We start from the raw sequence: 210,000 nt of genomic DNA on the forward strand, positions 1-210,000 counted from the left end.
CGCAGGGCCAGCATTGCGAAGCAATGCGTACGGCCCGTGAGCGAGAACTAAATATCTTTCTAGTTATCGTAATAAGGTATCTAACCTTGAATACATAGGGGTTAGAAGCGAACCTGGGGAACTGAAACATCTAAGTACCCAGAGGAAAGGACATCAAACGAGACTCCGCTAGTAGTGGCGAGCGAACGCGGACCAGGCCAGTGGCTTAATTGAGTAAAGTGGAACAATCTGGAAAGGTTGGCTAGAGTGGGTGATAGCCCCGTACACGTAATGCGAGATTAAGTCCTTGAGTAGGGCGGGACACGTGAAATCCTGTCTGAACATGGGTAGACCACTATCCAAGCCTAAGTACTCGTGCATGACCGATAGCGAACCAGTACCGTGAGGGAAAGGTGAAAAGCACCCCGACGAGGGGAGTGAAATAGTACCTGAAACCGAATGCCTACAAACAGTTGGAGCCCAAGATTTGTTCTGGGTGACAGCGTACCTTTTGTATAATGGGTCAGCGACTTAGTGTAACGAGCAAGCTTAAGCCGGTAGGTGTAGGCGTAGCGAAAGCGAGTCTGAACAGGGCGTTCAGTTCGTTGCATTAGACCCGAAACCAAGTGATCTAGCCATGAGCAGGTTGAAGGTACGGTAACACGTACTGGAGGACCGAACCCATATCTGTTGCAATAGATCGGGATGACTTGTGGCTAGGGGTGAAAGGCCAATCAAACTTGGAGATAGCTGGTTCTCCGCGAAATCTATTTAGGTAGAGCGTCCAGCGAATACCCCCGGGGGTAGAGCACTGAATGGGCTATGGGGACTCACCGTCTTACTGATCCTAATCAAACTCCGAATACCGGGGAGTACTACTGGGCAGACACACGGCGGGTGCTAACGTCCGTCGTGAAGAGGGCAACAACCCTGACCACCATCTAAGGTCCCTAAGTTATGGCTAAGTGGGAAAGGATGTGAGGATCCCAAAACAACCAGGATGTTGGCTTAGAAGCAGCCATCATTTAAAGAAAGCGTAACAGCTCACTGGTCTAAATAAGGGTCTTTGCGCCGAAAATGTACCGGGGCTAAAGCCATACACCGAAGCTGTGGATGCACGTATGTGCGTGGTAGCGGAGCGTTCCGTAAGCCTGTGAAGGGACAGTCGTGAGACATCCTGGAGGTATCGGAAGTGAGAATGCTGACATGAGTAACGATAAAGGGAGTGAGAGACTCCCTCGCCGAAAGTCCAAGGGTTCCTGCTTAAAGTTAATCTGAGCAGGGTTAGCCGGCCCCTAAGGCGAGGCCGAAAGGCGTAGTCGATGGGAACCACGTTAATATTCGTGGGCCTGCAGGTAGTGACGGATTGCGTGTGTTGTGAGGTCTTATTGGATTGATCTTGCAGCGAAGCGGTTCCAGGAAATAGCTCCTGCATATAGACCGTACCCTAAACCGACACTGGTGGACTGGTAGAGAATACCAAGGCGCTTGAGAGAACTGCGTTGAAGGAACTCGGCAAAATGCACGCGTAACTTCGGAAGAAGCGTGACCCTTCTTTAGGCAACTATTGGAGGGTGGCACAGACCAGGGGGTAGCGACTGTTTACCAAAAACACAGGGCTCTGCGAAGTCGCAAGACGACGTATAGGGTCTGACGCCTGCCCGGTGCTGGAAGGTTAAGAGGAGATGTGCAAGCATTGAATTGAAGCCCCAGTAAACGGCGGCCGTAACTATAACGGTCCTAAGGTAGCGAAATTCCTTGTCGGGTAAGTTCCGACCTGCACGAATGGCGTAACGACTTCCCCGCTGTCTCCAACGCAGACTCAGTGAAATTGAATTCCCCGTGAAGATGCGGGGTTCCTGCGGTTAGACGGAAAGACCCCGTGCACCTTTACTATAGCTTTACACTGGCATTCGTGTCGGCATGTGTAGGATAGGTGGTAGACTTTGAAGCCGTGGCGCCAGCCATGGTGGAGTCATCCTTGAAATACCACCCTTACCTATATGGATGTCTAACTGCGGCCCGTTATCCGGGTCCAGGACCGTGTATGGTGGGTAGTTTGACTGGGGCGGTCGCCTCCTAAAGAGTAACGGAGGCGCGCGATGGTAGGCTCAGAACGGTCGGAAATCGTTCGTCGAGTGCAATGGCATAAGCCTGCCTGACTGCAAGACTGACAAGTCGAGCAGAGACGAAAGTCGGTCATAGTGATCCGGTGGTCCCGCGTGGAAGGGCCATCGCTCAACGGATAAAAGGTACGCCGGGGATAACAGGCTGATGACCCCCAAGAGTCCATATCGACGGGGTTGTTTGGCACCTCGATGTCGACTCATCGCATCCTGGGGCTGGAGCAGGTCCCAAGGGTATGGCTGTTCGCCATTTAAAGCGGTACGTGAGTTGGGTTCAGAACGTCGTGAGACAGTTCGGTCCCTATCTGCCGTGGGTGTAGGAATATTGATAGGATCTGTCCCTAGTACGAGAGGACCGGGATGGACGTATCTCTGGTGGACCTGTTGTCGTGCCAACGGCATAGCAGGGTAGCTATATACGGACGGGATAACCGCTGAAGGCATCTAAGCGGGAAACCCACCTAAAAACGAGTATTCCCTATCAGAGCCGTGGAAGACTACCACGTTGATAGGCCGGGTGTGGAAGTGCGGCAACGCATGTAGCTTACCGGTACTAATAGCTCGATCGACTTGATCACTCCCATTTACAATATCCATCGAACGAAGTTCGATGTCTCTTTTGTCCTTGCGAAGTAAACTTCGAAGATGACAATAAGCATACGACTGTATGCCGCCGAATGTTCGGCGCGCCCGCGCAGCCATTCACAAAGTGAATGTGGCGTGAGCGAAAATAACAGCACGAAAGACAACAGCTTCTCATATTTGTGTTCTTCGCCGACCTGGTGGTTATGGCGGAGCGGCTGCACCCGATCCCATTCCGAACTCGGCCGTGAAACGCTCCAGCGCCAATGGTACTTTGTCTTAAGACACGGGAGAGTAGGTCGCTGCCAGGTCTGCTAAGCACACAAATCAATCCATCTTCTCATAATTACAAAACAGTCACAAAACGCGTAGTTCGCCAAAAATAACAAACCGGTTCATAATAAAAACCATGGCGCGGGGTGGAGCAGCCCGGTAGCTCGTCAGGCTCATAACCTGAAGGCCGCAGGTTCAAATCCTGCCCCCGCAACCAATTCCCCAGAACATAAAACAGATATTATCCCAGCCGCGAAGACTTCATCTTCAATGGCGATCGTAGCGCGTCGTCCTGCCCAACATAATCTGAAGGGTAAGGAGGATAAGTAAGCGAGTGAGTATCGATTACCCGACCAACGGGGCAATGCCTGACCCCGCAACCAACGATTCAGACAATCCCCTGTACGCCCTGTGCAGGGGTTTTTGTTTAGATATCTATCCGTCATCACTCGTTTGGGCCTTATGATGAACGTCGATCATACTGCCGAGCCGAAGACCTTGCTCCGCGAAAACGCATCATGCCGCGTCCGCCAAACAAAAAGGCTCTTAATGAAAAACGCCGGGTCTAAACACTAAAAACCCGGCGACAAGACGCCGCCGGGCTTTGTGCTTCTAAGCGATGAATTGCTCTGCTTGCACATACTGGATGCAAGCGGTGGAGCTTAGCTTCAGGTATTTTCTGGAACATGCGGAGGGTTCGGGGTCAGGGCGTTGGACGAAGGCGCTGCTTCTGCTGTCTGCGCCGTGGCCACAGCCGTGCCCTTCTGCTCAAACTTATCAACATGCATCGACTGGTTTTTGCGCCATCCGCCATGAAGATAGAGCGCGCTTGCCATAAGAAGGGTGGAAAGCATGGCGACGGGGAAACTCAGCCAAAGCGCATCCGCGCCAAGCCAATCGCGCATGCCCACGGCAACACCGAGCCGAACCGGATACATCGAAACAAACAGGATGATAAGCGGCCAGATAACCTGCCCATTCGCCCGTACGCTCCCAAACAGAACCATAGAAACGCCAAAGGCGATAAAGCCCCATGTTGCGATCTTGCCGATGTGCTGACCGATCGGAATGGCCGGGCTGTCAGAGCCCAAAAAAATCTGCATCGCCTGTTTGTCCGCAATGAGCAGCACCACAACCAGAATACCTGTCATAAGGATAGCGTAGAAGACACCAATGCGGGTGATACTGTTGACCCGATCCCATTTGCCTGCACCGATATTCTGCGCAGCCATTGCACTGACCGCTGCGCCTAGCGCCATGGCCGGCATCTGAACATAGGTCCATAATTGTTGTGTCGCGCCAAAGGCTGCAGTCGTATTGACTCCTTCCTGATTGACCAGCCGCATCATTGTCAGCATGGCACTCGAGACCACGATCATCTGAATGCCCATTGGAAGTCCTTTGCTGAAAATCAGCCTCAAGACCTTGAGATCCGGTACGAGAAGCCAAAGCTCCTGTCCTTTGAGACGTAATGGCAAATCCTTGCGATAGACATAGATGAGCATTGAGGCGAGGCTGATATAATTTGCTACGGCTGTGGCGAGTGCCGAGCCTGATATGCCCAGCGCGGGAATTGGGCCTATCCCAAGAATGAGCACTGGGTTAAGCGCAATATCGAGGATGACGGCAAGTCCCATGAATATGAGCGGAGTCATGGAATCGCCACTGCCGCGCAGAGCCATCATCAGAATTGTCTGCATGAGAATGGCAGGCATTGCGACGAAAGTGACTTGCAGGAAAGCGCGAGCCAGCGGTTCAATTGTATCGGGAGTACCGAGCAGGCCCAGGACATAGGGTGCGAGGAACCAGCCGACCACAGCCACGATAATGCTGACAGGAATAAAGGCCCCGAGCGTCGTACCTGTGATGGCGCGCGCTGTTTCGATATCCCGGCGCCCGAAGGACTGTCCGATCAGAATGGTCGAGGCCATGCCGAAGCCGAAGACAAATGCGGTCAGGAGAAACATCACCAGATTGCCGTTAGTTGTCGCCGCGAGAGCGTCTGTTCCCAGCAACTGGCCGATCCAGATTGTATCGATGGAGCCATTCGCCGATTGCAGGATTGACGAGCCGAGTGTTGGCAGGGCGAAAAGCAATAAGGCCTGATTGATGGGCGCAGTTGTAAGATCAATATTCTTTTTCATTCGGCCTCAATCTTGCGCACAACACTATTTCGCTGCAAAGCATACTGCATTTGAGCGCTTTTCCCAGCCTCACTTTTCAATTGAGCGTCGAACAGATTCACTCCGATCGGTACTCTTCTTTTCACCATAGGGCATTATTTTGTTGCACTGTGCCTGATCACTATTGCCATGGCGTTAAAAGCTGTTTAGATCGGTATGTTATGTTATTACATATCGAAACTTGCGATTAAAGAAGCACTTCGCATCACAGACGAGGAATTTTAAGATGCTTAAAACGCTTGCAAAACTGGCAGTCATTGGCATTTTTTCGGCTGCATTGCCAAGCAGTCAAGCGATTGCGCACGAAACATCAAAGACGGGCGATAAGTCGGCGCATGCACATAGCCACTCCCATAGTCACGACAATGACATTGCGCAGGGCTATTTCAAGAACAGTCAAATCAGGGATCGTTCTCTTTCTGATTGGGAAGGCGATTGGCAGTCCGTCTATCCATATCTGAAGGACGGCACACTTGAACCGGTGTTCGCTCACAAAGCAAAGCATGGTGATAAGACTGCCCAGCAGTACCATGACTATTACAACACTGGTTATAAGACGGATACGAACCGCATTGTCATTGATGGCGACAAGATTACTTTCCACGATAAGGAAAATCAGGCGTCCGGTATTTATGCAAGCGATGGTTATGAGATACTGAACTACGATAAAGGTAAACGGGGTGTGCGCTACGTATTTAAAAAAACGTCAGGAGATAGCTCTGCACCGCTTTATATTCAGTTCAGTGATCACAGTATAGCGCCTGAAAAAGCTTCGCATTACCATCTCTATTGGGGAAATGAACGCGCTGCTTTGCTGCAAGAGCTTGTGAATTGGCCGACCTATTATCCGTCATCGTTGTCGGGCAAGGAAATCGTTGAGGAAATGATTGCGCATTAAGTTTTGAGAGTATTCAGGTTTTTACAAACCTTTAGATTGCCACGATCTTCGCTTTTACAAAAACATCGTAACGGGTGCTTTTGCCAAGGATCTGATGGGAGGGTTTTCGCAGCCCTGCCATCGGTTCAGCACGTAATGGCCATTTGAGTACGACACGATTTTGTGCATGCTCTAATGCCACCTGCATCAGCTTCTCAGAATCTGCATCGGTGCCGACAATCTCGCGGATTTGACGCATCTCCTTTTTGACCAGCGCTGTATTGCCTCGCGGTGGATGCATGGGATCCACCAGAACGACTTTTGGTTTGAGGTCGGGAATGAGTAGGCTGGAATCGCCGTGTAACAGCGTCATGCGCGCTACGGTTTCCGCATATTGACCGCCTTCAGCTGCAGCGCGTGCCAGCCCTTCAGCGAGCAGATCATGCATTTTCTCTGATCGCTCTATCAGCGTTACCTTCGCCCCCAGTGAAGCGAGCAGAAAAGCGTCGCGGCCAAGGCCTGCTGTTGCGTCCACAATGTCTGGCGTAATGCCACCTGTGAGACCGGCTGCTTTTGCCAGAGCCTGTCCGCGTCCCTCACCAGAACGAAAGCGATGCCCGACGGCACCGCCGACAAAATCAACGATCAGTTCCGATGTGTCTATTTTCTGCGACATAGATAATTCCGAAACATAGCCATTGTTAGAATGGGCAAGGGGCTGTGAATTTCACATGACGACCATCCGGGTGACGGAAAGCGACTTCTTCTGCGTGAAGAAGCAAGCGGTCTGCCGAGGCAAGTGCATCCCCTTCGGCATAAAACGCATCGCCGAGAATAACATGTCCCAGCGCTTTCATATGAACGCGCAATTGATGCGTACGACCGGTCAGCGGAAACAATTGCATCCGTGTGCTGTTTTGATGACGTTGCAGCACTTGCCAGCGTGTCTGGGCGGGCTTGCCATTATCGGGATCCACCCGATGACGCGGTTTACTATCAGGATCAATCGCCAGTGGAAGATCGATCAGTCCCTCGTCGTGTTCCACCTGCCCCCAAACCTCTGCAATGTAGCGCTTCTCTGTCGTGCGCGCTTCAAACTGCGCAGCAATAGAGGCGTGGGCTTTACGATTGAGTGACATGAGCACGAGACCGGACGTGTCCTTGTCCAGACGATTGATCATCAATGCTTCTGGAAACTGTTTTTGGACGCGTGTGGCCAGGCTGTCAGAAAGCGCGGGATGACGTCCGGGGACGGATAACAGCCCGCTTGGCTTATCCAGAACCAGAATAGCCGTATCACGATGGATGATCGAAACATACGGCTCCAGCGGCGGGTTATAAACGGGAGAAACATCTGACAGCTCATTCATAAGGCCATCTAGCACAGTTTAGCTCTCTTCGAGAAGTCTCGAGACCTTTAAACCCTGCTGAGAATGAAGCGGCTCCTCAACTTTCATCGTGCCAATGGACGAGACTACTTAGGGCATTCAAAACCACTCTGAACGCAAAGAATCTGGAGGCGCTTGGCTTTGAGCGATTGGTTGAATTTACTCATTGAGATCAGCGTGGGCAATGCGCACCACAAACGTCGTCTTCGGATGGAAGAAGATCAAGTCTTTTAAATCTGATCTCGAAAGCCAGCTTAAGACGATCGTGGAGAGAAGCGCGCCGCTTGATCCGAATTAAGGTTTTGAGGTTATATGGCGGTTTCTCCCGCTTGCAGATTCAGTATTTGAGCTCTGTGACGATTGTAATGGTAATATTATCAATGTCTAAATCATGATGCAGATAGATAGCAAATCACGCAAGAATCTCATCTGACAGGTTGGTGGAGAAAATCTTTAGCGTGGTGCAATACAATGTTTATGGGCAGTATGATCCTCTGATTATTTCCATTGCTCCGGTATCAGGAGAGCCGGGACTTCAAAAGTTGCAAAATGCCATTCAACGCTCGATTTCTGATAATTGGGATCAAAACTATTCGTACGGCAAGTTAGGGTCAGGACCTATTGATTTTAGCTGAGGGGCGTGATTCAGGCTTTGCGAGAAGGAACCTGGCTGATGAGTAATTTGTTTTGGCTGACGGAAGCGCAAATGGCTCGTTTTCAGCCCTATTTCCCCAAGAGCCATGGCCGTCAGCGGTTGATGATCGACGCGTTCTGAGTAGCATCATCTTCGTAAACCGCAATGGCCTCAGATGGCGCGATGCACCGAAGGAATACGGTCCCTCCAAGACGCTTTATAACCGCTGGAAACGCTTGGGTGACGAGGGCATCTTTCCCATCAAGGATTGGCGGCGCGTTGCTACGCGTTACGACCAGTGCCCGATGGCCTTCTTCTCCGCTATTGCTCTCGCAGCAATCGTCATCTTCTGGCTTTGATCAACGAGTCCTGAACCTAGTTCACGCGTCCACTTCTCGGCTTCGTTCTCACTGTCGAACGATTTGCAGCGTGGCTTCATTCCACGTCTGCGAACCTGTGCCTGCCATCGGCCCCTGAGTTTCCAGCGCATGAATACTGGGATCCTGAAGCGCATTGCCTTGCGGCTGCTGATAAGGGGAGAGATCGTCAAAGAGTGAAATGGTAATAAGTTCGGCGCCGTATTCATGGCTGAATGGGTCAAGTTGGGCGCGTCTTTCTTTTTGGCTTCGCAGATCAATAATGCGACTTACCCCCAATCTCCTTTAGCGCGGAAATTCTGGACTTATCGACGTGTCCCATGTTTCCCGGCCGAAAAGTCTTTCGTCAGGCCAGATTGCCAAGCGTTGTGCGGCATCCGCCCAAGTCATGCAAATTGAAGTTATAGGAAACTTTAGCGTCGCGATCATTTATTGTCATGACCCCTTAGTCGGAATGGGGAGAAGCAACCAGATAGAGGGAGCTGATTGGCGTCGCAGCAGTCTTTTCGTGTTTAAAAAGCTGTAATTTTTCATTCCGCGGCTTAAGTTGACTTTCAGCGACTCACCTACCCGAGGTTATACCTATGCCGAGCACCATAGAAGCCGCGATAGATTGCGAAAAACAACTGCGCTTGGCAATGATTTCGGAAGATGTCGATGCCCTTGATGATCTCATTTGTGATGATTTGATTTTTACCGGACCCATCGGCAATGTTATGACAAAGCAAGACGACTTGGCGGCGCACCGCAGTCGAGTGCTATGCATTCACAGCCTTGACCTTTTTGAGACTCGTTTTCAGCCTGTTGAGAATATGGTTATTGCAACCGCAAAGGCAAATCTCACAGGCTTATTTGACGGAATGCCGATTTCTGGAGTGTTTGCCTATACAAGGCTATGGCGATCAGTGGAGAATGGATGGCGCGTTCAAGCTGGACATTGCTCACAGATAGGCGATATTTAAAGGCTCGTTTGTCCTGTGCGCCCGGAAGGTATTCTATCAGTCTGCCCGAAGAGTTGCTGATTGTTTGGTAGCGAGTTTAAAACCCGTCTGATCGATCCGTAAACGTGGCCCTTTATTGGAAAATATCCGCGAGCCGCTTAATTAACACCTCGCAAGATGTGAGGTAATTCGAGCATATTGTTGGTATTTACCAATAAAATGGCGGAGAGGGTGGGATTCGAACCCACGGTGGAGTTACCCCCACGCCGCATTTCGAGTGCGGTACTTTCGACCACTCAGCCACCTCTCCGCATTGTGCACCAAGGGTAAAGCAGTCTATAAAACCGCGCCGTTGATAAGCATCTAAAGCGAATGCTAAGTGTGTAGCGGCTCAATAACGAGCCAAATGCAATTAGACAAGACCTAATTTGCATTCTGTTGTGAAAATTCTTGACTTTTCTTTAGCTTCCAACCTATAAGCACCAGACTTCAGGCGTGGAGTAATCCGCGCCTATTGTTTTGATTACGAATTTCGGGTTTCCAGAGTTGTAATCAAGGGCATAAAGCCCGCTCACCAACCGACTGATAAAAAGACGGCCCATCACTTCGGCGCAAATGTCGTGGAAATGAGAGCCGGACCGAACAACCGAAAGGACAACAAATGTTCGCAGTCATTAAGACCGGTGGCAAGCAGTACCGCGTTGCCGCAAATGACCTGATCAAGATTGAAAAAGTTGCTGGCGAAGCTGGCGACATCGTAGAATTCGCAGAAGTTCTGCTGGTTGGCACGACGATCGGTGCTCCGACCGTAGCTGGCGCTCTCGTAACGGCTGAAGTCGTTGAGCAGGGCCGTGCACGCAAGGTTATCGCATTCAAGAAGCGTCGCCGTCAGAATTCGAAGCGCACCCGCGGTCATCGTCAGGAACAGACGACGATCCGTATCTCGGAGATCCTCACCGACGGCGCAAAGCCATCGAAGAAGGCCGCTGAGAAGAAGGCTCCTAAGGCAGACGCAGCTGAAGGCGAAGCCGCAAAGCCAAAGAAGGCAGCGCCTAAGAAGGCTGCAGCCAAGGCCGAGTCGGCTGAGTAAGTAGAAGAGATTAAAGGAGAAATCCAATGGCACACAAAAAAGCTGGTGGTTCGTCGCGTAACGGTCGCGATTCAGAGTCGAAGCGCCTGGGCGTGAAGAAGTTCGGCGGCGAAGCTGTCGTTTCTGGCAACATCATCGTGCGCCAACGCGGCACGAAGTGGCATCCGGGCGCCAATGTTGGCCTCGGTAAAGACCACACTATTTTTGCTACCACCAACGGTTCCGTTGCTTTCCGCACGAAAGCCAACGGTCGCACCTACGTATCGGTAAACCCGATCGCGGAAGCAGCAGAGTAAGCCGGGCACTCATAAATACCGGCGTCCCATTGGACCCGGTATATATGGCGACCAGCCTAAAGATCGAAGGGAAGATGGGACAACCATCTTCCCTTTTTGCATCTGGAGGACAGGCAAATGGTCGTCGAAGTTTTAGAAGAAGAATATTACGAGAGCTGTAGCGAGCGGGAGGCCAGTTATGCTGATCTCTCGCCTGGATTAGCAGATCAGTTAGATTGTCCCGTCCTTGTCACGGACCGGCTGGTGCTCCGCCCGCCGCACACCGAAGACGTGGATGCAATTTCCTATCTTGCCAATAACGCCCGCGTCTCCGCTATGCTCGCCCGTATGCCTCATCCATACACCCGCGAAAATGCAGTCGATTTTGTCGAGCGCGTCCGAAAAGGCGAGATGGGCAATTGCATCTATGCGATTACCCAAGCTGAAACTGGCATCTTCATGGGTTGTTGTGGCATCCATCCGCACAGCCATGGCGAAGGTCTGGAGATCGGCTATTGGCTGGGCGAGCCCTATTGGGGGCATGGCTTTGCCACGGAGGCGGCCCATGCATTGATCGACCTGGCTTTCCGGGCCACCGCAATCGAGCGTCTGCATGTTTCGTGCCACGCCAGCAACAGCGGTTCGCGCCGCGTGATTCATAAGTGCGGCTTCCAGTTTAGTAGCATGGGCATGGCGGATTCTCTTTCAGCCGGGAATGTCCCTGTCGAGCGTTATGTCCTCGACCGGCGGACCTGGATCGGCCTGAGAAGCTGGCAGTCATAATCAAAAAAAGGTCCTGCGTGCAAATCGCAGGACTGATAATCATTGGGGAATATAATGGACGATATTTACGCTGTTGCTCGGGAAAGGGTTGTTGTTCGCGCAGTGGATAAGGGAGACCTGCACCGGTTCCGCGCAATACGCCTGTCTGCATTGCAGCTTGCGCCGCAAACTTTCGGATCGACTTTTGAAGAAGAAAATGCCTATTCCGACAGCGTGTTTGCGCGTCGTCTGGAGCAGGTGAACGGCAATGTCATTTTCGGTGCCTTTGATGGTGAAAACCTGATGGGTATCGCTGGCTTTTTCCGCCATGAACGCAGGTCCGAGCGCCATCGTGGCACGCTGGTCAGTGTCTATGTTACACCGGAAGCGCGTGGCTTGCGACTTGGCAGGGCGCTTGTTGGGCAGATTATCGAACACGCGGCTGAGCACGTCGTGATACTGGATGCGAAAGTCGTGGCGACCAATGAGCCTGCGAAGCGCATCTATTATGAGCTTGGTTTCAAATCCTATGGTGTTGAACGCAAGTCGCTTTATGTGCAGGGTCAGTATCTGGATCAGGAACTGCTCTATATTGATTTCAGTGATCCTGAGTGGAAACTGAATTTAGGCTGAAAACCTTATGTTTCTGCTGTTTGCAGGACACGGGTTTTGCTGTAATTGCAAATCGGATTGCGCGCGATTGTGCGCGATCCCCAAGTTAAGACGCGCCAATCAAGTTCTTATGCGTCGCAAGAGGTAAGGTTCAATGAAATTTCTCGATCAGGCCAAGATTTATATCCGCTCCGGCAATGGCGGGGCGGGGGCCGTGTCGTTCCGCCGTGAGAAGTTTCTTGAATTCGGTGGCCCTGATGGCGGCGATGGCGGGCGCGGTGGCGATGTCTGGGTGGAAGCCGTCAATGGCCTCAATACGCTGATTGATTATCGCTATCAGCAACACTTCCGGGCCAAGACCGGTATGCATGGCATGGGCCGCAACATGACTGGCGGCAAGGGCGATGATGTCATTCTCAAAGTGCCGGTTGGTACGCAAATTTTTGAAGAAGATGATGAAACGCTGATCTGTGACATCACCGAAATTGGCCAGCGTTACCGTCTGGCCAAGGGTGGTAATGGCGGCTTTGGCAATCTGCATTTCACGACCTCGACCAATCGCGCGCCGCGTCGCGCCAATCCTGGTCAGGACGGCATTGAGCGTACACTTTGGCTGCGGCTCAAGCTGATTGCTGACGCTGGTCTGGTCGGCCTGCCGAATGCGGGTAAATCGACCTTTTTGGCAAGTGTGACGGCTGCAAAGCCCAAGATTGCCGATTATCCTTTTACGACGCTGCACCCCAACCTCGGTGTGGCACGCGTCGATGCGCGTGAATTCGTCATTGCCGATATTCCGGGCCTGATTGAGGGCGCCAGTGAAGGGATTGGTCTTGGCGATCGTTTCCTGGGTCATGTCGAGCGTACCCGCGTGCTTCTGCATCTGGTGTCGGCACAGGAAGAAGATGTTGCAAAGGCTTACACCGTCATTCGCGGTGAACTGGAGGCCTATGAACATGGCCTTGCGGACAAGACGGAAATCGTGGCGCTGTCGCAGATTGATACGCTTGATCCGGATGCACGCGAGGAAAAGGTGAAGGCGCTGAAGAAGGCTTGCGGGCGTGAGCCGCTGTTGCTTTCAGCTGTCAGCCATGAGGGTCTTAACGATGCGCTACGCCAGCTGGCGGCTGTTATTGATCATAGCCGTGCGCTTGAAGCTGGTACGGCTGAAGAAGAATAAGCATAGGGTTTTATTTGGTCGCGCATCTTGTCTGAAAACCGCTTCACACTTTTCGGGATGCGCTTGAGAATGCGGCGCAGGAAATGAAGATATGCTCAAACATCTTAAAGACTATCGCCGCATTGTTATCAAAATAGGTTCTGCCCTTCTGGTGGATCGCTCAACCGGACTCAAGCAAAACTGGCTTGAGAGCCTGGGTCAGGACATTGCGGCGCTTCATCATGCGGGCGTCGAAGTTCTGGTTGTTTCATCCGGTGCCATTGCGCTTGGACGTACTGTTCTTGGTTTGCCGAAAAAATCGCTGAAACTGGAAGAAAGTCAGGCGGCGGCAGCCGCCGGGCAAATTGCGCTCGCAAAAGCCTATGCCGATGTGCTTGGTGGCCATGGCATCAAGTCGGGTCAGATTCTCGTGACACTTTCGGATACGGAAGAGCGTCGCCGTTATCTCAATGCGCGCGCAACGATTGAAACGCTTCTGAAGCTCGGCGCCGTGCCGATCATTAATGAGAATGATACGGTTGCGACAACGGAAATCCGTTATGGCGATAATGATCGTCTGGCAGCCCGTGTTGCCACCATGATGGGGGCTGATCTTCTGATTCTGCTTTCGGATATTGATGGTCTTTACACGGCACCGCCGCATAAAGACCCGAATGCACAGTTTTTGCCGCTCGTTACAACAATCACACCTCAAATTGAGGCGATGGCGGGTGCCGCGGCATCAGAGCTTTCGCGCGGTGGCATGAAGACCAAGCTTGACGCGGGCAAGATAGCCAATGCGGCAGGCACTGCGATGATTATCACCTCCGGCACACGTATGGGGCCGCTTTCGGCTATTGATCGGGGGGAACGCGCGACATTGTTTGAACCAGCGCGTGCGCCGGTTAATGCGTGGAAGACCTGGATTTCCGGTAATCTCGAACCCGCTGGTCGTTTGAGTGTCGATGCCGGTGCAGCCAAGGCGCTGAAATCCGGCAAGTCGCTTTTGCCTGCGGGCGTGAAAGAGATTGTTGGTCAGTTTGAACGTGGCGATACGGTTGCAGTTCTCAACGAGGACGGCCGTGAAATCGCGCGCGGTCTGATTGCTTATGATGCGGAAGATGCGCGCAAAATTGCCGGGCACAAAAGCGATGAGATCGGTGCCATTCTTGGTTATGATGCGCGGGCTGCAATGATCCATCGCAATGATCTGGTAGTACGGGGTGTGACTACTGCCGAGACGGAACAAGCGTAAGGGGAAGAGGATGTTGAACAAAGTGGACGCCGGAACTGACATCGCAGCCATCATGGCAGAAGTTGGTCGTAAAGCCAGACAGGCAGCGGCTCCGCTTTCCATTGCTTCGCCTCAACAGAAAAACAAAGCCCTGCTTGATGCCGCAGATAATATTCTTGCAAGCAAAGATGCCATTCTGAGAGCCAACAAGCTCGATCTTGCCAATGCTGCAGAAAGCGGGATGGCCGCTTCGTTTGTTGATCGGCTGACACTCGATGACAGTCGTATTCAGGCGATTGCCGATGGTATTCGCGCTATTGCTGAATTGAATGACCCAGTCGGTGAAGTGATTGCCGAATGGGATCGTCCGAATGGTCTCCATATCGAGCGCGTTCGTACACCATTGGGCGTCATCGGTGTGATCTATGAAAGCCGTCCCAATGTGACCGCAGATGCTGGCGCGCTATGTCTTAAAGCTGGCAATGCGGTTATCCTGCGTGGCGGTTCAGATTCCGCGCATTCATCGGCTGCTATTCACAAGGCACTGGTCGCGGGACTGGAGGCAGCGCAATTGCCTGCAGACGCTATTCAGATTGTGCCAGTTACAGACCGTGCGGCAGTTGGCGAAATGCTCAAAGGTCTTAACGGGACGATTGACGTGATCGTGCCACGCGGCGGCAAAAGCCTCGTTGCGCGGGTGCAGTCAGAAGCCCGCGTGCCGGTTTTCGCGCATCTCGAAGGCATCTGTCATCTCTATATCGACAAGTCGGCAGATCTCGATATGGCGCGTGCGATTGCTGTGAACGCCAAAATGCGCCGCACCGGCATTTGTGGTGCAACCGAAACCTTGCTTGTGGATCGCGGAGTGGCTCAAACGCATCTGGTGCCGGTTCTTGAAGATCTCGCCGCCAAGGGTTGCGAAATTCGCGGCAGCGATGAAGTCATAGCGCTGTATGCGAGCGCTAAGCCTGCCACGGAAGAAGACTGGTCGACCGAATATCTTGACGCGATCATTTCGGTGGCGCTCGTTGATGGCGTCTCGGGCGCGATTGAGCATATCAACCGTTACTCCTCCCACCACACAGAAGCTGTTGTGGCTGAGGATGCGGATGTCGTTGCGCGCTTTTTCAACGAGATCGACTCGGCCATTCTGCTGCATAATGCATCGACGCAGTTTGCAGATGGTGGCGAGTTCGGCATGGGGGCGGAAATTGGAATTGCCACCGGCAAGATGCATGCGCGTGGTCCGGTTGGTGTCGAACAACTGACCTCTTTCAAATATCGTGTTCGTGGAAACGGACAGGTTAGAGGCTGATGCGGTTCGGCTTCGGGCTTTCCGCATTAAAGGCGAGTTATCCGAACGTCGATTCGCACTATTTGCGTATGCCTCATGTCGAAAAGGGCATGACGGTCGGCCTGTTTGGTGGCTCGTTCAACCCACCGCATGGTGGTCATGCGCTGGTCGCTGAAATCGCCATTCGGCGGCTGAAGCTTGACCAGCTCTGGTGGATGGTGACGCCTGGCAATCCGCTGAAGGATAGACGCGAACTTGCGCCGCTTGCTGAACGTCTGGGACTCAGTGAGCATGTCGCAAGTGACCCCCGCATCAAGGTGACGGCGCTGGAAGCCGCGTTTAACGTGCGTTACACAGCAGACACTCTGGCGTTGATCCGCAAGGCCAATCCCGGTGTGCATTTCGTCTGGGTTATGGGCGCGGACAATCTGGCTTCCTTCCATCGCTGGCAGCGCTGGCGGGAGATTGCGCAGAATTTCCCGATTGCAGTCATCGACAGGCCGGGTTCGACTTTGGCTTATTTGTCCTCACGGATGGCGCAAACATTTTCCGATAGTCGGCTAGATGAACATTACGCGCCGATCCTTGCACGGCGTAGACCTCCGGCCTGGACCTTCATTCACGGACCGCGATCCTCGCTTTCGTCGACGGCGCTCCGTAAACAGAAATTGAAAAAGTGAATGAGCTTAACAAGCCAAAACTCTTGAAAGAATACAGGGACTCTGCCTATCTTAGGTTTGTACGGTGCTTATGAATGCCGTATTGCGTTGTTCTTGTCGGAAAGGAACTACACTGAGAACAGCAATTGAGAAGAAGGCTCAACACGCGCCTTCATCGGTCGGGATGAACGAAACAGCTTTCGTGTCCCAGACCTTCGACGCGGCTTTGGCCAGTCTCGAAAACTCCAAAGCAGAATCCATTATCCCCATAGACATCCGTGGAAGATCTTCGATCGGCGATTATATGATCGTCGCATCTGGTCGTTCGCATCGTCATGTGACGGCTGTCGCTGATCATCTTTTGCAGGCCCTTCGTGAAATGGGCTGCAAGGATATGCGGGTCGAAGGACTCGAGGGCGGTGATTGGGTTCTCATCGATACAGGCGATATCGTCATCCATATTTTCCGTCCGGAAATTCGTGATTTCTACAATCTGGAAAAAATCTGGATCAACGACGATTTCGAAGATCAGCGCGCATCGGGTACGGTGCACTGATTTGAGCGCATCCCGAAAAGTGTGAAACGGTTTTCGGATAGAGATGCGTGTTAAAAGAAAGAGTTAGAGCGCCGATTTGATCGAAATGCGCTCTAGGTCGTTATGAGGACGCGATGCGTGTGAGTGTTATGGCCGTGGGCCGGATGAAAGCCGGCCCCGAGCGGGAGTTGGTTGAGCGTTATTTCGACCGTTTTTCCAAGGCGGGGCCGCCGCTTGGGCTTGAATTCGCCGGTGTGAGCGAAATCCCCGAAAGTCGCGGACAGACGGTTGAACTGCGCAAGGCCGAAGAAGCACAGCGCATCAATGAAGCACTCGATAATGGTGCTGCCCTTATCCTGCTCGACGAGCGCGGCAAGGCGATCGGCTCGGAAGCATTTGCCGAACGCATCGGTCGTATGCGTGATGATGGCAAGCGCCATCTGATTGTCGCCATTGGTGGCCCGGATGGGCACGATCCTGCTTTGCGTTCGCGCGCCGATCTGGTTCTCGCTTTGGGGGAGCTGACATGGCCGCATCAGATTGCCCGTATATTGATTGCTGAGCAATTATATCGGGCTGCAACAATTCTTGCAGGACATCCCTATCATCGTTCCTAATTATTTCATGCTCTTCTAATAGTTGATGTGCGGGTCAGGTTTTGTAACTGCCTTGTGAATCATTTGAAGAATTGCATGTCGCTTTCATCGACGAATAAAACGCTTCCGCAGATCGCATTTGTGACCGATCGTGGTTTTCTCAAGCCAACGCTGGTGGCGATGTGGGGCGTTCTGCGCCACTTGTCTCTCCCGGGTATTATCCATTTCTGGGGCGATGGATTAAGCGGTGAGGATTGGGAAGCGGTGCATCGGGTCGCTTCCAAAAACCCCGCAGTCACGCTGAATTGCCTTGCTCTTACCCAGGATGATTTAGACGGGGCAAAAGGGCCAACGGCCTATATCTCTGCCGCATCAATGGGGCGTCTGCATATTCCGACCAGAATTTCAGGTCGCGTTCTGTACATTGATGGCGATACACAGGTCGTAGGCGATGTTGCCCCACTTTTCGCGCTTAATCTCAATGGTTGCCCGATTGGTGCGGTGCGCGATTGCGTTGTGGCGAAATGGTCTGCACGCAGCCTCAAGGTGCGCGAAAAATGTATGCCCCGTGTCCGTGAGCTACAGGGGGTGATGCAGCAAAGCGATATATCGCGCTACTTTAACTCCGGTGTTCTTCTGCTTGAAACCGATGTTATCCGCGCGGAGCCTGAACTGCACCGGGCCATGCATGATCTGGTTCGTGCTTCTGCCTGCCCGCTGGGCGATCAGGACCATCTCAACAATGTTTTTCGGGATCGCGTGCATCTGCTCAACCCGGCTTATAATTCGTCGTGGCGGCAGGCTGAGCGGCAGCGGCGCCACATCGCCCGGCTTGGGGGCGACGTTGAAGAAAGCAAATCCGTGCCAGACATCATCGTGCACTTCCATGGTCCAGAAAAGCCATGGAAGCACCCACGCCGCGACCTCTGGAAACACCGCGCGCGGGCAGTCTGGCGCTATCGGCGTGAATTGCACGAATATGTGCAGAGCTATCCTGATTTGGCGCCGTGACAGCATATTCAATTCTCTGAAATGACCAAAGAGAAAATGGCCGCAGCGTAATTTCACAGATTGCCTATGGCTAACAATTCCTTAATGCTCTGCGGCTAGTTTTGGCCTTGTTTCTTTCTGATATAGCGCGCCATGAGTCCTTTTCGCCTTTCAAAAAAGCCTTTGCTGCCTGCCTTGGTGCGGGTCGGCTTTGTTGCGGCTGCGCTTATGTCAGGCGCAATGCCGGCTTTTGCGCAAGAAGGAATCCAGCAGCAGCGTGACAAGGCAGCAAGTGAATATGAGCAGCTCAGCACCCAACTCTCGGTATCAAGCGACAAGCTGAAGCAGCTCGAAGACGAGGTAGCCAATCTAAAGAAAGATCAGGCAACGATTACGGCAGCGCTTATTCAGTCTGCAAAGACGGACAAGAAGCTGCAGCAGGACATTTCTGATAGTGCCGACAAGCTCGTTTCCTTGCGCGAACAGGAAGATGGAATTCGTACCTCCTTGCGTGCACGGCGCAGCGTTCTGGCAGAGGTGTTGGCTGCGTTGCAGCGCATGGGCCTGAACCCGCCGCCAGCTATTCTTGTGCGCCCGGACGATGCATTGGCATCGGTGCGCAGTGCGGTGTTGCTTGGTGCGGTGGTGCCGGAAATGCGTGGGCAGGTTGAAGAACTGACCGGCGATCTGAAAGATATGCAGCGTGTGACCTCTTCTATCGAGCAGGAGCAGGAAAAACTCAAGGCAACACGCACGGCACAGGCCGAAGAACAAAAGCGTCAATCACTTCTTCTTGAAGAAAAGAAGAAATTGCAGGTTCAATCCGAGCAGGAAATCGTGGCAGAGCGTAAGCGTTCGGAAGAACTCGCCGACCGGGCCGGAAGCCTTAAAGAACTGATTGATGGACTCGATAAGCAGATGGCGGGTATCCGCGATGCTGCTGAAGCTGCACGTACAGCGGAAACAGAGCGTTTGGCAAAGGCGCAAGAAAAGGCCGGAGAATCAACGCCTGAAGAGAACCGTCTTCACGCGCAGATCGATTTTGCGTCGTTGCAGGGACGGTTGATCCTGCCTGCCGCTGGAAAAATGATTCGCCATTTTGCACAAAAGGATGGCGTTGGTGGCAACATGATGGGGCAGGTTTTAGAAACCTTGCCTGCTGCCACGATTACGTCACCTTCTGACGGTGTGGTACTATATGCAGGAACATTCCGATCTTATGGCCAGCTCTTGATCCTCGATGCTGGCGGTGGATATCATATCGTGATGGCTGGAATGGGTCGAATCGATGTGGCTCAGGGGCAGTTCGTGCTGGCGGGTGAACCTGTTGGTGCAATGGGTGAAAAACTTCTCGCAAGTGTGGCACCGATAGAGGTGGGCAATGGTGCGCCATTGCTCTACATTGAGTTTCGAAAAGATGGAAAACCCGTTGATCCGGCCCCTTGGTGGACCGAACGGCTTTCTGGAAGGACACAAAATGATACGTAAACTGTCGCTGCTGTTCGCCGGAGCGCTGTTAGGGGCGTCAGCCATGGTGATGGTTCAGGGCGCACCCGCTTCTACGGCTTTCGCCGCAGCGGGGAAAGACAGCGACGTCTATAAGGACCTGGCTCTCTTCGGAGATATTTTCGAGCGTGTGCGTCAGCAATATGTGACGCCGCCCGATGATAAAAAGCTGACCGAAAGCGCTATAAACGGCATGTTGACGTCGCTTGATCCGCACTCGTCTTACCTCAACCCGGAAGCGGCGCAGGATATGCGGGTGCAGACCAAGGGTGAATTTGGCGGCCTTGGCATCGAAGTGACCATGGACAATGATCTGGTGAAAGTCATCGCGCCAATCGACGATACGCCAGCCTCTAAAGCTGGGGTTCTCGCAGGCGATTTGATCAGCAAGATCGATGGTCAGGAAGTTCGTGGTCTCAGCCTCAGTGATGCTGTTGAGAAGATGCGTGGTGAAGTTGGTTCGCCGATTGAGTTGACACTCATTCGCGAAGGCGCTGAAAAGCCGATTACGCTCAAGATCGACCGTGCAGTCATCAAGGTGAAGGCTGTTCGTTCGCGTGTCGAAAATGATGTTGGCTATCTGCGTGTTATTTCCTTTACCGAACAGACATCCGATGATCTCAAGAAGGCGATCAAAGATATTCAGGAAAAGCTTCCGGGCGACAAGCTCAAGGGCTATATTCTTGATCTTCGCCTCAACCCGGGTGGTCTGCTCGATCAGGCTGTCGCTGTTTCTGATACCTTCCTCGACAAGGGAGAAATCGTTTCGACCCGTGGTCGTGATCCGCAGGATGTGACGCGCTTCGATGCGCGCAAGGGTGATCTGGCTGATGGCAAGCCGGTGATCGTTCTCATCAATGGTGGTTCGGCCAGTGCTTCGGAAATCGTAGCTGGTGCGCTGCAGGATCATCGCCGCGCAACCGTTCTTGGCACGCAGTCCTTCGGCAAGGGCTCTGTTCAGACGATTATCCCGCTTGGCGAAAATGGCTCACTGCGTCTGACGACGGCACTCTATTACACGCCCTCGGGGAAGTCGATCCAGGGCAAAGGTATTACGCCAGACATCAAGGTTGAACAGCCGCTGCCAGCTGAAATGCTCGGTCAGGATGTTGTTCGTGGAGAATCGGAGCTGAAGGGACACATCAAAGGCAATCAGGAAGATGATCAGGGATCAGGTTCCGCAGCTTATGTGCCACTTGAGGCCAAGGATGATGTGCAGCTCAATGAAGCACTCAAGCTTCTTCGTGGCGAAGTTGCGAATGCTGCCTTCCCGCCGGATGTCAAAAAAGGCGTTCTGAATTAATTGCCTTTGAAGGCGAATGAAACAACAAACGCGGGAGTTCAAACTTCCGCGTTTTCTTTTGTCGCAGTTCAATAATATTGAAACTGTATGTTCCGCCGCATATCAATTGCTGCGCAAATAGCCATTTCACGGAGATATCATGTCGAAACACAAAGGCCCTGTTGATCCGGAAAGCTTGCCTTATCGCCCTTGCGTGGGGTTGATGGTTCTCAACAAGGCCGGTCTGGTCTGGGCGGGGCGCCGCATTGTTATCCCCGGTGATGAAATGGATGGTGCAACGCAGCTCTGGCAGATGCCGCAGGGTGGTATCGACAAGGGTGAGGATCCGGCAGTTGCATCGCTGCGTGAGCTTTACGAGGAAACCGGCATGACGTCGGTGTCGCTGCTTGAAGAAGCGCCGAACTGGATCAATTATGATCTGCCGGCACATCTCGTCGGGCAGGCCCTCAAGGGTAAATATCGCGGGCAGACCCAGAAATGGTTCGCCTATCGCTTTGAAGGTGATGAGAGCGAGATTGCAATCAATCCGCCGCCCGGTGGTCATACAGCGGAGTTTGAGGAATGGGCGTGGAAGCCAATGCAGGAGCTACCTGAATTGATCGTGCCGTTCAAGCGCAAGGTTTACGAAGAGGTCGTGAGCGCTTTCCGCCATCTCGCTCCCTAGTTTACAAGCCTCTTGCCTGTCGGGCCGACTCATAGTCAACTCGTCCGAGATATGTCGCGGACGTGTGCTGAGAGGGAGAATTGCTTATGGACGGTATGAGTCTTATTGTCTTTCTGTTTGTGGGGCTGATTGCAGGCTGGCTGGCAGGCAAAGTGGTGCAGGGCGGTGGTTTCGGCATCATCGGCAATATTATTGTCGGCGTGATCGGTGCCTTCTTTGCCGGTTGGTTACTGCCTCGTCTCGGCTTCTCGGTTGGCGGTGGCGTGGTTGCCTCAATCGTCAATGCCTTTATCGGCGCCGCTATCCTTTTGATAATCCTGCGGATCGTCAAACGCGTCTGATGATTTTGGATTATTTCGGCCGGATTGCGCGATCCACCAATCATAATAATGGCCCGGTTTTAAGGACCGGCCAGCATCTTTCAAAGCTTGAGAAGAATGACACCGAATTCGAAGCTATCGCTTGGCTTGGTTCTGACGGCATCCGCTGGTTTCGTTGATGCAATTGCCTTCCTGCAACTGGGCGGTTTCTTTGCATCTTTCATGAGTGGCAACACCACGCAACTTGGGACTGCGATTGCCGGGCAGCCGGGCGTGCAGGGCGAGGTTCTGATCTGGTTTCCCGCTATCTTGATTGTCCTGTTTTTCGTGGGCGCTTTCTTTGGAACACTTGTCGTTCGTGCTTACGGTCGTGCGGGTAGTCTTTATGTGATGGCCAGTGTGGTGGCGATTTTGTTGTTGGTTGGCGTCCTGCGGCGCGAAGGCGCAATGTTTATCCAGCCGGTCCTGCTGCTTGCCGCCGCAATGGGTGCGCAAAACGCGGCCGTACAACCGATTGGCGCTGCGCGTCTGGGTGTAACTTACGTAACCGGCACGCTCTTTAATGCCGCTGCCGATCTTGCCTGTTCTCTGCGCGGTGAAACACCAAAGTGGCGGTGGTTGCAGCATGTCGCAGTTTGGCTGGCCTTGATGCTTGGCGCTGTGGGCGGTGGCCTCGGCCATTATTTTATTGGTCTTGATGCCTTGTTCGTACCAGCCGCTATGATTGTCGGGGCCATGGTTGTTTATATGAAGGTTAGCTAAACAGCGATTTTTCACTTTCAACCAGCTGCGAAATCAACGCTGAGACGGCTGTCACGCGGCGGAGTGTGCGTGCGGATTCATGGTAGGTCAGCCAATAGGCGCGGCGAATGGTGCGATCGGGAAAAAGCGGGACGAGGTCGGGGTCAGCGCGTGCGATGAACGCATGGAGAATACCGATACCAGCACCGGCCCGCACCGCCTCCACCTGACCCAGTGCACTCGACACTTCAAAATCCGGTTTCCAGTCGCGGCTGATCTCTGCGGCATAGGCAAGCGATGGATTGACCACGAGGTCTTCAACATAGCCGATCAGCCTGTGGCCGCTCAGTTCTTCGATCGATTGTGGTGCGCCATGTTCCTCAAGGTAACTGCGATGCGCATAAAGACCGAGCGTATAATCTACCAGCCTGCGGGCGATCAGCCTCCCTTGCTCGGGACGTTCCACAGTAATGGCAATATCCGCTTCGCGCCGTGACAGCGAAAACGAGCGCGGCACAGGCACCAGCTGAATGGTGAGATCAGGATATTGTTGCGTGAGACGTGCAAGCCGGGGGGTGAGAAAATTCACACCGAAGCCATCGGGTGCGCCGATACGCACTGTGCCGGATACGGCAACATCGGCATTGCCCACCTGCGCACGGGCCGAAAGCATTTCCGCTTCCATACGTTCTGCTGCTAGAAGAAACTCTTCGCCGGCCTGCGTCAATGTCGAACCATTGGTGCGTCGCGTCAGAAGCGTTGTCGAGAGCGCTGTTTCAAGGGCAGTGAGACGGCGTGCAACCGTGGTGTGGTTGATGCCTAATCTTTTGGCCGCGCCCAGAATTTGTCCCGAGCGCGCAACAGCCAGAAATATCCGAATATCATCCCAGTTCATGGCAATTCTCTCCGCGTGATCTTGTACTATAAAAAATGCACAACGGATACGCTTTTCAGCGCCTTGCAATAACGAATTTGCAGAGTCAGGATGGGCTACAAGAAGACGGCTTTTGACGCCGCCTTAAGGAACAACATAAGGGAGGCGTTTTGATGCGCACAGTAGGTCATTTCATCGGCGGCAAGCATGTAGCTGGCAAAAGCGGTCGTACGGCTGATATTTATCAGCCGCTTGACGGCACGGTGCAAGGCACTGTGGCGCTGGCCACAAAAGATGAGGTCCGTGCCGCGGTTGAAAATGCAAAGGCGGCTCAGCCAGCATGGGCTGCAACCAATCCGCAGCGCCGCGTTCGCATTCTGCGCAAATTCCTTGAACTGGTTGAGGCTGAATATGACAGCCTTGCAGAACTGCTGGCGCGTGAGCACGGAAAGACGATCGCTGACGCCAAGGGCGACATTCAGCGCGGTCTGGAAGTGGTGGAAGTCTGCCTTGGTTCCGCTCATATGTTGAAGGGCGAATTCACCGACAATGCAGGCACCGGCATCGACACCTATTCGATGCGCCAGCCACTCGGCGTTGTTGCCGGTATTACGCCGTTCAACTTTCCTGCCATGATTCCGCTCTGGAAAGCTGGCCCGGCAATTGCCTGCGGCAATGCCTTCGTGCTGAAGCCATCCGAACGCGATCCGGGCGTACCGATGCGTCTTGCCGAACTGTTCATGGAAGCAGGCCTTCCGGCTGGCATTTTCAACGTTGTCAACGGCGACAAGGATGCGGTTGATGCGCTGCTCGACGATAAGGATGTACAGGCAATCGGCTTTGTCGGCTCGACACCAATTGCCCAATATATCTACGGTCGTGGCTGCTCGAACGGCAAGCGCGTCCAGTGTTTCGGTGGTGCCAAGAACCACATGCTGATTATGCCGGATGCGGATATGGATCAGACCGTGGATGCGCTGATCGGTGCCGGTTACGGTTCGGCTGGCGAACGCTGCATGGCGATCTCTGTTGCGGTTCCGGTCGGTGAAGAAACAGCAAACCGACTGATGGAAAAGCTGATCCCCCGCGTTGAAGCACTCAAGATCGGCCCATCGACTGACAATTCCGCTGATTATGGTCCGGTTGTCACCAAGGCCGCACTTGAGCGCATTCGCGGCTATGTTGATCTTGGCGTTGAGGAAGGCGCAAAGCTTGTGGTCGATGGTCGTGGCTTCAAGATGCAGGGTTATGAAAACGGCTTCTATATGGGCGGCTGCCTGTTTGATCACGTGACACCGGACATGCGCATCTATAAGGAAGAAATTTTTGGTCCGGTTCTTTCCGTCGTTCGCGCCAAGAACTACGAAGAAGCTCTCGCTCTTCCGAATGAGCATGAATATGGCAATGGCGTTGCTATCTTCACCCGTGACGGCGATGCAGCCCGCGATTTTGCCAGCCGTGTTCAGGTTGGCATGGTCGGTATCAATGTGCCGATTCCGGTTCCGATTGCTTACTACACCTTTGGCGGCTGGAAGGCTTCGGGCTTCGGCGATCTCAACCAGCACGGCCCGGATGCTTTCCGCTTCTACACCAAGACCAAGACAGTCACCTCGCGCTGGCCGTCTGGTGTTAAAGATGGAGCAGAATTCGTTATCCCGACGATGAAATAATCATCGATAATTTTTGAGGGAACCCCGCCCATGTGGTGGGGTTTTTCTTTTGTGAAAGGTTTTGATCACAAAAGGTCTACTTTCCTTGAAGATGCGCTAGTTTAATGAATGACCGAGTCGTGATTATCAGGAGCATTCTTCATGAGCGGAAAAACCAACCAACGTATCGTTCTTGCATCGCGTCCCGATGGACGACCCACGGCAGAGAATTTTCGGCTCGATGAGGCCGCGATTCCGGAGCCGGGCGAGGGCGAAGTTCTCCTGAAAATCCGCTATCTCTCGCTTGATCCTTACATGCGCGGACGAATGAGTGCTGCCAAATCCTATGCGGCACCCGTAGATATCGGTGCTGTCATGGAAGGCGGAACAGTCGGTGAAGTGGTGGAAAGTAAAAGCGCGGGCTTTCTTCCCGGCGATTTTGTTCTCTCGCATTCCGGCTGGCAGAGTTATGCGGTTGCCGATGCTTCCACGTTGCGCAAGCTCGATCCCGAACAGGTGCCTGTCACAACGGCGCTTGGTGTCATGGGGATGCCCGGCTTCACTGCCTATTCGGGTTTGCTTACGATCGGTCAGCCAAAAGAAGGTGAAACAGTTGTGGTCGCTGCCGCGACTGGTCCTGTGGGGTCGACTGTCGGGCAGATTGCCAAGCTTAAAGGTGCGCGTGCAGTCGGTATTGCGGGTGGGGCAGACAAGTGCAAAGCGCTGATCGACGAGTTTGGGTTTGACGTTGCCCTTGACCATCGCTCAGATAATTTCGCGCAGGAGTTAGCTTTGGCCTGCCCAAAGGGCATTGATGTTTACTTCGAGAATGTTGGTGGCAAGGTGTTTGACGCCGTTATGCCGCTGCTCAACCAGTTTGCGCGAGTGCCGGTCTGTGGGCTGATCGCGCAGTATAATCAGAGTGGTGTTTTTGACGGGCCGGATCGGTTGCCGCTGCTTATGCGCGATATTCTGACCAAAAGCCTGACTATTCGCGGATTCATTCAGCGTGATTTTGCCGATCAGCGCCCGGCCTTTTATCATGAAATGGCAAAATGGATTGCTGACGGCCATGTGCGTTATCGCGAGGATATCGTTGACGGGCTTGAGAATGCTCCCAAGGCATTCATTTCCATGCTGGAAGGTGGCAATTTCGGTAAGCTCATCGTGAAACTGGGCTGATCAGAGAATATTCTACTTGCAGAACTGCAATCCGGGCGTGATGCTATGTCCTGTCCCGGTTCGGGTCTCCGGGAAACGAGTCTTTTCTTGAGGGAAGGCAGATCATGGGTGAACGCCATCAGGCGGGAACAGGCGAGGGCGGCAGTCCGGGGCGCGAGCGTCAGGACGAAGCTCAGCGCATTCTTGAGCGGCTGGAGCGGGAGCAGACCGGCCCCGAGGGCATCGTGCGTCGTGGTCTTTCCCGCACCGCAAGCCATCTTGCTGCCAATGATGCACCGGAGAACGATCTGATCGAGCTCTGGGCTACCCGCATCGGACGTGGACTTGGACTCATCATCACGCTGGCGATTATCGTCTGGCTCATTTCTTATCTCATGCAAAGCCAGGTTTAACATGACGCTTTCTGCGCCTTCGGACGCGACAACCGTTATTGTCATCTCGAGCCATGTCGTGCGTGGCTCTGTCGGAAACCGCGCCGCTGTTTTCGCTCTGGAAACACTCGGATTTCCTGTGTGGGCCGTGCCGACGGTGATATTGCCGTGGCATCCCGGCCATGGTCGTGCCGGGCGTATCGTACCGCCGGCTCAGGAATTTGCGACACTGATGCAGGATCTTGAGCGCGCGCCATGGCTCGGTGAAGTGGGCGCAATTCTCACCGGCTATCTTGGCCATCCCGAACAGGCGGCAGCTGTGGCGGGGCTGGTTAAAAAGGTGAAAGAGCGCAATCCCAATGCGCTTTACCTCTGCGATCCGGTGATTGGCGATCAGAAAGGTCTTTACGTGCCGGAAGCAACAGCCATCGGGATTCGCGATCACCTGATGCCGCTTGCAGATATTGCAACGCCCAATCGCTTTGAGTTGTCTTGGCTGACGGGGGTTGAGCTTGAGGATAACAAGGCCTTGATGGAAGCAGCCCTTGATACAGGGCCTGCAACCATGCTGGTGACGTCTGCATTTCCATTGATGACGGGTAGTATCGGCAATATTCTGCTCACACCAACCCTTGCGCTGATGGCCGAACATCGCTGTGTCGATGGGCCTACCAATGGCTTGGGCGACCTGACATCGGCCGTGTTTCTCGCGCGCAGGCTTGCTGGTTTTTCAGAAGAAAAGACGCTGCAAAGCACAACGGCGGCAGTGTTCGAAATCATGGCCCGTTCCGCAAAACGCGGTGCTGATGAGCTGATGCTTGAAGCGGATGCTTCAAGTCTCGCAACGCCAATGGCTATGGTGCAGACAAGACGGCTGGTTCACCCAACCAAGGGATTGCGCGCATAACAGGTCAACTGGGCGGCAAGGGGTCGCAAGTTGTCGTCTCACGTTTTTGATTGCTCTGCGTTTTCGATAGGGATAATGGAAATCTATGGCTGATATTCCAGATACACTCCTCGCCGGTTACCAAACCTTTATGAGCGAGCACTTCGCTTCTGAAACGGCACGTTATAAGGAACTCGCTGAAAAAGGTCAGGCACCACAAACACTGGTGATTGCCTGCTGCGATTCCCGCGCCGCTCCGGAAACAATTTTCAATACTGCACCGGGCGAAATCTTCGTCCTGCGCAATGTCGCCAATCTCATACCGCCTTATGAGCCTGATGGCGAATTCCATGCAGCTTCTGCTGCACTTGAATTTGCCGTGCAGAGCCTCAAGGTGAAGAACATCGTTGTCATGGGTCATGGACGATGCGGTGGTATCAAGGCAGCGCTTGATACGCAATTTGCACCGCTTTCGCCGGGAGACTTTATCGGCAAGTGGATGAGTCTGATCGCACCTGCCGCAGAGACGGTCAATAATAACGATCTGATGACACCAACGGAGCGTCAGACGGCGCTTGAGCGTATTTCGATACGCTATTCACTCAACAATCTGCGCACGTTCCCATGCGTCGATATTCTTGAGAAGAAGGGCAAGCTCACCCTTTACGGTGCATGGTTTGATATTTCGACCGGCGAGCTTTGGGTGATGGATCAACAGACCGGAGACTTTAAAAGACCTGAAGTTTCCGTCGAAAATGCACCGGAAACAGCAGCATAAGACGAAAAAAGCCCCGATTTTCGGGGCTTTTCTCTGTTTAGATCATTGCGAAACAGTGAACTGTTAAGCCATACCAATGATTATTGATCGATTGCCTTGCCCATTTCAGCAATGGCACGCTGGTAGACCTGAGCAGCATTCCAGCCTTGAATTGCACTATAGTTTGGTTCGCCGGGCTGATAACCTGCACCGCGCTTCCAGCCATGGCCAACGAGGAAGTTGGCGGTCGAATAAAGGGCGTCAGCTTTCGAGCGGGCCATGTCGATGTGACCGCTGCCATCGCCATCCACACCGTATTTCAGGACGTTGACCGGCAGGAACTGGGTCTGACCGATTTCACCGTGCATTGCACCGACCGCATTCGGATCGAGGTCCTGATTGTCGATCAGCTTAAGTGCTGCGTAAAGCTGCTGGGTGAAATAGTCGCTGCGACGGCAATCATATGCCAGTGTTGCAACAGCGGAAAGTGTGTGCTGTTTGCCGAGATAGGCGCCGAAGCCGGTTTCCATGCCCCAGATCGCGATCAATGGGCCAGCAGGAACACCATAACGCTTTTCGATGCCTGCGAAAAGAGCAGCATTCTGCTTCTTGATCGACTTGCCGCGCTGGATGATCGTATTTGCACCGCGCTTCTGCATGAACTGATCAAATGAAAGCTTGAAGCTTTTCTGATTGCGGTCGGCATTGATGGTTGCCTGCGCGTATTTCGTTTTGGCAAGGGCATCAAGCCCACGTTTGCCAATGCCGCGTGACTGCGCTTCCTTCATCGTCTGCTGAAGCCAGGCATTGTAGCCGGCACCATTGTTGCCGCACTGGGCTGCTTCAACGATGCTGGTTCCAGCCATCATACCCACTGCAAGAACTGCTGCTGCCGTCCAAACCCGGCCTTTGGCAAACAATGCCATTCTTTTCTCCTTCGGAGTTGATTCTACCTCGGCGCGAATTTGCCATTCTTTACACCGAATGTCATGCTGCAATGCGACGTAAGGCCTGCACGGCGGCGGTGCGCTTATAGTCTTTTTTTCACGGATTCTTCAAGTTCTGGTAAATGGGGGCGATATTTGGTGGTTTAAGAGGCAAATTACCGGTTACAAAGCGCAGTTTCCCGCCTTTTGCTTGACATTGCGGCCTCAGGCCCCTAAAGCCACACCCAATCTATCCGCGATCTTCAGAACGCGAGCCGCCGACCGGGACCCATTTGGTATAAAGAGATCCCGGAGGTCCACATCCGACAGCGCGATGCGCCCTCGGGTGCTGTATCGCTTTGGTTGCTTCTTGAACTGGTCTGGTCAAAGAACGATGTATCCCTGACGAAGCCTTACGCCTCCTCTCGGATTAAAAGGAAACTCGATGTTTGAATCACTTCAGGAGCGTCTTGGCTCCATTCTGAACGGCCTTACCGGACGCGGCGCTCTTTCTGAAAGCGACGTGACGGCTGCGCTGCGCGAAGTGCGTCGTGCGCTGATCGAAGCCGACGTTTCGCTGGAAGTGGTTCGCTCGTTTACCGACCGCGTTCGAGAGAAGGCAGTCGGCGCAGAAATTCTCAAAAGCATCAAGCCCGGCCAGATGGTCGTTAAGATCGTCCATGACGAGCTTATCGAAATGCTTGGCACCGAAGGCGTTTCGATTGACCTGAACGCACCGGCACCTGTCGTCATTATGATGGTGGGTCTGCAGGGCTCGGGTAAGACGACGACAACCGGCAAGATCGCCAAGCGTCTGACTGAGCGTCAACGCAAAAAGGTGCTGATGGCGTCGCTCGATACGCGTCGTCCAGCAGCACAGGAACAGCTTCGTCAGCTTGGCATTCAAACCTCTGTCGATACATTGCCAATCATCGCTGGCCAGTCGCCGGTTGAAATCGCCAAGCGCGCCGTGCAGGCTGCAAAGCTCGGTGGTCATGATGTGGTTATCCTCGATACCGCTGGTCGCACGCATATTGATGAGCCGCTGATGGTGGAAATGGCGGATATCCGCAAGGCCGCCAATCCGCATGAAATTCTGCTTGTGGCAGACAGCCTCACCGGTCAGGACGCCGTTAATCTCGCGCGCAACTTCGATGAGCGCGTCGGCATTACCGGTATCGTTCTCACCCGTATGGATGGCGATGGCCGTGGCGGTGCAGCTCTTTCGATGCGCGCCATCACCGGCAAGCCGATCAAGCTGATCGCCACCGGCGAAAAAATGGATGCGCTTGAGGAGTTCTATCCCAAGCGTATTGCCGACCGTATTCTTGGCATGGGCGACATTGTTTCGCTCGTCGAGAAGGCTGCTGAAAACATCGACGCGGAAAAAGCCGCAGCGATGGCCAAGAAGATGCAGTCAGGCAAGTTCGATCTCAATGATCTTGCTGACCAGCTGGGCCAGATGAAAAAGCTCGGTGGTATGGGCAGCATCATGGGCATGATGCCCGGCATGGGCGGAATGAAAGACAAGGCTGCAGCAGCCGGTCTTGACGACAAGGTATTTGATCGTCAGCTCGCCATTATAGGCTCGATGACAAAGGCTGAGCGCGCCAATCCCGATCTTCTCAAGCACAGCCGCAAGCAGCGGATTGCCAAGGGTTCCGGTACCAGTGCTGCAGACATCAACAAGCTTCTCAAGATGCACCGCCAGATGGCCGACATGATGAAAGTCATGGGTAAAGGCAAGGGCGGAATGATGAAGCAGATGATGGGCGGCCTTGCCAACAAGATGGGCCTTGGTGGTCTAGGTGGGGGAATGGGCGGTATGCCTGATCTGTCCAAGATGGATCCCAAGCAGCTTGAAGCGCTTGCCAAGCAGGCAGAAGCAGCTGGTCTTACCAAGGGTGGCGGTCTGCCGGGGCTGCCGGGTGGTGGGTTGCCTGGTTTAGGCGGACCTAAGCTTCCGGGCCTTGGTGGTCTGCCGGGTCTACCGAAGAAGAAGTGAGCAAGATGGCTGACGAACAGAACACTGTACCTGCTGAACTTCTCGCACTGCGTGCATCCATCGATAATATCGATGCGGCACTCATCCACATGCTTGCGGAACGTTTTCGCTGCACCAAGGCTGTGGGTGTCCTGAAAGCTGAGCGCGGCCTTGCCGCTGCTGACCCGGCGCGTGAGAAGCGTCAGGTCGAGCGTCTTCGTGGTCTCGCAGTTGATGCCCATCTCGACCCAGATTTTGCCGAAAAATTCCTGAACTTCATCGTGAAGGAAGTCATTCGGCACCATGAGCATGCCGCTGCCAACCACAGCGGAAACTGAATACCGTAAAACGGTTTAACCTATCGCCCATCAAGGGCAGAGTAATTGACTAAAGGAAAGAAAAAATGGCTCTTAAGATTCGTCTCGCCCGCGCTGGCTCCAAGAAGCGTCCTTACTACCACGTTGTTGTTGCTGACGCTCGCAGCCCACGCGACGGCCGTTTCATCGAAACCGTTGGTGCATGGAACCCAATGCTTGCTAAAGACGCTGAACGCGTAAAGCTTGACGCTGACCGCATCCAGCATTGGATTGCACAGGGCGCACAGCCAACCGATCGCGTCCTTCGTTTCCTCGACCAGGCCGGTCTTGCAAAGCGTGAAGCACGCAGCAACCTGACCAAGGGTCTCCCAGGCAAAAAGGCTCAGGAGCGTCTCGCTCTTGCCAAGCAGGCTGAAGAAGAAGCTGCTGCTAAGGCCGCTGAAGCTGCAGCCGCCGCTGCTGCTCCTGCTGAAGAAGCTGCAAGTGAATAATTTCTCGCACATTGCGAATGGAAACACGGCGGAGCGATCCGCCGTTTTTTTTCGGAAGATCGAGCGGTCTTTTACGTTTTATTTCAAATCCATTTCCCAGGTCTGCCCGATCAGATCAACGCCGAATGAATGGTGCGGCGCTTCATCGACAAGCTGGAATCCGGCTCGCTCATAGAGGCGTCGGGCTGTTGTGAGCACGCTGTTTGTCCATAATGTAAGTTTTTCGTCACCGACTGCGCGGGCGCGTTCAATACAAGCATTTACCAGCTTCGCACCGATACCTGTTCCGCGTGCTTCCTGCTCAACATAGAGCAAACGCAGCTTGCCAAGTTTGGGCCGGTCTGCGCGCACCAGAAATACCGAGCCAACGATGCGACCATCGATTTCAGCGACCCAGGCTCCATCATGTGTCGGGTCAAAGGATTCAATGTAGTCGGCGAGAATGCGCGCGACGAGTGCTTCATATTCGTGATTCCAACCGTATTCTTTGGTGTAAAGCACGGATTGCCGGTGGATGATCCAGCCGATGTCGCCAGCCTGCAAGTCGCGTAAAGTGGCTTCCGGGCGGTGATCCTCGTCGAATATGCGCATGATGGTGCCTGCGGCAGCCACCAGATTGCTGCGTTGTTCTGGACGCAGTTCTTCGAGAAGCCCGCCGACAGCCTTGCAGGTGTTGCTTTCAAGTGCGGAATAGGCCTTTCGTCCAGCTTCAGTCAGTTCAATCGGACGGCTACGGCCACCATCAGGGTGTGGCGAAGTTTCCAGCAAGCCACGCTCGGCAAATCGCCTCAGTGTTCTGCTAAGCTGACCACGGTCAAGTCCGAGAACACGCATGACGTCTGCAGCAGTTGGCATGGCCCGATGGGCAATCTCGTAGAGAATGCGCGCTTCGGTGAGCGTGAACGGGCTCTTGTCGAGATGAGCGTTGAGCAAGCCCAAGCGGCGTGTATAGACACGGTTGAATGCGCGCAGCTTGCTGATATCGTCCTGATTTTCGTTGAGTGTCATACCCGCATCCGCCTTTGCAAAGCTATCTCTTATGTTGACTCTATCAATATCCAGTATGTTGATAGAGTCAACACTGTTGAAGGGCGTCAGTCTGTTTTGTTCACGACGATGGTTGAGGGGGTAGTTTCACGCGCATCCAACTGCCTTTGGTAAACGGGCTGGACGATGCGCAAAATTCGTCTATCTTATTGATTTGACGGCTCGCATTTTCGTAAACACGCATATGTGGGTAACCATGATTGTTTCTGGCGCTGCGAAGGCGCCTTTTTCAGGAGAACACTATGTCGGCTGTGACCGCTATCCGTTCTTTCCCAGTCCCAGCATCGGTTCGCCGTATTCTCATTGCTCTGGGTCTTGTGATGCTTGTGCCGCTGCTTTCAGCTTGCGGTTTCAATACAATTCCCACCAATGAGGAAAAAGCCAAGGCTGCGTGGAGCGAAGTGCAGAACCAGTATCAACGCCGTGCCGATCTCGTTCCCAACTTGGTTGAGACAGTGAAGGGCTATGCTGCCCACGAAAAGGAAACGCTGCAGGCTGTCATCGACGCGCGTGCCAAGGCCACGCAGGTACAGATCACGCCGGAGACGCTCAACAATCCAGAGCTTTTCAAACAGTTTCAGGACAATCAGGCAAACCTCACCAGTGCGTTATCGCGCCTGATGGTTGTTGTGGAGCGTTATCCCGATCTCAAAGCAAACCAGAACTTCCTCGCGCTGCAGTCGCAGCTTGAAGGTACGGAAAACCGTATTGCCGTGGCACGTCGCGATTATATCGAAGCGGTCCGCGTCTATAATACGACGATCCGCACCATGCCGACGATGATCTGGACATGGATCTGGTATCGTGATGCCGCGCCTATGCAGACATTCACCGCAGATGCTGCAAGCCAGTCGGCGCCTCAGGTCAACTTCAACAACTGATCGGGCATTCCGTGGTAGCTTTGCTTCCCTTTCGTGAGGCGGTTGTTCGTGGCCTGAATGGGCCACGGCTGCTTGCTGCTTTTCTGCTTTTCCTGTTTGCGAACTTCATCGCCTTTGGCGCGAATGCGCAGGATGCAGCAAAGCCGGCACAGGTGCTGACAGGACGCGTTGTTGATGCGGCGGGGATCATTGATCCGGCTGAACGACAGCAACTCATCCAGAAGCTCGCGGATTTTGAAGCAAAATCATCCGATCAGGTGGTCGTTGTGACTGTTCCAAGCCTCAATGGCGAGGACATTGAAAGCTACTCCAATCGTTTGTTCCGCGCCTGGGCATTGGGCCAGAAGCAGGAAAACAACGGCATTCTGCTGGTTGTGGCACCAAATGATCGCAAGGTGCGTATCGAGGTCGGTTACGGGCTTGAAGGCACGATGACGGATGCGCTTTCGAGCGTCATCATCAATGGCACGATCATTCCGGAATTCCGCACGGGCAATTATTCAAACGGTATCGTGCAGGGCGTCGATGGCATTCTGTCCGTGCTGTCCGGCGATGCTGCCGAACTGGAAGCGCGTGCCAAGCGGAATGTTCAGACGAGCTCCGGTTCCGATGACATTGATTGGGTTTTCGTCGTTTTCATTACTTTCTGGGCCCTGATCTTCTTCGGCGGCTTCGGCATGGCAATCTTGACGCCGATTTTTGGCCAAAAGATCGGTCCGGGAAAATATCGCTGGCTTGGCATGGTGATGGATTTTAATTCCCGTGGCGGGTCCGGGGGCGGAGGTGGCTTTTCCGGCGGTGGTGGCGGATGGTCATCGGGCAGCAGAGGTGGCGGCGGGTTTTCCGGCGGCGGTGGTTCGTCGGGTGGTGGCGGCGCTTCGGGTAGTTGGTAAGGGAGAGTTCTGTGCGAAGCAAAAACCTTATCAACGATCAGGATCACAAGCGTATTGCCGAGGCGATACGTGCTGCTGAAACCAATACGAGCGGTGAAATCTACGCGGTTCTGGCACGCACCAGCGATGACTATTTTTTCGCGGCGGGCTTTGTTGCGACCTGCGGCATCCTGATTGCTTCGGTGATCGCGGCGTTTCTTGCGCATTGGTACTGGTTTGATATTCGCCTGCCGATGTTTGGTCTGGCCGTGCTGGCCTCTTTTATCACAGCGATGCTGGTGCTGCGGTTTTTGCCGTCAATCCGTCTTCTGCTGGTGCCACGCCGTATTCGTTACAAGCGCGCACATCTCAACGCGCTGCAGCAGTTTCTGGCGCGCAATGTCCATATCACCGAACACCGCACCGGAATTCTGCTGTTTGTTTCCATGGCCGAACATTATGCGGAAGTCATTGCCGATGCAGGCATTGATGTGCGGGTCGAGCAGGAGGAATGGAACGGCATTGTCGCCACGCTGACGCATCATGCTTCGCGTGCGGAAGTAGCCGAAGGTTTCGTGCTGGCGATCGGTCAGGCGGGTGCATTGCTGGAACGTCATTTCCCAGCGGGCGAGCACGATATCAATGAACTGGATGACCATCTGATCGAACTTTGATCGGTCGAATTACGCTGAGGATTCGCCGCTCATTTGTGGCGAAATTTAGCTTTTATGACGCTTACGTAACGCTTTGATGATCCTTAAAGTAAAGCCGAGCGGCATATTTCGAAATTTCCCGAAGGATTTTAGAAGTTTTGTTCCAAATTAAATGGATTAGATGCAAGTTTTCTGACTTTCACAGAAATATTTGGTTGTTTTCAACGATTTGTCATCGAAACGAGTGGCTAATCTGCTAGTTTGGCGCGCATTGCCATCATGACAGGAGTATCCGACGTGACTGCAAAGCAGGATCGGTCGAGCAAAGTTAAAGGTTCCAAGGCAAGCAAGGAGGAGAAGAAGGGAGGACAGTCGAAGGCGCTTATTGCCTTTTCGCAGCTTCTCTTCGAATGGGCACCGCCCGAAGATCTTGCGGCTTACGATGCTGCAGCGCTCGATAAATCTGCCCAGTACGGCTATGAAGCGCTGGAATCTTATCGCAAGGGCAAGAGCATCATCAGCGTCGATAACAGCATCGAACGCCATGGTCGTCCCGTCAGCGTCATTACCATTGTCAACGACAACATGCCGTTCCTGCTCGACTCGATCATGGGTGAGCTGAATGATCATGTCAGCCAGATTTTCATGGTTGTTCACCCGGTTCTCGATATCGAGCGGCAAAAGGACGGCCTTACAATTCTGGGCGAAGCTTCGCAGCTCGCACCTGCCAAGGGCGTTGAGCGCGTCAGCCTTGTGCAGATCCATCTGCCAGCCCTAGACAAGCAGGCTAAGGCCGATCTGACCACAGCCATCAAGCGCGTGCTCGGACAGGTTCGCGCGGCTGTCAGCGACTGGAAGCCGATGCTCAAGCGTCTTGATGACGCTATCGCCGATTATAAGCGCGTTCAGGAACTCACCCTTGATCCAGCCATGCCGGAGGCAATCGCCTTCCTCGAATGGCTGCGTGATGATCGCTTCATTTTCCTTGGAATGCGCGAGTTGACCTTCAAGGGCAAAGGCGAAAAGCGTGAACTGGTTCCGGTCAAGGAAACGCTTGGTATTCTCAATGACAGCGAAGTCCGTGTTCTGCGCAAGGACGATGATGATACGGTAACGCCGCGCGAGGTTACAGAATTCCTCGATAGCAACGAACCGCTCATCGTCACAAAAGCCAATTCGCTTTCACTGGTGCATCGCCGGTCTTATCTTGACTATATCGGCGTGAAGATTTTCGGGCCGAATGGCGACGCGATTGGTGAGTTGCGTCTCGTTGGTCTGTTCACATCCGTTGCTTATATCAGCTCGGTTGCCGGTATCCCGTTCATCCGTTCCAAAGCAGACACGGTTATCAAGCATCTTGGCTTCAACCGCGAAGACCATTCTGGCAAGGCACTCATCAATGTTTTGGAAGAATATCCGCGCGATGAGCTTTTCCAGATCGATACGGACAGCCTGACGGCCAATGCCGAACTGATTCTGGCTCTGGGCGAGCGCCCCCGCGTTCGTGCCATTCCTCGTCTTGACCGCTTTGGTCGTTTTGCCACCGTTCTGGTCTATATCCCGCGTGACCGCTACGACTCTGTCGTGCGGGAGAAGATTGGTCGTTATCTCGTCGAGATTTACGGCGGCGACAGCTTCGAATTCCATCCGGTCTTCCTGCAGAATGGTCTGACGCGCGTTCAGTTCGTCATCCGGCGTCATGAACGCTCCACGCCGCATGTGGATCGCGATGCGCTGGAAGAAGAAGTGCGTTCGATCGTTCGTACTTGGGAAGACGCCGTGCGTGAAAGCTCGGACAGTGCGGATGCAAAGACCATAGCTCTCGCTTCGAGCTTCCCGCAGTCCTATCGTGAAATCTTCACCGCACCGGAAGCGCTGGTCGATGCAGAGCGCATTGCTGGCCTGAGTGCAGAAGCCCCGCTTTTCGTGGACTTCTATCGCTATCGTACCGATGGCCCAGACGCGGTTTCACTCAAGCTCTATCATCATGGCGCACCGGTTGTGCTGTCGCAGCGCGTGCCGCTTCTTGAAAATATGGGCTTCCGCGTCGTCAGCGAGCAGACTATCGACTTGCCGCATGCGGGCAAGGATGGCTCTGCTGTTTACGTGCATGATATGCAGCTCGTGAATGCCTATGGTGCACCGGTTGATCTGTCCGACGATGGCGAGATGCTCGAAGATGTGTTCCGCACTGTCTGGGACGCTCTCGCTGATAATGACGGTTATAACGCCTTGGTGCAGACCGCACGTCTGAGCGCACGTCAGATCATGATCCTGCGTTCTTATGGCCGCTATCTGCAGCAGGCAGGCATCGCCTATTCGCAAGGTTTCATTGCCGCAGCACTCAACCGTTATCCGGAAATTGCCAGCGATCTCTATTCGCTGTTTGATCTGCGCTTCAACCCATCGGCCAAGCGTCGCGACGCCGCTGAAAAGAAGCTGGTTGACGGAATTGAGACTGCTCTTCTCGGTGTGCCGAGCGCGGATGATGACCAGATTCTGCGTCGTTTCCGCAACCTAATCGAAGCAACGTTGCGCACCAATGCCTATCAGCCGGATGCTGAAGGCAAGCCACGCGTGACATTCGCGTTCAAACTCAATCCGCGGCTTGTCGAAGGTCTGCCTGATCCGCGTCCATATCGTGAAATCTTTGTCTATGGCCCGGAAGTGGAAGGCGTACATTTGCGCTTCGGCGCTGTTGCGCGTGGTGGTCTGCGCTGGTCGGACCGTGCACAGGATTACCGCACAGAAGTGCTGGGCCTTGTGAAGGCACAGCAGGTCAAGAATGCTGTGATCGTGCCGGTTGGCGCCAAGGGCGGCTTCTATCCGAAGCGCCTGCCGGTTGGTGGCGATCGCAATGCCGTGTTTGAAGCCGGTCGTGATGCCTATAAGGTCTTCATCTCCACGCTTCTGTCGGTCACTGATAATATTCATGACAATGATGTTGTGCCACCTGCGGACGTGGTTCGTCACGACAATGATGATCCATACTTCGTTGTTGCTGCCGACAAGGGGACTGCAACCTTCTCCGATACGGCAAATGCGATCAGCCAGGCACATGACTTCTGGCTCGATGATGCTTTCGCATCGGGTGGCTCCGCCGGTTACGACCACAAGGGCATGGGCATCACCGCGCGTGGGGCATGGGAAGCCGTGAAGCGGCATTTCCGTGAGTTCGACAAGGATATCCAGACCGAGCCGTTTACGGTTGCCGGTGTTGGCGATATGTCGGGAGATGTGTTCGGTAACGGTATGCTGTTGTCTGAACAGATCAGGCTGGTTGCAGCCTTTGATCATCGTGACATCTTCATCGATCCGAACCCGGTTCCGGCTGACGGCTTTGCAGAACGCAAGCGTCTGTTCGAACTGCCGCGCTCAAGCTGGCAGGATTATGATCGTTCGAAGATCTCGTCAGGCGGTGGGGTTTATAGCCGCAGTCAGAAGACGATTACGCTGTCAGCTGAAGCTGCAAAGGCCATCGGCCTTGGCAAAACCACAGCTTCGCCGCAGGAAATCATGACGGCCATCCTGAAGGCGGAAGTTGATCTTCTGTGGTTCGGTGGTATCGGCACCTATATTCGAGCTGGTGCTGAAACGGACGTGCAGGTCGGTGATCGCGCCAATGATGCAATCCGTATCACGGGTTCGGAAGTTCGGGCGAAGGTGATCGGCGAGGGAGCAAATCTCGGTGTCACGCAACGCGGACGCATCGAATATGCATTGACCCGTGGCCGCAACAATACCGATGCCATCGACAACTCGGCAGGCGTCAACTGCTCCGACGTTGAGGTTAATATCAAGATTGCACTGGCCGCTGCCATGCGTTCGGGCAAGCTCAAGCGTCCGGCACGCGACAAGCTGCTGGTGAGCATGACCGATGATGTATCGGAATTGGTGCTGCGCAATAACTATCTCCAGCCGCTCGCACTTTCATTGAGCGAACGTCAGGGCCTCACGGAGCTGCCTTATCAGGCTCGTTTCATGGACGAGCTTGAAGCGCGCAAGCTGCTGGATCGCAAAGTCGAATATCTGCCATCGGATGCGGAGCTTAATGATCGCCAGAAATCAGGACAGCCGCTGACGCGTCCGGAACTTGCGGTTTTGCTCGCTTATGCCAAGCTGTCACTGTCGGACGATCTGGTGGCAAGCAGGCTCCCAGACGAGCCTTACTTTAAGCAACTACTGTTTGGTTATTTCCCGAAGCGTATGGTGAAAACCTATGCCGAGGAAATTTCCAATCACCGTTTGAAGCGCGAAATCATCGCTACTTTGCTGGCTAATGATATTATCAATCGTGGTGGTATCACTTTCATCAGCCGTCTGGCCGATACGACCGGCAAGTCGCCTGCCGACATCGTCCGCGCTTATGTGGCAGTGCGTGATGGCTTTGAGATCAATGCGATCTATGATGCTATCGATGCGCTCGATAACAAAGTGTCAGGTGATGTGCAGAACCAGTTCTATCATCTGGTTGGCGAGATGCTGCTTACGACGACGGCCTGGGTTCTGCGCAACGACACCACGCGTGCAAACCTGACAGAACTGGTGAACACGATCACCACGGCGCGTTCGGCTCTTGAGCCACGCTTCGATAGCCTGATGCCGGACTACTTGATTGATGCGGTGCAGGCCGACAAGGCAGCCTTCGTTCAGAAGGGTGCACCGGAGAAGCTTGCTCAGCGTCTGGCCAATCTGCAGCTTGCAGGTATCATGCCGGATATCGCGTTGATCGCTCATCTGGCTTCTGCCGATCTGGTTGCAACAGCAAAGGCGTATTTCGGCGTATCGGAAGCCTTCCGCATTGGCCGTATCGAAGAAGCCGCGCGCACAATTCCAGTCACCGATTATTATGACGGTCTGGCACTGTCGCGTGCGAGCGATACGATCACGCAGGCAGCGCGTGGCATCACGATTGCAGCACTGAAAAAGCACGGCAAGGACAAGGATCCGGCGGCGGCATGGTTTGCGGAAGATGCAGCACGCATCGACCAGATCAGAAACCGTATGGTTGCTCTGACCGAAGGCGGCGATCTCACCGTGTCGCGTCTGGCTGTTGCCGCCGGTCTGATGTCGGACCTGACCCAGTAAGCTGCGCCACACAAATAGAATTGAAATGGGCGGCTTCGGTCGCCCTTTTTGCTTTGTTGTGGTGTGTCTGTTAGCAGTGTACCTTCTCAACGCTTCGCGGGGAGGGCGCAACAGAAGACGGATCATGCGATGGTAGCGAACGGCTATTCTTCACGCCGCGGCGTATGGGGCTGGATATTCTTCGACTGGGCGGCACAGCCGTTTTTTACGGTCGTAACCACTTTTATTTTTGGACCCTATTTCATTTCGCGCATGGCTGCGAGTCCTGAAGCGGGGCAGATTGCATGGGGCTATGGTTTTGCAGCTGCAGGGCTGGCGGTGGCAATCCTTTCGCCGATCTTGGGAGCTATTTCTGATAGAACAGGTGCACGCAAACCGTGGATCGCCTTTTTTGCCGTTATCAAGATTGTTTGCCTGTCATTGCTGTGGTTTGCAGTGCCGGGCGCAAATATCTACTGGGTCTTGTCGGCTTTCGCGCTGGCCATGGTGGCAGCTGAGTTTTCCATCGTCTTTAACGATTCGATGATGCCACGACTGGTGCCGCATAATGATATAGGGCGTGTGTCAAATATCGCGTGGGGGCTGGGCTATATGGGCGGCATGACGGTGTTGATTTTCATCGTACTATGTCTTGCTGCATCGCCCGAGACCGGAAAGACGATTATCGGTATTGACCCGCTGTTCGGGCTTGATCCCGTGAAAGGTGAAGATGGACGTATTGCAGGGCCGATCTCAGCCTTGTGGTATCTCATATTTATTCTGCCGATGTTTTTCTTCACGCCCGATGTTGCAAAGGGAGAACCCTTGAGCCGCGCTCTCCGGTCTGGCCTATCGGAACTGAAGTCTACGCTGAGAGAGGTGCGTAAGCGCCCGGGGATTGTGCGTTTTCTGATTGCCCGCATGATCTATCAAGATGGTGTGAACGCATTATTGGCACTTGGTGCTGGCTATGCGGCAGTGCTGTTTGGCTGGTCGATTACCGAAATCGGTCTTTTCGGAATGATCCTGAATGTCATGGCAATTTTTAGCTGTCTTCTGGCCAGCAAGCTTGATGTGCGGTTTGGTTCGAAGGTTATCGTGCTCGGATCAATTGTTTTATTGCTGGTCGCTTCCCTTGGAATTGTTTCGACGGATCATCAATCGACGCTGTTCGGCTTCATGAGGTTTGCGCCGACAGATGCTAAAGGATTGTTCGCGACACCCGCTGAACATGCCTATCTGGTTTACGGACTGATGATCGGTGCCGCATTCGGCCCGGTTCAGGCTTCCTCAAGGTCGTGGTTTGCACGCAGCATCAAACCGGAAGAATCCGGCCGCTATTTTGGCATTTATGCGCTGGCGGGACGGGCCACCAGCTTTATCGGTCCGTTTCTTGTAGCAACGGTTACAGCGATTACTGGATCCGCTGCATTCGGCATGTCGGTGCTTGTCATATTGTTTGCAGCCGGCCTTTTGTTGGCAAAGGCAACACCCTATCCGGCTGAACGGATATAAATGACTGGCGCAGGAATAAGCGACGCCAGTCATTTTCCTAAATCATGCCAGCCGCTTTGGCGCAGGTCATGGCAAGAAAACCACCGATGATCGGTGCTGCCACGGGCACCCAGGCATAGGACCAGTCCGAGCTGCCTTTGCCCGGAATAGGCAGCAATGCGTGGGCGATGCGTGGTCCGAGATCGCGTGCCGGATTGATCGCATAGCCGGTAGGGCCGCCGAGCGAAACACCAAGCGCCCAGACAAGCAAACCCACCATCAGTGGTCCAAGAGCGCCCGTTGCCCCGACAGCCTTTGCGCCAATTGCAATGACCACAAAGACCAGAACAAATGTGCCGATTATTTCCGTCAGGCAATTGGCCGGTATGTTGCGGATGGCAGGTCCGGTGCAGAAGACGCCGAGCTTAAGCCCTTTGTCTTCCGTTGGTTTCCAGTGGGGCAGATAGGCGAGATAGACAAGCACCGCACCTGCGAAAGCACCAAGCATCTGCGCTACGATATAGGGTACCACTTCGGCTGGTGGAAAAGTACCGGCTGCATAGAAAGCAAGCGTCACTGCAGGGTTGAGGTGGCCCGCACTGCCGGCAGCGACGGCAACCATCACGCCGCAGAGAACAGCAAAGCCCCAGCCCGCGGTAATGACGATCCAGCCGGAATTCTGGCCTTTGGATTTTGCAAGAAGCACGTTTGCAACCACACCATCGCCCAACAGGATGAGCATCATCGTGCCGAGAAATTCACCGATAAAGCCATTGTTCATCATCTACTCCGAGAGAATAATTCAGGTGCTAAAAAGCCGCCCGGTGAGCGGATGTGTTCACCGGCTGTCGATAATCACTGATCGTTTTCAAGTTTGGTCTGTTACGAGAACCTTAGTTTTAATCGACCCAGTTGAGGGACCGCTGCACGGCCTTCTCCCACGCGTTGAACAGGCTGGTCCGTTCCTTTACAGTCATCTTTGGATGCCAGCGCTGGCCGACCTGCCAGTTCTCAATGATGTCGTTTGTCGACTTCCAATAGCCCACGGCAAGCCCAGCCGCATAAGCTGCACCAAGCGCTGTGGTTTCGATGATCTTCGGGCGCACGACCGGAACATTCAGAATATCTGACTGGAACTGCATAAGCAGTTCATTGATGGTCATGCCGCCATCCGCACGCAATTCGGTGATCTTCACGCCTGAATCCTTGACCATGGCTTCCAGCACTTCGCGTACCTGATAGGCGCTTGCTTCAAGGGCGGCACGGGCGATGTGACCTTTATTGGCAAAGCGCGTCAGACCAGCAATGACGCCGCGTGCCGAATCCTCCCAATGCGGCGCATAGAGGCCGGAGAAGGCAGGAACGAAATAGACATCGCCATTGTCTTCGACCGTGCGCGCCAGCGTTTCAATGTCGCCACTGGTTTTGATAATGCCAAGATTATCGCGCAGCCATTGCACCAGTGCGCCGGTGATCGCGATGGAGCCTTCCAGCGCATAGACAGGTTTTTTGTCGCCAAGCTGATAGGCAACGGTTGTCAGCAGCCCATAGGTGGATGGGACCAGCTTCTCGCCAGTATTCATCAGCATGAAGCAACCGGTGCCGTAGGTGTTTTTGGCTTCACCCGGCTCAAGGCAGGCCTGACCGAAAAGAGCTGCCTGCTGATCGCCCAGAATACCTGCAAGCTTGACACTACCAAGCGCAGGCAGGGTGATTTCGCCATAGACTTCACTGGAAGGACGGATTTCTGGCAGGCAAGCCGCAGGAATATCGAAAAGCTGCAGGATTTCCTCATCCCATTTGAGCGTAGCCAAATCCATCAGCTGGGTACGCGACGCATTGGTTACATCGGTGATGTGAATGCCGCCTTTTGTGCCGCCGGTGAGGTTCCAGACAAGCCAGCTATCAATGGTGCCGAACAACGCATCGCCCGCTTCTGCCTTTTCACGCGCACCTGGAACCTTATCGAGTATCCAGCGCAATTTAAGGCCTGAGAAATAAGTCGAGATTGGCAGTCCGGTCTTGTCGCGCAGACGATCTGCGCCGCCATCTTTGACAAAATGATCAACCAGCTCGTCCGTGCGCGTATCCATCCAGACAATCGCGTTGTAAAGCGGTACGCCGGTTTTCCTGTCCCACAAAAGCGTCGTTTCGCGCTGATTGGTGATGCCGACCGATACAATATCGGAAGCCTTGAGCTTCGCCTTCTTCAGTGCTTCGGTGATAACATGCTGCGTGTTGCGCCAGATTTCATTGGCATTGTGCTCGACCCAGCCAGCTTTGGGATAGATCTGCTCGTGTTCGCGCTGATCGATGGCGACAATATCGCCGTTCCGGTCAAAAATGATAAAACGTGAACTGGTGGTTCCCTGATCGATGGAACCGACGAACTTTGTCATTTACTATGCTCCTCCCGCTCAAATGGCAGAGATCTTGTCAGGATGCGGATATGTATGTCCGTTGCAACCCATTTTCGCCAATTTCGAATGAATATATGCGCCTCTCCAAAAGCCACTTTACCCCTTTTGAGCAGGTGGCCACTTCAACATCATTCAGGCCCGTATTGTAGCTCTCCTGATACTTTGTAGCTAATGCATTTCGTTGCGCTTACGTATTAAGTGAACTTAATCGAAATAATATGAATATCAAACGAAAGCAATAGGGGTATTTTTTCGCAATTATCCCCCCTCTTTGATAAGATTTGCAGGCTAATTAATAGGGTGCACTTTCGTTTGCGAAAATTCTCAGACCTACCAAGAATTCAAAGAAAAAGCCCCAGCAACATAGTGTTGCCGGGGCTTTTGGGTTCAATATCGATTGCTATATTAGAGCATAATCCGACCGAATGAAACGAGGATCGATAACATTATGCTTCAAATAAAAACCGTTAGAGCGCCGATCTGATTCATTCAGATCGAAACGCGCTCTAGTGGCGGAAGTGACGCATTCCGGTCATCACCATGGCTATGCCATGCTCGTCAGCAGCGGCGATAACTTCATCGTCACGCATTGAGCCACCCGGCTGGATAACCGCCGTGGCGCCTGCTTGAACTGCCGACAGCAGACCGTCAGCAAACGGGAAGAACGCATCGGATGCAACAACACAGCCCTTGGTCAGCGGTTCGGCAAGACCAGCTGCTTCTGCCGCATCTTCTGCCTTGCGGGCAGCGATACGGGCAGAATCCACGCGGCTCATCTGACCTGCGCCGATGCCAACCGTTGCGCCATCCTTGACGTAGACGATTGCATTCGACTTGACGTGCTTGCCAACGCGGAACGCGAATTTCATATCATTGAGTTCGGCTTCGCTCGGGCTCCGCTTGGTGACGACCTTAAGGTCAAGATCATCGACAACGCCATTGTCGCGCGACTGAACCAGAAGGCCGCCTGCAACGGTTTTCGCTGCAATGCCCTTGGCGCGTGGATCAGGCAGACCGCCCGTTACCAGCAGACGCAGGTTCTTCTTGGCTGCAACGATGGCCTGTGCGCCTTCAGTGGCGTCGGGCGCGATGATGACTTCGGTGAAGATTTTGACGATTTCTTCAGCAGCGGCTTCATCAAGTGTCTTGTTAAGCGCAACAATACCGCCAAAGGCCGAAACCGGATCGCAGGCCAGCGCCTTGAGATAGGCTTCCTTGATGGTGGCAGCTTCGGCGACACCGCAAGGATTGGCGTGCTTGATGATGGCAACGGCTGCTGTGCGGGCTGGGTCAAACTCTGCAACGAGCTCGAAAGCTGCATCAGTATCGTTGATGTTGTTATAGGAAAGCTGCTTGCCTTGAAGCTGGGTTGCAGTGGCCACACCCGGGCGCTGTTCGCCGGTCAGATAAAAGCCTGCGGTCTGATGCGGGTTTTCACCATAACGCATGACAGAGTGCAGCTTGCCTGCAACGGAGCGATAGGTCGGGGTTTCGTCGTTGATTGCTTCGGCAAACCAGTTGGAAATGGCTGCATCATAAGCGGCAGTACGCGAGAACGCCTTAGCTGCAAGCTTTTTGCGGAAAGAAATCGGCAGTGAGCCTTCGTTCTTTTCAAGCTCGGCCACAACGTCTGCATAGTCAGCCGGATCGACAACGGTTGCGACATAGGCGTGGTTCTTTGCCGAAGCGCGGATCATCGCCGGGCCACCAATGTCGATATTTTCAACAGTGGTGTCGTAGTCACCGCCCTTGAAGCGGACTTCTTCAAACGGGTAGAGATTAATGACGGCCAGATCGATACCGCCGATACCGTGGGCTTCCATGGCAGCGACATGTTCAGGGTCGTTGCGCACTGCAAGCAGACCGCCATGAACCGATGGGTGCAGCGTCTTCACGCGTCCGTCCATGATTTCCGGGAAGCCGGTGACTTCCGAAACGTCCTTTACAGGAATGCCTTCTGCAGCAATCGACTTGGCGGTGCCGCCGGTCGAGAGAATTTCAACGCCATGGGCATGGAGTGCCTTGGCGAAATCGATAAGGCCGGTCTTGTCGGAAACGGAAAGAAGGGCGCGGCGCACCCGATGAAGATCGGGAGCGGGGATATGCTTGGAGCTGACAGCCATAGGAAATGGTCTCTTCGTTGCTGAAGCGTTTTGCGTTCAGGAAGGGTGGGACGATGGCGAATTAGCACAGGCGTGACGCGAATCATACCTCAAATCGCAGCTAAAAGAGGCCTTTTTGGATTAAGCATAGCTACCGATGGCAACGCGGCTGAGTTGCCAGTTCACTTCCGGTAGTTCGGAAGCCGGGAAGGACAGCACGATCTGCTTTGATGTTACAGGTCCGCGGAATCCGGCAAAGAAGATGCTGTCTTCCAACTGCGGGGCAACTTCGAAACAGGAAAAAGCCCATGTATCATCGTGCGGGGCGCTGAGAATAATCAGACCATTTTCATCAAATGAGATATCTACAGAAGGGTGGATATGAAAACGCACCGCGATATTGTCGCGGCCATTGGCTTTCAAAGCCTTGGCATCGCCACGATAGAAACGGTCGGCACCCTGAATGACGCTGCCATTGTGCGAGAGCACGACGCGGCGCTCATGGAAGATGCCGAAAAGGCGGGCATAGCCATCATGGCTTGCGACAAAGCCTTGTCGTCCGAGGTCTTCCACGCGATCACGTTGAACTTTTGTGGGGCCTGCAATGATCGGCGTGCCGATCATATTGGAGAGGCCCGCATTCAGACTGAAACGGCAGGATGATGTGTCATTGATGGTGGCAGTCGAGTGCGCAGCCGTCGAGCGCCCCAACGGACGAAATTCGGGTGGGCCGTAACGATCAACACCTGAATTGACAATATAACGCTGACGTCCCGAAGACATTTCAAAGGCGAGACAGCCCGCATGGGCATCGCGCGACGCGGTTACGGGCGGCGGAAGGCCGGTATCGGCGATAATCGTGGTCGCACCCATCGACAGGCGTTCATACCCCGAATAAGGCGCGTGTGTCAGCGGCGAACCTGCGGTTTCATCATGGCGCAGAACTGAAATAATTCGCTCGGACAGTGTCGGCCCAACGCCATTGAAAAGTGCTAGGCTGCCGTCCTGATGCCGGAAGAAACGCAGCGCTGGCAACATGCGCTCGACAGCTTCGATCAATGCCTTTGGCGGGGATTCTGTGCCATTGGCATAGGTCTGACGCAGCGGCAGAAGATCGGCCAGCAGTTCAAGGATCGTAACCGGGTTGCGCGAGATGTGCCCGCCATCGGGCAGGATCTGGCGCTTCAACTCATATTCCAGATTACGGCGCGCGGCGCGGGCGGTCGGCGGCGAAACCGGCAAGGCGAGTGCTGCAAAGGCGAGTGCAATGCGCGCACGCAGGCGTTCTTCGCCATCATCCATGGCGGAAGCGACGGTGCGCAGATAGCGCACCTGCATGGCAAGCGAGCGCATGAATTTGCGATAGGCAGGCAATTCTGCGCCTGAAAGAATGAGGTTGGAATGCTGCAGCCAAGCGATGATGCGCTGGGCCGTTACTTCCGGCGACCAGGCAAGACCACCGATGCGTTTGCCATAAAGGCGCATCCAGTCATCAACGAGCGCACGTGCATTGGCGGTGGCAAGCTCACTGTTGGCGCCTTTCAAGTGACGCAGCCAGCCAAAACCCTGAAGGGCTGCTTCCCATTCCGGTGTCGGAGGCTCAACAGCAAAAGGCGACATGCCGCCGGTTTCGACGAGGCGACCGGCCAGTGCGAACCGGCCATGATAGAACTCCTGCGCCAGCTGCGGGTCGGCAACGCGCAGGTCAGGGGGAGCGATGAGAATGCGCTCCGGTGTGAAGCCGGTAAAACGCCAGCGATAAAGCGGACCCATGCGCAGACGGCGGCTGAACTTGCGCCAAGCCTGTGCAACGGCCAGTCCCCAAAGATGCGGGGTTTCGCTCAACGCGACTGCCACCCTTTCATTCTCCGTATTAAAATTCATTCGCAATGGACCCTGTAAGGCAGGTCCGTCCTTTCATGGCATGATGTACCGAAATGCTGGTTTCCGCGCCTCGGAATCACACATTCTTAGAATCGTCGATAATGGTGAATCGAGTGTTAACCATAACGAGCTTATAAACTCGTTATGACACATTCATCGATTTTAATTAGCAATATCTAACTGATCAGGCTTTGCGTTTAAAGCGGGCAGCAAAGAAGCCGTCCATTCCAGCCATATGCGGATTGCCATCGAATTTATCGGCGGCCAAATCGGCAGGCGTTGAGCGCAGGAAGCCTTCCTCCGTCACAAGACCTTCCAGTCCGGCACAATCGTCCAGCGTGATCGGATAAGCTTCGAGTTCCGGATTTTCCAGCGCTTTGCGTGCCATTTCTTCGCCTTCCAGCGGGTGCAGCGAGCAATTGGAAAAGACAATGGTACCGCCGGGCTTAACCAGCGTCACTGCATGAGCAAGCATCTTTGCCTGAAGGCTGGCGAGCTTTTCGACATCCTTTGGTGTTTTGGTCCATGGCACGTCGGGGTGACGGCGCACGGTGCCTGTGGATGAGCAGGGCGCATCGAGAAGAACTGCATCAAACAACGCGTCCGGTGTGTACTCCATCAGATTGGTGGCGACGGTACGTGCCTTGTAGCCAAGACGCTCCAGATTGCCCTGAAGACGCTTGAGACGGTTTTCAGACATATCGAGCGCGGTGACATCTGCGGACTGCTGCACAAGCTGTGCGGTCTTGCCGCCCGGCGCTGCACAAAGATCGGCAACACGTTTGCCCTTTATATCGCCCATGAGTCGAGCAGGCAGGCTTGCCGCCGCGTCCTGCACCCACCACTCGCCCTCGGCAAAGCCGGGCAGGTCGGTGAGATTGCCTTCGACAGTCTCAAGACGTACCGAGCCGTTTGGCAGAGCTGTGCCGCCGAGCTTTTCGGCCCATTCCTTCGGATCGCCTTTTACGGTGAAATCGATCGGCGGTTCATAAGCGTGCATGGCGAGAATGCTTGCTGCCTTTTCTGCGCCATAAGCGTCTTTGATGCTGTTTGCGAACCATTCCGGCACATTGGCTTCCGGCTGCAATGTATGAGCCAGCGCGCGTTCCTTGTTGCGCGACAGACGGCGCAGAAGTGCATTCACAAGGCCTGCATACTTGCGATTGCGTGGATCGGCATTGGCCGCTTCCACAGCCAGATCAACCGCCGAATGATCCGGCAGGTTAAGATAGAAAATCTGTGCGATGGCCACATGCAGAAGATGCTTGAGCGCGTGAGCATTTTCCGGCAATGGCCGGTCGAGGCGTTTGTTGATGGCGCGTTCGATGCTGCCGCGATTGCGCAGCGCCGAACCCAGAATGGCGCGAACCAGCGCGCGGTCGCGTGGTTCGAGCGCGAGATATTGCGGATGCCCGTGGCTGTTATCTGTCAGACCGTCAAGCGATGTGTTCTTTTCAATCACCGCACCAAGCAGGCGGGCCGCAGTCAGACGTGCAGCAAGACCCGGGCGCAGCTGTTCAGCGCGGTCTGCGGCATGTTTATGGGAGTGCGGCTTTTTATTTCCACGCTTTGGCGCAGCTTTTTTATCGTTCACGCTGTTCTACTTTATCTGACGCGCATCTGGTTTTTGGCTTGCGCTTTAGGACCAGGGGCCCCGATAACCGGAACCGCCACTGTTATTACCGCCTGCATTACCCCATGGACCACTGTTTTGGGAAGGGGGTGAACTGCGTTGCATCATTCCCGCCGAGCGAATGCCCATCTCAGCGGCCATCTGTTCAAGCGCCTGAATACGATTATCTGTGTCCGGATGCGTCGAAAACAGGTTGTCTGCTCCACGTCCGCTCAGAGGATTGATGATGAACATATGGGCGGTTGACGGGTTGTGCTCGGCTTCCTCATTGACAATAGACTTAGCGCCGCGGGCGATCTTGCCAAGGGCGGATGAGAGCCAGAGCGGATTGCCGCAGATTTCGGCACCGCGACGGTCGGCGGCATATTCGCGGGTACGGCTTACCGCCATCTGCACGATCATCGCCGCAAAAGGAGCCACGATCATAGCAAGAATTGTACCGATGACACCGATGATCCCATTGCCATTTTCGCGGTTTCCACCGAGGAAAAATGCAAAATTACCAAGCATGGAAATGGCACCGGCAAGTGTGGCGACGATTGTCATGGTCAGCGTATCGCGGTTTTGAACGTGCGCCAGCTCATGCGCCATCACGCCTGCAGCTTCTTCTGGTGTAAGACGATTGAGAAGGCCGGTCGTGGCTGCAACGGCAGCATTTTCGGGGTTTCGGCCCGTCGCAAATGCATTGGGCTGGTCTTCGTTGATAATATAGACCTTCGGCATTGGCAGGCCAGCATTGGCGGCAAGACCGCTGACCATGCGGAAGAATTCGGGCGCCGAACGCTCATCGACTTGCCTCGCATTATACATGCGCAGCACCATCTTGTCGGAATTCCAGTAGCCAAACAGGTTCATCGCAACAGCGACCACCAGAGCGATCATCATGCCGCCACCGCCGCCCAGCAAATAGCCAATGCTCATGAACATGACTGTCATGAGAGCAATCAGCATGGCAGTTTTCGTCATATTCATCCGTATAGGTCTCCGGTTCAGCAACAGTTTACACAATCGGGGTTTTGCTTCCCCGTCAGATTTAACTATATGATGGGTATGAAATGCCTGATGTTCAATAATGGGCTCTAATAACGGATCGCAAACAAATGACCGATAAGTTCAACGAACCCGCCAACGACGATAATGCTGAACCGCGCAAGTTTGAAGACTTGCCACCGGCCGCTCAGCGCGCACTGAAAGAAGCCGAAGAGCGCCGCGCGAGTGAAAATGCCGAAAAGCTGCCGCGTGAGATTGGAGGTCGCGGCGGCAAGGACCCCGCGCGTTTTGGCGACTGGGAGATCAAGGGACGGACGATAGATTTTTGAGCTGTTCAGGAAGTGCATTGTTAAAATCAAGGCAATCTCCATAGTCGCTCCGAGTGGCAGTAAAATCGCTTCAGGAGAGAAGACGCTTGAAGTGAGAAAGTGGGTTCCCGATCTTACTCCCCATGAAGATATTCTAATCGTGGAGAATAAATTTTTCCTGGGTGATCTGATCAGCGTTGACCCAGATGGCTATGCGCTGGCTGTTGTGAAAATTGTGCATGTTCGGCCATTTACGCTAGACGATCTAGAGCGCGTCCACTTTACTCGGGGTCATCTCCGCAGGATTTGAAGTAGTTGGCACATTCTTGTGGTTCAAACAGCGTGACGATCTGGCCGACAGTATTCCATAAGCCCTCGACGGTTCGCTCGGCTTTGGCGCGCAAGACGGCCTTGAGCTTGGCGAAGGCCTTCTCGATGGGGTTGAAGTCTGGACTGTATGGAGGAAGGTAGAGCAAGCTGCAGCCCGCACCTTCGATTGCGAGACGCACGCCCTTCGCCTTATGTGACGGCAGGTTGTCCATGATGACGATGTCGCCGGTCACCAAGGTTGGAATGAGAACCTGTTCGACATAGGCCTGGAATGCGACGCCGTTCATCGCACCGTCGAGGACCATGGGCGCGGTCATGCCAGATAGTCTGAGTGCACCGGTAAATGTCGTTGTCTTCCAATGGCCGTGTGGGACCGGTGAATGGCATCGATCTCCGCAAGGGGCTCGTCCGCGAAGCCGGGACATCTTCGTGCTCAGGCCGGTTTCATCAATGAATACGAGGTGCGCTGGATCGAGATCGAGCTGGCCGTCGAACCAGTCCTGGCGACGCTTCAGCAGGTCAGGACGGTCCTGCTCCAGTGCATGTGCGGTCTTTTTTTGAAAGTCCAGCCGCGCTTTCGCAGCCAGACGTCAAGCGCACTGCGGCCGATCAATACGGCTCTCTCCTCATGCAATCGCCGGACCATTTCGTTGAGCGTGATATCCTTCGCCTCTTCGATCATGCCGAAGATGAAGTCCTCGTGAGGATCCAGGCGTGAGCCGCCGCGTCGGCCCTGCTTCGCCGGGGTCAACAGACCTGCTCGCGCACTCGCAATCCAGGCGATGGCTGTTGAAATCCCAATCCCAAATCGGGCTGCCGCTGAACGTGCCGACATGCCATCCCGTGACGCAGCCAGAACGCGGCTACGCAGATCAACACTGAAAGCCCGGGTCATATTGCCTCCAACCAAATCACCAGTCGGAGCGATGGAATCAGAATTCGGCGACCAAGGGAATCCTCAACGCGATTCCGCGTTCAATGGACGCGCTCTAGCGGCTGCCTGCGCTTCGTCTTTTGAAGATGGGTGGTTTGCATGGGAGCTTTCAGATGTGCGGCCGTTGGCAAAACCAATCCCGGCATTGGCTGCGAGAAAAATCTATGAGCTAGATATCGGCAACCTGGTCTTTGGTTGAAATAAAAAGCCCCGGTTTCCCGGGGCCTGTTTTTATTTCTTGTTCTGGCGATTTTCGATCAGATCGTCCACGACGCCCGGATCGGCGAGTGTCGACGTATCGCCCAGTGAGCCGAACTCGTCTTCAGCGATCTTGCGCAGGATACGACGCATGATCTTGCCGGAGCGGGTCTTTGGCAGGCCGGGCGAGAACTGGATCTTGTCCGGCGTTGCAATCGGGCCGATTTCCTTGCGCACATGGCTTATCAGTTCTTTGCGCAGGGCGTCTTCGTCCTTCACGGCTTCGCCGGTCATCAGCGTGACATAGCAATAAATGCCCTGGCCCTTGATCGGGTGCGGGTAGCCGACAACAGCAGCTTCCGAAACCGAGTGATGCGAGACGAGTGCGGATTCGATTTCCGCTGTGCCGAGGCGATGGCCGGAAATATTGAGCACATCATCGACGCGGCCGGTGATCCAGTAGTAACCGTCTTCATCCCTGCGGCAGCCGTCGCCGGTGAAATACTTGCCCTTATAGGTGGAGAAGTAAGCTTCGATGAAGCGCTTGTGATCGCCGTAAAGGGTGCGCATCTGGCCCGGCCAGCTATCGATAATGCAAAGATTGCCGTCGGTGGCACCTTCCACAATCGCGCCTTCATTGTCCACCAGCTGCGGCTTCACACCAAAGAACGGACGTGTCGCAGAACCCGGCTTGAGGTCGGTCGCGCCCGGCAATGGCGTGATCAGAATGCCGCCGGTTTCCGTTTGCCACCATGTATCAACGATTGGCGAATGCTGATCGCCGACCACGTTGTAATACCATTCCCATGCTTCCGGGTTGATCGGTTCTCCGACCGAGCCAAGAAGACGCAGCGTTGAACGCGATGAACGTGTGACGAACTCATCGCCAGCGCCCATCAATGCGCGGATTGCTGTTGGTGCAGTGTAGAAAATGTTGACGTGGTGCTTGTCAACCACTTCCCAGAAACGACCCTGATCGGGGAAGTTCGGCACACCTTCAAACATCAGTGTGGTGGCACCATTGGCCAGCGGTCCATAGACGATATAGGAATGGCCTGTGACCCAGCCCACATCAGCGGTACACCAGTAAATGTCACCATCATGATAGTCGAAGACATATTGATGGGTCATCGAAGCGTAGACGAGATAGCCGCCAGTGGTGTGAAGCACACCCTTTGGCTTGCCGGTTGAGCCGGAAGTGTAGAGGATGAACAGCGGATCTTCCGCGTTCATTGGTTCCGGTTCGCAGGTCGGTTCGACGCTTGCGACTTCCTGATGATACCAGAGATCGCGACCCGGACCCCAGCTGACCTTGCCGCCGGTACGACGCACAGTCAGGACCTTGTTGACCAACACATATTGCTTGGCAGCAATGTCGATAGCGGTATCGGTGTTTTCTTTCAGCGGAACCGGCTTGCCGCCGCGTACGCCTTCATCTGCGGTGATGACGAAAGTGGATTCGCAGTCAACAATACGACCGGCCAGCGCTTCCGGCGAGAAGCCAGCGAAGACGACGGAATGCACCGCACCAATGCGGGCGCAGGCGAGCATTGCGTAAGCTGCTTCCGGGATCATCGGCAGATAGATGGTGACGCGATCGCCTTTCTTCACGCCGTGCTTTTTGAGCACATTGGCAAGGCGGCAGACATTTTCGTGCAGCTCACGATAGGTGATCTTCTTGTCGATATAGGGATTGTCGCCCTCCCATATAATCGCAACCTGATCGCCACGGCTTTTGAGATGACGGTCGATACAGTTATAGGAAACGTTGGTAACGCCATCCTCATACCACTTGATCGAAACGTCGCCGTTGAAATCGGTGTTCTTGACTTTGGTGAATGGCTTGAACCAATCAATCCGTCGGCCGTGCTTGGCCCAGAATCCATCCGGGTCGGTCACACTCTCATTGTACCATTCGAGATACTTCTCGTTGTCTATGAGCGTGTTCTTCTTTGCCCCCGGCAGAACAGGGTAAAGCTTTTCCGACATGTTGTCCTCCTTGCTGTCCGGCGATCCTCCCGCCGTAATCGATAGCTCGCATCGGGGCGAAGCTATCGCCAGACTCATCTACATTCCGTCTGACTAAACGTAAATTAGACATTGGGATCGACTATGGTCCAGAGTGACGCAGCACAAAAATATGATCGACGTGGCAGCACTCGCCTCAACTTGGTGCTAACATATTGTTTTTACTATTTAAAAACTATTTCCGGCGAGTATGATCAATGTCGGAGTCTCCAGATATTCACAATAGGCTCCTGTAAAAAGGGGAAATCGCTATGACGACATCCGCTTTTCTTGCAAAGCAAGCACTCGGTGCGAAGTCGGCTTTTGAACTCCAGCTTGCCGGTTACGGCCTGACAACGGCAAAGCTTTTCTACCACATGCCCGATCACCCACATCTGTTGCAGCTTTTCGTCTGGCAGGATTATGATATTGCGCCAGATTTTCCAACGCTGAACCATTTCATCAATTTTTGGAAGGATGAGATCGAGGGGCCGTTGCATTCGGTGAGCTATACGCATTTCCGTCAGCTCGGCCCATCTGATTTGAGGGTATTGCGGGGGGAAATGCTTTTGTCTTGGAACTAAGTTTTCTCAAAGAAATGTGAAACATCTCGGAAAAAATCGGATGGACTGTTTGTCCCAAAACAGATTTTCGCGAAGATGTTTCACGGAATTGTCAGGAAATTCTAAAATGTTTATGGAGATTAATACATGTAATTTATAAAAAATATTGTATAAATGACGGTGATTATAGTATAATTACGTGTTGTGAAGTGGTGATAATTTAAACGTATCTCACGTAAAATGTATCATTGATGGTATGTTTTGTATCATCCTTAAAAAAGATTTTCTCTGGATCGTTCTTGGATATTGTTAGTGTGTATTTTTTATCGGCCATGCTTATTCTGTATCCTTTAGAAAAAGGTATTTGATCTACATATTCGAAATGGAAAAGTACCGCAGGAAGGTAGTCAATGTTAAATGCAGAAAGAAGATTTACCTCTTTCCCGTCAACTATAGATTTGTTTTTGGAGGTTTGTCCCCAAAAATAGTCTGTATCAATAGATTGTCCATCGTAATATACAATACTAGATTGTTTATTTTCAATTTTATCATCTATTGACCAAATCATGTTTTCTTTAGGGGATTCATTCTCTTTTTTCATGGAAACATGGAATAAATTCTCTTCTACCAAAGAGTCTAGGGTTATGAAACGGTTTGTTATAACGCTTTGAAGAGTAATTTTAGTAGACATTATAAAATCCTCATTTGATTAATATGAATCATGTATATATATGATGTTTTTTCTATCTACTGTCAGTTGTTGCAGTAGCATAGCGCCCACCAAAAATCGCCGAGCCGACTCGAACCGAGGTCGCACCGAAGCCGATTGCCGTTTCGTAATCGCCCGACATGCCCATGGAAAGCTTGGCAACGCCTGCTTCGCGGGCGAGTTTTTCCAGCAAAGCAAAATGCGGCCCCGGATTTTCGTCTGCCGGTGGTATGCACATCAGCCCTTCGATTGAGAGGCCATGATGCATGCGGCAGCGCTCAGCGAAGGCAACGGCCTCATTTGGCGGGATACCAGCCTTTTGTTCTTCCAGGCCGGTATTGACCTGCACATAGAGCTTCGGGCTTTTGCCCTGCTTTTTGATCTCACTGGCTAAAGCGGCGGCGATTTTTTCACGGTCCACGGTTTCGATCACGTCGAAGAGGGCCACGGCATCAGCTGCTTTGTTGGATTGTAGCGGTCCGATGAGGTGCAGCTCGATTCCTGAATAGGCTTCACGCAAGCCTGGCCACTTGGCTTGAGCTTCCTGAACGCGGTTCTCACCAAAGACCCGCTGGCCGAGTTCGAGTGCCGGGCGGATTTCATCCGCTTCGAATGTTTTCGATACGGCCACAAGTGTCACGGAACCTTTTTTGCGCTGCGCTTCTTTCTCTGCGTTTGCAATCGCGGTCTTGACCGTGTTCAGGTTCGCACCAATATCTGACCCAATAACTGACATGGAATTCTCGCTTTCAGGCTTTTAAGTCCGCAAAAACTTGACGCTCTCGCCAATACGTGGTGAAGGTCGCCATTAAATACCGACTCTCCTTATTGCATCACCTTCGTACGAGTAAATACGCTCATGGCATCCGAACGTTATAATCCGCGTGTGGCGGAAGCTCATTGGCAGAAAATCTGGGAAGAAAACCAGACTTTCGAAACCGACAACAGCGATCCCCGCGAGAAATACTACGTCCTAGAAATGTTCCCTTATCCATCGGGGCGCATTCACATGGGCCATGTGCGCAACTATGCGATGGGCGACGTTGTTGCCCGTTACAAGCGCGCCAAGGGTTTCAACGTTCTACACCCGATGGGGTGGGATGCGTTCGGTATGCCTGCGGAAAACGCGGCGATGCAGAACAAGGTGCATCCGAAGGAATGGACCTACCAGAACATCGACACGATGAAGCGTCAGCTGAAATCCATGGGCCTGTCGCTTGACTGGTCGCGTGAGTTTGCGACCTGCGATGTCGAATACTACCATCGTCAGCAGATGCTGTTCATTGACCTGTTTGAAAAAGGTCTGGTGACGCGCAAGACCTCCAAGGTCAACTGGGACCCGGTCGACAACACCGTTCTCGCCAATGAGCAGGTGGTGGATGGCCGCGGCTGGCGTTCAGGTGCGCTGGTCGAACAGCGCGAACTGACACAGTGGTTCTTCAAGATCACCGATTTCAGCGAAGACCTGCTGGCGGGTCTCGATACGCTTGACCAGTGGCCGGAAAAAGTCCGCGTCATGCAAAAGAACTGGATCGGCAAGTCGGAAGGCCTGCAGGTTCGCTTTGCGCTGGATCACAAGACCGCGCCGTCCGGTTTCTCGGAAGTTGAAGTTTATACGACCCGTCCGGACACGCTGTTCGGTGCGGCTTTTGTAGCGATCTCCGCCGATCACCCGCTGGCGAAGAAGCTTGCAGAGGATAATGCCTCGCTCAACGGCTTCATCGATGAATGCCATCAGCATGGCACGTCGCTCGCAGCGCTTGAAACTGCTGAAAAGAAGGGTTTCGATACCGGCATCAAGGTTAAGCACCCGTTCGATGATAATTGGGAACTGCCGCTTTATGTCGCTAATTTCGTGTTGATGGAATACGGCACAGGCGCCGTTTTCGGTTGCCCTGCACACGATCAGCGCGATCTGGATTTTGCCAATAAATATTCGCTGAAAGTGACGCCGGTTGTTCTGCCGAAGGGTGAGGACGCAGCAAGCTTCAGCGTTGGCGAAACGGCCTATACCGACGATGGGGTGATGTTCAATTCGCGCTTCCTCGACGGCATGACGCCGGAAGCAGCTTTCGCGGAAGTGGCTGAACGTCTGGAAAAGACCGAGCTTGATGGTCGCCCGCAGGCTCAACGCAAGGTGCAGTTCCGTCTGCGCGACTGGGGTATTTCCCGCCAGCGTTATTGGGGTTGCCCGATCCCGATGATCCATTGCGAAAGCTGTGGCGTCAATCCGGTGCCGCGTGCTGATCTGCCAGTCAAGCTGCCGGATGATGTCGAGTTCGACCGTCCGGGAAATCCGCTTGACCGTCATGCGACATGGCGTCATGTGAAGTGCCCGAAATGCGGTGGCGAAGCGCGCCGTGAAACGGACACCATGGATACGTTCGTCGATTCGTCGTGGTATTACACGCGCTTCACCGCGCCTTGGGAAAATGAGCCGACGGATCGTGCGGTTGCCGATCACTGGTTGCCGGTCGATCAGTATATTGGTGGCGTTGAGCACGCGATCCTGCACCTGCTTTATTCGCGCTTCTTTACCCGCGCCATGAAAGTCGCAGGTCACGTTGGTATCGATGAACCATTCAAGGGCCTGTTCACGCAGGGCATGGTGGTGCATGAAACCTATAAGGCTAATGGCCAGTGGGTTGCACCTGCCGATATCCGCATCGAAGATGTTGACGGCAAGCGCGTTGCAACCATGCTCGATAGCGGTGCGCCTGTCGAAATCGGTTCGATTGAGAAAATGTCGAAGTCGAAAAAGAACGTGGTCGATCCCGACGACATCATCTCGTCTTACGGCGCAGATACCGCGCGCTGGTTCATGCTTTCCGACAGCCCGCCGGAACGCGACGTCATCTGGACCGAAGCCGGCGCCGAAGGTGCGCATCGTTTCGTGCAGCGCGTCTGGCGTCTGGTTTCGGAAGCTGCTGCCGGCTTGAAGGATGTCGCGCCGAAAGCTGGAACGCAGGGCGGTGCGCTCACCGTATCCAAGGCTGCTCATAAGGCTGTTCAGGCTGTTGGTGATGACATCGAAAAGCTTGCCTTTAACCGTTCGGTCGCTCGTCTTTACGAATTGGTCAACACGCTTGCAGCACCGCTGCAGCAGGTTGCATCCGGTAAAGCCGACGATGAGCTGAAGGCGGCATTGCGCGAAGCAACCGAAATGTTGATCATGATGCTGGCACCAATGATGCCGCATCTGGCTGAACAGTGCGCAATTGAGCTGGGTGGCAAGATAGCAGGCAAGGAAACACTGGTTGCACGTGCGCCCTGGCCGCAGTTCGATCCAGCTTTGATCGTGGAAAACGAGATTGTTCTGCCGGTTCAGATCAACGGGAAGAAGCGTGGGGATTTGACAATCGCGCGCGACGCTGATCAAGCTACAATCCAGCAGGCGGTGCTCGAACTTGACTTCGTCAAGACCGCGCTCGAAGGGGGCACGCCGAATAAGATCATCGTGGTGCCACAAAGGATCGTCAATGTCGTTGCCTGATCGCTTGATTTCCGCTTTTCAGAATCTCCGTGTGGCGATTGTGGCCATCGGAGCCGTAGTTCTTCTTGCTGGCTGTACGGTGCAACCGCTCTATTCGGGCGGTGGCAGTGCAGGCAGTACGATTGGCGGCAGTGTGACGCCGGATATGCGCGCGAAGCTGGCATCGATTTCGGTCGATCCTGAAAATAGCATTTACGGTGTTCAGGTTCGTAATCGGCTGATCTTCTTGCTTTCCGGCGGTGCTGGTGAGCCTGCCAATCCGAACTACAAGCTGCGTCTGGGCTTAAGCAAGTCGGTTACATCTTTCGTGAGTGTCGATATTGGTGACCAGACGGATCGCACGGGCCGTCCATCGGCTGGTACAGTCAATGCGAAGTCAAATTTCGTGCTGTTCGACAAGGACGGTAAGGCACTGAAGTCCGGGACACGCACGGTCGGTGCTTCCTTTGACCGTCCGCGTCAGGAATTCGCCAACCTGCGTGCCGAACGTGATGCAACGAAGCGTGCGGCTGAAGAACTAGCTGAACAGATCTATCTTGCAATCGCCATGCAGATGTCGAAGCTTTGAGGGTGCCAGTTTGATCGAGTTCGAAAAGGCGGCGCATCTTGTGCCGCCTTTCGTTTGTCTAGGCTGAGGAAATCATGCGGCTCGTTTCATTTTCGGCAAAAGGCTATCGCTCACTTCGGTCTGTGCGGTTTGATCTGGGGCAGGTCACAGTCTTTGTTGGTGAAAACGGCGCTGGAAAGTCCAATCTTTATCGTGCCCTGCAACTCGTGAAGGCTGCGGCGGAAGGTATATTCTCAACCGAGATCGTGCGCGAAGGCGGTATGCAATCGGCCATGTGGAGTGGCACCCGACGCAAGCATGAACCGGCGCGAATCATTCTTGAGGCCGAATTTGAAGATGAACGCCTTGCTTCGCGTCTGTCTTACCGTGTCGAGGCAGGTTTGCCGCCGCCGGTATCGGGTGCTTTTCCCTTTGAGCCGCAGATCAAGGAAGAGCAGCTCAATCTCGACACCGGGCGACGTCCGGTTGATCTCATGGATCGCAAGGGACCAGCGGTTTTTGCACGGGATGGGGAGGGGCGACGTACCGAACATCCGACTCGCCTTCTGACATCGGAGAGTGGCCTCGCCGTCTTGGGACAGTCCGGGCATTATCCGGAGATCGGTGATCTCGCATCCCAAATGCGCGGGTGGCGGTTCTATCATGGTTTCAGAAGCGATCGCGATGCACCGGTGCGTCAGCCATCGATCGCTGCAACGGCTGCAATGCTTGACGAGGACGGCGGTAATCTGGCTTCTGTGTTTGCAACACTCGCGCATATTCGTCAGGATACGGTGGATCTTGATCATCTGATTGCCGATGCGCTGGAAGGCGCCAAGCTGGTCATTCCGTATCCAGAAGAAACCGCAACATTCGGCCTCAAATTTCCTGCCTTTCCGCCGCGCGTATTTCGGCCGGGCGAGTTATCTGACGGGCAGATACGTCTGCTGGCGCTTGCGGGCGCGCTTCTGTCCTATCGTCTGCCGCCTTTGATTGCTCTGAACGAGCCTGAGGCGAGTCTGCATCCTGATATGATTCCATCGCTGGCGAAGATGATCGCGCGAGCCTCCGAGCGCAGTCAGATATGGGTGGTCACGCATTCGGCCCGGCTGGCGGAAGCGATTACGGAATATTGCGGCAACAATCCGATTCGTGTTGTCAAGCAAGACGGCGAAACCGAACTTGGATAAACAAAAACGGCGGATCGATGATCCGCCGATTTGCGTTTTAATCAGTAGGCTGATTAAGCAATTTTCTGGCCGGTCTTCGCCCAGTCGGCGAGGAAGGTTTCAAGGCCCTTGTCGGTCAGTGGATGCTTGACCAGAGCCTTGAGCGTTGCCGGAGGGGCAGTAACGACGTCGGCGCCGATCAATGCTGCTTCCTTGACGTGGTTTACGGTGCGAACCGAAGCAGCCAGGATTTCAGTACGGAAATCGTAGTTGTCGAAAATGGTACGGATTTCAGCAATCAGTTCCATACCGTTGATGCCAGTGTCATCCAGGCGACCAATGAATGGCGATACGAAGGTCGCGCCTGCTTTTGCTGCGAGCAGAGCCTGATTGGCCGAGAAGCAGAGCGTCACGTTGGTCTTGTGACCATCGGAGGTCAGTGCCTTACAAGCCTTGAGGCCGTCGAGTGTCAAGGGCAGCTTGATGCAGATATTGTCTGCGATCTTGGCAATGACAGCAGCTTCCTTCATGATCTGCTCATATTCGGTTGCTGCGACTTCAGCCGAAACCGGACCCTTGACGAAAGAGCAGATTTCTTTGGTAACTTCGATGATGTCACGGCCGGACTTGAGGATCAGCGACGGATTGGTGGTTACGCCATCGACCAGTCCAAGATCATTGAGTTCGCGGATTTCCTTGACGTCCGCAGTGTCGACGAAAAACTTCATAACAGAATTCCTCCATAATGGGCGCGGGTTAGTGGATTTAAATTGATTTAAATCCAGCAAGGTGGCTTTTCTTTAGCGCAAAGCCGCGCCAAGGTCACGCAATCATGTCGAAAGATTCGCACGATATTTTGAGCCTCTTTGCGGAGCCCACCCAAAGCGTGGTGCCGGTGCTCGTGCCGATGCCTGCTGAACGTCCATATTCATATATGGTGCCGGAGGGAATGCATGTCCAGCCCGGCTCAATCGTGCGCGTACCTCTGGGGCCGCGAGAGGTTGCGGGTATCGTTTGTGATGGCGCCACCGATGCCGTCGACGCCAAGAAACTGCGCGCAATTTCTGAAGTTTTCGATTGCCCCCCTGTGGATGCTCAGATGCTGCGCTTCATGCGCTGGGCCGCAGATTATACCCTTTCACCGCCCGGAATGGTGGCGCGCATGGTGCTTCGTGCGCCTGCAGCCTTTGATCCAGAGCCGAAAGTGCCGGGGCTTCGTCACAATGGCCATGAGCCGGAGCGCATGACGGATGCCCGTGCCCGTGTGATGGAACTGGCACGCGACGGCTTGGCATGGACGCGCTCGGGGCTGGCCCATGCCGCCGGTGTTTCGCTGACGGTTGTCGATGGTTTGAAAACGCAGGGCGTGTTTGAGGATGTGATGCTTCCGCCGCCTGCTGTCGTGGCGACGCCGGATACGGATTATTCGCGATCCACTCTTTCAGAGGATCAGCAGGCTGCTGCCGAAATGCTCGCCGAATCGGTTGAGGAAAATGCTTTTTCAGTTTCGCTGCTTGATGGCGTGACCGGTTCCGGCAAGACCGAGGTTTATTTTGAAGCCGTCGCCAAGGCGCTTGAGATGGGCAAACAGGTGTTGATCCTGCTGCCGGAAATCGCACTGACGCAGCAGTTTCTCGACCGTTTTCATGAGCGCTTTGGGGCAAAGCCTGCCGAATGGCACTCCGATCTTGCGCCGCGCACACGGGAGCGCGTCTGGCGACAAATTGCGGAAGGCACCGTTCGTGTGGTCGCCGGTGCCCGTTCGGCGCTGTTTTTGCCGTTCAAGGAACTTGGCCTGATCGTGGTCGACGAGGAACATGATCCGGCTTACAAACAGGAAGATCGCGTTTTCTATAATGCGCGCGATATGGCCGTTGTGCGTGGCCACATTGGCGGTTTTCCGGTGATATTGGCATCGGCAACACCTTCTATCGAAAGCCAGGTGAATGCCGATCAGGGACGCTATAAGCGAATCAAGCTCTATGGTCGCTATGCGGAAGCGGCACTTCCGACACTGAAGACCATCGATATGCGGCGCTCTCCGCCGCCGCCGGGACGGTTTTTGTCGCCAGCCTTGACCGAGGCTGTGGGTAAGACTGTCGAGCGTGGCGAACAGGCGCTGCTGTTTCTCAACAGGCGTGGCTATGCGCCACTTACGCTTTGTCGTGTCTGTGGCCATCGTTTTCAGTGTCCGCAATGTTCAAGTTGGCTGGTCGAACACCGTTTTCGCGGGCAGTTGATGTGCCATCAGTGTGGCTATCATGAGCCAGTGCCGGAAGCTTGCCCGGAATGTGGCACGCTGGATCATCTGGTTGCCTGTGGACCGGGTGTTGAACGCATTGCCGAGGAGGTGGCTGCAACCTTCCCGGACGCGCGAATCATTGTTCTTTCGTCGGATATGGCGGGCGGTGTGAAGCGTCTTCGGCTTGAACTGGATGCCATTGCCAAAGGCGAGGCGGATATTGTCATCGGCACGCAGCTTGTGGCCAAGGGGCATAACTTTCCCAACATGACGCTGGTGGGCGTGGTGGATGCCGATCTTGGCCTTGCCAATGGCGATCCGCGTGCAGCCGAACGCACTTTCCAGTTGCTCAATCAGGTGACAGGCCGTGCAGGGCGAACAGGTCGCAAAAGTCTTGGTCTGCTTCAGACCTATCAGCCTGATCATCCGGTGATGCGCGCTATCGTCAGCGGTGATTCGGACGCATTTTATGCGCGTGAAATCGAGGAGCGTGAACGAAGTGCCCTGCCGCCCTTTGGGAGGCTTGCGGCGCTGATTATTTCTGCCGATAACCGGCCTGATGCTGAAAATCATGCGCGTGCGCTTCGGCGTGCAGCGCCGCATTCTTCTGAGGTTTCTGTGCTTGGTCCGGCTGAGGCGCCACTTGCACTGGTGCGTGGCAGACATCGGTTCCGTATCCTGGTTCACGGAACGAAAAGAGCGGATATTCAAGGGTTTATTCGTGCGCTTCTTGCAGCCGCACCCAAAGAACGCGGCTCTATCCGGGTGCAGGTGGATATCGATCCCCAGAGCTTCCTGTAGCGTCCAAAGCTATGGAAACGCGTCGGGTTTTTCGCTATAGCGCTTGAAACCAAGAGGTGAAACGCAATGGAATTTTATCTCCCCATGACCACCGGCGAGTGGCTTGCCTGGACTGCCGCGGTCGTAACGGCGCTAGCGGGACTCATCATGCTTTTTGCACCGGGTATCACCATGAAGCTGCTGCGTCTTCAGCCAGTCAACGCGCGTCCAGAGGCTTATAGCTCCATCCGAGCTGTTCTGGCCGGTCCGTATCTCGGGCTCGGGCTCGGATGCCTCATCTTCGCACAGCCTTTTCTGTGGGTTGTGCTGGGCGCGGTATGGGGATTTGCGCTCTTCGGCCGTTTCATTTCAATGATGTCGGATAAAAGTGCAACTTTTTACAACATCGTTGCAGCCGTCATCGAATTTCTGCTTGCCGCTGGGCCATTGCTTTACGCTTTTGGTTTTGTCGGTTGAGAAGCTGGCCAAAGACGAGCTGGACGCCAGAGTCGAGCCCAAGTTGCTATGCGAAAATGCATTCTGCTTCATTCGTCGGCTTCGTTCGTCGTTTTCTAACCTAAAATAGCGGCAAAACTTACACAAAAGTGCGGGATTCGCGTGTTGCGAGTCCGGTTCGTCTATGCTAGACGGCAATCACATTTCGGTGTTGTCGCGCTCGCGCGTCAGGGGTTCCCCGGAAACATTCAATAAAATCATCTGCTTGGGCCAATCGGTCCTGCTGAACTCCCAAAAAGATGGTTTCAACGTAGAGAGCAGGTTGTTCGTGGCAGAAACGTCTTCGCTCATTTCAGGTGTCGCACAGCGCTACGCCGGGTCATTGTTTGAGCTTGCGCTCGATGCAAAATCCGTTGCTGCTGTGGAAAAAGATCTTGGCCGTTTCGAGGCGCTTCTGAGCGGAAGCGAAGACCTGAAGCGTCTGATTTCCAGTCCGGTCTTCAATGCTGAAGACCAGCTTCACGCCATTGGCGCGATTGCTGACAAGGCTGGCATCAAGGGTCTGGTCGGCAATTTCCTGCGCGTCGTGGCGTCCAATCGTCGCCTGTTTGCGCTGCCGGGCATCATCGCCGCTTTCCGTGAGATTGCAGCTCAACATCGCGGCGAAGTTTCCGCTGATGTTATTTCTGCGCATGAGCTGACGAGCGCTCAGCAGAATGAATTGAAGGCAACGCTGAAGGGCGTGGCCGGCAAGGACGTGACGATCAATGTCACCGTCGATCCGTCGATCCTCGGCGGTCTTATCGTCAAGATGGGTTCGCGTCAGATCGACACGTCCCTTCGCACTAAACTTTCTTCTCTCAAGCTTGCACTGAAAGAGGTCGGCTGATGGACATCCGCGCCGCGGAAATTTCCGCTATCCTGAAAGAGCAAATCAAGAACTTCGGCAAGGAGGCTGAGGTCTCCGAAGTCGGTCAGGTTCTGTCCGTCGGCGACGGTATCGCCCGCGTTTACGGTCTGGACAATGTTCAGGCTGGCGAAATGGTCGAATTCCCTGGTGGTATTCGCGGAATGGCGCTTAACCTTGAAACCGACAATGTCGGTGTGGTTATTTTCGGTGCCGACCGTGACATCAAGGAAGGCGACGTCGTCAAGCGTACCGGCGCGATCGTTGACGTTCCTGTTGGTTCAGGCCTGCTGGGCCGTGTTGTCGATGCTCTCGGCAACCCAATCGACGGCAAGGGCCCAATCGTTGCTACTGAGCGTCGCCGCGTCGACGTCAAGGCGCCGGGCATCATTCCGCGTAAGTCGGTTCATGAGCCAATGTCGACCGGCCTCAAGGCTGTTGACGCTCTGATCCCTGTCGGTCGTGGTCAGCGTGAGCTGGTCATCGGTGACCGTCAGACCGGCAAGACTGCTATCATTCTCGATACCTTCCTTAACCAGAAGCCAATCCACGACAACGGGCCGGACAGCGAAAAGCTTTATTGCGTTTACGTTGCTATCGGCCAGAAGCGTTCGACTGTTGCTCAGTTCGTTAAGGTTCTCGAAGAACGTGGCGCTCTCGAATATTCCGTCGTGATCGCGGCTACCGCTTCCGATCCGGCTCCGATGCAGTACCTTGCGCCATTCGCAGGCTGCGCTATCGGTGAATATTTCCGTGACAATGGCCAGCACGCGCTGATCGGCTATGACGATCTTTCCAAGCAGGCTGTTGCTTATCGTCAGATGTCGCTTCTGCTTCGTCGTCCTCCGGGCCGTGAAGCTTACCCAGGTGACGTTTTCTACCTTCACTCGCGTCTTCTTGAGCGCGCTGCGAAGCTCAACGACGAAAACGGCGCTGGTTCGCTGACGGCTCTGCCAGTCATCGAAACGCAGGGTAACGACGTTTCCGCGTTCATTCCGACCAACGTGATCTCGATCACTGACGGCCAGATCTTCCTCGAAACCAACCTGTTCTATCAGGGTATCCGTCCGGCTGTTAACGTCGGTCTGTCGGTTTCGCGCGTTGGTTCGTCCGCTCAGATCAAGGCCATGAAGCAGGTTGCTGGTTCGATCAAGGGTGAACTCGCCCAGTATCGTGAAATGGCAGCATTCGCTCAGTTCGGTTCGGATCTTGATGCTTCGACCCAGCGTCTGCTTAACCGTGGTGCACGTCTGACCGAACTTCTCAAGCAGCCGCAGTTCTCGCCGCTCAAGACGGAAGAACAGGTTGCCGTGATTTACGCTGGCGTGAATGGCTATCTCGATAAGATCGCCGTCAACCAGGTTGGCAAGTTCGAAGCTGGTCTTCTTTCTTCGCTGCGCACCGAGCACAAGGATGTTCTCGACGCGATTCGCGACGAAAAGGCACTCACCGACAACATCAAAGCAAAGCTCAAGGCAGCGGTCGACGCGTTCGCCAAGTCTTTTGCTTGAATTTTGTGACGGGATGAACGGATGCCTTCACTAAAGGATCTGAGAAACCGTATCGCCTCGGTCAAGGCGACGCAGAAAATCACCAAGGCGATGCAGATGGTCGCTGCGGCGAAGCTGCGCCGTGCTCAGGAAGCTGCGGAGGCCGCACGGCCTTACTCGCAGCGCATGGGCGCCGTTCTCGCTAACATCGCGCAGAACGTGAGCGGTGAAGACGCACCGGCATTGATGGCTGGTACGGGTAAGGACGACGTGCATCTGCTCGTCGTCGCTACTGCAGAACGTGGCCTTTGCGGCGGTTTCAACTCGCAGATCGCGCGTTATGCGCGTGATCATGCCCGCAAGCTCCTCGCTGAAGGCAAGACAGTCAAGATTCTGACGATCGGTAAAAAGGGTGCAGATATTCTGCGTCGTGAATTTGCTTCGTTGATCATCGACCATGTCAATCTGCGTGAAGTCAAACAGCTTGCTTTTGTGCATGCCGACCAGATCGGTAACAAGATCATTGAACTGTTTGAACAGGGCGCGTTTGATGTCTGCACACTGTTCTATTCCGAGTTCAAGTCGGTGATTGCACAGATCCCCACTGCACAGCAGATCATTCCGGCTTCGGCTGGAAATGCTGAGCAGGCAGGAACTGCAGGCGATGCGATTTATGAGTACGAACCTGATCCTGCGGAGATCCTGAGCACGCTGATCCCGCGCAATATTTCGGTCCAGATTTTCCGCGCACTGCTGGAAAATGTGGCGGGCGAAATGGGCGCGAAGATGAGCGCTATGGACAATGCGACGCGTAATGCCGGTGACATGATCAACAAGTTGTCGATCACGTACAACCGTCAGCGTCAGGCTCAGATCACCAAGGAACTGATCGAAATTATTTCGGGCGCGGAAGCGCTTTAGAATTAGGTTCATCGCATGATATTTTCCGAAAAGCCTTCAATTTTTCGGGATCATGCTAACGGAAGGTAAAAGGATCGATGGCAAAAGCAGCGACCCCGAAAACTACCGCCGCGGCCGAAGCAAAGCCAGCAGCGGCGAAAGCTCCAGCCAAAAAGGCTCCGGCAAAGACTGCTGCCGCTAAGGCCGATGCAGCTCCTAAGGCTGCAACGACTAGCGCAGTTGGCAAAATTACACAGGTTATCGGCGCTGTTGTCGACGTTCAGTTTGAAGACGGTCAGCTTCCGCTGATCCTCAACGCTCTGGAAACAGACAACCTCGGCAGCCGTCTAGTTCTTGAAGTTGCACAGCATCTGGGCGAAAACACCGTTCGCACGATCGCTATGGACTCGACCGAAGGTCTCGTCCGTGGTCACGAAGTGCGCGATACGGGCAACCCGATCATGGTTCCGGTTGGCGAAGAAACGCTTGGCCGCATCATGAATGTTATCGGTGAGCCAGTTGACGAAGCCGGCCCAATCAAGACCACTGCTCGTCGTGCGATCCACCAGGAAGCTCCTGAGTACATCGAACAGTCGACCGAAGCTGAAATCCTCGTAACGGGCATCAAGGTTGTTGACCTTCTCGCTCCTTACGCAAAGGGTGGTAAGATTGGTCTGTTCGGCGGTGCGGGCGTTGGCAAGACCGTTCTCATCATGGAACTGATCAACAACGTCGCTAAGGCGCACGGCGGTTACTCGGTATTCGCAGGTGTTGGTGAACGTACCCGTGAAGGTAACGACCTTTACCACGAAATGATCGAATCGGGCGTTAACAAGCTCGGTGGCGGTGAAGGCTCCAAGGCCGCACTCGTTTACGGTCAGATGAACGAGCCTCCGGGTGCGCGCGCTCGCGTTGCTCTGTCGGGTCTGACGGTTGCTGAAAACTTCCGTGACAAGGGTCAGGACGTTCTGTTCTTCGTGGACAACATCTTCCGCTTCACGCAGGCTGGCTCAGAGCTTTCGGCACTTCTCGGCCGTATTCCTTCCGCTGTTGGTTATCAGCCAACGCTGGCAACCGACATGGGCGCCATGCAGGAACGCATCACGACCACGACCAAGGGCTCGATCACTTCGGTTCAGGCAATTTACGTTCCCGCCGACGACTTGACCGACCCTGCACCAGCAACGTCGTTCGCTCACTTGGACGCGACAACCACGCTGAACCGTTCGATCGCTGAAAAGGGTATTTACCCTGCTGTGGATCCACTTGAATCCACTTCGCGTATGCTCGATCCAATGATCGTTGGTGAAGAACACTATGCAGTTGCCCGTCAGGTTCAGGCAATTCTGCAGCGTTACAAGGCTCTTCAGGACATCATCGCCATCCTGGGCATGGATGAACTGTCGGAAGAAGACAAGCTGACCGTTGCGCGCGCTCGTAAGATCGAACGCTTCCTGTCGCAGCCGTTCTTCGTTGCCGAAGTGTTCACTGGTTCGCCAGGTAAGCTCGTTGCACTCGAAGACACCATCAAAGGTTTCAAGGGTCTCTGCGCAGGTGAATACGATCATCTTCCAGAACCAGCCTTCTATATGGTTGGCTCGATTGAAGAAGCGATCGAAAAGGCGAAGAAGCTGGCTGCTGAAGCCGCTTAATGAATTGAGTTTTCGGCGGGCTCTATAGCCCGCCGAAAATGCCTGTTCATTTGTTTGAGTATGATCATTGACCGAAACGGCTTTGTTTTCGGGATCAAGCTCCAGAAATTTAAGTGAGAACCATGGCTCAAGCTTTCCAATTCGAACTCGTGTCGCCAGAACGCCTCCTGCTTTCGGCTGAGGTGACGGAAGTCGTCATTCCGGGCAGTGAAGGCTATTTGACGGCGCTGAGCGGTCATTCGCCGCTGATGACGACGATCATGCCGGGTGTTGTTTCGGTGAAGCTTGCCGATGGCAAGTCTGATTCCTATGTGGTGTTTGGCGGCTTTGCTGACATTACCCCACAGGGCTGCACTATTCTGGCAGAATCAGCGACGCATGTTGACGATGTTGATCCTTCCGATATTCAGAATCGCATCGAAATTGCCCGCAAGCATCTCGAAGATGCTTCAACAAATGAGCATCGTACGAAGGCTGAAGTCTTCCTGCATCAGCTGATGACGTTGCAAGGCACTGTCCTGCCAGCATGAAAAGGTTAGGCCTCGGCTAACCTCAGAGAATTGACAAGAAAGCGGGCTTTGGCCCGCTTTTCTTTTATTGGTATTTTTACCAACGGAAAATCGCTGGCCAACCACTTATAGGTTGGGCTTATACCATCACGGTTGCGTGAGCATGCTATGATCGCTTGAAAACCACTAGTCGGCCATTTAAGCCGTTAGTTGATTGTTAGGGTACTAATATTAAGGCATCCACGATGAGCAGAGCAGATCTGAGTGCAGAATTGATCGACGCCATGGCAAAGGTCAATCGCAGGCTGCGAACAGTGTTTGATGCGCGCGTGAAGCAGCGCGGCCTGACTTTGGCCCGTGCACGTACCTTGTTGACATTGATCGAACAGGAAGGCCTTTATCAAAAAGAATTGGCTGAAGTTCTGGAAATCGAGAATGCAACGATGGTTCGCTTGATTGATGGACTTGAGCGTCAGGCATTTGTCGAACGGCAGGCGGTAGCAGGTGATCGTCGCGCCAAGCGCATTGTTATGACCAAAGAGGGCAAAGAACTGGCACAGCAAGTGGTTGATCTCGCGGTAGAAGTGCGAGCCGACTTGTTGGAGGGCATCAGTGATGATGAGCTCAACACAGCCCTCAAAGTCATGCACAAAATGTCCGACTCAATGAACAAAGCCAGCTGAGGCTGATCGCGATTTTGTGAAGTTTGCGTCTTTAGCTAAATATTAAACGCCATTTTTTGAACATGAGTTAGCGCTTAATTCGGATTGTCAACTTAATGGCGGAGCGTTGGAGATGCGTTATTCGTCGCAAGTATTATTCGGTCTTTTGGCTATTTTTTCGATTGCTTCAGTTCAGACAATCGACATGGCCCATGGAAGCCTACATTCCTATTCTCGTGCTGTTAACGACATCGGCACAGATGACGGTTTGGTTTTTGATACCAGAGCTACCGCCACTGTAGATATAGATGCGATTTTGCAGGGACGTAACGGTTCAAATGCTGTCTAAACAGCGTTTCTATTCCGGTGCCAGAGTGCGCAAATAAGTCATCAACGCGCTGGCGGTTTGGCTTGCCCGTTCCGGTTCCCGCGATATGATCGCTTCAATCAGTGTTGCGTGGGCATTTGCAGAACCGGTTATTCCTGATGCGGGGCGCAGCCTGAACCAGAATCTGCGGCTGTGTGTTTGCAGAGGCGCAGCAAGACGCGTCGCGTATGGATTGCCAGCCGCAGTTCCAAGTACGATGTCGAACGCTTTGTCGGCGTCGAGAAAGAGTGCAACATTTTCAGCTGGTATGGCTTCACGCATGGCGTTTGCGGCAGCTTGCAGACGTTCAAAATCGCGCGCGCTTCCGAACCGGGCAGCATCGCGGGCGAGGACCCGTTCCACACCTTCGCGAGCATCAAGAACCTTATTAAAATCTATAGGATCAATTGGTGCAATGGCTATGCCGGAGCGCGGGCGCACTTCAACCAGCCCTTCCCAAGCCAGCCTTTGGATTGCTTCGCGTATCGGCGTTCGCCCCATGCCCGTCAATTCTATCAGCGTGCGTTCATTGACAATGGAGCCGGGTTCCAACTCCAGCGTAACGATGAGGCGCTCAAGAAGACGATAAGCCTGTTCAGCGAGGCTCTCACTTCCCCAGCTATCGATGAGTGCATTGCTACTGTTAGCCGCTTTTTCATTAATACTGGCATGTTCCATACAGACGAAGCCTTAAACTGATTACGATTGACAGAATAAATACCTATAGATATATCTCTGATATATCAATTAAGAGCTATCTGTTGTCGCAAAAATTCTAACAATAGAGACACTGAACGACTATCATCGATATCGGGCTTTTTACATGATGTCATTCCAAAATTCGGTCAGTGAGAGTCGTGCTATCGGCGCAAAACTGTGCCAGAAATTTGGGTCTGGGCAAATACAGCTTAAGCGGTCGGGAGCCGTGTATTTATGAAATCTGATCCGAACGCTTCGCATGAAATTGTTATCATTGGCGGCGGGATCGTTGGTGTGGCGACTGCGGCATCGCTGGCCGAGTCCGGCCGGGAAGTTCTGGTCATTGATCGAAGCGGCATTTGTGAAGAAACCAGCTCCGGCAATGCCGCAGCACTCGCCTTTTCTGACATTCTGCCGATGGCTTCTAAAGGTGTCATGCGCAAGGTCCCAGGCTGGTTGATGGACCCGCTTGGCCCATTTACGATCCGTGCCTCTTATTTCCCCAAAATGATTCCGTGGCTATATCGCTTTTGGCGAGCGAGTTCTTCGGCTGCCCTCGAAAAGACGACCGTTGCGCAGGGCAATATGATGCAGCTTGCCCAAAGCGAGATGCTGGCGCTGATTGACCGTGCAGGACTGCGTGATCGTTTGCAGGAAGACGGCAATCTGGAGCTTTACGAAAGTGAAACTGAACTTCAGGCATCCCAGTCAGGATGGGATGCAAAAGCGAAGGCCGGCATCGCATATGAGCATGTGCGCGGCGAACGTTTAAAAGCCTTGCAGCCGGGGCTTGATCCTCGCTTTGTAGCAGGAACATTTGTTCCGGGCTGGAAGAATGTGAGTGATCCCAAGCTTTTCGGGCAGGCGATCTGGGCCTATGCCGAAACGAAGGGCGCACGCTTTCTGAAGGCTGTCGTCACGAGCGCGGCAGCTGAAAATGGCGGTGCAATCGTTCGTCTTGATAAGGGGCCGGAAATTCGTGCAGCGCATCTTGTTCTGATGGCTGGGGCCTGGTCTAAAAACCTGGCTAAGGGGTTTGGCGATAGTGTTCCACTTGATACCGAACGCGGCTATAACACCACGCTCCCCGTGGGAAGCTTCGACGTGAAGCGCCAGCTGACGTTTCCGGGACATGGCTTTGTGATAACACCGATGGCAACAGGTTTGCGCGTTGGCGGCGCCGTTGAGTTTGGTGGACTGGAGCTGGCTCCCAATTACGCCCGTTCAGCAGCGATGCTGAAAAAGGCCGCACAGTTTTTGCCGGGATTAAAAACTGAAGGCGGTCGACAGTGGATGGGATATCGCCCATCGATGCCCGATTCCATGCCGGTTATCGGTCGCGCATCAACGGGTGGCAATATTTACTATGGCTTCGGCCATGGTCATCTCGGTCTCACTCAATCGGCGGCGACAGCGCGGATTATTCACGACCTGATTACCGGCTCTGTGCCGCCAGTCGATATAGAACCATTCAAGCCCCAACGTTTTCGGAATTAACCACTATGGCAAGACATTCTTTCTTCTGCGTCGATGGACATACATGCGGCAACCCGGTGCGTTTGGTTGCCGGTGGTGGGCCAAACCTTGTCGGCTCCAACATGATGGAAAAACGCGCGCATTTTCTGCGCGAGTATGACTGGATTCGTACGGGTCTCATGTTTGAACCGCGCGGCCATGACATGATGTCTGGCTCTATCCTTTATCCACCGACACGCGATGACTGCGATGTGGCAGTTCTGTTCATCGAAACATCTGGCTGTCTGCCGATGTGCGGTCATGGCACCATCGGCACCGTCACCATGGCGATAGAGCAGGGGCTTATAACGCCAAAAGTTCCGGGTAAGATCAACCTCGATACGCCGGCTGGCCTGGTGGCAATCGAATATGAGCAGAACGGCCAATATGTCGACCGCGTGCGACTGACCAATGTCCCGGCCTTCCTTTATGCCGAAGCAATGGAAGTGGAATGCCCTGATTTAGGCACGCTCAAGGTTGACGTTGCTTATGGTGGAAATTTCTATGCAATTGTCGAGCCGCAAGAAAATTACACCGACATGCAAGATTATTCCGCGCTGCAATTGATTGCGTGGAGCCCGGTGCTACGAGAGCGCCTGAATCAGAAATATAAATTTCAGCACCCTGAGCTGGCTGACATCAATCGTCTCACGCATATTCTGTGGACCGGAAAGCCTACACAGCCTGAAGCGCATGCGCGCAATGCGGTGTTCTACGGTGATAAGGCAATTGATCGCTCGCCTTGTGGAACAGGCACTTCCGCCCGTATGGCGCAGCTTTCTGCCAAGGGAAAGCTCAAACCGGGCGACGATTTTGTGCATGAATCGATTATTGGATCACTGTTTCATGGACGCGTAGAACGGGCCGTTGAGGTGGGTGGCGGAGCCGGAATCATTCCTTCAATTGCCGGTTGGGCACGCATGACAGGCTACAATACCATCTTCATTGATGATCGTGATCCGTTCGCACACGGATTTACTGTTGCTTAAAAATGGTACGGCAGGCAAAAATAGGGATCTGATCCCTATTTTTTGTCTGTGACGCTTCGGGAAAAGTATGGAATAAAACGCCCTAACTAGGAGAAAAGAACATATACAGGGCGCATTATAGGGGACATAACTAGTTTGTGGAGGAATGAAGTCATTAGCCTTTTGTCTGAGACAAAAGGGGCTTGCAATCCTTAATACAGCCGTTAGGTGTAATTATCCGGGAAAAAAATGAAGGCGCACGAAATAATGATGCGTCAATAAAATCCCGGCAGAGTTAAATGGGTGGCTTCTCGATGGAATATTTCTTCCAGCAGGTGATCAACGGGCTCGCGCTCGGATCGATTTACGGCCTGATCGCCATCGGCTACACGATGGTCTACGGCATTATCGGCATGATCAACTTTGCACATGGCGATGTCTTTATGCTCGGCGCCTTTATGGCGCTGATTGTTTTTCTGATCATCACAACGTTCATTGGCGCATTACCAATCGCGCTCATGCTGATGTTGATGATGGTTGTTGCAATGCTTCTCACGGGGCTTTGGAGCTGGACGATTGAGCGTGCCGCTTATCGGCCATTGCGCGGATCGTTCCGCCTTGCACCGTTGATTACGGCCATCGGTATGTCGATTGCTTTGTCCAATTTCGTCCAGGTGACGCAGGGACCACGCAACAAGCCGGTGCCACAGCTGCTGAACGGTTCGTATAGTATCTTCGGAACTGACGTAACCATTTCGCTCAAGCAGATCGTGGTCATCGTGGTGACGGCAGTCTTGCTGACGATTTTCTGGTATATCGTCAATCGTACCTCGCTTGGTCGTGCACAGCGTGCCTGCGAGCAGGACCGCAAGATGGCCGCTCTTCTTGGCATCAATGTCGATCGCGTGATTTCGCTGACCTTTGTGATGGGTGCGATGCTGGCCGCTGTTGCGGGTACGCTTTATCTCTCCTTCTACGGCGTGATTTCCTTTGCTGATGGGTTTATTCCCGGCGTTAAGGCGTTCACGGCTGCCGTGTTGGGTGGGATTGGCTCTCTTCCGGGTGCTGTTGTCGGCGGTTTGCTCATCGGTCTTATCGAGGCCCTTTGGTCGGCATATTTCTCGATCGATTATAAAGATGTTGCTGCATTCTCGATCCTTGCCATCGTGCTGATCTTCATGCCGTCCGGCATTCTTGGTCGTCCTGAAGTCGAAAAGGTGTAATCATGGCCGTACAATCAGGTTCACGCCCGGATTCCCTTTTTGGCCGGGCACTTCGTGAAGGGTTCCTTGCCGGCCTTTTGGCGCTGGGACTTTTCTGCCTCATTATTGGTTTCAAAACTGAACAGAACATCAGCAACGAGCTGGTTCTGGTTCAGCGCTGGGGCTCACTTGCAATTTTTGTAGCATTGGCAGCGGTCGGACGATTTGTCTTTATAGCTTTTGTGCAGCCATGGACAGAGGCGCGAAAGCTAGAAAAAAGCAGCCGCGCTGTTGGTGCTGTTGAAAATCAGTCGTTTTTCAAAGCGCATTTTTCCAAGATCGGTGTGGCATTTCTTTTTGTCTATCCAATTCTGATCGTGGCACTTGTCGGTTGGCAGGGCTCGCTGAAATGGGTCGATAATTTTGGTGTGCAGATTCTCATCTACGTGATGTTGGCCTGGGGTCTTAATATTGTTGTCGGCCTCGCTGGCCTTCTCGATCTGGGCTATGTAGCGTTCTACGCCGTTGGTGCTTATTCCTATGCTATTCTATCGGCCTATTTTGGCTGGTCGTTCTGGGTTTTGCTGCCGATTGCCGGTCTTCTGGCTGCCACGTGGGGCATCATTCTAGGCTTCCCGGTTTTGCGTTTGCGCGGCGATTATCTTGCCATCGTGACGTTGGCCTTTGGTGAAATTATCAGGCTTGTGCTGATAAACTGGACCGAGCTGACCAAGGGTACATTCGGTATTTCCGGTATTGCAAAAGCAACCTTCTTCGGGCTTCAGTTCAATGCCAGCAAGGACGGCTTCGCCGCTTATTACGGCCTGACCTTCTCGGCTGCGCATTACAAGTTCTTCCTTTATTACGTCATTCTCGTTCTGGCTCTGATCACGGCGCTTGTAACCATCCGTCTGCGTCGCATGCCGGTCGGTCGTGCCTGGGAAGCGCTGAGAGAAGATGAAATCGCGTGCCGCTCACTCGGTATCAATACCACAACCACCAAGCTCACCGCTTTTGCGACCGGTGCTATGTTCGGTGGGTTTGCGGGTTCTTTCTTCGCTGCACGTCAGGGCTTCGTCAGCCCGGAATCCTTCGTGTTCCTTGAATCCGCAGTCATTCTGGCAATCGTCGTTTTGGGTGGCATGGGATCGCTTGTTGGGATCGCGATTGCGGCAATCGTGATGATTGGCGGCACTGAAATCCTCCGTGAGATGAGTTTCCTGAAAGTCATCTTTGGTCCAAACTTTACACCTGAGCTCTATCGCATGCTGATCTTCGGTCTTGCCATGGTGGTAGTTATGGTCTGGAAGCCGCGCGGATTTGTCGGAAGTCGAGAACCAAGTGCATTCCTCAATCAGAAGAAGATGGTGTCAGGTGCCTTTACTAAAGAAGGGCATGGTTGATGGCGGAGACAAAAATTATGGCTGGCAATGGTTCGAAAGACACCATTCTTACAGTTGAGCATCTGTCGATGCGCTTTGGCGGTCTCGTCGCGATCAACGATCTGAGCTTCGAGGTAAAGCGCGGTGACATCACGGCGATCATCGGGCCAAATGGTGCCGGGAAAACCACAGTATTCAATTGCATCACCGGCTTCTATAAGCCGACAGGTGGCATGCTGACGATGAATAGGACCACGGGGGAGAAGTTTCTTCTCGAACGTCTGCCCGATTTCAAGATCACGCAGGATGCCCGGGTTGCGCGTACCTTCCAGAATATCCGGTTGTTCTCCGGTTTGACGGTTTTAGAAAACCTGCTGGTTGCGCAGCACAATACATTGATGCGCTCGTCGGGCTATACGATTTTGGGCCTGCTTGGCTTCCCGACATATCGGAAGGCGGCCAAGGATGCGATCGAAAAGGCGCGATATTGGCTGGAAAAGATCAATCTGATTGATCGTGCTGATGATCCGGCTGGCGATCTGCCTTACGGTGATCAGCGCCGTCTGGAAATCGCACGTGCCATGTGCACCGAACCGGAAATTCTTTGCCTTGATGAACCGGCCGCAGGTCTCAATCCGCGTGAATCGGCCGAGCTGAACAAGCTGCTGCTCGATATTCGCAAGGAAACAGGCACGTCAATTCTGCTGATTGAACACGACATGTCTGTGGTTATGGAAATTTCCGACCACGTTATCGTGCTCGAATATGGCACCAAGATTTCTGACGGTTCGCCGGAAGAGGTCAGGAATGACCCACGCGTTATCGCTGCCTATCTCGGCGTCGATGATGAGGAAATCGCTGAACTGGTGGAAGTGGCCGACAAGCCGGGTGCAGGCGATCCTGCCGACTTTATTGCCGCTCAGCTTGCTGAAGAGGCAATTGAGGAAGAAAAGGCAGAGGAAGCCGTTCGCTTTGCTGGCGGCTTGGCCGCGGCTCGGGATGGTGCGCCAGACAATCTGACGCTCATCAAGGGTATCGGTGAAGTCAACGAGAGGAAACTCAACGAGCACGGCATCTATCATTTTGATCAGATCGCCGTCTGGACTGAAGCCGACATCGTGCAGGCCGAAACCTATCTGGAATTCGACGGTCGCATTGCCCGTGAAGACTGGGTTGGACAGGCCGGGCAGCTTGCCGCAGGTCAGGCAACTGAGTTTTCAGCACGTGTTGAAGCGGGTGATGTTCCAACGAGCCATAAGACCACTCCCAAAAAGGCAGCCCGAGCGCCGAAAGGTTCTAAAGCTCCGGTTAAGCCTAAGAAGGGAAGCGAATGATGACGGCTGAAACCATGCAGACAAAACAACCGCTTCTGGCCGTAGAAAAGGTCGAAACCTATTACGGCAATATTCGTGCCCTTAAAGGTATTGATCTGACCGTCAATGAAGGTGAAATCGTAGCGCTTATCGGTGCAAACGGTGCTGGTAAGTCCACGCTCATGATGACGATCTTCGGTTCGCCGCGTGCGCGTACAGGCCGTATTCTTTTCGGAGGCAAGGACATTACGTCCATGCCTCCGCACGAGATTGCCAAGCTCCGTATTGCTCAGTCACCGGAAGGTCGCCGCATCTTCCCGCGAATGACGGTTCTCGAAAACCTTCAGATGGGCGCAAGTCTCGATAATCAGCAATATTTTGAAGAAGATGTTGCGTTGATGTTCGATCTGTTTCCACGCCTGAAAGAGCGTATTGCGCAGCGCGGTGGCACGCTTTCGGGCGGTGAACAGCAGATGCTGGCAATTGCCCGAGCACTGATGGCGCGTCCAAAGCTTCTGCTTCTTGACGAACCATCGCTGGGGCTGGCACCTTTGATCGTCAAGCAGATTTTTGAAGCGATCAAGGAGCTTAATCGCACGCAAGGGCTAACGGTTTTCCTCGTTGAGCAGAATGCATTTGGTGCGTTGAAGCTTGCAGATCGCGGTTATGTCATGGTCAATGGATCAATCACAATGAGCGGTGCAGGCCGCGAACTGCTGGCTGACCCGGAAGTGCGCGCTGCCTATCTCGAAGGCGGAAGGCATTAAGGAGGAAAACATGCAGGGAATTCTCTACGAAGAACCGTCATTCTGGCTGTTTTTCCTCATCACTTGCCTTCTCGGTGGTTGGGCCGCCTGGATGACAGGACGCGCCTGCGCGCAGACATGGCGGACCTATCCGCAACTTCTGCTGTATCTCATCCCATTGGGTGCGGCGGTGCGGTTCATTCACTATGCACTGTTCGGCGGTACGCTGCTTTCGCTGCACTATTATCTTGTTGATGTCATTGTCCTCATGATCATCGGCACGATAGGGTTCCGTTTTACCCGCACCAAGCAGATGGTTCGGCAATATAGCTGGCTCTATCAGAAGGCTTCGCCTCTCAGCTGGAAAGCAAAGTAAGAATTGAAGCTTCGCCGCTCTGCGGCGAAGCTTTTTTAAAAGATCACGTTGGGTAATACAGCTTCAACGTAGATATTGCTGATAAAACAGCAAGATAATAAGCGATGCAAAAAAACATCGTTCGGGGTAACTATAATCGGGAGTTCAAGTAAATGAAGAAGTCGCTTTTTTCAGGCGTTGCTCTTGCAGCGGTGATGGCTTTCAGTGGCTCGGCCTGGGCCGATGTGCTTTTGGGCATTGGCGCACCATTGACCGGTCCTAACGCTGTTTACGGCGCTCAAATTCAAAAGGGTGCAGAAGCAGCGATCAAGGAAATCAACGATGCCGGTGGCATCAATGGCGAACAGATCACGATCACGCTTGGTGATGACGTGTCGGATCCGAAGCAAGGCATTTCTGTTGCAAACAAGTTTGCTGCTGATGGCGTAAAATACGTGATCGGCCACTTTAACTCTGGCGTTTCGATTCCGGCCTCCGAAGTCTACGCGGAAAACGGCATTCTCGAAATTTCGCCCGCCGCGACCAACCCGGTCTACACTGAACGTGACCTTTGGAACACATTCCGTACCTGTGGCCGTGACGATCAGCAGGGCATTGTTGCCGGGCAGTACATCTTCGACAATTTCAAGGATGGCAAGATTGCTGTGATCCACGACAAGACCCCTTATGGTCAGGGCCTTGCCGATGAAACCAAGAAGAAACTGAACGAACTGGGCATTCAGGAAACCGTCTATGAAGGCGTGAATGTTGGTGAGAAGGATTTTTCGGCCCTTATTGCCAAACTCAAGCAGCAGGGTGTCGATGTTCTTTACTGGGGCGGTTTGCACGCTGAAGCCGGTCTCATCATTCGTCAGCTCGCCGATCAGGGTCTGAAGGTGCAGTTCATTTCCGGTGACGGTATCGTTTCGAATGAATTGGCTTCGATTGCAGGTGACGCAGTTGCCGGAACGCTCAATACGTTTGGACCAGATCCACGTAACAATCCGGCCAATGCTGAACTCGTTAAGAAGTTCCGCGATTCGGGTTTTGAACCAGAAGCATACACCCTTTATTCCTATGCGGCTGTTCAGTCGCTTGCTGGTGCAGCGAAGGCCGCTGGCAGCAATGACCCTCAGGAAATTGCAAAAGCACTCAAGGAAAAAGGCCCATTCCCTACTGTGCTGGGCGATCTGTCCTATGACGAAAAGGGAGATCCGAAACTCCCAGGTTACGTAATGTATAAGTGGGAAAAGGGTGCTGACGGGAAATATACTTACGTCCAGCAGTAACGTTATCGAAGTATTATTTCGTTATATCATTGAATGCCCGGCCATGTGCCGGGCATTTTTATTTTTGAAATTCTAAACGGATTAAGTCATGCGTAAAAAGAATGGATTTTAGTTTAAAAATAGCTGGACAATTAAAAAATAAGATAATCTAACTAGTTTAACGACTTTGGCTGGCGTTTATCGCGGCATATAATTCGTTCCCCGAGGAGGGGTGAATTCGTTAGGGAGTGGTTGAATTGAAAAAGTCCTTATTCTGTGGCGTATGCCTTTCTGCTTTGGTTGCGATGGGGGGGAGCTCTTTTGCCGATGTGCTTCTGGGCGTTGGCGCACCATTAACTGGTGGTCAGGCAGCTTACGGCGAACAGATCAAGCGTGGTGTTGAAGCGGCTGTCGCGGAAGCCAATGCCAAGGGCGGCATGAATGGTGAGCAAATCACCATCGTTTATGGTGATGATGCTGCCGATCCACGCCAGGGTATCTCGGTAGCCAACAAGTTCGTCGGTGACGGCGTACAGTTTGTGATCGGGCATTTCAATTCCGGTGTCAGTATCCCAACATCAGAGATTTATGCTGAAAACGGCGTGCTGATGATTGCGCCGGGCACTACAAATCCGACTTTCACCGAGCGTGATTTGTGGAACACTTTCCGCACCTGCCGTCGTGATGACCAGCAGGGCATCGTTGCTGGCAAATACATCGCCGACAATTATAAGGACGGCAAGGTTGCTATCCTGCATGACAAGACTCCTTACGGCCAGGGTCTTGCCGATGAAACCAAGAAGTCGCTCAATGCCAACGGCAAAGAAGAGACGCTCTATGAAGGCGTTAATCAGGGCGACAAGGATTTCTCGGCGCTCATTTCCAAGATGAAGGCTGCCGGCATTACTGCCGTCTATTGGGGCGGTATGCATCCGGAAGCAGCGCTTATCATCCGTCAGATGGCCGATCAGGGGCTTAAGGCACAATTCATCTCGGGTGACGGCATCGTTTCCAACGAGCTTGCTTCGATTGCAGGCGATGCGGTTGCAGGTGTTCTGAACACCTTCGGCCCGGATCCGCGCGATGATGCAGCCAATGCCGATTTGATCAAGGCGTTCCGCGACAAGGGTTTTGAGCCGGAAGCCTATACCTTCTACGCCTATGCAGGTGTGCAGTCGCTGGTTGATGCAGCCAATGCAGCCGGAAACAATGATCCTCAGGAAGTTGCTGCCGCGTTGAAAGGCAAAGGTCCTTTCAAGACCGTGCTTGGCGAAGTTTCTTATGACGCTAAGGGTGATCCAAGTCTTTCGCCTTATGTCATGTTCGAATGGCGCAAGGGCGATGATGGCAAATATAACTATTTTCAGAAGAAGTAATGCGGTTTGAGGCAGACTCACTTTGCTGAAGCGCTCTTGAACAATGTTCAGTTGGCTGAATATGCAATTTAGTCAGTAATATTGCGCAAGATGCCTTATATATTAGCATAATGTGCTTTAATTTTCAGCAAAATGCCCGGCTTTTAGTCGGGCATTTTGTTTTTGTATCGCAGTTGCACAGTTTGTTTGCGCTTGCTTACATTGCAGGCTAATCAAAGCCATATTGATCATTGCAGTGTGGGAGTTCTGCCTTGTCCATCCGTAAAATTCTGGTCGCCAACCGTTCCGAAATCGCTATCCGCGTGTTCCGTGCAGCCAATGAGCTTGGCATAAAAACGGTGGCCATATGGGCAGAGGAAGATAAACTCTCACTGCATCGCTTTAAAGCAGATGAGAGCTATCAGGTCGGTCGTGGGCCGCATCTTGCGCGTGATCTCGGACCAATTGAAAGCTATCTGTCGATTGATGAAGTCATCCGCGTTGCCAAGCTTTCCGGTGCCGATGCCATTCACCCGGGCTATGGACTGCTGTCTGAAAGCCCCGAATTTGCCGATGCTTGCGCTGAGAACGGCATCATCTTCATTGGTCCAAAGCCTGAAACCATGCGCCGTCTCGGTAACAAGGTTGCCGCGCGTAATCTAGCGATTGAGATTGGTGTTCCAGTTGTGCCGGCAACCGATCCGTTGCCCGACGATATTGAAGAAGTAAAAAAGCTTGCAGCCAAAATCGGTTATCCGCTGATGCTGAAAGCCTCATGGGGTGGCGGCGGTCGCGGTATGCGCGCCATTCGTGCCGAAGAAGATCTTGATCGCGAAGTGACGGAAGCCAAGCGCGAAGCCAAGGCCGCTTTCGGCAAGGATGAAGTCTATCTCGAAAAGCTTGTCGAGCGTGCGCGTCACGTGGAAGTGCAGATCCTGGGCGACACGCATGGCAATGCGGTGCATCTTTATGAGCGTGATTGTTCGATCCAGCGTCGCAATCAAAAAGTCGTTGAGCGCGCCCCTGCACCTTACCTTACTGATGCACAGCGACAGGAATTGGCGGCATATGGCCTGAAGATTGCCCATGCCACAAATTATATCGGTGCAGGTACGGTTGAATTCCTCATGGATGCCGATACCGGCGCATTCTACTTCATCGAAGTGAACCCGCGCATTCAGGTCGAGCACACGGTCACGGAAGAAGTGACGGGCATCGATATCGTCAAGGCGCAGATTCATATTCTGGAAGGTTATGCCATTGGTACGCCTGAATCGGGCGTGCCGGAACAGAAGGATATTCGCCTCAACGGTCATGCGTTGCAGTGCCGCATCACCACCGAAGATCCTGAACAGAATTTCGTTCCCGATTATGGACGCATTCAGGCCTATCGCTCGGCATCAGGTTTTGGAATCCGTCTTGATGGCGGCACGGCCTATTCGGGCGCGGTCATCACTCGCTATTATGATCCGCTGTTGGTGAAGGTCACGGCGTCGGGTTCGACTCCGATTGAAGCCATCCGCCGTATGGATCGTGCTTTGCGCGAGTTCCGTATTCGTGGTGTTGCAACGAACCTCACCTTCGTTGAAGCGATCATCAATCACCCGAAATTTCAGTCGAATGATTATACGACGCGCTTTATCGACACGACGCCTGAACTTTTCACACATATGAGGCGTCAGGACCGTGCCACAAAGCTTCTGACCTATGTGGCTGATGTTACCGTCAATGGTCATCCGGAAACCAAGGGCCGAGCTGAACCATCTCGGGATGCGGCAAAGCCGATTGTGCCGTGGTTTGGGGATCGTCCGGTGGTCGATGGCACCAAGCAGTTGCTCGACAAGCTCGGGCCGAAAAAATTTGCCGAATGGATGCGCAATGAAAAACGTGTCCTGATGACTGATACGACCATGCGTGATGGTCATCAGTCGCTGTTGGCAACGCGTGTCCGTACCTATGACATTGCGCGCGTGGCAAATGCCTATGCGCAGGCGCTGCCGAACCTGTTCTCGCTTGAATGCTGGGGTGGGGCGACCTTTGACGTGTCGATGCGCTTCCTGACGGAAGATCCATGGGAGCGTCTGGCATTGGTGCGTGAAGGTGCGCCGAACATCCTGCTGCAAATGCTGTTGCGTGGCGCCAACGGCGTTGGCTACAAGTCCTACCCGGACAATGTGGTGAAGTATTTCGTGCGTGAAGCAGCGCGCGGTGGCATGGACCTGTTCCGCGTGTTCGACAGCCTCAACTGGGTCGAGAATATGCGCGTATCGATGGATGCAGTTCTGGAAGAGAACAAGCTCTGCGAAGCAGCGATCTGCTACACGGGCGATATTCTCAATCCGGAGCGCGCCAAATACGACCTTAAATATTATGTCGATCTTGCCAAACAGGTTGAAAAGGCTGGCGCGCATATTATCGCTCTCAAGGATATGGCGGGTCTATTGAAGCCTGCGGCAGCGCGCGTGCTATTCAAGGCGCTACGCGAAGAAACCGATCTGCCGATCCACTTCCACACCCATGATACGTCGGGCATTTCGGCAGCAACGGTGCTTGCAGCAGTTGAAGCCGGTGTCGATGCGGTTGATGCGGCCATGGATGCCTTCTCCGGCAATACATCGCAGCCATGTCTGGGCTCGATTGTCGAAGCGCTACATGGTTCGGAACGCGATCCGGGCCTTGATACGGAAACGATCCGCCGCATTTCTTTCTATTGGGAAGCCGTGCGCAATCAGTACGCGGCCTTTGAAAGCGACCTCAAGGGACCGGCTTCGGAAGTTTACTTGCACGAAATGCCGGGCGGCCAGTTCACCAACCTGAAAGAACAGGCGCGTTCGCTGGGTCTTGAAACCCGCTGGCATGAAGTGGCGCAGGCCTATGCCGATGTAAACCGCATGTTTGGCGATATCGTCAAGGTCACGCCGTCCTCCAAGGTCGTGGGCGACATGGCGCTGATGATGGTGTCTCAGGACCTGACCGTTGCCGATGTCGAAAACCCGGATAAGGACATTGCCTTCCCGGATTCGGTCGTGTCGATGATGCGTGGTGACCTCGGTCAGCCGCCATCGGGCTGGCCTGTATCGTTGCAGAAGAAGGTGCTGAAAGACGAAAAGCCTTTCACGGTGCGTCCGGGCTCTCTGCTCCCAGCGGCTGACCTTGCTGCCGAACGAAAGTCGATTGAGGAAACGCTTGGCCGTGAAATAACGGATCAGGAATTTGCTTCCTATCTGATGTATCCGAAAGTCTTCACCGATTATGCGGCGGCGCAGGAAAACTACGGCCCGACCAGCGTGCTGCCAACGCCGGTTTATTTCTATGGCTTGAAGCCGGAAGAAGAAGTCTTTGTTGATCTCGAACGCGGTAAGACGCTTGTGATCGTCAATCAGGCGATGTCTGAAACTGATGAAAAAGGCATGGTCACTGTGTTCTTCGAACTCAATGGCCAACCGCGCCGCGTCAAGGTGCCAAACCGTGCCAAGGGGGCGTCCGGTGGTGTGAAGCGCAAGGCGGAACTGGGCAATGACAAGCATGTCGGTGCGCCAATGCCGGGTGTTGTGTCTACGGTTGCTGTCTCGCAGGGCCAGAGTGTGAAGGCGGGCGATGTGTTGCTTTCGATTGAAGCCATGAAGATGGAAACGGCTCTGCGCGCAGAACGCGATGGCTCGATTGCCGAAGTGCTTGTGCGCCCCGGCGAACAGATCGATGCGAAGGATTTGCTTGTCGTTTACAACGACTGATCCAGCATTCACATCATAGAATGATTGACGCCGTGCCCTGCAAAGGGTGCGGCGTTTTCTTTTGCTTGCGTGGATAGCAAAATCTGATATGCACGTTTTTACCGATTTATGCATGTTTATGCATGTTAACAGGATGGCGTTATGACAGAGCTATTACTGGACGAAAGACAGGCGCGCATTCGAGCATTGCTTGAGAAGTCTGGTCGCGTATTGGCGAGTGAGCTTGCCGGGTCATTCGGGGTTTCGGAAGACACGATCCGCCGTGACCTCCGTGAGATGGCCGCGGCAGGTCTTTGCAAGCGCGTCTATGGCGGTGCTTTGAAGGCGGCACCATCTTACGCGCCGCTCGCAGAGCGCGATACGGAAAGACCGGAGGTCAAGACCGCTCTTGCAGTCACGCTGGCTGCTCTGATCGAGCCAAACATGACGGTGTTTCTGGATTCCTCCTCAACCAATCTGGCGCTTGCGCGTCTTCTGGCTGATCGAGGTGATGTAATTACAGTTGTTACCAACACGCCCTCCATTGCTGCTATTGTTCTGCAGTCAGACAAGATCGACGTTGTGATGATCGGCGGTCCTATTGATCGCCGCGTCAGTGCGGCGGTTGGTGCGCGCGCTTTGCGGGATGCGGAACTGGTGCGGCCTGATCTTTGTATGCTCGGTGTCTGCGGCTTTTCTGCAGAAACGGGTATCACGGCGCTTTATCTCGAAGATGCGGAATTCAAGCGGGTTATTGCCGGGCGAAGTCGCAAGGTGGTTCTGGCAATCACCAGTGACAAGCTTGGCACAGTTGCTGCACATGATGTCATACCCATCGAGGCGGTGAATGTTATGGCTGTTGAACAGGATGCAAATGAAGACGTGCTTGCGCCTTACCGGGTATCGGGCATGACGATTATACGCGCCGGAGAAGGGCGTGAATGAGGAAATGATGGAACAGACGGTCAGACGAGACGATGGGCTGAATGATCGTGCGCCAATCGTAACCAGAGAGCGTATTGCGGTGGCGTTGCTCTTTCTGATGAATGGTTATGTTTTTGGCGGTTGGGCACCGAAAATTCCCGAATTTGCGGGGCGTCTCGGGCTTGATACCAGTGGCATGGGATTGATGATCCTCGTCTTCGGCCTAGGCTCTCTATCGATGATGCCGGTGGCCGGAGCATTGTCTGCGCATCGTGGTTCAGGAGCAGTGGTCAAGCTGTTTGCAATCGGCCTTATTCCCGCTTTGCTCATCATAGCCCTTGTGCCCAATATCGTCACAGCGGTGATTGTCATGTTCTATTTTGGCGGCATGATCGGCGCGATGGATGTCGCAATGAATGCCAATGCGGTTGGTGTCGAAAAGCACATGCGCCGAGCCATCATGTCTTCCTGTCATGCGTTCTGGAGCCTTGGCGGACTGATTGGCGCTGCAACCGGCGGTTTTCTGATTGCGCATGTCGGCTCAACCATTCATGCGCTGATAACAATGGTTGTGGCAGCGGGATTACTGATTTTCGCTTGGCCTTCAATCATTGCCGATAAATTCCACCATCCAAGTGGCGAGAAGCAGAAGCTGGTGCTGCCACGCAATGCGCTGCCATGGCTGGTCGGTATTATTGCTTTGTTTTCGATGATCCCGGAGGGCGCAATACTGGATTGGGGTGCATATTATCTGCGCGATGAAATGGGGGCGTCAGTGACAGTCGCGGGTTTTGGCTTCGCAGCTTTCTCCATGACCATGGCGATCATGCGTTTTGCAGGCGACATAGTCCGCGACCGTTTCGGCGCGATCAACACGCTGCGCTTCTGCACGTCGATTGCCATTATCGGCATGGTGATTGTCGGCCTGTCGAGCCATCCTTACGCAGTGATTTTTGGTTTTGCCATCTGCGGTATCGGCATTTCCAACATGGTGCCAATAGCCTTCTCGATTGGCGGCAATCTGCCGGGTATCAATCCAAGTGTTGGCCTGGCGATTGCCACCACCATGGGCTATTCCGGTATGTTGGTTGCGCCTTCGCTGATTGGTTTTGTTGCCAAGCATAGCGGTTTCAGCGTTGTGTTCCTGTCATTGCCCGTGTTGTTGTTAGTGGTGCTCGCATTCTCAAGGCTGGCAAAATATGCGGACAGTTCACACTAAAGCATTTCCAGGAAAAGTGCGTAGCGGTTTTGCGTAGGATAATGCGTGGAAAAAAATACATTGAGCGATAATCTCTCGATGTTCATTCAGCAGTCCAGCCGCCCTCGATCGGCAGGGCGGCACCATTGATCTGCGCTGCGGCGTCCGTTGTAAGGAAGGCCGCAAGCGCACCGATCTGAGCAGTGGTCACGAACTCCTTCGTCGGCTGTTTATCGAGCATCACTTCGCGGATGACTGTTTCCCGATCCATGTTATGAGCTTTCATCTGATCGGGTATCTGCGCTTCGACAAGCGGGGTCAGCACATAGCCGGGACAGATGGCATTGGCCGTGATCCTGGCAAGAGCAAGTTCAAGGGCCAGCGTTTTTGTGAAGCCGACAATGCCGTGCTTGGCGGCCACATAGGCCGACTTGAATGGCGAGGCAACTAGTCCATGCGCTGATGCTATATTGATGATCCGGCCCCAGCCAGCTCTTTTCATATGAGGAATTGCGGCCGCTGACGTGTGGAACGCCGAGGTCAGGTTGATCGCAATGATCCGGTCCCATTGCTCGGTTGGAAACTCTTCGACCGGTGCGACATGCTGGATACCGGCATTGTTGACGAGAATGTCGGCACTGCCAGTGGCTTTTACGCTCTTTTCAATCAGCGCCCGGCAGTCGTCAGCTTTGGACATATCGGCGCTGACATAGATCACGCTTACGCCATGTTCCGCGGCGATTGTTCTTGCTAAATCGTGGTCTTCGCTGCGGTCCGTGAAGGAGTTGATCACAACATTGTGCCCGGATCCCGCAAGTGCGCGGGCAATGCCAAGCCCAATGCCTGAATTGGACCCGGTGATAATTGCGGTTTTGCGGGCATTCGCATTCGGCATTTTCATCTCCTCCTCTGGAATCATCCCATAATGAGGAGGCGACAAGGCGTCGGCAAGTGATTATATAACAACAAAACGATGCGGGCAGGCGTTGACAATTGCGCCTTGCTACGCCACCTGAAACCAGGCCCGTACGAATAGCAGTTTTCGATGCATGAAATATGGTTTCCATCGGCAATTGCAGTAGGACAAAAGAACAGAGCAAAATGTCTTCCGAGACCGTCAGCTATTTTTCGCATCCATTTCCCCGTCGCCAATCCGTTGGCGTGAGCGTTGGCGGAGTTATCGTTGGCGGCAGCGAACCTGTTGTTGTCCAATCGATGACCAATACCGATACGGCGGATATCGATGGCACCGTATCGCAGGTTGCGGCTTTGCATCGCGCAGGTTCCGAGATTGTGCGCATCACGGTGGATCGCGATGAATCTGCTGCTGCTGTTCCTAAAATCCGTGAGCGTCTTGAACGCCTCGGCATGAATGTGCCGCTGGTCGGAGACTTCCATTATATCGGCCATAAGCTTCTTGCGGATCATCCGGCTTGTGCGGAAGCGCTCGCAAAATATCGCATCAATCCGGGTAATGTCGGCTTCAAGGACAAGAAAGACAAGCAGTTCGCTGATATCGTCGAAATGGCGATCCGTTATGACAAGCCTGTCCGTATTGGCGTTAACTGGGGTTCGCTTGATCAGGAATTGCTGACCACACTGATGGATCGCAATCAGGCTGAGGGGGCGCCCTTGAGCGCGCAGGAAGTCATGCGCGAAGCCATTGTTCAGTCGGCGCTGATTTCGGCAAATCTTGCAGAAGAGATCGGGTTAAGCCGGGACAAGATCATCCTGTCGGCCAAGGTCAGTCAAGTGCAGGATCTGATCGCCGTTTACACGATGCTTGCACAGCGCTCTGATCATGCGCTGCATCTGGGCCTCACCGAAGCGGGCATGGGCACCAAGGGTGTTGTCGCTTCTTCGGCGGCCATGGGTATCCTGCTTCAGCAGGGCATTGGCGATACGATCCGTATCTCGCTGACGCCGGAGCCGGGCGGCGACCGCACACGTGAAGTGCAGGTGGCGCAGGAACTGTTGCAGACCATGGGGTTCCGTCAGTTCATTCCTATTGTTGCCGCGTGTCCGGGCTGTGGACGTACGACCTCAACCGTGTTTCAGGAACTGGCGCAGAATATTCAGGACGATATTCGTCGTTCTATGCCTGTCTGGCGCGAGAAATATCCGGGTGTGGAAGCCCTTTCGGTCGCAGTCATGGGCTGCATCGTCAATGGTCCGGGCGAATCGAAACATGCCGATATTGGCATTTCGCTTCCCGGCACGGGCGAAACGCCGTCTGCACCGGTCTTTGTCGATGGCAAGAAGGTTACGACGCTGCGCGGACCTGAGATTGCCGCTGATTTCCAGAAGATGGTTGCCGAATATATCGAAAACCGTTTCGGGCTTGATCGGAAGATCGCGTCTTAATTAGCTCTGTCGCTCTGCGATGAAGCGGGCGGCCTGTTTGAGAATCACTGCATCGTCACCAAATGGCTCAAGCAGGCTTTCGGCCTGAGCGACCAGACCGGAGAGCTGCTTGCGCGTCCATTCAATGCCATGAAGTGACACGAGCGTGGCTTTGCCTGCGGCGGCATCCTTGCCGGTTGCCTTGCCCATGACCGCAGCATCAGCCGTGACATCGAGAAGGTCATCGGCAAGCTGGAAGGCCAGGCCGATGGCCGAACCGAATTCCGCCATGCGTTCCCGGTCTTCTCGCGATGCGCCTGCAATGATCGCACCCGCTTCACAGGCAAAACGAATCAGCGCGCCGGTCTTCATGGCTTGCAGCGTGATAATCCCTGCTTCGTCGGGCTTATTATCTTCCGCCATCAGATCAAGCGCCTGACCGCCAGCCATACCGCCAACACCGGACGCACGCGCCAAAGCCGAGACCAGTTCGATGCGGATGTTGGCGGGAAGATCAGTTTCGTCTGAGGCCACGATGTCAAAAGCATAGGTCAACAGGCTGTCGCCCGCGAGAATCGCTGCGGCCTCATCAAAAGCCTTGTGCACGGTCGGCTGACCACGTCGCATATCGTCATCGTCCATCGCCGGCAGATCGTCATGGACGAGTGAATAACAATGAATGCATTCCAGCGCGGATGCTACGCGCAGAACCGCATCGCCATGCTGGCCGAAAAGGGCTGCACTTTCGATGACAAGGAAGGGACGCAGTCTTTTGCCGCCATTGAGCACGCCATGGCGCATGGCAGCGAGCAGTCGCTCGGGGCGAGCCACTTCGCCCGCGCGCAAACGAAGATCCAGAAGCCCGACCAGCATTGTCTCGACTTCGAGTGCGCGCAGGTTCAGGGATTGAGCAAAATCGACAGACACGTTTTTCATGTTCAAAGGGGATGGACGAAACCGCTGATTTGGTCAACTGGCCACATTGATCAGCACAGGCTTTTTCATCAAGCGGTCATCAAACAGCGTATTTTGAGCCTAAAATCGCTCAATTTGGATCGAATTCCACCGCGTGATTATGGAATCAGTTTCATTATTGTTAAGGAATGGTTTATGTCGCTTGAAGGGAATTAACGGGCGGTGGAATTGGCAAAGATCATTCTTAAGAGCAAAGATGGGCGCAATTACTTGGCTGATCCCGTTTGGGGTGGCAGAATTGCTCTCATGCTCAAGTTTTTGATCGTTCTTGCCGTCTTACCGCTTTTTTTGATCCTCGTTTATTCGATACCCTTTGTGCGCCCGATTTCGACATTGATGGTCAAAGACTATGTTCTTTTGCGCGATGTGGACCGGCAATGGGTCAGCATTGAGGATGTCGCTCCTGTTCTTGTGAATTCGGTTATGATGGCCGAGGATGGGCAATTTTGCAGCCATGGTGGCGTGGACTGGCACCAGCTTAGTCTTGTGCTCGACAACTCTGGAGAAGGCGGCCCCAGTCGTGGCGCCTCGACCATCACCATGCAGACTGTGAAGAACCTGTTCCTGTGGAACGGTCGATCCTATATCCGCAAGGGGCTTGAGTTTCCGCTGGCACTCGTCGCAGATGCGGTGCTTTCAAAACGGCGGATTATGGAGATTTATCTCAACATTGCTGAATGGGGGCCCGGCATTTATGGAATCGAGGCGGCGGCCCAGCATTACTTCAATCGGCCTGCATCACGTTTAACGGCCCAGCAAGCCGCATTGCTCGCGGTGACGCTTCCTAATCCCGCCCTTCGTAATCCGGCAAAGCCCACACGCAACATGCAGCGTATCTCGAGGATTGTTGCCGGGCGCGCTTCAAGAGCTGGTCCTTATGTAACTTGCGTGCAATAAACACCCAGTCTGGAAAAAAGATAAGAGTCCGACTGGTCAAATGCTGCGAGAGCGTGTATAGGCACCTGACTTTCCGGAATTTTGTCCGATGTGACAGGCTCCTCGGGGCCGTGCCGGACGTTTATTGATCGATCAGTGGAGCTGGATCCATGGCAGTACCAAAACGCAAAACGTCTCCGTCGAAGCGCGGCATGCGCCGTTCGGCAGACGCTCTCAAGGCCCCGACTTACGTCGAGGACAAGAACTCGGGCGAACTTCGTCGTCCGCATCATATCGATCTTAAGAGCGGTATGTATCGCGGCCGTCAGGTCCTCGAAGCTAAGGAATAGTCTTAGGCTGCATTGCAGCTGAGAGATGAATTTCAAAAAAGCCGTTTCCGGTATCCGGAAGCGGCTTTTTACAATCCGCTATCGTGTTTGTTTTTTGTTATTTTAATAGCTACTTGAAATCCAACGATAAAATTATTTTATCGTGTGGTAAAAAAACACAATTTAGCCTCAATTTAATCATGACATGAATTAGTAAATTTAATTTAAAAGTATAATTCAAATTAATGGGTGTTGAAATGGATAAGTATTTCAAGGCTTCGATAATTCATGCCAATTTATCGTTAAATTATACAATATCTTGCTTTTATATAATTGATAATACAAGTTTTAATGAAACAATAAAGTTTGATATGTCTGATACGCCGTATAGTGTTGGCTCTCTTTTTAATGCGGATCCCGATGCAATGCTAAATTGTACATAATAATTATCATGATTTATATACTCAGGAATGAGTATTTACATTCATTCCTGAGTAAAAATATCTAGCCAGCGTCAGCAACAAAGCCATTTGCTTCAATGCCTGCAATAGCGGCCAGTTCATCATTATCCGAAGTGTCACCGGAAATGCCGACGGCGCCGATTATTTCATTGCTGGAATTTCGGATGAGTACGCCGCCCGGCACAGCAACAATTTTTCCGCCAGAAACATTAGACAGGCCTTCAAGAAAATGAGGGCGTTCTTTTGCCTGATTATTGAGCCAGCGAGAACCTGCACCAACAGCCAAAGCACCGAAAGCTTTACCCGACGCAATTTCAAAACGCAGAATCGATGTGCCATCTTGCTTCTGAAATGCTTTGAGATGCCCGCCTGCATCAAAAACGGATACTGCGAGCGGCTTCAGTTTGAGTTCTGAAGCTTTTTCAAGGGCGGTTGTAATAATGGAATTGGCTTTTTCCAGTGTCAGCGCCGACATGCGGTTCTCCTCGATTTTAATGAGCTTAACTTAGAGAGTGTTGCCTGTATTGTACGGGTAAAACTGCACATGCAATGATGAAACTGATTATCAATTTGAGCAAAAGTAACGCTAGTGAAAGTCGTTGCACAAAACTTGCAATCAGATTGGTTTTGGTCTTTCTCTGTCGGTGATTTTTCAAGGAGGAACGAATGACTGCATCGCAAAGCCAGAAAGCCATCATTATTGCCAGCGCAGCCCGAACAGCTGTGGGCGCGTTCAATGGCGCTTTCGCAAATGTGGCTGCGCATGAACTGGGCGCAACTGCAATCAAGGCAGCTCTTGAGCGCGCAGGCGTGGATGCTGCTGATGTGGATGAAGTCATTCTCGGTCAGGTGCTGACGGCAGGCGAGGGGCAGAACCCGGCTCGACAGGCTGCAATGGCCGCAGGATGCCCCAAGGAAACCACTGCCTTCTCGATCAATCAGCTGTGCGGGTCGGGTCTGCGTGCTGTGGCACTGGGTATGCAGCAGATTCTATCGGGCGACGCGAAGATCATTGTGGCTGGGGGGCAGGAATCGATGTCCATGGCGCCGCATTGTGCGCATTTGCGTTCTGGCGTGAAGATGGGTGACTTCAAGATGATCGATACGATGCTCAAGGATGGTCTGACGGATGCCTTCAATGGCTACCATATGGGAATCACAGCGGAGAACATTGCCAAGCAATGGCAGCTCAGCCGCGACGAGCAGGATCAGTTCGCACTGGCATCGCAAAACAAGGCCGAAGTGGCACAGACTGCAGGTCGTTTCGAGGACGAGATTGTTCCGGTCACCGTGAAGAGCCGCAAAGGCGAGACGATTGTATCTGCGGATGAATATATCCGTGTCGGCGCAACAATCGAGGCGCTGACCAAGCTCAAGCCTGCCTTTGACAAGGAAGGCACTGTTACGGCTGGCAATGCATCCGGTATTAATGACGGTGCGGCGGCTGTTGTGCTGATGGATGCGGATGAAGCCGCAAAACGCGATGTCAAGCCGCTTGCGCGGATCGTTTCCTGGGCAACGGCGGGTGTCGATCCATCGATCATGGGCACTGGACCAATTCCGGCAACCCGCAAAGCACTTGAAAAGGCAGGCTGGACGGTCGCCGATCTGGAACTGGTGGAAGCAAATGAAGCCTTTGCAGCGCAATCCTGTGCTGTGGTTCGCGATCTTGGCCTCAATCCAGAGATAGTGAATGTTAATGGCGGTGCAATCGCGATTGGTCATCCGATCGGTGCGTCAGGTGCGCGTGTGTTGACGACGCTGCTTTACGAAATGAAGCGTCGTGGAGCGAAACGCGGACTGGCTACCCTTTGCATCGGTGGCGGTATGGGCGTCGCCATGTGCGTTGAGCGGTCTTAAGAAGCTTAAAAGTTAACGGCCAGCATCAATACAAGTGCTTATAGAGCGGCGAAATTTGCTGCTCTATGCCTTTGCGACCTTCGGAGCCACTATATCTTGTGAGAACAAAGCGGGAAAATATACGGATCAGCGATTCGTCTCCGATTCGTTCCGGCTTTGACCTGAAGGTTAATAATAATCGGCTCTGATGTGAGAGGCGCTTTAATTAACCGTAAGGAAATATTGATATTTTATGAACAAGTGATCGGTCGTTCCCGCGGGTAAAATTGCTTTCATCATAAAAGTTAACGCGGCCGCCGGTTAGTTCTCATTTCGAGGAAGATATTAATTGAACTGATTCATCATATGGTGGGAATCGAGTGCTTGCCCACTATATATTGCCGTGAACAAAAGGCGAAGGAGCTTCTGTGAGCGATTCGTCGCCGATTCGTTCCAGAGTCGTTCTATTTATTAAAAGGCACGTTTGTTAACATGCAGGCGGATGTAAGCTCACCTTCAATTCTGCGTTTTAAAATGGATGGTCATTTGAAAGCCGTTTTGTTCTTTTCAGGGTGCGCACAAGAAAAGTTCCGGTTAGAACAGTGAAAACTGGATCGTGCCGGAAACGTCCCGAAACATGGATTGAAACTTAACAGGAGCGCTTTCGGCTCAAGTCATATAGTGCTAACGCATGGCATTACGTATGGCATTTGTTCCGGGAATTCTATTATTGGCATGAACCAACTCCCTGCCCATGATCTGCCGCTGACCTTAAGCGGCCGCGGTGTTACTGCGGTACTGGGGCCGACCAATACCGGTAAGACGCATCTCGCTATCGAGCGAATGCTGTCGCACGGCAGTGGCATGATAGGTCTTCCGCTGCGCCTTTTGGCGCGCGAGGTCTATAATCGTGTGGTTGAACGGGTGGGGGCTGCCAATGTTTCGCTGATTACCGGCGAAGAGAAGATCACCCCGCCCACCTCTCGTTATTCTGTCTGTACGGTCGAGGCCATGCCGCGCCGCACGGATATGCCTTTCGTGGCTATCGACGAAGTGCAGCTGGCAGGCGATCTCGAACGCGGTCACATTTTCACTGATCGCATTCTGCATCTGCGCGGACGTCAGGAGACGCTGTTGCTGGGTGCAGGAACCATGCGTGGCATTCTCGAAAAGCTGTTGCGCGGTATTACAGTGGTTACGCGTCCGCGCTTGTCGCATCTCACTTATTCCGGTTCAAAGAAGATCATCCGCCTGCCAAACCGCTCGGCCATAGTGGCATTCTCTGCCGACGAAGTTTATGCGATCGCTGAGCTTATACGCCGCCAACGCGGCGGTGCTGCGGTGGTTATGGGCGCGTTGAGCCCACGCACGCGCAATGCACAGGTCGAGCTTTACCAGTCGGGCGATGTTGATTTTCTGGTTGCGACGGACGCGATTGGCATGGGGCTCAATCTCGATGTTGATCATGTCGCCTTTGCACAGAATCGAAAATTTGATGGCTATCAGTATCGTGATCTGACACCGGCTGAGCTTGGGCAGATTGCGGGTCGTGCCGGCCGTCATCTTCGCGATGGCACGTTTGGGGTGACAGGTCAGGTGCGCCCGCTTGACGATGAAATGGTCGAACGGGTGGAAGCCCATGACTTTGACCCTGTAAAAGTCATGCAATGGCGAACAGGGCGTTTTGATTTTTCGTCGCTCAGTGCACTGCGTTATTCTCTGGATACGCCGACTCCGATCGAAGGTCTGACCAAGGCTCTGCCTGCTGTTGATCAACAGGCGCTTGAAAATTTGTCGAAAGACGAAGACATTGTGCGGCTTGCAAATTCGCCTGCGCGGATCGAACTTTTGTGGGATACCTGTGCGCTCCCCGATTATCGTAAGATTGCGCCGGCACAACATGCCGATATCATAGCAACCATTTATCAGGATCTGGTCCGCCGAGGGAGCGTTGATGAAGATTATATGAGCGAACAGGTGCGCCGCGCCGACAGTACAGAGGGGGAAATCGATACTCTGTCGCATCGCGTGGCGCAAATCCGTACCTGGACTTTTGTGTCGCACAGGCCGGGATGGCTTGCCGATCCGACACACTGGCAGGAAAAGACGCGCGAAATTGAGGACAGATTGTCCGATGCGCTGCATGAAAGGTTGACGAAACGCTTTGTAGACCGCAGGACAAGCGTGCTTATGAGGCGCCTGAGAGAGAATGCCATGCTAGAAGCAGATATCAGCTCGACCGGAGACGTAATTGTCGAAGGCCATAATGTCGGGCAACTGGAAGGATTCCGTTTTACAGCCGACGTTCAGTCCGATGGACCGGATGCGAAGGCAGTAAAGACGGCTGCACAAAAGGCGCTGGCCGCCGAGTTTGATCGTCGTGCGGAGCGTTTCGCTGCTGCTCCTAACGGCGACTTTGCGCTCGGTTCGGATGGCGTTTTGCGCTGGGTTGGCGCAACTGTCGCTACGCTGGTTGCAGGCGACGACGTTTTAAAGCCGCGGGCGGTCATTCTGGCTGATGAACAGCTGACCGGACCGGCACGCGACAAGGTCGCTGCGCGTATTGACCGTTTTGTCGCTCATCACATTGAAACTGTTCTGAAGCCTTTGACTGACCTCAGGTCGGCGGATGCATTGACCGGTATGACGCGCGGTCTGGCTTTCCAGATCGTCGAAAGCCTCGGCATTCTTCAGCGTCGCGATGTGACTGAGGAAGTCCGCGGTCTTGATCAGGATTCCCGTGCCGCTCTTCGCCGCCTTGGCGTGCGCTTCGGTGCCTATCATGTTTTCATGCCAATGCTGTTGAAGCCGGCCCCTGCCGGCCTTATCACACTGCTTTGGGCATTGAAGAACGATGGCCGCGAACGCGCCGGTTATGGTGACGTGGTTAACGTTCTGGCTGCTGGCCGCACATCGGTGGTTGTCGATCCGACTTTCGATCACCAGTTCTACCGCCTTGCAGGTTATCGCGTGCTGGGTCGTCGTGCTGTTCGTATCGACATTCTCGAACGTCTTGCTGACCTGATCCGTCCGGCTCTGGCCTGGCGTCCGGGTTCCGGCACGCGCCCGGAAGGCGCTTATGATGGCGGACGTTTTATCGTCACGCCTGCGATGATGTCCATTCTCGGTGCAACCTCCGAAGATATGGAAGAGATTCTGAAAAGCCTCGGCTATCGCCATGAGGCTGCCGAAGCTGCCACTGTCACAGCAAAGCTTGCCGAGCTTGATGCTTTTGCGGCGGCTGCTGCTGCGCAAACTGAGGCCGTTGTTGAAGATACCGTCTTCAAGCCCGCCGTTCCTGCGGCTGCCGCTACCGTGAGCGAAGCGAAGCCTGTGGTTCCTGCTGCCGAACCTGTGCCTGCACCGGTTGAAGCTGTTGCAGAAATCTCAAGCGAAGAAAAGCCTGTGGTTGAGGCTGCTCAAGCTTCTGCAGAAGAACCAAAGCCTGTTCTCCTGTGGCGTCAGGGTCGTTTTGAAGGCCGTAACCGCAATCAGGATCAGAACCGTCAGCGCCATAACCGCCCACAGGGTGGTCAAGCGGCCAAGGGCAACGAGGCTCGCAAGTCTGAAGCCGGTTCAGAAGGCGGTGAAGGCCAGAACGCGCGTGACAATCGTGGGGGCAAGCGTTTCGACAAGAATCGCCGCAATCATGATGGCGAAGGCCAGAACAAGCGTGAAGGCTTCAAGGGCGATTTTAAGGGCAAGCCTCGCGATGGTAATCGCGATCGTCAGCCTAAGCGTGACCATGGCAACAATCATCAGGGCAACAAGCGCGTCGAACAGGAACGTCCGGTACGGATTGATCCAGATTCGCCTTTTGCCAAGCTTCTGGCACTCAAGGAGCAGTTGAAGAAGTAAGATGACTGGCGAACACGGCGCAAGGCAGCGGATCGACAAGTGGCTGTTCTTTGCGCGTGTGGTCAAATCAAGATCGCTGGCGGCGAAACTCGCCGTCGGCGGCAAAGTCCGGGTCAATCGCGATAAGATTGAGCAGGCAGCCTATCAGGTTAAAGTCGGCGATGTTCTGACGATTACGCTTGATCGGCGCATTCTGGTTTACAAGATACTTGCTTCTGGTGAGCGGCGCGGCCCAGCGCCTGAAGCACAGCTTCTTTATGAAGATATGACGCCGAAGCCCGTACCGGGAGATCAGGTCGCTGAGCCAATACAGCCGCGACGAGAAAGCGGTGCAGGCCGTCCAACCAAGAAAGAACGTCGCGAAACCGACCGTTTGCGCGGCAACTAGTGGATTGAATTTGGCGTTTGAATGCCGGCTGACGCTTCAGATATTTCAAATGTCAAATTCGAAAAACCCACTAGATAGAAATACTTACCATTGGTCTGATTCCAACATTTTCTCCCCTCGTTTCATGTGCTGAGCAAATGTTGGAATCAGACCAATGGAGCGCATCGCGAAAAGTGGGCCTAAGCTTTGGGGAGAGGTGCGCGTAAAAACGGCCGGGCAGAGTATTTCAATTGAAACAGAAAACGCTCCATGAGGGACGCGATGACGCAGGATAGCGTCTCTGTGCGATATAAATTGCGTATCAACGCCTTAAAATAAAAGTCTTTTCCGGGTTTCCGTTGATAAACGAAATCTCGTTTCAGATGTTCGTGACATAGTCATATTGCGGCGATTGGGCCCTTGTCATCAGCGGATAAAGTCGTTACCTCACCGTTGGCGATTGCAAGGGCATGAGCTGGCAAGCAAGCCACACGCCGTAGCCACCATATGCGTGACACATATGTCGTGACTGGAGCGAAATCATTCAGATGTCCGATCTGAGTGTTCAAACAGCCAGTTCAGGATAGATAAGCCGTTCCTTCAGACAGAAGGTTGGCAACAGGAGTTGGACAATGACTTATGTCGTGACCGATAATTGCATTCGTTGCAAGTATACGGACTGCGTCGAGGTTTGTCCTGTCGACTGTTTCTATGAAGGCGAGAACATGCTCGTCATCAACCCCGATGAGTGCATCGATTGCGGCGTCTGTGAACCTGAATGCCCTGCTGAAGCCATCAGCCCTGACACCGAACCGGGTCTCGATAAGTGGCTCGAGCTGAACGCTGAATATGCCGCCAAGTGGCCCAACCTCACGGCTAAGAAGGACGAGCTTCCTGAAGCTAAGGAAATGGACGGCGTACCTGGCAAGCTTGAGCAGTTCTTTTCGGCGGAACCCGGACCGGGCGATTGATCCGTTACCAGATCTTTTGAGCTGGATTAGCCTAAAAATAGTTGCCTCAAAAATGCGTTCCGAATCCTGGAATGCGACATATTTGGCAATTTGTTGATTCTTGCGCGAAATTGTGTTACCTTGCCTGAATAAATTCGGTGACTGGACGTCAATAAGTGGCGCAAATGCGTTAATCTCTGAAAGGGCTATATTTTTTACTGGGCTGTATGGCACTGGGATGGATTATTGCATTTTCAGCAACCGTTCCTCACCAACCTCTCCCGGTGAATAAATTTGTGCCTGAGCTACGCTGTCAGTTCAAAGCCGTACAGACCTCCGCATTTTTCTCAAGAAGTGCGGTTGCAATCATGTGTTAACCGGCGAGTTGTGCCGGGCACAACAGGGAGTATTAGAGCGTATGACATCCCAGCAGAAGAAGGCGCCGGCCCGTCAGGGTTTCAAAACCGGTGAATCTATTGTTTATCCAGCTCACGGCGTTGGCCAGATCGTGGCGATCGAAGAGCAGGAAGTGGCCGGGCACAAGCTTGAGCTTTTTGTTATCGACTTCGAAAAAGACAAGATGCGCCTGAAAGTGCCAGTCGCCAAGGCTGTCTCGATCGGTATGCGCAAGCTGTCGGAAACAGATTATGTCGAACGTGCATTGAAGGTCGTTCAGGGCCGTGCTCGCGTGAAGCGCACCATGTGGTCGCGCCGCGCTCAGGAATATGATGCGAAGATCAATTCCGGTGATCTGATCATGATTTCTGAAGTTGTTCGCGATCTGCATCGTGCTGAAAATCAGCCAGAACAGTCTTATTCAGAGCGTCAGCTTTATGAAGCAGCTCTTGACCGTATGGCTCGCGAAATTGCTGCAGTGAACAAGCTCTCTGATACAGAAGCTGTTCGTTTGATCGAAGCAAACCTTGCTAAGAGCCCAAAGCGTACCAAGGCTGATGTTGATGCCGAAGGTGATGTTGATGGCGATGAAGTCGAAGCAGCATAATATATATCTGAATCTTTTTTTAAAAAGCCCGGTTTGACCGGGCTTTTTATTTGGCACAAGCAAGTAGTTTTACTTGTCCATTGGGCTTGCCGCGCTATTTTATTTCTTACATGAAGATTTATTGCGCTCCGTATGGAACCGGAGAGCTTTTTCTGCGTTCTAATCAAACCAGTTCGTAAGCGGGTTTGTTTTGCGGCGTATTTTTCTGGCCTCAAAGCAGGTCTGTTATAGGAATTTTGAACGAATACGAGTTGTTCATTCAAGTGTTCTTCGCAGAGCTGATTTATCTTTTGTCTTGCCCTTCAGAGTTTGTTTGAAGGCTTTGCACTAAGAACAGGAGAACCAGATGAGCGCGTTGTCGATAAGCAGTTCCTCCACAGTTCCAGCATTGCGTTTGCCTATCTCGCCGCGCAAAGCGGTGCCTGCTCCGTCATCCTCCCCCCAATCCATGATCCGAAATGCCATGTCAGCGCCCTATCTTGAGCGTGACGAAGAGCGTTCTTTGGCGATCGCCTGGAAAGAAAACCAGGATCAAGAGGCGCTGCATCGCATGACTGCATCGCATATGCGATTGGTTATTTCGATGGCAGGGCGTTTCCGTAAGTTTAAACTTCCAATGAGTGATCTTATTCAGGAAGGTTATGTTGGCCTCCTTGAAGCCGCAGCGCGCTTTGATCCCGAGCGTGAGGTTCGTTTTTCCACTTATGCTTCGTGGTGGATACGCGCCTCAATGCAGGACTATATTCTGCGCAACTGGTCGATTGTCCGCGGTGGTACGAGCTCTGCGCAAAAGTCGCTGTTCTTCAATCTTCGCCGCTTGCGCTCCAAGCTTGCACAGGAAGACGAAACACTGACAAAAGCCGAGATTTATCGCCAGATTTCTACTCAGCTCGGTGTCTCAGCCAGTGATGTTGAAGTTATGGACAGCAGGCTTTCAGGCTCGGATAGTTCCCTTTCGGCATCGATAAATAGTGATGAATCGGGCACTTCCACACGCATGGATTTCCTTGTTGACGATCATCCTTTGCAGGATGAGGTCGTGGAAGGCACAATCGATACAGAGCGCCGCGCCAGTTGGCTCCATGCAGCGCTCCATGCGTTGAATGAACGTGAGTTGCACATCATCCGCGAACGCCGGCTCGACGATGACGGCGTGACACTGGAAGCGCTGGGAGAAAAGCTCGGCATTTCAAAGGAACGCGTTCGCCAGATTGAAAGCCGGGCAATGGAGAAGCTTAAACTGGCCTTGCTCGACCAGCACGAGATGGCGGCTTATCAAGCCTGATTTCCCTGAAGTCGGGCTGACCAATCTTCGACCTTGCGGTTTTCAAGACGGCGGACGGCGTAGCGCTTCCAGCCGTCTGCGAGGTGGGGGATCTCTGCCATAAGCGCCAGCTCATCATAATTGAGCATATCGACATAAAGCAGATGCCATACGCGATGCAGCGTCCATTCCGGTGACAGGCGCTCGACAAGGCGCATCGTATCGCCTGTGCTAACCATTCCCTCTTCAAGAACCCGATAATACCAGCCGCTGCGGCCGCTCTTCTGCACGCGAGTTGCCATATCCGTGATGTCGAAGCGAGCGTTGAGTTTCCAGCAAGGCTGGCGGCCCTGCGAGACTTCAACGAGCGCACTGCCAAGGCGGAAACGATCTCCAACCGCCACATTATGCTCGGTCAGACCGGTGGTGGAAATGTTTTCGCCAAACGCGCCGGGCATTTCGAGGCGTGGATTTCTACCGACATCGTCAACCCAGCTTGCATAATGATCGTGCGGGTAATGATGCAGAGCCTTTTCGGGGCCGCCATGCACTTTCCTGTCGCCCTGGGCATCACATTCGAGCCCCTCACGCAGCAGACGAACGGAGCCGGATACGGGTTTCTTATCGATGCCGCTCGGTGCGCCACGCGGCCCCAATGGAGCGATTTGGCCTGCAAGCAATGATTCGACGATGACTTCCATGGGGTTAAAGGTCTCGTGATTTAACCGATTGATACAACATGCTTTACTCGCTGATGATCTTGACGCGATCACCTACGGAAACTGTAGCACCCGCCGACATGGCATTGAGCAGACGGAAGAGTTCAAGTTTACGCGTTGTGCCTTGCATACGTGCCGACAGGCTCGCCATCGTGTCTCCCGGTTTCACGGTCACAACACGGATGCGCAATGGCTTCAGCGCTTCCTGTTCGGTCGGCGTCAGCAGACGGAAAGACTGAGTCACAGTCTGCGATGCAGGCTGCAGAGCGGTGCTGCCCTTCGGGGCCGCCGTGAGGAAGCGGTAGACCTTGTTGTTGGTGCTGATCACCACAATTTCAAATTGCCAGCGCTCGGCGCTTGCACGAGCGGTTGCTGCAGGCAGGCCGTTAATGGTAGTTGCGCGGATTGAACTCTCATCCAGCCCCGTGACCCAGCCTGATTTGATGTAATCGGTAAGGCTTGATCCTGAAGGAAGCGATGCGCCGTCAAAACGGATTGCTACTTCGCCGGGACCGCTTGCCATCACCGCCGTTGCCGAATTATCAATCGTAAAGCCGTTAGGTGCCGTAAAGGTGACGCCTAGCTTTGGATGAATGAAAGTCTGTTCGCGAACATAGCCTTGGCTCGGCGTGTCACCATAAAGCAGTCCGTCGATACCGTTGAGGAAGGAATCACGATCTGTTGTACCAACGCCCGGCGCACCGATGCGGCGCGCGTGGCCGAGTGCAAGCTGAATACGCTGCGGCGTTGCCGGGTGACTTGCAAGGAAGTCGAGGCTTGCATCGGTTGCGCCCGATACAGAGCGGAAATCGGTATAGGCTTCCATCGATTGCAGGAACCGGGCGGAGGCAAAAGGATCGTAGCCTGCTTCGCCAATCATCTTGATGCCGATAGCATCGGCCTGCAGTTCCTGATTGCGCGAGAACTGTGCAAGACGAAGCTTGCCGCGGATGGTTGCTTCGCGGCTTGCGCTCTCATTATGCAGCACTTCGGTGGCGACACGCCCCGCAATAGCCGTTTCGGCTTCCTTCTCCTGACGAAGGATGCCGTGATTGGCGACAACGTGCCCCATTTCGTGCGCGATGACGGCTGCGACTTCAGACGAGTCGTTGGCCAGCGCCAGCAGGCCGCGCGTTACGTAAAGAAAACCGCCCGGCAAAGCGAAGGCATTGATGTTGGGGCTGTCGAGGATTGTGATGCGATAGGTCTGATCGGGCTTGTCGGAAACCGTTGTCAGGTTGCCGACGATCTTGGCGACCATGCGCTCAAGCTTCGGATCTTTATATTCGCCGCCGTAAGTGGCGAGGATGCGTGGATGCTGTTGCGCGCCGATCTGTGCCAGCCGGTCGTTACGGGTGACGTTTTCAACGGTGACAGGATTTGATGAAGGCTGCAGTCCAAGATCCTTGCTTGAATTGATCGACTGGCAGCCCGAAATCAGGCTGACAGCAAGCAAGCCAAAACCAATGGCTGGTTTCCGCCAATTGCGCTGTGCCCGTTCTGGCAGAGAAAGGGGGAGACACAGGGAGGCCCGGAGACGGGTCGTGTGACGGAACAGTATTTTACCCTCGCAATTGAATCAGCACCGTTGGCATTGGCGCAAATCTAGCCATAGACTGAAGTACCTACAAGAAGTAGATCAGTCCTCAAAGCCGTTCTTCAAGGCGAATGCGAACAAAATATGTCCACAGCGTTAACTCTATTTGAGCTTTGAGGTTTCACCACCGATATAGTGTTTCAAAGCTTCCGGTCCAGATGGCGATAGCAGCGCATGGGCCGGGCCTTGTGCAGAAATTCGGCCATTGTCGAGAAATAGCAACAGTGTATCGAGATAGAGCGCGTCTTCCGGCGTATGCGTGACCATCAGAACGGTCATGCCGTTTTCCTTGTGCAGCTCCCGCACAAGATCAAGCATCTGGTGCCGCAGTGCAGGCCCAAGCGATGCAAAGGCTTCGTCCAGCAATAAGACCGGTCTTGCCCGCACCAGCGCGCGTGCAATTGCGACGCGCTGGCGTTCACCACCCGAAAGGGCTTCGGGTTTGCGGTTCTCTTTGCCTTTCAGCCCCACACGATCCAGTGCCGTTGCGATTGCTGCGCGGTCCTGCTGGTTTAGCCTCAGGTTCGGGGAACGGCCAAGCCCGACATTCTGTTCAACGCTCAGATGAGCAAACAGATTGTTTTCCTGAAACACCATCGATACGGGCCGAGATGCTGGCGGCAGGCTCGTTACATCCTGATTGCCAATTGTAATCTTCCCTGATTGCGGGGTTTCAAAACCGGCAATTAGGTTAAGTAAAGTGGATTTGCCTGAGCCGCTTGGTCCGACAATTGCTGCAATCGCGCCGCCCGGAATGATCGCTTCAAATTCCATTATCGTTTCGCCATAGTTGAAACGCACATCATGGAGCTTGATTTCGCTGAGATTACTCTTGCTGAGCGCATTCATTTAAGCGGACTTTCCTTTCGGGCTGCGGCTGCGCGGTCGGCAATCATCATCAGACAAAGACATAGGATTCCGAGAATCAGCGCAAGGCCCGCTGCATCGAATGTGCGGTAGCTGCCCATACGCTGCAACAGCAGATAGGGCAGGGTTTGCAGCGCGTCGCTGCCAAAAAGCGCAATTGTGCCGAGATCGCCCAGAGAAAGCGCCATTGCAAATGCGAATGCCATGCCAAAAGGCCTGCGAATGGCTGGCCAGTCGATGAGCCGCAACCGGTTCAAGCCGGATATGCCGAGCTGCGCGCAAAGTCGATTATGACGAACAGCTGATGTATCCCATGCCGGACGCAGCAGGCGCACGGCAAAAGGCATCGCCATTGCCGCATTGACTGTCACGACCATGAAAGGAGCCATCGTGAATGGGTCGGTGAAGTGACGCAGCAAAATAAACCAGCCGGCACCAATGACGATGGGCGGCATCACAAGGATGAGGCTTGCACCCGTATCGAAGAGATTTGCCAAGCGCCTGCTTTTGGTTGCTTCGCGCGCGATCACAAGGGAAAGCGACAGGATGACGGCAAGAAGCGCTGCACCAAATCCCAGAACAATGCTGGTGCCAATGGCATTTAATACGGCTCTTTCACTCATCAGGCGCATGAGATCAGCGGCAAGCCCGGATACCACAATGCCCGTAACGGGCAAGGCCACATAGAGAAAGCCGATGCTAATGGCCACTATATTAAAGAGGCGTTCAAGGCCGTCTGGCCCGCCATAGCGGCGCGGGGCAGTGGTGAGAGTGAACCCCTCTTCCGAAGGTCGACCCGTGAGGCGTAAGGCTGCGAGAATCAATATGGTGAGTGTCAGCTGCGCCAATGTGAGTGCCACAGCGCGTGCTGGATCAAAATCGAAATGCAGGCTTTGATAGATTGCAACTTCCAGTGTCGTGGCGCGTGGCCCGCCGCCGAGGGTCAGAACCGTTGTGAAGCTCGTCACGCACAGCATGAAGATAAGGCCAATCATGCCGGGCAGGTTGCGCCTTATGGTCGGCCATTCGATCAGACGAAAGCGAGCTGTGCCCTTCATGCCGAGTTGTGCTGCGAGTTTCCAGTAGTCAGCGGGTATCGATTCATAGGCTGCCAGAATGAGCCGAACCGCCAGGGGCATGTTGAAAAATACATGCGCGATCAGAATGCCTGCCAAACCGTAAATATCGGGTTGTACCGGATATCCCAGCACCTGAGATATCTGCGCAATAAAGCCATTGCGTCCGTAAATGCTGGTAATACCGAGCACAGTTACAAGAGCGGGCAGGGCGAGTGGCAGCGCGAAAAGGCGCAGGATCAGCCCGCGCCCCGGAAAACCGGCTTCCGAATAAAGTGCGCGCGCCACCGGAATGGCAAACAGCACCGAAAGCAGGCTCGACAGAACTGCCTGCCAGATCGTGAAACGTGCGATACGCTGAAGATAGGGATCAAGAAATATGCTGAAGCTAAAGCCGCTCGCCTCAAGCCCCAGGGCGATTAGCGAGCCGCCGACCAGACTTGCCAGAAAGCCAAGCGCCAGTACGCCCGCAAGAGATTTGATTGCGGGCGTTGTCTGGACTGGCCGGGTTCTGGTCAGCGTTTCACTCATTTGCTGGAAGCAGCCAGCCATTCATCGACCCAGGCCTTACGGTTCTTTGCAACCTCGTCTGCCGGGATGAGAAGGGTCTTTTCAGGCTTCGGCAGTTTGTCGAAGGCGGCCGCAAGAGGCGCGGAGGTTTTGCCTGCCGGGAACATCCAGTTGGTTTCAGGGATTACATCCTGAAAGCCGGGGCCGGTCATGAAAGCGAGGAATTTCTGCGCCAGCGGGTTCTTGGCACCGGTTGTTGTCTGGGCGGCAAGCTCGACCTGAAGGTAATTGCCTTCAGGATAAGCCAGCGCCTTATAGCGCTCCGTATTCTCGGCAATCATATGATAGGCAGGAGAGGTGGTGTATGACAGCACCATTGGTGCTTCACCCTTGGTGAACAGGCCATAGGCTTCCGACCAGCCCGGCGTAACCGTGAGAATGCGCTTCTGCAGCTTTTCCCAAGCTTCGCCTGCCTGATCGCCATAGACAGATTTGATCCAGAGCAGAATGCCGAGGCCCGGTGTCGATGTGCGCGGATCCTGAATGACGATCTTTTGCGAAGGATCGCCTTCGACCAGCTCTTTCAGGCTTTTCGGCGGATTTGGCAGCTTTTCGGAATCATAGACAATAGCGAAATAGCCGTAATCATAAGGTACGAAAATATCGTCCTTGAAGTCGCCAGGCACTTTGACATTGGAAAGATCAATGCCGCTTGGCGCGAAGTAGCCCGTGGCGCGTGCTTCGGTGGTCAGGTTCGTGTCGAGGCCAAGAACGATGTCCGCTTTGGTATTGCCGCCCTCAAGCTTGAGGCGATTGAGCAGTGCTACGCCATCGGCTGATGCCACCCATTCCAGCTCGCAATCGCATTCTTTCTCGAAGTTTTCCTTGACCTTTGGGCCTGGACCCCACTCCGAAACGAAGCTGTCATAGGTGTAGATGGTCAACTTGTCTTTGGCGTGAGCAACAGGTGCAAAGGCAAAAGCTGCGCTCAGCGACAGTGTAAGCAGAGATAAAAGCCGCATAACGGCATGTCCTTTCTTTCATTGAAAAGGATTGAGCGCCGTTGTCGAAAACCGGAGCGCATCTAATCCCTCCGCCGGTACAAACCGGATCAGGTTCAGCGGGTTAGCCGGCGTACGGCCTCTCAGCCATTCGAAGATTGAATGGCACCCCGTTAGAGCGGAGTTGACAATAGATGTTTGCATCGGGAAGGGCAAGGGATTGCAATGCGGGCTTTGAGCTATAATTTCTGCATGTTATGAGCGGTTTATGAGCACATTTGTCATTCTACTCGGCGGCGATCTTGTCGTCACGGATCGTTTGAAAAGCCAGATTGCAGGAGCGCGTGTTCTTGCGGCGGATAGTGGCATACGTCATGCGGTCGCGCTGGACGTAGAGCCGGAGCTGTGGCTGGGGGATTTTGATTCCGCATCCGATGCGTTGAAAGAACAGTATGCCCATGTGCCGCAAAAGACTTTTCCGCGTGCCAAAGACATGACCGATGGCGAGCTTGCGCTGTCGGAAGCCTATGAGCGGGGTGCGGAAAAGGTCATTTTGTGCGGTGCCTTCGGCGGTGCGCGTACTGATCATACGCTGCTGCACCTCACCATGGCGACAGCGCAGGCGGCAGAGGGGCGCACCATTCTTCTATCCAGTGGAGAGGAAGAAGCCTGGCCTCTGATACCCGGCGATTTTCTCTACGATTTTGCAGACGGCACGTCGTTCAGCGTGATAAATTTCTGCAAGGTTGAGGGCTTGTCGATCAAAAATGCAGAGTGGCCGTTAGATAATGTGACACTGCCGTTCGGCTCTTCCTGGACCGTTTCCAACATTGTGCGTGGAACTCTTTGTGTTTCCGTGCGTTCAGGTCTAGCGATACTTGTAGCCAACTTTGGTGAAGAGACCCCACTTTAGAATGGCTGCTAACCTTACCAATTGAAACTGCTTGACGCTGACGGTTGAAACGTATTGTAAATGTTCCCAAGCGGGTAAAATCTGCTTTACGCCGAAATTGGGGACGCAAAGTCGGTGTTGGTGTAACTCTATTAGGAGATTGTTTCATGAAATCACGTCTTTCCATGATTGCAATCGTCGGCGCGCTTGCGTTCTCAACAGCAGCATGCACGACGGCTGAACAGCGTACTGCTGGCTATGGTGTCGGTGGTGCAGCTCTTGGTGCGCTCGCTGGCGGTGCTATCGGCGGCAATGGCCGCGGTGCTCTGGCTGGCGCAGCAATCGGTGGCGTCGCCGGTACGCTTCTTGGTGCAGCACAGACCCGTAACGGCGTTCAGTACTGCCGTTATCGCGATAACTACGGTCGCGTTTATGAAGCACCTTGTAACTAAGCTGATCGTCTAGCGGTTACAATTCTCAAGCAGGCCGGGTAACCCCGGCCTGCTTCTTTTTTGGCCATACCATTTGACAGAACGTGTTTTGTCCCCGACAAGCAGGGCAGAAATTTCAACGGCATTTTCAAAGAGAACCATGGCACCTCCGCTTCTTCGCCTCGATCAGATCAAGCTTACCTTTGGCGGCACCCCGCTTCTGGAAGATGCAGCCCTTTCGGTTAGTGAGGGCGACCGCATTGCGCTGGTCGGACGCAATGGTTCTGGCAAGTCAACCCTGCTTAAAATTGCAGCGGGCATGGTCGAACCAACATCTGGCGAAATCTACAAACATCCAGGTGCCACTATCCGCTATCTGCCGCAGGTGCCTGATCTTGATGGCTTTGCCAATGTGCGCGCTTATGTGGAAGCTGGTCTTGGACCAACGGATGATCCGCATCGCGTGACCTATCTGCTGGAACATCTGGGCTTGACCGGCGAGGAAAAGCCCGATCACCTGTCGGGCGGTGAAGCGCGTCGTGCAGCCCTTGCCCGCGTGATTGCTCCGCAGCCTGATGTGCTTCTGCTCGACGAGCCGACCAACCATCTTGATCTCACGACGATCGAATGGCTTGAAGGTGAGCTGCGCCAAATCCGTTCGGCCATCGTTCTAATCTCGCACGACCGCCGCTTTCTGGAGAATGTCAGCCGCTCAACGGTCTGGCTTGATCGTGGCCTTACCCGCCGCATCGATCAGGGCTTTGGTCATTTCGAGGAATGGCGCGACAAGATTCTAGAAGAAGAAGAGCGGGATCATCACAAGCTTGGACGCCAGATTGCGCGCGAGGAACATTGGTTGCGCTATGGCGTAACCGCACGGCGCAAGCGCAATATGCGCCGTCTCGGTGAGTTGCACTCCATGCGCGCTGATTTCCGCAATCATCGCAAGGCGCAGGGCACAGCAGTTCTGACGGCAAGTGATTCCAAAGAATCCGGCAAGCTGGTGATTGAAGCGAAGAAGCTTAACAAGGCCTATGGTGAACGCGTTCTTGTTCAGGATTTTTCGGCCCGTGTTCAACGTGGTGATCGCATCGGCCTTGTTGGACCAAACGGCGCAGGCAAGACCACGCTTTTATCGATGCTGACCGGCAAGCTTGAGCCGGATTCCGGTACATTGCGTCTTGGCGTTAATCTGGAAATGGCCGAGCTTGATCAGAAGCGTGAAAGTCTGAACCTTGATGACACGCTTGCGCATTATCTCACAGACGGGCGCGGGGAGAGTCTCGTGGTGAATGGCGAGCAGCGCCATGTTGTCTCCTACATGAAAGACTTCCTGTTTCAGCCGGAACAGGCGCGGACCCCCATCCGCGAACTTTCCGGTGGTGAACGCGCACGTCTGATGTTGGCACGCGTTCTGGCACGGCCTGCAAATCTGCTGATCCTTGACGAACCGACCAACGATCTCGACATGGAAACGCTTGATCTGTTGCAGGAACTGGTTTCCGGCTTTCCGGGAACAGTCATCCTTGTCAGCCACGACCGCGATTTTCTTGATCGCACTGTGACGTCTGTGATCGCGCCGGAAGGTGATGGCAACTGGCTCGAATATGCTGGTGGCTATGCCGATATGATGGCACAGCGTAAAGAGCAGGCGTTGGCAAAGCGTAACGTCAAGACGGCGAGCGCTCGTACTGATGAAAAGGATGAGGATGCATCCCAGCCCCGGAGTGGTGAGAAGCGCGATGAAAAGCGCAAGCTTTCCTATAAGCAGAAATTCGCACTTGAAACCCTACCCGGCAAAATGGATGCTTTGGCAAAGGAAATGACTCTGCTGGAAGGCAAGCTTGCCGACCCGCAGCTTTACGCCAAGGACCCGACGCTGTTTTCGAAAACCGCCGATCTTCTTGAAAAGAAGCGCTCTGAACACTCTGCCATGGAAGAAGAATGGCTGGAACTGGAGATGTTGCGCGAAGAGATCGAGGGATAATGACTATCCCTCGAAGACGTGTTTAAGCGCTTGCCTTGTCGAGCAGGGCAATAGCCTCCGCATCAAGTTTGATCTGAGCGGCGTCAAGCAGCTCATTGAGCTGGGTGAGGCGTGTGGCGCTTGCAATTGGCGCAGTGATGGATGGTCTTGCAATCAGCCAGGCAATTGCGATTTGCGCGGGCTTAGCGTCATTGGCACGAGCGACCTGATCGAGCGCTGCAATAATCCGCGACCCGCGATCCGTCAGGTATTTTTCCACGGCTTGACCGCGTGCACTTTGGCCGAGATCATCTTTCGAGCGGTATTTGCCGGTCAGAAAACCTGAAGCCAGCGAAAAGTAACTGATAACGCCCAGCCCATTGTCGCGGCAGATCGCTTCAAGTCCATCCTCAAAAGCAGCCCTGTCATAGAGATTATAAAGCGGCTGCAAGGTTTCATAGCGGGGCAGGCCATGCTGCTTCGCAACATCAAGCGATTCCGTCAGACGTTCCGGTGTCAGATTGGATGCGCCGATTGCTCGGACTTTACCGGCCTTGATTAGCTCCTGATAGGTGCCAAGAACGTCTTCAAACGGAGTTTCTGGATCATCCCAGTGCGACTGATAGAGATCGATATAGTCGGTCTGCAGTCGTTTGAGGGAGGCATCGACGGCTTTGCGGATATAGCTTGGTGAAAGGCCTTTTTCGTTTGGCCCCATCTCCGAACCTACTTTTGTTGCAATGATAACCTTGTGGCGCAGGCCGCGGGATTTCAGCCAGTTGCCGATAATGGTTTCCGATTCACCACCGGCATTGCCCGGTGCCCATGCGGAATAGACATCGGCTGTGTCGATAAAATTAAATCCTGCATCGACAAAACGGTCGAGAAGCGAAAATGATGTTCCTTCATCGACCGTCCAGCCAAACACGTTGCCGCCAAAACATAGCGGCGAAACCTCAAGTTCAGTACGTCCGAGCTTTCTAAACTCCATGGACCCTATCCCTTCCTGTGTGTACGAATTCCGGCGAATTCGCAGGGCTTCGATTGCAGGAGGAAGAAACAGGCCTGACGCACCGCGCCTTAAATGTCAGCCCATACCAAGTGCATCCATATAAAGCTGGAGCATGGCTTCTTCTTCCTGACGTTCATGGTCTTCTTTTTTACGCAGACGAATAATGGTCCTTACGACCTTGCTGTCAAACCCCGAACCCTTCAATTCCGCGTAAACTTCCTTGATATCGTCGCCGATGGTCTTTTTTTCTTCTTCAAGACGCTCGATGCGCTCGATAAAAGCACGCAACTGGCCAACGGCGATGGTCTGGGCTTCGCTGGTAATATCGTCGCTCACGGGTTTCTCCAATTCAGCTCGATTATCAAAAAGGGGCAAAGGTCACTCGTTACAGGAACAGGACCGTTGCCGAAAGTCGGACATGGTTTTTCTGCGAGTCGCAGGCAAAATTAAGGGCCGATGGTGTAAGAAAAACGCCTTTTATTACGTTATGGCTGTGGATAGCGGGTAAAGCGTTAGTCTCTCAGAGGCGAAACCGGGCCTGACCGAGAACCATAATGGCGGATTTCGTGGATTTCCGGCATGGCGTTGATGGCATCGAGCATAGGGGCAAGCCGATCGGCCCATTCACGCGCACCGGCCTCGTTAGCAATCAGATCCTGACGCACCTCAATCAGAACATGCGCATAGCCACGCGCCGTTGCATGACGGTACATGGCATCGTTTTTAAGTGCGCCATCATAAGGCTCGTTATCACCGACAATGAGGTCCTGCTCTTCCCGCAGCATGGAAAGTAGGGGCGTTACGGCGCGCGGATCAGAATCCCAGAGCAGTCCGATTTGCCACGGACGATCCTTGCCGCGCCAGTTTGGGGTGAACGAATGGATCGAGACGATAAATGGTGCCTTGCGACTCTTCGCGGCAACCCGCGTGCTCATGGATGCAATCGCATCATGATAAGGGCGATAGAAACGGTCGAGGCGGATTTCCCGCTCTTCGGGCGACATCGGGTAGTTGCCCGAAATCACCGCACCATCTGACAATTGCATGATAAGCGTCGGATCGTCTTCGCCGCGATTTGGATCGATCAGAAGGCGCGAAAAGCCACCCATGACGGCAGGTGCATTGAGCTTCGCAGCCAATTGACGTGTCAGTTTCTCAACGCCGATATCATAGGCGATATGCCGATCGAACTCGCTTTGCGCCAGGCCAAGGCTGCCATATTCAGCCGGCACATCACGGCGGGCATGGTCAGCGGTCAGAAGCAGACCGAGGCTGAGATCGCCGTCGACCTGATAGACGGGGGAAAATGACGGATCACATGACATGAGAGCTGCTTCGTGGGTAGGATTTCTGTCATAAATCACAAGTAGTTTCAGATCTGTCATGAGAAAGCCGGGATTGCAACGATCATTCTCAAAAGAATGAGAAAGGCGTTTCTGAAATGCGGCAAAGGAACGAATCTAATCGTTTAAATCGTGCTGAAATTGCTATGCAGTTCGAATGGAAATGCTGTAACTGATTTGTTCTCTCCGGGATTGCGTTGACATCAAAGGCGAAACTGCCGAAAAGAGAGCGACCGAAAGAGGATTTCCTTGCGTGAGACAAAAGCGATTGCGGGCTGAAGGAGTTCGGCGAATGCGACTTCCAATGTTTTTGGGTTTGTTTTCCAGTGTGCTGGTTGGTGCTCTGAGTGTTACATCCATGGAAGCGCGAGCCGATTTTCGTGTATGTAACTCAACTCAAAATCTGGTTGGCGTTTCTATTGGCTACAGAGCCAAGGCCGGCTGGGTGACAGAGGGGTGGTGGCATATTGATGGTTCCACCTGCAAAACGCTGATCGAGGGGCCGTTGACCTCCCGATACTATTATCTTTTCGCAGAAGATTCTCAAAGTGGTGGTCGCTGGGAAGGCAAAGTGAACATGTGTGTGGCGGAAAAGGAATTCCGCATCACCGGTGTTCAGGACTGTTTTGCACGCGGGTTTCAACGCAATGGATTCCAGGAATACGATACCGGGGAGCAATCGAGCTGGATGGTACAGCTCACCGATGAAACGCCGTTAGAAAACTCCACAGTTACAGGAACGAATAACCAATGAAGCGCAACCGCAAGGTCAAGATTCTCGCCACACTCGGCCCGGCGTCAGGCGAGGAATCTATTATCCGCAAGCTTTTTGAAGCTGGCGCAGACGTCTTCCGTATCAATATGAGCCATGCTGACCATGACCTGATGCGCACGCTCGTCAAACGTATTCGTAATGTGGAAAAGGAACTGGGTCGCCCGATCGGTATTCTGGCCGACCTTCAGGGTCCTAAGCTGCGCGTTGGCAAGTTCAAGAATACAAAGGTTGCACTTGTTGCAGGCCAGACCTTCACGCTCGACAACAATGAAGAACTCGGAGATGAAACACGCGTCTATCTCCCGCATCCGGAAATTCTGGAAGCTGTTGAGCCGGGCCACCGGCTTCTCATTGACGACGGCAAACTGGAACTGATTGCCGAAGCAAGCGATGGCAAGTCGATCCGCTGCAAGGTTGTAGCAGGCACCAGTATTTCCGACCGCAAAGGTGTCAGCCTGCCGGATACCACATTGGGTGTCGGCGCACTGACCGAAAAGGATTACAGGGATTTTGAGGCTGTTCTGAAAGAAGAAATCGACTGGGTCGCTTTGTCATTTATTCAGCGTCCTGAAGACCTGGTCGAAGCCCGCAAGTTCTCTGGCGGCAAAGTTGCCCTGATGTCGAAAATCGAAAAGCCGCAGGCTGTGACCCGTCTTGATGAGATCATTGAGCTCTCTGACGCGATCATGGTTGCCCGTGGCGATCTGGGTGTGGAAATGCCACTGGAAAGCGTTCCGGGTATTCAGAAGCAGATGATTCGCAAAGCACGTCGCGCCGGCAAGCCGGTTGTGGTTGCCACGCAGATGCTCGAATCGATGATCACTGCACCTGTTCCGACGCGCGCGGAAGTATCTGACGTTGCGACAGCGGTGTTTGAAGGTGCTGACGCTGTCATGCTTTCGGCAGAATCGGCTTCTGGTCAGTATCCGGTTGAAGCGGTAGCGACGATGAACCGTATCGCGGAAAAGGTCGAACGTGAGCCGACCTATCCCGGCATTCTCGATGCACAGCGTGCGATTCCTGAACCGACGGGCGCCGATGCGATCTCGCTTGCTGCGCGTCAGATTGCTGAAACGCTCAACCTGTCTGCAATCGTTACCTACACGGCTTCCGGAACAACCGGCCTTCGTGCCGCGCGTGAACGCCCACGCACACCGATTATCGCGCTGTCTCCGGTTGTCGATACCGCACGTCGTCTTTCGGTTGTCTGGGGTCTGCACTGCGTTGTAACCGAAGATGCCCATGATCTCGAAGACATGGTCGATCACGCTTGTCAGGTCGCTTTCAAGGAAGAATTCGGCAAGGCTGGCGATCGTCTGATCATCACCGCAGGTGTCCCGTTCGGAACTCCGGGTGCCACCAACCTGCTGCGCATTGCCTATATTGGCGCTGACGGTCAATCGACAGATTAAACCGGTGGTCTTCATGCATAAAAAAGCGCGCTCCTTTCGGGGCGCGTTTTTGTTTGATCGATTATCAGAGAATCAGGTGCGGGTATCGCTCAACTCTTCTGTGAGGTCGAGGAGGTTTCGCTGTGCATCACGCATCATCGGATTAACTTCCAGCGCTTTCTCATAAGCCTTCAATGCTTGTTCCTTGAGGCCGCGAGCACGTAAGATATCTGCCATGCCCGAGAGTGCGCCATAATGGCGTGGCTCAAGCTCCAGCGTACGATTGATGTCGTACATGGCGTGCGCATAATCGTTGCGCAGGTAATACACTGTTGCGCGACGGTTCCATGCTTCCGCATAGTCGGGATTGATAGCTATTGCTTCATTGAGAAAATCCAGCGCGGATACGTAGCGCTTTTCAAGCATGGCAGAATTTGCCCATTGCACCAACAGATCAACTGTAGCGCTGCCGGATTGCTGCCATATCTGATTGATTTCAATAGTGAGGCGACGAGCCTTCTTTTCATCAGAAGTACGCTTGAGATCGGCAAAAAGCTTGTCGAGGCGCTCTTCCGGCGTGTGTTCGGCTTGGTTTTGTTCTTTGGCAGCAGGTTTCTGGTCGCTGTCAGCGCCGACCTGCACCGGCGTAATGGGCGCTGTCAGGGAGGGCTTTGTCTCGGCATAGGCCGAAGACATGCTGATCAGGGCCGACAGGCCCAGCGTAATCAGAAATGAAGAATTGTTCAGATATGCAAAAACGTTCCGCATGCGCATAATTTTCATTATACGCAGCAGAACGTCAAATGCAAAATCAGAAATAAGATTAGCCCTGACGTGCCTTGAAGCGCGGAGCAGTCTTATTGATGATGTAAACGCGGCCCTTGCGGCGAACGAGCTGGCAGTCACGATGACGGGCCTTGAGCGCCTTGAGCGAATTCTTGATCTTCATGTCAATCACCGGTCTTGGTTGGCCCATCGACATGAATGTCTCGGGGCTTCATAAAAACAGGCGCCCAAGGCGCCAATTGGTTACAGGCAGTATTCCTGCCCGAAGGGTTGGCCGAAATACACAATATTTCAGCCAAATGTCAACTCCTGCACCGCAGATTCACGAAGGGACTATCGGAAAATCTTGGCTACAGGTGCCGTTCACGGAGGAATCGGACAGATTCCACCGCAATGCTTATCAAGTGCGGGGTTTTATGCGGGTTACATGACCCATCTTGCGGCCCGGCCTCGCTTCTTTCTTGCCGTAGAGATGCAGCACGGCATTCGATTCTGCGAGAATCGCTGGAACCTTTTCTACGTCATCGCCAATCAGATTCTCCATCACACAATCCGAATGGCGCACGGTGTCACCAAGTGGCAAACCTGCTACCGCGCGAATGTGTTGTTCAAACTGCGAGATCGCACAAGCGGCTTCCGTCCAATGGCCAGAATTGTGCACACGTGGCGCAAATTCATTAGCAAGCAGCGTGCCGTCCGCAAGAACGAAGAATTCCAGACCAAGCACGCCGACATAATCAAGCGCGTGCAGAAGCTTTGAAGCCGCTTGGCTTGCAGCATCTGCTGTCTCACCCGAGATTTCGGCTGGAACCGTCGAAGTTGCGAGAATGCCGTCCTTGTGAACGTTCTCGGCAATATCGAAGATGGCAACATTGCCGCCGCGATCACGCGCCGCAATGACCGAAACTTCGCGCTCGAATGCGATGAAACCTTCCAGAATTGCCGGTGCATGCTTGATTGTCTCAAGTGCTGCACGCGCTTCGTTCTCGTCAAGAGACTTGAGACGCACCTGTCCCTTACCATCATAGCCGAGGCGACGGGTTTTCAGGATCCCGCGTTCTCCCAAAGCGCCCAGCGCCGCGATAAGTGACTCTTCGTCATCGACCAGGCGCCAGGGCGCAGTCTCGATACCGCTTTCATTGAGAAACTGCTTTTCGGTGAAGCGGTCCTGCGAGATTTCAAGCGCTGCCGGCGGCGGAAAAACAAGCGCCGATTCTGCCAGCTTGTCTGCGGCAGATACGGGCACGTTCTCGAATTCATAGGTGATTACGTCGGAGGCAGTCGCAAGCTCTGCAAGAGCTGAGGGATCATCATAGGCTGCTATGATCTGGCGGTTTGCCACCTGAGCCGCCGGGCAATCGGCCTGTGGCTCCAGAATGATTGTCTCATAGCCGAGCCGAGCTGCCGCCATGGCCAGCATACGACCCAACTGGCCGCCGCCGATAATGCCGATCGTTGATCCAGCCTTCAGTGCGGAATTTGCCATATCAAACCTCGTCGGATGGGCGTTCTGCAACGCTTTCTGTCTGGGCTGTGCGCCATTCATCAAGACGCGCTGCAAGTGCATCATCGTAAAGAGCAAGGACAGCTGCGGCAAGCAGAGCAGCATTCACGGCACCGGCGCGACCGATAGCAAGCGTTCCGACCGGAATTCCGGCTGGCATCTGCACGATGGAAAGGAGCGAATCCTGTCCTGATAGGGCTTTCGATTGTACAGGAACACCAAAGACCGGAAGCGGGGTCATAGCTGCGGCCATACCGGGTAGGTGAGCCGCGCCACCTGCGCCTGCAATCACAACCTTGAAGCCTTCGGCCTTTGCGCCCTTGGCAAAGGCGACAAGCCGATCGGGCGTGCGATGTGCGGAAACAATACGTGCATCGAAGGTTATGCCCAATGCTTCGAGCGTATCAGCGGCATGGCGCATTGTTTCCCAATCGGATTGGCTTCCCATAATGATTGCGACATCTGCACTTCTGCTCATTGATCCGTCCTGCTTCTTTAGATCATGGGTTTAAAAACAAAGCCGGGCGAACCCCGGCTATGAAACGTGTTTTATAAGATGTTCAAGCGATGATGTCAGGGATGACCTGATCTTCCAGTTCCTGCAGCTTATCCTTGATGGCGAGCTTTTTCTTTTTCATGCGCTGAATACGCAGCTGATCGCAACCGACCTGCATCATTGCATCTATGGCTGCATCAAAATCCGCGTGTTCTTGTTTCAGACGTGCAACGGCCAATCTGATTTCGGCCTGATCCTGATCGGACATGCGGTTTGCCCCATTTCTCATAAATAATATGACGGGCCGCTCCACAGAGGTGCAGACCCGTTTCAGGCGAAGCCATTATCACATTTTTCGTGATTGGAAAATGCTACCAAAACAAATTCGACTTTGCATCAAACTCATGCCACAGTGTCATTTTTCTGTCATGAACAACGGTTGCTAGACGAACTGTTGAATGGCAGCCGGGACTGCGTAACTGGCCCGGATAGCAGGAGGTGTACTACCGGGCGTTTGCGCAGGTGAGAGCGGATGGAGCCATTTGTTGGCAAAAGCTGCGACATGGCTTCGTTCTTTGGGTTAATCATTCAAAGGAGAATTGATGATGGCTATTGAGTCCCATCTTGCCACGCTTGAACAGAAGCACGGCGCTTTGGAAGAGGAAATCTCCGAAGCTTTGGCGTCGCCGGCAATTGATGACCTGCATGTTACTTCTCTCAAACGTAAGAAGCTTGCTCTCAAAGAGCAGATTGAAAAACTGAAAACCCAGGTAACGCGACATTAAAATCAAGCTCAAGCTTATATGATCATTGCGATTGGTGGTGACCAAAAGGATGATAACATTGAAGCTATCGGCGGCTGAGTCTCAGCCGCCCAACGATTGTTAACCGAAGCTGTGCCGCGCGATGGTAAGATAAAAAGCAGCGACTGTTCGCTGCTTTTTTATTTTCTTGTTTCAAAAACTTTCAGCTTTCCGCTTCGGCCCGGGGATCGAGATTCATTGCTTCCGGCGTCGCACTTTTAACAGAAGGCATGCTTTTGAACTGTTCTTTTTCAGCTTTTGGTATCGATGCCCGTCTGCGGGAGCGGAACAGCGCATAAGCTGAAATTGAAATATGTGAGAGTGCGGTGACGGCAAACAGTCCTGCTGGCCAGAAAACATCCATGGCCGCTGCTGCTAGCAGAGGTCCCAGCATGGTGCCAAAGCCATAGAGTAACAGAAGGCCGCTCGATACTTTCACAAAGCTTTCCGATGTGGCGTGATCGTTCGCATGGGCGACTGCAACAGGATATAAAGCATAGGCCAGCGCACCATAGCAGCCGGTCATGATAATGATGATTGTCCCATTGGATGGACCGATGATGAAGGCCAATAGGCCAACAAGTGCAGCAAGAGCTGCAACACCAGCAAGAACGTAGCGCCGGTCGATGAGGTCTGAAATACGCCCCACGGGGATTTGCATCAAAGCCCCGGCAGCAATCGTTACGCTGACCATAAGCGCGATTTCGGTGGTCGAAATACCCGATTTTGCTCCGAAAACTGCGCCAAGCGTACCCCAGGCACCATTTGCAATGCCGATCAGGATGCAGCCGACAAATGCGGCAGGTGAATTGCGGTAAAGCGCCTTGAGGTCAAGTTGGACCTCGGTCAGCGGTTTTGGGCTTACTGCGGTTGACATGGCGGTTGGGATCAATGCCAGACAGAATAGAATTCCGGTGATCATAAAAAGGTGATCAGACCGAATATCGCCATTGGCAACCATCATCTGGCCGCTCATGGTTGCCCCATAATTGACCATCATATAAAGGCCAAAAATCTTGCCGCGGGACTCATTGGTGGCGCGTTCATTAAGCCAGCTTTCGATGACCATGAAGGCACCGGCCATCGAAAAACCGGTAAACGTGCGCAGGATAATCCATGAAACTGCATCAATATAGATGCCGGACAAAAGTGCGATGATTGCGGCACATGCCGCAAAACAGCCAAAAGCACGAACATGGCCAACACGCCGCACAAGGCGAGGGGCAAAAATACAGCCAGCGACAAAGCCGCCTGCCCAGGTGGTGCCCAACATGCCGAGGGATGCTACTGAAAAACCTTCTAATCCACCGCGCAATGGCAAAAGCAGACTATGCAGACCGGAGGCCATTAACAGAAATGCTGTGCCGCAGAGCAGCGCCAGAACCTGAATATAAATTCGCAAGATCACGTTCCCGGGATTTTATGAGGCGGCACATATGTCGCTTCGCTTTATTATTGATGCTGAAACAGGCTGGTTTCAGCGGAAAAGGGCCTCTGCCGCAGCGCGGCTGTCGCCCTTCTTAAGCCTTTCGGTTTTCAGGCGCTCGATTTCGAACTGGAGTAAAGCGATGCGCTGGTCGATTTCGATCACCGAAAGCAGAGACAGTTCATCATCACTTAGAGCCACATTGACATGTTGCTTTTTAAGATCTTCATCAAAATCGCTCATGGCCTTCCTCCGGAGTCTATGATGCGCTTATAAAGACAGAAAAGATTTAACACCTTGAATCTTCGCATATATATTTTCAGAAATCGATACCGAATTGTTTAAACCGCATGGTGCGGTTGTCTGTGATTATGCGTGCCATATTTTGCGGAAACAAGATCGAACAGGAGCTTGGAGCATGATGGCTGAACTTCCCTCCCAGATGACGGCAATTGAAATCGCTGAACCGGGTGACGCAAAAGTGTTGCGGCCTGTTCTGCGCGCGGTCCCTCAACCGAAAGCGGGTGAGATCCTTGTCCGTGTGCGCGCTGCGGGCGTGAACCGCCCCGATGTTCTGCAACGACAGGGCAGCTATGCCCCGCCAGCAGGGGCATCGGACATACCTGGACTGGAGATTGCTGGTGATGTTGTGGCTTTGGGAGAAGGTGTTAAGCGATATCGCATTGGTGATGCAGTTGTCGCGCTGCTTGCCGGTGGCGGTTATGCAGACTATGCAACGGTGCATGAAAGCACCGCGCTGCCGTTGCCAACAGGCTATGGCTATATTGAAGCTGCGGCCATACCGGAAACCTTCTTCACGGTCTGGCACAATGTGTTTGAGCGCGGCGGGCTGAAAGAAGGAGAGACATTGCTGATTCATGGTGGCTCATCCGGCATTGGTACGACTGCCATCCAGCTTGCCAAGGCTTTCGGCGCGACGGTGATCATAACCGCTGGTTCTGCTGATAAATGTGAAGCTTGTCTCAAGCTTGGTGCTGATCGCGCCGTCAATTATCGCGACGAAGATTTTGTCACTGTTGTGAAAGAGATGACTGGCGGCAAAGGTGTGGATGTCATTCTCGATATGGTCGGTGGCGATTATGTCGATCGCAATTACAAAGCTGCTGCCGATGATGGCCGTATCGTTCAAATAGCTTTTCTGAATGGCGCCAAAGCAACCGCCAATTTTGCACTTTTGATGACCAAGCGCCTCACGCATACCGGTTCGACACTGCGTTCGCGGTCTGTCGAGTTCAAGGCTGGCATTGCACGCGAATTGGAAGCAAAAGTCTGGCCGCTTCTGGCTGAGCGCCGCGTTGCACCCGTGATGGATATGGTATTTCCATTGAAAGACGCCTGGCGGGCCCATGATCGGATGGAGGGCAGTCAGCACATCGGTAAAATCGTGCTGGATGTTGTATGATTTCCAACGTTTTACAGAGAAGGTTTGTTGGCATGGCAGCAGTTTCTTGCTCTGTGCTCAAAAAAAATATATATAGACCGTGATTTCCCGGAATTTGTGGTTTTTCCCACGGCCCGCCCTACCGGAGCGGACGAACAAGAGGATTATATCTAATGGCCACCCAGCTTCTTATGCCGAAGGCAACGGCAGTCTGGCTCGTTGATAATACGGCTCTGTCCTTTGATCAGATCGCGGCTCTGTGCAAGCTGCATCCGCTTGAAGTGAAGGCGATTGCGGACGGTGAGGCCTCGCAGGGTATCAAGGGACTTGACCCGGTTATCACTGGCCAGCTGTCGCGCGAAGAAATTGCAAAGGGTGAAAAAGACCCATATCATCGTGTGAAGCTCTCGGAGCCAAAGGTTCGTGTGCCGGAAGCCAAGCGCAAGGGTCCGCGCTATACACCGCTTTCAAAGCGCCAGGATCGCCCAAACGCGATTCTCTGGTTGGTTCGCAACCATCCGGAACTCAAAGATGCGCAGGTGTCTCGTCTGGTTGGAACGACCAAGTCGACTATTGAGCAGATTCGTAATCGCACTCATTGGAACTCCGCAAGCCTTACAGCGATGGATCCGGTAACGCTCGGTCTTTGCACGCAGATCGATCTGGATATTGAAGTTGATCGCGCAGCGCGTAATCGTCCTATTGTTGAATCCGACAATACACTTCTGCCGGCATCTGCGACCGAAAACTTCGATTATCGTGATGAAAAGCCTGAAGAAGAAGAGCTGGATGCGGAAAAAGTTTTCGCCAAGCTTTCTTCGTTGAAGAGCACAAACACCGACGAAGACGAAGAATAAGCTTTCCTCGACCAAACATAAAAAAACCCGCCGAATCGGCGGGTTTTTTTATACTGCTTGGGAAGATCAATCTTTGAACGCGTTGTATTCGCTCAATTCCATGAGCCGATAAAAGTCAGCCAGTGTTTTGCCGCGTTCTGAACGGAATGTGCGACCAGCCTTGTCGGCGGCGATGATGCGGTCCGTGCGAAACGTGCGGAAAGCATTGCGCAATTCGCACCAGCCGATCACAGTCCAAACTTTACCCCAGAACCAAAGACCAAGCGGACGAATGTCACGCTCACTCTCACGTGCTTCAAGATCGCGATAGCGTATGTTAAGCACCGTGCCTTCATCGACCGCACGTTCAACGGCATCAATAATACGACGTTCATCCACGCTGATGGAAGTGGACGGCGCATGGATTTGCGTGCCGGTAATGCGCGCTCGTTCTTCCTTGGGCAGAACGGCTTCGATCTTCACCAGTGCCTCTTCGGCACCCCGCGCCATGGACACACCGCCCCATGCACGGATCAGGCGCGCGCCTGCGACCAGTGCTACGATTTCATCCCGCGTGAACATCAGCGGCGGCAGTTCAAAACCTTGCCGGAGAATATAGCCGACACCAGCCTCACCATCGATAGGCACGCCTGTTGACTGCAAATCAGCAATGTCGCGATAGATGGTTCGTTCTGACACTTCCAGCCGTTCGGCAAGTTGCCGAGCGGTGACAAGCCTGCCACCACGAAGATGCTGAACGATCTGGAAAAGACGGTCTGCACGGCGCATTCCCGATTTACTCTCCGCTACATTGTTTTGCTTTGCGCTGTTCAAGATAACGGTCCGGCCAGCCCATATCCTTACGCAGCTCGCTCGGTAGGTTATCCAATGCGCGCTGCGTGCGTACAAAACGCCGACGTTCGTCCTGCTTGCGCTTATAATCTTTCAGAATTGCCAGCAGTGGTGCGATTGCGAATGCCATGGTGAATCCCTCTTCTCTTGAAGAGTACTATGACACAGGCCTCCTGACAGCTGTCTGTCAGGAGCAATTTTTAATTATCATCTTACCGATATACGCAAACGGAAACTGTTTGATCAGACCTTGAAAGGCGGCTCTGCCGTATAGCTCAGCGGTAAGCGGCCACCATCGGCATAGATCGTCTGGCCTGTCACATAGCTTGAATCACGCGATGCGAGAAATGCCGCTATTGCTGCAATTTCAGATGCTTGCCCTATTCTTCCCAGCGGCGTATGCGCGAGTATCTTCTTGCGTAGCTCGTTATCTTTGTTCACTGCAGACAACATATCGGTCTCGATTGAGCCGGGGCCGATTGCGTTGACGCGAATGCCCCATTTTGCAAGCGCCACTGCCATCGTGCGTGTCAGTTGGTTCACGCCGCCCTTGGATACAGAATAGGCAAGCTGATCGGGCAGGCCGAATATCGCGTTGACCGAAGACATATTGATAATGCTGCCAGCCTCGCCACCGGCTTCAACGCGTGCGACCATGCGTTTTGCGACGGCCTGACCGCAGAGAAAAGCGCCCTTGAGGTTGACGCGCATCACGCGGTCGAAATCGTCTTCTTTCAGATCCAGAAACTCCGCCTGATGCACCACGCCCGCATTGTTGACGAGGATGTCGATCTCACCAAGATTCGCCGTGGCATAGGTCAGCAGATTATGAATATCGAGCTTGTCGCCCACGTCACACGCGATGGCGAGAATTCGGCCATATTGCTCAAGATCCCGGACAGCTTTTGTGGCTCCTGCACCATCGACATCCGACAAGACGACACTTGCGCCATCCATTAAGAAGCGCTTGGCAATGGCATAGCCAATACCGCGGGCCGCACCCGTGACGATCGCCACCTTGCCTTCTAACTGCATCGATCATTCTCCGATTTTTGTCGGAGAGTGGACCGGCGAATTTCGCCGGTCAAGAGTTTGGAGCGTGATAACAAAGCTCAGGCAAAGGCCAGGCCGATATGGCGCTCACGCAGAACCGTGCTGATTTCATCGAGAATCATCGGATCATCAATGGTGGCAGGCATTTTCCATTCTTCACCATCAGCGATTTTCTGGATCGTTGAACGCAGTATCTTTCCGGAGCGGGTTTTTGGCAGCCGTTTGACGGTGAGAGCCAGTCGGAAAGCCGCGACCGGACCAATGGCATTGCGAATCATGCTCACGCATTCCTTTTCGACTTCAAGCGGGTTGCGGTCGATATTGGATTTGAGCACAAGAAAGCCGCAAGGCACCTGTCCTTTCACGGAATCAGAAATGCCAAGCACCGCGCATTCTGCAACGTCAGGGTGGCTGGAAAGCACTTCCTCCATGGCTCCTGTCGACAAACGATGGCCCGCGACATTGATGATGTCGTCCGTGCGGCTCATGATGTAGAGATAGCCATCTTCATCCATATAGCCCGCATCAGCGGTTTTATAGTAGCCAGGGAACTCGTTGAGATAAGCTTTGCGAAAGCGTTCATCGGCATTCCAGAGCGTAGGCAGACAACCGGGCGGCAGTGGCAGCTTGATGAGAATGTTGCCAAGCTGCCCGCGTTCAACTTCATGGCCGGCATCGTCGAGCACACGAATATCATAGCCAGGCAGACAGACCGCAGGCGAACCGTATTTGGTTTCAAGCAATCCGAGGCCAAGCGGATTGGCGACCATCGGCCAGCCGCTTTCCGTCTGCCACCAGTGATCAATTACCGGACAGCCCAGCAGATTTTCCGCCCAGTGGATTGTATCGGGATCCGCACGTTCACCTGCCAGATAAAGCGCACGGAATTTGGAAAGATCGTATTGGCGCACGAAATCGCCATCTGCATCTTCCTTCTTGATAGCGCGCAAGGCAGTTGGTGCTGTGAACATCACCTCCACACCGTGTTGTGCGATGATGCGCCAATAGGTGCCTGCGTCGGGTGTTCCGATGGGCTTTCCCTCAAAGAGGATGCTGGTGGCCCCGGCAATGAGCGGTGCATAGACGATATAGGAATGGCCGACCACCCAGCCGACATCGGATGCCGCCCAAAACACTTGTCCCGGCTCGACACCAAACACATTTTTGAGCGACCACGCCAACGCTACCATATGCCCGCCATTGTCGCGCACGACACCTTTGGGTTCGCCGGTGGTACCCGAAGTATAAAGGACATACAGCGGGTCGGTGGCAGCAACCGGTGTGCACGGCACATGACGGCCACGTGCGGCATCGACAGCCGTACGATAGTCAATATCGCGGCCTGCAATGAGGTTGTGGGGATGCTGCTCGCGTTGCAGGATGATGCAGCGCTCGACCTTATGATGGGCCGCGGCAATCGCCTTATCTAGCATCGCCTGATAGGGCACGATTCGGGTTGGTTCAATGCCGCATGACCCGGCGATGATCATCACGGGCTTTGCATCATCGATACGCGTGGCAAGTTCATTGGCAGCAAAGCCACCAAAGACCACCGAATGCACGGCACCTATGCGCGCTGAGGCAAGCATGGCGACGGCAGCTTCCGGTACCATTGGCATGTAGATAAGGACGCGGTCACCTTTGCTCACACCATTATCGATCATGACTGCTGAGAGCGCTTCCACCTCTTCAAGCAATTCGCGATAGGTGATTTTGCGCACTGAGCCAGTAACCGGGCTGTCGTAAATAAGCGCAACCTGATCGCCACGCCCATTGGCAACATGGCGGTCGAGCGCATTATAACAGGTGTTGCATTCGGCGCCTTTGAACCAGCGGCCATACACACCTTCATCGCTTGCGAAAACCTGATCCCACGGCTTGAACCAGTCAATGGCTCCAGCTGCTTCAGCCCAGAAGCCTTGCGCGTCGTTCTGCCATGCGGCGTAGGTTTCGGCATATTTTGATGTCATGCTTTTCCTCCCAGAAGCATGCGTTTCTTCGGATCAATTGACCCGTTAAAGCGCAGCGATAACAAGCTGGATGAAAACGCTAGGCAGGGCCGATTGGTCTCGGTTCTTTCCCACGCGTTTTTCATCTCCTCCGGGGCTAAGTCTACGCGCAAGATCAAAGCTTCGTCCATGAAACTTAAGATGAATATGCACGTCTGGGATGGTGGACAATCAGATCAGGGTTGCAGGACGTTATTTGCTGAGCCAAAAGGGGGTAAATGAGGGATGTTTTGTGACTAAAGTCCTGCCTGTGCTACTCATGGCCCTCATGGGCTTGCATATCGTCAAGCCCCTTGGCTTGCCCGGTTTGAAAAAGCGCGGCGATTTCTGGAAGATTGCAGTGTTTGCAATTTTCATTATGGCGCTGATCGTCGGGTTTCATTTTGCTGAAGCCTAAAATTTGGGCCTGAAATAATTTTTTATTGATATTTTCGGATCTTAACAGCGATTTTAGCCATAATTGGGTTTTGAAATCGCGGTGAAAAATCCCATCTAAAGAATACCAATTATAAGGAGGAGAGATGCGAAGCGCCCTGTTAACGCTGCCATTCATTCTGGCTGCATCGATGGTCACCCTTCCGGCTCATACCGCGTTTGCGGAGAGCATTAATGCAGGAAGCAGGGAAGCCACGACTGACCTGCCATTCAATGTCGCAGCCGTGGCGGAGTTTGATACGCCTTGGGCAATTGCATTTCTGCCGGGCGGCAAACTGATTCTCACTGAAAAGGGTGGCAAGATTTTTGTCGTGAGCCAGAAGGGGGACAAAACGGAAGTGACGGGCATTCCCGATGTGCTCGCCAGTGGTCAGAATGGTTTGCTGGATATTGTCCCCGCGCCTGATTTTACCAAAAGCAAAGCTGTTTATTTTACTTATGTCATGCCCGAAAATGGCGGTGGTGCACTCGTATTGGCGCGGGGAACGCTTATCGAAGGCAAGGACAAGGCCGAATTAAAGAATCTTGAGGCAATCTGGAAACAGGGAACACCGGCCAAAGGTGGACAGCCTGGTGGCAAGATCGCCTTTTCACCCGATAAAAAGCATCTCTTCCTGTCGGTTGGTGATCGCATGATTCCTGCTACAGCACAGGATGATAACGCACCCATGGGCAAGATTTTGCGCATGAACCTCGATGGTTCAGTGCCAAAGGATAACCCTCATGCATCGGAAGAAGGCACCAAGGCGCTGACCTGGACAACGGGTCACCGCAATCCTTACGGACTCGCTTTCGCGCCGGACGGCAAGCTGTGGGAACATGAGATGGGACCGCGGGGCGGTGATGAGTTCAATCTCATCAAGCCGGGACTGAATTACGGCTGGCCCGTTGTCTCCAATGGGGACAATTACAGTGGTCGTCCAATCCCGCGTCACAGCACGCGGCCGGAGTTTGAAGCGCCCATGCTATTCTGGACTCCGGTAATTTCACCGGGCGGACTTGCCTTTTATAAGGGTAAGCAGTTTCCAGACTGGAACGGTTCAGCACTGATTGCAGGGCTTTCCTCTCAGGCACTTGTCCGCATAACAATCGATAGCGATGGTCAGCCCCACGAAGTCGAACGCTTTGCGATGGAAAATCGTATTCGTGACGTAGCCGTCGGGCCGGATGGTGCAATCTGGGTGATTGAGGATGACAATCCCGGACGTCTTCTGAAGCTGACACCGAAATCATAAAGAAAAAGCCCGGAAGAAAATCCGGGCTTTTTTGTTTTCTTACTTCTTCAGTACATCAACGCCGGGGAGCGGCTTGCCTTCCATCCATTCAAGGAAAGCGCCGCCAGCGGTCGAGATATAGGTGAAGTCGTCTGCAACGCCAGCATGATTGAGGGCCGCAACGGTATCACCGCCGCCGCCCACCGATACCAGCTTGCCTGCCTTGGTGCGTGCGGCAACATGTTTTGCGGTCTTGACGGTTGCTGTATCGAACGGACGCAGTTCAAACGCGCCCAGCGGACCATTCCAGATAAGCGTAGCCGCATCATCGATAGCCGAGGCGATCAGGTCGGTCGAGAGTGCGCCAGCGTCAAGAATCATGCCGTCACTTGGCACTGCTTCAACGCCGTAGGTCTGGTTTGGCGTGTCTGCAGCAAAGTGCCAACCCACAACCGCATCAACCGGAAGGATGATGGCGCATTTGGTCTTTTCAGCCTTGGCCATGATTTCGCGTGCAGTAGGGGCAAGGTCATGCTCGCAAAGCGATTTGCCGACATTGTGGCCCTGCGCTGCAAGGAACGTATTGGCCATGCCGCCACCGATGACCAGTGCATCTACCTTCTCGATCAGGTTCGACAAAAGGTCGAGTTTGGTCGAAACCTTGGCACCGCCAACGATTGCCACAACGGGACGCGCCGGCTGGCCGAGGCCCTTTTCAAGTGCTTCAAGTTCCGCCTGCATGGCACGGCCTGCATAAGCTGGCAGGACATGCGCCAGACCTTCGGTCGAAGCATGTGCGCGGTGCGCTGCCGAGAAGGCATCGTTGACGTAGATGTCGCCATTGGCTGCGAGTGCCGCCACGAATTCCGGATCGTTCTTTTCTTCGCCCTTGTGGAAGCGGGTGTTTTCGAGAAGCAGAACGTCACCGTCCTTCAACGCATCGACTGCGGCCTTGGCCTTGTCGCCAATGCTGTCTTCTGCGAAATGCACACCGTGCCCGAGCACTTTCGAAAGCGGCTTAACGACATGCTTCAGCGAGTTTTCATCGGAAGCAACGCCTTTCGGGCGGCCAAAATGAGCGAGCAGAATAACCTTGGCACCCTTTTTCGACAGTTCCGCAATGGTTGGAACAATACGTTCGATGCGGGTTAGATCGGTCACTTCGCCGTTTGCCATTGGCACGTTGAGGTCTACACGAACCAGAACGCGCTTTGATTTGACATCGACATCATCAAGGGTGCGGAAAGCCATTTTTCATCTCTCAGTTGAATATCAAAATGAAACGCCCCTTCGTGAATGAAGGGGCGTTGTCGTTTGTTAGATCAGCTTGCCGAAAGCGACTGCGGTGTCGCTCATGCGGTTCGAGAAGCCCCATTCATTGTCGTACCACGACAGGATACGAACCATCGTACCGTCCATGACCTTGGTCTGATCGGTGTGGAACACCGAAGAATGCGAATCATGGTTGAAGTCGTGCGAAACAAGCGGCTCATCGGTGTAACCGAGGATACCCTTTAGGCGGCCATTGGCTGCTTCGCGGATCGCATTGTTGATTTCTTCCACAGTGGTCGAGCGCTTGGCAACGAAGGTCAGGTCAACAACAGATACGTTTGGCGTTGGAACGCGAATTGCAACGCCGTCGAGCTTTCCTTTGAGTTCCGGAAGAACCAGACCGACAGCTTTAGCAGCGCCCGTCGAGGTCGGGATCATGGAAAGAGCTGCTGCGCGTGCGCGATAGAGATCCTTGTGCATGGTGTCCAGCGTCGGCTGGTCGCCCGTGTAGGAGTGGATCGTGGTCATAAAGCCCTTTTCGATGCCGATGGCTTCGTTGAGAACCTGTGCCACTGGCGCAAGGCAGTTGGTGGTGCAAGAAGCGTTGGAAATGACCTGATGGTCCTTCGTCAGCTTGTCGTGGTTGACGCCATAGACGACGGTGAGGTCAGCACCATCGGCAGGAGCCGAAACGATAACGCGCTTTGCGCCAGCTTCAAGATGAAGAGCCGCTTTGTCGCGTGCGGTGAAGATGCCGGTGCATTCCAGAGCGATGTCGACATTTTCCTCTTTCCACGGCAGTTCAGCCGGGTTGCGCACAGCATGAACCTTGATCGGACCGTAGCCGACGTCGATGGTGTCGCCAGCGACCTTCACTTCCTTTGGAAAACGACCATGAACGCTGTCATAGCGCAGAAGATGCGCGTTTGTTTCTACCGGGCCGAGATCGTTGATCGCAACGACCTGGATGTCGGTGCGGCCCGACTCGACGATAGCGCGGAGGACATTACGGCCGATGCGGCCAAAACCGTTGATTGCAACGCGAACTGCCATTTTCTCTAAATCTCCCGAAAGGGTTCTGCACATGCAGTGGCTTGATAAAACAGTTGAAAGCGTTTTGGAATGCCGACAACTGGAAAGATGAACGCCGGCGTGTTTAACGCCGGCGTTTGATAATTATGCGGCGGCGTTGAGTTTCTTTTCCGCGGCTTCAGCAGCATGTTCAGCGGTAATGCCGAAATGCTTGTAGAGATCGTTGATCTCACCCGAAGCGCCGAAGCCTTTCATGCCGATAAAGATGCCGTTTTCGCCGATGAAGCGTTCCCAGCCGAGTGCAAGAGCTGCTTCGATTGCAACCTTGACCGGTGCATCGCCAAGCGTTGCCTGCTTGTAAGCGTCGCTCTGCTCTTCGAAAAGTTCGAAGCAAGGAACGGAAACAACGCGGGTAGCAATGCCCTTTGCTTCGAGAAGGTCACGAGCCTTAAGTGCGATTTCCACTTCCGAACCAGTTGCGAAGATCGAAACCTTTGCATCGCCGTTTGCTGCGGCCAGTTCGTATGCACCAAAGCCGGACAGGTTCTCTTCGCGATGTTCGGTACGAACAACTGGCAAGTTCTGACGGGTCAGAGCCAGCGTCGAAGGGGTCTTGGTCGACTTGAGCGCAAGCTGCCAGCATTCTGCGGCTTCCACTGCATCTGCCGGGCGGAAGACGTTGTGGTTTGGAATTGCGCGCAGGACAGCGAGGTGTTCAACTGGCTGGTGCGTTGGGCCGTCTTCGCCAAGACCGATCGAGTCGTGGGTCATGACATAAACAACACGGATACCCATCAGCGACGACAGACGCATGGCCGGACGGCAATAATCCGAGAAGGTCAGGAAGGTGCCGGAATAAGGGATGAGGCCGCCATGCAGCGTCATACCGTTCATCGCAGCAGCCATGCCGTGTTCGCGGATACCGTAGTGGATGTAACGGCCGCCATAGTTTTCTGGCGTTACAGCCTTGGTCTGGCTGGTCTTGGTATTGTTGGAACCGGTGAGGTCGGCGGAGCCGCCAATGGTTTCAGGCACAACGCCGTTGATGACTTCCAGAGCCATTTCCGAAGATTTGCGGGTCGCAACCTTTGGCTTTTCGGCAGAAAGCTTCTTCTTGTATTCGTTGATCACTTCATCGAAGTTTGCAGGCAGGTCGCCACGCATACGACGTTCGAATTCTGCACGGGTGTGTGCATCGGCTGCTGCCAGACGCTTTTCCCATTCCTGACGCTTCTTGGCAGCGTTCAGACCAGCAACGCGCCATGCATCGAGAACTTCGGCAGGAACGACGAATGGTTCAGCGGTCCAGCCAAGCGCTTTACGGGTTGCTGCAGCTTCTTCCGCACCGAGCGGTGAGCCGTGAACCTTGTTGGTGCCAGCGCGGTTTGGCGAACCAAAACCGATGGTCGTCTTGCAGGCGATGAGCGTTGGGCGGTCTGAAACCTTGGCCAGCTCGATTGCCTTTGCAATCGCGTCCTGATCATGGCCGTCAACAGCAAGCGTATTCCAGCCCGAAGCTGCAAAGCGTGCTGGCTGGTCGGTGTTGTCGGAGATAGAGATCGGGCCGTCGATGGAGATGTTGTTGTCATCCCAGAAGACGATAAGCTTGTTGAGCTTAAGATGACCGGCGAGCGCGATGGCTTCCTGGCTGATACCCTCCATGAGGCAGCCGTCACCAGCAATCACATAGGTGTAGTGATCAACGAGGCTGTCGCCGAATTCAGCATTGAGAATGCGTTCGGAAAGCGCCATGCCAACAGCATTGGCAATGCCCTGCCCGAGCGGACCGGTTGTGGTTTCGATGCCTGCTGCATGACCGTATTCAGGGTGACCTGCGGTGCGTGCGCCGAGCTGGCGGAAATTCTTGATTTCCTCAATGGTAATGTCTTCGTAGCCCGAGAGGTAGAGCAGCGAATATAGAAGCATCGAGCCGTGACCTGCTGAAAGCACGAAACGGTCGCGATCCGGCCAGTGCGGATTCTGCGGGTCATGCGACAGGAAACGGGTGTAAAGGGTCGTGGCTATGTCAGCTGCACCCATTGGCAGTCCGGGATGGCCGGAATTGGCTTTATCAACCGCATCGATCGAGAGGAAGCGGATTGCATTGGCCAGCTGGTTTTGCTTGTCGGAATTCGTCATTGTCTCAGCCGTCTTTCCAGAGTGGTTTGAACGGGGTTGCGGCGATGCCTCGGGACTGAAGCACGAGTTTCTTATACTAAACGATTTAATCAATTTAAACCGATTAAATACCTTAGATGCTCGCGCGGCAGAAGGCTTTGGGACACATAGCACCTGCCACCGAGGAGTCAACAAAACGATGGTGTATCGGCAATAAACAGTCTGCGATTGAGTGGAGAATGTGGGCAATTCATGGCCCAGCGATCACCGAAAAGCCTTTTTTGCGCTGATAACGGTGCATGAACGGGCTGAATGGCCCCTCATTTGTTGCTTATCGGTCTGTCGATTATTACAGTCTTTTCAAAGATGCCCGTCCGGCAGGCGCGATTCGAAGTTTGTAATCTGGGCCTGTGATCTGGTATTGGAAAGGAAATGGATGGCACCCGATACGACCCTCAGGCACGTCCTTGAACGGCTGGAAAAAGCACTCAACACGCTTGAACAAGCTGTTGATCTGCGGCTCGACAAGGAAGGCGATTTCGCCGAAGCCGAGGAAGAGGTGCAGCGTATGAACGCTGACCGTAGCAAACTTGCTCAGGAACTCGATCAGTCTGAGGCGCGCGCAGAACGGCTTGAAGCTGCGAATCGTGAAGTCTCTCGTCGTCTCGTGACAGCTATGGAAACCATCCGCGCCGTTCTGGATCGATAAAGGATACAATCATGGCGACTGTAACCGTTACAATCGATGGCAAAGCCTATCGCATGGCCTGTGATGAGGGGCAGGAAGAGCACCTTTCTGGTCTGGCTGATCGTTTTGACCAGTATGTTACCCACCTCAAATCGTCTTTCGGCGAAATCGGGGATTTGCGTCTGACCGTGATGGCCGGAATTATGGTCATGGATGAGCTGGCTGAAACGCAAAAGCGTATCAAAGCTCTTGAAAAAGAAACCGAAGTCTTGCGTCGTTCACATGATGAGGCACTGACAAGTGCCGACAGAAATGATGCTGCCATTACCGGTGTACTGAGCGAATTGGCAGAGCGCATCGAACAAGTCGCATCGCGGATCGCGCCACGCCCCGGCTCGTCCTGACTTTTCAAAAAGATTATGAATCTGTGGCTGACGCCTCTGGCGCTTTAACGGGAGTCCGCCTATATGTGTTATCGGCGTACTGCGCTTCCCGACAGGTGTAACAGCATCCCCGGGGCCTTATTGATCTCTAAGGGAGCTGTCCCTGTGAAGGCCTGTGGGCTTTCGCATATGGCGCCCACCTACGTTGTAGGTTCCCGGGATCAAACACTACCATCGGTCGTCGTGGTCGCCACTTTTCAAACTTGTCCACCCATGTGGGCAAGACAATTTGTTATTTGAGACAGACATAGTCTACAACGCCTCATCCCTTCAAAGATATGTGCGTTATTGATGATAAATTCTCCCTCTGAATTGCCTGTTTTTACTGAACGTCTGCGTGTCGCTGTTCCGGTTGCGATGGTCTACGGGCTGTTGCTTTATATCCTCATCTGGCTCGCACCACTTTCCGATATGATGCCGTTTTTCGCTGGACTGATGCTTTTGCCGATGGGGATTGCCAGCCTTGCATCAAGCCTTAGCGATCCGCGTGCCGAGAAAGGTCTTTGGCGCCATGTCAGAATGGCCTGGACGCTCATTGTTATCCTTGTTGTTATCAGCGTGGTATTTTTCAGAGAAGGCGGCATTTGCGTGTTTATGGCTTCGCCATTCTTTGCAGTCTTTTCTGCAATCGGGTCCTGGCTGACGCTTTCGCTCATCCGCCGTTTCCGAACGCCACGCTCTACAATGCTGGTGATCGCACTGCCATTGATGTTTTATCCACTCGAACCATTGCTGCAATACGAGCCGCATGAAGCAGCGGTTACGACCGTCATCGATATTGCAGCTTCGCCCGAAGTCGTCTGGCAGCAGACTGCAGAAATTCGCCACGTTCGTCCGGATGAATTATCATGGACATTCAGCCACGGGATTGTTGGCGTGCCGCAGCCTGTCGATGCTCGCCTTGAGGGCGAGGGGGTTGGTGCTGTTCGCCAGCTTGAATGGACACGCGGCGTCAAATTTCAGGAGATCGTGACGCGTTGGGAGGAAAACCGGCTGCTGGCCTGGGATTTCCGTTTTGGCGCGGATTCAATCCCTGCGGCTGTCGAAGCCCATATCAAAGTGGACAGTTCGTATCTGAAGCTCACCAATGGTGATTATCATCTAGAGGCATTGCCCAATGGTCATACGCGCCTCACGCTCACCACACACTACCGGATCGCAACGCCGATCAATTTCTACTGTGATCTGTGGGGCAAGGTTTTCCTGAACGATTTCCATAGTGTTGTGCTGAAAGTCATTCGTGATCGCTCGCAGCGGATTGCAGCTGCTTCTTGACGGATGCCGCCATTCCGGGTCCACTAGCAGCAATTGCTGGAGGCGTTTATGAATGACAATCGACAGCCGCGAGGTGACGATAAGCAGGCATTGAGGCGCGAGGTGCTTTCACGTCGCGATGCACTCGATCCGCGCTTCCGGTTCGAGGCGTCCCTGGCTGCAGCGAAAAAGGCCGAAACTGCGATTATGATTCCAAAGGAAACCATGGTCGCAGGTTATTGGCCGATCCGTTCGGAGATTGATCCGCGCCCGCTCCTGTCGGCCATGCGTGATAAGGGTGCGCGTCTATGCCTGCCGGTGGTTCTGGATAAGGAAACAATCGCGTTTCGTGAATTTCTGCCGGATGCTGAACTGGTTCAGACGGGATTCGGCACGATGGGGCCGGACAAGACGGCACCGCTGGTTGATCCTGCCATCCTGTTTATGCCGCTTGCCGGTTTCGACAAGCGCGGCCATCGTCTGGGTTATGGTGCCGGTCATTATGATCGAGCGCTGGCTCGCTTTGCCGAGCGCGGTCTGGAGCCGCTGTTGATCGGCATGGCTTTTGATTGTCAGGAAGTGCCACATGTGCCCAATGAGCCGCACGACATTGCTCTTCATCAGATACTGACCGAGACTGGCTTGCACTTATTCGATCAGGACTGATAAAGACGCATTTATGAGATTACTTTTTCTTGGTGACATGGTGGGCCGGTCGGGGCGCACGGCGGTTTATGAAAAGCTGCCGGGGTTGATTTCCGATTTGAAGCTGGATTTCGTGATCGTCAACGGCGAGAACGCCGCTGGCGGCTTTGGTATTACCGAAGAGATTTTTCACGACACAATACGCGCGGGCGCGGATGTGGTGACGACCGGCAATCACGTATGGGATCAACGCGAGGCGCTGGATTTCTCCAAGCGCGAAGACCGATTCCTGCGTCCTGCAAATTTTCCAAAAGGAACGGCAGGCAAGGGCGAGGGGCTTTACATCGCCAAGAATGGTGCCCGCGTGCTGGTATCCAATGTGATGGGGCGTGTGTTCATGCACCCGGATCTGGATGATCCGTTCATTGCGGCCGAGAAAATTCTCGAAGCTTGCCCGCTTGGCGAGCAGGCAGATGCCGTGTTCTTCGATTTCCATGCGGAAGCTACCAGCGAAAAGCAGTGTTTCGGCCATTTTGTCGATGGTCGCGCCAGTGCTGTCGTAGGAACCCATACCCATGTGCCGACAGCTGATTGCCAGATTTTGCGCAATGGCACAGCCTATATGTCGGATGCCGGCATGTGCGGCGATTATGATTCTTCCCTTGGCATGGACAAGGAAGAGCCGCTTAACCGCTTCCTGTCGAAAGTGCCAAAGGGTCGCTTTGAGGCTGCCAGTGGTCCGGCAACCATTTGTGGTGTCGGGATCGAGATATCCGATCGTACCGGCCTTGCTGAAAAGGCTGCACCTTTGCGCATTGGTGCGCGGCTGGAAGAAACTATCCCTGCATTCTGGCGATAGATTTTATAAGTTTATCTGAACGCCTGCATAGTCGTCCCTGACGGCAATGCGGGTGCAAAGCTCCGACCATTCGCAGGATTTACAGGCCTTGCGGATGCTGCTATCGGCAAAAGCGGCCCGCATCCGGCCAAGCTGCATGGCATCGAGTGACAATCGTGATCCAGCCGAAATCGCGAGGCCCAACAGTCCTGATATGGCTTCCATAGCCAGTCTGTCCCGAACAACGACACTTGCATTAAAACAGTGGCAATCACTGTTGCAGAGCAGCGGCTCGCAGATGTCATCGGGACCATCGATGATCTCGATGTCCTCTCCGTTCGACAAACGCCCGGCAATCGCGTCGTAATTATCCACGAAAGCCGGGCTGTAACCCTTACCGATATAGGTCAGCATACAAAGAAGATGATGACCGCGCAGGCGAACTGCCATTGATCGCTTATCGTGCTGCTGCTTTGAGAATTGCGGCCCCGAGAGCCGACTTGATCAGGGCGCCGACGAGGAATGGCGTGACGCCGAAGGCCACGGCTTTTTCAATACCGATCTGGGCTGAAAGCCACATGGCGCCAAGGGCGAGGCAAAGCAGGTTGGCCGCACCAAACGATACAAAAGCCAGCCCTAGGTTTTTCCCGTTCCATCCGCGTTGCGCGAGATAGCCGGTTAATGCTGCGATAATTGGAAACGAGACGAGATAACCAGCTGTTGGCCCGGCAAAATGCTGGATGCCACCTGCGCCGCCAGCCAGAACCGGCAGGCCAATCATGGCTTCGCCCAGCCAGGCAAGTACGGTGATGAAGCCAAGTCGCCAGCCATAGAGTGCGCCGATTAGCGGCACAACAAGTGTCTGAAGCGTGATTGGAACTGGTATCATAGGGACTGCAATCTGCGATGAGATTGCCAATACCAGCGTACCGAACGCTACCGCGGCAATACGCAGGGCTGGTGAGCGAGATTCGAGATCAAGCGGACTGAAAGATACATGCTTCTGGGTGATGTAAGCCATGGCTTCCTCAAATTATAGATAAAATTTCGATTCGATCTATTTAAGATCATCGGATTGATGATGTTTGGCAAGTGGGAAATCGATAAATATATAAAAATTGGGAGAGGCTTACAGCCATTCCAGTTAAGGCTGAATCATTGGAGCCGCTGTAACCATTTGTTTGTACGCATTATCCGACGCATCGCAGCAGGAAAGAAATCAGTCCGGCGCACTGATTTCCCTGCGGAGGCGGTTCTCACTTTTGCTGGAAATGCTTGAAAATCAAAGCAGCCACAAGCGCGCGAGCTGCATGTGCGGCAGCTCGCGTGCGTGGTCATCTTAAGCGCTGGAAGGTTTGGGTCGTTGTTTAACCAACGATGGCGAAAGAATCGCGGGTCTTGCCTGACGCGGTTTTGACAGGGCGATGGCCGATCCACTGCACATGGCGCGCAAGGATGGTGGTTGCTGTCTCGATGTCATTCTGACGGAGCGCGGTCAAAATCGCACGGTGATCGTGATCGGTCCGGGTTTCCCATTCCGAGCGCCAGGTGGCGAAAAGAAAGCGTGCACTTGCTGCATGAAGATCATCGATGGCCGCCAGCAGACGCGGCATGTTGCACGGCTCCAGAATCAATCGATGAAAACGCCGATTGGCGTCTTCCCAGCTTCTTACATCGCGTGACTTGTCGCCTTCGAGGGTCGCCTGCTCTGCAGCATCGAGTGTGGCGCGGCTGATATGGGGCGCTGCATGACGCAGAGCCAGTACTTCAAGGGCTGCGCGCATTTCCGCGACTTCGCGGATTTCGCCGATATCGAAGGACGCAACACGCACACCGCGACGGGGTTCGGAAACCACAAGTCCTTGCGCTTCCAGTCGACGAAAGGCTTCGCGCACGGGGACATGGCTTGTTTCGAACTCTTCGGCGATATGATCCTGACGGAGTTTGCTACCCGGCTCGATTTCACTCGCAATGATACGGTCAGCGAGAATGCGGCTGATGCGGGCGGCAATGGTTTCGCCGGGAGTGTCATTTGGGCGCTGATTCATGGTTTTATACATAATATTGTTTGGTGCTGCGCGTCGAGGCCTGTCAACTTTATCGACAAGTGATTTGCTTAATCGCGCTTTTGCTGGACGAATGCGGCTCAATTCCTTATAACGCGGCCATTCAGCACGGATAGCGCGGTGGCCGAACTGCCTGCGGCCAGACCCATTGTTATGTGACGCTTTCCGTGTGTTTCATATGAACAGAACAGGGGTGCCATGGCTGGCCATTCACAGTTTAAGAATATCATGCACCGCAAAGGCCGTCAGGATGCGGTGCGGTCGAAAATGTTTTCCAAGCTTGGTCGCGAAATCACCGTGGCTGCAAAGCAGGGGTTGCCTGATCCAACGATGAACCCCCGCCTGCGTCTGGCAATCCAGAACGCCAAGGCGCAGTCGATGCCAAAAGATAACATCGAGCGCGCCATCAAGAAGGCGGCTGGTAATGACGGTGAAAACTATGATGAAGTGCGCTACGAGGGCCGTGGCCCGGGTGGGGTAATGGTCATCGTTGAAGCTCTGACCGACAACCGTAATCGTACCGCATCCAATGTGCGTGCTGCCTTCACCAAGTCAGGCGGCGCACTGGGTGAAACCGGCTCGGCAGCTTTCATGTTCGATCGCGTGGGCGAAATTGTCTACAAGGCCGAAGTTGGTGACGCCGACAAGGTCATGGAAGCCGCTATTGAAGCAGGTGCTGATGACGTTCAGTCCGGCGAAGAAGAGCATGTGATCCTCTGCGCCTTTGAAGACATCGGCGAAGTATCGAAAGCGCTGGAAACAGCTCTCGGAGAAGCCGAATCGATCAAGACGATCTGGAAGCCGCAGACCAACACAGAACTGGATGAAGAAAAGGCACGCTCCGTGCTCAAGCTTCTCAATGTTCTTGAAGACGACGATGACGTGCAGAACGTCTACTCGAACTTCGAAGTCAGCGACGAAGTTATGGAAAAGCTGAGCGCCTAAGTTCCGGCATCAGTTTCGAATATGAAAACTCCCGGCTTTTCCGGGAGTTTTTTTATAGAGTATCTGTCTTGGAATCAGAGCAACAAAAAACCCCGCCAGAGCGAGGTTTTTCGTAAGTTCATCAATGTCAGTATTAGATACCGAGATTGCCGAAACGGTTCTTGAACTTCGTTACGCGACCGCCGCGATCGAGCAGGGTCTGCGAACCGCCAGTCCAGGCTGGATGCGTGGTAGGATCGATATCGAGATTCATCGTATCGCCTTCTTTGCCCCAGGTAGAACGGGTTGTGTATTCGGTGCCATCGGTCATCACAACCTTGATGGTGTGGTAGTCGGGATGGATATCAGCTTTCATCTTCTCAATCCTGAAAGTCTGGGAAGAAAAGCCCAGCTCTAATGTTTAAAACTGCGGCACTTTCGCCCAATGACAGATATGAAGACCCGCCACCAACGGCAACGGCTTCCAAAAGGGTTGGCGAGCCTATACATCAGGCGCACGGCAATAACAAGGGCGCAATCTTAAGAATGGCCAGCACAGACAGTCAAATTCGCATGAATCCAGTTTCAGAGGCAAAGGAAGAGCGCAAACGCCGTTCGTTGAAGCCGCTCAAGCGCATGCTACCTTTCCTCTCGCGCTACAAACCTCTGGTTCTTGGAGCACTTTTCTCACTGGTTCTCGCTGCTGTGACGACTCTTGCTGTTCCGGTTGCCGTGCGCCGTATGATCGACCATGGCTTCACCGGCGCAAATGCGGTCTTCGTGAATAATTACTTTGGAATGCTGGTGGCGCTGGCGCTGGTTCTGGCGCTTGCATCGGGCCTGCGCTATTTCTTCGTGATATCGCTGGGTGAGCGAGTGGTGGCAGATTTGCGTAATGCGGTCTTTTCGCATGTGACCAGCCTGTCACCGGAATTCTTTGACCGGTCGCAGTCGGGCGAGATCGTTTCGCGCCTTTCGGTCGATACCACACAGATCAAGTCTGTTGTTGGGGCCACTGCGTCGGTTGCTTTGCGTAATGTGATTCTGGGCATTGGTGCACTGATCATGATGGTGGTTACCAGCCCCAAGCTTTCTGCGCTCGTGATTGCCGCTATCCCGCTCATTGTAATTCCACTGATTGCTTTTGGTCGTTCCGTTCGCCGTCGTTCCCGTACAACACAGGACATGCTGGCGCATGCCAATGCCTATGCCAGTGAGCAGATCGGCGCGATGCGCACGCTTCAGGCCTTTACCAATGAAAACATGGTGGTCGGCAATTTTGCAGGTGCTGTTGAAAAAGCCTATCAGGCCGCGCGTTCATCGATCAAAGCACGCGCTATTCTGACAGGCTTTGCAATTTTCCTGATTTTTTCCAGCGTGGTTGCCGTACTCTGGTTTGGTTCGCGTGATGTGCTTTCCGGCACGATGACAGCAGGAACGCTGGGCCAGTTTGTCCTTTACGCGGTTTTCGCGGCCAGCGCTTTTGGGGCACTTTCAGAAGTGGGTGGCGAACTTGCGCAGGCCGCCGGTGCAACCGAACGGCTTGCAGAAATTCTTGATGAAAATCCGGGCATCTCCGCCCCTGCAAATCCCGTTGCCTTGCCACAACCGCCGCGTGGAGAGATCAGCTTCGACGGGGTGCATTTTTCTTATCCAACGCGTCCAGACGCGCCGTCGCTCAATGGTGTCAGCTTCACTGTAAAGCCCGGTGAGACGGTCGCCATTGTCGGCCCATCCGGTGCTGGTAAAAGCACGATCTTCTCGCTGGTGATGCGCTATTACGATCCGCAATCGGGCCGTGTGCTGATGGATGGCGTAGCCTTGCCTGAAGCGGATCCTGCGAAGGTGCGTGAACGCATTGCCGTGGTGCCGCAGGATGTTGCGATCTTTGCCACCAGCATTCGCGAGAATATCGGCTTTGGTAAACCCGGTGCGAGTGATGCTGAAATCGAGGCCGCAGCAAGGGCGGCCCTTGCGCACGACTTCATTATGGCGCTGGACAAAGGCTACAATACGGAAGTCGGTGAACGTGGCGTAACGCTTTCAGGTGGCCAGCGTCAGCGCATTGCCATTGCGCGCGCGATCCTGCGGGCGGCCCCTGTTCTGCTGCTGGATGAAGCAACCTCGGCGCTTGATGCAGAGAGCGAAATGCTGGTGCAGAAGGCACTTGATAGCCTCATGGATAATCGCACAACGCTCGTTGTGGCGCATCGCTTGGCAACGGTTCTGAAAGCCGACCGCATTCTGGTTCTCGACAAGGGGAGGATTGTTGAAGAGGGCACGCATCAGACGCTGGTTGAGAAGGGCGGTATTTATGCCCGGCTCGCCAAGTTGCAATTTGAAGCAGGCGCAGGCGTTTTCGGTAAATAAAAAGGGGGCTTTAAGCCCCCTTACAGCGGTTCCAGTTAAAAATGAATCGCCGCAACCGCTGTGACTATTTGTTTTTTCGCATTATCCGACGCAAAACCGCGTCGCACTTTTGCTGGAAATGCTGTAATTTTCGTTATCTCTCTGTCAGCTTCAGCTCAATACGGCGGTTTCTTGCGCGGGCATCTGGTGCATCGGAACTATCGAGCGGCTGATACTCGCCAAAACCGGCTGCAACCAGACGGTTGGCTGGTACGCCATTGGCGATCAGATATTTGACCACCGCCGTTGCGCGTGCTGATGAAAGCTCCCAGTTGTCGCGGAAGCGACCTGTGCCTGCCAGTGGCACATTGTCAGTATGCCCATCCACCCTCAGAACCCAGTTGATGTCATCCGGGATTTCCTGATTGAGCGTGATGACCGCATCAGCAAGTTTCTTCATTTCTTCCTGACCGGCAGGATTGAGATCGGAAGAGCCCGTTGGGAAAAGCACTTCCGACTGGAACACGAAACGGTCGCCGACAATGCGGATATTTTCCTTGTCAGACAGGATCGCACGCAGACGCCCAAAGAAGTCGGAGCGGTAGCGATTGAGTTCCTGCACCCGCTGTGCGAGCGCCACATTCAGACGACGTCCGAGGTCAGCGATCTTGGCATTCGATTCGCGATCACGCGATTCGGATGCATTGAGCGCATCTTCAAGTGCTGCAATCTGGCGGCGCAGCGCTGAAATCTGCTGGTTCAGCAATTCCACCTGCGAGAGTGCCTGCGCACTGACCTGTTTTTCCGCGTCAAGGCTCTGGCTCAGTTCACCTGCACGTTTTTCGGCAGCAGCACCAGCGCCGCTGCCTTCATTGAGAAGGGCTTGCAGGCGCGAGCGTTCACTCTCCGCACCTGACAATGAGGCCTGCAGATTGGCAATCGTGTCCTGCATGTCCTGCGAATTGCTTTTCTCAAGCGACAAAAGCTGTGTCAGTTCCTGTATCTGGCTGTTGAGACGCGCCAGAGCGCTGTCCTTGCTGTCGACATCGCGGCTTAGCAGAAACTGCCCCAGCACGAAGACCGTAAGCAGAAACATGATGGCGAGCAGCAATGTGGTGAGCGCATCGACGAAGCCGGGCCAGTAATCGATATGACGCTGCGGGCGGCGGTTGCGGGCTAGAGCCATTGTGCTTACTCCGACCGTGTGCGGTCAGTCGGGCGTTCTGGAGCGCTCTCGGCAGGAGCTCTGGAAGCAATAGCCTCATTGAGACGGCCAAGGGTTTCCCGAATGGCCTTTTGTTCTGCCGCCTGTTGTTCTATCCAGTCGCGCATCATCTGCTGTTCGCTGCGCATACTCTTGACCAGTCCCTGTATGCCTTCAGCGAGGTTGGCGAGTGCTGCCGATGTGCGTTGGCTCGACGTGTCCCCGCCCTGCAGGTTCTGCACGCGCTCAGCGAGGTTGCGGACACCATTAAGACTTTCATCAGTGCTGAGATCAGAACCCAAATCTGTGACCGAGGAAAGCCAGTTTTCAAGCTCTGTATAGAAGCGGTTTTGCGCGCGGCCTGCCTGAAGGTCGAGAAAGCCGAGAATAAGCGACCCTGAAAGACCAAACAGCGAGGACGAGAAGGCTGTACCCATACCCGAAAGCGGTGCCTGAAGCCCTGCTTTGAGCGAATCGAGCACATCTGTTGTGCTGCCCGAGCTTGGATCGAGCGACTGGATGGTCTGACCGATAGAGCCGACCGTTTCAAGCAAACCCCAGAAAGTGCCAAGCAGGCCGAGAAACACCAGAAGGCCGATCAGATAGCGCGAAATATCGCGGCTTTCATCAAGGCGTGTGGCAATCGAATCGAGAATGGATCTCGTCGATGTGGTCGTCAGCGCCATCGACTGTCTGCGACCGATCAAGGCCCGCATGGGCGCAAGGAGCACGGGCGGGCGGGTTGTGCCGTCGCGTTCGCCATCACGGAAAGAATTAACCCAGCGAATTTCTGGCAAAAGCCGTAGTACTTGCCCGAAAGCCAACAGGATGCCGACGAGCAGAACCAGAAAGATCAGGCCGTTAAGACCCGGATTGGTGACGAAAAATGTATGGATCTGCCGGATCAGAACCGCTGCCAGAAATGCGACAATGATGAGAAAGATCACCATGGAGAGAACGACGATTCTTGGGCTGCTCAGGCGGTAGGGATCATAGTCCCGTGCATCGTCAAGGCGTTCCCTTGAAAGTCTCAAATCGCTCATGCGTTTCGCTCCATGGATATCCATTGGGATAATCTGTCGCGGGGGAGCCTACTGCATAATTTTGCGAAGCGGAATCGCTTAAAGTGAAAAAATAATGCGCTCCGGTTGGAATGCCGGAGCGCAGAAAACAGAGAAGAAGTAAACGGATCAGATTGGCTTGTTGACCGTCTTTAGCAATGCCTTCTGTATGATTTCATTGCCAGCGACGATCGTCTTGGTGCCGAAAATGTCCTGACCACCCTTTTTGTCGGATACGAAGCCGCCGGCTTCTCGGATCATCAGCATGCCTGCACCGAGATCCCAAGGATGCATGCCGTCTTCCCAGAAGCCATCGAGACGACCGGCAGCCACATAGGCGAGATCAAGAGCAACTGCACCCATACGGCGAATACCCGCTGTTTCGCCCATGACGTTGCGCAGTTCGACAAGATACTGGCCATGACCGGGGCGACCCAGATGCGGGATGCCGGTACCGATCACACAGTCGACGAGTTTATTACGCGCTGCAACGCGCAGACGACGATCATTAAGGAATGCGCCACCGCCGCGCTCTGCGGTATAAAGTTCGTCCATCGCCGGATTGTAAATGACACCAGCAACGATCTGCCCCTGGCGCTCAAGAGCGATAGAGACTGCAAAAATCGGGATACCATGAAGGAAGTTGGTGGTGCCATCCAACGGATCGACCAGCCAGCGATGTTGTCCGTCCTTGGATTCGACCTCACCCGATTCTTCCATCAGGAAGCCAAAATCCGGGCGGGCGCGGCTCAGTTCGGTGTAGATGACTTTTTCCGCTTTGCGGTCGGCCTGGCTGACGTAATCGCCTGGCCCTTTGAGAGAGACCTGAAGGTTCTGCACTTCGCCGAAATCGCGCGCAAGGCCACGCCCGGCCTTCATTGCGGCCTGAACCATTACATTGAGAAGGGCTGAACGCGCCATCTGATCATCCTTTTTAGAAGCGCATCCCAAAACCTGTGAGCCGGTTTTCGGAAGAGATGCGCGTTGACAAACCTGAGAGGATCGATCTGATCTAATCAGATCACCGGCACTCAGAACTGAGCAAGCTGAGAAAGAACCGTCACGATCTTTCGAAGAAGACCGGACTGCGGCGCCAGACAGGCGGGCGCCGCATCGTTTTAGAAAGATATTATGCGCGGCTGATGTAAGTCAGCTCACTGGTATCAACGATTACGCGTTCACCCGATTCGATGAATGGGGGAACCAGGATACGGATACCGTTTTCCAGAACAGCCGGCTTGTAGGAAGAAGCAGCGGTCTGGCCCTTGACGACCGGATCGGCTTCAACGATTGCCAGTGTTACCTGTTCTGGAAGACGAATGCCGATCGGCTTTTCTTCGTAGAGTTCGACAGTGACCATCATGCCGTCCTGAAGGAATGCAGCGCGGTCGCCAACGAAGTCTTTGAGAAGTTCAAGCTGTTCGTAGGTTTCGGTATCCATGAAAACCAGAGCTTCGCCCTGTTCGTAAAGGAAAGAAAAGTCCTTCTGTTCCAGACGAACGCGCTCGACGGTTTCTGCTGCGCGGAAACGTTCGTTGAGCTTGGTGCCATTAATAAGGTTCTTCAGTTCAACCTGATTATAAGCGCCGCCTTTGCCTGGCTTGACCGCATTGGTCTTGACCGCAACCCAGAGGCCACCATCATGTTCGATGACATTGCCTGGGCGGATTTCGTTACCATTGATCTTCATGAGATTAATCCGGGAATAAATGTGAAAACTGTAGCGGCCCGGCGCATCACGACAGAAAGGCAATCACCGCCTCTCAACAGGGATTGCGTCCATCTTTAACTCGAACCACGATAATCGGCGTTTCCAAGACCACAAATTGGGGTTTTGTGCAAGCCTGAGCCTCCAATCAGAGCGCCGGACAAGCAAAAAACCTCAGGGAATTTACCTGACACGCATATTATTGGCCGTTTCGATTGCCTGTTTGATCTGGTCATCTGCCAGACCGTCCATCATATCATTGAGGTCCGGGGCCCGAAAACCTGCACGTTGCGCAATAATATACCAGGCAGCAGATTTTACCGTGTCACCGTCTGTCCCGATACCATCACGATAAAGCCGGGCGAGCCATGCCTGCGCCATTACCATGCCGCGCTGCGCTGCAATCTGCATCCAGCCAAAGCCCTGCTCATAATTACGATCACCGCCACGACCTTCAACCAGCCATCTGGCAAGATCATATTGCGCGGTGTCATAGCCTTTGCGTGCCGCGCGCAGCAGATATTCGCGCGCTTTTTTGTCGTCACGCGGTATTTTGTCGGTACCGTTGGCGTATATTTGGCTCAAAGCATATTCGGCATCAGCCAAGTTTGCCGTTGCAGCCTTTTCAAACCACGGGAAAGCCTCATCTATGCCGGCTGCACCTGATGTCTTCACCATAACCAGTTGCCCGTAATTGAACTGCGCCATGGCGTTGCCGCTTTCGGCAGCCTTTTGCATCAGCTGTGTGGCTTTGGCGGTGTCCTTTTTGACATAACGACCTTGAAGCAACAGTGCTGCATAGCGAAACTCTGCTTCATGAACGCCATGTTCTGCCGCCTTTGCGTACCATTCGGCAGCTTTTTTCTGATCGGCAGGAACACCAAGACCGCGTGCATAAATTTCGGCAACCAATGTCTGTGATGCCGGGTCGCCTTGCTCGGCCTTTGGCTTGGCCAGATTAAAAGCTGTCAGATATAATCCGCGCTGATAAGCGCCGAAGGCTTCGTCAGCCGGCTTGTCACCAAATCTGCTGGGATCAATAGCGGGTAAAGCGCTTGTGGATGCCGGTTGCGGCAGCATCTTTGACTTTTCAGTGGGCTTGTCACCTTTGGCATGATGATTTTTTTGCACGCTTGCGGCTTCACCAGCCGTTCCGGCAGCGAAGGCCATCGGAAGAGGTGCCGCGAATATCAGAGTTAAGGCGAGAAGAATTTTGCTCTTCATTGGGGCGTACAAAACCTTGCCGGATTTAATTTTCAAAACGCGGGGCATGTTCATCAAGAAGTCTGTTGGCTTCAGAGACTGCTTTTGCCGGATCATCTGCTTCAAAAACTGCGCGACCAAGGGCGACAAAATCGGCACCCGTCGCGGCTGCCGCTATGACGCTTTCCAATGTATTGCCGGCTTGTGCGACACTTGGAATTTCAACAAGCTCAGACCACCATTCAGCCAGTGACAGATTGCGTGGATGGGCATCTGGCTTATTATCTGCACCGATTTTTCCGAAGAAGACATAATCAGGCTGCAACTCGCCAATCTCCATCGCACTATGGCGATCACGCAGATTGCCCGTGCCGATGATGAATTTTGGTGTGTGCTTTTCGATGGCTTCGGCAAGCTCAGCAGCTTTACCTTCAATGTGAATGCCATCGGCGCCAACACGACCTGCAATGCGTGTATCATTGAGAATTATGGCTGCGGCACCTTTTTCCTGAATGACGGCAACAGCCTTTTGTGCGGAGGCTTGAAAGGCAGCTTCGTCAAGGTCTGTGCCATCAAGAATCACACTTGCCACATCACCACCTGAAAGCGCCGCAGTCAGCAGTTTTGCCAGTGCTTCCCCATTGGCAATGGGTGGTGCAACCAGCAAGAGGCGGCAGCGATCATTGTTTTGTTGTGCAGTTGGCGCGTTCATAAACCAAACCTAGCGAAAAATGTTGATGGAATTCGGGCATAAAGTAAGAGGCGTTGCTTGAACAGCCCTTTTGCATTTCAGCGCACGTGTTGGAGGCGAGGGCAACGCCTGCTGGCATTATGTTATCCACTGGAACGAAAGTTGATTGGAACCAACCGCGTTCTGCCGGAATTAACAGCTATATAGGCGGCATGAAGTTGCTCAGCTATTGCAGAGAAAAACAAACGGCAGGCAGGCGAAATGACGAATGAAACCGCGAAAATAGTGCCCAAAGTCCGCGACACGCGTATTGATGTGTTTCGCGCGCTCGCACTGCTTACGATTTTCATCAATCATGTACCCGGAACGATTTTCGAACATTTCACGCATAAGAATCTGGGCTTCTCGGATTCGGCTGAAGCGTTTGTTCTGATTTCCGGTATGGCGATTGCGCTAGCCTATGGATCGAAGTTCGGTCCCGGTAATCGTTTGGTGTTGACGCTAAAAATGTGGCGCCGTGCCGGTGTGCTTTATACCGCGCACATTATGACGACGCTTGCGACCATCGGTATTTTCGCGTCCGCCGCAATTTTCCTTAAACATCGTGAGCTTCTGACCCAGATTAATATCGGACCGTTGGTTAAGCAGCCGGTTGAAGCGTTACTTGGATTGGTAACGCTTGGCCATCAGCTCGGCTATAACAACATTCTATCAATGTATGCTGTTGTGCTGCTTCTGACGCCGCTCCTACTCCTGCTTGCACGCATCAGTCTGTCGCTGATGGTCGCTGTGTCGGGAACAGTCTGGTTGCTGTCAGGTATTTATCATGTGGCTCCTGTGAATTATCCAACAGAAGGTGTTTGGTTCCTTAACCCGCTGTCTTGGCAGTTCCTGTTTGCGATCGGTATTGCCGGTGTCATGTATGTGCGTCGTGGCGATAAAATTCCTGCACATCCGGCTTTGATTGCTGCAGCTGTTGGTTATCTCGTGCTTTCACTTGCATGGGTGCGTATCCCACTGTGGGGCATTGATGCGTCGATGGGGATGCCTGCGGTTCTGACCGGCTTCGACAAGACGTTTCTTTCTGCTCCGCGTCTGCTGCATGTGCTGGCCATGGCTTATCTGATTGCAGTCGTTCCAACGCTTAACAGCATTGCCCGCACGTCGCCGGATAATCCGCTCGCCATCCTTGGTAAGCATTCGCTTCCTGTCTTTATTGCCGGAACGCTTCTGGCAATGGTTGCGCAGGTTATGAAGCTCGTTAATCCGGGTGGCCTGCCATATGACACATTGCTGATTGCAACCGGTGTCGTGATGCAATTCGCGCTGGCTTATTATCTTGAGTGGTTGCCAACCATTGGCTGGGGCAAGAAGCCTGCAAAACCCGCTGCGGCAGAGGGAGCGAAAGCATCTCTTGGTGCAAACCCCAAACCTGTATTGCAGCAGATGTGACCAGAAGCCGCCTTCAGGCGGCTTTTTGTTTGCGATTTCTTCCACAGGTTTGCCCGGGAATTAACCATTCATTAATCTTAACGGCGTTAAATACTTTACATCCAGTTCGGCTGGATTCTTACCGAGTGGTGAAGCCACTCTGTTTGACGCCTCCCTGTTAAACTCCTGAGAGCCGCCTTTGCGGCTCTTTTTTTATGCTTTTCAGAGAATCGTCCTCTTTCTGGTGGAACCCGCGTCAATACTTTTCACAGTTCATTCAAAACCCCCTGAAAAAATTAACCGAACATTAAACATAATCTTGCGCGACGGTGTATGAAGGTGCAGTTTATAGTGGACTTGCCCGGTCAAGCTGTTCCGTCACAGCTCTCCCCATGGTCGAACAGCGGTCCAATATATTCTTTCGCGCACATTTGACGGTGTGCGAGCAACAAAATGGACGTTTATGCGTTCATATAAGGTGGCAGAGAAGTGATTAGCGAACAGGGACAGATGCCGGGCAATATGATCAGCCTCGCTGAACGCATGGTTTTCTCGGATTCCTTTAAGCCAATTTACAGTGAAGGCATGGATATGGTTGAGGAAGCGGCGAGCTATCTTGACGGCGAGGGCCGTGAAGAAGCACGCAACCTCTCACGCGTTGCTGCTACCCTCTATGCTGCCGAATCAATGCGCCTGACAACGCGCCTTATGCAGATTGCTTCATGGTTGCTGCTGCAGCGTGCAGCTCGCAACGGCGAGATGTCCCGCAAACAAATTGAAGCAGAAAAAGCCAAGGTGCGTCTGGATACGCCATCCGCGGGCGATGTGGCGGCGGGTTGGAACGAGCTGCCACCTGCTTTCATAGATTTGATCGAACGGTCGCTCCGCCTTCAGGCGCGCGTTCGTCGGATGGATCGTAATGTGTATGGTGACGTTGTTTCGCTGCAATCTGCACCACACGGCAATCCGGTGTCTGATCAGATTGTGCTGCTCAAGACAGCTTTCGGCGCTTCCTAAGATTTCGCTTTTGATGGCCTGCAAATGGCTTCTCTTGTGCTTGCCTAGGCTCACGCACCTTTAAGTACACTTCGTACGGTTCACAAAGAGCACTATTTGGGACGCATCCAAACTATAATCCGCGCAGGCGATCTGCATCATCTGATGCATATGTTTCTCTTTTGTTCACATTTATGCTGTCAAGTGAACCCATCTGAGGATAGGGTTCATTTATGAAAGAAACGATTCGCATCATTGGCATTGATCCGGGGCTCCGCCGTACTGGCTGGGGCATTGTCGAATCGCTTGGAAATTCCCTGCACTTTATCGGGTCGGGGACGGTGACGTCCAATGCCGAGATGGATCTCGCGTCACGGCTTTGCCAGTTGCACGAGGGACTTTCCAAGGTTCTGCATGATTTCATGCCGCAGGAAGCGGCGGTCGAGCATACCTTCGTCAACAAGGATGCGACCGCAACGCTCAAGCTTGGTCAGGCGCGTGGCATTGCGCTTCTTGCTCCGGCTCAGGCTGGGCTTGCTGTTGCGGAATACGCGCCCAATGCGGTCAAGAAGGCGGTCATCGGTGTTGGCCATGGCGAAAAGCAACAAATTCATATGATGGTGAAGGTTTTGATGCCGCGTGCAACGTTCGATACGAGCGATGCTGCCGATGCGCTCGCTATTGCCATTTGCCATGCACATCATCGACAAAGCATTGTCAGTGCGCGCAGAATGCAGGCTTTATTAGCAGGATAGGTATCAAATGATCGGCAAGCTCAAGGGCGTGATCGATGAAATTGCTGACGATCATGCCGTGATCGATGTGCATGGCGTTGGCTATGTTGCTTTTTGTTCGGCTCGTACACTTGGTAATCTAGGCGGGGTAGGGGAAGCAGCGGTTCTGTTTATCGAGACCTATGTGCGCGAGGACATGATCCGCCTTTACGGTTTCGGGTCGCAGCTTGAACGCGAATGGTTCCGCCTGTTGCAGAATGTGCAGGGCGTGGGTGCCAAAGTAGCGCTTGCGGTGCTCGGAACACTGACGCCGTCGGAACTCGCCAATGCGATTGCTTTGAGAGACATCGCGATGGTTTCGCGTGCGCCGGGCGTTGGCAAGAAAGTTGCCGAGCGCATCGTCACTGAGTTAAAGAACAAGGCGCCGGCTTTTGCTGGGGAAGCCAGTGGAACCATCGGGCTCAAACAGGAAATCGGCGCGGGCGCTGCTTCAGCACCGGTCAGCGATGCAGTTTCGGCGCTATCCAATCTTGGCTATTCACGCGATCAGGCGGCCAATGCGGTGGCCGCAGCTCTCAAGGAAGCCGGTGAAAGTGCTGATTCTGCCAAGCTCATTCGCCTTGGTTTGAAGGAGCTGTCGCGGTGAGATACTTGTCTGAGATAAGTGTTCATGCGAGAGGACTGGCATGAGTGACCGCAACCCATTGATCAACGCTGACCTGCGCAGTGAAGACGCCGACACAACTTTACGTCCTCAAACGCTGGACGATTTTGTGGGCCAGGCAGCTGCACGCGCCAATCTTAAAGTGTTTATCGAAGCTGCAAAGGTACGCGGCGAAGCACTCGATCATGTACTTTTCGTCGGCCCTCCGGGACTGGGAAAAACCACGCTCGCGCAGATCATGGCCAAGGAGCTTGGTGTCAATTTCCGCTCGACATCTGGTCCGGTGATTGCCAAAGCGGGTGATCTCGCCGCACTTCTGACCAATCTCGAAGATCGCGATGTGTTGTTTATCGACGAGATTCATCGTCTCAGCCCTGCTGTCGAAGAAATACTCTATCCGGCGATGGAAGATTTTCAGCTTGATCTTATCATTGGTGAAGGTCCGGCAGCGCGTTCGGTGAAGATCGATCTTGCAAAATTTACGCTGGTTGCGGCAACGACGCGTCTTGGACTGCTGACGACGCCTTTACGTGATCGCTTCGGTATTCCGACGCGGCTCAATTTCTACACGGTCGAAGAGCTTGAATATATTGTGCGCCGTGGTGCGCGGATCATGCAGATGGGGATTTCGCCGGATGGTGCGCTGGAAGTCGCACGCCGTTCACGTGGGACACCGCGAATTGCGGGACGTCTGTTACGCCGTGTGCGCGATTTTGCGTTGGTGGCCGGTGCCGATGTCATCGACAGCAAGATTGCCGATGAAGCGCTTTCGCGGCTTGAAGTCGATAATCGCGGGTTCGATCAGCTTGACCGCCGCTATCTCGATATGATCGCACGCAATTTTGGCGGAGGCCCTGTGGGTATCGAAACCATTGCAGCCGGTTTGTCTGAACCGCGTGATGCGATTGAAGACATTATTGAACCTTATATGATCCAACAGGGGTTTTTGCAGCGTACACCACGCGGGCGGGTTCTGACCAATCTTGCCTGGCAACATCTGGGGCTTGCTGCGCCCGCTGAGGCCGCGCAGCAATCGCAGTTTGGCCTATTTATGGAAGACGAATAGTTATGGATCATGCGCAGGTTGCGGGCGAACTGAAAAACGGGACACATCATCTCTATGCCCGTATCTATTATGCTGATACGGATTTTTCGGGCTTCGTCTATCACGGTCGCTATCTCGAATTTTATGAGCGTGGCCGCACCGACTTCTTACGCCTTCAGGATGTTCACCATATTGAGCTTGCAGAAGGTTCGCTTGGCGAGGAAATGGTCTGGGTCGTTCGTCGCATGGAAATCGACTACAAGTCGCCTGCAAAAATGGACGATCTAATTCTGATCGAAACACGTGTCAGCGAAATCCGGGGTGCACGCGTGATCATGGCGCAGAAGATCACGTGTGATGGACGATTGCTGTCAGAAGCCAAGGTCGAGGCCGTGATGATTACCAAGCAAGGCCAGCCACGCCGGATACCCGACGAATGGCGTGAAGCTTTTACGAAGGCTGAAGATGAGTGACCGTTTCCACTCTTTTGACGAGCTTTGCGATGTCTATATCGAGGGGACTGATTTTGCGGTTGTAACCCGCTTTGTTGCAGGTTCGGAAATTGTCATCCTCGCCCCGCATGGTGGTACAATCGAATATCAGACGACGGAACTCGCAGATGCAATTGCGGGTGGAAAATATAGTTTTTATTCGTTTATTGGTCTGCTTGATCGCAAGCGGGCAAGAGATCTTCACATAACATCGCACCGTTTTTTTGAAGTGAGGATGGATGATCTGCTTTCCCGTTCCAGATATGCCCTCGCCATTCATGGCCGAAAAGACGTGCAGGACTTGAATGGTATTGGTCAGGTGGACGACAAGGACACGATTTATCTCGGTGGATTGGATACGAGGTTCACTGAGCTTCTTGACGACGAACTGAGAGGTGCAGGATTTTCCACACGTGTGTCCGGTCATGCATTTCCTGCTCGCAATCCCGTCAATCTATGCAATCGCTGTCAGTCGGGCCGGGGCGCCCAGCTTGAACTGCCATTATCGCTTCGCCATGCATTTGCGAATTCCGCGTCAATGACGTCCCAATTTGTTGCTGCAACGCAAAAAGCCATAATTCGTCGCATTGGAAGCAAACAGTAATTCTTTGTGCTTATTGATCATTTGCACATTAAGAGTAACTGAACTTTAACCATAATAATCCATTAATCATGGTGATGGAATCGGTTGAGAGGTTGGTTGTTAAGCAATGCCTTCCTTTCACCAAAATTAACCATGAAAAGCGCTGTGAGGATTTAAAGTTGAAATCCGGTTATGGCGGTGGGGCGTTCGGAAGCGAACGTTTTTCGAATAATTTGCGATGCCGCCCGGTCATGATGCCGGGCGTTTGGATTCGAGGACGGTAGATCGATGGAAAATGTTGCGCTCGCGGCCCCAGCCGCCGATATTACCCTCTGGGGCCTGTTTATGCATGCGGGCTGGGTGGTTAAGCTGGTGATGCTTGGCCTTATAGGTGCATCGGTCTGGACCTGGGCAATCATCGTGGACAAGATTGTTTCTTATGGCCGCGCCCGTCGTGCGATTGATCGATTTGAACAGGCCTTCTGGTCAGGACAATCTTTGGAAGAACTCTACCGCACACTCAATGAGCGACGCACCACGGGCATGGCGTCCATTTTCATTGCTGCGATGCGCGAATGGAAAAAGTCGTTTGAGAAAGGTGCGCGCTCGCCAATTGGCTTGCAGATGCGTATCGACAAGGCGATGGATGTGGCTCTGGCCCGTGAAGGCGAAAAACTCGATTCCCGCCTTGGCTTCCTTGCAACAACCGGGTCCGCGGCGCCTTTCGTTGGTCTGTTTGGTACGGTTGTCGGCATTATGACATCGTTCCAGGCTATTGCAGCATCCAAGAATACCAGTCTTGCTGTTGTGGCACCTGGTATTGCGGAAGCGCTTCTGGCGACTGCGATTGGTCTGCTCGCTGCTATCCCTGCGGTTATCGCTTACAACAAGCTTTCTGCCGATGCGGGCAAGATCAGCGGGCGTCTTGAAGGTTTTGCGGATGAGTTCTCCGCCATACTGTCGCGCCAAATTGATGAGAAGTTGACGCCGCGCAACTAAACGCGTTCCAACCTCTAAGCGAAATCGAGCCTTCGGGAATATTCAAATGGGCATGTCAGTTGGAAACCAGGGAATGCAGTCGGGTGGTCGCCGCAGGCGCGGCCGCAAGAAGGCATTGATGAGCGAAATCAACGTTACGCCCTTTGTGGACGTGATGCTGGTGCTGTTGATCATCTTCATGGTTTCTGCCCCACTTCTGACAGTTGGCGTGCCGATTGATCTGCCGGATACGCAGGCGAAGGCGATGAATGCAGATACGCAACCGATCACTGTTTCGGTCAATAACGAAGGTCGGATTTTTATTCAGGAAACCGAAATTCCGATTGATGAGGTCGTTCCAAAGCTCCAGGCTATTGCCAAGACCGGTTATGAGGAGCGTATTTTCGTACGTGGTGACAAGGCTGCCGATTATGGCACTGTCATGAAGGTCATGGCTCGCATTTCCGCCGCCGGTTTTAAGAATATCGGCCTTGTTACACTCCAGGAGCAGGATAGCTGACGGCATCATGAAGGCTGGCCTGACATCTTCAGTTGCACTCCATGCCGTGGCGGTTGCGCTGGCAGTGGTTTCGTTCTCCTCGCCGAAGGCTTTCGACGTGCAGGATTCGGAGTCATTTCCGGTCGATATCGTTCCGATTGAATCGATTACTCAAATTCAGCAGGGCGACAAAAAGGCGCCGATGAAAGAGAAGTCGGCCCCGATACCGACGACAAAACCACAGACAGTGCCGGACGCGCAGGAGTTTGGTGATCAGAATGTTGATAGCCAGACACCGCCGACCCCTGATACCAAAGCAAAGCCGCTTGAGGCAGCTCAGGAACCAAAAGCGCAGCCGGAACCGGTAAAAGAGCCAGTACCAAAGCCTGATCCGAAACCGGAGCCCAAGCCGCAGGAAAAACCGACGCCGGTTCCGGCGACGGAAGTGCAGACCAAGCCGGAACAAAAGCAGGAAGTGAAACCTGATCCGGTTGCAGAAGCGATTGAGAAGCAGGCTGAAGCGCCTGATCAAACCACGCCGAAGCTGCCTGATAATGTTCCTGCACCACAGCAAAAGCCAAAGCCTCCGCAGGCGCAGACGGCCAAAACGCCAGACCGCAAGCCCGTGGACGAGAAGAAGCCAACGCAATCGGCATCACAGACTTCGCAGTCGAAGAATGATGCTATTGCTGATGAAGTGGCAGCCCTTCTTAACAAGCAGAAGGCATCGGGCGGTGGGGCAAAGCGCTCGACCGATCAGGCATCGCTGGGTGGCAAAAAGAATACAGGCGGTTCAAAACTGAGCCAGAATGAAATGGATGCGCTTCGTGGAGCCATCTCAAAATGCTGGAATGTCCCAGCCGGTGTTGCGGATGCGCCCGGTCTTGTCGTGACCGTCAAGATGCATCTCAATCAAGATGGTTCCATTCAGGGTTCGCCTGAGGTGACCTCTGGCGGTGGTGCCGATGGTGTGGGCAGAGCGGCAGCTGAAAGTGCGCGACGCGCTGTGGCACGCTGTGCACCTTATAACCTGCCAGCAGACAAATATGACTCATGGTCGGAAGTGATCGTCAACTTCGACCCAAGTGAAATGTTCTGATCAGCATGGCTGGTCGCTCCTAACGAATGCCAAGGACAAAAGAGGTCCCAGAAGATATGAAAATAGGCATCATGAAAACAAAGATCCGCGCAGCCTTATCGGCTTTTGCCTGTGTGATCGCTGCAAGTTTTGTTTCCACCATGCCGGCGCATGCGGTCGTGGAAATCAATATTAACAAGGGTGTGGTCGAGCCTTTGCCGATTGCTGTCACCGACTTCCTTTCAGGTGATCAGCTCGGCGCGAACATCACCTCGGTCATTGCAGCCGACCTTGAGCGGTCAGGTCTTTTTGCGCCGATCAACAAGGGTGCATTCATCGAGAAAATTTCTAATCCCGATGCTGCGCCTCGCTTTGAAGACTGGAAAGTCATCAATGCGCAAGCGCTCGTGACAGGTCGCATCACCAAGCAACCTGACGGTCGTTTGAAAGCTGAGTTTCGCCTCTGGGACACATTTGGTGGACAACAGCTTATTGGTCAGCAGTTTTTCACCACGCCCGACAACTGGCGTCGCGTCGCCCATATCATTGCCGATGCGATCTATGAGCGTCTGACAGGTGAAAAAGGCTATTTCGATACCCGCGTTGTTTTCGTTGACGAATCCGGTCCTGCTCAGAAGCGTGTCAAGCGTTTGGCTATCATGGATCAGGATGGCGCCAATATTCGTTATCTTTCCGATGGACGCTCTATCTCGCTGACGCCACGCTTCTCACCGAACCGCCAGGAAGTGACGTACATGTCGTTTGAAGGGGGGCAGCCGCGTGTCTATCTGTTGCAGCTTGAAACTGGACAGCGTGAACTGGTCGGCAATTTCCCCGGAATGACAATTGCACCGCGCTTTTCGCCCGATGGCCAGAAGGTTGTGATGAGCCTCCTTCAGGACGACGGCAGTGCAAATATCTACACGATGGACCTGCGTAATCGCACGACGACCCGTCTGACAAACAGTCAGGCTATCGATACCAGTGCGTCTTATTCGCCCGATGGTTCGCAGATCGTTTTCGCGTCTGATCGCGGGGGACGTCCACAGCTTTACGTGATGGGGGCTGACGGCTCCAATCCGCGTCGCATTTCGTCAGGTGATGGCAGCTATTCGACTCCGGTTTGGTCGCCACGCGGTGATCTCATCGCCTTCACCAAGCAGTCGCAAGGCCAGTTCTCCATTGGTGTTATGAAAACCGATGGTACGGGTGAACGCCTTCTGACTTCTGGTTTCCACAATGAAGGCCCGACCTGGGCACCAAATGGTCGTGTTCTGATGTTCTTCCGCAAAGCATCGGGTGCTGCTGGTCCAAAGCTTTTCAGCATAGATTTGACCGGTCGCAACGAGCGTCAGATTCAGACACCGAACTTCGGTTCTGATCCGGCCTGGTCGCCATTGCTCGAGTAGCTTGCTTGGTGGATTTCATGATTGAAGGCGCGAAATCTCGGTTTCGCGCCTTTTTCGTGGCAAAATGCCACAATTATAGCGTGAAAGCCGTGTTTCTGCCGCATTTAACTATCAAGTGCTAGAAACAGAATTGCTTCCGGATAAAAACCGGTTTGCATATGGTCGCAAGAAATTATTAACCATACTTCTTGAGCCTGTTTTAACCTAGATATGATTATTGGTTGGTTACGCAGGAACATCAAATCTTAAGGAGCTCCGGCCCATGCGCCGTATCCAGTCGATTGCACGTAGCCCGATCGCTATTGCCCTTTTCATGTCGCTCGCCGTTGTTGGTTGTGCGTCCAAGAAGAATAACCTCCCAAACAATGCCGGTGATCTTGGTCTGGCTGGTGGCGCTGCTACGCCCGGCTCTGCTCAGGATTTCACGGTGAATGTTGGTGACCGCATCCTCTTCGATCTCGATTCGTCGCTGATCCGCGCTGATGCGCAGCAGACGCTTTCGAAGCAGGCTCAATGGCTACAGCGTTATCCGCAGTATTCGATCACTGTTGAAGGTCATGCCGACGAACGTGGTACCCGTGAGTACAACCTGGCTCTTGGTCAGCGTCGTGCTGCTGCAACGCGTGACTTCCTTGCAGCGCGTGGCGTTCCAACCAGCCGTATGCGTACCGTTTCTTATGGTAATGAGCGTCCTATTGCTGTTTGCGATAACAACTCTTGCTGGTCGCAGAATCGTCGCGCGGTTACCGTCCTCAATGGTGCTGGCAGCTAATTTTTAGGAAATCGTCCGAACCTAATCAGAAAAAAGCGGCCCTAGGGTCGCTTTTTTTGTTTGAGAACGGAGCAATCAATCTCTTTGACAAATTTTAGCCGAACTCACCACTACATAATTCCTCAAAATCGAAAGAGTTTAGCGCGCGTTTCGATCTGACTGTTTTAGGTCGGCGCTCTAGCTTTTTGTTTTGTCGCGCATCTTTTTCCGAAAACCGTTTCACACTTTTCGGGATGTATTCTAAGGCCGGATTATATAGTAAAATTAAAAAGTTAGAGCATGCTCCAAGTGCCATGAGGCGAATGATGCTCTAATGTTACAGGGAAAGCATCTTTGCTTTTTATCGTTTTTCTCTAAAAGCTGAGAAGATCGCGAAAAATCAGGTGTTCAGAAAATGTTCAGGCATCATGTCTGATTGTTTATTCAGACCCTGGTGGTTGTGATTTATAGTTTCAGGGCACCGTCATTTTTCGACAAATGAACGATAGGGGCAAAAAGGGAATGAGGAAACCAATGAGAAAAGTGACACTGGCATTAGCCATGTTGCCGCTTTTGGCGAGTGCGCCGGTTCTGGCAGCATCGGGTTTTTCGCAGCAGGGAAATATTCAGCTGGCGCAGGCCGGAAATCCCGGCGGCGATCAGTTTTCGCAGCAGGTCTGTAATCTGGCACATCAAAATGCGCAGTCATATGTGCGCATCATGCAGTTGCGCGACAATATGCTCAGAATTCAACGTGATAATGAAGCCCGTTTCAGAGCCCTGGAAAAGGGAAAGAGCGGTACGCAGAATCACGCGAATATCGGCTCGACAGCAATTCTTGATGACGCAATGCGCGATAGTGGGGGAACCGGCGGGCAGGGTGGTTATCAGCAAAGCCCGGGTTTGCAACAAGAACTGATCCGCACCCTCACCGGCAAGGTTGAGGACGTCGATGCGCAGATTTCGTTTACTAACGAGTTGTTGCAGAAGACGCAGGACGACAATGATTTCCGCTTTGAAGAACTGGAAAAGAAGCAGGGTGTGACTGCTCCTGCAAAGTCCAGTGCCTCTCAGAATGCGCAGATTACTCCGCCTGCGGGCAGCGATCTATGTGCGCAGGGCATGCGCGATCCCGTCAGCACCGCCGATACACTCGGCAACCGTGCTGAAGCCATGAACTTCCAGGTCCTCGAATTGCAGGACCAGATGCAGAAAATGCAGGAAGAGAATGAACGCCGCTTCCAGAAGCTTGAGGGTGGTCGTGCAGATTCAGGTAATACACCCGGTGATACCTCGCTCGCAGATGCCACACCAGCTGGAAACCCCGATAGCGGGGTTTCCGGAGACACTGCACAGGGTGGAAATTTCGGCTCCTCCGATATGCAGACGGCGACCAATGACACTTCGGGCGCCGATTCCATGGCTATTGGTTCAAGTGCTGCCGCTCAAGGCGGTCCACAGCGTGGAGAGCCGCCGCAGACGCTCGGCTCTATCCGTTTTGATAACAATGGCAATGTAATCGGCGAAACCATGAATGTTCAGCCACGCCCGATAGAGCAGGGTGCTGCATTGCCTGCAGGGCAGGCGGTCGCGTCTTTGCCAACCGACGATAATCCGAATTCACTTTATCAGGCTTCATATCAATATGTGATGTCAGGTGATTACAAAGCTGCCGAAACTGGCTTTCGCGAGCATATCAAGCGCTATCCAGCTGACCCGACAACCGCAGAAGCGCGTTATTGGCTGGGTGAATCGCTTTATGGCCAAGGCCGCTATCCAGAAGCTGCAACTGTATTCATCGATACGCAGCGGGATTACCCGGATTCCAAGCGGGCAGCAGAAAATATGTTCAAGCTCGGCATGACGCTTGAAAAAATGGATAATCATGATGTTGCCTGTGCGACATTCAAGCAAATTCCAGAGCGCTATCCGAAGGCTGCACCTGCCGTTTTGAAGCGGGTGGCGGATGAGCGCACACGTATCAAATGTTAATTTTGGAGATTGTTTGTGGGGCTCTCCCCGACCGATATTTTTGAGCCTTTTAGATTGGAACATGCAAAAGGAATCATTGCTGCCGTTTCTGGTGGCAGCGATTCTCTGGCTCTTCTTTTTCTTCTGAAAGACTTTCTTGCGACGCTGGATGATCCACCGCCGCTGACCGCGTTTACGATCGATCATCGTTTGCGCGAAGAATCGACGCGCGAGGCCGAAACTGTTGGGCAGCTTTGCAAACAACACGGCATTGCTCACCGTATTCTTGCATGGGAAGAAACAAAGCCCAAGACTGGTCTCGCCGCCGCCGCGCGTTCCGCGCGCTATCGGCTATTGGTGCAGGCTGCGCATCAGGCAGATGCTGATTTCATTGCGACAGGCCATACCCGAGACGATCAGATCGAAACATTTTTGATGCGAAAAGAGCGAAGTTCTCATTCCGAAGCCCGCGGGCTTGCCGCGATGGCATCTCGTTCGTGGCTGGAAAATTCTCTCGAACTGATCCGTCCGTTGCTAGATCAGTCGCGCATGACGTTGCGAGATGAATTGACTAGGAAGAGTATCCGCTGGATTGACGATCCGAGTAACGTCAACATCAACTATGAGCGCCCGCGTGTACGGCTTACATCGGCTGTGGAAGTCGATCCAGATTTTGTGATCGCACAGATTGCTTTGGCATCTGCGGCACGTAAACGCGATAATTCAGTTCTCATTACGGCGTTATCCGATCCTGCTTGTCTGCAGATGAATCCATTGGGTACGATTCTTCTTGATGCATCCATTTACGCTAGGCTACCGGAAAATATTCGTTGCCTGTTTGGAGGTCTGCTCGCGTCCCTTGCCGGAGGAAGGCGCTTTCTTCCCGGTGATGCCGAGCGGTCTCGCATAGAGAAGCTCTTATCGGGCCAGGAGAAAGTGGGACGGCTTACAGTGTTTGGCGCACTTGTTGAGCGAGGCGAAAATGGCGAGCCCCATAAGTTCCGTCGCGAACGGCGCAACCTCTCCGCAATGCGACTTGAAGCAGGCCAGACTGGCATCTGGGATGGGCGATATCGGTTGAAGAACTCAACTGAAAAGACGTTTGATGTGGCCTCGCCCGATAGACAGGAACTGGCTGATTTTATCGCGGCGAACGAAATCGATGCCGATTTTGTCCAGCGTGAAAGCTTGCTGGTCCTGCCCGCCATCTATGAGAATGGCAAATTGCTTCAACTTCCTGCACTTAGCACCCCATACCATCTTGCAGGAATCAGTGTCGAAAAACACTTCGCAATCTTCGATCACGTGCTTCCCGGCTATGATTTTGGGCTGGCGAAGGCCATTGAAATGCGATTTGGTCGCGAATGTCCTAATTTTTATAAACCAGATTGAGAAGAATCGAGGCTGAGGCGTGTCTCGCGCCTTGGCAAGGCCTTTCTTCGAACCTATGTTAAGTCGAAACATCGTACCGCCCTTTTCGGGTGGCCGTGGTATCGATTGGACCCGATATGAATCCGAACTATCGCAACTTCGCTCTCTGGGCGATCATTGCTCTACTTTTGATAGCGTTGTTCAACCTGTTCCAGAGCCCTGGTCAGCGCTCCAATTCTCGTGAAGTTTCCTATTCCCAGTTTATCGACGACGTTTCCAATGGGCGCGTTAAGTCGGTAACCATTACTGGTGAGCGGATCAGCGGCACGTTTGCTGATAATGGATCGACTTTCCAGACCTACTCTCCGGGTGACACCGGGCTGGTTTCGCGTCTTGAAGAGAAGGGCGTTGCAATCACCGCTCGTCCTGAAAGTGACGGCTCCAGTTCGCTCCTTGGGATTCTGCTTTCCTGGCTGCCTATGATCCTTATTCTTGGCGTGTGGATTTTCTTCATGCGTCAGATGCAGGGTGGTTCGCGCGGCGCGATGGGCTTTGGCAAGTCGAAGGCGAAGCTTCTGACCGAAGCACATGGTCGCGTGACTTTTCAGGACGTTGCCGGCGTTGAGGAAGCCAAGCAGGATCTCGAAGAAATCGTTGAATTCCTGCGTGACCCGCAGAAGTTCCAGCGTCTGGGCGGCAAGATCCCACGCGGTGTTCTGCTTGTAGGCCCTCCCGGAACCGGTAAGACTTTGCTCGCGCGCTCCGTTGCAGGTGAAGCCAATGTGCCGTTCTTCACGATTTCTGGCTCTGACTTCGTTGAAATGTTTGTCGGTGTTGGTGCAAGCCGCGTCCGCGACATGTTCGAGCAGGCCAAGAAGAATGCGCCCTGCATTATCTTCATCGACGAAATCGATGCTGTTGGTCGTCATCGTGGCGCCGGTCTTGGCGGTGGTAACGACGAACGCGAACAGACGCTCAACCAGCTTCTCGTGGAGATGGATGGTTTTGAAGCAAACGAATCGATCATTCTGATTGCTGCGACCAACCGTCCTGACGTTCTCGATCCCGCACTTCTGCGCCCGGGCCGTTTCGACCGTCAGGTCGTGGTTCCGAATCCGGATATCGTTGGTCGTGAACAGATCCTCAAAGTGCATGTGCGCAATGTGCCGCTTGCACCCAATGTCGATCTCAAGATTGTTGCACGTGGTACGCCGGGCTTCTCTGGTGCCGATCTTGCAAACCTCGTCAATGAATCTGCTCTTATGGCTGCGCGTCGCAACAAGCGCCTCGTGACCATGCAGGAATTTGAAGACGCCAAGGACAAGATCATGATGGGGGCGGAACGCCGTTCCGCCATGACGCCGCAGGAAAAGGCCAATACGGCCTATCACGAAGCAGGCCATGCCATTGTAGCAATCAATGTGCCTGCGTCTGATCCGGTCCATAAGGCGACAATCATCCCGCGCGGTCGTGCGCTGGGTATGGTGATGCAGCTTCCTGAGGGCGACCGTTATTCGGCAACCTATACCTGGATGGTATCGCGCCTTGCGATCCTGATGGGTGGCCGCGTTGCGGAAGAGCTGAAATTCGGCAAGGAAAACATCACGTCCGGTGCATCATCCGATATTCAGCAGGCAACCAAGCTTGCCCGCTCGATGGTGACGCAGTGGGGCTATTCCGACAAGCTTGGTCGTGTGGCCTATGGCGACAATCAGGAAGAAGTATTCCTTGGTCATTCGGTTTCGCGCACGCAGAATGTTTCGGAAGAAACAGCACAGATCATCGACGCAGAAGTGCGCCGACTGGTTGATGAAGCCTATGCCGAAGCAACCCGTATCCTGACTGAAAAGCGCGAGGACTGGATTGCACTTGCTGAAGGTCTGCTCGAATACGAAACCTTGAGCGGCGATGAAATCAAGGAACTGATTGCCGGCAACAAGCCATCGCGCGATCAGGGCAATGATACGCCGTCACGCGGTTCGGGCGTGCCAAAAGCCGGTAGCCCACGCAAACGTAAGGGCGAGGAGCCGGGTAATGAGCCTGGCATCGAACCAAACCCGCAGCCGCAATAAGCATCTGCAAAGTTTATGGAAAAGCCGGGCTGTCTGTCCGGCTTTTTTGCTTTTGGTGGCAGATGTGATCAGAAAGGCTCGGTTAAGGATTTCGGCGCATCATGGGCCGGATTTGGAATTTGTAGTTTGTTTCTCCGAAAGGTGAAATTGCAATGACGGGTGGTTTTGCGCTAATAACGCAATTAATCGATTGCCGAGCTCAGTGATACTCGGATGCCATTGCTGCCTTAGGGATTAACAGCGACTGATATTTGATTGCTTCGAGACAGCTCTATGGCGCAACGCAAGGCTAAGAATATGACACGTAAATATTTTGGAACCGACGGCATTCGCGGTAAGGCCAACAGCTTTCCGATGACGCCTGATATCGCCATGAAAGTTGGTATGGCTGTCGGGCACATTTTCCGCCGCAAAGGCCAAGCCTCACGCGTTGTGATCGGCAAAGATACGCGTCGTTCCGGCTATATGCTGGAAAACGCATTGGTCGCCGGTTTCACTGCTGCGGGCATGGACGTGTTTCTCCTCGGACCAATCCCAACACCTGCGGTCGCCATGCTCTGCCGTTCTTTGCGTGCAGATATCGGTGTGATGATCTCGGCCTCGCATAATCCTTTCTATGATAATGGCATCAAGCTGTTTGGTCCTGATGGCTTCAAACTCTCCGACGAGATTGAACTTCAGATTGAAAGCCTGATCGATAGCGATCTGTCCGCGCATCTCGCAACCCACGGTGACGTGGGCAAAGCCAAGCGCGTTGACGGTGATATCTATCGCTATATCGAATTTGCCAAGCGTACGTTGCCACGCAATATATCGCTTAATGGTTTGCGCGTTGTGGTCGATTGCGCCAATGGTGCGGGTTACAAGGTTGCACCTGCAGCGCTTTGGGAACTCGGCGCGGAAGTCATCACTATCAATGACGAGCCGAACGGTATTAATATCAATGAAGATTGCGGCTCGACGCATCCGATTGGCCTGATGAAGAAGGTGCATGAAGTGCGTGCTGATGTCGGTATTGCGCTTGATGGCGATGCAGATCGTGTTCTGCTTGTCGATGAAAATGGCACCGTGATCGATGGTGATCAGCTTCTGGCGGTGATAGCCGAATCATGGGCAAAATCAGACCGTCTGCAAGGCGGTGGCATCGTTGCGACGATTATGTCCAATCTCGGCCTTGAGCGCTATTTGCACGACCATAACATGACGCTTGCGCGTACCAAGGTGGGTGACCGCTACGTCGTTGAACATATGCGAGAACATGGATTTAATGTCGGTGGCGAACAGTCCGGCCATATTGTTCTGTCGGATTTTGCCACCACAGGTGATGGACTGGTGTCGGCATTGCAGATTCTTGCCGTTGCGCAGGAAGAGAACAAACCTTTGAGCCAGCTTTGCCGCAAGTTTGAGCCGGTCCCACAGCTCCTCAAGAATGTCCGTACATCTGGCGGAAAGCCACTTGAAAACAAAAAGGTCAAAAGCGCCATTGATGAAGCGACCGATCGTCTGGGTTCGCAGGGCCGGCTGGTGATCCGTCCATCGGGAACTGAACCGCTTATTCGTGTGATGGCGGAAGGTGACGACCGCGCACTCGTTGAGAAGGTCGTCAATGATATCATCAGCGTAATTTCATCGGAAAGTGCGGCGGCCTGATTAATTAGAGAATAGTAGGACTAAAAGCGCGGGTTTCCCGCGCTTTTTTCGTTTCCAGGAAGCGCGTGCTTATACTTTAGAATGTGTTAATAAATGAGGTTAAAAAACAAGGTTAAGTTGTATTTAACTTTTGATCGTTAGCGTGGTCTTCAGAATTCAGTTCCGACGCAGTTGCGACGAGACAGATTTATGGGACAGATAGATGAACGGTCTTATTAAAACTTTTTGCGCAAGCCTTGCTGTATCGGCTGCAATGATGGCATTCGCTCCTGCGGGCTTTGCCGCAGACTATATTGAACCTGTACCGGAAGTGGTTGTCGCTCCGCCTGCTGTAGGTGGCTGGTATCTGCGTGGTGACGTAGGCTATTCAGCAGCTAAATTTCGTGGTGCGGATTATTCGCTAGGCGGCAGTGGATGTAACCCATGTGGCGAAGGTACCGGCGTATATAAGAAAAGCATAAAGGATGGGGATCTCAAGGGATCGTTTCTGATTGGCGGTGGCGTCGGTTATCAGGTGACTGATTATTTCCGTACTGACTTGACCCTCGATTACATGACGCGTTCTAAATTCACCAGTGCTCGTGACGAAAGCCACATGTCTGCTTTGTCATTGCTTGCTAATGCGTATGTTGATCTTGGTAATTTTGGCGGTGTAACGCCTTACCTGGGTGCGGGTATTGGTGGAACGCAGGTAAAGTGGGCTGATCTGGTTGATACGCAAAATGGTGGTGTATTGCCGGGCGAATCCAACTGGCGTCTCACGTACGCATTGATGGCTGGTGCTTCAGTTGACCTGACTCACAATTTGAAGCTGGATGCCGGTTATCGCTACCGTCATATCAACGGTGGCAAGATGTTCGGCCCCAACTACGGTCTTGGCGATGGTTACGACAAGGGTATGAACATCCATGACGTTCGTGTCGGTCTGCGCTACGCGTTTGGCGGCTAATCAGCACGAATAAGAGGATATTAAGGCCCGGTTTTCCGGGCCTTTTCTTGCGGCAAATAATCTTTCCAGCCATCTTGTGAAATTTTTGATTTCCGATATTTTCACCAGCGGGCCACGCCTCCCCAACGAGGCGCGTGCTATCTGTGAGGATAGGAAACAAAATGACGACGATTGCGAAGCCGGTAGTTCGCCCGGCTAACCCTAATTTTTCTTCAGGTCCCTGTGCAAAACGCCCCGGCTGGTCGCTTCAAGCGCTTGCCGATGCGCCGCTTGGCCGTTCGCATCGTGCGAAAATCGGCAAGAACAAGCTGAAAGAAGCCATCGACCTTACCCGCGAAATTCTCGGCGTTCCGGCTGATTACCGTATTGGCATCGTCCCTGCATCGGATACGGGTGCCATGGAAATGGTGCTTTGGTCGATGCTCGGTGAACGCGGCGTTGACATGGTCGCATGGGAAAGCTTCGGCTCCGGCTGGGTCACAGATGTGGTCAAACAGCTCAAGCTGGAAGACACCCGCACCTTTGTGGCGCCTTACGGTGATGTGGTTGACTTCGACCAGGTCGATTTCGACCGCGACGTCGTTTTCACCTGGAATGGAACCACATCAGGGGTCCGCATTCCAGATGCCGATTTTATTCCGGCAAACCGCAAGGGACTGGCGATCTGTGACGCCACGTCTGCCGCTTTTGCGCAGCGTCTTGATTTTGCGAAGCTCGATGTGGTCACATTCTCCTGGCAGAAAGTGCTGGGTGGTGAGGGCGCACATGGTATGCTCATCCTGTCTCCTCGTGCGGTTGCACGTCTGGAAAGCTATAAGCCAGCGTGGCCATTGCCTAAGATTTTCCGCATGACTTCCGGTGGCAAGCTGATTGAGGGTATCTTCGTTGGCGAAACCATCAATACGCCATCGATGCTTTGCGTTGAAGACTATCTGGATGGCTTGAGCTGGGCACGGTCTATCGGTGGGCTTGATGGCCTGGTGACGCGTGCAGACAATAATTTCGCCGTCCTTGATGCATTTGTCGAAAAGACACCGTGGGTCGCCAATCTTGCGAACAAGCCTGAAACGCGTTCCAATACATCGGTTTGCCTCAAGGTCGTGGACCCGGAAATTACCGCGCTACCGGCTGACGAACAGGCAGCTTTTGCCAAAGCGATTGTCTCGGCTCTCGAAAAAGAAGGAGTCGCCTTTGATATCGGCTCCTATCGCGATGCGCCTGCGGGCCTGCGTATCTGGACGGGTGCCACGGTGGAAACATCGGATCTTGAAGCGCTGACACCGTGGCTGGACTGGGCATTTGCTACGCAGAAAGCCGCTCTCAAAGCAGCGGCCTGATCGTCAGGAATGTTTGCATCACTGGCCGGAATAGACCCGGCCAGTCAACGACATTCTTCTTTGGTACACATTCGAAGGAGGCCCTTATGGCACCTCGCGTACTCGTATCCGATAAATTGTCGCCGACCGCCATTCAGATTTTCAAAGATCGCGGTGTTGAAGTTGATTACCTGCCAGATCTTGGCAAGGACAAAGAAAAGCTGCTTGAAGTCATCGGCCAGTATGATGGTCTGGCTATCCGTTCCGCAACCAAGGTGACGGAAAAGCTGATTGCTGCAGCAAAGAAACTTAAGGTCATTGGTCGCGCCGGGATTGGCGTGGACAATGTCGATATCCCGGCGGCGTCTCGCCGTGGTATCATTGTGATGAATACGCCTTTCGGTAATTCGATCACGACTGCAGAACATGCAATTGCACTGATGTTTGCAGTTGCGCGTCAGCTCCCAGAAGCTGACGTTTCCACCCGTGCTGGAAAGTGGGAAAAGAACCGCTTCATGGGCGTGGAAATTACTGGCAAGACATTGGGTGTTGTGGGCTGTGGGAATATCGGTGCTGTGGTTGCAGCGCGGGGTATCGGCCTCAAGATGCATGTTGTTGCGTTCGATCCGTTTCTATCGGAAGCGCGGGCGCAGGAGCTTGGTGTTGAAAAGCTCGAGCTTGATGAACTTCTGGCGCGCGCCGATTTCATCACGCTGCACACGCCACTGACCGACAAGACACGCGGCATCATCAATGCCGACGCACTGGCTAAGACCAAGCCGGGCGTCCGCATTATCAACTGCGCACGCGGCGGTTTGATTGTTGAAAAGGATCTGGTTGCAGCATTGAAATCAGGTCATGTTGCCGGTGCCGGTATTGATGTTTTCGAGACCGAGCCTGCTACAGACAATGAATTGTTCAATCTGCCCAACGTGGTTTGCACACCGCATCTTGGTGCTTCGACTTCCGAAGCGCAGGAAAATGTGGCGATTCAGGTGGCCGAGCAAATGTCGGATTATCTGGTCAAGGGTGCTGTTTCCAACGCGATCAACATGCCGTCGATCACTGCAGAGGAAGCGCCGCGCCTCAAGCCATTCGTCAAGCTCGCAGAAGTTCTGGGTGCTTTTGTTGGCCAGGTGACGGACGAGCCAATTCAGGAGGTCGAAGTACTTTTTGACGGTTCCACTGCGGGCATGAACACACGCGCTCTGGTCAGTGCAGCACTTGCCGGTCTGATTCGTCCGCAGGTTGCTGATGTGAACATGGTTTCTGCACCGATTATGGTGAAGGAACGTGGAATCATCGTCTCCGAGATCAAGCGCGACAAGTCTGGTATCTTCGACGGCTATATCAAGCTCACCGTGAAGACCACCGAACGTGAACGGTCAATTGCAGGAACGTGTTTCTCGGATGGCAAGGCTCGTTTCATTCAGATCAAGGGAATCAACCTTGATGCGGAAGTCGGTCCGCACATGCTTTACGTCACCAATGTCGACATTCCAGGCATGATCGGTCTGCTCGGAACGATTTGCGGCAAGCACAATATCAACATCGCAAACTTTGCTCTCGGACGTAATCATCCGGGCGGTGATGCCATCGCGATGCTCTATGTCGATGACAGGATTCCACAGGCAGCACTTGACGAACTCATTGCTCAAGAGGCAATCAAGGCGGCAAGACCTTTGGAATTTAACATCGAGGAAGCTTGAGCGACATGACAGACGGGATTGAACAGGCAGAATGGCGGCGAATGCAAGCGCAGGACATAGCGCGCGTAACAGCCGTGGCCAATGTCGTTCACCCCGACTTCTTCGAGGATGAGGCGGTCTTCCGGGACCGCTTCAAAGTCTATCCGGCCGGTTGTTTTGTGCTGGCCAATGGCAGCGAAATTCTCGGTTATGGCATCAGTCATCCATGGCAACTCGATAAGGTGCCTGCGTTGAATTCGATTCTCGGTGAGCTGCCGAAGGAAACGAGCACCTATTATATTCACGATATCGCACTTCTGCCGGTGGTTCGCTCAGGCGGGCAGGCTTCGCGTGTGGTCGAATTGATGGCCGCTCAGGCAGAGCGAGATGGTTTTGTCACCATGGCCCTTGTTGCGGTCAATGGCTCTCAGGGATTCTGGGAGAAAAAGGGCTTCGTTACCCGCGATGTGACCGCACTCGAAGAGAAGCTGAAAGGCTATTCGGACGAGGCGCTCTATATGGTCCGCGCCGGCTAAAAGGCACTTTGACACTGAATAGCCTTATTCTCGACACTGGTTTGCCACCAATTTTCGAGTTTTAAGAGCACGTTTTCCACGTTTTTGCGAAAAATAATCATGTTTTGCGCATGAAAGAGTCGCGTAAGCAGGATTCAGTCTGTATAGAGACGAGGGATCAGCACCTCGCGTCAAACTGTCGGGGCTGCTTGCGATCCTTGGGTTATATTGACGGCTGAGATGCCGTACCGAGGAGTTTTCTCAATGGCGAATGTAGTTGTCGTCGGGTCGCAATGGGGCGACGAGGGCAAGGGAAAGATCGTGGACTGGTTGTCCGAGCGCGCCGATGTGATCGTGCGCTATCAGGGCGGTCATAACGCGGGTCATACGCTTGTCATCGATGGCGTCAGCTACAAGCTTTCGCTTCTGCCATCCGGCCTTGTACGCGGCAAACTGAGCGTGATCGGCAATGGTGTTGTGGTTGACCCGCATCATTTCGTCATGGAAGTCGAAAAGCTGCGCGGCCAGGGCATCGAAATCACCCCTGAAGTTCTGCGCATCGCAGAAAATGCACCGCTTATTCTGTCCGTTCATCGCGAACTGGATGCAATGCGTGAAGGCGCTACCGAAGGTCTCAAGATCGGCACCACCAAGCGTGGTATCGGCCCTGCATATGAAGACAAGGTTGGCCGTCGCGCGATCCGGGTCATCGATCTGACCGAGCCGGACACCTTAGAGCCAAAGGTTGAGCGCCTGCTTGCTCACCACAATCTGCTGCGTCGCGGCATGGGCCTTGAGGAAATCGCGGTTGCGACCATTCTTGAAGAGCTGACCTCGGTTGCAGACAAGATTCTCCCTTATATCGATCAGGTCTGGCGCGTTCTCGACGAACGTCGCAAGGCTGGCGACCGCATCCTTTTCGAAGGTGCGCAGGGCGCACTTCTTGATAACGACCACGGCACCTATCCGTTCGTCACCTCGTCCAACACTGTTGCCGGTCAGGCCGCTGCCGGTTCGGGCCTTGGTCCGACAGCAATCGGTTATGTTCTCGGCATTACCAAGGCTTATACCACCCGCGTTGGTGAAGGTCCGTTCCCGACCGAACTCAACGATGAAATCGGTGAATTCCTTGGTACCAAGGGCCATGAATTTGGCGTGGTAACAGGTCGTAAGCGTCGTTGTGGCTGGTTCGATGCCGTTATCGTTCGTCAGACGGTTCGCACTTCCGGCATCACCGGTATTGCGCTGACCAAGCTCGATGTTCTCGACGGTCTTGAGGAAATCAAGATCTGCGTGGCCTACGAACTCGATGGCAAGCGTATCGACTATCTGCCATCTTCAATGGGTGCGCAGGCCCGCGTGAAGCCGATTTATGAAACGCTGCCGGGCTGGTCGGAAACGACAGCTGGTGCGCGTTCGTGGAACGATCTTCCAGCGCAGGCTGTCAAATATGTCCGCCACATCGAAGAGCTGATCGGCGCGCCGGTTGCAATGCTCTCGACGAGCCCGGAACGTGAAGACACGATCCTTGTCACCGATCCATTCCATGATTGATTGATCGGGACTCCGGTTCTGATAACATAAAACACCCGGTTTGCCGTCATGGCGGACCGGGTGTTTTTTAAGATTTTTTCGCGATCATTTTGAAAGCGTTCACTTAATCGTTGCCGCAACCTTTGCTTTCCATCGATTATTGTGATTATTGAGATATTTACTGCATTTCGAACTCGCGGAAACTGGGTAAAACGGCATGGCGGATTTTGTAGCGGTTCTGAAAAAGACAATTGATGCGCAGGCAGACAAATCGCCTGAGCTGCGTCAGCGTGTCTATGCAAAAGCACGTGCGACGATTGAACAGAAGCTTGTGACGGCGAACGCCTCGCAAGTTGTGGCTGTTCGCCAGCGCAAAATCCTCGAGGATGCTATTGAAGAAGTTGAAGCCTTTTATGCGCCTCCAGCTTCCACGCCGCCCCTTGACGAGCCCCAGACTGATCCGCTCGAAGAGTTTCTGCACGAATCAACGCGTGCGGCAAACATGCCTTCTCATGCAGACCGCGAACCGCAGATTGCGACTGAGCACCACTACTCTGACCGCGATTACGAGCGCGAAGAAGAAACATCGCAGGCTCAGCACGCTCGTCGCGATGATTGGGGTGTCGAGCGCGAGCCGGATCATACGGACGATAAGACTTTTTCACGCCGCAGCGAATATGTAGAACGCAGCAGCCCGAAACAAAAGCGTTCTTCTACAGGCCTGATTATTGGCCTAGTTGTTGTGCTTGCCCTTGGTGCTGGCGGTTATGTTGCTTGGAGTAACAAGGACAAACTTCAGGAACTGGCATCAAGTCTTGGCCGCAGCGATGCACCGGCCAGCGGTGACAGTGGTACGACGCAGCAGCCTGAACAGCAGGTGCCACCGGCCGGACAGACTGCGGGTGCTGACCAGCCACAGACGCCACCTGAAGAACAGAAGATGACTCAACGTCTGATGCCGGACGGCAGCGAGACAGACGAAGGTCCAGCCGGTGGACAGGCCAGCCTCGGTGAGGGGAAATCTACCGCTGCCTCAACGCCGGGTGCAGAACAGACCAATTCACCGAACCAGCCACAAAGTCAGCAGGCTGTTGCCGTTGGCCAACAGGCGCTTCTTTATGAGGAACGCGGTGGTACGGAAACGGGGTCGGTAGAGCGTGGAACCGTCGTCTGGTCGGAAATTGAGGAAAGCCCAAGCGAGGGTGAACCTGCTGCGCCTGCAATTCGTGGTACGATCACGATGCCGGATACCAAGGCCGAGCTTAAGCTGACGATTCGCAAAAATACCGACCAGTCCATTCCCGCCAGCCATCTGATTGAGATGGTATTCACTGTGCCAGATGACTTTGCTGGAGGTGCCGTTGATAACGTCCAGCGTATCACATTCAAAGATACGGAACAGGCAGCTGGTAATCCACTGATTGCTGTACCTTCCAAGATAGCGGACAACTTCTTCATTATCTGGCTAAATGACGCAAAGACCGCACAGGATACCAATCTTTCTCTGATGCGCCGTTTGCAGTGGATCGATATTCCGATCTCTTATCGCAACGGGCGGCGCGCTCTGATCAGCCTTGAAAAGGGCATTCCGGGCGAGAAAGTCTTCAATGACGTTCTGGGTGCGAGCTAAACGACACGAAATAGCAAAAAGGCCGCTTTGAGCGGCCTTTTTGTTTCAGCGATATATAGCTTGATTATTTCTTTTCAGAAAAAGCCTTGATGGCTTTGGCCACTTCGTTTGCTGCAGTTTCAGCAGTATCGAAGCCGCGGAGTTCGACCGCTTTCCGGCCTTCAGGCAATTGTTTGTAAACGCGGAAAAAAGCTTCAAGGCGCTGCTGCTCGATCTTTGGCAGATCAGCAATCTCCTTGATATTGTCGTAGGTTGGGTCGATTTTAGAGGTCGGGACAGCGACGATCTTGTCGTCCGTTTCACCACCGTCGATCATCTTGAGAACGCCGATTGGACGAACCTTGATGATTGCACCCGGAACGATTGGTTCGCGGGTGTAGACGAGCGCGTCAAGCGGATCGCCGTCGCCTGCCAGCGTGCTGGTTATGGAGCCGTAATTGGCTGGATAAACGACCGGCATCGACTGATAGCGATCGACGATGATGTGGCCGGTCTTGTCGTTGATTTCGTACTTGGTGAAGCTGCCTTGTGGAATTTCAATGGCAGTGAAGAATTCTTTTCCGTCCTGCTCTTTCTGAGGGTAGTCCAGATAGGAGACATATTCAGACGCAGATACAGCGGTTGCAGCAGTCAGAGCGAGCATTGCAGCAAGCAGGAGCTTTTTCATGGGAGACCTTCAGGTTTCGGTGAAACACCTCACGTTGCCTAAAGCCATTCCATTACAGTTATTTGACGTTTTTTTATCGGTTGGATGACAGGTTGCATCGGACGACGCTCCCGTGGATCAAAATGCGATTTCGTCTCAAAATCAGGCGATATCTTTCTTGAGACTCTTCAAAAGCAAACTGCCGCAAAACGGTTTCCCACTTTGCGGCAGTAGATGGGGCTGAAGAACATCAGTTTCAGGCGTGAGCTTCTTCAACATGGTTCAAAGCCTTCTGCTGCTTGAAAGCTGCAGCCTTGACGGCAGCCTGTACTTTTTCAAAGGCCCGCACTTCGATCTGGCGCACGCGTTCACGGCTGATGCCAAATTCACCGGAAAGGTCTTCCAGCGTCATTGGATCTTCCGAAAGGCGGCGGGCTTCAAAGATGCGACGTTCACGCTCGTTGAGCGTGTCCATGGCCTGTTCAAGCAGCGAGCGGCGGCTTTCCAGTTCGTCCTGTTCAATTAGAATCTGTTCCTGACTGCTGCTGTCGTCCACGAGCCAATCCTGCCATTCGCCCGATTCACCTTCGGCTGCGCGCAGCGGCGCATTAAGCGAAGCGTCGCCCGACAGACGGCGGTTCATGGAGACCACTTCGTCTTCGCTAACCTTCAGCTTGGTCGCAATCTGCTTGACCTGATCCGGGTTGAGATCCCCATCGTCAAGCGCCTGAATTTTGCTCTTCATCTTGCGCAGATTGAAGAACAGGCGTTTCTGATTGGCAGTCGTACCCATCTTCACAAGGCTCCACGAGCGCAGGATATATTCCTGGATCGAAGCCTTGATCCACCACATTGCATATGTGGCCAGGCGGAAGCCGCGTTCCGGTTCAAAGCGCTTGACTGCCTGCATCAGGCCGACATTGCCTTCGGAGATGACCTCGCCTATTGGCAAGCCATAACCGCGATAGCCCATTGCAATCTTTGCGACGAGGCGAAGATGGCTAGTCACCAGCTTATGTGCAGCTTTCGGATCAGTATGTTCGTGATAGCGCTTCGCCAGCATGTATTCTTCCTGCGGCTGAAGCATTGGAAAGCGGCGAATTTCTTCCAGATAACGGGTTAGACCACCGTCACCAGATGTAATGCTAGGGAGATTAACCTGGGCCATAAAGCACCCTCCTTTATAATTTCAGGTTCCCTTTTGGCGAACCTGTCACGCTGGCTGCCTCCTGCACTTCCAACGTGAGCTTACATATATAGGGATGATTTTGGCGAAAACACGATCTCTGACCTCATGAAACAATGTGTCACTAGAATGTGAACATTTGTCCAATCCAGAGAAGATTCCCTGTAGGGCCGTGACCTGCTGGGAGATAGTGTTTCCGCCCCCTAAGCCTCGCTTTTACAAGCTCATTCATGCTGTCTGAAACTGTTAGAACTTACATCATTATATAGAGTGCTGGCGAAAATTTTCCAGAAGCTGCTCCATATCTTCGGGCACGTCTGCCTCAAAGCGCATAATTTCTTCCGTCGTTGGATGGGTGAATGCCAGCAAAAAGGCATGAAGCGCCTGACGATGGAAGCCTTGCACCGCGTTTTTCAGTGGCTCGGGCAGTTTGTTAGCCTTGGTTTTGTAAGCGCTGCCATAATCCATGTCGCCGACGAGCGGATGGCCGATATGCGCCATGTGGACACGGATCTGGTGCGTGCGCCCGGTCTCAAGCCGGCATTCGACGAGTGATGCCAAGGCCGTCGCATCTTCACGCGGTGCGAATTTTTCAATTGTCGAATAATGGGTGACGGCATGGCGCGCATCGTCACGTTCTTCGTTGACGACAGCCTGTTTGGTGCGGTCGCGATGCGAACGGCCAAGATGGGCATCGATATAGCCTTGTGGGCGTTCGGTCATGCCCCAGACGAGCGCGAGATAGGCGCGTTCCAGATCGCCCGTCCGTCCATGATCTGCGAACTGCTCGCTTAGATGGCGATGGGAGTGATCATTTTTGGCGACTACCATGACACCGCTGGTATCCTTGTCGAGACGGTGAACGATACCGGGACGGCGGATTCCCCCGATGCCGGACAAGCTATCGCCACAATGATATATGAGGGCATTGACGAGCGTTCCCGTCCAGTTGCCGTTACCCGGATGGACAACAAGTCCTGCGGGCTTGTTGATGACGATGAGATCATCGTCTTCGTAGAGAATATCCAGCGGGATGTTCTCGCCTTGCGGTTCGGCTGGTTCAGGCTCTGGCAGCACGATGGTAATCTTCATACCTTCGCGCAGCTTTTGCTTTGCACCGCTGGCGGGAGCACCATCGAGGGTCACGTGACCTTCAGCAATCAGGGACTGGACGCGACTGCGGGAGAGTTCCGGCCCCAATGCTGCGGACAGCCACTGGTCTAATCTTTTGCCCGCAGCATCGAGATCGGCAATTAGTTCTTTCAATTGTCTCTTCCCTTCGTTATCACGCGCCCACGCGGGAGCATGAACCGGAGTCATTTAATGCAGGATCCACACTATCCGAGATATCAGAATCAACAAGATTCGGGATATCAGGACTATCAGCAGGGCTATTATCCGGAACAACAACAGCCCGAACCCCCGCTTGATCCAGCGATGGAGAAAGTTCGTCGCAAGATGATCCGTCTGCTTGCGGTGTCCATCGGTGTCATGCTGATTGGTCTTATGGCTGTGCTTGTCGCCGTTGTCTACAAGATCAATCGTGCGCCTGATACCACCGAGACCGAAGTGGCACGATCAGACATTCCGGGACAGGTTGTTGCACCTGTTAAGCCTGAGCCTCCAAAACTGATTGAATCACAGATTGATCTGACGCCAGGCACGCGCCTGTTATCGCAGAGTCTGTCTGGTGATCAGCTTTCGCTTGAAACGCTTTTGCCGGATGGCGGCACGGAACTTATTATTTATGATTACCGTGAATCGCGCATTCTCGGGCGCATCAAGCTTGGTAATGTTGAATAGATTTGAATGTGGGCGGCAGAAAAGCTGCCCTTTTCATTTGGGGAATGGCACTTTATATTAAAAGCGCTTCATGCGCCCATCGTCTAGCGGTCAGGACGGCGCCCTCTCACGGCGCAAACAGGGGTTCGATTCCCCTTGGGCGTACCAACATCTTGAATAGACGGGTTTTATCCACAAAAGCTGGCTTATGGCTGAGCGCACAGGCGACCTATCTGTCATCGCAATGCCGACGGATGGTAGGCTCGGGGCGAATATTTGATCCATTACCTGTCCCAATAATGGTATCCACATTGATTACCGGATGCCCAGTTGCCCTGTTTGCGGCTTGGCTCAGACGCTTTTAGAACGCGTTTCGATCTGACGGACCTAGATCGGCGACCTAAGTTTTTATTTATCGCGCATCGTTTTCTGATCGAAGCGCGGACAGAGAACAGTTCGGTGGCCTGGTTTCTCTGCAAGGGCGCCTCACCCTTTTCGGGATGCGCTCCAATTCAAGCCCAGTTTTTGCTGATTGATTCCAGAGTGCTCGTTCCAACAAGTCGCTTTGCTTCGCAGTTATCCCTTTCAGGAGTGATTGAATGCGATTAAGCGTAGATGGCATATTGCCGAAATGGGGTCGGAGAATGATCGCAGCTTATATTGGATCTGCTTTGTTGAGTGCAGGTGTTTATTTCTCGTTGAGACGCAAATCGCCAAAGATACGCGTAAGGATCCCTCTAAGTATCTTCTTTTTGTTATGTGCGGTCTTTACGATCTGGTTTATCCAAACCGGCGGTGATTACGGTATTATGGGAAAGAACGGCATTGATCCGGATTGGGCGCATCAATAGAGTATAGCGACATATTTCGCTTAGCTCATGTGCCTGTAACAAAGCCCTGCCGATACGATATCCCGTTAATCGATGAATAGGTGTCCAAGATGTCACGCTTCACACGTATCCTTGCCGTGCTCACCGCAGCGACTGCGCTAATGACGGCAGAAGTCCAGGCCTGCACGCGGATTGTCTATCATGGGGAGGCCGGGCGCATTCTTACTGGCCGCAATATGGATTTCAAAGATCCAATGGTAAGTAATTTCTGGGTTTTCCCGCGCGGAATGAAGCGTAATGGCGAAGCAGGCTCCCGCTCGATGGAGTGGACTTCGAAATACGGCAGCCTTGCCGTGTCGGGTTATGATATCTCGACGGTCGATGGCTTGAATGAAGCCGGCCTCAATGCAAGCCTGTTATGGCTGAATGCAACGCAGTTTCCGAAAGACGATGATGCGACGCCGCGAATGTCGCTGGCAATATGGGCGCAATTCTATCTCGATCAGTTTCCAACTGTTGCTGAGGCAATAGAATATACACGCAGCCATCCGTTCCAGGTCGTGAGCGGCGAAGTTCCTGGTCGTCCGGGCAGTCTTGCTCCCCTCCATCTCACACTTTCTGACGCTTCTGGCGACAGCGCTGTTTTGGAATGGATTGGCGGGGAATTGAAAATCTATCATGACCGCTCGTATCAGGTGGTTACAAATGATCCGCCTTTTGATTTCCAGCTTTCCAATCAGAAATATTGGAGCGCTGTGGATTCCTTGAATTTTCTTCCAGGTAGCGGTCGCTCTGAAGACCGGTTTGTTCGTGCCGGTTTCTACGTCAACGCTGTGACGCAGACTGAAGATCCAAGAATTGCGGCTTCTGCTGTCTTTAGTGTGATCCGGAATGCATCGGTGCCTTATGGCATTAGCCTGCCTGATGCGCCTAATCTTTCGACGACTCGCTGGCGTGTCGTTGCAGACCACAAGAGTTTGACCTTCCACGCGGAGTCTGCGACATCACCGAATGTGTTCTGGGTCGATCTCAAGAAGCTCGATTTTTCGGAGGGCGCAAAAGTTCGTAAGCTGGATGTCGGCGTTGATATGAGCCGTGTGCTTGTCGGAGAAACCTCCGATGCATTTGTGGAAGAAAAACCTTTTGTTTTCCAGGCCGCGGAATAGCTTGGTCCAGACAAACGGTGAAAGGGTTGATGCTGTGAAATATTCTGCCGTTTTAAGTTTGGCGTTGGGGATCTCTGCATTGGCACCCATGACTGCGTTTGCTCAGGCTGGGTTTGATTGTGGTAAAGCTTCTACAAAAACAGAGAAAGCGATTTGTTCACACAGCGAGATTGCAGAAGCTGATCGCGCAATGTCGATAGCTTATGCTGCCCTGATTGATCGGTCAGATTCCGGCCTGAAAGAAGCGCTCCGTGAAGATCAGACAGCTTTTCTAAAGCAACGTTCAGAGGCATTCGAAAGCCATTTATCTAACCCTGAAATGCGGCTTGAAGGTTTGCATTATCGCACCGAGCAACGCGCGGAACTATTCAATTGGATTTCGGTCACCAACGGCTCCTCTCTTGAAGGCAACTGGCAAAATGCGTGGGGCAGCATCAAGGTTGAGAAGAAATCGCCCACTCAGCTCGCTGTGAATATTGATGTTGCAGATCAGGCCAATGGTAGCTGGGTCTGCAGCTTTGAAGGAACGGTTCAGCTAAAGAGCGCGGGTGAAGCGGTGTATCAAGGAGAGGGCGGACCACTGACCCTGAAACTTGATGGTGCTGTGCTCAAAGTTCCCACTCCTTTTTGTGATGCATCCACCTCGGGGGGCTATGGATCAGCAGCCGGCACGTATTTTCGCGTTGGCGCATAGTGGGCGTTTGCGTGGCATAATTCGCTCATGGAGAACACGATAAGGAAGGATTGGTGCATCTCGGCGATTATATCGCTGATTTTTGGATGTTTTACCGCGTTTCTCTTCTTTTACCTGGTGTTCTTTGGTGTGGGGAATGATGGATACCTGATGATATTTTGCGTTTACACAGCACCTGTCGCACTCGTATCGGGCTTGTGGGGGCTGTTTTATTGGCGAAGCTTGCCAGCCGTTGTTGGAATATGCCTTGCTTTATCTCCATTGGTTTATTTGTGACGCGGTCTACATAGGAACGTGTCTTTGCGGGTTGTACAAAACTAAGGTCGCAGGCTTCGATAAAAGGCTTGGGGAGATGTTTGTCATTTCAGTTGCGAAAATTTGCAACTGGCGTGTCCTGGGTGCATAATCAATGCATGAATGAATCACACAAGAAACCCGATTATGAACAGGAACTGCGGCAGGCAGGCGTAAGGATTACGCGACCTCGCCGGATTATCCTGAACATTTTGACAGAGACTGAGGATCATCCAGATGCGCTGGAGATTTTCAGGCGTGCTGTTGTGATTGATAGCAGTATTTCTTTGTCGACCGTCTATCGTACGATGAAGTTGCTTGAAGAACTGGGCGCCATCCATCGCCATGCATTTGCCGGTGGACCATCTCGTTTTGAGCAGGCAAGCGGCGCACATCACGATCATATTATCGATATGGACTCGGGTGATGTGGTCGAGTTTCGCTCAGATAAAATTGAAAAGCTTCAGGAAGAGATAGCCCGCGAACTGGGCTACGAGATTGTGCATCACCGTCTCGAACTTTATTGCAAAAAAACTAAATCCTGATGGAACCAATCGGCGTGAGCGGCGTTTTTTAAAAAGAAGGTCGCAACCCGCCCCGCACGCGGCCTTCAAGTTCACTTCAACCTCCCCGTATGAAGTGAACAGCGAGAATGCCGCGCAGACGCCCCCGTTATGCCGTCGGCGTTCCGCATAATCAAAGAAAAGCCGTTGTGTTTATTGAACACAACGGCTTTTCTTTTTTTAATAACAATATGGTTATGAATCGAATTGTTCGGCAGGGACGGTGAGAGAATAAACTGCACCATTGCCGTCAACGCGATAATCCGCGTGGCCGCCGACGGCTGCTGGCACGATGCGCTGGAGAACAGCACTGCCAAAACGCGGATCATGTTTGACATCAGGCATGGCCGGATTTGTTTCGTCCCAATGGAAAGTCAGTTCTTCATCACCTTCATCATTGCGGTGAATCTTGGCCGAGATGACCACGCATCCATAGGGAATGGATAGGCCGCCAAAGGATGTCGCGTTTATAATCAGTTCGTGTAGTGCGAGGCCGATATGGAGTGCGGCACCCGGAAACAGATAAGGGTTGTTATCACTTTCTATTGTCAGGCGTTCATCGGTGATATCGATATATTTTTCAATCTGCGAATGCACGAGATCAAGAAAAAGCGCGCCATGCCAATTGGAATCCGTCACCAAATCCTGTGAGTAAGAAAGCGACTGGATGCGTCCACGGAACTTTAATAGAAAGTCGTCAACCGTATCGGTAAATCGAGCCGTTTGGCTCGCAATGCTTTGAACTATGGCAAGCAGATTTTTTGAACGGTGACTGACCTCTCGTAGCAGGGTCTTTAAAACCTGTTCACGACGTTTGAGTTCACTGATTTCAAGCGCTGTCGTTACCAGTCCGATTATAGTCCCATCCGAATTGCGATCGCAATCGATATGGAATTCAATCCAGCGGAGCTTGTCACCATCGTTAATGGCAAGTTCAACATTTTGCGCCGTTCCTGTTTCCAAGGCAGTGCGTTTTGCGTGCTCCAGTCGCGGAGCCGACGTGGAAAAAATGAAATCGCAATCCCGTCCTCCAGCTTTCCACTTTTCCTTCCAGTAAGGCGGTATGTTTTCGCCCCAGATATAGCGGAGATCAGGTGCCTGATAGAGAACACAAATATTACTGTTTCTGACTGCTCGCAAGAGTGCGCGCAAGCGTGATGTATCTGGCTCGATATCTTTGAGGGGAGTATCTGGTGTCGTCATGAAAGCCTCAACTTCCGCCTGCTATCGAGTAAAATTGATTGAAGAAAAGATGAAAATATCGATTTTTGGATTACGTTTCGTTCAGACGTTCGGATTGAAGAGCAAGCACTCAAAAATTTTTTGAATGAACTGGTGCGCTCTGCAATTTTGTGATTCGCGCCGTCCTCGTATGAGACGAGACGGCGCGAAATATTTAAAATCTGCAAGAGGCGAAAGCGCCTCCCGTTATGATGACTTAGGCCTTTCGCACCACCGAAGCGATGAGGGAAATAACCAACAAAGCAAGAAATACGAAAAACAGTATCTGCGCTATACCGGCGGAAGCGCCAGCAATGCCGCCAAAGCCGAGCGCGCCTGCTACAAGAGCTACGACAAGAAATACCAGAGCGTAATAAAGCATTTTGGGTCTCCTCTTTTTTCAGTGATAGAGAAACGTCCCAACTATACTTTTGGTTCCTTGAAATAGACAATTTGAAGGTCCAAACCTCAAAAAATCACAATTCTGGAGCAGGTGATTTTTGTTTAAAGTAGGTCCCTCTTTGAAGATAACTCTTCGCAGAGGGACATGCATACGAACATTATTGTTCTTTATGCAGCTGCTTCGGCGGCTTCCTCAAAAAACAAAGCCTGACTGATCAAAGCCTTGACCATGTCTGGATTGAAAGGCTTGGTCACAAGGAAGGTAGGTTCGGGACGCTCACCCGTCAAAAGGCGTTCTGGGAAAGCGGTTATGAAAATGACTGGAACCGTCGCATCGGTGAGAATTTCATTAACCGCATCAATGCCGGAACTGCCATCCGCAAGCTGGATATCTGCCAGAACCATGCGCGGTCTTTCTTTGTTGTATAGCGCGACAGCTTCATCTTTCGTACGGGCAATGCCGACGACTTCATGGCCCAGACTTTCCACCATCTGTTCGATATCCATCGCGATCAACGGTTCATCTTCGATGATCATGATGCGGGTTGCGACCTGTCTGGAAATCTCGGTCGAAGCCGACGCAAGAATAGCACTGAATTCTTTTTCGCTTAGTTCGAGAATCTCGGCAGCTTCGCGCTCATTAAATCCTTCCACTGCAACCAACAGAAAAGCCTGTCGTGGCAATGGAGCAATATGCGACAGATTGCGCGCTGCCTGTTTTTCCCATGCGAATTGGGATGCTGGTTCGGGAACGTGCACCGATGCAGTCTTGTACAGATTGCAGAACAGGCGATAAACCGCAATTCTGTCTCCGGATGACTGCGGGAAGATGCTAACATCTGCAATCAATGCTTCCAGCGTTGCTGCAACATAGGCATCGCCCGAGGCTTGCGTTCCAGTCAAAGCGCGGGAAAAGCGGCGAAGATATGGAAGATGCGGCGCAATACGCGTCGATAACGTCATGATTCTTAAGCTCCTCATTGCCGCTGTTTTCGTTCTTCCTACAAAAATCGTCCGGGCTGATCCCTTTAGAAGAATGTTAGAGAGCGCGGCATTATGCTATAAAAAACTACAGTCGGTGAAAAAAGTTCCATGAAAGAGGTTTATTTTGTGGAACTTTTTGAAAGGTCCCGCATTTACCAATTCGAGTAAGGGCCGGGTCATTACTAAACTTGGCGTCATGCCGGGATTGATTAAGAGATGATGGATAAGAAAAACCTTCAAGCGAACGGAGCCGGTGTCCGGCTCAATGGGCGCGTCCAGAAGGACATTTTAGGGCCGAATTGTGAAGTCGGTCTTAAGTTGAAAGCGCTTTACACCTCAATACAGGACGAGACCATTCCGGATCGTTTTCTCGACCTGCTGGAAAAACTTGATCAGGCTGAACAGGAGAGTACGCGTGAGCACAGAACGGGTTCTGTCGGCTGAGGAGATGGCGCAGTTCAAGCGCGAGCTTCTCGCGTCTTTGCCCAGCCTGCGCGCATTTGCGGTATCATTGATCGGTCAACATGATCGAGCGGATGATCTCGTCCAGGATACGATTATGAAAGCCTGGGCTAAACAAGAATCGTTTGAGTTGGGCACGAATATCAAAGCCTGGCTTTTTACAATTCTAAGAAATGAATTTTACACGCAGATGCGTAAACGTGGTCGGGAAGTTCAAGATACAGACGGAGTCTTTAGCGAGCAGTTGGCGGTCCATCCGTCGCAATATGGTACGCTCGATTTGCAGGACTTCAAGGTTGCACTCGATAAACTGCCCGATGATCAGCGTGAAGCTATCATCCTGATCGGTGCTTCCGGCTTCGCCTACGAAGAGGCCGCCGAGATTTGCGGTTGTGCCGTCGGCACAATCAAGAGTCGTGTCAGTCGTGCTCGTACGCGCTTACAGGAATTATTGCAAATTGATGGCGAGGCTGATTATGGCCCTGATGCGAACTCTTCCCGCGCGACTTTGAGAAGTTTTGCCTGATCATCAGGCCTTGTAACTTGAACAAACCGTTCCATTCGTGTTTGCTTATTAATCTAGCGTCAGAAACCTAATGGATTGAATTTGATGTTTGAATCCCCGCTGACACATATGCTGCTTCAAACGTCAAATTCGAAAAAACCACTAGACACATATAGTTGCTAGTGGTTTTTTGATTCCAACATTTGCTTGGCGCGTGCACCGAGGGATGCAAATGTTGGAATCAGACCACTAGAATGGTTTTCGATGCTGGTTTGCAGGTTCTGAGCATAGCGTTACGCATAGTATTTTGACCATGGATTGACCTTTGCCTTCATCTTTTTCCAGTGGACTCTTAAAGCCCTCGATACGTCCGATCGCAGTGATTGTGTCGCTGAGCCTTGTATTGCTGTCCGCTTTGATCACCCTGTTCCTGTCTGCGGGCGTGAATAGCCAGATTGTTGATATTTCCAAGAATTTCGAGCTGCGAGAGCAGGTCGGTAAAGTGACGCGTATTGCATATAATATTGAATTGAGCCGTCGGGGCTATTTGCTGACCTTAGATGACAGCTATCTTGATCTTTATCAGGACTCGATTGTCAATATCGACCGGACGCTGTCTGATCTCGCTGTTTTAACGAAAGACAATCCACAGCAGGACGGACGGCTGAAGACAATAAAAGCACTTACCGAACATGCGCATGAGGACGTGCGGCAGACTATTGAACTTGCCAAGGCAGGAAATGTCCAAGAAGCGATAAAAAAAATGCGCAGCGATGAGGGGAAAATCCTCATGAATCAGCTTGCTGACACTGTAGCGCAATTCATACACACCGAAGAACAGGAACTCACTGCGCGTAACGCACATATAGACGCGATGCGCTATTGGATGACAGCAGCATCGGTGGTGGCGCTCATTTCCGGTGCAATTCTGGCATTCTTGCTCTTTTCCCGCTTTCAAAGGACTGTTCGTATGCTCTTTGAAGGACACTCAGTTCTTTTGTCTCAAAATGAACTGCTTGAGGAGCATGTCCGGGAGCGTACAGCGGAATTGGAACATGAACGCGCTATCGCTGAACGCGAACGCAAGCGTGTCGAAATATTGTTGCAGGATTCTAATCATCGCATCGGGAACTCCCTTGCGACTGTTTCTTCATTGCTTGGGTTACAATTGCGACAAACACGGAGCGAAGAAGCGCGTGCGGCACTTTCCGCGGCACGCGACCGTGTTCAGACGGTCTCGACCGCGCATCGTAGATTGCGTCTTGGCGAAGACATGGAAACGACCCGGGTTGATGAATTTTTGGAAACAGTGATTGAAGATATTCGTCATTCAATAGGTGAAGACCGTAAGATCAGTTTTGAGACGGATCTGGAGCCGCTTGATTTGAAAGCGCGGGACGTGACCACAATAGGTATCATTCTTGGTGAGCTGGTCACAAATGCAATCAAGCACGCGTTTAAAGGACAGGCCGAAGGCATAATATCCGTCAGCTTCAAGCAAGATGCGGATATCGGCATTCCCGTGCTGGTCGTTGAGGATAACGGAATAGGCCTACAGCATGACGATGCCGCAAGCGTCAAAGAGCAGGGCGGCTTGGGAACTCTGGTGGTTGAACAGCTTTGTATGCAGTTTGGTGAAAAGCCCGATTATTCTGTTTGTGAAAATGGATCGGGTACAAAAGTTACCGTGCGCCTTTCGAGGCTTACAGCACATGATGAAGACGATGGCGTCGATACATCGAAATAAATAAGCTCCCGCCATTGTTCAGCGGGAGCTTTTGTTTTTCACCGCTTCTTTTTGTCTGACAGCAGGCTAACCAGCGCTATACCTGCCAGCGGCAAGGCGGCAGCCAAAATGGGTCGCTTGAGAATGGACGGCACCGTCGCAATTGCTGCGGTTGCCACCAAGGCAGACTTGTCAGCCTCGATACGCTGTTTACGCTTTTTTTCTTCCGCAGCTGCCTGAATCTTCATAACAGCCAAGATGAGCAGAGCGATAATCAGTGAAAGGCCTGCAAGAATAAGTGCTGCAATCGGTCCACCATAATTCTCGGCGAGAGCCAGAAAAGCCGCAACGCACAGGAACACCACGGCGATCAGGCCAAAGACTGCAATGACAGCTCCGAAAAGAGCCGCCCGTTTCGCCCGTCCGGTGAGGAGTTTCAACTCATCCCCGGCAAGCGTTGCGACAACTGGTGCTAAAAGCTTCAGCATGACATCATTCAGCGACGTGAGAGCAGGGCGAGCAAATATCCAACGCCCACCGCCGTTGCAAGCGATGCAATCGGTCGTGCGCGCACAGTCTCTGTCAGCTGGGCTTCAACATCCTGTGCTTTGTTTTTCAGATCGCCAACGACATCTTCGCCCTGAATATATGCGCTATTATACGTTTCTTTTGCGGTGCGTTTGGCATCGCGAAGGGTCTGTGAGCCAAGATTGGAGAGGGTAGCTGCAATCGCAGCAATATCTTCCTTGAGCTGCTCAACTTGAGTTTGAAGGTCTTCTGTCGTCGAATCTGTCAGAGCATCTTCGATTTTTTCTTCGATCTTCCGCGTGCTGGTTGTTCCGCGCGCCATGTCAGGCCTCCTGTTCGATTGCTTTTCTTCGATTGGATTGTTTGACCGATATAACGTTTATTGATGCCCAATGGTTGCATGCAAAGCAGCTAATCGGCAACTGAATGTGTTATGAACCGTCTGGCATGGTAAATGCGTGCGGGCGAACTGCTCCCTGAGAGCAGTTCGATCTCAAGCCAAGAGCAGGTAGGCCGCGCCGATTATCGCCACGAGGGCCAACCCATAATGTGAAGGCTTTAACACTCGTTGCGGTGCGGGCAGGGGATCATCATTGCCTGCCATAGCGGTTCGAGCTGCGTTTTCGAGCGTCTGGATATCTTTCAACATCATTGTTGTGCCCTCCACAAGCCTTCTGCAAATCCGTGCAATTCAACGCACTGCCGGTTTGTCTGTTGTGTTCTCATCAGGGCTGATTTGAACGCCTTGTGCAATAGCTATTTGTACCCGGTTTTACTTTGGAGATATCCAAAAATTGGGAAAATGCGGCATTTCATGAAACATGACTTGCATCATCATGTTAATGGGAGTTAAGAAAAGGCCGATCAAGCGCCTCGATGGTCTGCATGGATGATCTGTTAAGTGCGTTTGAACCTGAACAATCAAAAGGCGATCAAAATGACGGGTTTTTGGCGAAAGAGCTTCACTGTTGCGGCGATGGGTGTGGGGCTGTTGGCATTTGTTGGTTCTGCGGCTGCGCAAACAGCGACTGAACCTGCCACAACCAACCCGGCCGCCACAAGCCCAACCCCTGCGCCAGCCGCTCCGGCACCTGTCGCGCCGGCCGCAAGTGAACCTGCTACACCTCCAGCAGGCAATCCTGCGACAGTCGCGCCTGAAAGCCAGAATCCGGTGGCACCGGCTCCCGTTGCTCCTAATGCTGATCAGCCAGCGGCAACAGCACCGGCAGGTGAAGCTGAGGCTCCACAAGTTGCACCTCAGTCTGCACAGCCTGTCACGACTGCCGAAGAAGCCGCAACAGCGCAGCCAGCTTTTGTCCTGCCACACGATCTTTCGCCTTGGGGCATGTTCATGGCTGCCGACTGGGTGGTCAAGTCGGTTATGATCGGACTGGCTGTTGCATCAATTTTAACATGGACAATCTGGGTTGCGAAATCGCTTGAACTTGCTGGCGCACGCAGCCGTGCAAAGCGCGCTTTGAAAGTTATCGGTCATTCCGCAACACTTTCTGAAGCTGTTCGTTCGCTTGATGGTGTGAAAGGTCCGGCTACAATTCTTGTGCGCGCGGCTGACGATGAAGTGCGCCTTTCCGGTCCTGCATTGTCACGTGCTGGTGGTGATGGTCTTAAAGAGCGCGTGTCTTCGCGTCTGTCACGTATTGAAGCGAAAGCGGGACGTCGTCTGTCCAAGGGAACGGGCATCCTGGCAACAATCGGCTCCGTTGCGCCGTTCGTGGGCCTTTTTGGTACCGTTTGGGGGATTATGAATTCGTTTATCGGCATCAGTCAGGCACAGACGACCAATCTTGCAGTTGTCGCTCCGGGTATTGCTGAAGCACTGCTCGCAACAGCTATCGGCCTTGTTGCTGCTATCCCGGCTGTTGTTATCTATAACGTATTCGCACGCTCGATCACTGGCTACCGTTCGCTCCTCGCTGATGCGAGTGCAGGCGTTGAGCGTCTCGTAAGCCGTGATTTCGACTTCAGGACCGCTGGTGTGTCTGAAGGCAAGCTGCACGCTGCGGAGTAAGCAAAATGGCTGGCAAAATTCGCGACGGCGGTGGCGACGATCTCGAGCTCAATCACGAAATCAACGTGACGCCATTCATTGACGTTATGCTGGTTCTGCTGATTATCTTCATGGTTGCGGCACCCTTGGCCACAGTTGATATCAATGTTGATCTTCCTGCATCGACTGCAACACCCGCGCCACGACCAGACAAGCCAATCTATGTGACGCTTAAGGACGATCTGACGATCAGTGTCGGCAACGATACGATTATGCGTGAGGCTCTCGGTGCGAAGCTTGATGGTGTGTCTGAAAACAACAAGGAAGCACGGGTCTTTCTTCGTGCCGACAAAGCTGTCGGCTATGGCGAATTGATGCGCGTGATGAATTTGTTGCGTGAAGCAGGCTATCTCAAGATCGCGTTGGTTGGGCTTGAAACCATTGGCGCAACCGATGGCGCTGCTCCTGCCGGCGATCCGTCACCGGCCACTCAGCCCGCTGCACAGGGAGCCCAGTAATGGACAGGCTTCCGCCCGAACATCCTCCTATTAAGAACGTGGCATCATCTGATAGCCATCATCATTCCTTTTGGCGTGATGCAGGGCGATGGATCGGTGCGGGCGTGATCGTTTTGACTGTCCATGCCGCAGGTGCTTATGCTGTGAGTGTGAGCCAGGACGATGATCAGCCGGATGGTGCGCAAGTCGCCGCGATGGTGATTGAGCTTGCACCTGAGCCAGAAGCGCCGATGGAAGAGCAGGTATCGGAAGCACCGCAGCAAGAGACTGCTGTAGAGCCTGAAGAGCAGGTTGAGCCTGAGCCGGTTCCTGAAGAAATCAAGGAACCCGAACCGGAGCCTGAGCCAGAACCTGCCGAGGTGCCGGAAGAAGTGATCCCGGATGTCGTTGAAGCACCAAAGCCTGAAGTTGCCGTGCCGCTTCCCGTCAAAAAGCCGGAACCAAAGATCGAGAAGCCAAAGGTTGAAAAACCCAAGGTCGAGAAGCCGAAGCCGGTGAAGAAGGTTGAAAAGCCGAAGCCTAAGAAGGCTGAAAAGGCTGTGGAAACCCGTGAAGCCAGCGCACCGCGCATGGATGTTGATTCAGGTGCCAAGCCCGTTGCCAACCGCCGTGGCGACAACAATGCCTCAGCTGGTGTCAGCTCGAACAAGTGGCAGTCGAAGCTTTACGCTCATTTACTGCGTCGCACACGATCTTTGCAGCGTCAGGCTGGACGAGGTGTTAAGGGGACTGCACAGGTTGCGTTCGTGGTTGATCCATCCGGTAATATTCTGTCTGTGAGGCTGGCAAGCTCATCGGGCAATCCGGTGGTTGATGAACTTGCAGTACAAGCCACGCGTAATTCATCACCGGTGCCAGCGCCGCCTGCAGCAATTGCCAAGCCACGCATGCCCATTACGGTGCCAATCCAGTTTAAGTAAGTAGATCGCTTTTACCTATCACTTCGGGAAGGGTTTGATAGTATTATTATCGCTTATTTGGACCGCCAAACACTTCTGGATGCTCTTTAGAGTACCGATTAACACCTAAATGGTGTCTCAATGAAGTTGGTTGGCGGTCCAAAAATGCAGGATTTGCGAGTATTTAATCCAACAGCAAATCGAACACATTGCATCGTGATGAAATCATTTGCATCGTTTGATGTGCTCCGGCCCTTATTTCAGGGTTTTTGTGATAAGCATCATTATGAGCTGCCCAATAAGCTGCATGTTCTGATGCAGTACATCCGCGTAATTGTCCTTCCGCTTGGCATGCGAACGTGGATAAAAAAGTAACTGCCGCAGCGGATAATATCGTAAATAATTTCATTACAATTTTCTCCTCATAATCGAATGAAAACACATCACAGAAGGATAGTTTACCAATTCCATTCAGCGGTTTCTGCTAAATATTCCATCTGGATTAATGCGTAGACTGAAATATTAATAATTCCTGTCGCGCTGCTGCTGTTGTAGAGCTGCGGTGCTAAATAGGCTGCATTGAGAAGTTATCGTTTGCATTTGTTGCCGTGCTGCTTCAGCAATCTCGGGGTCTGAATTTGTTGAAGCTTTATAAGCAAGCCAATATGCCTGCTGCTCGTTCGGGCTGCATGAGCGCAAAGACTTGCCAGCCTGCGATGGAAGTGTGCTGAGGACTGTCGCAACCGCTGCAGATAATATCGTAGCTAACTTCACTATAAATTCCCTCACTAATTGTCGTGCGTGACAATTAGTGAGGCTATATCTTTTTTTATGTTATGAAATTCCTAATTATTTATAGGCACTTAGTGGGTATTTATTAGAGAATACTACTCTGACGAAAGTGCCACGGCCGGTAATAGCCGTGAAGCCTTGCGGGCTGGCAGGAAACCAAACACAAGCCCGGTTGCGAAGGCGCAGGTGAATGCAAGCATTACGGGACCGGCACTGAAGGCAACCGATATTCCCGCAAGCGATATGAGCATTGCTGCACCAATGCCCAATATGACACCGAATGCGCCGCCAATCGCGGAAACGGTCAGAGCTTCGGTGATGAATTGGAGGAGAATGTCGCGTCGGCGTGCGCCTGTCGCCATGCGGACACCGATCTCGCGTGTACGCTCGGTTACGCTGACGAGCATGATGTTCATCACACCGATTCCGCCGACCAGCAGCGAAATAGCCGCAACCGATCCCAGAAACAGCGTCAGGGTTGAACCCATGGCTGCTGCGTCATCACGAATAGACGACATATTGGTGATCATCGTGTCGCGTTGCTTATGGCGGTGATCAAGGAGCTCTTGAATCTGGTCCTGTGTAGTATCGATCAGATCAGCATCCTTGACCTGGACGGTGATCGTGCGAACATATTTTTGACCAAAAAGCCGCAGATTCCCCGTTGAGAGTGGAACAATCACGACGTCATCCTGATCGGAACCGCCGAAACCCGCACCCTTTGATTCCAAGGTGCCGATAACCTGAAACGGTATTTTCTGGATGAGAATATATTGCCCTATTGGATTGCTGCCATCCGGGAACAGGGTTTTTGCGACCGTTTGCCCGATTACCGCTACAGGGGCATAGCTATCTATATCGTGCTGGGTAATAAAATCGCCGCTATCAATCTTCCATGATTTAGCAGTGGTGAAAGCTGGCACCGTGCCATTGGCTTGTGATTGATAATCAACATTGCCGCGTCTCAACGTAACACTGCCGGTCACTTCCGGAACGGCAGTTCGTATGTTGGGCAATTGAAGAATGGCATCTGCATCCTCAGGAACCAGTGTCGCTATTGAACCAGAACCGCGAAAGCCGGGCATAGAAGGTCGAATCAGCACCAAGTCGGTACCCATTGCGTTGATACGGTCCAGAATAGAGTTCTGTGCGCCTGTGCCAATCGCCAGCATTGTCACAACTGAACTTACGCCGATGATGATACCGAGCAAGGTCAGGATTGTACGGAAAATATTGGCACGCAACGCGCGCATAGCCATTTTAACGGCTTCAGAAATATCGGCGATATGTGCACCGCCACTCTGGGTGATTTGCTGAAGGTTTTTGGGTGCGTCCTGGTCTGGTATTTCGCGCTTTGTCGTATCCGACAGTATCTGGCCATCGCGAATTTCGATCAGCCGATCGGCGCGTTCCGCCACTTCGCGTGCGTGGGTAATGACAATGATCGTATGGCCTTGCTCATGCATGGAGCGCAGCAGTGCCATGACGTCTTCGCCGCTTTGGCTGTCGAGAGCGCCGGTTGGTTCGTCTGCCAAGATGATACGTCCGCCATTCATCAGTGCGCGGGCGATGGACACGCGCTGCTGCTGGCCGCCGGAAAGCTGGTTGGGACGATGGTCAAGACGATCGCCCAGTTTGAGCGTATCGAGAAGCGCTGCTGCCCGTTCATGACGCTCAGTGGCCGGCATGCCTGCATAGATGGCGGGGACTTCCACATTCTCAAGCGCGGTCGATGTAGCAATTAGATTGTAGCTCTGGAAGACGAACCCGAACGTGCGTCGGCGTAGCGCTGCAAGCTCATCAGCATCAAGTGCCGATACATCTTCGCCATCCAGGAGATATTCACCACCGCTGGGGCTATCGAGGCAGCCCAATATGTTCATCAACGTCGATTTACCCGACCCGGATGCTCCTTTGATCGCAACAAATTCACCGGCATGGATATCGAGCGTTATCCCGTGCAGAACTTCAACCGCGAGATCGCCGTTGTGATAAGTCTTGCGAATATCCTGCAATCGGATGAGGGGGGCTTCGTTCATAGCTTGGCTCATCAGAAAAACATGCCGCCGGGTCTGCGGCCGCGTTGGCTGGATCCTGCGGTAGCCGATGCAGACGTGACAACCACCTTGTCGCCTTCTTCGAGACCGCTTTTCACCTCTGCCTGGACGCGGTTGCGAACGCCAACATCGACGACGCGTTCTGTGGTTGCTCCGTTTTTATCCACGACCTGCACTGTCGTCTGCGGTTTGCCGCTATTGTCCGTTTTTGTATTCAACGCTGCTACCGGAACGGTGAGGACATTCTCGGCATTCGCGAGAACGAAATAGACCTGTGCACTCATGTTGATCATGAGTTCGCCAGTTGGGTTAGGAACGTCGAATAGTGCGTAATAGAGCACGACGTTGTTGTCAGTCTGCGGTGTCGGCTTGATCTGGCGCAGCGTACCAGCGAAGCGCTTGTCTGGTTGACCAAGAAGCGTGAAATAAACCGGCATGCCGGGCTTCAGCTTGCTGATGTCGGCTTCCGAAACCTGCGCTTCGACAGTCATAACTTTGAGATCAGCAACCGTGACCACCGTTGGTGCGCTCTGAACCGCGTTGAGCGTTTCGCCTTCTTTGGTAGTTTGGTCCACCACTGTGCCGACCATCGGGCTATATATTTTGGTATAGCCAAGATCAACTTTGTCGCTGGCAAGCTGGGCTTCCTGCTGGCGAACTTGTGCGCTTAACGCTTTTACATCGGCTTCGGCCATTGCGAGATCAGCATCCGCCTGATCTATCGTTGATTGCGATACGGCACGAGTTGCGAGCAGCGAGCGCTGGCGCGTGGCATTCGATTTCTTGAGATTTAATTGTGCTTGCTTGTTTAAAAGCTGCGCTCTCAGATTATCAAGCTGTGCGCTGGCAATTTCTAACTTTTTCTCAAAAGGAGAGGGATCAATTTCTGCAATCAGGTCGCCCTGCTTGACCTCATCGCCGATCTCCACCTTGACGCTTTTCAGCTGCCCTGAAACCTGTGCACCAACATTAATACTGCGTAGTGCACTCAATGTGCCGACTGCTGTTATTGAATCTTCAATGTTGCCGCGCTGAACTGTTTCAGCGAGGTAGGTGTTTTTCTGGCTACCAGCGTCCTTGTTGTTCAGAAGATACCATCCCGCACCCAAAGCGACAGCAACAACAGCCAGGCCGATCCACAAACGATTGCGTTTACGCGTGAGAGTATTCTTCCGATTTGCGGCAAGTGAACCAGTGGACTTAAGCACCCGATAACCCCTGAGAAATCATTTTTACAAAAAATAGTGTTAGGCGGATATCTATGCGTCCGCAGTCAGGAATTCATCTAAATTATTTGTCATGCGCCCAATAGTCCAACTATGGAGACCGTTAAGTCGTTGTTTTATGCAACCTTTATATATTTTATCTAATATATAAGTGCGAAAGAAAAGCCGGGCTGGGCCCGGCTTTCTGTATGAAGTGAGATCAATTAAAGCGCGTTTCGATCGGGTCAGATGGCGCTCCAAATAATTTGTTTTAACGCTTATCCCGAAAATTGCTCCACACTTTTCAAGATGCGCTCTAATCAGGCTGTTCCGGTCGAACCGAAGCCGCCAGCGCCGCGCGCTGTTTCGCTGACCTGTGAGCGCTCTTCGATCTTCGGCTGGATAACCGGCGCGAAGACGGCCTGCGCAATGCGCATACCGCGTTCTATACGGAAATCTTCATCACCGAGATTGACCAGAAGCACTTTCACTTCGCCTCGATAATCGGAATCGATTGTACCAGGTGTGTTGAGGCAGGTGATGCCGTTTTTGAAGGCGAGGCCCGAACGGGGGCGAATCTGCACTTCATAGCCTTCCGGGATTTCAAAGATAAGACCAGTTGGAACCAGAGTGCGGCGACCCGGCAGAAGCACGATCTGGCGGTCTTCGGCAACGGCAGCGCGAAGATCCATGCCGGCAGAACCGGATGTTTCATAAGCGGGGAGTTCGAGGCCTTCCGCATGTTCAAGGCGAATGATGCCGAGCGTTGGTGCTGTCATGAGGGGGCCTTTCCTACGTGAAGTTAAATTGGCGACGCTCATACGTGAAAACACATAAAAGGTGTACCGCCTATTTTCAGTTTTGCAATGATAGTGCGGCACAGGATCATGCTTTTCCACGATGAGCCCCCTGCACAGGCGTTTTAATTCCGTTCAAGCGGCACGGAAGTGGTTTCCTTGATCTCTTCCATGACGAAGGAAGCCGAAACATCGGACAAGGGAACGCTGGCAATCAGGCGCTGATAGAGCCTGTCATAGGCCTTGACGTCAGAAACACGCGCTTTGAGCACATAGTCAAGATCGCCCGTCATGCGATAGACGCTAACGATTTCGGGAAAACGCTCCATGGCGCTGCGGAATTTGCCAAGCCAATCAGGGTCGTGGCTTGATGTGCGTACCAGAATGAAGACGGATAGACCGCAGCCGGCCATTTCGGCGTCAATCAGAGCGACGCGCGCCTTGATAATCCCTTCGTCTTCCATGCGCTTGACCCGTCGCCAGCAGGCATTGCGGGAAAGATGCACGCGCTCAGAGAGAGAATCAACGGACAGAGTGCCGTCAATTTGCAGTTCATCCAAGATTTTTCGATCAATTTCATCGATAGATGGTTTCATGATGGGATGATTGTCCCAAAAAATCGTATTTATCAAGGATAAATTGAGATTTCATCTCGTCTGCTTTTGCTAAAATGATTTTCTAGAAAGGTGCAATTTGCACCGTAAAACGGGAACAAACTACTCATTGACGGGAGTATTTCCAATGACCACACGGATTACGCGTCTGTTTACCGAACATCCAGAGTCAGTTGACGAAACTTATTTTCAACACATGGCCTTTGCCGGTCGTTTTTCATTCAAGCTTTTTTGTGCAGCCTTTGCAGCACTCATCCATGCAATTTTGCCATTTTTGTTCGAGAAGACTGCGAGCACAATTGTTCGCCAGCTTTATGAGCGGACTCATAACCGGGGCCGGTAAACACCGGATCGAAAATGTGTCGTTGGGCCGCCTATCTCGGACCTGAAACCTATCTGGAAGACATCATATCGTCTCCCTGCCATTCGCTTGTGGCGCAAAGCCACGATGCGCATGAGGCGAAAACACGTACCAATGGCGATGGCTTTGGCGTTGCCTGGTATGGCAATCGAAGAGAGCCGGGGCTTTATCGGGATATTCTGCCCGCCTGGTCAGATCAGAATCTACACAGTCTTGCGCGGCAGATCCGGTCGCGCCTTTTTCTTGCGCATGTCCGCGCCTCTACCGGCGGGCTGACAAGCCGCTCCAACTGCCATCCGTTTGTTTCTGGGCGCTGGAGTTTCATGCATAATGGACAGATAGGTGATTTTGATCGCCTGCGGCGCAGACTTGAAAGCCACTTAAGCGATGAGATCTATGTTCAGAAGCATGGCGCAACAGATTCCGAGCTGATCTTCCTGCTATTGCTGGAATTTGGCCTCGAAAGCGATCCGGTTCTCGCCATGAAGCGCATGGTAGGGACAATCGTGGAAGAGGCTGTGCGCGCCGGGGTGCCACCATTCCTGCGGCTGACGGCAGCTTTCTCCGATGGCAATCAACTTTATGCAATCCGTTATGCCACCGATGCCTTTGCACCGACGCTTTATACGGCGACGCTCGGCAGTGCTTCCGGTATCTGTGTTGTATCCGAGCCGCTTGACGGCGAGGCTGCCAACTGGATGGCTGTGCCGGCAAACAGTTTTGTCACTGTTTCCCGGCAGGGCCGCATTGCCATTGATGAGTTTTCAGGCCCGGTTTCCCTGCCTCGGGATATGGTTGCGCTCTAACCAGTTGTTTTAACGCCTATCTCAGCCGAAAACCGTTTCACCCGTTTCGGGATGCGCTTTAAGCGCTACCAATCAATATGCCTGCGGCCAGAACAAGTGCGCCGCCGAAGACAACCTGAAGGGCTGCGCGGAAGAACGGCGTTTCCATATAGCGATTCTGGATGAAGGCGATGGCCCATAGTTCGAAGAAAACCAGAATCGCTGCGATGCTTGTCGCTGTCCAGAAATCCTTGATAAGATAGGGCAAGGTGTGGCCAAGGCCACCGAGCGTCGTCATCACGCCACAGGAAATGCCGCGCTTGATCGGTGAACCGCGGCCGGAAAGCTTGCCATCATCATGGACGGCTTCCGTGAAACCCATTGAAATACCTGCACCGACCGAGGCTGAAAGGCCGACGAGGAATGTCTGCCATGTATCTTGGGTAGCAAAAGCTGCTGCGAAGATTGGCGCGAGGGTGGAAACAGAACCATCCATCAATCCGGCCAACCCCGGTTGCACATAGGTTAGGATAAACTGTTTGCGCTCCAGCGCACGTTCCTCGTCCTGTACGGTGTTGGGCGTTAATTCATTTTCCAGCGACTCTGCTTTTGCCTCGTGCTTCTTTTCCTGTTGTGCGAGATCACCCAGAAGTTTGCGGGTCTGTGCATCTGTTACGCGTTTCGCGGCCTCAATGTAAAAGCGATAAGCCTGCTCTTCCATTTGCGCTGCCGCATCACGCACCTTGTCAATGCCAAGCGGGCGTACCAGCCAGTCCGGCTTGCGCTCAAAATAGCCGCTGACATGTTCGCGACGAATAAGCGGAATGCGGTCACCGAAGCGCGCACGGTGCCGCTCAATCAACGCATCGCGGTGTTCATGCTCTTCCGCCGCCATTTGCTCAAAGATTTTCGCCGATTGTGGAAACTCGTCTCGCAGTCCATCCGCATAGGCGAGATAGATGCGGGCATCGTCTTCCTCGGACGAAATTGCGAGCGCTAAAATCTCCTGTTCGGAGAGTGAATCAAAGGGGCGACGACCATTGTTGAAGAACCGGCTGAGCATTTCTTAAATCCAATTTTAGAATAGTTCTAAAATAATTTTTGCTGGCTGAAAGTCAAGCCTTGCAGCGAAGTCACAATTGGAGCATTAAACCGAAGCTCAATAACAGGGCTTCACATCTGAGCGTGTCGCGCTTAATCGCACCATAACGCTCGCTCTAAGTTTTTTAATTGCCGCATGTTCGCGGATGCTGGATGAAGCCATTTAGCTGCGACATGCTTTGGGATACCCGATCAGAAGAGAACGAATCGATGGCATCGACAAACTCCCCCACAAGCACCAATCCCCGGCCGCTAAACCGGCAGGATTTCCGAACCCTTGGCCTTTCGGCATTGGGCGGCGCACTGGAGTTTTATGATTTCATCATCTTCGTATTTTTTGCGAGTGTTATCGGGCATCTTTTTTTTCCGCCTGACATGCCGGACTGGCTGGTGCTGATCCAGACTTTTGGGATTTTTGCAGCCGGTTATCTGGTGCGTCCTATTGGCGGCATCGTGCTTGCGCATTTTGGCGACAAGTTTGGCCGCAAGCGCGTCTTCGCTTTCTCGGTGTTTCTGATGTCCATCTCGACATTAGCCATGGCCTGCCTGCCCACCTACGCAACGCTTGGTGTTGGTGCGCCGATCCTGCTGATCATCTTCCGCATGCTGCAGGGCGCAGCCATCGGAGGTGAAGTTCCGGGGGCATGGACCTTTGTGGCGGAGCATGTTCCCGCCAATCGTGTTGGCATGGCATGTGGTTTCCTCTGCTCGGGCCTCACTCTCGGTATTATGATCGGCTCGTTGATCGCGACCGCCATCAACTGGATTTTCACGCCGGAAGAACTTGCTGCTTACGCATGGCGCATACCATTTTTCATTGGTGGTATTTTCGGGCTGTTGGCCGTTTATCTGCGTCGCTGGCTGGCTGAGACGCCGATCTTCACCGAGATGAAGAACAGCCATCTTCTTAAGGACAAGCTGCCGCTCGGTACAGTACTGCGCAACCACATGCATGGTGTTATCATTTCCGTGCTGCTGACCTGGATTCTGTCAGCTGGCATTGTTGTTACCACATTGATGACAGCAACATTCCTGCAGAAGCTTTATCACTACACGCCTTTGCAGTCGCTTGCCGCCACAAGCTTCGGCACGCTGTTTCTGATGTTCGGCACGGTGAGCGCAGGCGCGATTGTCGATCGCATTGGCAGTGGGCGCTTCTTCGCAGTTGCAGGTATTTTCTTCGGTGTTGCGACTTTCGTTTTCTACACCTATGCGTCGGTTTCCCTGCCTGTTCTGTTTGGACTCTATGCGGTGATGGGCCTTTCGGTGGGCATGGTTGGTGCAGTCCCTTATGTGATGGTGCGCGCATTCCCGGCACCCGTTCGCTTCTCGGGCCTATCGTTTTCCTACAATGTTTCCTATGCGGTCTTTGGCGGCCTTACGCCGGTGATCGTAACGTCGCTTTTGGCGGTCAACCCTATGGCGCATGCCTGGTATCTGGTATTTATCGCGGTTCTGACCTCTGTGCTTGGTCTCTACCTTATCGCCCGCAGCGATCAGGTCGAAGGCGAGATTGGTCTCACTGATCTGTCAGATGGGGCTGCTGTTCCACAGGCAAACTAATAAAAAGGGCCGCGAAAGCGGCCTTTTTCTTGATCAGAGTATCTTCTGCATGAAAGTCAGGTCGAGCCAGCGTCCGAATTTCTGGCCAACTTGTTTCAAGGTGCCGCAATCTGCAAAACCCTGTGATTTGTGTAGCGCGATGGATGCGGCATTGCCTGCTTCAATAGCTGCAACCAGCACATGGACTTTACGTTCGCGTGCTTCTTCCACAAGTTCCGCCAGAAGTGCGCGTCCGATACCGCCACCGCGCGCGTCGCTTGCCACATAGACAGAGAGTTCCGATGAGTGGCGGAAACCTTCAAACGGGCGGAACGGGCCATAACTCGCATAGCCGACGACCTGTTCCTCGCGTTCGGCCACCAGAACCGGAAAGCCGTCTCGGTTGCGGGATTTAAGCCATTCGCGACGGTTTTCCAGATCGACGAGTGTTTCGTTCCAGATGGCAAGCGTGTTTTCGACTGCATCATTGTAGATGGCAAGCAGAGCAGGGAGGTCAGCTTCGTTGGCAAAGCGAATGGTGAGGGACATTTCAGAGGCCTTTATAGAAAAGTGTAGTCGCGCAGGGGCTTCCGTCGGGATAAAGCGCATAATTTGGGATAACGCCCACCCGCTCCCATCCGAGATGGGTGTAAATTGCTTCTGCCGGACTGCCGGTTGCGGTGTCCAGACAGAGAAGTGTCTTGTGTCGGTTACGTGCTTCTTCTTCAACGGCTTCCATCAGCTTGCGCGCAAGGCCAAGGCCCCGCGCCTTACGATGGATCAGCAGTTTTTTAAGATCGGCGCGATGCGGCTGATTGGGCATCTGTGCGAGACCAAGCTGAACCGTACCGACGATTTCGCCGTTATGTTCGGCAACCAGAAGGGCCGTGTCTCCGCTTTCGACTTCGTTGGTGATACGATTCCAGTAGGGGATGAAATCATGCGCTTTGGATGGTGCCATAAAACCAACCGATGCGCCGCTATTGACGCAGTCTGTCAGGATTTCGGCAAGTGCCGGGACGGCAGCTTTGGCTTCTTCGAAATTGAGAAGGCTGATCATGTGTGTTGCTTTCAAAGGCTGCTGCGGCGTTCGAGCACGATTATATAACGTGCGTTCGAGTTGCCGGGATTATGAAAGGTGATGCCTTCAGCAAGCGGCATATAAAGACAGTCGCCGGTATGAAGATGATAGGGGATTGCTCCAACGGTGATTTCCATCTGCCCACTCAGGAGCCACAAATGCTGTGTGATGCCTGCATTGGCCGCTTGCGGTGCGAAGGTCACTCTGGCGCCTGCGGGAAATTCGACTTCGATCATGTCGATATTTGACCCCGTAGCTGGTGGTGAAACAGACCGCCGGATATAGCCCGTATCCGGATCACGCCAAACTGGTTGGCGATCATGCGTGAGCAAGGGAGAGGCTGGGGCTTCAGCATCGGCAAAGAAGGCTGAGAGCGATGTGCCGAGCGCTGCACAAATGCGCGCCAGAAGCTGAGCGGTCGGGCTGGTTTCGCCGCGCTCGATCCGCGAGATCATGGCGCGGCTGACACCTGACGTGTCACCAAGCGCATCCAGCGTCATGCCTTGCGCAAGGCGCAGGCGGCGCAAATTTTCGCCAATGGCGTTGTCGAGCTGCTTATTATCATTTTCCATTATGTTAGAATTAATATCTATTATAATGGAGTCAAGTGATTTCGAAAACAAAAACGGCGGGATTTCTCCCGCCGCTTTGCGTCTGTCGCGTAATCCAGATTAGCCTTGAGCTTTAAGTTCAAGTCTGCGGCGATGCAGAACTGGCTCGGTGTAGCCATTCGGCTGTTCGCGACCCTTGAAAACCAGATCGCAAGCGGCTTGGAAGGCAATCGACTTGTCGAAGTCCGGGGCCATGGGTCGATAAAGCGGATCGCCTTCATTCTGCTTGTCCACGACGGCTGCCATACGCTTCAGGGTTTCCATTACCTGCGTTTCTGATACCACGCCATGATAGAGCCAGTTGGCGATGTGCTGGGCCGAGATACGCAGCGTGGCACGATCTTCCATCAGGCCGACATTGTTGATGTCCGGCACTTTCGAGCAGCCAACGCCCTGATCAACCCAGCGCACGACATAGCCCAGAATCCCTTGCGCATTGTTGTCGATTTCGTGCTGGATGTCTTCCGGCGTCCAGTTTGGACGGGTGGCGACCGGCACAGATAGAATATCGTCGAGCTTGGCGCGCGGGCGGCTCTTCAGCTTTTCCTGAACGGCTGCCACATCAATCTGATGATAATGCGTTGCGTGGAGCGTTGCGGCGGTTGGCGATGGCACCCAGGCGGTGTTCGCACCAGCCTTCGGATGGGCGATTTTCTGTTCCAGCATCGCAGCCATCAGGTCCGGCATGGCCCACATGCCCTTGCCGATCTGCGCGTGGCCGGAAAGGCCGCATTCAAGACCGATATCGACATTCCACTGTTCATAAGCGCCGATCCAGGCGGCTTGCTTCATGTCGCCCTTGCGGATCATCGGTCCAGCTTCCATCGAGGTATGGATTTCATCGCCAGTGCGGTCAAGGAAGCCGGTATTGATGAAAACGACGCGTTCCTTTGCGGCGCGGATCGCTTCCTTGAGGTTAACCGTGGTGCGGCGTTCCTCATCCATGATACCGATTTTCAGCGTGTTCGGCTTCATGCCAAGCAGTTCTTCGGTGCGGGTGAAGATTTCATTGGCGAATGCCACTTCTTCCGGCCCGTGCATCTTTGGCTTGACGATATAGACCGAGCCTTCGCGTGAATTCAGATGGCGACCGTTCGGGCCAATATCATGCAGTGCAATCAGGCTGGTGAAGGCGGCATCCATGATGCCTTCCGGCACTTCATGGCCGTCGGCATCAATGATTGCCGGATTGGTCATCAGATGGCCGACATTGCGCACCAGCATCAGCGAACGGCCCTTGAGGGTAAGGTCGGAACCTTCAGGCGTTTTATAGCTGCGGTCACCATTGAGGCGGCGCGTCATCTGCTTGCCGTTCTTTTCGAACGTGTCTTCAAGCTTGCCATTCATCAGGCCGAGCCAGTTGCGATAAACCGCAACCTTGTCTTCCGCATCGACGGCTGCAATCGAATCTTCGCAATCCTGAATGGTGCTGATAGCTGATTCCAGAACCATGTCTGCGATATGCGCCGGGTCAGTCTTGCCGATCGGGCTGTTCGCATTGATCACGATATCGACATGCATGTTGTTCTTGGCCAGCAGCACATTGGTCGGTGCCGCCGCATCGCCATTATAGCCCTTGAACTGGCTGCCGTCCTTCAAGGCGGTGCTCGAACCATTGGCAAGAGTTACAGCGAGTTTGCCGTCGGTAACGGAAAGGCCTGTGACGTCGGCCCACTTGCCGGCATTGAGCGGTGCGCTTTCATCGAGGAAATTCTTGGCCCATGCGATGACTTTTTCGCCGCGCTTCGGGTTGTAGCCTTTGCCTTTTTCAGCGCCACCATCTTCAGAAATAGCATCGGTGCCGTAAAGCGCATCATAGAGCGAACCCCAGCGTGCATTGGCAGCATTGAGCGCATAGCGGGCATTCATGACCGGAACGACAAGCTGCGGTCCTGCAATATGCATGATTTCCGGATCGACATTGGCGGTTGAGACCTTGAACTCTCCGCCTTCAGGCAGGAGATAGCCGATATCTTTCAGGAATTGCTGATAATCAGCCTGCGAATAGCCTTTGTCGCGATTGTCCTTGTACCAGGCATCAATCTTGGCCTGCAGGTCGTCGCGCTTTTTGAGGAGGGCGCGATTCTTCGGAGCGAGATCGCGGATGATGGCAGCGAAGCCCTTCCAGAAGGCTTCTGGTTCAATGCCAGTGCCGGGTGCGGCTTCGCTTTCCAGAAACTCCAACAGTTCAGGGGCAACGCGCAAGCCTTCTATCTCAACGTAGTTACCGGCTTTCTGAGAAACCATGGCTCTGCCTCCTTCAAAATAAACAAAATCACCGCCAGCACTCTCCAGTGCCAGCTATCATGCTGTCTTTGAACCGCTTTAGTGCGCTTTCGTCAATCAGCGCACGGGCACATCATCTGTGACGCTGCGGCGAAAATGGTTTTTATAGCGATAATCTTGCGCGGATATCGTCCGGCGTAAAGCCCTGTTCGCGCAAGCTGCTGAGTGCTGTATCCTTGCGGCTTTTGGATAGTTTCAAACCATCGTCGCCCAGCACCAGATCGTGATGATGATAAAGCGGTTCCGGCAGGCCCAGAAGCTTTTGCAGAAGCCGATGCACGGATGTTGCATGAAAAAGATCGCGTCCGCGGACAATATGGGTGATGCCTTGCAGCGCATCATCCACCACGACGGAAAGATGATAGCTGGTGGGGGTGTCCTTGCGGGCGATCACCACGTCGCCCCATTGCGCGGGATCGGCGTTCACGCGACCGGTTTCGCCATTCGGGCCGTGGCCGCTTTCGTTCCAGAAAAGCGCTTCGCCAGCCACTTCCAGCGCCCTCTCCATATTGAGCCGCCACGCATAGGGCGCACCGGAGACGATGCGCTCCATCTGCTCTTTTTCGCTCAAGTTTCGTTCGCCCTGCGGATAAAGCGGTGTACCGTCAGGATCGGCATGCCATTCCCGGCCTTTGGCATGTGCTTCGCCGATGATCTCGCGCACCTCGGTGCGGCTGAGAAAGGCGGGATAGACGAGCCTCTGGTCGGCAAGCTTGGTCAGTGCATTGCGATATTCGCCGAAATGCTCTGACTGGCGGCGTACCGGCTGTTCCCATTCAAGGCCGAGCCAGTGGAGATCATCATAGATGCCCTGTTCGAGTTGAGGCGTGCATCGGGCGGTATCGATGTCTTCCATGCGAAGCAGAAAGCGTCCGTCGCTTGTCCGTGCCATGCTTGCATTGAGAAGTGCTGAATAGGCGTGGCCAAGATGCAATTGTCCATTGGGGCTTGGAGCGAAGCGGAAAACAGATTTTGTCATGTTTATGTCAGTTGATTGTCATTTGACGGTATTGGTACTTTGCGCGCGTGTGAAAAGAAAGGCCTGACGATGCGGCGGATCGATACATTGGACGATATTGAAGCCGGGCTTGAAGCGTTGGGTTTCGCCGACGCACGGTTGCTCGATATCCGCAGCCGTTCTCATGCTGTGCCACTTCGCAGGTCTGAGCCGGGCTTTGAAAGTCTAGCCTCGATTATCGTTGCACAACAGGTTTCGACGGCCAGTGCGAACGCAATATGGGCGCGGTTCAAGCAGGTGATCGATCCGATGACACCGGAGGCTTATATTGCAGGCGGGGAAGAGGCATGGCGTTTTGCGGGGCTTTCACGACCAAAACAGAGAACGCTGTTTGCTTTGAGTGAAGCTTTGGCAGAAGAGGCAATCGACCTGCATGGGCTATGCGATCTGCCGGCCGAAGAAGCGATCAAGACGCTGACCGCTATCAAGGGCATCGGCCCATGGACGGCTGAAGTCTATCTGCTGTTCGCCGCTGGTCATCCTGATGTGTTTCCGGCTGGGGATGTGGCGCTGCAAACGGCTGTTGGTCATGCTTTTGCGCATGAAACGAGACCCGATGCCGCCGCTCTTCGATTGCTTGCCGAAGGCTGGGCGCCATGGCGCGGCGTGGCGGCGCGGTTGTTCTGGGCATATTATGCTGCCATCAAGGGAAGGGAGGCTGCCCCCCTTCTGTAAATCTTGCGTGTTTCCGGGGACATACATGCGTTTCTGCTTCACAATGCTGTCACGTCGGGATTACATTATTTGCATCAGGTGAATGACGGTATTTCGATTCGCAGAAACTTGATCTCCTGCCTATTGCGATGCCGCTTTCACAAAGTTGGAGCGTTGTAGGTTGTGCCCATAACGGGCGCAGGGCGCTTCGATGAAAAGCGCAATTCCGCATGGAAAGCCATTCGCACTTTTCCTTTTGGAGTTGCTCTGAAGGAGGTGTGCCCTTGAATGTAGCCGTCTCTCCCCGAACTGTTTCGAGCAGTGGTTTGCCTGCTCTGGTTCTCAATGCGGATTATCGACCGCTCAGCTATTATCCTTTGTCGCTCTGGTCCTGGCAGGATGCGATCAAGGCAGTCTTTCTCGAACGTGTGCATATCGTGGCCGAATACGATCAGGTCGTATCCTCGCCATCCTTTTCCATGCGTTTGCCAAGCGTGATCTGTCTGAAGGATTATGTGAAGCCACCACGCTATCCGGCATTTACGCGCTTCAATCTGTTTCTGCGTGATCGTTTTGAATGTCAGTATTGCGGTTCACCACATGATCTGACCTTTGATCACGTCACCCCGCGTTGTCATGGCGGCGAGACGACGTGGGAAAATGTGGTTGCCGCGTGCTCCCCTTGCAATCTGCGCAAAGGCGGCTTGATGCCGGCAAGCGCGCATATGTGGCCGCGTCAGAAGCCAGCGCAGCCAACGGTGCAGGATCTACACAAAAATGGCCGCCTCTTTCCCCCCAACCATCTTCATGAAAGTTGGCTCGATTTTCTGTACTGGGATGTCGAACTGGAGCCTTAACTTCTCAGAATTCGCTGTTACTTCCCACCTTTTGCAAAAGCGCCGTAGTAGCCAATCGCTGCAAAGAGCAGGCTTGCGACGACGTTCCATCCGGCAAATGACAGGCCGAGGAAGAAGCCCGGAGCGCTGTCACATGCGGGCGGGCGGGTCGCGTTGAGATCGCTGAGCAGATTGCCTGCATCGAGTGTGATCTTCATGGTGGCCGCACTGCAATCAGCCGGACCCGGCCAGTATTTGAGTTCGACACCGGTATGATAGATGGCAAGCGCAAGTCCAAAGGTCATCAGCAGTGCGCCGATCAGGATGAGACCTCGTGTGAGAACCGGAGGCCATTTCAATCCGTAGGAAACCCAGGCCACAGCCAAAACCGGAACGCCAAAATAATAAGGCGTGCGCTCCTCAAGGCAAAGTTTGCAAGGCATAAATCCAGCCAGATGCTCAAAGCCTAGAGCCGTTCCAACAGTTGCGGCAAGCCCAACCGTCATGATGCCTGCGGTCCAGGCCTGTTTTTTGCCGACCGGTTTGTTAAGTGCGAATGCCATCTGAAATTTCCTGAGCCTTATTGGCGTTATTCATAGTCGAAAATATTGCTTCGTCTCCAAGCAATTAAATTTGACCGGCTTGAGGCAAAATCAGGCGTGAAGATACTTAACTGCAAAAAACAGTGCAATGAGTGCTACGGCGACAAGGCCAGCCAGCATGCCGAGACGTTTTTCAATAAAGTGGCGTATCGGTTCTCCATAGCGCTTCAATAGCCATGCAAGGAAGAAGAAGCGTGCGCCGCGCGCAAAAATGGCCGACGCGATGAACAGCCAGATATTGATGCCCGCAGCACCAGACAAAATAGTGACAATCTTGATCGGTGGCAGATGTGCGAGGCCCGATGTGATAAGCATCAGCAGAATCATGTCGGCGCTGGTCGTTCCGCGCATTTGCTCGAATGTGTCGAGTTTGCCATACATTTCGAGTACTGGTTTTGCGACCTGCTCATAGGCATGATAGCCGAGAAACCAGCCAGCTATGCCGCCAAGAACCGAAAAGATGGTTGCAACGAGTGCATAGCGGTAGGCCCGTTCCGGGCGGGCCAGTGCCATTGGAAGAAAGAGCACATCAGCTGGTACGAGAAACACTGAGCTTTCTACAAAAGCGATGAAAGCGAGCCAATATTCGGCGGACTTTCGGGCAGCAAGCGATATCGTCCAATCATAGAGTCGGCGCAGCATGAAGTTTTCCGAATTTTTTGTGGGCAAACACCCAAGGGTTGTCGGCGTCGTCTATAAATAAAAAAAGTGGCACGAACAATGCGTGCCACCTTTTAAAGTCGCTAAGCGTAATTTCAGCGCTTATAGGCGCTGCAGATGTACTTGGTTTCCAGATATTCCTCGATGCCATATTTCGAGCCTTCGCGACCGAGGCCAGACTGCTTCACGCCACCGAAGGGTGCAACTTCGTTGGAGATCAGGCCGGTATTGTGTCCGACCATGCCGTATTCCAGGCCTTCGCTGACGCGGATCGCGCGGCTGAAGTTCTCCGTATAGAAGTAAGCAGCCAGACCGAAGATCGTGTCGTTGGCAGCAGCGATCACTTCTTCTTCGGTGTCGAAGGCAAAGAGTGGAGCAAGCGGGCCAAAGGTTTCTTCCTTGGCAACAAGCATATCCGAGGTAACGCCGGTCAGAATGCCCGGTTCAAAGAACAGGCCACCCAGTTCCTTGCCGCCAGAGATGAGCTTGGCACCTTTTGAAACCGCATCTTCAATATGCGCTTTGACCTTGGTGATGGCTTTTTCTTCGATCATCGGGCCGATGACGACGCCCGGCTCGGTGCCGTTGCCGACTTTCAGTTCTTTCACTTTCAGTGCCAGCTTTTCTGCAAACTTGTCGTAAACGCCGCGCTGAACATAGATGCGGTTGGCGCAAACACAGGTCTGACCGGCATTGCGATATTTGGAAAGCATAGCGCCGTCCACAGCGGCATCAATGTCTGCATCGTCGAACACGATGAAAGGTGCATTGCCGCCAAGCTCAAGCGAGATACGCTTGATGGTCGGGGCGCACTGCGCCATCAGCAGGCGACCAACTTCGGTCGAGCCGGTGAAGGAAAGCTTGCGGACAATGTCATTGCTGGTGAGCTCGGCGCCGATCTCGCGGGCTTTGCCGGTCACAATCTGCAGAACGCCTGCAGGAATGCCAGCCTTTTCAGCCAGAACACCGAGCGCAAGCGCGGTGAGCGGGGTGAGATCGGCAGGGCGGACAATCATCGTGCAGCCAGCAGCCAGTGCTGGCGCTGCCTTTCGCGTGATCATTGCCGCCGGGAAGTTCCATGGCGTGATTGCAGCGGTCACACCGACGGGCTGTCGGATGACGGTCAAACGCTGGCCGGGCTGTGTTGCCGGAATGGTGTCTCCATAGACTCGCTTGGCTTCTTCTGCGAACCATTCAATGAAAGATGCAGCATAAAGAACTTCACCGCGCGCCTCGGTGAGTGGTTTGCCCTGTTCCGATGTCATGATAAGGGCAATGTCGTCTGCATTGGCGACGATCAGATCAAACCATTTGCGCAGAATTCCGGCGCGTTCTTTGGCGGTCTTCGCAGCCCATGCCGGAAATGCCTTGTTCGAAGCGTTGATTGCCTCTTTAATAGTATCAACAGAGAGGGAAGGAACGGTGCCAATGACAGAACCATCTGCCGGATTGGTTACGTCAATGGTCTTGCCGTCTGCAGCGTCTATCCAGTTTCCATCCACAAGGCATTGCGATTTAAGCAATGAGGGGTCTTTTAAAGCGAGCATATCTGATATTCCATCCCGATGTTGCGTCAGACGGTCGTTCATTATATTGAACGACATACGATATACTGAATAAATCAGCCGGCGGCGCTAAAGTCAATTCGTCTGTCGATTGGTCAAAGAGGGCATATGGACAAAACCGTACTCGATGAAGAAAGTTCCTTGAAGCTGGTTCCGGCGGTGGTCAGGGCGACGCAGATTCTTGATTGCGTCGCGCAGAGCCGGCAAGGGATCAAACTTTCTGATCTCGTTCGCCAGACCAGCCTGCCTAAAAGCAGTGTTCACGGTCTTTGTCAGACTCTCACACACTTAAAGTTATTGAAGCTTAATAGCGATGGAAGCTTTACAATGGGGCCGCAGTCAGTTCGCTGGGCCAATGTCTTTCTGGCAAGCAGCGATATTGTGGATGCATTTCATGAGGCGGTGGCAGAAGCGGAAGAGCTTGGCGCTTATACATTGACGCTTTCCCACCTTGAAGGTCCAGAAGTCATCTATCTGTCCTGCCGCAACTCGTCGGCACCACTTGGTATAACGTTCCGTATTGGTATGCGCGTACCAGCTGTCTTTACTGCGACGGGCAAGGCGATGTTAGCGGCCATGTCTGAGCAGGAACTGGCTCGACACCTTCCTTCTGAGTGGCCGAAGCCTATTACGCCTTCAAGCGTTTTATCTTTTGAGCAGCTTGGATCTGAAATAGCGGACGTAAAGAAGAGGGGCTATTCGATTGATGACGGCCAGTTGCGAGAGGGGATGTTTTGTATTGGAGCATCGATCTGTGATCGATCAAATCATCCTACGGCTGGGATTGCGTTATCGATGATGGCAGCGGAGGCGCGGCCGGAGATACTCGAGACGATGGGTGCACGGGTGCGTGCATTGGCGGATAATGTTGCGGAGCGGATGGGGTGGTTGAGCGCGCCTTCGTGCTGATTGGTATTATATAGAGAGTTGAGCTGGGTGAGGGCGCGTTGAGCGCCCTTTGCGTTTTTGGTTGGAATCGATCTGGTTTGGGTGCTTAATGTTTGGTAAAGTTTGCTGTTATTTTCTGTTGAAAGAAACTTTGTATTTTTTTGTGAAAGTTCGTTGACAGT

Annotated in this window: 200 protein-coding genes, 3 tRNA genes, 2 rRNA genes, 1 other RNA gene, 2 pseudogenes and 1 riboswitch (1 of these 209 only partly in view); of the genes and pseudogenes, 130 read left to right on the top strand and 78 right to left on the bottom strand. The window is 53.3% G+C overall.

Annotated features, from left to right (window positions below; all coding sequences use genetic code 11):
* The 3 genes from H5024_RS02710 to H5024_RS02720 all read left to right on the top strand — a co-directional run.
* Window positions 1–2,683: ribosomal RNA gene (locus tag H5024_RS02710) — 23S ribosomal RNA — on the top strand; it begins 239 nt to the left of the window's first position.
* A gap of 200 nt (window positions 2,684–2,883) precedes the next feature.
* Window positions 2,884–2,998, top strand: a 5S ribosomal RNA gene (gene rrf / locus H5024_RS02715).
* Window positions 2,999–3,100: 102 nt separating this feature from the next.
* Window positions 3,101–3,177, top strand: a tRNA-Met gene (locus H5024_RS02720).
* A 451-nt stretch (window positions 3,178–3,628) separates the two neighbouring features.
* On the opposite strand, the gene H5024_RS02725 is transcribed toward H5024_RS02720, so the two are convergent.
* Window positions 3,629–5,104 carry an MATE family efflux transporter gene (locus H5024_RS02725; RefSeq protein WP_187543912.1) on the bottom strand — a complete coding sequence of 492 codons (1,476 nt, stop codon included), beginning with the start codon at window positions 5,102–5,104 and terminating at the stop codon, window positions 3,629–3,631.
* 265 nt (window positions 5,105–5,369) lie between these two features.
* Here H5024_RS02725 and H5024_RS02730 point away from each other — a divergent pair, with 265 nt between their 5' ends.
* Window positions 5,370–6,041: a metal-binding protein ZinT gene (locus tag H5024_RS02730; protein ID WP_187543913.1), complete on the top strand. Its 672-nt coding sequence runs from the start codon at window positions 5,370–5,372 to the stop codon at window positions 6,039–6,041.
* Between the two features lie 31 nt (window positions 6,042–6,072).
* On the opposite strand, the gene H5024_RS02735 is transcribed toward H5024_RS02730, so the two are convergent.
* A complete protein-coding gene (locus H5024_RS02735; protein WP_187543914.1) occupies window positions 6,073–6,696 on the bottom strand; it encodes a class I SAM-dependent methyltransferase in 624 nt (207 codons plus the stop codon).
* 25 nt (window positions 6,697–6,721) lie between these two features.
* Window positions 6,722–7,390 (bottom strand): pseudouridine synthase, encoded by a 669-nt coding sequence (locus H5024_RS02740; protein WP_187543915.1) that lies wholly within the window; start codon window positions 7,388–7,390, stop codon window positions 6,722–6,724.
* A 422-nt stretch (window positions 7,391–7,812) separates the two neighbouring features.
* Here H5024_RS02740 and H5024_RS21595 point away from each other — a divergent pair, with 422 nt between their 5' ends.
* Window positions 7,813–8,043 carry a DUF6880 family protein gene (locus H5024_RS21595; RefSeq protein WP_348770683.1) on the top strand — a complete coding sequence of 77 codons (231 nt, stop codon included), beginning with the start codon at window positions 7,813–7,815 and terminating at the stop codon, window positions 8,041–8,043.
* A gap of 38 nt (window positions 8,044–8,081) precedes the next feature.
* Window positions 8,082–8,401 (top strand): annotated as a pseudogene (locus tag H5024_RS02745) (transposase).
* 17 nt (window positions 8,402–8,418) lie between these two features.
* Here the strand turns inward: H5024_RS02745 and H5024_RS21230 are convergent.
* Window positions 8,419–8,532, bottom strand: a pseudogene (locus H5024_RS21230) (site-specific integrase); the annotation flags it as partial.
* 471 nt (window positions 8,533–9,003) lie between these two features.
* Here H5024_RS21230 and H5024_RS02755 point away from each other — a divergent pair.
* Window positions 9,004–9,381 carry a nuclear transport factor 2 family protein gene (locus H5024_RS02755; RefSeq protein WP_187543917.1) on the top strand — a complete coding sequence of 126 codons (378 nt, stop codon included), beginning with the start codon at window positions 9,004–9,006 and terminating at the stop codon, window positions 9,379–9,381.
* A gap of 199 nt (window positions 9,382–9,580) precedes the next feature.
* Here H5024_RS02755 and H5024_RS02760 read toward each other — a convergent pair.
* A tRNA-Ser gene (locus H5024_RS02760) sits at window positions 9,581–9,670 on the bottom strand.
* Window positions 9,671–10,021: 351 nt separating this feature from the next.
* On the opposite strand from H5024_RS02760, the gene rplU reads away from it, so the two are divergent.
* The 16 genes from rplU to H5024_RS02840 all read left to right on the top strand — a co-directional run bounded on the left by rplU (window position 10,022) and on the right by H5024_RS02840 (window position 23,118).
* The gene (gene rplU, locus H5024_RS02765) at window positions 10,022–10,450 is read left to right on the top strand and encodes a 50S ribosomal protein L21 (protein ID WP_187543918.1); all 429 of its coding nucleotides are present in this window, start codon (window positions 10,022–10,024) and stop codon (window positions 10,448–10,450) included.
* A gap of 26 nt (window positions 10,451–10,476) precedes the next feature.
* The gene (gene rpmA / locus H5024_RS02770) at window positions 10,477–10,746 is read left to right on the top strand and encodes a 50S ribosomal protein L27 (protein WP_007876947.1); all 270 of its coding nucleotides are present in this window, start codon (window positions 10,477–10,479) and stop codon (window positions 10,744–10,746) included.
* A gap of 117 nt (window positions 10,747–10,863) precedes the next feature.
* Window positions 10,864–11,508, top strand: a complete 645-nt coding sequence (locus tag H5024_RS02775; RefSeq protein WP_187543919.1) for a GNAT family N-acetyltransferase — start codon at window positions 10,864–10,866, stop codon at window positions 11,506–11,508.
* A gap of 54 nt (window positions 11,509–11,562) precedes the next feature.
* Entirely contained in the window at window positions 11,563–12,120 is a 558-nt protein-coding gene (locus H5024_RS02780) for a GNAT family N-acetyltransferase (RefSeq protein ID WP_187543920.1), read from the top strand.
* A 133-nt stretch (window positions 12,121–12,253) separates the two neighbouring features.
* Window positions 12,254–13,276: a GTPase ObgE gene (gene obgE, locus H5024_RS02785; RefSeq protein WP_187543921.1), complete on the top strand. Its 1,023-nt coding sequence runs from the start codon at window positions 12,254–12,256 to the stop codon at window positions 13,274–13,276.
* 91 nt (window positions 13,277–13,367) lie between these two features.
* Window positions 13,368–14,510, top strand: coding sequence for a glutamate 5-kinase (gene proB, locus H5024_RS02790; RefSeq protein ID WP_187543922.1), 1,143 nt, complete (start codon window positions 13,368–13,370; stop codon window positions 14,508–14,510).
* A gap of 10 nt (window positions 14,511–14,520) precedes the next feature.
* Window positions 14,521–15,804: a glutamate-5-semialdehyde dehydrogenase gene (locus tag H5024_RS02795; RefSeq protein ID WP_187543923.1), complete on the top strand. Its 1,284-nt coding sequence runs from the start codon at window positions 14,521–14,523 to the stop codon at window positions 15,802–15,804.
* A complete protein-coding gene (locus H5024_RS02800) occupies window positions 15,804–16,463 on the top strand; it encodes a nicotinate-nucleotide adenylyltransferase (protein ID WP_187543924.1) in 660 nt (219 codons plus the stop codon). The genes H5024_RS02795 and H5024_RS02800 overlap by 1 nt, the downstream gene beginning before the upstream one ends.
* 163 nt (window positions 16,464–16,626) lie before the next feature.
* Window positions 16,627–16,998, top strand: a complete 372-nt coding sequence (gene rsfS / locus H5024_RS02805; protein ID WP_187543925.1) for a ribosome silencing factor — start codon at window positions 16,627–16,629, stop codon at window positions 16,996–16,998.
* Window positions 16,999–17,111: 113 nt separating this feature from the next.
* Window positions 17,112–17,594, top strand: coding sequence for a 23S rRNA (pseudouridine(1915)-N(3))-methyltransferase RlmH (rlmH, locus tag H5024_RS02810; protein WP_187543926.1), 483 nt, complete (start codon window positions 17,112–17,114; stop codon window positions 17,592–17,594).
* A 75-nt stretch (window positions 17,595–17,669) separates the two neighbouring features.
* The gene (locus H5024_RS02815; RefSeq protein ID WP_187543927.1) at window positions 17,670–18,584 is read left to right on the top strand and encodes a glycosyltransferase; all 915 of its coding nucleotides are present in this window, start codon (window positions 17,670–17,672) and stop codon (window positions 18,582–18,584) included.
* 207 nt (window positions 18,585–18,791) lie between these two features.
* Window positions 18,792–20,051 (top strand): murein hydrolase activator EnvC, encoded by a 1,260-nt coding sequence (locus H5024_RS02820; RefSeq protein ID WP_247875241.1) that lies wholly within the window; start codon window positions 18,792–18,794, stop codon window positions 20,049–20,051.
* Window positions 20,041–21,372 (top strand): S41 family peptidase, encoded by a 1,332-nt coding sequence (locus H5024_RS02825; protein WP_187543929.1) that lies wholly within the window; start codon window positions 20,041–20,043, stop codon window positions 21,370–21,372. Before H5024_RS02820 ends, H5024_RS02825 begins: the two co-directional genes overlap by 11 nt.
* Before the next feature lie 139 nt (window positions 21,373–21,511).
* Window positions 21,512–22,036 (top strand): RNA pyrophosphohydrolase, encoded by a 525-nt coding sequence (locus H5024_RS02830; RefSeq protein ID WP_187543930.1) that lies wholly within the window; start codon window positions 21,512–21,514, stop codon window positions 22,034–22,036.
* An 86-nt stretch (window positions 22,037–22,122) separates the two neighbouring features.
* On the top strand, window positions 22,123–22,377 hold the full coding sequence (locus H5024_RS02835; RefSeq protein WP_187543931.1) for a GlsB/YeaQ/YmgE family stress response membrane protein: 255 nt from the start codon (window positions 22,123–22,125) through the stop codon (window positions 22,375–22,377).
* 96 nt (window positions 22,378–22,473) lie between these two features.
* Window positions 22,474–23,118 (top strand): YoaK family protein, encoded by a 645-nt coding sequence (locus H5024_RS02840; protein WP_187543932.1) that lies wholly within the window; start codon window positions 22,474–22,476, stop codon window positions 23,116–23,118.
* Here the strand turns inward: H5024_RS02840 and H5024_RS02845 are convergent.
* Window positions 23,111–23,992, bottom strand: coding sequence for a LysR family transcriptional regulator (locus H5024_RS02845; protein ID WP_187543933.1), 882 nt, complete (start codon window positions 23,990–23,992; stop codon window positions 23,111–23,113). The two genes, H5024_RS02840 and H5024_RS02845, sit on opposite strands and share 8 nt — an antisense overlap.
* Before the next feature lie 152 nt (window positions 23,993–24,144).
* Between H5024_RS02845 and H5024_RS02850 the strand changes: the two genes are divergently transcribed.
* The 5 genes from H5024_RS02850 (at window position 24,145) to H5024_RS02870 (ending at window position 28,837) form a co-directional block, all read left to right on the top strand.
* Window positions 24,145–25,641 (top strand): CoA-acylating methylmalonate-semialdehyde dehydrogenase, encoded by a 1,497-nt coding sequence (locus H5024_RS02850; RefSeq protein ID WP_187543934.1) that lies wholly within the window; start codon window positions 24,145–24,147, stop codon window positions 25,639–25,641.
* Window positions 25,642–25,782: 141 nt separating this feature from the next.
* A complete protein-coding gene (locus tag H5024_RS02855; protein WP_187543935.1) occupies window positions 25,783–26,802 on the top strand; it encodes an NADP-dependent oxidoreductase in 1,020 nt (339 codons plus the stop codon).
* Between the two features lie 104 nt (window positions 26,803–26,906).
* Window positions 26,907–27,194: a hypothetical protein gene (locus H5024_RS02860; RefSeq protein ID WP_187543936.1), complete on the top strand. Its 288-nt coding sequence runs from the start codon at window positions 26,907–26,909 to the stop codon at window positions 27,192–27,194.
* Between the two features lies 1 nt (window position 27,195).
* Entirely contained in the window at window positions 27,196–28,080 is an 885-nt protein-coding gene (pdxY, locus tag H5024_RS02865; protein WP_187543937.1) for a pyridoxal kinase PdxY, read from the top strand.
* An 85-nt stretch (window positions 28,081–28,165) separates the two neighbouring features.
* Complete coding sequence (locus H5024_RS02870) at window positions 28,166–28,837, top strand: carbonic anhydrase (protein ID WP_187543938.1); 672 nt, start codon at window positions 28,166–28,168, stop codon at window positions 28,835–28,837.
* An 80-nt stretch (window positions 28,838–28,917) separates the two neighbouring features.
* Here H5024_RS02870 and H5024_RS02875 read toward each other — a convergent pair whose 3' ends face one another.
* Entirely contained in the window at window positions 28,918–29,742 is an 825-nt protein-coding gene (locus H5024_RS02875) for a lytic murein transglycosylase (protein WP_187543939.1), read from the bottom strand.
* A 445-nt stretch (window positions 29,743–30,187) separates the two neighbouring features.
* On the opposite strand from H5024_RS02875, the gene ffh reads away from it, so the two are divergent.
* From ffh to rpsP, 3 genes are all read left to right on the top strand, one after another.
* Window positions 30,188–31,747 carry a signal recognition particle protein gene (gene ffh / locus H5024_RS02880; protein ID WP_187543940.1) on the top strand — a complete coding sequence of 520 codons (1,560 nt, stop codon included), beginning with the start codon at window positions 30,188–30,190 and terminating at the stop codon, window positions 31,745–31,747.
* Window positions 31,748–31,752: 5 nt separating this feature from the next.
* A complete protein-coding gene (locus H5024_RS02885; protein WP_007876888.1) occupies window positions 31,753–32,064 on the top strand; it encodes a chorismate mutase in 312 nt (103 codons plus the stop codon).
* 65 nt (window positions 32,065–32,129) lie between these two features.
* Complete coding sequence (rpsP, locus tag H5024_RS02890) at window positions 32,130–32,534, top strand: 30S ribosomal protein S16 (protein WP_187543941.1); 405 nt, start codon at window positions 32,130–32,132, stop codon at window positions 32,532–32,534.
* A gap of 78 nt (window positions 32,535–32,612) precedes the next feature.
* Here rpsP and H5024_RS02895 read toward each other — a convergent pair whose 3' ends face one another.
* Window positions 32,613–33,542 carry a helix-turn-helix domain-containing GNAT family N-acetyltransferase gene (locus H5024_RS02895; RefSeq protein WP_187543942.1) on the bottom strand — a complete coding sequence of 310 codons (930 nt, stop codon included), beginning with the start codon at window positions 33,540–33,542 and terminating at the stop codon, window positions 32,613–32,615.
* 281 nt (window positions 33,543–33,823) lie between these two features.
* Here H5024_RS02895 and H5024_RS02900 point away from each other — a divergent pair, with 281 nt between their 5' ends.
* From H5024_RS02900 to H5024_RS02920, 5 genes are all read left to right on the top strand, one after another.
* A complete protein-coding gene (locus tag H5024_RS02900; protein ID WP_187543943.1) occupies window positions 33,824–34,462 on the top strand; it encodes a LemA family protein in 639 nt (212 codons plus the stop codon).
* 83 nt (window positions 34,463–34,545) lie between these two features.
* Window positions 34,546–35,355 (top strand): YgcG family protein, encoded by an 810-nt coding sequence (locus H5024_RS02905; RefSeq protein ID WP_187546550.1) that lies wholly within the window; start codon window positions 34,546–34,548, stop codon window positions 35,353–35,355.
* 11 nt (window positions 35,356–35,366) lie between these two features.
* The gene (locus H5024_RS02910) at window positions 35,367–36,008 is read left to right on the top strand and encodes a TPM domain-containing protein (RefSeq protein WP_187543944.1); all 642 of its coding nucleotides are present in this window, start codon (window positions 35,367–35,369) and stop codon (window positions 36,006–36,008) included.
* A gap of 276 nt (window positions 36,009–36,284) precedes the next feature.
* Window positions 36,285–41,075, top strand: a complete 4,791-nt coding sequence (locus H5024_RS02915) for an NAD-glutamate dehydrogenase (RefSeq protein ID WP_187546552.1) — start codon at window positions 36,285–36,287, stop codon at window positions 41,073–41,075.
* Between the two features lie 129 nt (window positions 41,076–41,204).
* Window positions 41,205–42,569, top strand: a complete 1,365-nt coding sequence (locus H5024_RS02920) for an MFS transporter (protein ID WP_187543945.1) — start codon at window positions 41,205–41,207, stop codon at window positions 42,567–42,569.
* Between the two features lie 37 nt (window positions 42,570–42,606).
* Here the strand turns inward: H5024_RS02920 and H5024_RS02925 are convergent, their stop codons facing one another.
* The 6 genes from H5024_RS02925 to htpX form a co-directional block, all read right to left on the bottom strand.
* The gene (locus H5024_RS02925; protein ID WP_187546554.1) at window positions 42,607–43,329 is read right to left on the bottom strand and encodes an MIP/aquaporin family protein; all 723 of its coding nucleotides are present in this window, start codon (window positions 43,327–43,329) and stop codon (window positions 42,607–42,609) included.
* Between the two features lie 118 nt (window positions 43,330–43,447).
* Window positions 43,448–44,947: a glycerol kinase GlpK gene (gene glpK / locus H5024_RS02930; RefSeq protein WP_187543946.1), complete on the bottom strand. Its 1,500-nt coding sequence runs from the start codon at window positions 44,945–44,947 to the stop codon at window positions 43,448–43,450.
* Between the two features lie 527 nt (window positions 44,948–45,474).
* A complete protein-coding gene (gene purH, locus H5024_RS02935; protein ID WP_187543947.1) occupies window positions 45,475–47,091 on the bottom strand; it encodes a bifunctional phosphoribosylaminoimidazolecarboxamide formyltransferase/IMP cyclohydrolase in 1,617 nt (538 codons plus the stop codon).
* 120 nt (window positions 47,092–47,211) lie between these two features.
* Entirely contained in the window at window positions 47,212–48,954 is a 1,743-nt protein-coding gene (locus tag H5024_RS02940) for a heparinase II/III family protein (protein WP_187543948.1), read from the bottom strand.
* Window positions 48,955–49,138: 184 nt separating this feature from the next.
* Window positions 49,139–50,548 (bottom strand): RsmB/NOP family class I SAM-dependent RNA methyltransferase, encoded by a 1,410-nt coding sequence (locus H5024_RS02945; RefSeq protein WP_187543949.1) that lies wholly within the window; start codon window positions 50,546–50,548, stop codon window positions 49,139–49,141.
* Window positions 50,549–50,593: 45 nt separating this feature from the next.
* Window positions 50,594–51,559 (bottom strand): zinc metalloprotease HtpX, encoded by a 966-nt coding sequence (gene htpX, locus H5024_RS02950; RefSeq protein WP_187543950.1) that lies wholly within the window; start codon window positions 51,557–51,559, stop codon window positions 50,594–50,596.
* Window positions 51,560–51,687: 128 nt separating this feature from the next.
* Between htpX and H5024_RS02955 the strand changes: the two genes are divergently transcribed.
* Together H5024_RS02955 and H5024_RS02960 are read left to right on the top strand one after the other, a co-directional pair.
* Window positions 51,688–51,906 carry a DUF1674 domain-containing protein gene (locus H5024_RS02955; protein WP_007876846.1) on the top strand — a complete coding sequence of 73 codons (219 nt, stop codon included), beginning with the start codon at window positions 51,688–51,690 and terminating at the stop codon, window positions 51,904–51,906.
* Between the two features lie 40 nt (window positions 51,907–51,946).
* Window positions 51,947–52,195, top strand: coding sequence for an ASCH domain-containing protein (locus H5024_RS02960; RefSeq protein ID WP_348770684.1), 249 nt, complete (start codon window positions 51,947–51,949; stop codon window positions 52,193–52,195).
* Here the strand turns inward: H5024_RS02960 and H5024_RS02965 are convergent.
* A protein-coding gene (locus tag H5024_RS02965) for an IS630 family transposase (protein ID WP_247875203.1) occupies window positions 52,167–53,110 on the bottom strand; the annotation gives its coding sequence in 2 pieces (ribosomal slippage) (window positions 52,167–52,786 and window positions 52,786–53,110; 945 coding nt in all). The two genes, H5024_RS02960 and H5024_RS02965, sit on opposite strands and share 29 nt — an antisense overlap.
* A gap of 31 nt (window positions 53,111–53,141) precedes the next feature.
* Here H5024_RS02965 and H5024_RS02970 point away from each other — a divergent pair.
* Window positions 53,142–53,348 carry a hypothetical protein gene (locus H5024_RS02970; protein ID WP_187543951.1) on the top strand — a complete coding sequence of 69 codons (207 nt, stop codon included), beginning with the start codon at window positions 53,142–53,144 and terminating at the stop codon, window positions 53,346–53,348.
* A gap of 32 nt (window positions 53,349–53,380) precedes the next feature.
* On the opposite strand, the gene acs is transcribed toward H5024_RS02970, so the two are convergent.
* Window positions 53,381–55,336, bottom strand: coding sequence for an acetate--CoA ligase (gene acs / locus H5024_RS02975; RefSeq protein ID WP_187543952.1), 1,956 nt, complete (start codon window positions 55,334–55,336; stop codon window positions 53,381–53,383).
* Window positions 55,337–55,626: 290 nt separating this feature from the next.
* Between acs and H5024_RS02980 the strand changes: the two genes are divergently transcribed.
* Window positions 55,627–55,938: a Usg family protein gene (locus tag H5024_RS02980; RefSeq protein ID WP_187543953.1), complete on the top strand. Its 312-nt coding sequence runs from the start codon at window positions 55,627–55,629 to the stop codon at window positions 55,936–55,938.
* Window positions 55,939–56,137: 199 nt separating this feature from the next.
* Here H5024_RS02980 and H5024_RS02985 read toward each other — a convergent pair whose 3' ends face one another.
* Window positions 56,138–56,608, bottom strand: coding sequence for a hypothetical protein (locus tag H5024_RS02985; RefSeq protein ID WP_187543954.1), 471 nt, complete (start codon window positions 56,606–56,608; stop codon window positions 56,138–56,140).
* Between the two features lie 52 nt (window positions 56,609–56,660).
* On the bottom strand, window positions 56,661–57,362 hold the full coding sequence (locus H5024_RS02990; RefSeq protein ID WP_187543955.1) for a YggS family pyridoxal phosphate-dependent enzyme: 702 nt from the start codon (window positions 57,360–57,362) through the stop codon (window positions 56,661–56,663).
* A gap of 123 nt (window positions 57,363–57,485) precedes the next feature.
* Here H5024_RS02990 and leuS point away from each other — a divergent pair, with 123 nt between their 5' ends.
* The 3 genes from leuS (at window position 57,486) to H5024_RS03005 (ending at window position 61,856) form a co-directional block, all read left to right on the top strand.
* Entirely contained in the window at window positions 57,486–60,119 is a 2,634-nt protein-coding gene (leuS, locus tag H5024_RS02995) for a leucine--tRNA ligase (RefSeq protein ID WP_187543956.1), read from the top strand.
* On the top strand, window positions 60,106–60,687 hold the full coding sequence (lptE, locus tag H5024_RS03000; protein ID WP_187543957.1) for an LPS assembly lipoprotein LptE: 582 nt from the start codon (window positions 60,106–60,108) through the stop codon (window positions 60,685–60,687). Before leuS ends, lptE begins: the two co-directional genes overlap by 14 nt.
* 74 nt (window positions 60,688–60,761) lie before the next feature.
* Window positions 60,762–61,856 carry an AAA family ATPase gene (locus H5024_RS03005; protein WP_187543958.1) on the top strand — a complete coding sequence of 365 codons (1,095 nt, stop codon included), beginning with the start codon at window positions 60,762–60,764 and terminating at the stop codon, window positions 61,854–61,856.
* A gap of 53 nt (window positions 61,857–61,909) precedes the next feature.
* Here H5024_RS03005 and fsa read toward each other — a convergent pair whose 3' ends face one another.
* Window positions 61,910–62,563 carry a fructose-6-phosphate aldolase gene (fsa, locus tag H5024_RS03010; RefSeq protein ID WP_187543959.1) on the bottom strand — a complete coding sequence of 218 codons (654 nt, stop codon included), beginning with the start codon at window positions 62,561–62,563 and terminating at the stop codon, window positions 61,910–61,912.
* 104 nt (window positions 62,564–62,667) lie between these two features.
* On the opposite strand from fsa, the gene H5024_RS03015 reads away from it, so the two are divergent.
* The 9 genes from H5024_RS03015 to H5024_RS03055 all read left to right on the top strand — a co-directional run bounded on the left by H5024_RS03015 (window position 62,668) and on the right by H5024_RS03055 (window position 71,782).
* Window positions 62,668–64,878, top strand: a complete 2,211-nt coding sequence (locus tag H5024_RS03015; protein ID WP_187543960.1) for a primosomal protein N' — start codon at window positions 62,668–62,670, stop codon at window positions 64,876–64,878.
* Between the two features lie 66 nt (window positions 64,879–64,944).
* Window positions 64,945–65,334, top strand: a complete 390-nt coding sequence (locus H5024_RS03020) for a DUF4345 family protein (protein WP_187543961.1) — start codon at window positions 64,945–64,947, stop codon at window positions 65,332–65,334.
* A 307-nt stretch (window positions 65,335–65,641) separates the two neighbouring features.
* A complete protein-coding gene (locus H5024_RS03025) occupies window positions 65,642–66,202 on the top strand; it encodes a F0F1 ATP synthase subunit delta (protein WP_187543962.1) in 561 nt (186 codons plus the stop codon).
* Complete coding sequence (gene atpA / locus H5024_RS03030) at window positions 66,202–67,731, top strand: F0F1 ATP synthase subunit alpha (RefSeq protein WP_187543963.1); 1,530 nt, start codon at window positions 66,202–66,204, stop codon at window positions 67,729–67,731. The genes H5024_RS03025 and atpA overlap by 1 nt, the downstream gene beginning before the upstream one ends.
* A 21-nt stretch (window positions 67,732–67,752) precedes the next feature.
* Complete coding sequence (locus H5024_RS03035) at window positions 67,753–68,631, top strand: F0F1 ATP synthase subunit gamma (RefSeq protein ID WP_187543964.1); 879 nt, start codon at window positions 67,753–67,755, stop codon at window positions 68,629–68,631.
* A 77-nt stretch (window positions 68,632–68,708) separates the two neighbouring features.
* Window positions 68,709–70,262, top strand: coding sequence for a F0F1 ATP synthase subunit beta (gene atpD / locus H5024_RS03040; protein ID WP_187543965.1), 1,554 nt, complete (start codon window positions 68,709–68,711; stop codon window positions 70,260–70,262).
* Window positions 70,263–70,384: 122 nt separating this feature from the next.
* On the top strand, window positions 70,385–70,792 hold the full coding sequence (locus H5024_RS03045) for a F0F1 ATP synthase subunit epsilon (RefSeq protein ID WP_187543966.1): 408 nt from the start codon (window positions 70,385–70,387) through the stop codon (window positions 70,790–70,792).
* A 224-nt stretch (window positions 70,793–71,016) separates the two neighbouring features.
* Window positions 71,017–71,454, top strand: coding sequence for a MarR family transcriptional regulator (locus H5024_RS03050; protein WP_187543967.1), 438 nt, complete (start codon window positions 71,017–71,019; stop codon window positions 71,452–71,454).
* A gap of 112 nt (window positions 71,455–71,566) precedes the next feature.
* Complete coding sequence (locus tag H5024_RS03055; protein ID WP_187543968.1) at window positions 71,567–71,782, top strand: hypothetical protein; 216 nt, start codon at window positions 71,567–71,569, stop codon at window positions 71,780–71,782.
* A gap of 9 nt (window positions 71,783–71,791) precedes the next feature.
* Here the strand turns inward: H5024_RS03055 and H5024_RS03060 are convergent, their stop codons facing one another.
* A complete protein-coding gene (locus H5024_RS03060) occupies window positions 71,792–72,478 on the bottom strand; it encodes a GntR family transcriptional regulator (RefSeq protein ID WP_187543969.1) in 687 nt (228 codons plus the stop codon).
* 255 nt (window positions 72,479–72,733) lie between these two features.
* Here H5024_RS03060 and H5024_RS03065 point away from each other — a divergent pair, with 255 nt between their 5' ends.
* The 12 genes from H5024_RS03065 to H5024_RS03120 all read left to right on the top strand — a co-directional run bounded on the left by H5024_RS03065 (window position 72,734) and on the right by H5024_RS03120 (window position 88,459).
* Window positions 72,734–73,996: an FAD-binding oxidoreductase gene (locus H5024_RS03065; protein ID WP_187543970.1), complete on the top strand. Its 1,263-nt coding sequence runs from the start codon at window positions 72,734–72,736 to the stop codon at window positions 73,994–73,996.
* A gap of 5 nt (window positions 73,997–74,001) precedes the next feature.
* On the top strand, window positions 74,002–75,003 hold the full coding sequence (locus H5024_RS03070) for a 4-hydroxyproline epimerase (RefSeq protein WP_187543971.1): 1,002 nt from the start codon (window positions 74,002–74,004) through the stop codon (window positions 75,001–75,003).
* Between the two features lie 293 nt (window positions 75,004–75,296).
* Entirely contained in the window at window positions 75,297–76,205 is a 909-nt protein-coding gene (locus tag H5024_RS03075) for a branched-chain amino acid ABC transporter permease LivH (protein WP_187546558.1), read from the top strand.
* A 2-nt stretch (window positions 76,206–76,207) separates the two neighbouring features.
* On the top strand, window positions 76,208–77,587 hold the full coding sequence (livM, locus tag H5024_RS03080; protein ID WP_187543972.1) for a high-affinity branched-chain amino acid ABC transporter permease LivM: 1,380 nt from the start codon (window positions 76,208–76,210) through the stop codon (window positions 77,585–77,587).
* A gap of 17 nt (window positions 77,588–77,604) precedes the next feature.
* On the top strand, window positions 77,605–78,900 hold the full coding sequence (locus tag H5024_RS03085; RefSeq protein ID WP_187546562.1) for an ATP-binding cassette domain-containing protein: 1,296 nt from the start codon (window positions 77,605–77,607) through the stop codon (window positions 78,898–78,900).
* Window positions 78,900–79,646, top strand: a complete 747-nt coding sequence (locus tag H5024_RS03090; protein WP_187546560.1) for an ABC transporter ATP-binding protein — start codon at window positions 78,900–78,902, stop codon at window positions 79,644–79,646. The genes H5024_RS03085 and H5024_RS03090 overlap by 1 nt, the downstream gene beginning before the upstream one ends.
* A 10-nt stretch (window positions 79,647–79,656) precedes the next feature.
* Window positions 79,657–80,001, top strand: coding sequence for a DUF6867 family protein (locus H5024_RS03095; protein WP_187543973.1), 345 nt, complete (start codon window positions 79,657–79,659; stop codon window positions 79,999–80,001).
* Window positions 80,002–80,153: 152 nt separating this feature from the next.
* Entirely contained in the window at window positions 80,154–81,269 is a 1,116-nt protein-coding gene (locus H5024_RS03100; protein WP_187543974.1) for a branched-chain amino acid ABC transporter substrate-binding protein, read from the top strand.
* A 236-nt stretch (window positions 81,270–81,505) separates the two neighbouring features.
* Window positions 81,506–82,624 carry a branched-chain amino acid ABC transporter substrate-binding protein gene (locus H5024_RS03105; protein ID WP_187543975.1) on the top strand — a complete coding sequence of 373 codons (1,119 nt, stop codon included), beginning with the start codon at window positions 81,506–81,508 and terminating at the stop codon, window positions 82,622–82,624.
* 251 nt (window positions 82,625–82,875) lie between these two features.
* Window positions 82,876–86,337 carry a pyruvate carboxylase gene (gene pyc / locus H5024_RS03110; protein WP_187543976.1) on the top strand — a complete coding sequence of 1,154 codons (3,462 nt, stop codon included), beginning with the start codon at window positions 82,876–82,878 and terminating at the stop codon, window positions 86,335–86,337.
* A gap of 141 nt (window positions 86,338–86,478) precedes the next feature.
* The gene (locus H5024_RS03115; protein WP_187543977.1) at window positions 86,479–87,261 is read left to right on the top strand and encodes a DeoR/GlpR family DNA-binding transcription regulator; all 783 of its coding nucleotides are present in this window, start codon (window positions 86,479–86,481) and stop codon (window positions 87,259–87,261) included.
* A gap of 97 nt (window positions 87,262–87,358) precedes the next feature.
* Window positions 87,359–88,459: an MFS transporter gene (locus H5024_RS03120; protein ID WP_247875242.1), complete on the top strand. Its 1,101-nt coding sequence runs from the start codon at window positions 87,359–87,361 to the stop codon at window positions 88,457–88,459.
* 82 nt (window positions 88,460–88,541) lie between these two features.
* Here H5024_RS03120 and H5024_RS03125 read toward each other — a convergent pair whose 3' ends face one another.
* Window positions 88,542–89,333, bottom strand: a complete 792-nt coding sequence (locus H5024_RS03125; RefSeq protein ID WP_187543978.1) for a 3-hydroxybutyrate dehydrogenase — start codon at window positions 89,331–89,333, stop codon at window positions 88,542–88,544.
* A 206-nt stretch (window positions 89,334–89,539) separates the two neighbouring features.
* Between H5024_RS03125 and ispG the strand changes: the two genes are divergently transcribed.
* Window positions 89,540–90,802 (top strand): flavodoxin-dependent (E)-4-hydroxy-3-methylbut-2-enyl-diphosphate synthase, encoded by a 1,263-nt coding sequence (ispG, locus tag H5024_RS03130; RefSeq protein ID WP_187543979.1) that lies wholly within the window; start codon window positions 89,540–89,542, stop codon window positions 90,800–90,802.
* Here ispG and H5024_RS03135 read toward each other — a convergent pair whose 3' ends face one another.
* Complete coding sequence (locus tag H5024_RS03135) at window positions 90,803–91,717, bottom strand: polyprenyl synthetase family protein (protein ID WP_187543980.1); 915 nt, start codon at window positions 91,715–91,717, stop codon at window positions 90,803–90,805. It lies immediately after the preceding gene.
* Window positions 91,718–91,924: 207 nt separating this feature from the next.
* On the opposite strand from H5024_RS03135, the gene mtgA reads away from it, so the two are divergent.
* Window positions 91,925–92,653 carry a monofunctional biosynthetic peptidoglycan transglycosylase gene (gene mtgA, locus H5024_RS03140; protein ID WP_187543981.1) on the top strand — a complete coding sequence of 243 codons (729 nt, stop codon included), beginning with the start codon at window positions 91,925–91,927 and terminating at the stop codon, window positions 92,651–92,653.
* 149 nt (window positions 92,654–92,802) lie between these two features.
* Window positions 92,803–92,982 carry a 50S ribosomal protein L32 gene (rpmF, locus tag H5024_RS03145; protein WP_006467787.1) on the top strand — a complete coding sequence of 60 codons (180 nt, stop codon included), beginning with the start codon at window positions 92,803–92,805 and terminating at the stop codon, window positions 92,980–92,982.
* Between the two features lie 483 nt (window positions 92,983–93,465).
* Here rpmF and H5024_RS03150 read toward each other — a convergent pair whose 3' ends face one another.
* Window positions 93,466–93,897 carry a heme-binding protein gene (locus tag H5024_RS03150; RefSeq protein ID WP_187543982.1) on the bottom strand — a complete coding sequence of 144 codons (432 nt, stop codon included), beginning with the start codon at window positions 93,895–93,897 and terminating at the stop codon, window positions 93,466–93,468.
* A gap of 191 nt (window positions 93,898–94,088) precedes the next feature.
* Between H5024_RS03150 and H5024_RS03155 the strand changes: the two genes are divergently transcribed.
* The 6 genes from H5024_RS03155 (at window position 94,089) to H5024_RS03180 (ending at window position 102,724) form a co-directional block, all read left to right on the top strand.
* Complete coding sequence (locus H5024_RS03155) at window positions 94,089–95,282, top strand: acetyl-CoA C-acetyltransferase (RefSeq protein ID WP_187543983.1); 1,194 nt, start codon at window positions 94,089–94,091, stop codon at window positions 95,280–95,282.
* Between the two features lie 714 nt (window positions 95,283–95,996).
* Window positions 95,997–99,119: a helicase-related protein gene (locus H5024_RS03160; RefSeq protein WP_187543984.1), complete on the top strand. Its 3,123-nt coding sequence runs from the start codon at window positions 95,997–95,999 to the stop codon at window positions 99,117–99,119.
* A 1-nt stretch (window position 99,120) separates the two neighbouring features.
* On the top strand, window positions 99,121–99,507 hold the full coding sequence (locus H5024_RS03165) for an RNA-binding S4 domain-containing protein (RefSeq protein WP_187543985.1): 387 nt from the start codon (window positions 99,121–99,123) through the stop codon (window positions 99,505–99,507).
* A 611-nt stretch (window positions 99,508–100,118) separates the two neighbouring features.
* A complete protein-coding gene (fdxA, locus tag H5024_RS03170) occupies window positions 100,119–100,457 on the top strand; it encodes a ferredoxin FdxA (protein ID WP_187543986.1) in 339 nt (112 codons plus the stop codon).
* 397 nt (window positions 100,458–100,854) lie between these two features.
* The gene (locus H5024_RS03175) at window positions 100,855–101,439 is read left to right on the top strand and encodes a CarD family transcriptional regulator (RefSeq protein WP_187543987.1); all 585 of its coding nucleotides are present in this window, start codon (window positions 100,855–100,857) and stop codon (window positions 101,437–101,439) included.
* Between the two features lie 346 nt (window positions 101,440–101,785).
* Window positions 101,786–102,724, top strand: coding sequence for an RNA polymerase factor sigma-32 (locus tag H5024_RS03180; RefSeq protein ID WP_187543988.1), 939 nt, complete (start codon window positions 101,786–101,788; stop codon window positions 102,722–102,724).
* Here H5024_RS03180 and H5024_RS03185 read toward each other — a convergent pair.
* From H5024_RS03185 to thiB, 5 genes are all read right to left on the bottom strand, one after another.
* A complete protein-coding gene (locus H5024_RS03185) occupies window positions 102,715–103,404 on the bottom strand; it encodes an MOSC domain-containing protein (RefSeq protein ID WP_187543989.1) in 690 nt (229 codons plus the stop codon). The genes H5024_RS03180 and H5024_RS03185 overlap by 10 nt on opposite strands.
* A 43-nt stretch (window positions 103,405–103,447) precedes the next feature.
* Complete coding sequence (gene cdlP / locus H5024_RS03190) at window positions 103,448–104,929, bottom strand: cell division protease CdlP (RefSeq protein ID WP_187546566.1); 1,482 nt, start codon at window positions 104,927–104,929, stop codon at window positions 103,448–103,450.
* A 192-nt stretch (window positions 104,930–105,121) separates the two neighbouring features.
* Window positions 105,122–105,868 carry a thiamine ABC transporter ATP-binding protein gene (gene thiQ / locus H5024_RS03195; RefSeq protein WP_187543990.1) on the bottom strand — a complete coding sequence of 249 codons (747 nt, stop codon included), beginning with the start codon at window positions 105,866–105,868 and terminating at the stop codon, window positions 105,122–105,124.
* Window positions 105,865–107,514 carry a thiamine/thiamine pyrophosphate ABC transporter permease ThiP gene (gene thiP, locus H5024_RS03200; protein ID WP_187543991.1) on the bottom strand — a complete coding sequence of 550 codons (1,650 nt, stop codon included), beginning with the start codon at window positions 107,512–107,514 and terminating at the stop codon, window positions 105,865–105,867. Before thiP ends, thiQ begins: the two co-directional genes overlap by 4 nt.
* Window positions 107,490–108,494: a thiamine ABC transporter substrate binding subunit gene (gene thiB, locus H5024_RS03205; RefSeq protein WP_187543992.1), complete on the bottom strand. Its 1,005-nt coding sequence runs from the start codon at window positions 108,492–108,494 to the stop codon at window positions 107,490–107,492. Before thiB ends, thiP begins: the two co-directional genes overlap by 25 nt.
* Window positions 108,495–108,543: 49 nt before the next feature.
* A riboswitch (TPP riboswitch) is annotated at window positions 108,544–108,656 on the bottom strand.
* Between the two features lie 85 nt (window positions 108,657–108,741).
* Between thiB and H5024_RS03210 the strand changes: the two genes are divergently transcribed.
* The 3 genes from H5024_RS03210 to H5024_RS03220 all read left to right on the top strand — a co-directional run bounded on the left by H5024_RS03210 (window position 108,742) and on the right by H5024_RS03220 (window position 111,783).
* Entirely contained in the window at window positions 108,742–109,386 is a 645-nt protein-coding gene (locus H5024_RS03210) for a thiamine diphosphokinase (RefSeq protein WP_187543993.1), read from the top strand.
* A 146-nt stretch (window positions 109,387–109,532) separates the two neighbouring features.
* Window positions 109,533–109,817 carry a hypothetical protein gene (locus tag H5024_RS03215; protein ID WP_187543994.1) on the top strand — a complete coding sequence of 95 codons (285 nt, stop codon included), beginning with the start codon at window positions 109,533–109,535 and terminating at the stop codon, window positions 109,815–109,817.
* 139 nt (window positions 109,818–109,956) lie between these two features.
* Window positions 109,957–111,783, top strand: coding sequence for an ABC-F family ATP-binding cassette domain-containing protein (locus tag H5024_RS03220; protein WP_187543995.1), 1,827 nt, complete (start codon window positions 109,957–109,959; stop codon window positions 111,781–111,783).
* A 22-nt stretch (window positions 111,784–111,805) separates the two neighbouring features.
* On the opposite strand, the gene H5024_RS03225 is transcribed toward H5024_RS03220, so the two are convergent.
* From H5024_RS03225 to H5024_RS03235, 3 genes are all read right to left on the bottom strand, one after another.
* On the bottom strand, window positions 111,806–112,753 hold the full coding sequence (locus H5024_RS03225; RefSeq protein ID WP_187543996.1) for an aldo/keto reductase: 948 nt from the start codon (window positions 112,751–112,753) through the stop codon (window positions 111,806–111,808).
* 96 nt (window positions 112,754–112,849) lie between these two features.
* Window positions 112,850–113,110 (bottom strand): DUF2312 domain-containing protein, encoded by a 261-nt coding sequence (locus tag H5024_RS03230; protein WP_007876730.1) that lies wholly within the window; start codon window positions 113,108–113,110, stop codon window positions 112,850–112,852.
* Window positions 113,111–113,286: 176 nt separating this feature from the next.
* Window positions 113,287–114,099, bottom strand: coding sequence for an N-formylglutamate amidohydrolase (locus H5024_RS03235; RefSeq protein ID WP_187546568.1), 813 nt, complete (start codon window positions 114,097–114,099; stop codon window positions 113,287–113,289).
* Window positions 114,100–114,409: 310 nt separating this feature from the next.
* On the opposite strand from H5024_RS03235, the gene H5024_RS03240 reads away from it, so the two are divergent.
* Both H5024_RS03240 and pyk read left to right on the top strand, forming a co-directional pair.
* The gene (locus H5024_RS03240) at window positions 114,410–114,871 is read left to right on the top strand and encodes a DUF1036 domain-containing protein (protein ID WP_187543997.1); all 462 of its coding nucleotides are present in this window, start codon (window positions 114,410–114,412) and stop codon (window positions 114,869–114,871) included.
* Window positions 114,868–116,304 carry a pyruvate kinase gene (gene pyk / locus H5024_RS03245; RefSeq protein ID WP_187543998.1) on the top strand — a complete coding sequence of 479 codons (1,437 nt, stop codon included), beginning with the start codon at window positions 114,868–114,870 and terminating at the stop codon, window positions 116,302–116,304. Before H5024_RS03240 ends, pyk begins: the two co-directional genes overlap by 4 nt.
* A gap of 72 nt (window positions 116,305–116,376) precedes the next feature.
* Here the strand turns inward: pyk and H5024_RS03250 are convergent, their stop codons facing one another.
* The 5 genes from H5024_RS03250 to H5024_RS03270 all read right to left on the bottom strand — a co-directional run bounded on the left by H5024_RS03250 (window position 116,377) and on the right by H5024_RS03270 (window position 119,337).
* Window positions 116,377–117,069 (bottom strand): tetratricopeptide repeat protein, encoded by a 693-nt coding sequence (locus H5024_RS03250; protein WP_187546570.1) that lies wholly within the window; start codon window positions 117,067–117,069, stop codon window positions 116,377–116,379.
* A 37-nt stretch (window positions 117,070–117,106) separates the two neighbouring features.
* Window positions 117,107–117,232, bottom strand: a complete 126-nt coding sequence (gene ykgO, locus H5024_RS03255) for a type B 50S ribosomal protein L36 (protein WP_002967908.1) — start codon at window positions 117,230–117,232, stop codon at window positions 117,107–117,109.
* Window positions 117,233–117,469: 237 nt separating this feature from the next.
* On the bottom strand, window positions 117,470–118,555 hold the full coding sequence (locus H5024_RS03260) for a 5-(carboxyamino)imidazole ribonucleotide synthase (protein ID WP_187543999.1): 1,086 nt from the start codon (window positions 118,553–118,555) through the stop codon (window positions 117,470–117,472).
* A 1-nt stretch (window position 118,556) separates the two neighbouring features.
* Window positions 118,557–119,051 (bottom strand): 5-(carboxyamino)imidazole ribonucleotide mutase, encoded by a 495-nt coding sequence (gene purE, locus H5024_RS03265; protein WP_187544000.1) that lies wholly within the window; start codon window positions 119,049–119,051, stop codon window positions 118,557–118,559.
* A gap of 82 nt (window positions 119,052–119,133) precedes the next feature.
* A complete protein-coding gene (locus H5024_RS03270; protein ID WP_187544001.1) occupies window positions 119,134–119,337 on the bottom strand; it encodes a DUF465 domain-containing protein in 204 nt (67 codons plus the stop codon).
* A gap of 334 nt (window positions 119,338–119,671) precedes the next feature.
* Here H5024_RS03270 and H5024_RS03275 point away from each other — a divergent pair, with 334 nt between their 5' ends.
* The gene (locus H5024_RS03275) at window positions 119,672–119,854 is read left to right on the top strand and encodes a DUF465 domain-containing protein (protein WP_187544002.1); all 183 of its coding nucleotides are present in this window, start codon (window positions 119,672–119,674) and stop codon (window positions 119,852–119,854) included.
* A 181-nt stretch (window positions 119,855–120,035) separates the two neighbouring features.
* On the opposite strand, the gene H5024_RS03280 is transcribed toward H5024_RS03275, so the two are convergent.
* Together H5024_RS03280 and H5024_RS03285 are read right to left on the bottom strand one after the other, a co-directional pair.
* On the bottom strand, window positions 120,036–121,274 hold the full coding sequence (locus tag H5024_RS03280; protein ID WP_187544003.1) for an MFS transporter: 1,239 nt from the start codon (window positions 121,272–121,274) through the stop codon (window positions 120,036–120,038).
* A gap of 75 nt (window positions 121,275–121,349) precedes the next feature.
* The gene (locus tag H5024_RS03285) at window positions 121,350–121,541 is read right to left on the bottom strand and encodes a DUF1192 domain-containing protein (RefSeq protein ID WP_187544004.1); all 192 of its coding nucleotides are present in this window, start codon (window positions 121,539–121,541) and stop codon (window positions 121,350–121,352) included.
* Window positions 121,542–121,716: 175 nt separating this feature from the next.
* Here H5024_RS03285 and H5024_RS03290 point away from each other — a divergent pair, with 175 nt between their 5' ends.
* Window positions 121,717–122,721 carry an NAD(P)H-quinone oxidoreductase gene (locus H5024_RS03290; protein WP_187544005.1) on the top strand — a complete coding sequence of 335 codons (1,005 nt, stop codon included), beginning with the start codon at window positions 121,717–121,719 and terminating at the stop codon, window positions 122,719–122,721.
* A gap of 152 nt (window positions 122,722–122,873) precedes the next feature.
* Window positions 122,874–123,557, top strand: coding sequence for a DUF1013 domain-containing protein (locus H5024_RS03295; RefSeq protein WP_187544006.1), 684 nt, complete (start codon window positions 122,874–122,876; stop codon window positions 123,555–123,557).
* 66 nt (window positions 123,558–123,623) lie between these two features.
* Here the strand turns inward: H5024_RS03295 and H5024_RS03300 are convergent, their stop codons facing one another.
* The 4 genes from H5024_RS03300 to H5024_RS03315 all read right to left on the bottom strand — a co-directional run bounded on the left by H5024_RS03300 (window position 123,624) and on the right by H5024_RS03315 (window position 127,411).
* The gene (locus H5024_RS03300; protein ID WP_187544007.1) at window positions 123,624–124,325 is read right to left on the bottom strand and encodes a YafY family protein; all 702 of its coding nucleotides are present in this window, start codon (window positions 124,323–124,325) and stop codon (window positions 123,624–123,626) included.
* 7 nt (window positions 124,326–124,332) lie between these two features.
* Window positions 124,333–124,518 (bottom strand): hypothetical protein, encoded by a 186-nt coding sequence (locus H5024_RS03305; protein WP_187544008.1) that lies wholly within the window; start codon window positions 124,516–124,518, stop codon window positions 124,333–124,335.
* Between the two features lie 113 nt (window positions 124,519–124,631).
* The gene (locus H5024_RS03310) at window positions 124,632–125,423 is read right to left on the bottom strand and encodes an SDR family oxidoreductase (protein WP_187544009.1); all 792 of its coding nucleotides are present in this window, start codon (window positions 125,421–125,423) and stop codon (window positions 124,632–124,634) included.
* Between the two features lie 77 nt (window positions 125,424–125,500).
* On the bottom strand, window positions 125,501–127,411 hold the full coding sequence (locus H5024_RS03315) for a propionyl-CoA synthetase (RefSeq protein ID WP_187544010.1): 1,911 nt from the start codon (window positions 127,409–127,411) through the stop codon (window positions 125,501–125,503).
* Window positions 127,412–127,682: 271 nt separating this feature from the next.
* On the opposite strand from H5024_RS03315, the gene H5024_RS03320 reads away from it, so the two are divergent.
* Together H5024_RS03320 and H5024_RS03325 are read left to right on the top strand one after the other, a co-directional pair.
* Window positions 127,683–127,847 (top strand): hypothetical protein, encoded by a 165-nt coding sequence (locus H5024_RS03320; RefSeq protein WP_247875267.1) that lies wholly within the window; start codon window positions 127,683–127,685, stop codon window positions 127,845–127,847.
* Window positions 127,848–127,971: 124 nt separating this feature from the next.
* A complete protein-coding gene (locus tag H5024_RS03325; protein WP_187544012.1) occupies window positions 127,972–129,120 on the top strand; it encodes a PQQ-dependent sugar dehydrogenase in 1,149 nt (382 codons plus the stop codon).
* 39 nt (window positions 129,121–129,159) lie between these two features.
* Here H5024_RS03325 and H5024_RS03330 read toward each other — a convergent pair whose 3' ends face one another.
* The 3 genes from H5024_RS03330 to tkt form a co-directional block, all read right to left on the bottom strand.
* Window positions 129,160–130,350: a phosphoglycerate kinase gene (locus H5024_RS03330; RefSeq protein ID WP_187544013.1), complete on the bottom strand. Its 1,191-nt coding sequence runs from the start codon at window positions 130,348–130,350 to the stop codon at window positions 129,160–129,162.
* Between the two features lie 66 nt (window positions 130,351–130,416).
* On the bottom strand, window positions 130,417–131,424 hold the full coding sequence (gap, locus tag H5024_RS03335; protein ID WP_187544014.1) for a type I glyceraldehyde-3-phosphate dehydrogenase: 1,008 nt from the start codon (window positions 131,422–131,424) through the stop codon (window positions 130,417–130,419).
* 123 nt (window positions 131,425–131,547) lie between these two features.
* A complete protein-coding gene (gene tkt / locus H5024_RS03340; RefSeq protein ID WP_187544015.1) occupies window positions 131,548–133,542 on the bottom strand; it encodes a transketolase in 1,995 nt (664 codons plus the stop codon).
* Window positions 133,543–133,957: 415 nt separating this feature from the next.
* Here tkt and H5024_RS03345 point away from each other — a divergent pair, with 415 nt between their 5' ends.
* From H5024_RS03345 to H5024_RS03370, 6 genes are all read left to right on the top strand, one after another.
* A complete protein-coding gene (locus tag H5024_RS03345) occupies window positions 133,958–134,230 on the top strand; it encodes a DUF4164 domain-containing protein (protein WP_187544016.1) in 273 nt (90 codons plus the stop codon).
* Between the two features lie 11 nt (window positions 134,231–134,241).
* Window positions 134,242–134,613: a cell division protein ZapA gene (locus tag H5024_RS03350; RefSeq protein WP_187544017.1), complete on the top strand. Its 372-nt coding sequence runs from the start codon at window positions 134,242–134,244 to the stop codon at window positions 134,611–134,613.
* 73 nt (window positions 134,614–134,686) lie between these two features.
* Window positions 134,687–134,845, top strand: a non-coding RNA gene (gene ssrS, locus H5024_RS03355) — 6S RNA.
* A gap of 98 nt (window positions 134,846–134,943) precedes the next feature.
* The gene (locus H5024_RS03360; protein ID WP_187544018.1) at window positions 134,944–135,927 is read left to right on the top strand and encodes an SRPBCC family protein; all 984 of its coding nucleotides are present in this window, start codon (window positions 134,944–134,946) and stop codon (window positions 135,925–135,927) included.
* A 48-nt stretch (window positions 135,928–135,975) separates the two neighbouring features.
* Complete coding sequence (locus tag H5024_RS03365; RefSeq protein WP_187544019.1) at window positions 135,976–136,572, top strand: 5-formyltetrahydrofolate cyclo-ligase; 597 nt, start codon at window positions 135,976–135,978, stop codon at window positions 136,570–136,572.
* A gap of 13 nt (window positions 136,573–136,585) precedes the next feature.
* Window positions 136,586–137,410: a TIGR00282 family metallophosphoesterase gene (locus H5024_RS03370; RefSeq protein ID WP_007876638.1), complete on the top strand. Its 825-nt coding sequence runs from the start codon at window positions 136,586–136,588 to the stop codon at window positions 137,408–137,410.
* Between the two features lie 3 nt (window positions 137,411–137,413).
* On the opposite strand, the gene H5024_RS03375 is transcribed toward H5024_RS03370, so the two are convergent.
* From H5024_RS03375 to H5024_RS03385, 3 genes are all read right to left on the bottom strand, one after another.
* Window positions 137,414–137,839, bottom strand: coding sequence for a DUF1284 domain-containing protein (locus tag H5024_RS03375; protein ID WP_187544020.1), 426 nt, complete (start codon window positions 137,837–137,839; stop codon window positions 137,414–137,416).
* A 7-nt stretch (window positions 137,840–137,846) separates the two neighbouring features.
* Entirely contained in the window at window positions 137,847–138,410 is a 564-nt protein-coding gene (locus tag H5024_RS03380; protein ID WP_187544021.1) for a biotin transporter BioY, read from the bottom strand.
* 346 nt (window positions 138,411–138,756) lie between these two features.
* Window positions 138,757–139,449: a GntR family transcriptional regulator gene (locus H5024_RS03385; protein ID WP_187544022.1), complete on the bottom strand. Its 693-nt coding sequence runs from the start codon at window positions 139,447–139,449 to the stop codon at window positions 138,757–138,759.
* Window positions 139,450–139,653: 204 nt separating this feature from the next.
* Between H5024_RS03385 and H5024_RS03390 the strand changes: the two genes are divergently transcribed.
* Window positions 139,654–140,400 carry a YebC/PmpR family DNA-binding transcriptional regulator gene (locus H5024_RS03390; protein WP_187544023.1) on the top strand — a complete coding sequence of 249 codons (747 nt, stop codon included), beginning with the start codon at window positions 139,654–139,656 and terminating at the stop codon, window positions 140,398–140,400.
* A 133-nt stretch (window positions 140,401–140,533) separates the two neighbouring features.
* On the opposite strand, the gene rpmE is transcribed toward H5024_RS03390, so the two are convergent.
* A complete protein-coding gene (gene rpmE, locus H5024_RS03395; protein WP_187544024.1) occupies window positions 140,534–140,755 on the bottom strand; it encodes a 50S ribosomal protein L31 in 222 nt (73 codons plus the stop codon).
* A gap of 41 nt (window positions 140,756–140,796) precedes the next feature.
* On the opposite strand from rpmE, the gene H5024_RS03400 reads away from it, so the two are divergent.
* Window positions 140,797–142,749, top strand: a complete 1,953-nt coding sequence (locus tag H5024_RS03400; RefSeq protein ID WP_187544025.1) for an ABC transporter transmembrane domain-containing protein — start codon at window positions 140,797–140,799, stop codon at window positions 142,747–142,749.
* Window positions 142,750–142,882: 133 nt separating this feature from the next.
* On the opposite strand, the gene H5024_RS03405 is transcribed toward H5024_RS03400, so the two are convergent.
* The 6 genes from H5024_RS03405 to H5024_RS03430 form a co-directional block, all read right to left on the bottom strand.
* Window positions 142,883–143,914, bottom strand: a complete 1,032-nt coding sequence (locus H5024_RS03405; RefSeq protein ID WP_187544026.1) for a peptidoglycan -binding protein — start codon at window positions 143,912–143,914, stop codon at window positions 142,883–142,885.
* Window positions 143,915–143,919: 5 nt separating this feature from the next.
* Window positions 143,920–144,975, bottom strand: a complete 1,056-nt coding sequence (locus H5024_RS03410; RefSeq protein ID WP_187544027.1) for a MotA/TolQ/ExbB proton channel family protein — start codon at window positions 144,973–144,975, stop codon at window positions 143,920–143,922.
* A 147-nt stretch (window positions 144,976–145,122) separates the two neighbouring features.
* Complete coding sequence (locus tag H5024_RS03415) at window positions 145,123–145,914, bottom strand: inositol monophosphatase family protein (protein WP_187544028.1); 792 nt, start codon at window positions 145,912–145,914, stop codon at window positions 145,123–145,125.
* A gap of 208 nt (window positions 145,915–146,122) precedes the next feature.
* Window positions 146,123–146,683, bottom strand: coding sequence for an elongation factor P (gene efp, locus H5024_RS03420; RefSeq protein WP_187544029.1), 561 nt, complete (start codon window positions 146,681–146,683; stop codon window positions 146,123–146,125).
* Window positions 146,684–146,884: 201 nt separating this feature from the next.
* Entirely contained in the window at window positions 146,885–147,925 is a 1,041-nt protein-coding gene (locus H5024_RS03425; RefSeq protein ID WP_187544030.1) for a tetratricopeptide repeat protein, read from the bottom strand.
* 25 nt (window positions 147,926–147,950) lie between these two features.
* Window positions 147,951–148,616, bottom strand: a complete 666-nt coding sequence (locus tag H5024_RS03430) for a thiamine phosphate synthase (protein ID WP_187544031.1) — start codon at window positions 148,614–148,616, stop codon at window positions 147,951–147,953.
* 240 nt (window positions 148,617–148,856) lie between these two features.
* On the opposite strand from H5024_RS03430, the gene H5024_RS03435 reads away from it, so the two are divergent.
* The 22 genes from H5024_RS03435 to H5024_RS03540 all read left to right on the top strand — a co-directional run bounded on the left by H5024_RS03435 (window position 148,857) and on the right by H5024_RS03540 (window position 173,949).
* Window positions 148,857–150,047, top strand: coding sequence for an OpgC family protein (locus H5024_RS03435; protein WP_187544032.1), 1,191 nt, complete (start codon window positions 148,857–148,859; stop codon window positions 150,045–150,047).
* 489 nt (window positions 150,048–150,536) lie between these two features.
* Window positions 150,537–151,043, top strand: a complete 507-nt coding sequence (locus H5024_RS03440) for a DUF1465 family protein (protein ID WP_187546572.1) — start codon at window positions 150,537–150,539, stop codon at window positions 151,041–151,043.
* A 212-nt stretch (window positions 151,044–151,255) separates the two neighbouring features.
* On the top strand, window positions 151,256–151,777 hold the full coding sequence (gene ruvC / locus H5024_RS03445; RefSeq protein ID WP_187544033.1) for a crossover junction endodeoxyribonuclease RuvC: 522 nt from the start codon (window positions 151,256–151,258) through the stop codon (window positions 151,775–151,777).
* Window positions 151,778–151,784: 7 nt separating this feature from the next.
* Window positions 151,785–152,402, top strand: coding sequence for a Holliday junction branch migration protein RuvA (gene ruvA / locus H5024_RS03450; RefSeq protein WP_187544034.1), 618 nt, complete (start codon window positions 151,785–151,787; stop codon window positions 152,400–152,402).
* A gap of 40 nt (window positions 152,403–152,442) precedes the next feature.
* Entirely contained in the window at window positions 152,443–153,486 is a 1,044-nt protein-coding gene (ruvB, locus tag H5024_RS03455) for a Holliday junction branch migration DNA helicase RuvB (RefSeq protein ID WP_187544035.1), read from the top strand.
* A gap of 2 nt (window positions 153,487–153,488) precedes the next feature.
* Window positions 153,489–153,938, top strand: a complete 450-nt coding sequence (locus tag H5024_RS03460; RefSeq protein WP_187544036.1) for a YbgC/FadM family acyl-CoA thioesterase — start codon at window positions 153,489–153,491, stop codon at window positions 153,936–153,938.
* On the top strand, window positions 153,931–154,560 hold the full coding sequence (locus H5024_RS03465; protein WP_187544037.1) for a poly-gamma-glutamate hydrolase family protein: 630 nt from the start codon (window positions 153,931–153,933) through the stop codon (window positions 154,558–154,560). Before H5024_RS03460 ends, H5024_RS03465 begins: the two co-directional genes overlap by 8 nt.
* A 267-nt stretch (window positions 154,561–154,827) precedes the next feature.
* Window positions 154,828–155,538, top strand: coding sequence for a protein TolQ (gene tolQ, locus H5024_RS03470; protein WP_187544038.1), 711 nt, complete (start codon window positions 154,828–154,830; stop codon window positions 155,536–155,538).
* A 46-nt stretch (window positions 155,539–155,584) separates the two neighbouring features.
* A complete protein-coding gene (gene tolR / locus H5024_RS03475; protein WP_187544039.1) occupies window positions 155,585–156,037 on the top strand; it encodes a protein TolR in 453 nt (150 codons plus the stop codon).
* A gap of 7 nt (window positions 156,038–156,044) precedes the next feature.
* Window positions 156,045–157,115, top strand: coding sequence for a hypothetical protein (locus tag H5024_RS03480; RefSeq protein ID WP_187544040.1), 1,071 nt, complete (start codon window positions 156,045–156,047; stop codon window positions 157,113–157,115).
* A 56-nt stretch (window positions 157,116–157,171) separates the two neighbouring features.
* Window positions 157,172–158,503, top strand: coding sequence for a Tol-Pal system beta propeller repeat protein TolB (tolB, locus tag H5024_RS03485; RefSeq protein WP_187544041.1), 1,332 nt, complete (start codon window positions 157,172–157,174; stop codon window positions 158,501–158,503).
* A gap of 262 nt (window positions 158,504–158,765) precedes the next feature.
* On the top strand, window positions 158,766–159,275 hold the full coding sequence (gene pal / locus H5024_RS03490) for a peptidoglycan-associated lipoprotein Pal (protein ID WP_187544042.1): 510 nt from the start codon (window positions 158,766–158,768) through the stop codon (window positions 159,273–159,275).
* A gap of 501 nt (window positions 159,276–159,776) precedes the next feature.
* Window positions 159,777–161,246 (top strand): tol-pal system protein YbgF, encoded by a 1,470-nt coding sequence (gene ybgF / locus H5024_RS03495; protein ID WP_187544043.1) that lies wholly within the window; start codon window positions 159,777–159,779, stop codon window positions 161,244–161,246.
* Between the two features lie 15 nt (window positions 161,247–161,261).
* Entirely contained in the window at window positions 161,262–162,617 is a 1,356-nt protein-coding gene (gene tilS / locus H5024_RS03500; RefSeq protein ID WP_187544044.1) for a tRNA lysidine(34) synthetase TilS, read from the top strand.
* Window positions 162,618–162,733: 116 nt separating this feature from the next.
* Complete coding sequence (gene ftsH / locus H5024_RS03505) at window positions 162,734–164,668, top strand: ATP-dependent zinc metalloprotease FtsH (RefSeq protein WP_187544045.1); 1,935 nt, start codon at window positions 162,734–162,736, stop codon at window positions 164,666–164,668.
* A gap of 297 nt (window positions 164,669–164,965) precedes the next feature.
* Window positions 164,966–166,318, top strand: coding sequence for a phosphoglucosamine mutase (gene glmM, locus H5024_RS03510; RefSeq protein ID WP_187544046.1), 1,353 nt, complete (start codon window positions 164,966–164,968; stop codon window positions 166,316–166,318).
* 202 nt (window positions 166,319–166,520) lie between these two features.
* Window positions 166,521–167,267: an outer membrane protein gene (locus H5024_RS03515; RefSeq protein ID WP_187544047.1), complete on the top strand. Its 747-nt coding sequence runs from the start codon at window positions 166,521–166,523 to the stop codon at window positions 167,265–167,267.
* Between the two features lie 161 nt (window positions 167,268–167,428).
* Window positions 167,429–168,604, top strand: a complete 1,176-nt coding sequence (locus H5024_RS03520; protein WP_187544048.1) for a phosphoserine transaminase — start codon at window positions 167,429–167,431, stop codon at window positions 168,602–168,604.
* A gap of 86 nt (window positions 168,605–168,690) precedes the next feature.
* Window positions 168,691–170,292, top strand: coding sequence for a phosphoglycerate dehydrogenase (serA, locus tag H5024_RS03525; protein ID WP_187544049.1), 1,602 nt, complete (start codon window positions 168,691–168,693; stop codon window positions 170,290–170,292).
* A 5-nt stretch (window positions 170,293–170,297) separates the two neighbouring features.
* Window positions 170,298–170,807: a GNAT family N-acetyltransferase gene (locus H5024_RS03530; RefSeq protein WP_187544050.1), complete on the top strand. Its 510-nt coding sequence runs from the start codon at window positions 170,298–170,300 to the stop codon at window positions 170,805–170,807.
* Between the two features lie 243 nt (window positions 170,808–171,050).
* Window positions 171,051–172,340, top strand: coding sequence for an adenylosuccinate synthase (locus H5024_RS03535; RefSeq protein ID WP_187544051.1), 1,290 nt, complete (start codon window positions 171,051–171,053; stop codon window positions 172,338–172,340).
* Between the two features lie 196 nt (window positions 172,341–172,536).
* A complete protein-coding gene (locus H5024_RS03540) occupies window positions 172,537–173,949 on the top strand; it encodes a transcriptional regulator (RefSeq protein ID WP_187544052.1) in 1,413 nt (470 codons plus the stop codon).
* Between the two features lie 64 nt (window positions 173,950–174,013).
* Here H5024_RS03540 and H5024_RS03545 read toward each other — a convergent pair whose 3' ends face one another.
* From H5024_RS03545 to H5024_RS03555, 3 genes are all read right to left on the bottom strand, one after another.
* Window positions 174,014–174,616 (bottom strand): inorganic diphosphatase, encoded by a 603-nt coding sequence (locus tag H5024_RS03545; protein ID WP_187544053.1) that lies wholly within the window; start codon window positions 174,614–174,616, stop codon window positions 174,014–174,016.
* 235 nt (window positions 174,617–174,851) lie between these two features.
* Entirely contained in the window at window positions 174,852–175,763 is a 912-nt protein-coding gene (gene rpoH, locus H5024_RS03550; protein ID WP_187544054.1) for an RNA polymerase sigma factor RpoH, read from the bottom strand.
* Between the two features lie 279 nt (window positions 175,764–176,042).
* Entirely contained in the window at window positions 176,043–177,101 is a 1,059-nt protein-coding gene (locus H5024_RS03555; protein ID WP_187544055.1) for an RluA family pseudouridine synthase, read from the bottom strand.
* 3 nt (window positions 177,102–177,104) lie between these two features.
* Here H5024_RS03555 and H5024_RS03560 point away from each other — a divergent pair, with 3 nt between their 5' ends.
* From H5024_RS03560 to H5024_RS03580, 5 genes are all read left to right on the top strand, one after another.
* Window positions 177,105–177,584, top strand: a complete 480-nt coding sequence (locus H5024_RS03560; protein WP_187544056.1) for a hypothetical protein — start codon at window positions 177,105–177,107, stop codon at window positions 177,582–177,584.
* Window positions 177,585–177,656: 72 nt separating this feature from the next.
* A tRNA-Glu gene (locus H5024_RS03565) sits at window positions 177,657–177,731 on the top strand.
* A 772-nt stretch (window positions 177,732–178,503) separates the two neighbouring features.
* On the top strand, window positions 178,504–179,559 hold the full coding sequence (locus H5024_RS03570; RefSeq protein ID WP_187544057.1) for a linear amide C-N hydrolase: 1,056 nt from the start codon (window positions 178,504–178,506) through the stop codon (window positions 179,557–179,559).
* A 1-nt stretch (window position 179,560) separates the two neighbouring features.
* Window positions 179,561–180,253 (top strand): lysozyme inhibitor LprI family protein, encoded by a 693-nt coding sequence (locus tag H5024_RS03575; RefSeq protein ID WP_247875205.1) that lies wholly within the window; start codon window positions 179,561–179,563, stop codon window positions 180,251–180,253.
* Between the two features lie 413 nt (window positions 180,254–180,666).
* The gene (locus H5024_RS03580; RefSeq protein WP_187544059.1) at window positions 180,667–181,092 is read left to right on the top strand and encodes a Fur family transcriptional regulator; all 426 of its coding nucleotides are present in this window, start codon (window positions 180,667–180,669) and stop codon (window positions 181,090–181,092) included.
* Window positions 181,093–181,305: 213 nt separating this feature from the next.
* On the opposite strand, the gene H5024_RS03585 is transcribed toward H5024_RS03580, so the two are convergent.
* The 3 genes from H5024_RS03585 to H5024_RS03595 all read right to left on the bottom strand — a co-directional run bounded on the left by H5024_RS03585 (window position 181,306) and on the right by H5024_RS03595 (window position 183,696).
* Window positions 181,306–182,313: a PAS domain-containing sensor histidine kinase gene (locus H5024_RS03585; RefSeq protein ID WP_187544060.1), complete on the bottom strand. Its 1,008-nt coding sequence runs from the start codon at window positions 182,311–182,313 to the stop codon at window positions 181,306–181,308.
* A 235-nt stretch (window positions 182,314–182,548) separates the two neighbouring features.
* Window positions 182,549–182,713, bottom strand: a complete 165-nt coding sequence (locus H5024_RS03590) for a DUF1328 domain-containing protein (RefSeq protein WP_187544061.1) — start codon at window positions 182,711–182,713, stop codon at window positions 182,549–182,551.
* A 188-nt stretch (window positions 182,714–182,901) separates the two neighbouring features.
* Window positions 182,902–183,696 carry a response regulator gene (locus tag H5024_RS03595; RefSeq protein ID WP_187544062.1) on the bottom strand — a complete coding sequence of 265 codons (795 nt, stop codon included), beginning with the start codon at window positions 183,694–183,696 and terminating at the stop codon, window positions 182,902–182,904.
* A gap of 237 nt (window positions 183,697–183,933) precedes the next feature.
* Between H5024_RS03595 and H5024_RS03600 the strand changes: the two genes are divergently transcribed.
* The 3 genes from H5024_RS03600 to H5024_RS03610 all read left to right on the top strand — a co-directional run bounded on the left by H5024_RS03600 (window position 183,934) and on the right by H5024_RS03610 (window position 186,431).
* On the top strand, window positions 183,934–184,161 hold the full coding sequence (locus tag H5024_RS03600) for a NepR family anti-sigma factor (protein ID WP_187544063.1): 228 nt from the start codon (window positions 183,934–183,936) through the stop codon (window positions 184,159–184,161).
* 4 nt (window positions 184,162–184,165) lie between these two features.
* Window positions 184,166–184,705, top strand: a complete 540-nt coding sequence (locus tag H5024_RS03605; protein WP_187546575.1) for an RNA polymerase sigma factor — start codon at window positions 184,166–184,168, stop codon at window positions 184,703–184,705.
* 304 nt (window positions 184,706–185,009) lie between these two features.
* A complete protein-coding gene (locus H5024_RS03610) occupies window positions 185,010–186,431 on the top strand; it encodes a CHASE3 domain-containing protein (protein WP_187544064.1) in 1,422 nt (473 codons plus the stop codon).
* A 38-nt stretch (window positions 186,432–186,469) separates the two neighbouring features.
* Here H5024_RS03610 and H5024_RS03615 read toward each other — a convergent pair whose 3' ends face one another.
* The 3 genes from H5024_RS03615 to H5024_RS03625 all read right to left on the bottom strand — a co-directional run bounded on the left by H5024_RS03615 (window position 186,470) and on the right by H5024_RS03625 (window position 187,590).
* A complete protein-coding gene (locus H5024_RS03615) occupies window positions 186,470–186,898 on the bottom strand; it encodes a phage holin family protein (protein ID WP_187544065.1) in 429 nt (142 codons plus the stop codon).
* An 8-nt stretch (window positions 186,899–186,906) separates the two neighbouring features.
* Window positions 186,907–187,260 carry a DUF883 family protein gene (locus tag H5024_RS03620; protein ID WP_187544066.1) on the bottom strand — a complete coding sequence of 118 codons (354 nt, stop codon included), beginning with the start codon at window positions 187,258–187,260 and terminating at the stop codon, window positions 186,907–186,909.
* A 171-nt stretch (window positions 187,261–187,431) separates the two neighbouring features.
* The gene (locus H5024_RS03625) at window positions 187,432–187,590 is read right to left on the bottom strand and encodes a hypothetical protein (protein WP_187544067.1); all 159 of its coding nucleotides are present in this window, start codon (window positions 187,588–187,590) and stop codon (window positions 187,432–187,434) included.
* A gap of 285 nt (window positions 187,591–187,875) precedes the next feature.
* Between H5024_RS03625 and exbB the strand changes: the two genes are divergently transcribed.
* The 3 genes from exbB to H5024_RS03640 are packed head-to-tail and all read left to right on the top strand — an operon-like array spanning window position 187,876 to window position 190,384.
* Window positions 187,876–188,967, top strand: coding sequence for a tonB-system energizer ExbB (exbB, locus tag H5024_RS03630; RefSeq protein WP_247875206.1), 1,092 nt, complete (start codon window positions 187,876–187,878; stop codon window positions 188,965–188,967).
* Between the two features lie 5 nt (window positions 188,968–188,972).
* Window positions 188,973–189,464, top strand: coding sequence for a TonB system transport protein ExbD (exbD, locus tag H5024_RS03635; RefSeq protein ID WP_187544068.1), 492 nt, complete (start codon window positions 188,973–188,975; stop codon window positions 189,462–189,464).
* A complete protein-coding gene (locus H5024_RS03640) occupies window positions 189,464–190,384 on the top strand; it encodes a TonB family protein (RefSeq protein WP_187544069.1) in 921 nt (306 codons plus the stop codon). The genes exbD and H5024_RS03640 overlap by 1 nt, the downstream gene beginning before the upstream one ends.
* A gap of 163 nt (window positions 190,385–190,547) precedes the next feature.
* On the opposite strand, the gene H5024_RS03645 is transcribed toward H5024_RS03640, so the two are convergent.
* The 5 genes from H5024_RS03645 to H5024_RS03665 all read right to left on the bottom strand — a co-directional run bounded on the left by H5024_RS03645 (window position 190,548) and on the right by H5024_RS03665 (window position 195,810).
* On the bottom strand, window positions 190,548–190,772 hold the full coding sequence (locus H5024_RS03645; RefSeq protein WP_187544070.1) for a hypothetical protein: 225 nt from the start codon (window positions 190,770–190,772) through the stop codon (window positions 190,548–190,550).
* Between the two features lie 478 nt (window positions 190,773–191,250).
* Complete coding sequence (locus tag H5024_RS03650) at window positions 191,251–193,194, bottom strand: MacB family efflux pump subunit (RefSeq protein WP_187544071.1); 1,944 nt, start codon at window positions 193,192–193,194, stop codon at window positions 191,251–191,253.
* A gap of 11 nt (window positions 193,195–193,205) precedes the next feature.
* Complete coding sequence (locus tag H5024_RS03655; RefSeq protein WP_348770675.1) at window positions 193,206–194,420, bottom strand: efflux RND transporter periplasmic adaptor subunit; 1,215 nt, start codon at window positions 194,418–194,420, stop codon at window positions 193,206–193,208.
* 317 nt (window positions 194,421–194,737) lie between these two features.
* Entirely contained in the window at window positions 194,738–195,196 is a 459-nt protein-coding gene (gene dut / locus H5024_RS03660; protein WP_187544072.1) for a dUTP diphosphatase, read from the bottom strand.
* 143 nt (window positions 195,197–195,339) lie between these two features.
* Window positions 195,340–195,810: an Lrp/AsnC family transcriptional regulator gene (locus tag H5024_RS03665; protein WP_187544073.1), complete on the bottom strand. Its 471-nt coding sequence runs from the start codon at window positions 195,808–195,810 to the stop codon at window positions 195,340–195,342.
* A gap of 145 nt (window positions 195,811–195,955) precedes the next feature.
* Between H5024_RS03665 and H5024_RS03670 the strand changes: the two genes are divergently transcribed.
* Window positions 195,956–196,171 carry a DUF6356 family protein gene (locus H5024_RS03670; protein ID WP_064321024.1) on the top strand — a complete coding sequence of 72 codons (216 nt, stop codon included), beginning with the start codon at window positions 195,956–195,958 and terminating at the stop codon, window positions 196,169–196,171.
* 14 nt (window positions 196,172–196,185) lie between these two features.
* Window positions 196,186–196,995 carry a class II glutamine amidotransferase gene (locus H5024_RS03675; protein ID WP_187544074.1) on the top strand — a complete coding sequence of 270 codons (810 nt, stop codon included), beginning with the start codon at window positions 196,186–196,188 and terminating at the stop codon, window positions 196,993–196,995.
* A 58-nt stretch (window positions 196,996–197,053) separates the two neighbouring features.
* Here H5024_RS03675 and mbfA read toward each other — a convergent pair whose 3' ends face one another.
* Window positions 197,054–198,037 carry an iron exporter MbfA gene (gene mbfA / locus H5024_RS03680; RefSeq protein ID WP_187544075.1) on the bottom strand — a complete coding sequence of 328 codons (984 nt, stop codon included), beginning with the start codon at window positions 198,035–198,037 and terminating at the stop codon, window positions 197,054–197,056.
* Between the two features lie 248 nt (window positions 198,038–198,285).
* Here mbfA and H5024_RS03685 point away from each other — a divergent pair, with 248 nt between their 5' ends.
* Window positions 198,286–199,638, top strand: coding sequence for an MFS transporter (locus H5024_RS03685; RefSeq protein WP_187544076.1), 1,353 nt, complete (start codon window positions 198,286–198,288; stop codon window positions 199,636–199,638).
* A 33-nt stretch (window positions 199,639–199,671) separates the two neighbouring features.
* Here H5024_RS03685 and H5024_RS03690 read toward each other — a convergent pair whose 3' ends face one another.
* The 5 genes from H5024_RS03690 to gluQRS all read right to left on the bottom strand — a co-directional run bounded on the left by H5024_RS03690 (window position 199,672) and on the right by gluQRS (window position 204,574).
* A complete protein-coding gene (locus H5024_RS03690; protein WP_187544077.1) occupies window positions 199,672–200,166 on the bottom strand; it encodes a GNAT family N-acetyltransferase in 495 nt (164 codons plus the stop codon).
* Between the two features lies 1 nt (window position 200,167).
* On the bottom strand, window positions 200,168–200,677 hold the full coding sequence (locus H5024_RS03695; RefSeq protein ID WP_187544078.1) for a GNAT family N-acetyltransferase: 510 nt from the start codon (window positions 200,675–200,677) through the stop codon (window positions 200,168–200,170).
* A gap of 11 nt (window positions 200,678–200,688) precedes the next feature.
* The gene (locus H5024_RS03700; protein ID WP_187544079.1) at window positions 200,689–201,270 is read right to left on the bottom strand and encodes an XRE family transcriptional regulator; all 582 of its coding nucleotides are present in this window, start codon (window positions 201,268–201,270) and stop codon (window positions 200,689–200,691) included.
* A gap of 99 nt (window positions 201,271–201,369) precedes the next feature.
* A complete protein-coding gene (locus H5024_RS03705; RefSeq protein WP_187544080.1) occupies window positions 201,370–203,556 on the bottom strand; it encodes a malate synthase G in 2,187 nt (728 codons plus the stop codon).
* A 142-nt stretch (window positions 203,557–203,698) separates the two neighbouring features.
* Window positions 203,699–204,574 carry a tRNA glutamyl-Q(34) synthetase GluQRS gene (gene gluQRS / locus H5024_RS03710; protein ID WP_187544081.1) on the bottom strand — a complete coding sequence of 292 codons (876 nt, stop codon included), beginning with the start codon at window positions 204,572–204,574 and terminating at the stop codon, window positions 203,699–203,701.
* Between the two features lie 69 nt (window positions 204,575–204,643).
* Between gluQRS and H5024_RS03715 the strand changes: the two genes are divergently transcribed.
* Window positions 204,644–205,288, top strand: coding sequence for a DNA-3-methyladenine glycosylase (locus H5024_RS03715; protein ID WP_187544082.1), 645 nt, complete (start codon window positions 204,644–204,646; stop codon window positions 205,286–205,288).
* Between the two features lie 263 nt (window positions 205,289–205,551).
* Window positions 205,552–206,124 carry an HNH endonuclease gene (locus H5024_RS03720; RefSeq protein ID WP_187544083.1) on the top strand — a complete coding sequence of 191 codons (573 nt, stop codon included), beginning with the start codon at window positions 205,552–205,554 and terminating at the stop codon, window positions 206,122–206,124.
* Between the two features lie 17 nt (window positions 206,125–206,141).
* On the opposite strand, the gene H5024_RS03725 is transcribed toward H5024_RS03720, so the two are convergent.
* From H5024_RS03725 to H5024_RS03735, 3 genes are all read right to left on the bottom strand, one after another.
* Window positions 206,142–206,666, bottom strand: coding sequence for a disulfide bond formation protein B (locus H5024_RS03725; RefSeq protein ID WP_187544084.1), 525 nt, complete (start codon window positions 206,664–206,666; stop codon window positions 206,142–206,144).
* A gap of 90 nt (window positions 206,667–206,756) precedes the next feature.
* On the bottom strand, window positions 206,757–207,347 hold the full coding sequence (locus H5024_RS03730) for a YqaA family protein (RefSeq protein WP_187544085.1): 591 nt from the start codon (window positions 207,345–207,347) through the stop codon (window positions 206,757–206,759).
* A 113-nt stretch (window positions 207,348–207,460) separates the two neighbouring features.
* A complete protein-coding gene (locus H5024_RS03735; RefSeq protein WP_187544086.1) occupies window positions 207,461–208,912 on the bottom strand; it encodes an NAD-dependent succinate-semialdehyde dehydrogenase in 1,452 nt (483 codons plus the stop codon).
* A gap of 126 nt (window positions 208,913–209,038) precedes the next feature.
* Between H5024_RS03735 and H5024_RS03740 the strand changes: the two genes are divergently transcribed.
* Entirely contained in the window at window positions 209,039–209,839 is an 801-nt protein-coding gene (locus H5024_RS03740; RefSeq protein ID WP_187544087.1) for an IclR family transcriptional regulator, read from the top strand.
* Window positions 209,840–210,000: the final 161 nt, after the last annotated feature.

It is taken from the genome of Ochrobactrum sp. Marseille-Q0166 (genome assembly GCF_014397025.1).
GTDB lineage: Bacteria > Pseudomonadota > Alphaproteobacteria > Rhizobiales > Rhizobiaceae > Brucella.

Excerpts from the sequence above, each read along its gene's own strand:
- H5024_RS03685 (WP_187544076.1), top strand. The coding sequence starts at position 198,286 with ATGGCATCGACAAACTCCCCCACAAGCACCAATCCCCGGCCGCTAAAC.
- H5024_RS03020 (WP_187543961.1), top strand. The coding sequence starts at position 64,945 with ATGGAATTTTATCTCCCCATGACCACCGGCGAGTGGCTTGCCTGGACT.
- H5024_RS03210 (WP_187543993.1), top strand. The coding sequence starts at position 108,742 with ATGAGCACATTTGTCATTCTACTCGGCGGCGATCTTGTCGTCACGGAT.
- H5024_RS02795 (WP_187543923.1), top strand. The coding sequence starts at position 14,521 with ATGTTGAACAAAGTGGACGCCGGAACTGACATCGCAGCCATCATGGCA.
- H5024_RS03675 (WP_187544074.1), top strand. The coding sequence starts at position 196,186 with ATGTGTCGTTGGGCCGCCTATCTCGGACCTGAAACCTATCTGGAAGAC.
- H5024_RS02955 (WP_007876846.1), top strand. The coding sequence starts at position 51,688 with ATGACCGATAAGTTCAACGAACCCGCCAACGACGATAATGCTGAACCG.
- atpA (WP_187543963.1), top strand. The coding sequence starts at position 66,202 with ATGGACATCCGCGCCGCGGAAATTTCCGCTATCCTGAAAGAGCAAATC.
- H5024_RS03690 (WP_187544077.1), bottom strand. The coding sequence starts at position 200,166 with ATGTCCCTCACCATTCGCTTTGCCAACGAAGCTGACCTCCCTGCTCTG.
- H5024_RS03725 (WP_187544084.1), bottom strand. The coding sequence starts at position 206,666 with ATGGCATTCGCACTTAACAAACCGGTCGGCAAAAAACAGGCCTGGACC.
- H5024_RS03600 (WP_187544063.1), top strand. The coding sequence starts at position 183,934 with ATGATGGATAAGAAAAACCTTCAAGCGAACGGAGCCGGTGTCCGGCTC.
- H5024_RS03670 (WP_064321024.1), top strand. The coding sequence starts at position 195,956 with ATGACCACACGGATTACGCGTCTGTTTACCGAACATCCAGAGTCAGTT.
- exbB (WP_247875206.1), top strand. The coding sequence starts at position 187,876 with ATGACGGGTTTTTGGCGAAAGAGCTTCACTGTTGCGGCGATGGGTGTG.
- H5024_RS02735 (WP_187543914.1), bottom strand. The coding sequence starts at position 6,696 with ATGTCGCAGAAAATAGACACATCGGAACTGATCGTTGATTTTGTCGGC.
- H5024_RS02825 (WP_187543929.1), top strand. The coding sequence starts at position 20,041 with ATGATACGTAAACTGTCGCTGCTGTTCGCCGGAGCGCTGTTAGGGGCG.
- H5024_RS03645 (WP_187544070.1), bottom strand. The coding sequence starts at position 190,772 with ATGAAATTATTTACGATATTATCCGCTGCGGCAGTTACTTTTTTATCC.
- H5024_RS02900 (WP_187543943.1), top strand. The coding sequence starts at position 33,824 with ATGTCGGCTGTGACCGCTATCCGTTCTTTCCCAGTCCCAGCATCGGTT.
- H5024_RS02820 (WP_247875241.1), top strand. The coding sequence starts at position 18,792 with ATGTCAGGCGCAATGCCGGCTTTTGCGCAAGAAGGAATCCAGCAGCAG.
- rpmE (WP_187544024.1), bottom strand. The coding sequence starts at position 140,755 with ATGAAAGCTGATATCCATCCCGACTACCACACCATCAAGGTTGTGATG.
- mbfA (WP_187544075.1), bottom strand. The coding sequence starts at position 198,037 with ATGCTCAGCCGGTTCTTCAACAATGGTCGTCGCCCCTTTGATTCACTC.
- H5024_RS03215 (WP_187543994.1), top strand. The coding sequence starts at position 109,533 with ATGAAATCACGTCTTTCCATGATTGCAATCGTCGGCGCGCTTGCGTTC.
- H5024_RS03225 (WP_187543996.1), bottom strand. The coding sequence starts at position 112,753 with ATGGAGTTTAGAAAGCTCGGACGTACTGAACTTGAGGTTTCGCCGCTA.
- H5024_RS03650 (WP_187544071.1), bottom strand. The coding sequence starts at position 193,194 with ATGAACGAAGCCCCCCTCATCCGATTGCAGGATATTCGCAAGACTTAT.
- acs (WP_187543952.1), bottom strand. The coding sequence starts at position 55,336 with ATGTCGGAAAAGCTTTACCCTGTTCTGCCGGGGGCAAAGAAGAACACG.
- H5024_RS03570 (WP_187544057.1), top strand. The coding sequence starts at position 178,504 with ATGTCACGCTTCACACGTATCCTTGCCGTGCTCACCGCAGCGACTGCG.
- H5024_RS03520 (WP_187544048.1), top strand. The coding sequence starts at position 167,429 with ATGACGACGATTGCGAAGCCGGTAGTTCGCCCGGCTAACCCTAATTTT.
- H5024_RS03460 (WP_187544036.1), top strand. The coding sequence starts at position 153,489 with ATGGATCATGCGCAGGTTGCGGGCGAACTGAAAAACGGGACACATCAT.
- H5024_RS02985 (WP_187543954.1), bottom strand. The coding sequence starts at position 56,608 with ATGTCTACTAAAATTACTCTTCAAAGCGTTATAACAAACCGTTTCATA.
- thiQ (WP_187543990.1), bottom strand. The coding sequence starts at position 105,868 with ATGAATGCGCTCAGCAAGAGTAATCTCAGCGAAATCAAGCTCCATGAT.
- H5024_RS03135 (WP_187543980.1), bottom strand. The coding sequence starts at position 91,717 with ATGAAAAACGTGTCTGTCGATTTTGCTCAATCCCTGAACCTGCGCGCA.
- tolR (WP_187544039.1), top strand. The coding sequence starts at position 155,585 with ATGGGCATGTCAGTTGGAAACCAGGGAATGCAGTCGGGTGGTCGCCGC.
- H5024_RS03275 (WP_187544002.1), top strand. The coding sequence starts at position 119,672 with ATGATGGCTATTGAGTCCCATCTTGCCACGCTTGAACAGAAGCACGGC.
- pdxY (WP_187543937.1), top strand. The coding sequence starts at position 27,196 with ATGACGCTTTCTGCGCCTTCGGACGCGACAACCGTTATTGTCATCTCG.
- ybgF (WP_187544043.1), top strand. The coding sequence starts at position 159,777 with ATGAGGAAACCAATGAGAAAAGTGACACTGGCATTAGCCATGTTGCCG.
- H5024_RS03385 (WP_187544022.1), bottom strand. The coding sequence starts at position 139,449 with ATGTATAAAACCATGAATCAGCGCCCAAATGACACTCCCGGCGAAACC.
- H5024_RS03730 (WP_187544085.1), bottom strand. The coding sequence starts at position 207,347 with ATGCTGCGCCGACTCTATGATTGGACGATATCGCTTGCTGCCCGAAAG.
- H5024_RS03065 (WP_187543970.1), top strand. The coding sequence starts at position 72,734 with ATGAAATCTGATCCGAACGCTTCGCATGAAATTGTTATCATTGGCGGC.
- tolB (WP_187544041.1), top strand. The coding sequence starts at position 157,172 with ATGAAAATAGGCATCATGAAAACAAAGATCCGCGCAGCCTTATCGGCT.
- rsfS (WP_187543925.1), top strand. The coding sequence starts at position 16,627 with ATGAACGAAACAGCTTTCGTGTCCCAGACCTTCGACGCGGCTTTGGCC.
- H5024_RS03515 (WP_187544047.1), top strand. The coding sequence starts at position 166,521 with ATGAACGGTCTTATTAAAACTTTTTGCGCAAGCCTTGCTGTATCGGCT.
- H5024_RS03425 (WP_187544030.1), bottom strand. The coding sequence starts at position 147,925 with ATGAAGAGCAAAATTCTTCTCGCCTTAACTCTGATATTCGCGGCACCT.
- H5024_RS03285 (WP_187544004.1), bottom strand. The coding sequence starts at position 121,541 with ATGAGCGATTTTGATGAAGATCTTAAAAAGCAACATGTCAATGTGGCT.
- fdxA (WP_187543986.1), top strand. The coding sequence starts at position 100,119 with ATGACTTATGTCGTGACCGATAATTGCATTCGTTGCAAGTATACGGAC.
- H5024_RS02875 (WP_187543939.1), bottom strand. The coding sequence starts at position 29,742 with ATGGCATTGTTTGCCAAAGGCCGGGTTTGGACGGCAGCAGCAGTTCTT.
- rpsP (WP_187543941.1), top strand. The coding sequence starts at position 32,130 with ATGGCTCTTAAGATTCGTCTCGCCCGCGCTGGCTCCAAGAAGCGTCCT.
- H5024_RS03390 (WP_187544023.1), top strand. The coding sequence starts at position 139,654 with ATGGCTGGCCATTCACAGTTTAAGAATATCATGCACCGCAAAGGCCGT.
- H5024_RS03410 (WP_187544027.1), bottom strand. The coding sequence starts at position 144,975 with ATGAGCGATTTGAGACTTTCAAGGGAACGCCTTGACGATGCACGGGAC.
- H5024_RS03545 (WP_187544053.1), bottom strand. The coding sequence starts at position 174,616 with ATGAAAAAGCTCCTGCTTGCTGCAATGCTCGCTCTGACTGCTGCAACC.
- dut (WP_187544072.1), bottom strand. The coding sequence starts at position 195,196 with ATGACAGCACCAACGCTCGGCATCATTCGCCTTGAACATGCGGAAGGC.
- H5024_RS03700 (WP_187544079.1), bottom strand. The coding sequence starts at position 201,270 with ATGGAAAATGATAATAAGCAGCTCGACAACGCCATTGGCGAAAATTTG.
- lptE (WP_187543957.1), top strand. The coding sequence starts at position 60,106 with ATGTCGTTGCCTGATCGCTTGATTTCCGCTTTTCAGAATCTCCGTGTG.
- H5024_RS03465 (WP_187544037.1), top strand. The coding sequence starts at position 153,931 with ATGAGTGACCGTTTCCACTCTTTTGACGAGCTTTGCGATGTCTATATC.
- purE (WP_187544000.1), bottom strand. The coding sequence starts at position 119,051 with ATGAGCAGAAGTGCAGATGTCGCAATCATTATGGGAAGCCAATCCGAT.
- htpX (WP_187543950.1), bottom strand. The coding sequence starts at position 51,559 with ATGAATATGACGAAAACTGCCATGCTGATTGCTCTCATGACAGTCATG.
- H5024_RS03180 (WP_187543988.1), top strand. The coding sequence starts at position 101,786 with ATGAGCGCGTTGTCGATAAGCAGTTCCTCCACAGTTCCAGCATTGCGT.
- H5024_RS03120 (WP_247875242.1), top strand. The coding sequence starts at position 87,359 with ATGAATGGTTATGTTTTTGGCGGTTGGGCACCGAAAATTCCCGAATTT.
- rpoH (WP_187544054.1), bottom strand. The coding sequence starts at position 175,763 with ATGGCCCAGGTTAATCTCCCTAGCATTACATCTGGTGACGGTGGTCTA.
- H5024_RS03585 (WP_187544060.1), bottom strand. The coding sequence starts at position 182,313 with ATGACGACACCAGATACTCCCCTCAAAGATATCGAGCCAGATACATCA.
- H5024_RS03705 (WP_187544080.1), bottom strand. The coding sequence starts at position 203,556 with ATGGTTTCTCAGAAAGCCGGTAACTACGTTGAGATAGAAGGCTTGCGC.
- H5024_RS02855 (WP_187543935.1), top strand. The coding sequence starts at position 25,783 with ATGAGCGGAAAAACCAACCAACGTATCGTTCTTGCATCGCGTCCCGAT.
- leuS (WP_187543956.1), top strand. The coding sequence starts at position 57,486 with ATGGCATCCGAACGTTATAATCCGCGTGTGGCGGAAGCTCATTGGCAG.
- H5024_RS02920 (WP_187543945.1), top strand. The coding sequence starts at position 41,205 with ATGGTAGCGAACGGCTATTCTTCACGCCGCGGCGTATGGGGCTGGATA.
- H5024_RS03075 (WP_187546558.1), top strand. The coding sequence starts at position 75,297 with ATGGAATATTTCTTCCAGCAGGTGATCAACGGGCTCGCGCTCGGATCG.
- H5024_RS03115 (WP_187543977.1), top strand. The coding sequence starts at position 86,479 with ATGACAGAGCTATTACTGGACGAAAGACAGGCGCGCATTCGAGCATTG.
- H5024_RS03535 (WP_187544051.1), top strand. The coding sequence starts at position 171,051 with ATGGCGAATGTAGTTGTCGTCGGGTCGCAATGGGGCGACGAGGGCAAG.
- fsa (WP_187543959.1), bottom strand. The coding sequence starts at position 62,563 with ATGAAGTTTTTCGTCGACACTGCGGACGTCAAGGAAATCCGCGAACTC.
- H5024_RS03060 (WP_187543969.1), bottom strand. The coding sequence starts at position 72,478 with ATGGAACATGCCAGTATTAATGAAAAAGCGGCTAACAGTAGCAATGCA.
- H5024_RS02830 (WP_187543930.1), top strand. The coding sequence starts at position 21,512 with ATGTCGAAACACAAAGGCCCTGTTGATCCGGAAAGCTTGCCTTATCGC.
- H5024_RS02850 (WP_187543934.1), top strand. The coding sequence starts at position 24,145 with ATGCGCACAGTAGGTCATTTCATCGGCGGCAAGCATGTAGCTGGCAAA.
- H5024_RS03160 (WP_187543984.1), top strand. The coding sequence starts at position 95,997 with ATGAACCAACTCCCTGCCCATGATCTGCCGCTGACCTTAAGCGGCCGC.
- H5024_RS03625 (WP_187544067.1), bottom strand. The coding sequence starts at position 187,590 with ATGATGTTGAAAGATATCCAGACGCTCGAAAACGCAGCTCGAACCGCT.
- gluQRS (WP_187544081.1), bottom strand. The coding sequence starts at position 204,574 with ATGACAAAATCTGTTTTCCGCTTCGCTCCAAGCCCCAATGGACAATTG.
- ispG (WP_187543979.1), top strand. The coding sequence starts at position 89,540 with ATGTCTTCCGAGACCGTCAGCTATTTTTCGCATCCATTTCCCCGTCGC.
- H5024_RS03045 (WP_187543966.1), top strand. The coding sequence starts at position 70,385 with ATGGCTCAAGCTTTCCAATTCGAACTCGTGTCGCCAGAACGCCTCCTG.
- H5024_RS02860 (WP_187543936.1), top strand. The coding sequence starts at position 26,907 with ATGGGTGAACGCCATCAGGCGGGAACAGGCGAGGGCGGCAGTCCGGGG.
- exbD (WP_187544068.1), top strand. The coding sequence starts at position 188,973 with ATGGCTGGCAAAATTCGCGACGGCGGTGGCGACGATCTCGAGCTCAAT.
- H5024_RS02925 (WP_187546554.1), bottom strand. The coding sequence starts at position 43,329 with ATGAACAATGGCTTTATCGGTGAATTTCTCGGCACGATGATGCTCATC.
- rpmA (WP_007876947.1), top strand. The coding sequence starts at position 10,477 with ATGGCACACAAAAAAGCTGGTGGTTCGTCGCGTAACGGTCGCGATTCA.
- H5024_RS03405 (WP_187544026.1), bottom strand. The coding sequence starts at position 143,914 with ATGGCTCTAGCCCGCAACCGCCGCCCGCAGCGTCATATCGATTACTGG.
- H5024_RS03310 (WP_187544009.1), bottom strand. The coding sequence starts at position 125,423 with ATGCAGTTAGAAGGCAAGGTGGCGATCGTCACGGGTGCGGCCCGCGGT.
- rpmF (WP_006467787.1), top strand. The coding sequence starts at position 92,803 with ATGGCAGTACCAAAACGCAAAACGTCTCCGTCGAAGCGCGGCATGCGC.
- rlmH (WP_187543926.1), top strand. The coding sequence starts at position 17,112 with ATGCGTGTGAGTGTTATGGCCGTGGGCCGGATGAAAGCCGGCCCCGAG.
- tolQ (WP_187544038.1), top strand. The coding sequence starts at position 154,828 with ATGGAAAATGTTGCGCTCGCGGCCCCAGCCGCCGATATTACCCTCTGG.
- H5024_RS03665 (WP_187544073.1), bottom strand. The coding sequence starts at position 195,810 with ATGAAACCATCTATCGATGAAATTGATCGAAAAATCTTGGATGAACTG.
- H5024_RS02895 (WP_187543942.1), bottom strand. The coding sequence starts at position 33,542 with ATGACACTCAACGAAAATCAGGACGATATCAGCAAGCTGCGCGCATTC.
- H5024_RS03305 (WP_187544008.1), bottom strand. The coding sequence starts at position 124,518 with ATGGCATTCGCAATCGCACCACTGCTGGCAATTCTGAAAGATTATAAG.
- H5024_RS03620 (WP_187544066.1), bottom strand. The coding sequence starts at position 187,260 with ATGGCGCGCGGAACAACCAGCACGCGGAAGATCGAAGAAAAAATCGAA.
- H5024_RS03735 (WP_187544086.1), bottom strand. The coding sequence starts at position 208,912 with ATGCTCGCTTTAAAAGACCCCTCATTGCTTAAATCGCAATGCCTTGTG.
- H5024_RS02725 (WP_187543912.1), bottom strand. The coding sequence starts at position 5,104 with ATGAAAAAGAATATTGATCTTACAACTGCGCCCATCAATCAGGCCTTA.
- H5024_RS03615 (WP_187544065.1), bottom strand. The coding sequence starts at position 186,898 with ATGCTGAAGCTTTTAGCACCAGTTGTCGCAACGCTTGCCGGGGATGAG.
- H5024_RS03375 (WP_187544020.1), bottom strand. The coding sequence starts at position 137,839 with ATGGCAGTTCGCCTGCGCGGTCATCATCTTCTTTGTATGCTGACCTAT.
- H5024_RS02845 (WP_187543933.1), bottom strand. The coding sequence starts at position 23,992 with ATGAACTGGGATGATATTCGGATATTTCTGGCTGTTGCGCGCTCGGGA.
- H5024_RS03235 (WP_187546568.1), bottom strand. The coding sequence starts at position 114,099 with ATGTCATGTGATCCGTCATTTTCCCCCGTCTATCAGGTCGACGGCGAT.
- H5024_RS03035 (WP_187543964.1), top strand. The coding sequence starts at position 67,753 with ATGCCTTCACTAAAGGATCTGAGAAACCGTATCGCCTCGGTCAAGGCG.
- H5024_RS03125 (WP_187543978.1), bottom strand. The coding sequence starts at position 89,333 with ATGCCGAATGCGAATGCCCGCAAAACCGCAATTATCACCGGGTCCAAT.
- pal (WP_187544042.1), top strand. The coding sequence starts at position 158,766 with ATGCGCCGTATCCAGTCGATTGCACGTAGCCCGATCGCTATTGCCCTT.
- H5024_RS03055 (WP_187543968.1), top strand. The coding sequence starts at position 71,567 with ATGCGTTATTCGTCGCAAGTATTATTCGGTCTTTTGGCTATTTTTTCG.
- H5024_RS03595 (WP_187544062.1), bottom strand. The coding sequence starts at position 183,696 with ATGACGTTATCGACGCGTATTGCGCCGCATCTTCCATATCTTCGCCGC.
- gap (WP_187544014.1), bottom strand. The coding sequence starts at position 131,424 with ATGGCAGTTCGCGTTGCAATCAACGGTTTTGGCCGCATCGGCCGTAAT.
- H5024_RS03325 (WP_187544012.1), top strand. The coding sequence starts at position 127,972 with ATGCGAAGCGCCCTGTTAACGCTGCCATTCATTCTGGCTGCATCGATG.
- H5024_RS03315 (WP_187544010.1), bottom strand. The coding sequence starts at position 127,411 with ATGACATCAAAATATGCCGAAACCTACGCCGCATGGCAGAACGACGCG.
- H5024_RS03070 (WP_187543971.1), top strand. The coding sequence starts at position 74,002 with ATGGCAAGACATTCTTTCTTCTGCGTCGATGGACATACATGCGGCAAC.
- H5024_RS03185 (WP_187543989.1), bottom strand. The coding sequence starts at position 103,404 with ATGGAAGTCATCGTCGAATCATTGCTTGCAGGCCAAATCGCTCCATTG.
- pyk (WP_187543998.1), top strand. The coding sequence starts at position 114,868 with ATGAAGCGCAACCGCAAGGTCAAGATTCTCGCCACACTCGGCCCGGCG.
- H5024_RS03555 (WP_187544055.1), bottom strand. The coding sequence starts at position 177,101 with ATGACTCCGGTTCATGCTCCCGCGTGGGCGCGTGATAACGAAGGGAAG.
- H5024_RS03240 (WP_187543997.1), top strand. The coding sequence starts at position 114,410 with ATGCGACTTCCAATGTTTTTGGGTTTGTTTTCCAGTGTGCTGGTTGGT.
- ffh (WP_187543940.1), top strand. The coding sequence starts at position 30,188 with ATGTTTGAATCACTTCAGGAGCGTCTTGGCTCCATTCTGAACGGCCTT.
- efp (WP_187544029.1), bottom strand. The coding sequence starts at position 146,683 with ATGAAGATCAATGGTAACGAAATCCGCCCAGGCAATGTCATCGAACAT.
- rplU (WP_187543918.1), top strand. The coding sequence starts at position 10,022 with ATGTTCGCAGTCATTAAGACCGGTGGCAAGCAGTACCGCGTTGCCGCA.
- H5024_RS02730 (WP_187543913.1), top strand. The coding sequence starts at position 5,370 with ATGCTTAAAACGCTTGCAAAACTGGCAGTCATTGGCATTTTTTCGGCT.
- H5024_RS03480 (WP_187544040.1), top strand. The coding sequence starts at position 156,045 with ATGAAGGCTGGCCTGACATCTTCAGTTGCACTCCATGCCGTGGCGGTT.
- glpK (WP_187543946.1), bottom strand. The coding sequence starts at position 44,947 with ATGACAAAGTTCGTCGGTTCCATCGATCAGGGAACCACCAGTTCACGT.
- H5024_RS03440 (WP_187546572.1), top strand. The coding sequence starts at position 150,537 with ATGCCGGGCAATATGATCAGCCTCGCTGAACGCATGGTTTTCTCGGAT.
- glmM (WP_187544046.1), top strand. The coding sequence starts at position 164,966 with ATGACACGTAAATATTTTGGAACCGACGGCATTCGCGGTAAGGCCAAC.
- H5024_RS03580 (WP_187544059.1), top strand. The coding sequence starts at position 180,667 with ATGAATGAATCACACAAGAAACCCGATTATGAACAGGAACTGCGGCAG.
- H5024_RS03290 (WP_187544005.1), top strand. The coding sequence starts at position 121,717 with ATGATGGCTGAACTTCCCTCCCAGATGACGGCAATTGAAATCGCTGAA.
- H5024_RS02780 (WP_187543920.1), top strand. The coding sequence starts at position 11,563 with ATGGACGATATTTACGCTGTTGCTCGGGAAAGGGTTGTTGTTCGCGCA.
- H5024_RS03430 (WP_187544031.1), bottom strand. The coding sequence starts at position 148,616 with ATGAACGCGCCAACTGCACAACAAAACAATGATCGCTGCCGCCTCTTG.
- H5024_RS03380 (WP_187544021.1), bottom strand. The coding sequence starts at position 138,410 with ATGGCTTACATCACCCAGAAGCATGTATCTTTCAGTCCGCTTGATCTC.
- H5024_RS03005 (WP_187543958.1), top strand. The coding sequence starts at position 60,762 with ATGCGGCTCGTTTCATTTTCGGCAAAAGGCTATCGCTCACTTCGGTCT.
- H5024_RS03085 (WP_187546562.1), top strand. The coding sequence starts at position 77,605 with ATGGCTGGCAATGGTTCGAAAGACACCATTCTTACAGTTGAGCATCTG.
- livM (WP_187543972.1), top strand. The coding sequence starts at position 76,208 with ATGGCCGTACAATCAGGTTCACGCCCGGATTCCCTTTTTGGCCGGGCA.
- H5024_RS03295 (WP_187544006.1), top strand. The coding sequence starts at position 122,874 with ATGGCCACCCAGCTTCTTATGCCGAAGGCAACGGCAGTCTGGCTCGTT.
- H5024_RS03090 (WP_187546560.1), top strand. The coding sequence starts at position 78,900 with ATGACGGCTGAAACCATGCAGACAAAACAACCGCTTCTGGCCGTAGAA.
- H5024_RS03345 (WP_187544016.1), top strand. The coding sequence starts at position 133,958 with ATGGCACCCGATACGACCCTCAGGCACGTCCTTGAACGGCTGGAAAAA.
- H5024_RS03150 (WP_187543982.1), bottom strand. The coding sequence starts at position 93,897 with ATGTCGGCGCTGACACTGGAAAAAGCCAATTCCATTATTACAACCGCC.
- ruvB (WP_187544035.1), top strand. The coding sequence starts at position 152,443 with ATGAGTGACCGCAACCCATTGATCAACGCTGACCTGCGCAGTGAAGAC.
- H5024_RS02740 (WP_187543915.1), bottom strand. The coding sequence starts at position 7,390 with ATGAATGAGCTGTCAGATGTTTCTCCCGTTTATAACCCGCCGCTGGAG.
- H5024_RS03605 (WP_187546575.1), top strand. The coding sequence starts at position 184,166 with ATGGCGCAGTTCAAGCGCGAGCTTCTCGCGTCTTTGCCCAGCCTGCGC.
- H5024_RS03095 (WP_187543973.1), top strand. The coding sequence starts at position 79,657 with ATGCAGGGAATTCTCTACGAAGAACCGTCATTCTGGCTGTTTTTCCTC.
- H5024_RS03220 (WP_187543995.1), top strand. The coding sequence starts at position 109,957 with ATGGCACCTCCGCTTCTTCGCCTCGATCAGATCAAGCTTACCTTTGGC.
- H5024_RS02840 (WP_187543932.1), top strand. The coding sequence starts at position 22,474 with ATGACACCGAATTCGAAGCTATCGCTTGGCTTGGTTCTGACGGCATCC.
- H5024_RS02755 (WP_187543917.1), top strand. The coding sequence starts at position 9,004 with ATGCCGAGCACCATAGAAGCCGCGATAGATTGCGAAAAACAACTGCGC.
- H5024_RS02885 (WP_007876888.1), top strand. The coding sequence starts at position 31,753 with ATGGCTGACGAACAGAACACTGTACCTGCTGAACTTCTCGCACTGCGT.
- purH (WP_187543947.1), bottom strand. The coding sequence starts at position 47,091 with ATGGCTGTCAGCTCCAAGCATATCCCCGCTCCCGATCTTCATCGGGTG.
- H5024_RS03370 (WP_007876638.1), top strand. The coding sequence starts at position 136,586 with ATGAGATTACTTTTTCTTGGTGACATGGTGGGCCGGTCGGGGCGCACG.
- H5024_RS02980 (WP_187543953.1), top strand. The coding sequence starts at position 55,627 with ATGACGACATCCGCTTTTCTTGCAAAGCAAGCACTCGGTGCGAAGTCG.
- H5024_RS03015 (WP_187543960.1), top strand. The coding sequence starts at position 62,668 with ATGTCGAAAGATTCGCACGATATTTTGAGCCTCTTTGCGGAGCCCACC.
- serA (WP_187544049.1), top strand. The coding sequence starts at position 168,691 with ATGGCACCTCGCGTACTCGTATCCGATAAATTGTCGCCGACCGCCATT.
- H5024_RS03695 (WP_187544078.1), bottom strand. The coding sequence starts at position 200,677 with ATGATCAGCCTTCTCAATTTCGAAGAAGCCAAAGCTGCCGTCCCGGCA.
- H5024_RS03365 (WP_187544019.1), top strand. The coding sequence starts at position 135,976 with ATGAATGACAATCGACAGCCGCGAGGTGACGATAAGCAGGCATTGAGG.
- H5024_RS03640 (WP_187544069.1), top strand. The coding sequence starts at position 189,464 with ATGGACAGGCTTCCGCCCGAACATCCTCCTATTAAGAACGTGGCATCA.
- H5024_RS03050 (WP_187543967.1), top strand. The coding sequence starts at position 71,017 with ATGAGCAGAGCAGATCTGAGTGCAGAATTGATCGACGCCATGGCAAAG.
- H5024_RS03560 (WP_187544056.1), top strand. The coding sequence starts at position 177,105 with ATGCAGGATCCACACTATCCGAGATATCAGAATCAACAAGATTCGGGA.
- H5024_RS03360 (WP_187544018.1), top strand. The coding sequence starts at position 134,944 with ATGATAAATTCTCCCTCTGAATTGCCTGTTTTTACTGAACGTCTGCGT.
- H5024_RS03165 (WP_187543985.1), top strand. The coding sequence starts at position 99,121 with ATGACTGGCGAACACGGCGCAAGGCAGCGGATCGACAAGTGGCTGTTC.
- H5024_RS03415 (WP_187544028.1), bottom strand. The coding sequence starts at position 145,914 with ATGGCGCGTTCAGCCCTTCTCAATGTAATGGTTCAGGCCGCAATGAAG.
- H5024_RS03270 (WP_187544001.1), bottom strand. The coding sequence starts at position 119,337 with ATGTCCGATCAGGATCAGGCCGAAATCAGATTGGCCGTTGCACGTCTG.
- H5024_RS02835 (WP_187543931.1), top strand. The coding sequence starts at position 22,123 with ATGGACGGTATGAGTCTTATTGTCTTTCTGTTTGTGGGGCTGATTGCA.
- H5024_RS03100 (WP_187543974.1), top strand. The coding sequence starts at position 80,154 with ATGAAGAAGTCGCTTTTTTCAGGCGTTGCTCTTGCAGCGGTGATGGCT.
- H5024_RS03435 (WP_187544032.1), top strand. The coding sequence starts at position 148,857 with ATGACGAATGAAACCGCGAAAATAGTGCCCAAAGTCCGCGACACGCGT.
- H5024_RS03260 (WP_187543999.1), bottom strand. The coding sequence starts at position 118,555 with ATGGCAAATTCCGCACTGAAGGCTGGATCAACGATCGGCATTATCGGC.
- ruvA (WP_187544034.1), top strand. The coding sequence starts at position 151,785 with ATGATCGGCAAGCTCAAGGGCGTGATCGATGAAATTGCTGACGATCAT.
- H5024_RS03300 (WP_187544007.1), bottom strand. The coding sequence starts at position 124,325 with ATGCGCCGTGCAGACCGTCTTTTCCAGATCGTTCAGCATCTTCGTGGT.
- thiP (WP_187543991.1), bottom strand. The coding sequence starts at position 107,514 with ATGGCTGGCTGCTTCCAGCAAATGAGTGAAACGCTGACCAGAACCCGG.
- tkt (WP_187544015.1), bottom strand. The coding sequence starts at position 133,542 with ATGACGAATTCCGACAAGCAAAACCAGCTGGCCAATGCAATCCGCTTC.
- H5024_RS03715 (WP_187544082.1), top strand. The coding sequence starts at position 204,644 with ATGCGGCGGATCGATACATTGGACGATATTGAAGCCGGGCTTGAAGCG.
- H5024_RS02775 (WP_187543919.1), top strand. The coding sequence starts at position 10,864 with ATGGTCGTCGAAGTTTTAGAAGAAGAATATTACGAGAGCTGTAGCGAG.
- H5024_RS03330 (WP_187544013.1), bottom strand. The coding sequence starts at position 130,350 with ATGGCTTTCCGCACCCTTGATGATGTCGATGTCAAATCAAAGCGCGTT.
- ftsH (WP_187544045.1), top strand. The coding sequence starts at position 162,734 with ATGAATCCGAACTATCGCAACTTCGCTCTCTGGGCGATCATTGCTCTA.
- H5024_RS02970 (WP_187543951.1), top strand. The coding sequence starts at position 53,142 with ATGGAATCAGAATTCGGCGACCAAGGGAATCCTCAACGCGATTCCGCG.
- H5024_RS03400 (WP_187544025.1), top strand. The coding sequence starts at position 140,797 with ATGTTTAAAACTGCGGCACTTTCGCCCAATGACAGATATGAAGACCCG.
- H5024_RS02800 (WP_187543924.1), top strand. The coding sequence starts at position 15,804 with ATGCGGTTCGGCTTCGGGCTTTCCGCATTAAAGGCGAGTTATCCGAAC.
- H5024_RS03540 (WP_187544052.1), top strand. The coding sequence starts at position 172,537 with ATGGCGGATTTTGTAGCGGTTCTGAAAAAGACAATTGATGCGCAGGCA.
- H5024_RS03590 (WP_187544061.1), bottom strand. The coding sequence starts at position 182,713 with ATGCTTTATTACGCTCTGGTATTTCTTGTCGTAGCTCTTGTAGCAGGC.
- H5024_RS03740 (WP_187544087.1), top strand. The coding sequence starts at position 209,039 with ATGGACAAAACCGTACTCGATGAAGAAAGTTCCTTGAAGCTGGTTCCG.
- obgE (WP_187543921.1), top strand. The coding sequence starts at position 12,254 with ATGAAATTTCTCGATCAGGCCAAGATTTATATCCGCTCCGGCAATGGC.
- ruvC (WP_187544033.1), top strand. The coding sequence starts at position 151,256 with ATGAAAGAAACGATTCGCATCATTGGCATTGATCCGGGGCTCCGCCGT.
- H5024_RS02990 (WP_187543955.1), bottom strand. The coding sequence starts at position 57,362 with ATGTCAGTTATTGGGTCAGATATTGGTGCGAACCTGAACACGGTCAAG.
- proB (WP_187543922.1), top strand. The coding sequence starts at position 13,368 with ATGCTCAAACATCTTAAAGACTATCGCCGCATTGTTATCAAAATAGGT.
- atpD (WP_187543965.1), top strand. The coding sequence starts at position 68,709 with ATGGCAAAAGCAGCGACCCCGAAAACTACCGCCGCGGCCGAAGCAAAG.
- H5024_RS03530 (WP_187544050.1), top strand. The coding sequence starts at position 170,298 with ATGACAGACGGGATTGAACAGGCAGAATGGCGGCGAATGCAAGCGCAG.
- H5024_RS02870 (WP_187543938.1), top strand. The coding sequence starts at position 28,166 with ATGGCTGATATTCCAGATACACTCCTCGCCGGTTACCAAACCTTTATG.
- H5024_RS03155 (WP_187543983.1), top strand. The coding sequence starts at position 94,089 with ATGACTGCATCGCAAAGCCAGAAAGCCATCATTATTGCCAGCGCAGCC.
- thiB (WP_187543992.1), bottom strand. The coding sequence starts at position 108,494 with ATGCGGCTTTTATCTCTGCTTACACTGTCGCTGAGCGCAGCTTTTGCC.
- H5024_RS03175 (WP_187543987.1), top strand. The coding sequence starts at position 100,855 with ATGACATCCCAGCAGAAGAAGGCGCCGGCCCGTCAGGGTTTCAAAACC.
- H5024_RS03350 (WP_187544017.1), top strand. The coding sequence starts at position 134,242 with ATGGCGACTGTAACCGTTACAATCGATGGCAAAGCCTATCGCATGGCC.
- ykgO (WP_002967908.1), bottom strand. The coding sequence starts at position 117,232 with ATGAAGATCAAGAATTCGCTCAAGGCGCTCAAGGCCCGTCATCGTGAC.
- H5024_RS02940 (WP_187543948.1), bottom strand. The coding sequence starts at position 48,954 with ATGAATTTTAATACGGAGAATGAAAGGGTGGCAGTCGCGTTGAGCGAA.
- H5024_RS02815 (WP_187543927.1), top strand. The coding sequence starts at position 17,670 with ATGTCGCTTTCATCGACGAATAAAACGCTTCCGCAGATCGCATTTGTG.